We start from the raw sequence: 230,686 nt of genomic DNA, 5'->3' as shown, positions 1-230,686 counted from the left end.
CCGGCCTGAAGGACCTGCTCGGCATGACCGCGGGCAACCTCTCGGTCCACCTCGGCAAGCTGGAGGAGGCCGGTTACGTGGAGATCGTCAAGACGCACCGCGGCCGCACCCCGGCCACCTACGTCGCCCTCACCCGGCGGGGCCGCCTCGCCTTCGAGGAGTACACCGCGGCGATCCGCACCCTGCTGGACACGACCTCGGCGCCGCCCTCCGGCGCCTGACCCCCGTTCGACATTCGAGAAAGGAAGGTCCCGCGATGGCGGAACCTACGACGGCACCGGGCGCAGGACCGGGTGCGGCACCGAGCTCGCCGCCGGATCCCGGCGCGGAGCCGGAGCAGTCCCTGGTGCGCGCCGTGGAGGTCACCCGGCGCTACGGGGACGTGACGGCGCTGGACCGCGTCTCCCTCTGCGTCCGGCCCGGCGAGCTGGTCGGGCTGCTCGGCCCCAACGGGGCGGGCAAGTCCACGCTGATCAACCTGTTCTGCGGGCTGCGCAGGCCCACCTCGGGCCGCATCGAGCTGCTCGGCGGCTCCCCCGCCGATCCGGTACGGCGGCGCGGCATCGGCGTCACGCCGCAGGAGACCGGGCTGCCGGCGACCCTGCGGGTCGGGGAGATCGTGGACTTCGTCGCCGCCCACTACCCGCGGAGCGTCGCCCGGGGGGCGCTGCTGGAGCGGTTCGGCCTGTCCGGGCTGGAGCGGCGCCAGGTCGGCGGGCTCTCGGGCGGGCAGAAGCGGCGGCTCGCGGTGGCGCTGGCGTTCGTCGGCGACCCCCGGCTGGTCTTCCTCGACGAACCGACCACGGGACTGGACGTCGAGGCGCGCCGGGCGTTGTGGGACGCCATCCGGGACTTCCACTCCGGCGGCGGCACCGTGGTGCTCACCAGCCACTACCTGGAGGAGGTCGAGGCGCTGGCCGAGCGGGTCGTGGTCATCGGGCAGGGCCGGGTCCTGGCCGACGGCACCACCGAGCAGGTGCGGGACATCGCCGGTGTCCGCCGCGTCACCCTGACGGCCGGCGATCTGCCCGAACTGCCCGGGGTCCTGCGGACGGAGCGCGAGGGCGACCGCACCCACCTGCTCACCTCCGACGCCGACGCGCTGGTGCGCGAGCTGGTCCGCGCCGACGTGCCCTTCTCCGGCCTGGAGGTCCGGCCCACCTCCCTGGAGGAGGCGTTCCTGACCATCACCGCCGGCTCCGAGGCGGCCTGACCCGGTCCCGCCCCCGGTCTCCGGCCGCACACCGTCCCCGCCCTGCTCGCCCCTGACCGCACCCCGCTTCCGCATCCGCTCCTCCCGGGAGCCTTTCCGGCCGCGCCCGCCCCGACGCGAGCCGCCCTCCGGCCGTCCCCCTTCTCCGAGAGAGGCCCCATGTCGCTCCTTCTCACCCACACCCGGTACCAGTTCATGGAGACCGTACGGGTGCCGATCGCGCTGATCGGCAACGGTTTCTTCCCCGCCGCCTCGATGCTGTTCTTCGTGGTCCCGTTCGCCGGAGACCACCCGGTCGGGGCGACCCTGGCCACCGCCTCGATGATGACCTTCGCGGTGATGTCCAGCGCCCTGTTCACCCACGGCATCGGCGTCGCCGAGGACCGGGTCCAGCCCTGGGACCCCTACACCCGCACCCTGCCCGCCGGTCCGTGGCCGAGGCTCGGGGCCCGCATCCTCAACTCGCTGCTCTTCACGCTCGTCGGGGTGCTGCCGGTCCTCGTCATCTCCGCGCTGTTCACCGAGGCCACCGTGACCCCCGTCCAGCTCGTCCTGGGGGTGGGCGCCCTGCTGCTCGGGTCGGTCCCGTTCCAGCTGCTCGGCCTGTTCATCGGGTACGCACTGCCGTCCAAGGCGGCGATCGCGGTCGTGCAGCTGCTGTTCTTCCCCATGGCGGTGGGCGGCGGCCTGCTGACGAACCCGATGGACGCCCCCGCCTTCATCGACGCGGTCGCACCCTTCCTGCCCAGCCGGGGCGCGGTCGAGCTGGTCTGGGCCGCGGTCGGGTACGGCTCGCCCCGGCCGCTGGCGACGGCCATGTTCGCCGTCTGGGTCGCGGTCGCCGGAGCGCTGGCGGTCTGGGCCTACCGCCGCGACGAGGGCCGCCGCTTCTCCTGAGCCCTCCGCGCCGGGCCTCGGAGAACGAGATCCTGAGCGGCCCGGAGGCCCGGACGCCTCGGACGGCCCCGACGCCTCGGACGGCCCGGGATTCCGAAACGGCCCGTGAGCCCGTCGTCCCGCCGCCCCGCGGCGCGGCGGCGGGCTCAGCCCGTGGTCCGGCCGGACGCGGGCGCGCCCTGCCCGTCCCGGCGGTCCCGTGCCCGGAACGCCGCCGCCTTGGCGCGGTTGCCGCAGCCGCGCATGTCGCACCAGCGGCGGGAACGCCGGTGCGAGGAGTCGACGTAGAGGCGGGTGCAGGGGGACGCCTCGCACTCGCGGATCAGCGCGGCGCGGGGGCCGCCGAGCAGTTCGACGGCGGCCCGCGCCGTGGTGGCCAGCGCGGCTCCCAGATCGCCGGTCCGCTCCAGCCCGCCGTCGTCGCGCAGTCTGACACCGGCCGGCGCCCGGCCCGCGGCGCGGTTGAGCAGTTCGCGGTCGGCCGCCTCGAACGGCGAGCCGGAACGGGCGGCGGACGCCAGCCGGTAGACCGCCTCGCGCAGCGCCGCCGTCCGGGCCAGATCCTCGTCGCTCACGGCGGGCTCGGTGTCGAGGAGCCCCGCGGCGACCGTCCACCGGGCGAGATCCGCCGGCGTCGCCAGCAGGTCGACGCGTCCGGTCCGGCGCCGGCCCACCGTCCCGGCCAGGTCGAGGCCGAGGTTCCCACTCACGAAGGTGAACTCCATCGCCCCATAGTAACCGCATTGACAGGTTATTTCGAAGGCTGCCAGAGTGAGTAACCGTTCTTTACGGTTACTTCATGGAGGGAAGTCCATGGCGCTCCCGGTCCCCACCGGCACGGCGGCCGCATCCGCCCGCGCACCACGGCGGTACGGCCCCCGCCACCGCTGGATCGTCCTCACCGTGGGCGTGGCCGCGCAGGCCAGCTTCTCTGCCATGTTCTCCGGCATCCCGGTCACCGGGATCGCGATGCGCGCCGGCTACGGGCTGTCCACCGGCACGCTCGGCCTGGTCCTGGGCTGCCTCGGGCTGGGCGTGGCGGTGTCCGACATCGTGTGGGGGCTGCTGACCGACCGGTTCGGCGACCGGCGGATCCTGCTCGTCGGACTGGTCTCCACCGGTTCGCTGCTGGCGCTGATGGCCGCCGCCGTCACACCCGGCGACCGGGCCGGAGTGCCGATGCTGGCCGCGTGCATGCTGGCCGCCGGGGCGCTGGGCGGCAGCGTCAACGCCTCCTCCGGCCGAGCGATCATGACCTGGTTCACCGACGGGAACCGCGGCTTCGCCATGAGCATCCGCCAGACCGCGATTCCGGCGGGCGGCGCCGTCGGGGTCGCCCTGCTGCCGTGGCTGGCCTCGGCGTACGGCTTCCGCGCGGCCTACGCGGTTCCGGCCGCGCTCTGCCTGCTGTCCGCCGCGGCGGCCTGGCGCTGGCTGCACGGGCCGGACCAGGAGCCCGCCCCGGCGGCGGAGCGGGCCGGGGCCGGGCGCTCGCCCCTGCTCCGCTGGGACGTCTGGCGGCTGGCCCTGGCCAGCGGCCTGCTCACCGTCCCGCAGTTCGCGGTGCTGTCCTTCACCGCCGTCTTCCTCCACGACGCCAAGGGCGCCGGGGTGGCACTGGCCAGCCTGACCGTCCTGATCGCCCAGCTCGGGGGCGGCGCGGCGCGCATCTGGACCGGCAGGCACAGCGACCGGCACGGTGGCCGCCGCACCCTCATCCGCGGCATCGGGACGCTCACCGCGGTGGCCATGGCCGGCGCGGCCGTCCTGACCCACGCGCCCACCCCGCTGACCGTCGCCGCCCTGGCCCTCGGCGGCCTGCTGGCCAACGCCTGGCACGGTGTCGCCTACACCGAGATCGCCGCCATGGCGGGCGCGGACCGGGCGGGAACGGCCCTCGGGCTGGAGGGCACCACAGTCTTCGCCGCCGCGTTCCTCACCCCGCTCCTCATCCCCGTGGTCCTCGACACCGCCTCCTGGCAGGCGGTGTGGGCGCTCGCCGCCGCGGCCCCGCTGCTCGCCGTCCCCCTCGTCCCCCGCGGCCCGCGACCCCTGCGCCGGTGACCCTCCGGCCGCGGTCCACGGTGCGGAAGCGGGACCGCGGCGCCGTTCGCCCGGCCTCCGGCCGCCCCCGCGGGCGGGGGCCACGGCGCCGTTCCCCCTCGGGGCTGCCGGACCGGACCCGGGCCGTACCGCCAGGTGTGCCGCCGGGGTCGCGGCGGCCCCGGCGGCACACGGTCCGTCAGGTCATTCCCCGGTCTTCTGGACCAGGGTCGCGGTGACGGTCTGGCTCCGGCCGTCGCGGAGATAGACGAGGGTGACCTTGTCTCCCGGCTTGAGCCCGCGCACCACTCCCACCACGGTGTCCCCGTCCTCGACCGCGGTGTCGTTGATCTTCGTGATCACGTCGCCCTGCCGCAGCCCCGCCTGGGCCGCCGGGCTGCCCTCGGTGATCTGGCCGACCAGTGCGCCCGCGGTGTCACCGGTGGCGTCGGCGAGACCGACGCCCAGGAAGGCGTGGACGACCTTGCCGGTCTCGATGAGCTGGTCGGCGACCTGCCGCGCGGTGTTGATCGGGATGGCGAAGCCGACGCCGATGCTGCCGTCGCCGCCGTTGGTGGCGATGGCGGTGTTGATGCCGATCACCCGCCCGGAGGAGTCGACCAGCGCCCCGCCGGAGTTGCCGGGATTGATCGCCGCGTCGGTCTGGATGGCGCCGCCGATGGTGGTGACCTGCGCGGCGCCCTGCTGCCGGCGGTCGCCGCCCCAGCCGGGCGGCAGCTGCTGCTCCCGCTCGCCGCCGACGGTCACCGTCCGGTCGAGCGCGCTGACGATGCCCGCGCTGACCGAACCGGACAGGCCGAGCGGGCTGCCGATGGCCAGGACGGAGTCGCCCACCTTGAGCCGGTCGCTGTCGCCGAGCGAGGCCGCCGTGAGGCCGGAGACGTTCTCAGCCCTGATGACCGCCAGGTCGGTGGCCGGGTCGGTGCCCACGATCCGGGCCGAGACCGTCCTGCCGTCGCTGAACTTGACGGTCACCCGGCCGTCCTGGCCGACGGAGCCCACGACGTGGTTGTTGGTCAGGATCAGTCCGTCGGCGGAGAGCACCACGCCCGAGCCCTCCCCGCCTCCGGCGGCCGTCTTGACCTCGATCGAGACGACCGCGGGCTGGACGGCCGCGGCGACGTCGGCGACCGTGGCCACGTTGCCGGCGGCGCTGACCACCGGAGCCGCCGAGGAGACGAGCGCGGGGCCGTCGTCGAGGGCGGTCGCGGCGAAGGCCCCCGCCACTCCACCGCCCACGGCCATGGCGGCCAGCGCGAGTCCCGCCCCCAGCTTCTGCATCCCGCTCAACCGGCCCCGCTGCGCGGGCACCGTGACGGGCTCTGTGACAGGCGCTGCGGGCGCCGGGGCCCCGGACGGCGTCACCGGCGGCGCGGGCGGTCCGGACGGCGATTCGGCGGGCGTGCCGAGCGGCTGCGCCCCGACGGGCGGTGCGGGCGTCCCGGCCGGAACTCCGGCCGGTGCGCCGAGAGGCAGCGACGGCAGCGGGGCGGTCCGCCCCTGCCCGGCGGCCTCGGCGGCTCCGGCGGCACGGCCGCCCGGGAACCCCCCGGCCCGGGGCGGCTCCGCGCCGAACTGGCTCCAGCCGCCGGAGGCCGCCTCGATCGGGGTGGTGTCCTGCTCGTTCTTCTTGTCGTCCATCTCGTTCATCCCCCAGTCCTGCGTCCCTCCGTGGACACCACGGCGACGACCGGTTCTCTCCGGTGTCCATATCCTGCGCGGAGGGAGGTAAGAGCTGGTTAAGGGCGTGATCGGGATGATCCGCGCCTCCTGACGGCCGCTTTATCAGCCGTGGTCAGAGGCCCGGGCGGAGGCCGTACGAAAGATAAAAAATCATGACTTGGCAGGCCAGTACTCGTCGCGCAGGACCCGCTTGTAGAGCTTGCCCGTGGGGTGGCGGGGAAGCTCCTCGCGGAAGTCGATCGACCTGGGGCACTTGTACGGCGCCAGCCGGTCGCGGCAGTAGGCGATCAACTCGGCCTCCAGCCCCGGCCCGGCCCGGTCCATGGAGGCCGGCTCGACGACGGCCTTGACCTGCTCGCCCATCTCCTCGTCCGGGACGCCGAAGACCGCCACGTCGGCGACTTCGGGATGGACGGCGAGCACGTTCTCCGCCTCCTGCGGGTAGATGTTCACCCCGCCGGAGATGATCATGTAGGAGCGCCGGTCCGTCAGATAGAGGAAGCCCTCCTCGTCCAGGTAGCCGATGTCGCCCAGGGTCGTCCAGCCCCGGCCTTTCGGATCCCTGGACGCCCTCGTCCTCTCCTCGTCACCGTGGTAGACGAACTGCGGCCCCTTGTCGAAGTAGACCGTGCCGTGCTCGCCCGGCGGCAGTTCCTCGCCGTCCTCGTCGCAGACGTGCACCACGCCGAGGAGCGCGCGCCCCACGGTGCCCTTGTGCTTGAGCCAGTCCTCCGGGCCGACGTAGAGGAAGCCGTTGCCCTCGGTCCCCGCGTAGTACTCGTGGACGATCGGCCCCCACCAGTCGATCATCCGCTCCTTGACCGGGACCGGGCAGGGTGCGGCGGCGTGGATCGCGCATGCCAGCGACGACAGGTCGTACGCGGCGCGGATCTCCTCCGGGAGCTTGAGCATCTTGATGAACATGGTCGGCACCCACTGGGAGTGGGTGACGCGGTGCTCCTCGATGAGCGCGAGCGCCCGCTCGGGGTCGAACCGCTCCATCACCACGACGGTCGCGCCCAGACGCTGGAAGCTCATGCAGTAGCGCAGGGGGGCCGCGTGGTAGAGCGGCGCCGGGGAGAGGTAAACGCTCTCCGCCGAGGGCGCGAAGAGGAACCGGATCAGCTGGAGCAGCGGACCGGGCTCGTCGAGGGAGGCGGCGGGCAGGGCCGGCTTGACGCCCTTGGGCCGGCCCGTGGTCCCGGAGGAGTAGAGCATGTCCGCGCCCTGGCACTCGTCCTCGACCGGCGTCGGCGGATGGGCGGCGACCGCCTCCTCGTAGGAGGCGAAGCCGGGGGCGGTGCCGTCCAGCATGAGGCGGATCTCGACCCGGGGGGTGACCTCGGTGATCGAGGTGGCGACGTCGGCGAGGGCCGCGGAGGAGATGAAGACCCTGGCCTCGCAGTTGTCCACGATGTAGGCGAGCTCTCCGGCCGTCAGCCGGGAGCTGATCGCGGTGTAGTAGAGGCCCGACCGGTGCGCCGCCCAGGCCACCGCCAGGAAGAGCGGGTGGTTCTCCAGCATGAAGGCGACGTGGTCGCCCGGGCGCAGGCCCGAGGCGCGGAACAGCTGGGCCAGGCGGTTGGACTCCTCGTCCAGCTCGCGGTAGGTGACGACCCGTCCGGAGCCCGCCATGATCACAGCGGGCTTGTCGGGCGAAACGGCTGCGATGACTCCCGGATGCATGACCGAACGTTACTCGGTTCGATGATCCGCGGGAAGTGCCCGCTTACCCCGGAACGCCGGACGGGGCCGCGGCCTCCTTCAGGAGGTCGCGGCCCCGTGTCATCGGGTGTCGCGGGCTGTCACCGGACGGGTACGGCCGTGCGATCAGGCGTGGCTGTAGACGTTCTCCCAGCCGCTGTAGTAGCCCTTGGGGCCGAAGTGGTTGCCGCGGCTCACCTTGACGGAGATCTCCTGCGCTCCCTCACCGCTGAAGGAGTAGAACTTCGCGGGCTTGCCGCAGTTCTTGAAGCTCTTGAAGGAGGTCGAGCCGTCGAAACCCTCGATCTTGAAGGTCGCCCACGAGCAGCGGTACTTCGGGTTTCCCCACCATTTGTGGTTGGTGAGCTTCCCGTGCACGGTGTAGTCGTACTCGTGGACCCACTTCCAGACCCACTTCTTCTGCCAGGTCTTGATCCAGGCGCACTTCTTGTGGCCGTTCTTCCACCAGCACTTCTTGACGACCTTGGGATACTTCTTCCAGTAGCCCTGCTTCTTCGAGTCCTTGGTGACCTCGACCTTGCCCTGGGCCACGGCCTTGTGGTTGGCGGAGGCGTAGGGGCCCCAGTGGTCGGAGAAGTACGGCGAGGCGGAGACCCCGCCGGGGCCGGTGGCGGCGTTCTCGATGGGGGTGGCGGCGTTGGCCGCGACGGGGGCGCCCACGGCCAGGAGGGTGGCCGCGCCGGCGCCGACGAGGATACGGGTGGCGAATCGCATCTGAGGGAACCTCTCGGGAATGAGGATTTTCTGACGCTCCCGTTGTATGTCCACCCGATTGCCGCCCGCTTACAGGCCGCTTAAACGGCGAGGTCGGACCGGAAATCCGATAAGCGCTTTTTCCCGATCTTGCGTGAAGCGCCGTGAAAGGATCTCCGGTCCGGGGTCCCGCCGGTTCTCAGCCCGCGTTCACCGGAACGACCGAACCGCTGTAGGTCCGCTCGATGAACTGCTTCACCTCGGCGCCCGAGAGCAGCTTGGCGAGCTTGGCCACGCGCGGGTCCTGCTCGTGGCCGGCGGCCACGACCAGGCCGTTGGCGTAGGGGTTGCCCTCCGCCTTCTCCAGCACCAGCGCGTCGGAGGCGGGCTTGAGGTCGGCCTCGAGCGCGTAGTTGCCGTTGATGACGGCGGCGTCCACGTCCTCCAGGGAGCGGGGCAGCTGCGCGGCCTCCAGCGGCTGGAACTTCAGGTTCTTCGGGTTGCCGGTGACGTCGCGCTCGGTGGCGGCGGTGCCGACCCCCTCCTTCAGGGTGACCACGCCGTTGTCGGCCAGCAGCTTCAGGGAGCGGCCCAGGTTGGTGGCGTCGTTGGGCACCGCGACGGTCGCGCCGTCGGCGAGCTCGGTCACGGCCTTGAGCTTCTTGGAGTACAGCCCCAGCGGCTCCAGGTGCACGTCCTGGACGTAGGTCAGCTTGGTGCCCTTGGAGGCGTTGAAGTCGTCGAGGTACGGCCGGTGCTGGAAGAAGTTGGCCCCGAGCTCGCCGTCCTGGAGCTGCACGTTCGGCTGCACGTAGTCGGTGAACTCGACGATCTCCAGGTTCAGGCCCTCCTTGGCGGCCAGCTCGTCCTTGACGAACTTGAGGATCTGGCCGTGCGGGACCGGGCTGACGCCGACCTTGAGCACCTCGCCCGCGGCGGGCACGGAGGCCTTGCCCGCGGTGTCCCCGGCGGTGCCGGAGTCACCGGAACCGCAGGCGCCCAGGGTGAGGACGAGAGCGGTCGCGGCGGACGCGATGGCGAACAATCTGCGCACTGTGCGCTCCTTCGGTGAGTAAAACCCTATTTGTAGATAGGAAAACCCAGGATATCCCTCGTGGCGGACCGCCTGGGGAGCGATGGGGTTCAGCGCCGGGCGAGACGGCGGGCGACGACGTCGCCCAGGGTCTGCACCAGCTGGACGATGACGACCAGCACCACGACCGTGACCACCATGAGCGTGGTCTCGAAGCGCTGGTAACCGTACCGGATGGCCAGGTCGCCGAGGCCGCCGCCGCCGATCGCCCCGGCCATGGCCGAGTAGGAGATCAGCGCCACCACGGTCACGGTCAGCCCCGCCACCAGACCGGGCATCGCCTCGGGGAGCAGGACCTTGCCGATGATGGTCCCGCGCCCGGCGCCCATGGCCTGGGCCGCCTGCACGGTGTCCCGGCCGACCTCGCGCAGCGCGGTCTCCACCAGCCTGGCGAAGAACGGCGCGGCGCCCAGGGTCAGCGGGACGACCGCGGCGAACGTGCCGATGGTGGTGCCCACGATGAGGCGGGTCAGCGGGATCACCGCGATCATCAGGACGATGAAGGGCAGCGACCGGCCGAGGTTGACCACCAGGCCGAGCACCCGGTTCAGCACCGGGGAGGGCAGCAGCCCGCCCCGGTCGGTGACGACCAGCGCGATGCCGAGCGGCAGCCCGAACAGCACGGTGAACAGCGTGGACCAGACGACCATCTGGGCGGTCTGCCCGGTGGCCTCCAGCAGCAGGGGGCTCATCTCGTCCCAGGTCACGGGGTCACCTCCACCAGCAGGCCGCGCTCGGTCAGGTAGTCGAGGGCGGCCTCGCGCTCGCCGCCGGTCAGGCGCACCCGCAGGCGGCCGGCCGAGACGCCCGCCACCTCCTCCAGCGCCCCGCCGAGGATGTTCACGTCGACGTCGAACTTGCGCACGATCTCCGAGACCACCGGCTCGTCGGCCTGCCCGGTGAAGGTGATCGTGACGTTCCCGGCCTCGGGCCGGGGCAGCGGGAACAGCTCCGCGGCGAGGCGGGAACCGGGCCGCGCGATGAGCTCGGGGATGGCCCCGGACTCCTCGACCAGGCCGTCGCGCATGACCGCCACCGAGTCGCAGATGCCCTTGACCACGTGCATCTCGTGGGTGATCAGCAGGATGGTGAGCCCCAGCTCGCGGTTGAGGTTCCGCAGCAGGGACAGGATCGACTGCGTGGTCGCCGGGTCGAGCGCCGAGGTGGCCTCGTCCGAGAGCAGCACCGACGGGTTGCCGGCCAGCGCCCGGGCGATGCCGACGCGCTGCTTCTGCCCGCCGGACAGCTGCGCCGGGTGCGCTCCGGCCTTGTCCGCCAGGCCGACCAGCTCCAGCAGCTCGGCGACCCGCCGGGCCCGCTCGGCCCGCCCGACGCCCATCACCTCGAGGGGGAAGGCCACGTTCCCGGCGACCGTCCGGGAGGACAGCAGCGCGAAGTGCTGGTGGATCATCCCGATCCGCTGGCGGGCCCGGCGCAGCTCGCCCTCCCGCAGCGCGGTCAGCTCCTGGCCCGCCACGGAGACCGTGCCCTCGGTGGGCCGCTCCAGCAGGTTCACGCAGCGCAGCAGGGTGCTCTTGCCGGCGCCGCTCTGCCCGAGCACACCGAAGATCTCACCCTCGCGGACGCGCAGGTCGACCCCTCCCAGGGCGACGACCTCGCGCCCCCTATCTCGATAGACCTTGCGCAGGCCCGACACATCGATCACAGCGGTTCCCCCAACACGGAACGGTTCAGCACGGAGAAAGGACTTCGGCGGGGGTACGGCTAGCGCGTGCCGGGAGGGAAGGGCAGGTGGCTCAGGCGGCGCAGGACGAGGGTGTCCGCGGGGCAGGTCATGTCGGCGGGGCCTTCTCGGCGGGAGGGAACGGGCGGGGCGGGTCTCAGCGCGTGCGGGGTGTCTCCACGGCCCGACAGCACATTCGGCGCATTCGCCCGCCACGACAGGCGGCCCGGCCGACCGGCCGGGCCGCCTCGATGTCGGGCGCCGCGTTCACGTCGGCGTCAACACGCCGTTCCTGTCATTCCATTCCCGACATCTCGTGTGATGCCGCTCACAGCCGGAGCCGGACGGGCATCTCCTTGATGGAGTTGACGAAGTTGGAGCGGAGCCGCCGGGCCGTACCGGCCGGGGCGATGCCGGGGGTGCGCTCGGCGAGCACCTCGAACAGCACCCGCACCTCCATCCGGGCCAGGTGGGCGCCCAGGCAGAAGTGCGGGCCGCCCCCGCCGAAGCCGACGTGCGGGTTGGGGTCGCGGCCGACGTCGAAGACGTCGGCGTCCGGGAAGACGGCGGTGTCGCGGTTTCCCGACGGGTAGTAGAGCACCACCTTCTCCCCCGCCGGGATCGTCCTTCCGCCGAGCTCGGTCTCGGTGAGCGTGGTGCGGCGCATGGTGATCACCGGGGACACCCAGCGGATGACCTCGTCGGGGAGCGTGCGCAGCAGCGACCGGTCCTCCAGCAGCCGCCGCCACTGGTCCGGATGGTCGAAGAAGGCCTGCAGCCCGCCGGAGGCGGCGTTGCGGGTCGTCTCGTTGCCCGCGACGGCCAGCAGCACCACGAACACGCCGAGGGCCAGGTCGTCCATGCTGGAGCCGTCCTCGGCGGGGGCGACGAGCTTGCTGACGATGTCGTCGCGCGGCTCCTCGCGCCGCCGGGCGCCGAGCGCCGAGGCGTAGGCGAGCAGCTCGAAGATCGGCGCGGTGTCCTGGGTGGCGAAGTCGGGATCGTCTGCGCCGATCATCGCGTTCGACCAGGCGAAGATCTTCTCCCGGTCCTCGGCGGGCGCGCCGAGCAGCTCGCAGATCACGTACAGCGGGAGCGGCGCGGCGATGTCGGCGATGAAGTCCACCGAGTCGCGGGCCAGCGCCGCGTCGACCAGCTCGTGGCAGATCTGGCGGATGTGCTCCTCCAGCTTCCCGATCATCCGGGGCGTGAAGCCCCGGTTGACGACGGCGCGGGTGGCGGTGTGCTCCGGCGGGTCCTGGAAGAGCATCATGAGCCGGTTCCGGGAGAGCTGCTCCTCGCTCGCGTCGGGGACCATGACGCCCCCGGCGTGGGAGGAGAAGACCTCGGGATGCCGCGAGACGTGCTGGATGTCGGCGTGGCGCATGACGGCCCAGAAACCGGGGCCGCCGGGCTCGGCGTGCCGGTGGACGGGGTCGTCCGCCCGCAGCCGGGCGTACCGCTCCCAGGGCATGGCGGTCTCGTACAGCGAAGGGTGGTAGATGTCGGTCTCGGTGCTCGTCGAAGGGCTCATGAAAGGCTCTCTGCTCGGTCCACGTCCGCCGGACCGAGATTCTTCCAACTCCCCGGCCCGGACAGGGAGCCATGGGGCAAATCGTGATCTTCCGGATGACCCGTGACCCGCCCGGGCCGCGTTCACCGGCTCGGCCCGCCGGCCGCCTCTCCGGACCCGGACGCGGCGGACGGCCCGCACCCCGGCGCCGGGGTGCGGGCCGTCCGGACCTGACCCGTGACCGGGCGGCCGGGCGTCAGGCCGCCGCGGGCTCGGCGACCTTGGCGGGGGTGAGCGCGATCTCCAGGACCTCCCGCACGTCGCTCACCGCGTGCACGGTCAGCTCGTTGCGGACGGCCTCGGGCACGTCGTCCAGGTCGGGCTCGTTGCGGGCCGGGATCAGCACCGTGGTGATGCCCGCGCGGTGGGCGGCCAGCAGCTTCTGCTTGACCCCGCCGATCGGGAGCACCCGGCCGGTGAGGGAGACCTCGCCGGTCATCGCCACGTCGTTCCTGACCGGTCGGCCGGAGAGCAGCGAGGCCAGGGCCGTGGTCATGGTCACGCCCGCGGAGGGGCCGTCCTTCGGGACGGCTCCGGCCGGGAAGTGGATGTGCACCGAGCGGTCCTTGAGCGAGGAGACGGGCAGCTCCAGCTCCGCCCCGCGCGAACGCAGGTAGGAGAGCGCGATCTGCGCCGACTCCTTCATCACGTCGCCGAGCTGGCCGGTCAGGGTCAGCCCGGTGGCGCCGGTCTCCGGGTCGGCCAGCGACGCCTCCACGTAGAGGACGTCGCCGCCCGCCCCGGTGACCGCCAGCCCGGTGGCCACGCCCGGCACCGCCGTACGCTGGCGGGACTCGGGCAGCGAGGACTCGGGCACGTGGCGCGGGCGGCCGAGGTAGGGGACCAGGTCGTCCACCGTCACCGGCAGCTCGGCCTCGCCCAGCGCCGCCTGCGCGGTGACCTTGCGCAGGATCCGGGCGATCGAGCGCTCCAGGGAGCGGACCCCGGCCTCCCGGGTGTACTCGCTCGCCAGGCGGCGCAGCACGTCCTCTCCGACCGCGACGTCGGCGGCGGACAGGCCGGCCTTCTCCAGCTGCCGCGGGAGCAGGTGGTCGCGGGCGATCGCGACCTTCTCGTCCTCGGTGTAGCCGTCGAGCGTCACGACCTCCATGCGGTCCAGCAGCGGGCCGGGGATCGCCTCCAGCACGTTGGCGGTCGCCAGGAAGAGCACGTCGGACAGGTCGAGCTCGACCTCCAGGTAGTGGTCGCGGAAGGTGTGGTTCTGCGCGGGGTCGAGCACCTCCAGCAGCGCGGCGGTCGGATCTCCCCGATAGTCGGAGCCGACCTTGTCGATCTCGTCGAGGAGCACGACGGGGTTCATCGAGCCGGCCTCGCGGATGGCCCGGACGATCCGGCCGGACTGGGCGCCGACGTAGGTGCGCCGGTGGCCGCGGATCTCGGCCTCGTCCCGGACGCCGCCGAGCGCGACGCGGACGAACTTGCGGCCCATCGCGCGGGCGACGGACTCGCCGAGCGAGGTCTTGCCGACTCCGGGGGGCCCGGCCAGCGCGAGCACCGCGCCGCTGCGGCGGCCGCCGACCACGCCGAGGCCCTGCTGGGCGCGGCGGCCCCGGACCGCGAGGTACTCGATGATGCGGTCCTTGACGTCGTCGAGGCCGGTGTGGTCGGCGTCGAGGACCTCGCGGGCCGCGGCGATGTCGACAGTGCCCTCCGGCGCGCCTTCGGCACGACGCTCCTCCGTGCGCACGTTCCACGGGATGTCCAGGACGGTGTCGAGCCAGGTGCGGATCCAGCCGGTCTCGGGGGACTGGTCGGAGGTCCGCTCCAGCTTGCCGACCTCCTTGAGCGCGGCCTCGCGCACCTTCTCGGGCAGGTCGGCGGCCTCGACCCGGGCGCGGTAGTCCTCTTCCTCGGTCTCCGGGGAGGAGCCGTCGAGCTCGGCGAGCTCCTTGCGGACCGCGGCGAGCTGCTGGCGGAGCAGGAACTCGCGCTGCTGCTTCTCCATGCCCTCCTGGACGTCCTTGCGGATCGTCTCGGCCACGTCGAGCTCGGCCAGGTGCTCGCGGGCCCACTCGACCAGCTTCTCCAGCCGGCCCGCGGGGTCGGCGGTCTCGAGGATCTCGACCTTGCGCGGGGTGGTGAGCCAGGGCGCGTAGCCGGAGTTGTCCGCTAGGACGGACGGGTCGCTCATCGCGTTGACGGCGTCGACGACCTGCCAGGCGCCTCGCTTCTGCAGGATCGTGGTGGCCAGCGCCTTGTACTCCTTGGCGAGCTCCTCTGCGCGCTCGCCCGCCTCGACGGGCTCGACCCGGGTGGTCTGCACCCACAGCGCCGCGCCGGGCCCGGTGGTGCCGGCGCCCACGCGGACCCGGTCCACCCCGCGCACGACGGCGGCGGGCTCGCCGCCGGGCAGCCGGCCGACCTGCTCCACGACGGCCCTGACGCCGACGGCCCCGTAACGCCCGTCGATCCGGGGGACGAGGAGCACCTGCGGCTTCTTCTCACCGAGGGCCTGGGCCGCGTCGATGGCGGCTCTGACCTCGGTGTCGGACAGGTCGAGGGGGACCACCATGCCCGGCAGCACGACCTCGTCGTCGAGGGGAAGGACCGGGAGGTTCAAGCTCTCACTCATCTTGGCTCCATCAGGTTGAGTTATACCGACTCAATTAACAGGAGCCCTGGATTGTTCCCAGGCTTGAGCGTGTTCGCTGTCAGCGATCGTAATCGTGTAATCAATGCCCTTTCATCACTCCTGAGAGTGACCCGGAAGGCCCTCCCCCGGGGTGACGTGCGCGCATGGTCCCTCTCCTAGACTGGCCGGGTGACCCCTCCTCCCGCCTCGCGGGACCGGGCCCGCAATCCCTTGGCCCGGCTGGCTCGCGCACTCACCGGCGCGTTGTGGAGCGGCAGGGCCGGCCCGTCGCATCCCCGCTCCCGGTGGCTCGCCCCCCGCGTGCCGGGCTTCCTGGGCCTGCTGCCGTTCCGCACGATCGACCTGGTCCTGCTGGCCGACCTCGTCCTCGCCTTCGTGCTTTTCAGCGTCGTGCAGTCCATGCTGCAGACGGAGGCGACGAACGTGCCGTTGCCGCTGGACCGGGAGGAGATCCGGTTCGCCGCCGCCTGCTCCGCGCTCCCGCTGGTGCTGCGCGACCGCTGGCCTCTGGCGGCCTGGCGGCTGGCGGCGGTGCTGGTCCCCTGGGGGATCATCACCCGCCTGCAGGCCGTGGAGACGCCCTACTCCGCCGACACCGTGATCATGTATCTGCTGGTGCTCTACGCCGTCGCGGTCCGCTGCGAGCGGCACATCACCATCGGCGCGTGGCTCGTCTCCGTGGCGGGCGTGTGGTGGCTCGAGTCGCAGCTCGACCAGACCGGCGTCATCGCCATCGGCGGAGGCCTGGTGACCGCGGCCGTCCTGCTCGGCTACAACGTCCGGGCCAGGCGTACGGCGGTCAGGCTCCTGGCCGAGGAGGAGCGGCGCAGCGAGCAGGCCCTGGCCGGGCAGGCGGTGCTGGAGGAGCGGGCCAGGATCGCCCGGGAGCTGCACGACATCGTGGCCCACCACATGTCCGTCATCGCCATCCAGGCGGAGGCCGTACCGCTGAAGGCGCGGGGCGAGGCGCGGCTGCTGGAGGAGGGGCTGGCGGAGATCCGCACGCTCTCGCTGACCGCGATGACCGAGATGCGGCGGGTGCTGGGCGTGCTGCGGGACGCCGACGGGGCGCGGGACACCGCGCCGCAGCCCGGCCTCGGCCGCCTGGAGGAACTGGTCGCCACCGCGCGCTCGGCCGGGCTCACCGTGACGCTCAAGCCGGGCGGCGACCTGACCGGGCTGCCCGCGGCGGTGAGCCTGTCGGCCTACCGGATCGTGCAGGAGTCGCTGAGCAACGCCATGCGGCACGCCCCGGGCTCGGCCGTCTCCGTGCGGATCACCCGGACCGCCGACGAGCTCCATCTCCACGTGGCGGACGACGGCGGGCGCCGCTCCCCCGAGGGCCCCGGGCGGGCGGAGGCCCCCCGGCACGCGGGGCACGGCCTGCTCGGGATGCGGGAGCGGGTCTCCATGCTCGGCGGGAAGCTGTGGGCCGGACCGGCCGGCGGCGGCTTCGCGGTCACCGCCGTGCTCCCGCTCCCCGAAGACCTCTGACCCCGGGCCGCCGTGCTCCCGGAGGCGACCCCGTTCCCGGTCTCCGCGGTCGCTGCCATACTCCCGAGCGCGGGCAAATCATGATCATGGAGGACGTATGCCGATCCGGGTGCTCATCGCCGACGACCAGGGCATGGTGCGGACGGGCTTCACCGTCTTCCTGGACTCCCAGCCCGACATGGAGGTCGTCGGGGAGGCCGTGGACGGGCGGGACGCCGTGGTCCGCACGACCGAACTCCGGCCGGACGTCGTGCTGATGGACGTGCGCATGCCCGTCATGGACGGGCTGGCGGCGACGCGGGAGATCCTCTCCTCCGGCGGCCACACGCCGAAGATCCTGATCCTGACCACGTTCGATCTCGACGACTACGTCTACGAGGCGCTGCGGGCCGGGGCCAGCGGGTTCCTGCTCAAGGACGCCTCCGCCCAGCAGTTGGCCGAGGCCGTCCGGGTGGTCGCGGCCGGGGAGGCGCTGCTGGCGCCGTCGGTGACCAGGCGGCTCATCGCGGAGTTCGCCCGCGTCGGGCCGAGCCGCCCGCGCGCCCGTCCGGGTGACATCACCGAGCGGGAGACCGAGGTCCTCGCCCTGATCGCCCGAGGCCTGTCCAACCAGGAGATCGCCGGAGAGCTCGTGCTCTCGGAGCAGACGGTCAAGACGCACGTCGGCCGGATCCTGGCCAAGCTGGGCCTGCGCGACCGGGCCCAGGCGATCGTGTACGCCTACGAGACAGGGGTGGTCCGCCCCGGCGAGTGAGGCGCGCGCCCGGGGCCGCCCCGGCAGGGGAAGCAACGCCCGGACGGACCCCGGCAGGCGGAGTCCGCCGTCCCGGACGTTCCCCGCCGGGTGTCGCGCGGCCCCGTCCCTGCTCTGCCGCGCGCGAGGGGCCCGCCCGTCGTCCCCGTCCCTCCCCAGGATGACGGAGCGGTGGGCTCCGCGGGGTGACGCGGGTTATCGATCATGATTCGTAGCGTCCTGTCGTGTTCCGCGGAACGTCCCCGGAACCCGACAGGAGGCCCGCATGCTCCGCCCCGTGCTCGCCGTGAGCGCGATCACCGCGCTCACCTACGTGATCGTCCCGCAACCGCCGGGCGATCGGATCGTCAAGGTCTACGGCGACCTGCGCACGGCCGAGCACGTGGCCGTCGTCGTCCCCGGCGCCGACACCACCGCCGCCACCTTCGAGGGCGGCCGGGCCAAGGTGCACAGCACGCCGGGGGGCGGTGCCCGGGCGCTGCTGGCGCAGGCGCGGGAACTGGACCCCGGGGCTCGGCTGGCGGTGGTCGCCTGGCTCGGTTACGACAGCCCGGCGACCGTCAGCCTGCACGTCGCCACCGGCGGGGCCGCCGAGCGAGGCGCCCGGGCGCTGCGCCGCTACGTCTCCGACACGCTCCGCGGCAAGCGGGTCACCCTGCTCTGCCACAGCTACGGGTCGGTGGTGTGCGCCGGGGCCGTGCCCGGGACGGGAGTCTCCGACCTGGCGGTGTTCGGCAGCCCCGGCCTGCGGGTGTCGTCCGCCGCCGCGCTGGGCGGGACGCGCCTGTGGGCGGGAAGCGGCGCGCGCGACTGGATGCGCCACGTCCCCAAGGTCCGCTTCGGACCGCTCGGCTTCGGCCCCGATCCGGCGGGACCCGGTTTCGGCTCCCGGATCTTCGCCACGGGCGCCGCCGGGCACAGCGACTACCTCGAGCCGGGCAGCCGGTCGCTGCGCAACCTCGCGTTGATCGCCCTCGGGCGGGCCGCCGAGGTGTCCCGTGGCTGACCTCGAGGCCCTCCGCCCCGCGACCGGCCCCGCGACCGGCCCCGCGACCGGCTGGGCGGACGGCCCCCCGGACGGCCCCGCGACCGGCTGGGCGGCCCGCTGGGCGGACCGGATCGAGGCCTCGACTCCGGCGGGCAGGGACCGCGGGGTGGACGCGCTCCGGGCGCTGGCGATCTGCGGGGTGGTCCTGGGCCACTGGCTGGTCACCGCATGGGCGCCCGCCCCCGGCGGGAAGCTGGTGATCTCCAGCCCGCTGGCCCACCTGCCGGCGTTCACGCCGCTGTCCTGGGTGCTCCAGACCCTGGCGGTGTTCTTCTTCGTCGGCGGCTACGCGGCGGCGCGGAGCCTGCGTTCGACTCCGGGCGTCCGGGCGTGGCTGCGGAGCCGGGCCGCGCGGCTGCTCCGGCCGGTGATGCCGCTCCTGCTGGTCTGGGCGGGGATCGTCGCGGGGCTGACGCTGCACGGCACGCCTTGGACGACGGTCCGGGCCCTGGCGCTGCCGGCGCTCGCGCCGCTCTGGTTCCTCGCGGTCTTCGCCGCGCTGACCGCCGCCACCCCGCTGCTGGCGCGGTTGCGGCCGGGCGTCACGGCCGCCTCGGCGGCCGCGGTGGTGCTCGCCGTGGACGCGGCCAGGTTCTGGCCCGGTGGTCCCGCCTGGCTCGACCGGCTCGGCTGGGTGAACCTCGCGGCCGGGTGGCTGGTGCCGTACGCGCTGGGGATGGGCTGGGCGGGCGGCATGCTCGCCTCGCGGCGGGCGGCGGGCGCGCTGCTGGCCGGAGGCGCGGCCGGGGCGGTGCTCCTGGTGGCCGCGGCCGGGTATCCGGCGAGCATGGTGGGGGTGACCGGGGCGGAGGTGTCCAACCTCAGCCCTCCGACGCTCGCCGCCGTCTGCTTCGGCCTCGCCCAGGTGGGGCTGGCCCTGCTGGTCCGCGGACGGCTGGCCCGGCTGATGCGGCGGCCCCGCCTGTGGACGGTGATCGCACTGGTCAACCTGTCGGCGATGACGGTCTTCCTCTGGCACCAGACGGCCCTGTCCGTGACCGCCGTCGCGGCGCTCCGTTTCGGGGACGTCCCCGGGCTGCTCTCCTCCCCCGCCGACCCCGGCTGGCTCGCGCACCGCCTGGGCTGGCTGGCGGTGGTCACCGCGCTGCTCGCCCTGGCCGGTACGGCCGGCGCCGGACTGCGGGCCGTACGCCGGGGCCGTCCCGGACGGCGGGCCGCACATCGGGACCCCGCCGCGCGCCGGACGCGGACGCCGCATGCGGGGAGGACGGCTCAAGGACCACGGCGTACCGGAGGGACGGCTCAGGAGCCACCGCATGGCGCAGAAGCGGCTCAGGGATCGCCACGTGCCGCAGAAGCGGCTCAGGGGCCACCGCATGGCGCCGGGTCGGCCGGGGACCGCCGCGTCCCCGCTTTCACGACAAGGTGTCATCATCACCTTGACGTGCCCGCCGATTCTTTGTGACACTCTGTCATGAAAGTCCCCTGCGACACGGAGTGATCATGAGCCAGGCGCCGTTCTCCGAAGTACTCAGGACCGCCACCTGGGGCGATCACGCCTCCGCCGAGGACGACGGCTACCTCAAGGCGCTGATGGCCGGGCGGCTCAGCCGCGAGGCCTACGGCGAGCTGGTGGCCCAGCACTACTTCGCCTACGTCGCGCTCGACGGCGCCTCCCGGGAGCTCGCCGGCGACCCGGTCGCCGGGCCGTTCGTCCTGCCCGAGCTCTACCGGGAGGAGGCGCTGGTCCGCGACCTGGAGACGGTCTACGGCGCCCGCTGGGCGGACCGGATCGAGCCCTCCAAGCCGACCCTCACCCTGGTCGCCCGGATCAACCAGGTCGCCGCCTGGCCCGGCGGCTACATCGCCCACCACTACACCCGCTACATGGGCGACCTGTCCGGCGGGCAGTTCATCCGGATGGAGCTGGAGAAGATCTACGGCTTCGGACCCGGCGGCGGGGTCGACTTCTACCGCTTCGACCGGGTCGGCAGCCTGCCCCGGTTCAAGGACGCCTACCGCGCCCGGCTGGACGCCCTGCCGGTGGACGAGCCCGAGAAGCAGCGCATCATCCGCGAGACCAGGCTCGCCTACCAGCTCAACACCGAGGTCCTGGCCGACCTCGGCCGGGTGGCGCGAGCCGAGCCCGCGGCCTGACCGTGACGCTCCGGCCGCCACCGGCCCCGTCATCCGGCCGGTCGGCCGGGCCCGCGCCCGCACGAGCAGCCGGGTCCCCGGCCGAGCGGCCGACCGGGCCGGCGCCCCACGCGACTCCCCGGCCGGCGCGCCGGGCATGTGCGACGATGGGCCCATGCCCCGCATTTCGGCCGCGACGATAGGCGAGCACCGCGCACAGACGCGGGAGCGCATCCTGCAGGCGGTCTCGCGGCTCTCCCGGGGCCAGGGCATCGACGCCATCTCCATGACCGACGTGGCCGGCGAGGCGGGGATCACCCGCACCGTGCTGTACAACTACTTCCCGGACAAGGCCGCGCTGCTGCTGGCCTTCACCGAGCGGGTGACGCACTACTTCATCGAGGCCTACGAGCGCGAGCTCGCCGACGACGCCTCACCCGCCGAGCGGCTGCGGGCGTTCGTCCGGCTCCAGCTGGCCGGGCTCCTCGCCCACCCGCACCCCGGGCCCGCCGACCTGTCGGCCGCCCTGGGGCCCGACGCCTACCAGCGGCTGGCCGAGCACGTCGCGCCGATGCAGCGGATCCTGACCGGCATCATCGAGGGCGGCGTGGCCTCGGGCGACTTCCAGGCCGTCGACGTGCCCGCCACCGCGCGGCTCATCCTCGCCGTCATTGGCGCGGAACGGCTGCCGCTGCTCGACGGCACGGTGACGGTGGAGGACGCCGAGGACATCGTCTCCGGATTCGTGCTCCGCGCGCTGGGAGCCGGTCCGGAAGAAACAAAACAACGGCCGCGATCAGCGAATCAATAAAACCGGCGACGACCTTAAAAGAACCGTCACCAGGCTTTGATCAATCATGGCGTTAATTCGCTGAAACCACGCCGCCGGTACGGGATGCTTATTCGCGGCGACCTGCGGACGGCCGGATGCGGCCCACCGCGGAAGCCGAAAAGTTCCCCGTTCCATTCCCATGGAGGAAAAATCATGATCCGTCGTATTCTCGCCGGTGCGGCCATCGCAGGTCTCGTGGGCGTCGGCGCCCTGGCCGTCGCCGGGACCGCCTCGGCCGGCGACTGGGGTCACGACCGCGGCACCACCTACGTCAACGGTGGCAACCACAACGAGGTCCTGAACGACCTCCTCGACCTCGCGCTCCTCGGCATCATCGAGAACTGATCCTCTCTGCGCGACGGCGCGCCCGGTCCCGAGATCGGACACGCCCGTCCGGAGACGGTCCGCCCCCGGCGTTCCCGCCGAGCGGAAGCATTCACCAGGTGAATGTCCTCCAAAACAGGAAACCGTCTTCCCTGTAAACACCACCCCGATTCCGGGGAAACTTCTGGAGCGTTGATCAGCGCAATCGAGAGCGGCTCCACGGCCAATTCCCGGCCGTGGAGCCGCTTTTCTGTCGTTCTCCTCGGAAAAAGGCGTGCATCGCCGTAGCCAGCCGGAATCGCACCGGTTCCGCCCGCGGTCCCCGTTTCGATCGTGCTCCTTCCGTCCCGGGAGCCCGGCCGGAAGGACGATCGGGGCCAGGCCGGGAGCCGCGCCGGACCGCGGGCCGGGAGCAGGTCCGGGTCCGTCGTCCCGGAACCGCTGGAATGTCGGTGGCGAGGGCTAGCTTGCGATCGACCCCGACCCGAGGAGACCAGCCAGCCATGTACCGCCAGGGTGACATCCTGATCGTGCCCGTCCCCGAGGAGGCCGTGCCCGCGGCCGTCCGCACGGCCCCCTCCGCGCCGCGCGATCCCGGCGGCCGGCTGGTGCTGGCCCTGGGCGAGGCGACCGGCCACGCCCACGCCGTCGTCGGCCCCGGAGCCCTGGTCCGGAGCCCGCATCCGATGGATCCCGACTTCCTCCACCTTCCCTCCGGAGGCCGCGTGGTCCACGAGGAGCACGCCGCGATCCCCCTCCCCAAGGGGTGGTACCGCGTGCAGCGCCAGCGCGAATACGTCCCCGGCGCGTTCCGCGTCGTCGCCGACTGATCCCGGGAGACCGACGAGATGACCGTCACCATCGAACTCGCCGACGCCCTGACCGCCACGGCCCGCGACTGGGAGGAGGTCGCCTTCCGCTCCGGAGCCGCCGACCGCCCCGGAGCCGAGGCCGGGGTGCGGCTGGCCTACCGCACCGCCGGTCTGGCGGAGCCCGAGGAGATCGTCTGGGTCGACTCGCCGCTCGCGGGCGCGCGGGCCGCCACCGCGCCGGGCGCCGGCAGACCGGTCCGCGAGGAGGTCAGGACCCGGCAGTGGGAGCTGGCCAGGGCCGCCGTGCACGCCTCGCTCGGCACCGCCGACTGGTCGCTGGCCTGGTCCCTGACGGGAGGCCGGCTCTGGGGCCCGGTCGGCGACCTGGCCGCGCAGATCCGGCGGGGCGTCGCCGCGGCGGAGGAGACCGAGGAGGCCGGGGCCGCGCTCCGGGGTTCGACGCTGGACGCCGTGCTGGGCCAGCAGGACGCCGCCTGGCTGGCGCTCTTCGACGCGCTGGGCAGGCCGGAGACCGAGGGACTCGCCCGGGTCGCCCGGTCGGCGGGCTGGTGGTGGCCGTTCGAGCGGGTGGCCGTCGTCTGCGAGCGCCCCGCCGAGCTGCACCTCGACGAGTTGCACCGCCTGCACCGCGCCGACGGTCCGGCCCTGCTCTTCCCCGACGGCTTCGCGGTGCACGCCTGGGGCGGCATGCCCGTCCCCGCGGACTTCGCCGCGTCCATGGCGGGGCTGACCCCCGCGCGCATCCGCGCCGAGGAGAACGCCGAGCTGCGCCGGGTGATGCTGGAGCACTTCGGCTACGACCGCTATCTGGCGGAGTCCGGCGCGACCCCGCTGCACCGGGACGAGACCGGCGTCCTCTGGCGGATCGACCTGCCCGACGACGAGCCCGTCGTGATGGTCGAGGTGGTCAACTCCACCGCCGAACCCGACGGCACCTTCCGGAAGTACTGGCTGCGGGTCCCGCCCGCCACCGGCACCGCCCGCGAGGGCGTCGCCTGGACCTTCGGCCTGTCCGAGGCCGACTACCACCCCGAGCGCGAGACCTGATGCCTCCCGGCCGCGCGGATACCTCCCGGCGGCGCGGGCGAAACGGCGGGGGCGGCCAAGAAAGCATCACCCGGCCTTGGCCCGACACTGCAGGAACCCGGCGGAGCGGCGCTCTTTCCGGGAGCGATGCTTGTTCACGACGCCGAGCGGCCGGCCGGACGCGGTCCGCCGCCGGAGTCACCGACAGTGCTCCGTTTCGTTCCCATGGAGGAAAACCCATGATTCGTCGCATTCTCGCCGGGGCGGTCCTCACCGGCGTCGCGGGCCTCGCCAGCCTGGCGGTCGCCGGCCCCGCGTCGGCCGGCGACGGGGACTACGGCCGCGGTTACGACCGGCCCAACTTCACCTACATCGACCGCAGCAACCACAACGAGGTCCTGAACGACCTCATCGACATCGCCATCCTCGGCATCATCGACAACTGATCCTCTTCCTGGACGACTGAGCGCGGCGGCGCACCCGGCTTCATCTCACCGGGCGCCGGCGCCGGAGGAGAGATCCATCCCGGTCGTCTCCGCCGGCCGGAGACGACCGGGCGTGAACCGTCGAAACGGGGGCCGCCCTCCCGTGGAGACACCGCCCCTCCCATGGGGGGACCTTCTGGTGGTCAGTCAGTGAGAGAGCGGTCCCACGGTCGTGGGGCCGCTCTCTTGCCGTTGCCACCGGGAGGTCCGCTGCCACCGGGTGTTCCTCCGGCGCCGCCGGAGGAACACCCCCGCCGGGGAGCCGCCGAAGGCGGGACGCGGCTCGGCGCGTGTCACCAGCCGTGCGGGATGCGCTCCAGGACGCCGCCGGCGAACACGTCGTACAGGCCGGTCGGCTCCAGGTGCACGTAGCCGATGTGGCAGTCGCACAGCGCCGCCGGACACGGCCGGACCCGGCGCCGGAACGTCCCGTCGTACAGGTTGCCCAGCACGGCCGGGACGAAGTGGCAGCGCCGCACGGTGCCGTCGCCGTCCACCGAGACGACGCTGTCACCGGTACGGCAGGCCTGCCCGGCACTGCGGTGCGGGAAGCGGCTGTGCCGGAACAGCGGGTCGATCGCCGTCCAGTCGTCCGCCTCGGCGTCGGTGTAGAGGTGTCCCTCGGCGGCGTTCACCCACAGGTACACCCCCTCCGGCAGGTCGGCCCGGAGCCTGCGGGCCTGCTCCAGGTGCTCGGGCAGGCCGACGACGCCGACGCTGAACCGCACGCCCAGGCCGGCCAGGTCACGGCACCTGCCGAGGAAGCGCCCGTAGTCGACCTGGCCGGGGTGGTAGGTCGCCCAGAGGGCGAGCGTGCCCAGGTCGGCCCCGGCGAGCCAGTCGGTCCGGCTGCTGAGGTTGGTCTGGATGGCGACCCGGCGGACGTGCGGCAGGTGGCTGAGCCCGGTCATCGCCCGGCGGTACCAGGACCGGACGAGCCCTTCGCCCCACGGAGTGAACAGCACGGAGACCGGGTGGTCGCACCCGGCCACCCAGTCGGTGAACCGCTCCAGCGCCGCCCGGTCGGCCCGCAGCCGCTCCGGGCTGTCGCGGCGCTTGGCGAACGGGCAGTAGGGGCAGTCGTAGTCGCAGCTCGCCAGCGGTCCCCGGTAGAGGATCGACAGGTGGTCGCCGTCGCCGGAGCCGCCGGGCGCGCCGACGCCGCTCGGACCGCTCGACGGGGGGCACCGGTGCTCGCCGCCACCGGGACCACCGGCACCGCTCAGAGCGCCGGCCGGCGGGCGCGGGCGGGCGTTCACCGGGCCTCGTACCCGGCCATCAGCGCGCGGACCCGGCCGGAGAAGAGCGCCGGGCCGATCGCGTCGGAGTGCGCGAGCCCCTCGGCGGTCAGCCGGATCCGGGCCGCCCCGTCCTCCGATCGGCCGGCCGGTTCCAGCCAGCCGCGCTCGGCGAGGAGCGCCAGCTCACCGCCGAAGTCTTCGGCCGCCTCGGTGCCGAACCGGTCCCGGTAGGCGGCCGGGTCCACGCCCTCGGCCTGGAGCAGCGACTGGATCAGATGGCGCCTGCGCCGCTCCCCCGGGTCGAGCCGGAAGCCGACGTTGGCGACCGCGAACTCCTCGGGCGCGAGCCGTACGTAGTCATCGATGATCGCGCGCACCTGGCCGGCGGCCACCGCGTACTCGTAGGAGTAGTGGAGACCGGAGGTGTAGGAGCGGGCCCCGCAGCCGAGGCCGACCATGCCGTCGCTCTGGCAGCAGTACTCGGTGGCGCTCCCCGTCCCGGGCAGCCGGAACATCCGCATCGACACCTGCTCGTACCCGGCGGCCAGCAGGTGGTCGCGGCCCTGGCGGTACAGGCCGAGCCGGTGGTCGTCCCAGTCGCGGGCCCGGCGGCCGAGGCCGGTGAGCGGGCGGACGTACAGCGGGTAGAGGTAGATCTCCTCGGGCCGCCACGCCAGCGCCGCGTCCAGGGAGTGCCGCCACGACCGCTCGGTCTGCCCGTCGATGCCGTAGATCAGGTCGAGGTTGAGCGCCTCGAACCCGGCCTCCCGGATCCGGCCGAGCGCCGCCTCGACCTCGGCCCGCCGCTGCGGCCGCACCGCCGCGCGGGCCTCGGCGTCGACGAAGCTCTGCACGCCGATGGAGACGCGCGTCGCGCCCCGCTCGGCCAGCACCGCGAGCCGGTCGGCGGTCGCGGTGGCGGGCGAGGTCTCCACCGACAGGGGGACGGCCCGCAGGTCCACCATGGTCTTCTCGGTGAGGTCGAAGAGCCGGGTGAGCTCGCCCGCGCTCAGGTAGGTCGGCGTGCCGCCGCCGATCGCCGCGGTGACGAACTCCGGCGCGTCCAGGGCGTCCCGTACGGCGTGCGCCTGGCGCTCCAGCGCGTCCAGATAGGCGGCGACGAGCTCCTCGGGTGCGCCGGTCCGGGTGAACAGGTTGCAGAACCCGCAGCGCATCTCGCAGAACGGGATGTGCAGGTAGAGGAAGAGGCTGCCGGTCGGCTCGCCCGCCCACACCTCCCGCAGCGGCGGACGCGGGTCCAGCGGCCGGTAGGCCGTCTTGTGCGGATAGGCGTAGACGTATCCCTGGTAGGGGCCGGTCCCCGCGTCGAGGCCTCCGCCGCCGGTCCCCCCGCCGGGGACCGGGCCGGGATCGGGGAGCGGCACCGGGCCGGGTCCGGGTGCGGGACCGGGCTCCGGCCCGCGGCCGCCTCCGGGGGGAGAGGCCGCCTCCGCCGTCCCCGTCGCCCGTGCGGAAATCGAGGTCAACGCCACTCTCCCTGCCTCAGCTCGAACTCGCCGTAGGGCACCGTCCAGACCACCTCATGACCGATCCGATGCCCGACGTATCCGTCTTCACCGTAGGCGGTGCCGTGATCGGAGCAGACGATCGCGAACCCCGGCCGCTCCCTGCTGACCAGTGCGAAGAGCCTGCCGATGTGCCGGTCGACGTACTCCAGCGCGGCGGCGTGGCTCTCGGCGCCGTCACCGTGCTCGCGGGTCGCGCCGGCCAGGTGGAACCAGTTCGGCTGGTGCAGCGCGGAGACGTTGACGAACAGGAACACCGGCCCGTCCGCCCGCGCGACGGCCCGCTCGGCGCACGCGACCTGCTCCTCGAACGAGGTGGGAGACGTCACCCCGAACCCCGGCTCCCAGTGGCTCTCGGCGAACATGCCCGGCAGCACGGACCCCAGCGGGGTGAGCTTGTTGAAGAACCCCACCCCGCCGACGCAGATCGTGCGGTAGCCCGCCGCCGCCAGCCCCGTGGGCAGGTCCGGCGCGTCGAACACCCAGGTTCCCTGCCCCGTGGTCTCGCTGCCCGGGAAGGTGGCCGCGAACAGCCGGGGGTGCGGCCCCGGCGCGGCCGGGGTCGGCAGGAACCCGGCGAGGATCGCGGCGTGCGCGGCGTAGGTGAAGCTGCCGGGGCTGTGCCGCCGCTCCCACCGCCCGCCGGGCAGCGCCCGCGCCAGGTTGGGCAGCCGCCCGGCCCGCAGCAGCTCGTCGGCCACGTCGTGGCGGAGCGTGTCGAGCGTCACCAGCAGCAGGTCGTGGCTCCCCACGATCCGGTTCATGTCCCGCGTCACACGCCCGCCTCCGCACCCCGGGCGGCCCGTACGGCTCGCCGCGGGCCCGCCTCCGCTTCCCGACCCGCTTCCGTGCCCCGGCCCGCCCGGAGGGCCCGCACCCGCGAACCCGCCACGGGAGCGGGCCCGCGCCATCCGGCGAGGACCGCCCGCACCTGGGCGCCGTAGGCGTCCAGCCCCTCGGCCCCGCTCCCCGACAGGCCGGTCAACCCGGGCAGCAGGTCGCCGAAGGCGTTGACCTCCGCCACCGCCACGCTCCGCCAGTCGGTGCCGACCATCACGTCGACCCCGACGGCAGGGCTGCCGGGGAAGCACGCCGCCGCCCGCGCGCACGCGTCGAGCACCCGCGCCCACCCCGGCGCGCCGAGCCGGTCGCGGACCGCGTCCAGATCGCCGCGCACCCCGCCCAGGTGCAGGTTCGTCATGGGGGCGCGGCCGGCGCGCACGACCGCGTGCGTGGGCACGCCGTCCACGACGACCACCCGCAGGTCGAAGGTGAGCCCGCCCACGCCCGCCTTGGGGAACCAGCGCTCGACGTGGAGCCCGTCCCGCGCCAGCCGGTCGACGATCACCGCCAGCTCGGCCTCCCGGTCGTAGGAGCGCACCCGGAGCGAGTTGTACAGCCCGCCGTCCGACAGCTCCACCGACGTCACCGCCCTGACCCGGCTCCCGGCGGCGTGCAGGGCGATGACCCCGGAGGCCGACGAGCCGTGCGCGGGCTTGACGAACACCCGGCCCCAGCCGGCCTCGTCCAGCCGCCGCCGCAGACAGGCGTAGCCCTCGACCGGCCCGGGCAGCGCGGGCGGCACCGGCACCCCGGCCGCCGCCAGCCGGGCGTGGCAGAGCCGCTTGTCGAACATCACCGCGATCTCATCGGGGTCGGCCAGCAGCACCGCGCCGGGCGTGCGCCGTACGGCCTCGCGGACCCGCGCGGTCCCGGCGGTGAGGGAGGCGTGCCAGCGCGCGCCGCCGCCCACCCGGGACGGCTCGCCGGGCCCGCGCAGCAGCGCGTCGGCCTCGGGATCCTCGCCGGGCGAGTCGATCCGGACGAGCGTCCCGGGCTCCAGCCGGATCTCCTCGCCGCGCAGCACGGAGGTCCACGGGACCACCCCGGGCGGGCGCAGGCCGTACCGGGCGCAGGCGTCGGCGAACATCGTCACCCGCCGGTCGCCGGGCGTGCCGACGACCGCCAGGGCCGGACCGCCGCTCACTCCGACACCGCCACGTAGCGGCCGTCCGGATCGAAGTCGTACGGCTTGCGCGCTTCGCCCAGGAGCACGGCGGTCCTCGGCAGCGCCCCGGCGAGCCGTTCCGCCATGGACGGGCTGACGTAGTGGTGGCGCAGATCGAGCGTGCGCAGGTGCCCCAGCGGCTGGCCGGTCAGCAGCGCCTCGGCCCCGGCGTCCGACAGGGTCCCCATCGACAGCGCCAGCGACTCCAGCCGCGCCACCACCGGCGCCGACGCCACCGCCGCCGCGACCTCGTCCTGGATCCCACTGTCCTGCAGCCCCAGGTGCCGCAGCGCCGGCAGCCGCTCCCCCGACAGGATCTCCGCCAGGTCGGCGACCGTGGCGTCGCCGCCGTAGTCGGAGACGCCGAGCCACAGCTCCAGGTGCTCCAGCGCGGGAAGGTCCGATCCGCCGACGGCGCGGACCACGGCGCCGTCGAGGCCGCCGGACTCCACGCGCAGCGCTCTCAGCGAGTCATGCGCGAGCGGGCGGAGTCCGAGACCCTCGCCTCCCCTGACCTCCAGCACCTCCAACCGTGGGAAGGCCCCCAGCAGCGGCGTCAGGTCCCCCTGGCGGATCCAGGAGATCTCGGCCTCGTCGGAGGGGATGTCGCCCAGCGCGATGAGCCGCAGGTTCGGGAACCGGTCGGCGGCCTGGGTGAGCAGGTCGATCGGTTCCTCCGCCGAGTCCTCCCAGGAGGAGCCCCAGCAGCCGAGGACCAGCTCGCGGACGGCCTCGGTGTCCACGCTCTCGACGAACCCGGCGAAGTAGTCCTCGTAGCTCACGTCCCGGCCGCTGTGCACGTAGTTGTGCCAAAGGCGCCACGCCTCCGCCCGCAGCGGCCCGTCACCGGGACCGTCGGAGTGCGTGAAGGTCGACATGGGGAGGCTCGCGAATCGGCTGAGGCCCTCGTCCGGATTTCTCAGAAGACTCACCGGGTCACTCGCCCACGGCGACGTAGCGCCACTCGTCGTCGGGGTCCTCCCGCTCGGTCAGGTCGATCTCGACCTCCGGCAGCGCCCTGCGGATCCGCTCGGCCATCGCGTCGCTCAGGTAGTGGTGGTGCAGGTCCAGCCGCTTCAGGTGGGTCAGCGGCTGGCCGGTCAGCAGCGCCTCGGCTCCGGCGTCGGTCAGCACGCCCATCGACTGGGCGAGCGACTCCAGCCGCGCCACCACCGGCGCCGACGCCACCGCCGCCGCGACCTCGTCCTGGATCTCACTGTCCTGCAACCCCAGGTGCCGCAGCGCCGGCAGCCGCTCCCCCGACAGGATGCCCTCCAGGTCGGCGACCGTGGCGTCGCCGCCGTAGTCGGAGACGCCGAGCCACAGCTCCAGGTGCTCCAGTGCGGGGAACTCGCAGGCGCCCACCGCGCGCACCACCCCGGCGGGCAGCCCGCCGGTCTCGAACCGGAGGGTCCGCAGGGCCTCATGCCGGACCGGCCGCAGCTCCAGCCCGCTCCCGCCGCGCACCTCCAGGCGCTCCAGCAGCGGGAACGCCTCCAGCAGCGGAGTGACGTCGCTCTGCTGGATCCAGGAGATCTCGCACTCCTCCGACTCCATCGCGCCGAGGAAGAGCGAGCGCAGTGCCGGGAACCGCGCCGCGTCGCCGGTGAGCAGCCGGACGACCGCGGAGCTGTCCTCCTCGTAGGCCTCCGCCCACCCGCCGATGATCAGCGCTTTGACCTGCGTGGTGTCCACCCTCGCCAGGAAGCGGGCGAACCGCTCCTCGAAGGTCTCCTCCGGGTCGTAGGTCTCCACCGCGATCCGCCACGCCGCCCGGTCGGCGGCGGGAAGCTCCTCGCCGTCCTCCTCGGGCGCGTGCGCGATCGGCAGTCCGGCGTAGGCCCCCTCGGAGAGGTTGCCGACGCTGTCGTTGAACTCGCTGTGGTCCATCCGGGGCTCCTGTCAGGCGGAACGCGACGGACCCGTCCTACCAGAGATCGCCGACACTTCCCGCATTCCGGGGTCCCGGCCGCGCGGCGGGGAATCAGGCGGTGCGGCCCGTTGTTCGCACGGTCCTGGAACGCGGCCCGCCGCCCGGCCGGGACCCCGATGGACCGGACGGGCCGCGACGGACACCGAGGACGATGATCGAAATGAACGACGGCCGCATCCGGTTCGCCTCGCCCGCCGGGCGGTGGGTGCTGCTGGCCACCGTGCTCGGCTCGGGCATCGCCCTGCTGGACGGCACGGTCGTCAACGTGGCGCTGCCCGCGCTCGGCGCCGATCTGGACGCTGGCATGGCCGGACTGCAGTGGACGGTCAACGCCTACACGCTCACGCTCGCCGGCCTGATCCTGCTCGGCGGCGCGCTCGGCGACCGGTACGGCAGGCGCCGGGTCTTCCTCATCGGCGTGGTCTGGTTCGCCCTGGCCTCGGCCCTGTGCGGGCTGGCTCCCGACCTGGAGACGCTCGTCGCGGCGCGGGCGCTGCAGGGCGTCGGCGGGGCGCTGCTCACCCCGGGCTCCCTGGCGATCATCCAGGCGTCCTTCGAGCCCGGGGACCGGCCCCGGGCGATCGGCGCCTGGTCCGGGCTGGGCGGGGTGGCCGCGGCGGTCGGGCCGCTGCTCGGCGGGTGGCTGGTGGACGCGGCGGGCTGGCGGTGGGTGTTCCTGATCAACCTTCCGGTGGCCGCGCTCGTGGTGGCGGTCACCGTACGGCACGTGCCGGAGAGCCGGGACGCCTCGGCCGGCGGACGGTTCGACGTGCTCGGGGCGGTGCTGGCCGCCGCGGCGCTGGCCGGGATCACCTACGGCCTCATCGACCTGCTCTCGCTCCCGCTGATCCTCGGCGCCGCGCTGGGCGCGGCGTTCGCCTGGCTGCAGGTCCGGCGCTCACCACAGGCGCTGGTGCCGGTCGGCGTGTTCGCCTCCCGGGTGTTCACCGCCGTCAACGCCGTCACGTTCGTCATGTACGCCGCGATGGGCGTGGTGTTCTTCCTGCTGGTGGTGCAGCTCCAGGTCTCCTCGGGCTTCTCCCCGCTGCTCGCCGGGTCGGCGATGATCCCGGTGACGGTGCTGATGCTGCTGCTGTCGTCTCACGCGGGCGAGCTGGCCAGGAGGATCGGGCCTCGGCTCCCGATGACCGCGGGCATCCTGGTCTGCGCCGCCGCGCTGCTCTGGATGGCCCGGATCGGCGAGGGCTCCGGTTACGCGGTGGACGTGCTGCTCCCGGTGTCCCTGTTCGGCCTGGGCCTGTCGGCGGCGGTCGCGCCGCTCACCGCGACGGTGCTGGCCGCCGCCGAGGAGCGCTACGCCGGGGTGGCCAGCGGCGTCAACAACGCCGTGGCCCGCACCGGGAGCCTGCTCGCGGTGGCCGCGATCCCGCCGCTGGCCGGGCTGACCGGGGACGCCTTCACCTCTCCGGCCGTCTTCACGGCGGGCTTCCGCACGGCGATGCTGATCGGCGCGGCGATGATGGCGGTCTCGGCGCTGGCCGCCTTCGTCACCATCCGGGAGAACGTGCTGACCGCCTCTCCGCCACCCCCGGCTCTCCCCGCCCAGGCCCCACCGCCGACCGCACCTGCCGACGGGGCTCCCGAAACGGAACCGTCCGGCTTCGCACGTTTCCTTCTCTCCGAACCCGCCTGGGACGCCGAGACCGAGTTCCCTCGGAGCCGGGACCTTCCCCGGGACGTGGATTTCGACTGACGGGGCGCCGTGACACGCGGCGGGCTACTCCCGCCGGTAGGGGTCGCGGAGGGGGACCAGCCGGGCGGCGAAGTCGGCCTTGATCACCTCCATCCTCGGGCCGGGGGCGTAGAACCGGCCCTTGGTCTCACCGTACGGCCGCAGCCAGCCCTTGGCCGTCAGCTCGCGCAGGTCCCGGGCGGCCTGGCCCTGGCTGAGCGACTCGTCCGCCTGGTACATGGTGCGGCGCAGCCGCCGGTTGACGAAGACCTCGTACAGCGCCGAGACGCAGCGGGTGTGCAGGCCGTCGGCGTCGACCCCCTCCTCCAGCACGGTCCACACCTCGCCGGCCTCGCGCAGCCGCTGCCGGACCTTCTGCGCCTGCATGTGGTGGCAGCGGAGGTTGAACCTGACCCAGGGGAGCGTGTCGCCGTGCGGGCTCCACCGCTTCCGGCCGACCTCGCCGAGCACCCGGTAGTACTCGTAGGTCGTCTCCCCCTGCCCGAGCCACTCCTCGATCGAGGCGAACTCCGGGGTGAGGATGCGGTCGCGGCCGAGCACCAGGCTCTGCAGCGCCCGGGAGCCCCGGCCGTTGCCGTCCCGCCACGGGTGGATGTTCACCAGGTTGAAATGGGCCATGGCCGCGCGGACGTAGCCGGGGGCGTCCAGGTCGCCCGTGTTGAGCCAGTCGACCAGCTCGTCGAGGAGGCCGGGCACCGTCTCCACGTCCGCGCCCTCGTAGACGACCTCGCCCGTGCGGGAGTTCCGGATGAAGATCGCGCCCGGCCGGACCGTGCCCGGCGTCTTGTCCCGGTGGTGGCCGATCATCATGAAGTTCAGCGCGTGCAGCAGGCCGGCGTCGTAGCGGAAGACCGCGGCCCGGGACAGCAACTGGATGTAGGTCATCGCCTGCTGGTATCCGGCGATCTCCCTGGCCACCGCCGGAGAGGCGTCCAGCGGCTCCTCCCCCGCCATGATCGACCCGATGTCCTCGGCGCTCGCCTGGTAGCCCTCGATCGCGTTCGACCCCTGGATGGCCAGCGCCTGCAGGTGCCTGCGGAGCTGGCCGTCCCAGCGGTGCGTCTCGGCGAGCCGGTGCCGCAGGTCGGTGCGCATGTCCTCGATCTCGGCGAGGACCTTCTCGTCCACCGCGTCCAGCGCGGGCGTGCCGTACAGCATGCCCGTCATGACAACATGAATGAATCATACAGTCAAGCGATTGAATGATTCGTCCACCATTGCACGGTTCGTCGGAAACGGCGCCCTCACCCGTCCGGACAGGCATCGGCGCCGTTCAGAAGGTGAACCGCTGGCTCCGCACGCTGTTGTCGAAGTTGGACAGCAGCAGCTCCGGCTCGCCCACCGACCGCACGTCCGGCAGCCGGGTGAACAACTCGCGGAACATCGTCCGGATCTCCTGGCGGGCGAGGTTGGCCCCCAGGCAGAAGTGCGGGCCCGGGCCGCCGAAGCCCACGTGCCCCTTGGCGTCGCGGGTGATGTCGAACCGGTCCGCGTCGGGGAAGACCGTCTCGTCGCGGTTGGCCGAGCCGTAGAAGAGCACGACCTTGTCGCCCGGCTTCAGGTGCAGGCCGCGCAGGTCGTAATCCTCGGTGACGGTCCGGCGGAACTGCATGATGGGCGAGACGTAGCGGACCATCTCCTCGATCGCGCCGCCGATGCGGCCGTCGAAGTCCTCGCAGAGCAGCCGCCGCTGCTCGGGGTTGTCGGTGAGCAGCTTGATGCCGTGCGCCATGGTGTTGCGCGCCGTCTCGTTCCCGGCGACGAGCAGCAGCGCGAAGAACGAGCCGAGCTCGCGGTCGGTCAGCCGCTCCCCGTCGACGTTGGCGGTGACCAGCGCCGAGACCAGGTCGTCGCGGGGCTCCGCAGCCCGCTCCCGGCCCAGGCCGATCACCATGCGCTGCAGGGCGAGCAGGGCCAGCATGTTGCCCACGGCCATCCGCACGGTCCGGGCGAGGCTGGGCCGCACGCCGGTGTAGGCGGTGGAGACGTCCACGTGCCGGTGGACCTGCTCACGCAGGTCGTCCGGGACGCCCATCATGTCGCAGATGACGTGGATCGGCAGCCGGGCGGCCACCTGCTCGACGAAGTCGCCGCCCGGGCCCGCCGCCACGGCGTCGTCGACGATCCGGGCGCAGGCCTTCTCGATGTCGCCCTGCAGGTTGGCGAGCATCTTCGGGCTGAACGCTCGCGAGACGATCCGGCGCAGCCGGGCGTGGCGGGGGTCGTCCATGTTGACCATCGACTCGCCGAACACGTGCTTGACCCAGCCCGGCGGCTCGGGGCTGCTCGCCGCCGGCTCGCTGGAGAACACCTTGGCGTTGCGGCTGGCCTCCACCACGTCGGCGTGGCGCACCAGCGCGTAGAACCCGCTGCCGGACCGGAGCAGCGGCACCCGCTTCTCGGTGAAGAACACCGGCCGCTCCAGCTCTCTCAGCCTCGCGAACGCCTCGTGCCGCTCCTTCATCGGACGGCGCCAGAACCCCAGATCAGCCAGGTCGATGTCCATCTGCTCATCCTGGCACGCGCTCTACCGAAACCGGCCACATATCGTTCACGTGGCGGAGGGAGGGGAGCCCGAAACGCCGGAGAACATCCCGGTTATGAGAGCAATGCTCCTCGCCTCCGCCGCGCTGGCCACCGCCCTCGCCTTCCCCGCGGCCCCGGCCCTCCCCGCCTTCCCCGCGGCTCCGGCCCTCCCCGTCTCCCCCGTGGCCCCGGGCCCTCCCACCCGGACGGCCTCCGCGCCGGGCCCTCCCGCCTGGCCGTCCTCCGGTCCGGTCCCGGCTCCGGCTCCGGCGGCCTTCCGGGCGTGCTCCGGCGTGCCCTCCGACTTCGACGGAGACGGCCGCGCCGACCTCGCGGTCGCCGCGCCGTACACGGAGGTGGGCGGCCACGCCCGCGCGGGCTCCGTCACGGTCCTGTACGGCATGCGCACCGAGCGGCGGCTCACCCAGGACGACCCCGGGGTGCCGGGAGAGGCCGAGACCGGGGACGCGTTCGGCTCGGCGCTGGCGACCGGCGACTTCGACGGCGACCGCTGCGCGGACCTGGCCGTCGGGGTCTCGGAGGAGGACCGGCCGGGGCCGGGTTCCGACGGCAGGGGCGTGGTCCAGCTCTTCCGCGGCTCGCCCGGCGGACTGCGGCCCGGTGCGGTGCTCGACGCCGGGGATCTGGGACGCGGGCGCGGGCCCGACCGGTTCGGTGCGGCGCTGGCCGCCGGGGACCTGGACGGGGACGGCGACGACGAGCTGGTGATCGGGATCCCGGGGCTGGGCGGGGGCGGCGTCGGGGTGCACGGGACCCGGGGCCGCAGGCCGTACGTCGTCACGCAGCGGACCCGCTGGGTGGGGCAGCGGGAGCGGAAGACCGACCAGTTCGGGTCGGTGCTCGCGACCGGCGACTTCGACGGCGACGGCCGGGCGGAGATCGCGGTGGGCGCGCCCGCCGACAGCCTCCGCAAGAGCGGGGAGGGCTCGGTCACCGTGCTCGACGTGCGGCGGCGCGAGGCCCTGCGTCTCACCCAGGACAGTCCGGGCGTCGCCGGCGCCGCCGAGCCCTGGGACGCCTTCGGCGCCGCGCTGGCGACGGGGGACTTCGACGCCGACGGCCGCGCCGACCTGGCCGTCGGGGTGCCGGGTGAGGGCCTGACCGCGAACCAGCGGGCGATGGACTACGGCGACGGGACCGTGGTGACCGTCCGCGGTTCGGCGCGGGGCCTGCGGACCGCGACCTCCGAGGCCTTCTCCCAGCGGGGGCTCGACGGCGTGCCGCGCTACTTCGACCGGTTCGGCGCGGCGCTGGCGGCCGGGGACCTCAACGGGGACGGCGACGACGAGCTGGCGATCGGGGCACCGGGGGAGAACGCCGTCCAGGTGCTCGCCGGGACCCGGTCCGGCGGCCTGACGAAGCGGAACGACCTGCTGGTCACCGGTCGCGGAGGCGACTTCGGCGCGGCGCTGGCCATCGTGCCCGGGCGGGGCCTGGTCGTGGCCGCGCCGGCCTCGGGCAGGCTCGTCCTGCTGCGCGGAGGCACGCGGGAGAGGGCGCAGACGGGGGTGCGCCCGGCGACGGCGCGGACTCTCGCCACCGGCGCCGGGAGCGCCCTGTTCGGCTACGCGCTCAGAGGATCCGGGTCCCGGTGAGCTTCTTGAAGCGGATCGTGCGGAACAGCCGGCTCCGGTCGGCGTCGCGGTCCGCGGTGTAGGCGACCCCGAACCTCGGGACGTACTTTCCGCGCTTGGCGGGGCGCAGCCAGGCGCGGACCGTCACCGAGGTGGTGTCGCCGTTGTCGAGCGAGGTGATCCAGCAGCTCAGGGTCCGGCCCCTGGTCTTGCAGCTGATGCTGCGCGGCTTGGCGACCACCTTGATCCGCCGGGTCCCGGACGGGAAGCTCCCGCCGAGCAGGGCGTAGGCCTGGCCCCGGTAACCGCCCTTGTTGGTCACCTTGACCCGGTAGGTCACGTAACCGCCCCGGCGGACGTACTTGTCGTAGCGGACCGAGGCGGTGAACCGCGGCTTGGCGGCCGACGAGGCGCCGGAGGTCCCGGCGGCCACGGTGAGCGCCGGGACCGCGGCGGTCGCGGGGCCCGTGCGGGCGGCCGGGACCGCGGCCGCGGCGGGGGTCTGGAGGAGGGCGCCGCCCAGCGCGGCGGCCAGGGCCGCGGCGGTGAGCCTCGTAACGGGGTGACTCATATAGCCCATTTTCCGGTAAATCATGAGAATTTTCTCCCCGACCCGATCGGCCCGGTCGGTCGCACCGCCGGCTCGTCCGCCCGGACCGGATCCCCGCGCGGTCGGCGTCCCGCCCGGACCGGACCCCCGCGCGGCCCGGCCGGCTCAGCGGGGGTCGAGCCCCCGCTCCCCCGCCGGGACGGTGAAGCGGGCGCCCGTCCTGGCGGGGGCCCCGCGGCGGCTGATGTACTCCAGGACGCGGAAGTCCGCCCGGAGCTCCTCCTCGGTCAGCCTGCAGAGGATGTAGCCGCGCCGCTGGTCCAGGTAGGAGATGTGCGGGTTCTCCGCCACGATCTCGGAGACCCGGCTCTCGTCCCGGTAGCCGTCGCCGTCGCTGGAGACCGAGGAGGTGACCAGCTCCACCGCCACCTTCTCCGCGTCCGGATCGTCGAAGTCGAGTGTGAGGTCGGCGGCGTGGTGCATGTGCGCGTCACCGGTCAGCACCACCGGGTTGGCCGCGCCGGAGTCGCGCAGGCCGGTCAGCAGGCGGGTGCGCTCGGCGGCGTAGCCGTCCCAGGAGTCCAGGTTCACCTCGCTGCCGGGACCGGTCCGGTGGTCGCGCTGGGCCATCAGGATCTGCTGGCCGATCAGGTTCCAGCGGGCCCGGGAGGCGGCGAGCCCGTCGAGCAGCCAGTCGCGCTGGTCGGCGCCGAGCAGGGTGCGCTCCGGGGAGAGCCGGTCGTCGCAACCGGCCCGGACGCCGTCCTCGCACGCCTGGTCGTCGCGGAACTGCCGGGTGTCGAGCAGGTGGAAGCGGGCCAGCGGGCCCCAGTCCACCCGCCGGTGCACCCGCATCGACGCACCGCCGGGGACGCTGGAGCGGCGCAGCGGCATGTTCTCGTAGTAGGCCGTGAAGGCGGCGGCGCGGCGCCGTGCGAACGCCGGGGCGCCGGTGCTGGAGACCCCGGCGGCCCAGTTGTTCTCGATCTCGTGGTCGTCGAAGGCGACCAGCCAGGGCGCGGCCGCGTGCGCGGCCTGCAGGTCGCGGTCGCTCTTGTACTGCGCGTGCCGCATCCGGTAATCGGCCAGGGTCTCGCACTTGCCCGGCGTGTGCTCCCGGACGCCGCCGCCCGGCGCGGTGTACCCCTGCGGCCCGTACTCGTACATGTAGTCGCCCAGGTGGACCACGAGCTCGGGCTCGGACTCGGCGAGCCTGCGGTAGGCCGTGTAGTAGCCGTGCTCGTAGTGCGCGCAGGCGGCGACGGCGAAGGTGAGCCCGGTCCCCCGCGCCGCCGACGCCGACGGTGCGGTGCGGGTGCGGCCGACCGGCGACAGGTGGCCGCCGGCGCGGAAGCGGTAGAAGTACTCCCGGCCGGAATCCAGCCCGTCCAGCTCGACGTGGACGCTGTGCGCCCGCCTCCGGCTCGCGGTCTCGGTGCCCGAGCGCACGATCTCGGTGAACCGCTCGTCGGCGGCCACCTGCCACCGCACGTCCACGTCCCGGCCCGGCATCCCCCCGTGACCGTCTCCGCTCAGCGGATCGGTCGCCAGCCGGGTCCACAGCACGAACCCGTCCGGCGACGGGTCCCCGGAGGCGACCCCCAGGGTGAACGGGTCCCGGGCCAGAGCCCCGGACCGCGCCGACCGGACGGTCGCCGAGGCGGGCCCGGCCCCGGCGAGCAACAGGCCGCCGGCACCCGCGGCGGCGGACAGGAACGCTCTGCGTGACGGCTTCTGCTCCACGCCACCAGTGCAGCCGACCCGCCTGACCCCGCTGTGACCCGCACGTCAAGGCAGGGTGAACAGCCGCGGGACGGCCGGGCGCGCCTTCCCCTCCGGGGTGGACGCCGCCGGACCTGCGGGAGGCCCGCCCCCTGCCGGAAGGTGAACACTCCCGCCGGGCGCCGGTCCGCACCGGGACGCGCCCGCGTCCTCGCCGTCAGGACAGGTACGGCCTCAGATGCTCGCCCAGCGCCCCGCAGCCCAGGTACTTCTCCACGGTGTGGAAGTCGAGCCGGTCGAGATCGACCAGGACCTCCCGGTCGACCCCGGTGAAGCACGACCGCAGGGCGGGCGGGATCGCGGCGATGTCGTGCCGGTCGGCGATGTTGACCCACCGCCGCACCTGGCGGGGCCGCTCGCCCCGGCCGTTCACCGGGGCCGGCAGCAGGCGCTCGAAGACCACGTCGCGCATGCCCAGCGGGCTGCCGAGGGTGATCAGCAGCTCGACCTCCAGGTCGGGGTGGGCCCAGAGCGTCTCGTAGGCCACCACGCTGCCGAGGGAGTGTGCGATGACCACCTTCGGGCGGTTGCGCCGGATCACCTCGGCCACCGCCGCCCGCGCGCCGGACCGCGCCTCGCCGCCGGCCGCGAGGTAGGCCGCCACCTCGGGGGCGAAGAGCGCGGCGAACCGCGCCGCCTGGTCCGGCATGCGCTCCAGCACCCAGCCCGCCATCAGGTGCAGCGCGCCGGTCAGCCCCTCGCCGACCGCGTCGAGCTGGCGCGCCCAGGCGACCAGGACCTCCTGCTCCCCCGCCGCCATGCTCCGCACCGCACGGGGGTCGCCGTCCTGCTTGTGCTCACCGAGCAGGTGGGCGTAGTAGGCGATCTCGGTGACGTAGCGCTCCCCCGCGTGCGGCGCCCCGGCGGTGAGCCCCCGGTGCAGGTAGCGGTCCCACTTGGCGCGCATCGCCGCCTCCGCCCCGGCGACCGAGTTCCCCGCCTCGCGGTAGTACCGGTACTTCCCGATCCCGTGCACGCCCACGATCGCACCCACGCGCCCTCGCCCCCCACCTACCGACATGTACGGCTCGCGCCCCGGCCATCACTGTGGCGGAAGGAACCGGGCGCCACAAGACCGGCACGAGCGGTCATCGGCCGATGGAAAGGGGCGAACGGGGCATAAACCGGTTGATCGACGGGTGTGCCCCCTCGCTACGCTGGACACGCACCCCCTGCCCGAAGGAGTCGTCCGCCATGCCCGGCCCGCTTCAGATCAGCGGCTCGGTCTCCGTTCCCGAGTCCGAGCTCCACTGGCGTTTCTCGCGTTCCTCGGGTCCCGGCGGCCAGGGGGTCAACACCACCGACAGCCGGGTCGAGCTCAGCTTCGACCTGGCCGCCACCGAGTCCCTCCCCCCGCTGCTCAAGACCCGCGCGCTGGAGCGCCTCGCCTCCCGCCTGACCGGCGGCGTCGTCACCATCGCCGCCTCGGAGTTCCGCTCCCAGCTGCGCAACCGCGAGGCGGCCGAGATGCGCCTGGCGCAGCTCCTGCGCGAGGCCGTCGCCCCGCCCCCGAAGAAGCGCCGCCCCACCAAGCCGAGCAGGGGCGCCGTCGAGCGCCGCATCGCCGCCAAGAAGCACCGCTCCGACCTCAAACGGCTCCGCCGCGACATCTGAGCCCGGCCGGGGTGCGGCCCGGTCTCGGCCGGCCCCTTGCCTCGGGCTTGACCCGGCGTTCGGCTCCCCGGGGGAGACGGGCGCGGGGGCGGATGCGAGAATCCGGAAGATGCCGCCCGTTCCCAGTGTCCGCGCCGTACTCCTCGACGACGACCGGCTCGTGCTGTTCCGGCGCACCGTGCCCGGCAAGGAGCTGTACTGGTCCGCCCCCGGCGGACACGTCGAGCCCGAGGACGCCTCCCTGGAGCACACCCTCCACCGCGAGCTCCTGGAGGAGCTCGGCGCCACCGTCTCGGCCGTCACCCCGCTGACCACCCTGCGCTGCCCGCGCGAGGAGGGCGTCAAGCTCCAGCACGTGTACGGCTGCCGCCTGGTCTCCATGGACCTCGCCCTGCGCTGCGGCCCGGAGTTCGCCGATCCCGCCCGCGGCGTCTACGAGGTGGTGCGGGTCCCCCTCGACCCCGGCGAGATCGGCGCCCTCAACCTCGTCCCCCCGGAACTGGGCGACTATCTCACCGGCGCCGTCACCCGGCTGCCCGACCTGATCGCCGGCTGATCGGGGCCCGGTCCCCGGCGGCCGGTCCGGAGAGAGGGCCTCACCGCCGGCCGGCCCGGAGACGGAACCGCGCCGCCGGTCGGTCCGGAGACGGAGCCTCGCCGCCGGTCAGTCCGGAGCGGGGTCCGAGGGCGGGACGGGCAGCGTGACGCGCACGGAGGTGCCCTTCCCCGGCTCGCTGTCGATGCGGACGCTGCCCCCGTGCAACTGGATGATCTTGTCGACGAGGGGCAGGCCCATCCCCGTGCCGCCGGTCAGCTCCTCGGCCTGCTGCGTCCGGTAGAAGTCCTCGAAGACCCGCTCCACCTCGCCGGGCGGGATGCCGATCCCGGTGTCGCGGATCCGGATGCGGCGCGCGGGGTCGGCGGTCACGGTGACCTCGATCGTGCCGCCGTCCGGGGTGTACTTGATCGCGTTCTCCAGCAGGTGGTCCAGCGCGTGCTGGAGCCGCCGGGCGTCGGCCCAGGCCGTCATCGAGGGCGGGGCCTCCAGCCGCAGGGTGTGGCCCCGGCTCTCGGCCTCGGCGGCGGCGTCGCCGACCGCGCGGCGGACGACGGCGACCAGGTCGACGCGTTCGGGGGTGAAGACGGCGGTGCGGGCGTTGAGGCTGGACATCAGCAGCAGCTCGTCGATCAGTCCCAGGATGTGCTCGCTGTTGCGCTCGATCACCTGCAGGAAGCGGTGCTCGGTGGCCTCGTCCAGCCCGCCCTCCCGCACCAGCTGCAGGTAGCCGCGGATCGAGGTCAGCGGGGTGCGCAGCTCGTGGTTGACGGTGCGCAGGAACTGGTCCTTGAGGTCCTGCACCTCCTGCAGGCCGTGGATGATCTGGTCGGACTGGCGGGCGTAGCGGTACGTCTTCAGCAGCGAGGTGGCACTGGCCGCCAGGCTGCGCAGGATCCGGTGCCGCTCGTCGGAGAGGCGGCGGGGTCGGCGGTCCATCACGCAGAACACGCCCAGGACGTTCCCCGACCGGCCGATCATCGGCACACCCGCGTAGAAGCGCACCCCCGGCTCCCCGGTCACCGCGGGATCGTCCCGGAAGCGCGGGTCGTCGCGGGCGTCGGGGACCTCCAGCAGCTCGCGGCCCTGGATGGTGCAGGGGAAGAAGGACAGCGCCTGCTCGTTCAGGGCCTCCGCGCCGGCGCCGGTGCGGCCGGTGAGCCGCCGGTCGCCGGCCCCGATCACGCTGACCAGCGCGATCGGGGTCTCGCAGGCCAGGGCGGCCGAGGTGGCGAGGGCGGAGAAGTCCGGCTCCACGAGGACCGGGGGAGGCAGCGGGGGGGCGCCCTCCCGCCGCCCGCCCGGCCCCTGGTCATCCGTGATGCTGCGGGAAGCGCCCAGCCGCTCGCGGTCCGACTCCCGGAGGCGCTCCGCGCCCTCGCCGGGGTCCCGTGCCTCCGTCATCACGGCCCCGCCCCGCCCGCGTCCTCCGGACCGGCCGGGGCCGTGGCCCCGGACCGGTGCCCGGCGCGGACTGCTCCGCCGTACGGGACGGTCATGAGTCGTCACCGGGACCTGGCACCCGCAGGGCGAGCAGGGCGATGTCGTCGACGCCGCCGGGCGGCGCGCCCTCCAGCAGCTCGTCGCAGAAGCCCTCCACCGAGCGGCGGGCCAGCGCCGCGGCGCGGCGGCGCAGCCGGTCCAGGCCGGTGTCCAGGCCGGTCCCCGGCGCGTGGACGAGGCCGTTGGTGTACAGCAGCACGGTGCTGCGCGCCGGCAGCGGCTCGATCGCGTCGTGGCGGTCGCCGACGTCGTGCCACTCGACCCCGACCAGCACGTTCTGCGCCGACTCCAGATAGCGGGCGCGGCCGTCCTCGGTGACCAGCAGGGGCGGCGGGTGGCCGGCGCTGGCCCAGTGCAGCTGCCAGGGGCCTTCCTCCGGGCCTTCGATCCGGGCCAGGACCAGGGTGGCCAGCGCGGGGTCGCCGACGGCGAGCACCGCGTTCTCCAGGCGGTCCACGATGAGGCTGGGAGGCTCCACCCGGTCCCAGGCGATGGACCGCAGCATGTTGCTCAGCTGGGCCATCCGCGCGGCGGCCTGCACGTCGTGGCCGGCCACGTCGCCGACGACCAGCGCGGTCGCGCCGTCGGCCAGCGTCAGCACGTCGTACCAGTCGCCTCCGGCCGCCGAACCCTCCGGCGCCGGCCGGTAGCGGGCCGCCAGGCCCAGCCGGCCCGCTTGCGGCAGCGGGGGCAGCAGCTGGCGCTGCATGGTCTCGGCGACCTCGCGCCGCCGCTCGGACAGGCGGACGCCGTCCACCGCCAGCCCGGCACGCCGGCCGAGGTCCTCGACCAGCGCCAGCTCGGCGGCGTCGAAGGGACGGGCCGGGTCGGTGCGCGCCACGGTCAGCGCGCCCAGGATCCGCCGGGCGGTGCGCAGCGGCGCGATGATCACCGACGTGGCGCCGAAGGCGGAGACCAGCTCGCGGTGGGCGTCCGCCAGCGGCTCGTCGTCGCAGGCGGCGATGTCGTCGGGGCCGAGCAGCAGGGCCTCACCGCCGCGCAGCACGCGGGCCAGCGGCGCGCCGGAGGACTCGGTGACCGGCGGCAGCGGCCCCTCCCAGGCGGGATCTCCGGAGTAGCCCTCGGGCGGGACGACCGCGACCCGGCGGACCTCCTCGGAACCGGTGCGCAGGTCCACCGCCGCCCATTCGGCCAGCCGCGGCACGATCAGCCGGCCCAGCCGGCGCAGCGCCTCGTCCGCCTCCGGCGTCCGGGCCAGCATCGCGCCGGCCTCGGTGGCCGCCGCCAGCCGGTCGGCGAGCCGTTCCAGCGCCGCCAGCTGGTCGGCCCGGCGCCCGGCGGCCTCCAGGTGCTCGGTGGCGTCGGTGAAGAGCACCGCCGCGGCGCGGATCCGGCCGTCCCGCAGGACCGGCGAGACCGACCAGGACACCGGCAGCAGGTGCCCGGTGCCGCACAGGAAGCGGGCGCACCCGCCCCGGACGGCCAGGCCTCGCTCCAGCACCGGCCAGAGGCTGCACGCCGAGCGGGGGATCACCGAGCCGTCGGCGGCCCGGTGCAGCAGATCGTGTGCGTCCGCCCCCAGCATCGTCTCCGCCGGGCGGCCCAGCAGCTCGGCGGCCCGCGGGTTGACCGCGCTGATGCGCCCGTCGCGGTCGGTGAGGTAGAGGCCCTCGCCCAGTCCTGCGAAGACCGCCTGCAGCAGCGCCCCGCCGGGCAGCGCTCCACCGGGCGGTCCGGCGCCGTCCCCGGTCCCGCTCCCCGTCCCGGCCTGCTCGATCGTCACCTCACTGGTCTTCCCCGCCCAGTCGTCCGGAATCCCTGGTCATGCCCGCCCGGAATCCCCGGTCACGCCCGCCCGGCCCGCTCCGCCGGCCCGTGCGGCCCCGGCGCGGCAACCGCCTCCCGCCCGCCCGGCGACCGTCGCGGACGGCGGGAGCTCACTCAATCGCGTCGATGAGGTCGGCGACCGACTCCACCAACTGGGACGGGCGGAACGGGTAGCGGTCGATCTGCTCCCGGGCCATCACCCCGGTGAGCACCAGGATGGTGTGGAGCCCGGCCTCCATGCCGGAGACGATGTCGGTGTCCATCCGGTCGCCGATCATCGCGGTGGTCTCGCTGTGCCCGTCGATGGCCCGCAGCGCGCTCCGCATCATCATCGGGTTCGGCTTGCCCACGAAGTACGGCTCGACGCCGGTCGCCTTGGTGATCATCGCCGCGACCGCGCCGCAGGCGGGCAGGGAGCCCTCGGTGGAGGGGCCGACCGGGTCGGGGTTGGTGGCGATGAAGCGGGCCCCGCCCTCGATCAGCCGGATCGCCCGCGTTATCTGGGTGAAGCTGTAGGTGCGGGTCTCGCCCAGGACCACGTAGTCCGGGTCGAGGTCGGTCAGGACGTAGCCGATCTCGTGCAGGGCGGTGGTGAGCCCCGCCTCGCCGACCACGTAGGCGGAGCCGCCGGGCCGCTGGTCGGCGAGGAACTGGGCGGTGGCCAGCGCCGAGGTCCAGATGGACTCGGCCGGGATCTCCAGGCCCGCCGCGCGCAGCCGTACGGCCAGGTCGCGCGGGGTGTAGATGGAGTTGTTGGTGAGCACCATGAACCGGCGGCCCGTCTCACGCAGGCGGCGGATGAACTCGTCGGCCCCCGGCACCGGGTGACCCTCGTGGACGAGCACCCCGTCCATGTCCGACAGCCAGCACTCGATCGGCTTGCGCACGTCCGCCATGATCGGATATCCCCCGCTTTTCGGTCCTGTATTCGGTCCTGTCTGGAGACAACCAGGATGACAGGTCCACGGTGACCGGCGCACCGCGCCGTCAGGGGGCGAGGGCCTCCAGCGCGGCCTCGGCCCGGCGCATCGACTCCTCCGGGTCGGCGTCCGGCGAGCCGATCTCCGGATCGAAGTTCAGGTCGTGGAAGACGTCGGTGACGCCCCGGGCCGCCAGGTCCGCCACGTCCTTGCGGATCTCCTCGAACGACCCGCTCAGCGGCGCGCGGTCCGCGGCCCCGGCGGGCCGGATCCGGGTGACGCCCCGGGTGACGAAGCGCAGCGCCCCCGGATCGCGTCCGGCGGCGCGGGCCGCCTCCCCGACGACGGCGATCTTCTCGTCGATGCGGGTCAGGTCCTCCCGGCTGGAGCTGATCCAGCCGTCCGCGAGCCGTCCCGCGCGCCGCAGCGCCACCTCCGCGCTCCCGCCGAGCAGGATCGGCGGCGGCGTGCCGGGCCGGGGGTCCTGGTGCACCGGCGGCAGCCGGTAGAACCCGCCGTCGTGCGCCACGGTCTCCTCCGACCAGAGCCTGCGCAGCAGGCCGACGAACTCCTCCCCGCGTGCGCCCCTGCGCTCGAACGGCGTCCCGGACGCGGCGAACTCCTCCGGCAGCCAGCCCAGCCCCAGCCCGGCGTCCAGCCGGCCGCCGGAGACCGCCTGCAGGCTCGCGAGCTGCTTGGCCAGCAGCGCGGGCGAGAAGAACGGCATGTTCAGCACCGCCACGCCCAGCCGGACGCGGCTCGTCGCACCCGCCAGGTAGGCCAGCGTGACCACCGGGTCGTGCACGCTGCGGTAGACCGGGCCCATCGGGTGGCCCTGCGGGTAGAGCAGCCGCTGGAAGGTCCACAGCTCGTGGTAGCCGAGCTCCTCGGCCCGCCGGGCGACGCGGACCATGTTGGCGGGCGTCGCCCACGACCCGGACACCGGCACCGCGAATCCGATCCTCATGCCGAGCACCTTACGCGCCCGCCTGCGGCCCACGCGCCCGGCGCGGCGCTGCGCCGCGCCGCGGGAAGGGGCGGACCTCCCGGGCGAGCGGGACCTCCCGGATGGGCGAGACTTGCGGGGTGGACGAGACTCTGCGGGCGAGCGGCGAACTGATCGACGAGCTGGGCCGGATCGGCCTCCGGTACGGCGACGCGCCCCCCGTGGTGCTGCCCACCCGCCCGGACGTGGTGATCGTGCGGGCCGGGTCCGTGGTGGTCAAGGCGCACGCCCCCGGCGCCGGACGGGAGCCGCTGGCGGCGCGGATGCGGGCCGTCGCCGGTCCCGAGCTGCGCGGGATCCTCCTGGAGCCGGTGACGGGTGAGGTCATGTCCGCCGGGGACCGGCTGGTCACCGTCTGGCCGGCCGGTACGCCGGTGGATCCCGAGGACCCGGACGCGGCTCCCTGGGAGGCGGGGGCGCGGCTGCTGGCCGGGTTGCACGCCGTACCGGCCGGGGCGCTGCCGCCGCTGCCGCCCGCGGGCGGGCCCGCGCGGGTCGGGAGGACCGTCGCCCGTCTGGCCTCCGGTCCCGCCGCCTCCGCGGCCGAGCGCGTCGTGCGCCGCGCCTTCGACTCGCTGCCCGGACTGCCCGCACCGGCCGGGCCGACGGGGCCGACGGGGCCGCAGCCCGGTCCCGTCCTCCCGTACGCCGCCGGGGAGCGCCCGGCCGGGCCGTGCTCGCTGGCGCACGGCGACTGGCACCTGGGGCAGATGGTCCGCGTCCGGGGCGAGTGGATCCTGATCGACGCCGACGACCTGGGGGTCGGCGATCCGGCCTGGGACCTGGCCCGGCCCGCGGCCTGGTTCGCGGCCGGGCTGCTGGAGCCGGAGGTGTGGCACCGCTTCCTGGCGGCCTACCGCGCCGCGGGCGGGTGCGCCGTGGGGGCCGGCGGCGACCCGTGGGAGCGGCTGGACCTCCCGGCCCAGGCGCTGACCGTGCAGCTCGCGGCGGCGGCGGTGGCGGCGGCCGGGCGGGAGGGGCGGGAGTTGGACGAGGTGGAGCAGGTGCTGATCGACTCCTGCCAGAGGATTGTCCGGTTCCGGAGCGCCTGCCATAGTGCTGACACGCAGTAGGTTGTTGTTACGACGACCCGATGCCAAGGCAAGGAGATCGACCACATGCAGTGTCCGAAGTGTCGCGGCAACATGCGCACGTACGAGCGCAATGGTGTCCACATCGACCAGTGCGACGGTTGTCGCGGGATCTTCCTGGACTACGGCGAGCTCGAGACGCTGACCCGCATGGAGAGTCAGTGGTCCCAGCAGCACGCCGCCCCCGCCCCGCCGCCCCCGCCGCCGGCCCACGGCGCCCCGGGCTGGGGAGCCCCGGCCCCGCACTACGGCGGCCACTACGGCCACCACCGCCAGCGCAGCTGGGTGGGCATGCTCTTCTCCACCTGATCGGGTCCCGATCGGCTCAGGGGGGATGACACGAGACCGCGGCCTCGGAGAGGTCGCGGTCTTCGCGTACGGGCGTCCCCGCGTACGGGCGGGTCGCACCGGCGGGGTCGCGCGCCGCTCCGGCCGGGCCCGGCCGGAGCGGTCACCGGAGGCACGGCGGTCAGTTCGGGAACTTGTCCGGGTCCACCGGCTTGGAGCGGACGGTGCCGCCCTTGACGGCGTGCAGGGTGAGCGTCCAGTTGTTCCAGCGGATGTACCCGCCGGAGCGGGTGGTCCGGAACTTCACGCTCTTGCCGAACTCGGTGAACCCGCACGAGCGGGTGAACGCCTTGGCTCCGGAGTCCCAGTCGGTGCCGGTGGTGTAGAAGACGCGGTAGCTGCCGTCGCGCACGCCCGGCACCGTGGCCTTGGCCTTCTTGCGCACGTAGAGGCTGAAGGCCTTCTTCTTGCCGCGCATCACCACGACGACGGCGTCGCGCGACCCGCCGTTGTGCACCTTCATCGAGCCCCGCCCGGTACGGCTCTCGGACTGGATGATCTTTCCGTTGGACAGGCGGCGGGTCTTCTGCCCGGCGGCCTTCACCGAGACGACGTCGGCCGGGTAGCCGGTCAGCGCCGCGGCGGCCTCCTTCATGTCGGCCAGGTCCCCGGCGCGGTCCAGCTTCGTCAGCACCGCGGGGCCGGTGCACGTCTCCTGCGCCAGCACGTCCGGGCGCGCCCCGTCGAGGGCCGCGCCGAACGCGCGCAGCGCGTCGAGGTAGGTGGCGTGCTGGACGGCCAGCTCGGGCGGGGCCGCCAGCGTCTCCAGCCGGGAGGCCGCCTCGCTCACCGCCGTGGCGGCCTGGCCGATCCGCTTGTCGAGGTTCTTCAGCCCGCCGGTGTCGGCCACCTTCCTGAGCGCGTCCCGGACCGGGCCGCGCGCCTGCTGCAGCTCGGCCCGGTAGGCCTCCGCGGTCAGGGCGGACGGGGAGGGCGCGGTGCTCGCGACGGGGCCGCCGGGCGAGGTGCCGCCCGGGGCACCGGGCGACCCGACCACTCCGCTCGCGGTGGCCTGCCCTGCGACGGGCCGGACGCCGGTGGTGGAGGTGCAGGCGGCCAGGGCCAGGGCGGTGACCGCGGTGGCGGCCGCGGTGAGCGCGGCGCGGGAGCGCGTGCGGGGGGCAGCCAGGGGACTCATCTGCCCCACTATCGCCCGGTTGATCAGCCCACGTCAAACCTCCTCACGGGCAGGGGATGCCGGCTGCTCCGACAGCACGCCCGCCCGGTCCAGGACCAGCCGGCGGGTGATCCCGACGGCCTCCAGGAACGCCTGGTCGTGGCTGGCCACGACCAGCGCCCCCCGGTAGGCCCCGAGCGCCTGCGTGAGCTGCCGGACGCTCGCCAGGTCGAGGTTGTTGGTCGGCTCGTCCAGCAGCAGGAGCCGCGGCGGCGGTTCGGCGGAGAGCAGCGCCGCGAGCACGGCGCGGAACCGCTCGCCCCCGGAGAGCGTCGCGGCGGGCCGGTCGGCCCGCTCGCCCCGGAGCAGGAAGCGTGCCAGCCCGGCCCGGACCTCGTTGACCGTGGCCGACGGCGCGAACCGGCGGACGTTGTCCAGCACGCTGAGCCCGTCGTCCAGCAGGTCGAGCCGCTGCGGCAGGTACCGCACGCCGGGCACGCCCACTGCGACGGCTCCCTCCACCGGTTCCAGCTCCCCGGCGATCGTGCGCAGGAGCGTGGTCTTGCCCGACCCGTTGGGGCCGGTCAGCGCGACGCGTTCCGGCCCGCGCACGACGAGCTCGTCCACCGCGGTCCCGCTCGCGGTCCGCAGGCCGGTCACGGTCAGCACGGTCTTGCCCGCGGGCACGGCCGTCTCCGGCAGCCCGATCCGGATCTCGGGGTCGTCGCGGACCGCAGACTCGGCCTCGCCGAGCCGGTCACGGGCCTCGGCGAGCTTGCCGGCGTGCAGGTTGCGGTGCTTGCCCGCCGAGACCTGCGCCTCGCGCTTCCTCGCCTGCATGATGATCTTCGGTTCGCGCTTGCGTTCGTACATCGTGTTGCCGTAGCGCACCCGGCGGGCCAGCTTCACCTGCGCCTCCTCCCACTCGCGCTGCTGCCGCCGCACGTCGGCCCCGGCCGCGCGGACCATCCGCTCGGCGGTCTCCCGCTCGGCGGCGAGCATCTCCTCGTAGGCCGCCAGGTTCCCGCCGTACATCCGGACCGCGCCGCCGGACAGGTCGGCCACGGTGTCCACCAGCTCCAGCAGGGCCCGGTCGTGGCTGACCACCACCAGCACGCCGGTCCACGCCTCCACCGCGGCGTACAGGCGGTGCCGGGCGTCCAGGTCGAGGTTGTTGGTCGGCTCGTCCAGCAGCAGCACCTCGGGACGGCGCAGCAGCAGCGCGGCCAGGCCCGCCATGACGGTCTCGCCGCCGGACAGGGTCGCGACCGTCCGGTCGAGGCCGACGTGGCCGAGGCCGAGCCGGCCGAGTTCGGCGCGGGCGCGCTCCTCGACGTCCCAGTCGTCGCCGATCACCGCGAAGTACTCCGCCAGTTCGTGCTCGGCGACCTCGCCGCGCTCGACGGCCAGCAGCGCGTTCCGCCGGTCCGTGATGCCGAGCAGGTCGGAGACGGTACGGCCGGCCGCCAGGGTGAGGTTCTGCGGCAGGTGGCCGGTCTCCCCGCTGACGGTGACCGATCCGGAGAGCGGGGCGAGCTCACCCGCGACGAGTTTGAGCAGGGTGGACTTGCCCGACCCGTTGACGCCGATCAGGCCGGTACGGCCCGCCGGGAAGGCGGCGTCGAGGCCGTCCAGCACGACGGTGCCGTCCGGCCAGGCGAACGAGAGGCGGTCGCAGACGATGGAGGACGAGATGGAGGATGACATGGGCGGCTCCCGGGGATGTGTCGTGGCTTCGGGGACACGGGAGACACCGCGGGCGCGCACGCCTAGACGGGGAAGAGCCCACAGGAAAACGCCGCCGGAGGCGGGGAGGCTCCACTGAGGTCGGCTGCGCGCCGGGCCGCAGAGCGGCTCTCACAGCGCGGTGTCCGAACCTCAGAACTCCACCGGACTCCCCAGATGACGGCGACAGGACGTCATCGACGCTACGTCGCGGAAATCGGAGGCGTCAACTCTTTTTCCGCCCGGACGGCCGCCCGAGGCCGTACCGGCACCGGGGCCCGAGGCCGCGCGGACGGCGGCCCGAGGCGGTACGGACACCGGTGCGGGGCCGCCCGGGCGGCCCCGCACCGCTCAGCCGAGGGGCCGGAACACCAGGAGCGAGCGGGGTCGCTTGGCGAACTCCACCTCGCCGGAGACGGTGAACACCTCGCCGTCGCACGCGAGCCGTACCTCACCCGAGGGGGAGGACACCCGGAGCGTGTCGGCCTGCCACTGCTGGTAGTGGCGCGACAGCCGGAACCTGCCGGTCAGGACGCTGAGGAAGGCCCGCGCCCGCGGCAGCCGACGGGCCGCGGTCAGGATCCGCACGTCCAGCAGGCCGTCCTCCAGCCGCTCGCGCCGCGTGGGCGCCGCCCCGCGCACCTGGTGGCGGCAGTTGCCCACGAAGACCAGCCAGACCCGGCGCGGCACGCCGTCCACGACGAGGTCGGCGGGGCGCGCGCCACCCGGTCCGAGCACCTCGGCCATCGCCCACAGCAGCGCGGGCCACTTGCCGATCCGGCCCTGCCGCCGCTGCCTGCGGGCCAGCACCTCCGGGTAGATGCCCATGCTCGCCGAGCCGACGAAGGGCCGTCCGGCGGCCTCCCCGACGTCGACGGTCACCAGGTCGCCGGAGCGGTAGGCGTCTACGGCGTCGTCCACGGTCAGCAGCCCGAGCGCGCGGGCGAAGTCACCGGGCGGCCCCGAGGGCACGACCAGCAGCGGGACGGCGGTCCGCAGCGCCTGCCCGGCGACCCGGCTCACCACGCCGTCGCCCCCGGCCACCGCGAGCACCTTGGCGCGGGAGGCGGCCTCGTCCACCACCTGCCCGAGGTCGTCCCCGGGGCCGGGCTCGTAGACCTCGGCGCGCGGGAGCGCGGCGCGCAGCGCGTCCGCCGTCCTCGTCCCGGCCTCCGCCCCGGCGAACGCGGCCTCCCCGCCCTCCTCCCCCGCGCCCCGGCCGGCCCCCTCGTCCACCACGGCGACCAGCCCCTCCCCCTCCGGGTCGAGCCGGACGGGCGGCGCGGTGACGGCGGCGCGGGCCCGTCCCGCCTCGGCCGCCTCCGGCCACAGCCGCAGGGTGAGCACCCCCGCCGCCACCCCGACGGCCGCCCCGGCCAGCACGTCTCCCGGATAGTGCACGCCGGTGTAGACCCGGGAGAAGCAGACCCCGGCGGCCAGCAGCCCCACCGGGACGGCGACGGCCCGGGGCGCCTCCATGGCCACGGCGGCGGCGAACGCGGCGGCCGAGGCCGAGTGGCCGGAGGGGAACGACGCGGACAGCGGCATCCGGACCAGCCGCGAGAGCGGGAGCCCGTCCGGGGACGGCCGGTTCCGGCGGAAGGCCTGCTTGCCCACCAGGTTGACCAGCGGGCTGGCGAGGCTGACCGCGAGCAGGCCCCGGGTCGCCGCCCGGCGCAGCGGCCGCCTGCCGCTGACCGCCAGCGTCCCGGCGATGCCGGCCCAGAGCAGGGAGTTGTCCGCCGCGCGGGACAGGGCCGGAACCACGCGTTCGAGGCCGGGGAGCCGCGCGCCCGCCACGGCGGCGAACAGCCGCCGGTCCATCCTGCCGAGCCGCTCCCGCAACCGCATCGTCCCCACCCTCCCGAATGACGGGCACATGAACAGGCAGCCGATTCCGCCGACCATCCCCATATCCCACGCGCACCTCTTTCATTCGCTCCGGACAATTCCCGCCGAAAACGTCTTTCACGAAATGAGGTGCGGTGAAGCGGTCACCCGGCATCGCCCCGCACCGCCGCTCGCCGCCGCTCGCCGCCGCTCGCCGCCGCGGCCGCGTTTGCTCCGCCGCTGCGGGGATAGGGGCTCTCCTCGTCGGAGAACGCACCTACGGAGGGACGATCATGGGCACCGATGACAAGATCTCCAACAAGGCCGAGGAGCTCAAGGGCCGGGCCAAGGAGAACGTGGGATACGCCACCGGCGACGAGGAACTGCGCGCCGAGGGCCGGGCCGACCAGGCCGAGGGCAACCTCAAGCAGGCGGGCGAGAAGGTGAAGGACGCCGGCAAGAAGATCAAGGACGCTTTCAAGAGCTGACGTGCCGGGAGCGACGCGGCGGAGGACGGGACCGACCGTCCTCCGCCGCTTCCGCTTCTACTCCCACGCAGATGTTCGCTTTCGCGCCTGTTTCCCTGCCCGGCCGTCACCCGGCCGCCCGCACCGCGCTCATCGCCGCCCGGCGGGCCTCCGGGCGGCGCTCCTCCGGCCCGCGCGGCGGCGCGACCACAGCAGGATCCACGCGGCCTCCGCCGCCGCGTCGAGCAGGTAGGTGGCCCGGATGCGCCCCCTGGGCACGTAGACCAGGTCGATCGCCAGGAGGGTCGCCGCCGTGGCGATCCCCACCCGCCGGGCGTGCTCACGGCCCTCCGGGGTGCCCGCGCCCCGCAACTGGGACCAGCCCACCCCGACCAGCAGCCCGGCCACCGTACGGACCAGCCAGTCGTCCTCCTTCGGGCCGAAGACCTTCTCGAAACTCGGCAGGTGGACCAGCGGCCACACCCCCGACGCAACGTTGAACGCCCCGTGGCAGCGCGCCGCCCACGGTGTGCCCGTCCCCTGCGCCCGGTCGCGCCCCGCACCCGCTTCCACGTCTTCTCCCATGCGTGGCCGTTGCCCCGCCCATCGCGGGGCAAACGCCCCCGGGCAGGGGCGCGGCGGCGGCCTGGTTTCGGCCCGCGGACACGGGTAGGCCACCGGTACACGAAGGGAGAACGACATGACAGAGCACCGGACGGTGCCCGAACTGATGGAAGAGAACGACGTCGTCGACCTGCTGATCCGGCAGCACGCGCTGATCAGGGACATGTTCGACGAGGTCGAGAAGGCGTCCGGCGCCGAACGGGGCGAGGCGTTCCAGCGGCTGGTCCGGATGCTGGCCGTGCACGAGACGGCCGAGGAGGAGATCGTGCACCCCTACGCCCGCCGCAAGCTGGAGGGCGGGGACGCGGTGGTGGACGACCGCCTGGCCGAGGAGCACGAGGCCAAGAAGCTCCTGATGGAGATGGACAAGGCGGGCCCCGAGGACTCCCGGTTCATGACGAACCTGGCCGTGCTGCGGGCCTCCGTGCTCGCCCACGCCAGGAGCGAGGAGCGCTACGAGTTCACCCAGCTGCGCGCCCGCACCAGCCCGACCGAGCGCCGGGCGATGGCCGCCGGGCTGAAGGCCGCCGAGGCGATGGCCCCCACCCACCCCCACCCCGGTGTCGAGTCGGCGACCAAGAACCTGCTGATCGGCACCCCGGTGGCGATGATGGACCGGGTCCGCGACGCCATCCGCAACGCGATGGGCAAGGACGGCTGAGCCCGCCCCGCACACCGTACGGCCCGCACCCACTCGGAAGGGGTGCGGGCCGTACGGTGTGCGGGGCGCCGGGCGGGCGCCCGCGACCGGCGCCTACCTGATGCCGCGGAGGCTGGCGACCGGGTGCTCGCCCTCCGTCTGGTGGCGGTACTCCCGGCCGGACTTGGCGCGGTTCTCGTCGATGACGAGCTCGCTCGGCGGCTTCTCCCCGCCGTGGATGGACGCCTGCAGCTTCTCGAACCGCTCGTGCATCTCCTGCACGTAGCCGGTGCCGATCGTGGTGTAGTCGATCTGCGTGGCCAGCAGCTCGCGCACGTACTCCTTGTTCGGCTCGAAGGTCACCGGGGCCGGCAGGTACGGGGCCACGACCGCCTCGGGGTCGCGGCCGTCGTGCCGCTTGAACAGCTCGGCGGCGATGCGCAGGTGCTCCAGCTCCATGTTGAGGTGGAGCTCCCAGACCGCCTTCACCTTCGGGTCGGACTCGGTCTCCATGAACGAGTGGTACAGGTAGCACTCGTTGTACTCGTGGTTGAGCAGCATCTCCCACCACGTCTCCCCCGGGTCCACCAGGGACTCGTAGTGGGTGACGTGCTCCTCCTCGATGAGCCCGATCTCCTGGTAGAGCTGGCGGGCGATCGGCTCCATGTAGGTCGGGCCGACGTTCATGTAGAAGTTCATGGTCTGCTGCTCGGCCGCCATGATCGTCAGGGCGTGCAGCTTCGAGATCGGCTCGGTGACGCTCCTGTCGTACGGCGCGCGCACGTTGTCGATCGGATGGCGGTGGTGCAGGTAGGTCGGGCGGCCGGGCATGACCTCGGTCAGCCCGTCGACGATCTTCTCCGCCCTGCGGTGCTCGATCATCTCGAACAGGTTGGCGTAGCGGTACAGGTGGTCGAAGTCCTCCAGCACACCGAACTGGTAGGCCTGCTTGAGGTAGGGGTCCGGTTCCATCCGCGCGACCCACGCGGTCAGGTCCACCGCGACCTGCTCGTAGGCCAGCGTGGTCTCCAGCACCGAGGCCAGTCCCGGCAGCAGCCAGTTGACGACCTTCTGCTGCTGGGCCTCGATGTAGCGGACCTCGGCCAGCTGCTGCTTGACCAGCGGATCCGGGCAGTGCCTGGCGAACTGGTGGCTGAACATGACCGCCTCGACCTCGATGCCGTTCATCGCGATGATGCGGCACCGGGTGTAGGGATCGGAGTGGTCGGGGTCGATCGGGTCGACGTTCAGCTCACGCCAGTTGCGCAGCTGCCGGTCCAGCGGGATTCCCCGCTCCTGCAACGGATTGAAGGTCATTCGCCTCTCCTCGTTCGGTGGCCGTAGGCGTGGACCGGCTGCCCTACCCGCTCGTTCCGCGAGCAACCCGGCCTCATCCGCCACCTTCCCCGGACTGCCCCTCCCCCCTGGTCGCGGCAGGAAAAATCATCGTCAACCGCGCGTTCCGCCCGGTCAGTCCTGGTCGGTCGAGCCGGGGGCCGGGTCGCTCAGGTCGTAGCCGCGGGCCGACAGCTCGGCCTCGACCGCCGCGCACACCGTCTCCACCACCGTGACCCGGGCCAGGCGCTTGTCGTCACCGGGCACGATGTGCCAGGGGCCGTCCGGGTGGTCGGTGCGCTCCAGCATCTCCTCAACCGCGATCTCGTACTGCGGGCGCTTCTCCCGGTTGCGCCAGTCCTCGGCGGTGAGCTTCCAGGCGCGCAGCGGGTCGTCGGCCCGGTCCTGGAAGCGCCGGAGCTGCTCCTCCTCCGAGACGTGCATCCAGAACTTGACGAGGATCATGCCCTCGGCGGCGAGGGTCCGCTCGAACTCCACGATCTCGCCGTAGGCCCGCCGCCACTGCTCCTCGGTGGCGAAGCCCTCGACCCGCTCCACCAGCACCCGCCCGTACCAGGACCGGTCGAGCACCGCCATGCCGCCCCAGCCCGGCAGGACGGGCCAGAACCGCCACAGGAAGTGGTGGCGCTTCTCGTCGTAGGTCGGGGCGGCGAACTGGGCGACCCGCACGTGCCGCGGGTCGAGCGGGCGGACCAGCCGCTTGATCGCACCGCCCTTGCCGGAGGCGTCCCAGCCCTCGAAGACGACGCAGAGCGGCGGGCCGATGCGCTTGTCGCCGATCTGCCCGCCGAGCATGAGGCGCAGTCTCAGCAGGCGGTGCAGCGCGGCGTCGAGCCGCTCGGACGCCTCCTTCTTGTGCAGTCTCCGGGACAGGTCGATCTCAGCCAGTCGGTTCATGCCTCCCAGACTGGCACGCCTCAGCGCACGGTGATCCGGAAGGTCGCCTCGCCGGAGAGGCGGCGGCTCTGCTCGTCGGCCGGTACCCGGTCCACCGCGCAGCGCCAGCAGTTGGAGAGGGTGACGGCGGTCGTGCCGGGTCGCTTGGCGTTGAAGACGAAGTAGCGGGTGCCGCCCCCGCCGGTGGTGCCGGGCTCGCCCTCGTGCTCGTACTCGTCGCTGATGAACGAGGCCACGGCCACGTCGGGCAGCGCCTCCATCCGCCAGCTGTCCCCGACGGAGGCGTTCTCGTCCACCGCGAGGGAGAAGCGCTGGCCGGGGGCGACCTCGACCTGGACGGTCGTGCCGATCCGCCCCGCGGTCACCTTCCCGTGGTCGCTGACGGCGGAGCCCGCCGCGCAGCCGGCGACCGGCAGCGCGACCAGCGCGATCAGCGTCAGGGCCGTCCCTGTTCGAAACCTCACGCGGGCCAGGGTACCGAGCGGAGGCGCCGGGAGCTGATCCGTCCCCGCCCGGGTGGACGCGTTTCCCTACCGGGTGGTCGCCGGTCCTCCCGGATCCGCAGCCGGGGCACGGCCGAGGCGGACCTTCATCGCATGCTCCACCAGGGTGATCAGGATCTCCTTGCCCGACTGCCGCCTGCGCGCGTCCCCGAGCACGATCGGGACGTCCTCGGGGAGGGTCAGCCCGAGCCGCACCTCGTCCAGGTCGTAGCGGCGGGCGCCGTCGAAGCAGTTCACCGCGACGATGAAGGGCGTGTCCCGCCGCTCGAAGTAGTCCAGCGACGGGAAGCAGTCGGCCAGCCTGCGCGTGTCGGCCAGCACGACCGCGCCCATCGCGCCGAGCGCCAGCTCGTCCCAGAGGAACCAGAACCGCTCCTGCCCGGGGGTGCCGAACAGGTAGAGCCGGTAGGCGTCGCCGATGGTGATGCGGCCGAAGTCCATCGCGACGGTCGTGGTGCCCTTGCCCTCCACGCCGGACAGGTCGTCGATCCCGACCCCGCGGTCGGTCAGCGTCTCCTCGGTGCGCAGCGGCTCGATCTCGGAGACGGCGCCGACCAGGGTGGTCTTGCCCGCGCCGAACCCGCCCGCGACCAGGATCTTGATCGCCCTGGGCAGCACGGCCTGCCCGGCGTCGCGGCTAGAGCGCACGGAGTCCATCCAGCACCGCCTGATACAGGCTCTCGTCGTTCATGTCCGTCTCCGTCTGGGGTTCCTGCAGGGTGATGTAGCCCTGGTCGAGCAGGTCGCTGAGCAGTACGCGGACGGTGCCCGCCGGCAGGTCGACGTGCGCGGCGATCTCCGCCACCGACTGCGGCTGGGCGCAGAGCCGCGCGATGGCCAGGCACTCCGGCCCGAGTTCCGTCTCCCCCGGCGTGACGGGCCGGAGGGTCACCGCCAGCGTGATGAGGTCGAACCGGCCGCGGGCGGGTTCGGTCCGGCCCCGGGTCAGGACGTACGGCCGGACGATCGGGCCCGCCTCGTCGTCGACCCACTGGACGTCGGGGTGCTCGTCGTGGGGACTCATCCGGCGGCGTCGCCCTTGGCCGGGGCGCCCGCAGTCCGGGCGGGAGAGGTGAGGTACTGGCCGACGCGGGTGACGAGCATGGCCATCTCGTAGGCGACCAGGCCGACGTCGGCCTCGTGCGTGCAGAGCACCGCCAGGCAGGCGCCCTGCCCGGCCGCGGAGACGACGAGGTAGGCCGAGCGCATCTCGATGATGGTCTGGCGCACCGCTCCGCCGCCGACCCGGTCGCTGACCCCCCTGCCCAGGCTCTGGATCGCCGATCCCACCGCGGCCAGGTGCTCGGCGTCGGCCGGGCTCAGCCCCGCCGAGGCGGCCATGAGCAGGCCGTCGGTGGAGAAGACGATGCCGTTCTCCGCTTCGGCCACGCGTGTGACCAGGTCGTCCAGCAACCAGGCCAGGTCGGTGACGGATCCTGTTCCCTGCACCACTTGTCGTCCTCTCTTCGCCGTTCGGGCTCCGGCACCCGCGGGCACGCGTGGATCACGGTCGTCGCCGGGTTCACCCGGACGGTCGGTCTCCGTCCGCGGGTCCCCCGTCCCCGGCGAGCAGCTGCGCGGCGTCGGACCGGCCCCGGCGCGTCCCCGCCTGGAAGGAGGAGAAGGCGGCCCGGATCTCCTCGGGGGAACGCTCGCCGTCCTCCGCGGGCCGCTCCGGCTCCGGGAGCGGGTCGTCCTCGCGCAGCGGCACGGCGAGGTGGGTCTGGGGGACCCGGCGCGGCAGGCCGCCCGGGGTGTGGCTGGTGTCGGGCGGCGGCAGGATCGAGGGCGAGGAGGAGCCGGAGACCGCGGCGCCCGCGCCGCCCTTCGTCCGCCCGGAGACCGGCGCGCCCGCTTCGGCCTCCGCCCGCCCGGAGGCCGGCGCCTTCCCCTCGGTCCCCGCCCGTCCGGCTGCGACCGCGTCCGCCCCGGGGTCCTCCCGGGAGGCGCTCGGCTCTCCCCGTGCTCCCGCCGGCCCGGGGGAGGTCGCGCTCTCCGGCGGGCCGGTCTCCCGCACGGGCGCCACGGCGACGGCTGCGCCGGCCGGGCCCGCGGTCCCGGCACGGGGGAAGGCCTCCGCCCGGGTCGCCGGGACGGCCCCGGCACGGGCCGCCGGGACGCTCACGCCGCCGGAGTCCTCGGACCCCGCGCCCTGGACGACGAGTCCCTGCGGGATCAGCACCACGACGGTGGTGCCGCCGTACGGCGAGGCCTTGAACGTCACCCGGACGCCGTGCCGTTCGGCGAGCCTGCTGACGACGTACAGGCCCAGCCGGGCGTTGCCCGCCAGCTTGAGCTCGGGCGGGTTGGCGATCCGCTCGTTGGCGGAGGCGATGTCCTCCTCGCTCATGCCCAGGCCCCGGTCCTCGATCTCGATGGCGTAGCCGTGGGCCACGCTGTGCCCGACTACCTTCACCGTCGTGTAGGGCGGGGAGAAGGAGGCCGCGTTCTCGACCAGCTCGGCCACGAGGTGGATGACGTCGCCGACGGCCCGCCCGTCCAGCGACGCCTCCCCCATGGGGAGCACGTCGACCCGGGTGTAGTCCTCGATCTCCGCCAGCGCTCCGCGCACCACGTCGAGCATGGGCACCGGGTCCCGCCAGGCGCGGCCGGGGGCGGCCCCGGCCAGGACGAGGAGGTTCTCCGCGTAGCGGCGCATGCGGGTCGCCAGGTGGTCCAGCCGGAACAGGTCGCGCAGTTCCTGCGGGTCCTGCTCGCGCCGTTCCATGGTGTCGAGGACGGTCAGCTGGCGGTGCACGAGGCCCTGGGTCCGGCGGGCGAGGTTGCGCAGGATGTCGGCGATGTCGCGGCGGAGCTGGGCCTGCTCGACCGCGACCTTGATCGCGGTCCGCTGGACGGCGTTGAACGCCTGGCCGACCTGCCCGATCTGGTCGTCGCCGAACTGCAGCGGCGGGGCCTCGGCCGCGATGTCCACCTCCTCGCCGTGGCCGATCCGGTCCACCACGCCGGGCAGCCGCTTGTCGGCCAGCTCCCAGGCGGCGACCCGCAGCTTCTCGAGCTGCTGGATCAGGGCGCGGGCCGTGGTGATGGACAGGACCACCGAGGCGATGACGGCGATGAGCCCCAGACCGCCGGCGAGCGCGAGCCGCACGACGACGCCGGCGGCGACCGGGGTGGCGCGCTCGACCAGGCCGTCGCCGGCCTTCACCACGGTCTCCCAGGTCTTCGACCGCACGGTCTGCGCGGCGGCGCTCCACTGCGCGAGGTCGACCTGTCCGCTGCGCTCCGCCTGCCGGCTCCGGGACAGGAGGTCCTCGATCGTGCGCAGCCTGGTGAAGTCGTCCGTCGCGGCCAGTCTGCGGTAGGCCTCGCGGTCGGCCGGGGGCAGTTCCGCCACCGCCTGGGCGGTGAGGAAGCGCTGCGCCCCGACGGTCCGCGCGAACAGCAGCCGCTCCTCCTCGGTGAACCCGCCCGCCACCAGGGCGCCGGAGGCCAGGGCGTCCTCCTGCGAGACCAGCTCCACGGCCCGGCTCAGCCCGATGAGCGTGCGGGTGTCCCGGGCGAGCGCCTCGTCGTCCAGCGTGGCCATCGAGTCGTAGGCGGAGTAGACCGCTTCGACGATCTCACCGAACGCCGCGGCGGCGCGGGTCCGGTCGATCCGGCCTTCGTCGACCGTCTTGCGGAGGACCGCCAGCCCGTCCACCCGGTCGGAGACCACGCCGAGCCTCCGCCACAGCTCCTCGCTCGCCGCCAGCTCCACCCCCGTGGCGGAGGAGAGCTCGCGCAGGGCGGCCGCGGCCGCGTCCGTGCGGCCGCGCTGGATCTTCAGCGCCTCACGCCGCTGGGGGCCGCCGCCCGGGTCTCCCAGCGCGAGCGTCGAGAGCCGGCGCTCGGTCTGCAGCTCGACGACGAGCCGCTCGCTCGGCTCGGCCACGCCGGAGTTCAGCGTCGCCACGCCCAGCATGTTCAGACCGTCACGGACGGTGACCCACGCGGTGAACGCCCAGAGGGCCGCGAGCGACAGCAGCAGTGCCGTGACCTTGGTCCGCAGACGCGCATTGCGCAAGCGCATGACACCACCCTGGGGAAATGAAAAGAAATCGCATTAAATTTCACGGCGATAGACGCGTGAATCCACAGAGGCCGTAAGACCGAAGTGGCGGGGCACAGCCCATCGCACCCGCCGAACCCTAGCAACGTCGGTAATTACACTCAAGGCGGCCTCGGCCACATGTAACCGTCTGTCCCCTTTAGGACCCTAACTGTCGCCAGTAAATATAAACCATAACAGCTGTCATGGCCGTCTTGCAGAGGTTCGCCCCGAAGCCAGGAACCCGTCGGCGAGGTGCAGCGCGCCCAGGACGGCCGCCCGGACGATCGCCGCCGGAAAGTACAGGTCCTTGTCGTGCCAGAGCCGCGGCCCCTCCTCCCCGTCTGCGGCGTCCGACAGGAAGCGGTGGCCGCGCGCCACCGCCTCCGCCGTCTCCGCGGGCGCGTCCCCGCCCTCCGGGAGGGTCAGCAGGAGGGTCTGCAGTGCGTAGGCGGTCTCCTCGGCCGTGCCCTCCCACCGCCCCCAGGACCCGTCCGCGTGCTGGCCGGCCAGCACCCAGCGCACGGCCCGGTCCACCGCCCGCGCCGACTCCGCGCCGCCGAACTCGTGCAACGCGAGCGCGCAGCAGGCCGTGGCGTAGTACGGCGAGGCGTGCCAGCGGTCCAGCCAGCTCCCCTCCTCGCTCTGGCAGCCGCGCAGCCGCGCCGACACCTTCCGCACCGCGGCCGCGTAACGTGCCGCCGGACGGCCCGCCGGAGCCGGGAGCGCCGTCGCGGTGAAAGGGGTCTCAGAGACCTCGGAGACCTCGGAGGACGTGGCGCCTCCGGTGACGGAGGTGCGGGCGGTCGCGCGCAGGTAGGCGCCGAAGGCGTCGAGCACGTGCGCGTTCGTGGTCGGGGAGAAGCCCTCCTCCCCCTGCCAGGTGCAGAAGTGGGTCTCCAGTTCGTACGGCCAGAGCCCGTCCGGCTCGCGCGGCTCGCCGAGCAGGGTCAGCGCGTACAGCGCGACGGAGGTGGTGTCCGCGTCCTGCGGGAGGCCCGGCCCGGCGGCGACGCCCTCCGGGCCCAGTCCCTCCCGCAGGCTCGCCGCCAGCTCCGCCGGGACGTCCACCGGCACGCCGGCCCGGCGCAGCCAGCTCAGCGTCCAGCCCCGCTCGAACACGGTGACGGGGATCGCGCACGGCACCGGCCCGCCGGAGCCGGCCACGACCGCCTCCAGGTAGCGCCGCACCCCGGCCGCGGCGCGGAGCCGTCCCGGGTCGTCAGCGGCCCGCACCGCGCCCAGCCACGCCGCGCCGGCCGCGGGCGAGGCCCCGACGGACGCCACACCCGGACCGACCGGGGTGGGGACGATCTCCGCGGCGGCCGCCGCGGGACCCGCGACCTCCAGCGCGTGGACCAGCTTGCGCGGGACCCGCCCGCCCGCCTCCAGCCAGGCCCGGACCGCGGAGAGCCTGGAGCCGTCCATGCCCGCCGGAAGGCCCGGACCCCCCTCCGTGCCCGCCCGGTCCGGGACCGCGCCCTGCGGATCCACCCCGTCCGGGCGCCCCTGCGCCAGATGGCCGTCGATCAGGGAGACCAGGGAGGGAACGATCAGCTCGATCGCCGGCATGTCGGGCAGCGGGGGTCCGTCCGGGCCCGACCAGCGCCGGGCCGCCTCCAGTCCCCGGCGGACGGCCCCGGCCAGTACGACCGGGTCCGCGCAGGGGGACGGGCGCCGCAGCTCCGCCAGGAGCGCCTCGGTCGCGCTCAGCGTCGGGACGAGCGCGTACCCGCCCTCGGGGCGGCCCCAGCCGCCGTCCGCCCGCTGGGCGGTGACCAGGAAGGCGACCCGCTCGGCGTGGCCGGCCAGCCAGGGGGCGAGGCTCACCACGCGTCCGGTCTCGTAGACCGACGGGGACACCTGCCCCCACGGCCGGGCCAGCAGACCGGCGACCAGCTCGCGCGCCCCGGCGGCCGGATCAGCCGCGCCGCCGGTCGCGCACGTTCCCGGGAGCAGGGCCGTACTCGCGTTCACGTCGACGGTCAAAGGGTCCCCCAGTAGTCGCCCACCCGGTAGAACCCGGCGCAGAAGTCCATCTGCCGCTCCAGGTAGCCCGCCAGTCCCGGCTGGGCCTCCCGCAGCGGCTCGATCAGTTCCCGGCTCCGGGCCGCGAGCTCGGTGATCCGCCGCTCCACCGTGGCGCGGGTGACGTCGAGCAGGAGGGCGTTGAGGTCGCCCCAGGCGACGTCCCGTTCGTAGGTGCCCAGGTCGTTGAGGAGGCGGATGACCCGCTGCACGGCGCGGCCCGCCTCCCGCACCCGGTCGACGTCCGCGACCGCGTCCCGGTCCGAGACGTGGATCCAGTGGGCGGCGAACACGAAGGAGAAGCCGAGGTTGTCGGCGTTGCCGAGGTACTCCTCGAACGTCGGGACCGTCTTGTCCGCCTTCCAGCGCCACTCGGCGAGCATTCCGTCCAGCATCCGCTCCAGCTCGTCCCGCCAGACCGGCCCGAGCTCGGGGAAGGCGGGGGAGGAGGCGAGCTCGTCCCGAATGTCGGCGAGCATGCGGGCCAGGTCGTCGCCGTCGGCCGGGGGGGCCCCGCCGGCCGCCTCCAGGCACCGCCGGGCGATCTCCTCGACCTCCTGCGGCGAGGCGGCGACGTAGTCGACGAGCCAGTCCAGGCCGAACGCCCACAGGGAGGCCTTGTTCGCCATGCGCAGCTGCCCGGCGGTGAGCCACGGCCCGCTGAAGGCCATGGCGAGTGAGAGCGTGCTGTACAGGGCGGCGTCGAACGGCTTGGCGGAGAACAGGCCGGGGTAGGTCTCGGCCCACTGCCGCATCTCGCGCTGCGAGCGCCCGGCCACGGCGGAGGCCGCGCCGCACTCCACGGCGGACGAGCGGGAACGGCCGGCGGGCGCGCTCACCGGGCCCCTCCCCCGGCGAGGTCCCGGGCGAAGCGGATGCCCAGCTCGATCCGCCGGCGGGGGCGCAGCGAGGCGGCCCGGGCGGGGATGAACGGTCCCGGGGTGCGCACGTCCAGCCGGAACCGGCTGAGGACGCCCGCGACGATGAGCGGCGCCTCGACGTGGAACAGGTGCTCGCCCAGGCACTTGTGCGGGCCGCCCCCGAAGGGGAAGTAGGCGTACCGGTGCCGGCGTTCCTGCTTGCCGGGCGCGAACCGCTCGGGGTCGAACTCCAGCGGGTCGTCCCAGAACCCGTCCAGCCGGTGCGAGGCGAAGGGGGTGATCAGCACCGTCGAACCGCGCCTGACCGGCACGCCGCCGATCTCCGCGTCCTCCATGACCATCCGGGGGAAGATCCAGCCCGCCGGGTACAGGCGCAGGGTCTCCTGCAGGACCATGCGGGTGTAGTGCAGCCGGGCGATGTGCCCGGGGCGGGCGGGACCCTCGCCCACCACCTCGTCGATCTCGGCCTGCAGCCGGGCCGCGACCCCGGGGTGGGCGTCCAGCAGCAGCCAGAGCCAGGCGATGACCATCGCGGTGGTCTCCGACGAGGCCGCGTAGACGCTCACCAGGGCGTCGCGGATCTGCCGGTCGGTGAACCTCCCGCCCTTGTCGTCGGTGGACCGGCAGAGCACGGAGATGATGTCGTCGCCCTCCCCGGGATCGGCCATCGACCTGCGGACCACCGGGAAGACCACGTCGTCGATCTGCCGGACGGCCCTGAGGAAGGCCCGGTCGCGGGGCACCCGGACGAAGTACGGCATGAACGGCATGAGCACGCGGTAGCCGATCGAGTGGGCCGCGATGTCGTAGGCGGGGATGAGGCGCTCGCCGTCCGCGCGGCTCAGCTTGTCCCCGAACAGCACCCGGTTGACGATGAAGCTCACGATGCCCGACATCTCCGCCACTGCGTCGACGGTCCGCCCCGTCCGGGCGTGCTCCGCCCACTCCTCGACCCTGTCGGTGACGCGCCGCGCCACCTCGTCGGCGATCGTGGCGACGTACCGGGCGGTGAACAGCGGCTGGAGGGTGGCGCGACTGTTCTGCCAGACCTCGCCCTCGCTCATGATGCCGGTCCCGAAGAGGCGGCGCAGGGGCCGCCAGAACATGCCCTCGCGCTGGTAGTTCTCCCACCGGGTGCGCATCACCTGCTGGACGTGGTCGGGATGGGTGACCAGGTACGGCCGGAACGGCCCCAGCTCCAGCCGGACGACCTCTCCCCCGGCCTCCCGCGCGAACTCGGCGAGAGCGCTCACCGGGTCGTGCACCAGCCTCGGCAGCGCCCGGCGCATCGGAACGGATCTCACCCGCCGGGAAGGCCCGGCGTCCACGTCGATCGGCACTGCCTGTCTCCCACCTGCGCGATGCAGTCCGCGGTGTCCAGCGGTACGGCGACGGCAGATGCGGAGACGGCGGTCGGCGCCCGGCGCTCGCTGCACGGACACGGATCGGACCCGGCCCACGCCCGTCTCGCCGTTCACCTTCTTTCAGACGCTGCACATTCAAAGCGGATCGCATCGCGACATTTGTAATTCTCGGGACGAAGTATCACATGATCGACTACCATCGATCAAGTTCGCCTCCGCCCTGAAATCTCCCCAAACCGACAGAAGCGTGACTTTAACCACGGGTCACCAGAAACGCCTTAATTGACGGTCCGACCTGTCTCCGCACGTCACGCACGGTGAGGGCATCCGCACGGTCAGGGCCGGGGGCCGCCCTCCGCGAAGACGTCCAGGATGCGGTCGGCGGCCAGCGCCGGGGTGAGGGAGCCGTCCAGGACCGCGCGCTCGACCTCTCCCGCGACCGCCGCCACACCCGGGTGGTCGTGCAGCCTCCGCAGGAGGCGGTCGGTCACCAGCGCCCAGGTCCAGCCGACCTGCTGGCGCCGCCGCCGGTCGGCGAGCTCGCCCGACGCCTCCAGGGCGTCCCGGTGGGCGGCCAGCTGCCGCCAGAGCTCCGCCAGGCCGGTTCCGGTGAGCCCGCTGCAGGTCAGCACGGGGACCGTGCGCTCGGTGCGGAGCAGCCGCAGCGCCCCGGCCAGTTCCCTGGCGGCCCTGCGGGCGTCCTGCTCGTGCGGGCCGTCGGCCTTGTTGACCGCGATCACGTCGGCCAGCTCCAGCACGCCCTTCTTGATGCCCTGGAGCTGGTCCCCGGTCCTGGCGAGCGCCAGCAGCAGGAAGGTGTCCACCATGTCGGCGACGGCGGTCTCCGACTGCCCGACGCCCACGGTCTCCACGAGCACGACGTCGTATCCGGCCGCCTCGACGACGACCATGGCCTCACGGGTCGCCTTGGCCACCCCGCCCAGGGTCCCGGAGGTGGGCGAGGGGCGGATGAAGGCGTTCTCGTCGGCGGCCAGCCGGGCCATCCGCGTCTTGTCGCCGAGCACGCTCCCGCCGGTCCGGGTGGACGACGGGTCGACGGCGAGCACCGCCACCCGGTGGCCCAGCCCGGTCAGGTGGGTGCCGAGCGCGTCGATGAAGGTGGACTTGCCCACGCCGGGCACCCCCGAGACGCCGACCCTGCGGGCCTTGCCGGCCAGCGGGGTCAGCTCGACCAGCAGCCGCTGCGCCAGCTCCCGGTGGTCGGCCCGGGTGGACTCCACGAGGGTGACGGCCCGGCCGATCCAGCGGCGCGAACCGGACCGCACCCCGTGGAGGTAGTCGTCAAGACGCATGGCCGAGCCGGGCCGACAGGTCCTCCAGCAGGGTCAACGCGGCGTCGGCGACGACGGTGCCCGGCGGGAAGATCGCCGAGGCGCCGGCGGCCCGCAGCTCGTCGAAGTCGCCGGGCGGGATGACGCCCCCCACGACGATCATGACGTCCTCGGCGTCCAGGCCGGCCAGGGCCGCCCGCAGCGCGGGCACCAGCGTCAGGTGCCCGGCCGCCAGCGAGGAGACGCCGACCACGTGCACGTCGGCCTCGACCGCCTGGCGGGCCACCTCCTCGGGCGTCTGGAACAGCGGGCCGACGTCCACGTCGAAGCCGAGGTCGGCGAAGGCGGTGGCGATCACCTTCTGTCCGCGGTCGTGGCCGTCCTGGCCCATCTTGGCGACCAGGATGCGCGGCCTGCGCCCCTCGGCCTTCTCGAACCGCTCGCACGCGGCGCGCACCGCCTCCACGCCCGAGCCCACCTCCTCGCGGTACACCCCGGAGATCGTGCGGATCTGCCCGGCGTGGCGGCCGAAGACCTTCTCCAGCGCGTCGGAGATCTCCCCGACCGTCGCCTTGGCCCGCGCCGCCGCCACCGCCAGCTCCAGCAGGTTGGCGTCCCCCGCCGCGCCCGCCGTCAGCGCCGCCAGCGCGTCCTCCACCGCCCGCGGGTCGCGCTCGGCGCGCAGCCGCCGGAGCTTGTCCAGCTGGCTGGCCCGCACGGCGGTGTTGTCGACCTTGAGCACCTCGATGGGCTCGTCGGCGTCCGGGCGGTACTTGTTGACGCCGATGACCGGCTGCCGCCCGGAGTCGATGCGCGCCTGGGTGCGGGCCGCGGCCTCCTCGATGCGGAGCTTGGGCAGCCCGGCGTCGATCGCCCTGGCCATGCCCCCGGCCGCCTCGACCTCCTGGATGTGCCCCCACGCCCGCTCGGCCAGCTCCTGGGTGAGCCGCTCGACGTAGTAGGAGCCGCCCCACGGGTCGATCACCCGGCAGGTGCCCGACTCCTGCTGCAGCAGCAGCTGGGTGTTGCGGGCGATCCGCGCGGAGAAGTCGCTCGGCAGGGCCAGCGCCTCGTCCAGCGCGTTGGTGTGCAGCGACTGGGTGTGGCCCTGGGTGGCGGCCATCGCCTCCACGCAGGTGCGCACCACGTTGTTGAACACGTCCTGGGCGGTCAGCGACCAGCCCGAGGTCTGCGAGTGGGTGCGCAGGGACAGCGACTTGGGGTTCTTCGCGCCGAAGCCCGCCACCAGCCGCGCCCAGAGCAGCCGGGCGGCCCGCAGCTTGGCGATCTCCATGAAGAAGTTCATCCCGATGCACCAGAAGAACGACAGCCGCGGCGCGAACCGGTCGACGTCCAGCCCGGCCGCCACCCCGGCGCGCAGGTACTCCACGCCGTCGGCGAGGGTGTAGGCCAGCTCCAGGTCGCAGGTGGCCCCGGCCTCCTGGATGTGGTAGCCGGAGATCGAGATCGAGTTGAACTTCGGCATCCGCTCGCTGGTGTAGGCGAAGATGTCGGAGATGATCCGCATCGACGGCGCCGGCGGGTAGATGTAGGTGTTGCGGACCATGAACTCCTTGAGGATGTCGTTCTGGATGGTCCCGGCCAGCTGCCCGGGCTCCACCCCCTGCTCCTCGGCGGCCACGATGTACAGCGCCAGGATCGGCAGCACCGCGCCGTTCATGGTCATCGACACGCTCATCCGGTCCAGCGGGATCCCGTCGAACAGCTGCCGCATGTCGTAGATCGAGTCGATCGCCACACCCGCCATGCCGACGTCGCCCGCCACCCGCGGGTGGTCGGAGTCGTAACCCCGGTGGGTGGCCAGGTCGAAGGCGACCGACAGGCCCTTCTGCCCGGCGGCCAGGTTGCGCCGGTAGAACGCGTTGGACTCCTCGGCGGTGGAGAACCCGGCGTACTGCCGGACGGTCCACGGCTGGTTGACGTACATCGTCGGGTACGGCCCGCGCAGGTACGGCGCGATCCCCGGATAGGTGTGCGGGAAGTCCAGGCCCGCGGTGTCGGCGGCGGTGTAGAGCGGCTTGACCGCGATGCCCTCCGGGGTCTCCCACACCAGGTCGGCGGGCTCCTGCCCGGTCGCCCGGCGTACGGCCCGCGCCCAGGCGGCCGGGTCCGGCCCGTCCTGCGCCGCGGCCCCGCCCGCCAGGTCGATCTGCGAGAAGTCGGGAATCGTCATCGGGTCTCTCCCCGCTCGTCGGGAGCCGTCACGGGACCGCCGCCGGCGGCCGGGTCCGTCCCCGGGCCGCCGGAGTCCGCCGGGCCGTCCGGAGCGGTCCGGCCCACCCCCAGGTCGCCGAAGGTCTCGCGGAGCACGGCGAGGGCGTCGCACCCGGCGTACAGGTTGCCGTCCACGTTCGGGTGGTCCCCTCTGCCCGCCAGCCAGACCCGCTTCGCCCCGGCCCCGGCCAGCGCGGCGGCGACCGCCTCGGCGTGCTCGCCGTACAGCTTGTCGCCGGAGCACAGGCAGGCGACCCGGGCGCCGCTCGCGGTGAACGCGGCGGCGATCTCGCCCGGGTCGGTCAGCGGGCCGCAGGAGACGGTGGCCAGGCCGCCCGCCTGGAACAGGTTGGCGGCGAACGAGGCGCGCGCGGTGTGCGCGGCGACCGGGCCGATCGTGGCCAGGAAGACGACCGGGCGGGTCTCCTGGGCGTCGGCCAGGTCGCGCAGCGCCTCGAACTCCCGGGCGTGGTGCACGACCGGCAGCCCTCCCGCACCGGCGGGCGCGGCGGGCCGGGGTGTGCGCTCCGGGAGCCGCTCGTCCAGGTTCGGGAACTCGCTGACGCCGGTGATCGGGAACCGGCGGCGGGCGATGTCCGCCGCGCGCCGCTCCCGGGTCGCGGCCAGCCGGTCGGCGACCAGGCCCGACTCCAGCGCCCGGGCCATGCCGCCGGCGCGCTCGATCTCCTGGAACCACGCCCAGGCCCGCTCGGCCAGGTCGGCGGTGAGCCGCTCGGTGTAGAAGGAGCCGCCGGCCGGGTCGGTCACCCGGGCCACGTGCGCCTCCTCGACCAGCAGCGCGTGGGTGTTGCGCGCGATGCGGCGGGAGAAGGCGTCGGGCAGGCCCAGCCGGGCGTCGAACGGCTGCACGGTCACCGCGTCGGCGCCGCCGACCCCGGCGGCGAAGCAGGCCAGGGTGGTGCGGAGCATGTTCACCCACGGATCGCGGGCGGTCATCATCGCCGAGGAGGTGACCGCGTGCTGCAGCTGCGCGGCCAGGGTGCGCCCCGGGTCCGCCGGATCGGGCTCGGGGCCCGCCCCGCACGCCTCGGCCACCCGCGCCCACAGGCGCCGGGCGGCGCGGAGCTTGGCGATCGTGAGGAACTGGTCGGCGGTGGCCGCGTAGCGGAACTCCAGTTGCCCGAACGCCTGCTCCAGGCCCAGCCCGCCGCCGGTCAGCGCCCGCAGGTAGGCCACCCCGGTCGCCAGCGAGCAGCCCAGCTCCTCGGCGTCGCCGCCGCCCGCGTCGTGGTACGGCGTCGCGTCCACCACCAGCGCCCGCAGCCCCGGGAACTCCGCCGCGCACCTGCGGGCCAGCCCGGCGGCCTCCTCCATCGCGGCGTCCGCGCGGACGTCCGCCGCCGTACCCGCCGTACCCGCCGGGTCCGCCGTACCCGCCGTGCCTGAGCGGGCGTCCGCCGCCGCATCCGTCCCCGTGCGCGCCGCGCTCCCGGTACGGGCGCGCAGGCCCAGCGGGTCGGCGCCGAGGTTCCCGGTGAGCCCGGCGGCGGCTCCGGAGTCCGCCGCCCGCCGGGCCGCGATCGCCAGCAGCGCCTCGGCCGCCTCCCCGGTCCGCTCCCCCGCCTCCAGGACGACCGAGATCAGCTCCAGGTGGACCCGTTCCAGCACCCGCGGCAGGTCCTCGGGGGCCAGGGCCAGCCAGAGGGAGGTGACGCCGTTCTCCAGGTCGGCCAGGACCGCCTCGGGATCGGCGGCCTCGTGCCGCTGCCGGACGTCCCAGCCGCCGCGTACCGGGCGGGCGCCCCGCAGGTAGGGGGCGGCTCCCGGCAGGCCGGGGTCGCCGGGCAGGTCGGCGGCGTCGTACAGGGGCGCGACGGTCACGCCGTCGTAGGTCGTCGAGGCCAGCGCCTCCTCCGGGGAGGACGCCTGCACCCCCGACTTGCGCAGGACCCCGAGCGCCAGCTCCCGCCACTCGTCGCGGGTGGGCGGCGGGAGGTCCGCGGCCGGCCGGAGCTCCTCAGGTGGGACGGTCATGCAGGGGATAGTATGCGTTCGCCCGCCCGGGCACCGCCCCTAACCTCGGGCGCTCACGGTGGATCTCGCCGCGCTTGATCATCTATATGAGAAGAGCTCCGGTTGCGTCCACGGCAGTGGTGCAAGGGTTTCCCCAGCTGACAGGCGCGCCGCCGGACGTGGGGACGGCGATCGCCCGCCTGCGGGTCCTGCCTGCGCCGACCCGACCGGCGGAAAACCCGTGCCCGCCACGGGCAGGAAAGACCAACGGGCCGGTGGAACCCCGCCCACCCGGCGCGGCAGCCGGGTGATCGCGTTCGATGTAGGCGCCCTTTCGGTCGTCCCCGGCTCCCTCTTCTGTCCGGACAGGTGGATGACTCATATCAGCACCCTTTGTTAGCATGTTTGTCCGGTCATGGAGAGAGCTCTGAGCGGAAGAGGCGGTATTGAACGAGGTCGGCGGCCCACCCGATCCCGGGCACGCTGCCACTGCCGCCGAGTATGTCGCCGCCTTGGCCCGATTACGCCACTGGAGCGGCCTCACCTACCGTCAGCTGGCCGCAAGGGCGGACGGTTCCCTCCCTGCGAGCACCACGTCGAGCGTTCTCGGTCGCGCCACCCTCCCCCGGGAGAGCTTCGTGACGGCCTTCGCCGCCGCCTGCGGGCTGGACGAGGCAGAGATCGACCGTTGGGTGCGCGTCCGCAGAAGCCTCGCGATGAGCACCGTCGACGAGCCCGTGTCCGTGGCGCAGGAGCCCGAGCCGTGTGCCGGCACCCTGGCCGAAGCCGGTCCCGGGCCCGTGGCGGAGGTCTCCCCACCGGAGACGTCCCGCCGTCCGGCGTGGTCGGCCGTGCGGCGAGGATGGCCGACGCTCGTGACCGCCGCGGGCATGACCGCCGTGCTCCTGGCCGCGCCCACGGTCCTCGCGGACATGAGCGAGACGCTGGAGGGCCGGCCTTCAGCCGATCATCTGTCCTCCCGGGCCCTTCCGCAGGACGGTTGGTACCGTATGCGTCCCTCGTACGCCGTCGACCGTGAGCTGTGCGTAGGAGAGGGCCGCGAACGCTCCAGAAGAACCGACCGTCCGCTCGCAGTCCAGCGCTCGTGCGCCGGTGTGGCGCCCGACACCTACCTCAAAGCCCTCGGCGCAGGCGTCTACGAGATTCAATGGCACCACCCCGAGGAGGGCGTCGGCTGCCTGACCGTGGATCAGGCTCACCTCGGTGAGGAGGCGCTGCTCGCTCCCGCCGACTGCACCGCGGCGGCCCACCAGCGTTTCCTGCTGGAGCCCGAGCGCGCGGGACGCGGTTACGCCCTGCGTCCCGTGCACAGCGGCAAATGCCTCGGGCTGCTGTACGGCGAGGCAGACGTCCACCCGGGAGCCGAACTCGCGCAGCACACGTGCTCGGGAAAGCGCGACCAGATCTTCCGCTTCGAGACGGCGGATCGGCCGGACTGGCTGGAAACGGAGCCCGTCCCGTGAAGCTTCAGCCCAAGAGTCCGCCCTGGTCACCGGCAGGGCAGACATCACGCCATCCGTTCTCCGCGGGTACTCCCTGAGGACACCACCGCCTGCGGCACCCCGCGCGTTACACGCCGCTGACCGCATCGCGCCGGACACGGCGGGCCGAGCCGGCCGGCCATGCAGCCGAGGCCCGCGGACCCGAAGGTGCGGATCACCACCTCCGCAGCACGGGCGGGCGGGCGGGATTCGCGGTTCCCGGCGTCGGCCGCCCCGAGAACCCTGCTGCGGACGGTTCGTGGAGCCTGTCTCATCCTCCTACCGAATGCCTCGAAAACGGCTGACATGGCATGACCGGAGGAGAAGGGCCGGCCCGGAGATCTGTACGGGCAGCCCGTACGGCGTCATAGCGGTGCATCCGCTCCGAGCCGCAGCTTCAAGGCGAGAAAGATCCATCGTGTCCGGCAAGATCAACAGCGTCGTTGGGGACTCTTGCCCTGATCATCTCCGGCCGGGCTCCCCTCTTCCCACGATCCCGGCCGGTTTGTCTCCTCAGCAACAGAGGTACCGGTGGGATTCCCCTCACCGAACCACTCGGCCGCGCCGCCGCCACGGCGCAGGCCGCTCAGACGGACCATGCTCGCAGTGGCGGCCGTCTCCTCTCTGACCGCGTCCTTCTTGACGGCAGGGAGTCCCCCGCCCGATCTGGCCGACCCCGAACCGGCCCCCACTCACACTGCGGTGACGGAGTTTCCGCGACCCGAGGATCCGGACGCACCCCTGCGGGCCGCGATCGAAGAGGCGAGAAAACAGGGCAAGCCGGTGGCGGTCGAGCAGGTCTACACCGAGACCTCACGGACCTGGGCCTACCCCGACGGCCACCTGACGATGGAGTCGTATGCGGGACCGGCCCGGCTGAGGCAGGCCGACGGATCCTGGGCATGGATCGACACGGCCCTCGTCGAGCAGGACGGCGCGCTCCGGCCGAAGGTCGCCAAGGCCGATGTACCGTTCACCTGGGACATCACGGCCATCGCAAATGCATGGGCGACCGGGGCGCCCTCCCACGGGCTGGAGTTGCGCGCGGTCAACGACTCGTCGATGACCTATCCGTACTCCGGATACGTGGAGTTCCATTCCATGGAGCGGGCCGGCGCCGGCGCTCGGCCGCCGAAGCTGACCGTGTCCTACATGCTGCCACCGGAGATCCCCACAGTGACCGCCGAGTCGATCGACTCGATCAGCGGCAACGACGCGATCGCCCGCAGCACCAGCGTGAAGGTCGGTTTCAAGTCCAGTGTGGCCGAGACCGCGAACCTGGACTACACCGTCACGATCAATGACTCCACGATGATTCCTCCGCCGGTCCTGCCGACCGGAGAGCCGGCGCACTGGAAATTCGATGAGGAGGCGGGAGCAACCACGGCGGCCGACGCCACCGGACACGGCCACGCGCTCACTTTGCACAACGGTGCGTTCACCGGTCCGGGGCAGATCGGCCGTGCGCTCCAGCTGAACTCCACCGCCGGTTCCACTCCTCCTCCCACGCCGACTCCGACCTCTACGCCGACTCCGGCCCCTACGCCCACGCCGGCTCCCACGCAGTCCTGCCCCTATCCGGCGTGGTCGGAAGATGCCGACTACGAGCCCGGTGATCGGGTCAGCCACGAGGGACACGCCTGGGAGGCTCGCGACCTCGGCATCCCCTGGCCCGGAGTACCGGGAGACGAGGACTGGCCGGTCTGGCGAGATCTCGGCCCCTGCCCCGGCGGCGCGTTCGCCGCTCCGTCGAAGACCGACACCGCGGCCAGGAGCGTGCAGGCCGCTGTGAGCACGGGCAGCGCCTACGCCGCGACCAACGGCCCTCTGCTGCGCACCGATGCCAGCTTCACCGTCGCCACCTGGGTCCGCCTTCAGGAGGGGGAAGCACGTCAAGGCCTGCCGTACCGGCGTCACCCCGCCCTCGTGCAACGAGAGCCCGGCCTACCGCATCACCTCGGATGCTCCGGTATCGCCGACCGATACGGAAACCGGTATGGCCGACCCGACGCAGCCTGTCCTGTCGGGCATGGCCAGTCGTCCTTCCGGAGGGCCGGTCACCGCCAAGTACCACCTGTACGACAGCGGCGGCGCCCCGGTCGGTTCCAGCCCGCTGGGACAACGCGCCGTCAACGGCGGCGAACGCGCCTCCTTCCGGATCCCCGCCGGCATCGTCCGGCCCGGTCGCGCCTACACCTGGCAGATGCAGACCTGCGTCAGCGGCACGGACGGCTCGGGCGAGATCTGCACCCCCAAGACCGCACCCGTCGGCTTCACCACCCCGGGCACCCCGAACGAGCCTCCGGCCGAAGAGGTCCGGCACCTGACCCTGGGCAAGGACGGCTTCGTCATCAAGACCGCCAAGACCGACCCGACGGCCTGCGGCGGCAACCCGTGCACCGTGACCGACTCCGCCACCATGCAGATCGGCGGCGCCGGAGCGGACAAGACCGTCACCGTCATCGGGCTCAAACTGGACGGGCTCCCCGATGGTACGGGCGTGTCCGAGGCCGTCATGAAACTCGGCACCCCGACCTGTCCGGCCGGGAGCTGCCCCGGCGACACCGTCATCACCGCGGCGCCGCTGAAGAGCGCGGTGACCGGTGAGACCAAGGGGCCGGACCTGGCCGGTGACATCGACGCCACCGGTGCCGCCCACACCTTCCCGATCGCCACGCCGCAGGCGGACATCGCCGGCAGCGAATACCAGTGGCTGATGCTCACCTCCGACAAGGACGAGGTCATCGCCTTCGGGGATGCCGCAGCCGCCGAACAGCCCTCGATCGCGCTGACGTACCTGCCCGCCGGGCCGCCCGGCAAGGTGCTCAACCTGGCTGCCGCACCCGGGGACGGCGGTGCCGTCACCAGCTGGGGCATGCCGGAATCCAACGGCGGCGTCGCTCTGCTGGAGGGCTACGACGTCGAGGTGTCCGATGGCGACGGCGTGGTGAACACGCTGCAGGTCACCGATCCGATGGCGGTGATCTCCGGCCTGACCAACGACACCGCCTACACCGTCAACGTCCGCGCCAAGACCCGCTTCGGCGTCGGCGACTGGGAGTCGACCACGGTCACGCCCAAGGCCGTACCGCCGCCGCCACCGCGTGGTTCCGGAGGCGATGGCCGACGGCACCGTGCGCGTGACCGCGACAGTCGGACGGGCCTGGAAGGAGGCGCCCTCGGCATCGGCAGCGGCACAGACGAACGCCGTGGACGTCAATGCACAGGCCTGCACATATGAATCGGTGAAGGTCGGGGCGGCCCCTGGTCATCGCGCAGGGGCCCCGGCCTTCTCCTCCGTCGCCTGACCGCACCCCGGGTGGAACGATGCCGTTGCTGCGCCCCGGCGGGATTCACTCGGCGGACGCACGGCCGGTGGCCGCCGTTTCCGTCGGACAGCGCCCAGCGGCAGAGTCACAGAACGGTCCTAGACCCCGTTGAACGGCCGGTGCGGCGGCTGGAGCAGCCGCAGATAGCCCCTGGAGAAGGTCACCAGGACGTCGACGGCCTCCTCCAGGTCGGGGTAGCGCCCCTCCAGGTGGCCGAGGGCCATCGCGTTGGTCAGCGCCCCCACCCCGTCGGCGATCATCTCCAGGCGGCGCCGGTCGCCCTCGTCCGCGACCGGGAAGCCCATGGCCGTCAGGTCCGCGACGAAGTGGGCGCGGTAGGCGGCCGCGGTCGCCAGGGCGTACTCCCGCAGCGGGGACGCCGGGTCGTGCCGGGCGCGCAGGCCGATGCGGAACAATTCGGGGTGGCGGCAGATGGCCTCCAGCGGGAGCCGGAAGGCGTCGCGGAGCCGCTCCATGTCGTCGGGGGCCTCCCGCGACCTCATCCGGGCCTCGCGCATCGCCTCCCGGAGCCGCCGGCCCGCCTGCTCGCCGAGCGCCCGCAGCAGGTCCTGCCGGTCCTTGAAGTGCACGTAGAAACTCGACTGGGCGATGCCCGCCGCGTGCGCGACCTTGACGGTGGTCAGCCCCGCCTCCCCCTCGGCGTCGAGGATGGCGAAGCCCGCACGGATCAGGCGGCGCCGGGTGAGGTCCTTGGCCTCACTGCGGCTCAGCGGTGCGTCGGCCACTGCCACCCCATCTCCCGCCCGGCTGTGCCCCCGGCGCCCCCGGCGCCCGGCGACAACCCTACCCGCGGCCCCTCCGGCGCCGGCGGCGCGGACGGCCCCGGCACGGGTCTTGTGCGATTTTTCACCGATAGTACTATCGGTGAAATTGCTCTCGGGGGACTGGCCGGGAGGAGAACGCGTGAAACGTTCGAAGATCGTGGCGGTCTCGCTGGCGTCGCTCGTCCCGCTGGGGCTGGCCGCGTGCAGCGGGGAACGCCCTGCCGAGGGGACGGGGCCGCCCGGATCCCCGGCGGGCGCCGGAGCGTCCCCGGTGGCGGGCGGGCGGCTGGTCTACGCGCTCAGCGCCGACGCGAGCGGGTTCGACCCCGCGGCCGACTCCTTCGCCTCCCAGACCTACAGCATGGCCACGACGATCATCGAACCGCTCGTCGCCATGGACTCCGGCGGCCGGTGGAAGCCCTACCTGGCCGAGTCCGTGACCCCCAACGCGGACGCCGACGAGTGGACCGTCAAGGTGCGCCCGGGGATCGCCTTCTCCAACGGGGAACCGCTCGACGCCGAGGTGGTCAGGGCCAACCTGGAGGCGCAGAAGGCCTCCCGGCTCACCAGCGCGGTCTTCGCCCCGGTGGAGTCCGTCGAGACCGTCGGCCCGATGACGGTGAGGATCAGGCTCCGGGGGCCCTGGGTCGCCTTCCCCAACTACCTCGCCTCGCAGATCGGCATGATGGTCCCCAGGGCGTCGCTCGCCGACCCGGAGGGCGCCTCCAGGAAGCCGGTGGGGACGGGCCCGTTCCTGTTCAAGGAGTACCAGCCGGGCAGCCGCATGGTGGTGACCAGGAACCCTGGCTACTGGCGCAAGGGCCTGCCCTACCTCGACGAGATCGAGTTCCGGATCCTGCCCGACAGCCAGACCCGGGCCCAGACCCTGGAGGCGGGCGGGGTCGACGCCATGGGCACCACCCGTGACGACGACATCACCAGGTTCGGCGCGATGAAGGACGCCTACACGGTCCACCGGGCCGCCGGCATGGCCGTCCCCGAGTACTCCTTCGTGCTGAACACCGCGGTCGCCCCCCTCGACGACCTGCGGGTCCGCCGGGCCCTCGGGCACGCCCTCGACCGCCGGGCCTTCTCCACCACCCTGCGCGCGGGCCTGACCGAGCCGGCCGACGGCCCATGGTCGAAGGAGTCCGAGTGGTACGCCCCCGGCGGCGACTACCCCTCCTACGACCCGGCCAGGGCGGCCGCGCTGATCAAGGAGGTCGAGGCGGAGAAGGGACCCGTCTCCTTCACCCTGCACACCACACCCGACCCCAACAGCCTGCAGGGCGTCGAGCTCGCCCAGGACATGTGGCGCAGGGCCGGCGCGGACGTCTCGATCAAGCAGGCCGACCAGGCCGACATGGTCACCAGCGCCGTCACCGGCGCCTTCAACGCCATGCTCACGGTGGGCTTCAGCGCGCAGGACCCCGACGGGGAGTACATCTACCTGCACCAGAACTACGCCCGCCCGGTCGGTGACATCTCCATCAACGTCTCCCGGATCCAGGACGCCGAGCTCAGCACCGCCTTCGACACCGGCCGGGCCAACCCGCAGCCGGACGTGCGCAGGCGGGCCTACGCCACCGTGCAGAAACGGCTGCGCGAGCTGGTGCCGTACATCTTCGTCGACCACCTCAGCACCGGGGCGGTCATCGCCAGGAGCAGGGTCCGCGGCATCGGCGAGCACACCCTGCCCGACGGCTCGCCCGGACTGCCGCTGACCGGCCAGCCGACGCCCTACCACCCGTTCGGCTCCGTCTGGCTCAGCCGGTCATGACCGCGGTGTTCCGGGCGGCCCGCCTCCTGGCGGTGCTGCTCGTCGTCACCTTCCTGTCGTACGCCCTGCTCAGCCTGCTCCCCGGCGACCCGGTCGGGCAGATCCTGGGCGGGGCGGCGACCCCGGAGGCGCACGAGCGGCTCCGCCGGGAGCTCGGCCTCGACGACCCGCTGCTCGTCCGGTACGGCTCCTGGCTCGGCGGCCTGCTCACCGGCGACTTCGGCACCTCCTACATCACCGGCGTCCCCGTCCTGGAGTCGCTGGCCGACCGGCTCCCGGTCACCCTGGAACTGCTGGCCGCCGCGCAGCTGGTCGCGCTCGGCGTCGCCGTGCCGGCGGCGGTCGCCGCCGCCCGGCGGCCGGGCGGGCCGCTGGACCACGCGCTGACGGCGATCTGCTTCGGGCTGCTCTCCACCCCGGTGTTCGTGCTCGGCGTACTGCTGATCCTCGTGTTCGCGATCAAGCTGAAACTGCTCCCGGCGACCGGCTGGACGCCGATCTCGCTGGACCTCGGCTGGAACCTGACCTCGGTGCTGCTGCCCGCGGTCACCATCGCCCTGCCGGAGACGGCCGTCTACTCCCGGCTGCTGCGCACCGACCTGATCGCCACCCTCCAGGAGGACCACATCACGCTGGCCCGCGCCCGCGGCCTGTCCCCGCGCCGCATCCTGTGGCGGCACGCGCTGCGCCCCTCGGCCGTCTCCCTGGTCACCGCCGTCGGGCTCAACCTGGGCGCGATGATCGGCGGCGCGGTGATCGTCGAGACGCTCTTCGGCCTGCCCGGTGTCGGCCGGTTCGTCGTGGACTCCATCTTCGCCCGTGACTATCTGGCAGTGCAGGGAGGCGTGGTGCTGATCTCGGTCGGCTACGTGCTCGTCAACTTCGCGGTGGACCTCGCCTACGCCGCCGTCGACCCCAGGATCCGGCGTGCCTAGGCCGCCGGGCCGCCGGGACCGTCCGGACCGCCCGGAACACCGCGGCCTCCTGCGGCGCCTGGGCCCGGCCTTCTGGCTCGCGGCGGGCTGGCTCGCGCTGGTCGTCGCCGTCGCGGCGGCGGCGGACCTGCTCCCGCTGCCCGGCTACGACGAGACCCTCGCCGGGCCGCCCCGGTCCGGCCCGAGCGCGGAGCACCCGTTCGGCACCGACGCGCTCGGCCGCGACCTGCTCAGCCGGGTCGCCCACGGCGCCCGCGTCTCCCTCGGCGTGGGCGTCGGCGCGGTCCTGCTCGGTCTGGCGGCCGGCGCTCCCCTCGGCGTCCTGGCCGGGTACCGCAGGCGCAGGACCGACGCCGTCATCATGGGCGCCAACGACGTCGCGCTCGCCTTCCCCGCGATGGTGTTCGCGCTGGCCGTGGTGGCGTTCGCGGGGGCGAGCCTGGTCAACGTGCTCGCCGTGCTGGCCGTGCTGAGCGTCCCCGCCTGGATCCGGCTCGTCCGGGGCACGACCCTGGTCTTCGCCGAGCGGGAGTTCGTCACCGCGGCCCGTGCGCTGGGAGCCCGCGACCGGAGCGTCCTGTGGCGCGAGATCGCGCCCAACGTGGCGCTGCCCGCCGCCTCCTACGCCTTCGTCGGCATGGCCGTCACCATCGTCGCCGAGGGCGGGCTGGCCTTCCTCGGCCTGTCCGTCCAGGCGCCCACCCCCACCTGGGGCGGCCTGATCAACGAGGGCCGCCCCGTCATGGAGACCGCGCCGCACGCGGTGCTCCTCCCCTCGCTCGTCATGTTCCTGACCGTGCTCTCCGCCAACCTGGTCGGCGACCGGCTGCGGGCGCTCACCGACGTCCGGCAGAGCGGCCTGGAGCCCGTACGGCGCCGCCCGGCCGTCCCCCTCCCCGCGCCCGGGCAGGCGCACCGGATCGAGGAGGGCGCGCTCCTCCAGGTCGCCGGCCTGCGCACCCACCTGCCGACCCCGCGCGGCACCGTCCGCGCCGTCGACGGCGTCTCCTTCACCGTGCGGCGCGGCCGGACCCTGGCGATCGTGGGCGAGTCCGGCTCGGGCAAGTCCATGCTCATCCGCTCCGTCCTCGGGCTGGTCCCGGGCCCCGGGGCGCTGCGCGGCGGAAGGGTCTACCTGGACGGGCGGGACCTGACCGGGCTGAGCCCCGAGCAGATGCGCCGCGTCCTGGGGACCCGGTTCGGCGCCGTCTTCCAGGACCCGATGACGGCGCTCAACCCGGTCCGCAGGATCGGCGTGCAGCTCGCCGAGCCGCTCCGGGTGCACCTGGGCCTGGACGCGAAGGCCGCCCGGGCGCGGGGCACGGAACTGCTCGCCTCGGTCGGCGTCCCCGAGCCCGCGCGCGTGATGCGCCGCTACCCGCACCAGCTCTCCGGCGGGATGCGGCAGCGGGTGACGATCGCCATGGCGCTCTCGTGCGGCCCGGACGTGCTCTTCGCCGACGAGCCGACCACCGCGCTCGACGTCACCGTCCAGGACCAGGTGCTCCGGCTGATCCGGCGGCAGCGCGAGGAGCGCCGCATGGCCGTGGTGCTGGTCAGCCACGACCTGTCGGTGGTGGCCGAGTGGGCCGACGAGGTCGTCGTGATGTACGCCGGCAAGGTCGTCGAGCGGGGGCCCACCGCCGCGCTGTTCGAGCGGACCCGCATGCCGTACACCGAGGCGCTGCTGGCGGCGGTGCCGAAGCTGACCGACCCGGCCCACCACCCGCTCCGCCTGATCGCCGGGCGCCCGCCCGACCTGGCCGACCCGCCGGCGGGCTGCTCGTTCCGTCCCCGCTGCCCCTACGCCCGGGAGCGGTGCGCGGCGGAGGAGCCGCCGCTGCTGCCGGCCGAGACGCCCGGCCACCTCTACGCCTGCTGGTACCCCCGGGACACCGGGGTGCGGGCTCCTGCCGACACCGGCAGCGGCACCGGCACCAACAGCGACAGCGACAGCGACAGCGACAGCGACGCCGGCGGCCGCGGTCTCGACGGCCCCTGCGGGCCCGGTCGCCCCGCGGCGGCCGGCCGCCCCGGTGATCTCAGTGGTCCCAATGATCTCAGTGATCTCGATGAAGGAGCCGACAGCCGTGGCAGGTAGCGGAACCGCCCACCTCCGTCCCGCCGGCGAGGTGGTGCTCCGGGTGGAGGACCTGTTCGTGGAGTTCCCCGCCGGGCGCGGGCGGAGCGTGCACGCCGTCTCCGGGGTGAGCTTCGACGTGGCCCGCGGCGAGACCCTCGGCATCGTGGGCGAGTCCGGCTGCGGCAAGTCCACGACCGCGCGGGCGCTCATGCAGCTGCCCCCGCCGCGCCGCGGCTCGGTACGGCTGGACGGGGTGGAGCTCACCGCCCTGCGCGGTGAGGCGCTGCGCGCGACCCGCAGACGACTCCAGATGATCTTCCAGGATCCGGTCTCCTCGCTGAACCCCCGCCGCAGGGTCCGCGACATCGTCGCCGAGGGACCCCGGATCTGGGGCACGGGCGCCGGCCGGGTCGACGAGATGCTCGCGGCGGTCGGGCTCGACCCGGCCATCGCCGCCGCCCGGCGGCCGCACGAGTTCTCCGGCGGGCAGTGCCAGCGCGTCTCCATCGCGCGGGCGCTGGTGCTCGACCCCGAGGTGGTGATCTGCGACGAACCGGTCTCCGCGCTGGACGTCTCGGTGCAGGCGCAGATCCTGACCCTGCTGGAGCGGCTCAAGGAGCGCTACCGGCTGACGCTGGTGTTCATCGCCCACGACCTGGCCGTCGTCAGGAACGTCAGCGACCGCGTCCTGGTGATGTACCTCGGCAAGACCTGCGAGCTGGCCTCCGGCGACGCCCTGGTGCAGCGTCCCGCCCACCCCTACACCCGGGCGCTGCTGGCCTCCGTCCCCCGCGGCGGACTCGGCCTGCCCCCGGCGGACCGGCTGATCAGCGGTGAACCGCCGTCGCCGGTGACGCCGCCCAGCGGGTGCCGCTTCCGCACCCGCTGCCCCGAGGCCGGTCCGGAGTGCGCGGCCGTCGAGCCGGTCATGCGCCGGATCGGCGAGGACCACTGGGTGGCGTGCCACCGCCCGGAGGTCAGGTGATCGGTTCCTGCCAGGTCGCGTTCCAGGTGAGGCGGTCGACCGCGCCGGTCGCGGTCAGGCCCTTCTCCTCCTGGAAGGCCCGGCACACGTCCCGCGACCGCTCGCCGTACAGGCCGTCTACCTCGATGCCCCAGCCGCGCTTGCGCATCTGCTGCTGCCAGGTGCGGACGTCCTCGCCGGCCATGACCGGCGGGTACTTGAGCGTCCGGCCGGGGAACGACGGGTGCGGCTCGGGCGGGTCGGGGGCGCCGCCGGGCCGGGGAGCGCCGCGCCGTACCCAGGTGTAGAGCGGCTCGCCGGGGCAGGAGGTCGCGTATCCGTCGCGGTGGCCCTTGATCTCCCGGCCCGCGCCGCCGCGCTCCCGGAGGTACTCGACGGCGTCGAGGATGCCATGCAGGATGTTGTCGGTGGGCTGGACCAGGCCGGAGGAGCCGACCAGGCCGAGCACGGCGTAGTGGCCGCTGTTGAGCCCGGAGCCGTTCGCCGCGGGCAGGCGCCTGGGCCCCCGCCCTTCGAACACCTTCCGGTGCGGACACACTACTAACGAGTAACCTATGTCCATCCAGCCGTTTCCATCCATATGGCTGTTCTGGATGGATTTCACCAGGGCCACGCACCGGGTGTGGTCGTTGACGATCCCGGGATCGACCCGGCCGCCCGTGTAGTGGACCTTCACGCCCCTGGTGGAGCTGATCTGCGTGTACGAACCGCGCGGCTGGCGAGCACCCCATTCGCGCCGGGTAACAAGGTCGATGGCCACGGAATCTCTCCAGGGGGATTCGGTTGTCGGGGGAATGACCGGAGCGTAACGGGTCGCGCGGTGCGACACGGGGCGGTTCGCCAACCGGCTCCCGATCGGACACCGGTCCGGCCCGCCTCCGGACGGGGAGGCCCCGACTCCCTTTCCGCGAGGAACGGGTCCAAACGTTCCCGTCGGCCGGCCTCACCCGCGGACGGCGAGCGGGAGAATGGGATTCTCGCGCGACAAAGGGCATAAACGCCTTACATCTACCGATTTCTCGCTGACGAGAGATCCACGGGGAGATGGGCACATGACGACGGTAGACCGCGTCCGTGATCCGGAGCGGCTCGAGGCGCTGCGCTCGACCGGCCTGCTGGAGGTCCACCGGGTGCCGCTGCTGGACCAGGTGACCCGGATGGCGGTCCGGCTGCTGCACGTGCAGGCGGCGCTGGTGACGCTGATCGCCGAGGACCGGCAGGTCATCCTCAGCTACACCGGGACCGGAGGGCTCCCGCCCTCCCGGGACGTTCCCCTGTCGCAGTCCATGTGCCGGCACCTGCTCGTCGACGACGCCCCGATGGCGGTGGACGACGCCCGGCGCGACGAGCGGTGGCGCGACATCGGCGCCGTGGCCCGCGGCGAGCTGGCCGCCTACGCCGGCACGCCGCTGCACGCCCCCTGCGGCCAGCCCCTGGGCGCCCTGTGCGTGATCGACGGCCGCCCCCGCGCATGGGACCGGGAGGAACTGGAGACCCTGGGCAGCCTGGCGGTGATGGCCGAGGCGGAGATCTCCTCGCGGTCCGCGGAGCGGGCCCGGCAGGAGCTGCAGGAGGAGCGCACGTTCCTGTCGGCCCTGCTGGACAGCCTCGACGTCCCGGTCTCGGCGTGCGACACCGAAGGCCGGATCATCCGGTTCAACCAGCCGATGCGCGAGGCGCTCCAGGGGCCGGAGACGCCGGTGCACAGCAGTCACTGGGCACGCGCCTACCAGCTGTTCGACGCCGACGGCAAGCACCTGCTGCAGGAGGAGGAGCTGCCCCTGGTCCGGGCCCTGCGGGAGCGGTTCACCGGCCAGGAGGTGGTGGTCCGCCGTCCCGGACGGCCCGCGCGCCGCTACCTGGTCAACGGCCACCCGCTCGACTCCCCCACCGGGCGACGCCTCGGCGCGGTGAACGTCGGCCACGACATCACCGCCCGGCACCGCCTCCAGGTGCTCCGCGACACCCAGCACGCCGTGACCAGGGCACTGGCCGACGCCGGCTCCGTCGAGCAGGCCGCCTGCGGCGTGCTCGGCGCGATCGCCGGCACCCTCGGCTGGGCCTGCGGCGAGTACTGGCAGGTCGATCCCGGCGCGCAGCGCGTCTCCCGCACCGGCTCCTGGACGCGGCCCGGCCGGGACCTGTCGGCCTTCACCGGCCCGGACGCGATGACCGTCCGCTCCGGGCAGGGCCTTCCCGGCCGGGTCGTCGACTCCGGCCGGCCGGTGTGGATCCGCGACCTGAGCACCGAGCCGGACCGGCTCGTCCGCGACGGGGAGGCGATCGAGGCCGGCCTGCGCACCGCCGTGGGGCTGCCGGTGCGCAGCGGCGAGCGGGTGCTGGCCGTGCTGACCTTCTTCACCGACACCGCCGAGGAACGCGACGACGACCTGCTCGACCTGCTCGGCGGCGTCTGCGCGCACATCGGCCGCTTCATGGAGCGCCGCCGCGCCGAGGACCTCGCCCTGGCCCTGACCGCCAGCCGGCGCCGCTTCGACCGGGTCGTCGCCCAGCTCGACGACCTGGTGTGGAGCGCCGAGATCGAGCAGAACGGCGCGGCCCGCTGGATCTACCAGGGCGGAAGCACCACCGGGATCCTCGGCGGCCACGTCCCCCTCGGCGTCGACGCCGCCGCCTTCATCGGCGAGCGGGTCCACCCCGACGACCGGCAGGCCTTCGACGGGTTGCTCGCCGGGGTCCGCGCCGGGCGGCCCGTCCAGGCCGAGTACCGCCTCACCGGCTTGGACGGCGTCACCCGCTGGATCTGGACCCGCGCCGCCCCCCGCCGCGAGGACGGCCGCCTGCTGGCCGACGGCATCTCCACCGACGTCACCGAACGCCACCGGATCGCCGCCGAACGCGAGCGCCTGCTCACCGCCGAACGCGAGCAGGTCCGCCGGCTGCGTGAGCTGGACCGGATGAAGGACGAACTGGTCGCCCTGGTCAGCCACGAGATCCGCGCCCCCGTCGCCGTCATCCGCAGCTACGCCGAGATGCTCGCCGACCTGCCCGAGCTGACCGACGAACCCCGCATGTTCGCCGACGTCATCGACCGCAGGAGCGCCCACCTGCAGCACCTGGTCGACGACCTGCTCGACCTGGCCCGCCTGGACGCCGGCCACACCGCCGTCGACCCCAGGCCCATCTCGCTGACCCGGCTGGTGCGCCAGGCCGTCGACGAGCACCGGGCCGCCGCCGCGGCCAAGCACCTGACCGTCGAGGTGGCGCTGGAGCACCATCTGCCCGTGCGCGCCGACCCGGTACGGCTCCGCCAGGTGCTGGACAACCTGCTGTCCAACGCGGTCAAGTACACCCCCGAGCACGGGACCGTCACCGTCACCGCCGGCTGCGACGCCGCCCCCGCCCCCGACGGCCCCCGCCACGGCGCTCCCGGCCACAACGGCCGCCGAAGCCGGAAGCACGGCGGCGGAGAGGCCTCGCCCCAGGAGGCGGAGACCTGCCGGAGCGGAACGGTCACGGTCACGGTGGCCGACACCGGCATCGGCGTCCCGGCCGAGGAGTACCCCTGCCTGTTCGACCGGTTCTTCCGCGCCTCCACCGCCCGGCGGGCCGGCATCACGGGCACCGGCCTGGGCCTGGCCGTCACCAAGGCCGTCGTCGAGGCGCACGGCGGCACCATCGCCGCCGCCCCCGGCGAGGGCGGCGGCACCGTCTTCACCGTCCGCCTGCCCACCGCAGGACCGGCCTCCCGGGACCGGCTCGGAAGCACGCCGGTCCGGTCCGACCAGGCGTGACGGCTCTGATCCGATCAGGCGTGACGGCTCTGATCCGCACGGCGCCGCAGACGGTCCCCGGGCCGTACGCGGTCGGCGAGTGGCGGACGGCCCGCCGCGGGAGCAGCGGACACGGCGGAGCGGACCGCTGGACACCCCTGCGCGGGCCCGTGCGGTGCCCCTCAGGACAGCGGAAACCGGAAAACCCATCGACCTCCGCGGTCACAGGCGGGATCATTACCGGCATGTCCGTGTTGAAGGAGGTCCGTTTCGCCCCGGAGCAGCAGCAGGCGGAGCTGCCCATGAACATCTGGCTCGACGACGGCGACACCGCGGTGGACGTCATCGACGCGCTCGCGCTCTCTCCGTTCGCCACGGGGACGCAGCCCTGGGCCCGCACCGCGACCCTGGAGCGCGTGCGTTCCGACGCGCCGCTCATGCCCGCCGGAGGGACCCTCGTCCGCGCCGCCGGAGAGGAGGACGGCCGGGACTCGCGGCTGGTGACCGGTGAGGGCTGGACGCTGCGGGTGATCCGCTACAAGAGCCGCTCGGCCACGGTGAGCGTGACCGCGGTCAGCGAGGAGCTCGCCCGCTCGGTGATCGAGGAGGCCGTCAGGGACGCCACCGAGCCCGCCCCCGAGGACGACCACGTCCAGATGGGCTTCTGGTGGCAGAGCGAGCACGGCAGCCGCCGCTCCGGCAAGCCGATCACCACCTCGCCGTGGGCGGAGGTGAGCGGCAACTACGCGCGGTCGCTGCACGAGCCGATCTCCCGGCTGATGTCCCTCACCCCCGGCGAGGTGCACGGCCGTCTCCTCCTGCTGCACGGCCCGCCCGGCACCGGCAAGACCACCCTGCTGCGCACGCTCGCCCACGAGTGGCGGTCGTGGTGCCAGGTGGACTGCGTGCTCGATCCGGAGCGGCTGTTCGGCTCGCCCGGCTATCTGATGGAGGTCGCGGTCGGCTCGGACTCCGCGCAGGACGGCGAGAAGTGGCGCCTCCTGGTCCTGGAGGACTGCGACGAGCTGATCAGGAACGGTGCCAAGGAGGCCACGGGGCAGGGCCTGTCCCGGCTGCTCAACCTCACCGACGGTCTCCTCGGCCAGGGCCGCGACGTGCTGGTGGCCATCACCACCAACGAGGACCTGGCCCGCCTCCATCCGGCCGTGGTCCGTCCGGGCCGCTGCCTGGCCCAGCTGGAGGTGGGCGCGCTGCCGCACGACGAGGCGGCGGCCTGGCTCGGCACCGCCGAGGACGTCTCCCCCGAGGGGGCCACCCTCGCCGAGCTGTTCGCGCTGCGGGACGGCTTCGCACAGCGGACCGCGGCCGCCCCGGCCGTCTCCACCGGCCTCTACCTCTGACCCCGCCGGTCGTCTTCCGGCTCGTCCTGGGCGGATCCCGTCTCGGGCGGCCGGGAGGCCGCCGACCTCCGCCGCCGGCCGTACCCGGGCCGGGGGCCGTCCGGGGGCCGCGCCGTACCGGACCAGGGCCGTCCGGGGGCCCACCGGACCGGGACCCCGGATGGGGTCCCCGCGCCGGGCCGGGACCTTCCAGGACGGCCGGTGCTCACCTGACGCCGGCCAGGCGGGGTCTGGGCAGCTCGGCCGGCTCCAGTTCGAGCTCGAACCAGACCTTGTTCGATCCCGCCCGGCGGACCAGGCCCCACCGGTGGGCCAGCGCCTCCAGCAGCGGGAGGCCCCGGCCCCCGGTCGCCTCGGCCGAGGCGTGGCAGACGCAGGGCGCCGAGGAGGATCCCTCGTCCTGGACGCTCACCCGCACCCCGCGGGCCGAGCAGGAGATCCCGAGGACGAACGCCCCGCCCCTGCCGGATCGGGAGTGGACCACCGCGTTCGTGACGATCTCGCTGGTCAGCAGCACGCAGTCGTCGTGCAGGGGGTGGCCCCTGCCCAGCGTCGCGGAGACCAGGCGGCGGGCCCGCATCACCTGTTCGGGGGAGCCCGCCAGGCGGAGGACCCACTCGCCGCAGATCCCTCCGCCCGGCTCACCGCCGAGCTCTTCGTCGTACTCCGACAGGTCCATACAGCCCTCCCGATGCTGTCCGCGACTCTGGGAAGACGCGGGGCTCGGAAGGTGCGATGTCCCGGAAAAGTAGGAATGGGATGGCTTACCGGACAGTCAGCTCGGACTTGCTCCGCGGGCCTTCTCCTGCGTGCCCGCCTCCGCCGCCACAGGCGCTTCCTCCCGTCACACCCGGTGCCAGCGCGCCTCGAAGAAGCAGTAGACCGCGAACAGGAGCAGCCCGACCGCGACGAGTCCCAGCAGCCACGGGCCCGCCGGGGTCTCGGCCAGCGAGCGGAGCGTCGAGTCGATCCCCTTCGCCTTGTCGGGGTCGTAGGTCACCGCCGCCTGGACGACGAAGACGCCGGCCACCGCGGCGATCACGCCCCGGGCGAGGTAACCGGCCGTGCCGAGCTTCTCGGCCAGGTCCCTGGCCCTGGCCGGCATCTCACCGGTCCGCAGGTCCTGCAGGAACTTCTTCTTCCAGCCCTTGTGGATCCAGTAGGCGCCCAGCGCGATCAGGCCCAGCCCGGCCAGACCGACGAGGAACTGCCCGCCGGGCCACTCCATCACCTGCGCGGTGAGGTCCTTGGAGTGCTCGTCGGTGGAGCCGCCCGAGTCGCCGCGCAGCAGCAGGCTCAGCAGCGTGGCCACGATGAGCGCGTAGACCGCCGTGCGCCCGGCCGACTCGGCCCGGTCCTTGGTCCGCCCCCGGCCGATCACCGCCTCCGAGAGCTGCCAGAGCGTCAGTGCGGCGAAGCCGACCACCATGAGCCAGAGCAGCACGTTCCCGAAGGGCTGCTCCCGGACCATCTCGATCGCCCCGGTCTTGTCGGCCTCCCTGCCACCGCTGCCGCCGCCGAAGGCGATCTGCAGCGCCAGGAACCCGATCAATCCGTAGAGGACGCCGCGACAGGCCATGCCGAGACGGGCCAGCCTGTCCAGCGTCTGACTGTTCGCCGCTCTGCGCGCGGCGCCTTCCACCTGTGCGCTGTTCATAACCATGCGCTCTTACCTCACAAAGAGGACGCAAACCTTCCCGCGACCAGGTGTGGAAGGGCTTCCCCGGGGCAACCGCGCCCGGCGCCGGGGAGGACGGGGAACGGAACCGCGCGGGACGGGCCCCGTGGCGAGGGCGGCTCCGGGCGGGACGATCCCCTGCGGCAGGGCGGTCCGCTGCGGCGGAGCGGTTCCGGCGGCGTCTCAGCCGGGCAGCGCGTCCAGGCGCCGCAGGATGACCCCCTCGCGCAGCGCCCAGGGGCACACCTCCAGCTCCGCCACGCCGAACAGGTCCATCGCGGCGTCCGCGACGATCGCCCCCGCCGGCAGCTGCCGCACCCGCCCGGCCGACACCCCGGGAAGCCCCGTCCGCTCCCGGGCGTCCATCGCGGCGAGTCGGCCGGTCCACCCGGTCAGGTCCGCGTGCCGGAGCGACCTGCGGCCGTTCTCCCCGTCGGCCGAGGGCTCGGCCCCGGCGATGCGCGCCAGCTGCTTGAACGTCTTGGACGTCGCCACGGCGTGGTCGGCCCGGCCGTACCGGGCGACGTCGCCCACCGAACGGGCGATCTCCGCCCGGACGTACCGGCGCAGCGCCCGCACCTCCTCGGCGGGCGGCGGGTCGGCGGTGAACCAGTCGCGGGTCAGCCGGCCCGCGCCCAGCGGCAGCGAGACCGCCACGTCCGGCTGCTCGTCGAGCCCCGAGGCGATCTCCAGCGACCCTCCGCCGATGTCCAGCACCAGCAGCCGTCCCGAGGACCAGCCGAACCACCGCCGCACGGCCAGGAACGTCAGGCGGGCCTCGTCCTGCCCCGAGAGCACCTGGATGTCCACCTGCGTGGCGGCCTTGATCCGCTCCAGCACGTCGTCTCCGTTGACGGCCTCCCTGACCGCCGACGTGGCGAAGGCCATGAGGTCCTCGACGCCCTTGTCCTCGGCGATCCGCAGGGCCTCCTCGACGAACCCGTGCAGCCGCGCCGCGCCGGTCTCGGAGAGCCGGTCGCCTCCCTCGGTGCGCTCGACGTGCTCGGAGAGCCTCAGCTCCACCTTGTGGGAGTAGGCGGGCAACGGACGGGCCCCCCGATGGGCGTCCATCACCAGCAGGTGGACCGTATTGGAACCGACATCGAGAACGCCCAGTCGCATGGGTTGAAATTACTACTATTCCGGACTTGCACCGTCCGGGATCCGGCGGTGCACGCTCACCGCGTAACCCCCGCCGTCGTAGGGGTCGCCGTCCCACGTCGCCATACGCCGCTCCAGGGCCAGCCCCGCCGCCTCACACCAGGCGTCGTACTCCGCCAGCCCCACGGTGGCCGAGGCCAGCGGGAGGTGCGCGGCGTCCAGCCCGAACCCGGCCACCAGCAGGCCGCCCGGCCGCAGCAGGGCGGCGAGCCGCCGTACGGCCCGCGCCTCGGTTCCCGGCGCCAGCAGCGGGATCACGTTCCCGGCGGCGACCACGAGGTCGAAGGGTCTTCCCGGGCCGGCGGCGTCCGGGACACCCACGCCCGGCGCGGACGCGTGCGAACCGGCGGCGTCCCGGCCGGGAGCGTCCGGACCGGGAGCGCACGGACCGGAGACGTCCGGACCGAACGCGTCCGGGTCGAGCGCGCTCAGGTCTCCCCTCACCCAGGTCAGTCCGGGCGCCCGGCTCCGCGCCACCGCGAGCATGGACTCGTCCAGATCGACGCCCGCGCACGCGTAACCCAGCTCCGCGAGCCGGATCGCCACCCGCCCGGTGCCGCACCCGGCGTCCAGCACCCGCGACCCCGGCGGCGCGAGCGCCGCGCACAACCGCGCCTCCCCGTGCACGTCCGCCCCGGAGGCGGCGAGCTCGGCGAACCGCGCCGCGTACCGCTCCCCCGCATCCTCGCCCGCGATCTCCGTCCAGCGGCTTCTCGCTTCTTCCATCCGCTCAGGATCCCACCCGCCCGAGGCCGGTGGGCGGGCTCCGCCGCCCCACCGGTGCCGCGGGACGCCCGCGGGAGTGCCGGGCCGTCACGGTGCGGCCGTGCCCCCGTCCACACCGATCGGCGGAAGCGGCCGCGCCGCCTTGGTCTCCGCCCCCGCGCCGGGCCCGCACGCCGCCTCCAGCAGATGGTCCCCGATCGCGAAGTCGATGGCGTGCGCGACCGGGCTGCCGTTCTCATCGAGCCGCTGGTAGTTCCTCAGGTTGATGCCGAAGGCGAACCGGCGGCCGCCGCCGGCATCGGAGAACGCGAAGGTCTGCATGCCGGGGACGCTCCCGTCGTGCCCCCAGAACCTGCCGCACGGCAGGTCGAGGGGGTAGATCCCGAGACCGTAGTCGATCACGGCGCCCGAGAGCGACCGGATGGGCACCGTCTTCTGCATCTCGGCGAGCAGAGCCGCGTCGAGCAGTTCGCCGCGCAGCAGCAGCCGGAAGAAGCGGTTGAGGTCCTCCATCGTCGAGACGACCGCGGCCGAGGTCCAGCCCCAGGACATGTTGTAGACGCTGTAGTCCCTGGGCGGGTCGAAGAACCCGAAGAACGCCTCGTACGCCTTGGAGCTCGGCCCGGGCAGGTACGGCGTACGCGGGAAGAACGTGTGCCGCAGCCCGGCCCTCCGGAAGACGTGGTCGGTGATGTAACGCTCGGCGCTCATGCCCGTCACCTTCTCCAGCAGCAGGCCGGCGATGACGAAGTTCGTGTTCGAATACGCCCCGGGCGTCGCCCCCGGCTGCCCGGTCGCGGGGGCGCCGAGCCCCGCCCGCGCCAGTTCCTCCGGTGGGAAGGCGCGGAAGCGGTTGGCGTCCAGGCTCTCGACCGTCGGGAAGAGCACCCCGGTGTGGTTGGCGATGTGGCTGGTGTGGTCGAGCAGCATGCGCACGGTGATCCGCTGCCCGCGCTCACCCGGGATCAGATCCGGCAGATAGCGGCCGACGGGGGCATCGAGCTCGATCGTGCCCTTGCCGGCCTGCTGCAACACGGCCACCGCGACGAACGACTTGGTGATGCTCCCGGCCCGGTGCGCCATCCCTGGACGCATCGGGCGGCGGGTCTCGACGTCGGCGACGCCCGCGGCGCCCTTCCAGCTCCGGTGGCCGTCCACGACGCTCGACTGGATGCCGTACATGCCGGCCTCGTGCACGGCGTCCAGCGTCCGGCGCAGCCGCTGCCGGTCGAGGCCGCCGTCCGCCGCGGCGGCCGCGGGGCCCGCCGCGAGCAGCGCGGCGGCCAGGATCGCGGCTCCCGACCGTGAGGCGAACGTACCGAATCGACGAATGGTCATGGCGCCCAGCATGCGTCCTCCGCTTCACGCACCGGCTCGCTCCGCGGTGCGACTGCCGTGGACACGCGGTAAGGCGGACTTACTCGACGGCGGCCCTCGCCCCCTGCTCGCGCGGGCGGGTCAGACCCGGTGGATGTCGTCCAGGTTGCGCTCGACCCAGCCGCGCAGCGCGGCCAGCGGTTCGGCGACGCCGAAGCCCAGGTCGGTCAGTTCGTACTCCACGTGCAGCGGGACGGCCGGGTAGACCGTGCGGTCCACGAACCCGGACTCCTCCAGCCGGCGCAGGGTCTGGGTGAGGACCTTGGGGCTGACGCCCTCCAGCCGTCGCTGCAGCTCGCCGAAGCGCTGCGGCCCCTCCTCCAGCGCGCCGATCACCAGCGCCGTCCACTTGCTCGCCAGCAGATCGAGCACGCCGCGGCAGGGACACTGGGCGGCGTAGACGTCGTGCTTGTCGTGACGGCCCGTGGCGCACGTCATGGACATGGCCGACCCTCCCTCTCGCTGTATGCTTCCCAAAGGGAAGTAGAAGCCCTTGATGGTTACTAGGGTCTTCAGGATAGCGTCGGCGGCGTCGCAATCCCCTTCCGCGAGGAGAAGAACATGGCGCTCATGCGCGCTGTCAGCCAGGACGCCTTCGGTGGTCCCGAGGTCCTGCGCACCGTGGACCTGCCGCGGCCCGAACCGCTGCCCACCGAGGTCCTGGTGCGCGTGGTGTCCGCGGGGCTCAACCCGGTCGACGTCAAGACCCGCGAGGGCGGGGGCATGGCCGGGGTGCTGGGCGAACCCCCCTTCGTCCTCGGCTGGGACGTCTCCGGGGTCGTGGAGGAGGTCGGGTTCGGGGTGCACAACCTGCGGCCGGGGGACGAGGTGTACGGCATGCCGTGGTTCCCCCGCCAGGCCGGCGCCTTCGCCGAGTACGTGACCGCCCCCTCCCGGCAGTTCGCCCGCAAGCCCCGCTCGGTGGGCCACGACGAGGCCGCCGCCGTGCCGCTGGCCGCGCTGACCGCGTGGCAGGCCCTGGTGGACGCCGCCGGGGTCCGGCCGGGCCAGCGCGTGCTCGTGCACGCGGCGGCGGGCGGCGTCGGGCACTTCGCGGTCCAGTTCGCCAAGCACCTCGGCGCGCACGTGATCGGCACCGCCCGCTCCGGCAAGCACGAGTGGCTGCGCGGGCTCGGCGCCGACGAGCTCGTCGACTACACCTCCGCCCGGTTCGAGGAGACCGTCAAGGACGTCGACGTGGTCGTCGACCTGGTCGGTGACGGACACGACGCCACCAGCACGCGTTCCCTGGACGTCCTGGTCCCCGGCGGCCTGCTCCTCGCGGTGCCCTCCGGCGTCTCCCCCGAGCTGGCCCGGCGGGCGGAGGAGCGAGGCCTGCGGGCGAGCGCGTTCCTCGTCGAGCCCGACGGCGCCGCGCTGGCCCGCATCGCGGAGCTGATCGACGACGGCCGGGTCCGGGTCGAGGTGGAGGAGGTCTTCCCGCTGGAGCGAGCGGGCGAGGCGCACAAGCGCCTCGCCGAGGGCCGGACCCGGGGCAAGCTGGTGCTCCGCGTCGGCTGACGGCCACCGCGGAGGAGGGCCGCCCGCTCAGGAGGGGACGCGGGAGGGGGTGCCCGGTCCGCCCGGCCCCCGGGAGGCCGGGCGCCCAGGGATGCCGGGAGGCCGGGCACCCCGGGAGGCCGGGCAGGCCGGGCACCCCGGGAAGTCCGGGTGAGCCTTTCCGCCGCGGGCAACCGTACGACACCTTTTCCGCTCCGCTCCCGCTACGTCGCGCAGGCCCAATGGAGGAAGGCGGCCGGTTCCCGGCCGCGCCGGCCCGGCGGCCGAGCCTCGCAGCCGGGCCCGGACCGTCCCGCCCGCGACGAACGGACTCCCTTCCTCCATGATCTCCCTCGCCCGGTTCACCACCCGTACCCGTGTCGTGGCCGCCGTCCTGGGCACGAGCCTCGCCGGCGGGGTGGCCCTGGCCGCGGGCGCCCTGGCGACCGGCCCGGCCCCCTCCGCCACCGCCGCGAAGGCGCCCGGCGTGACCGCGCAGGACCTGCTGAGGATCGCCGAGGGCCAGATCGGCGTGGAGGAGAACGACCGGGGCGGCGGCACCAAGTTCCACAGGTGGTACATGGAGTCCCAGCGCGCGCGGGAGACCGTCGAGCGCGACGGCGGGAACGTCAGGGCCTACGCCAACGCCCCCTGGTGCGCGATGTTCGTCTCCTGGGTCGGCGAGCAGGCCGGGATCCGGCCCACCGTCGGCTGGGACGCCTACACCGTGACCTACGCCCAGTGGTTCGAGGCCAACGACCGCTGGGGCGGGAAGGCCACCCCGGGCGCGGTCGTCTTCTTCGACTGGAAGCGGGGCGACAGCCTCTACGGCATCGACCACGTCGGCCTGGTCGAGGAGGACAACGGCGACGGCACGATCACCACGATCGAGGGCAACACCGGCAACGGCAAGGTCGAGCGGCGCGTCCGCCCCAAGGCCGAGGTCGTCGGCTACGGCTACCCGCGGTACGCGGCCTGACCCGGCGGAGCGCACCCGGGGATCGCCGTGGTCCCCGGCCCGGCGGACGCCTTCGCGGCGTCCGCCGGGCCGGGCCCGGCCGTCGGGGGCGCGGGAGGGTCAGCCCCGGCCGTCGCCGGAGGCGTCCGGGTCCCCGATCCGGGTGAGGAGCAGCGCGCCGAGGTCGGCGATCGACCGGCGCTGCAGCAGCACCGCGACCGGCAGGCTCACCTCCAGGTCGAGCGCGACGCGGTTGCGCAGCTGGACCGCCATCAGGGAGTCGAAGCCCAGCCGGTGCAGGCGCTGGGCCCCGTCGACCTTCTCCCTGGGGAGCTGGACGACCGCGGCGACCTGCGCGCACAGGTAGTCGACGACGAGCCGGCCGGCCTCCTCCGGCGCGCACCCGGCGAGCGCCTCCCGGGTGAGGGCGGGCGCCGCCGCCCCGTCCACCGGGCCCTCCTGCACGAGCTCCCGCAGCAGGGAGGCCGAGCGCAGGGCCGGGAAGTAGTGCGTCCACCGGGCGGGGTCGAAGGACATGACGCCCGCCTGGACCGGCGGGTCGGCGAGCAGGCGCCCGAGGATCGCCAGCGCGTCCTCGGGGGCGAACCCGTCGAAGCCTCGCTCGGCCAGGCGCAGGTCCTTGTCCGCCTTGGCGACCTGCCCGGTGGCGGCCCACTGGCCCCAGTTGACGCTGAGGGCCGGCAGCCCCCGCGCCCGCCGGTGCTGGGCGAGGCCGTCGAGGTAGGCGTTGGCCGTGGAGTAGTTGCCCTGGCCCGGTGAGCCGATCAGCGAGGCCGCCGAGGAGTAGAGCAGGAAGAAGTCCAGCGGCAGGTCCCGGGTGAGCTCGTGCAGGTACCACGCCCCGGCGACCTTGGGCGGCATCGGCGCGAAGAACCTGGCGCGGTCGAGCTGGGCCAGCGTCCCGTCGTCGAGGACGACCGCGGAGTCGACCACGCCGCGCAGGGGCGGCATGCGCCGGGCGATCCCGTCCAGGAGCCCGGCCAGGTCCTCGCGGCGGGTGATGTCGGCCGCGGCCTCGAACACCTCCACCCCGGCGGCGGTCAGCGCGGCGATCCGGTCCCGCGCCTCGGCGGGGGCGCCGCTCCGGCCCACCAGGACGAGGTGGTGGGCGCCGTGCGCGGCGAGCCACTCGGCGGTGAGCAGCCCCACCCCGCCGAACCCGCCGGCGATCAGGTAGGTCGCGCCGGAGCTCACCGGGACCGGCTGCGCGGCCGGGAGCGGCCGGTGCCGGAGGCGGGCGGCCCGGCGGCTCCCGGTCCGCAGCACGAGCTCGGTCTCCTGCCCGCCGGTCAGGATCTCGTCGCGCAGGGCGCGGAGCACGGCCTCGCCCGGGGCGGCGGGCAGGTCGACCAGGGAGCAGCGCAGCTCCGGGTGCTCGTAGGGGACGACCCGGCCGAGTCCCCAGACGGCCGTCTGGCCGGGGTCGACGTCCTCGGTCCCCTCCGGCGCCTGCGCGGCGGAGGTGACCAGCCAGAGCCGGGGCGCGGGCTGCGCGCCGTCGGCGGCGAGCGTCTTGACCAGGTTCAGCACGCCGAAGCAGCCGTCCACGGCCTCGGCCCCGGCCACCGCGCCGGCCGCCTGGACGGCCGCCGTTCCGGTGGGCCCGGCGGTCCCGGGGGCGGACAGGTGGACGACGGCCCGGGGCGGCCAGGCCCCGGCCTCGGTCTGCTCCTTGACCAGCCTCCTCCAGTCGTCCTCCGAGCCGGGGTCCAGCACCCGGTTTCCGGCGTCGATCCACCGGTAGCCGTCGCCCGGCCGGACCAGCACCGCCCGCCCGCCGTGCTCGGCGAGCAGGGCGCACAGCCGCTCTCCCGCCGGGGAGTCGCCTACGACCAGCCAGTCCCCCGGCCCGCCGCCCGTCTCCGGCGCGGGGGCCGCCGGCGCCTCCAGCTCCTGCCAGTGCGTGCCGTACAGCAGCCTGCGCGCCTTCCGCTCGACGACCTCCGGCAGGTCGGACGCCAGCCTCCTGAGCCGGAACCCGGTCACGGAGACGAGCGGGCGGCCCGCGTCGTCGGTGACCAGGACGTCGCCCTCGACCAGGTCCCGCTCCCCCTCCGGCGAGGTGCGCACCGCGCGGGAGAACAGGCGGCGGCCCGCCTCCGGCCGGGCGTGGAACCGGCACACCCCGGTGCGCACCGGCAGGTAGGTGTCCTGCTCGGCGCCGGCGGTGTCGAGCAGCGTCATCAGCGGCTGGAGCGCCGAGTCCAGCAGCGCCGGGTGGAGCAGGTAGCGCTCCGATCCCGCGGCGACGCCCTCGTGCACGGTCAGCTCCGCGAGCACGGCCCCGTCGCCCCGGTGGAGCGCCGCGACGCCCTGGAAGGCCCCGGACTGCTCGATGCCGCGGCGCCGCGAGGCGGCGTAGTGCCCGGCCACGTCGAGCCGCCCGGGGTAGGCGGACAGGTCGGAGACGTCGATGCCCTCCGGCCCGCCCTCGTCCGCCGCGAGGGGGCGGAGCAGCGCGGTGGCGGCCCGCGCCCATTCGTCCGGCGCTCCGGCGGGGGCCGGCTCGGCGGTGTAGAGCGTCCAGCGGCGGCCCCCGTCCCCGTCCGCCCCGTCCAGGGCGGCCTGGACGCGCTGGGGCGTTCCGGGGGTCAGGAACAGGGCACGCTCCATCGTCAGCTCCTCCACCTGGAAGGGTCCGCCCGCATACGCCTCCAGGCCGCAGGCCAGCGCCAGCTCGTGGTAGGCCGCGCCGGGCAGGACCGGCATCTCGTGCACCCGGTGGTCGAGGAGGTACGGCAGGCGGTCGAGGTCGAGGTCGAAGTCCCACGCGAGCCGGTCGCCGGGGGCCAGGCGCAGCGCCTCACCGGCGACGGGGTGGCCGGTGCCGTACGCGGAGGCCGTCCGGCCCTTCTCCGCCCGGCCCGGCGTCCTCCAGTACCGCTCGTGCTGCCAGGGGTAGGCGGGCAGTTCGACCCGGGCCCGCCCGGCCTGCGCGCCGCGGTGCGAGCCGTACGGCTGCATCCGGCCGAAGTCCACCGCGCGGCCGGCGGCGTACAGCTCCGCCACCGCCTCGCGCACGGCGGCCGGGCCGGGCGTCTCACGGGTCAGGACGGTGACGGCCGTCCCGGCGGCGCCGGTGTGGCGCAGGTTCTGCTGGACCGCGCGGGTCAGCAGGGGGTTGGGGCTGAACTCGACGAAGGTGTCGAACCCGGCCTCGGCCAGGCCCTGCACGGCGTCGGCGAACAGCACGGGCAGGCGCAGGTTGTCGGCCCAGTACTCCGCGCCCATCTCCGCGCCCCGCTGGAAGCGCCCGGTGACCGTGGACCACATCGGCACGGTGCCGTCCTGCGGGCGCAGCGGCGCCAGGAGCTCCAGCAGCGGCCCGCGCAGCGGGTCCATCTGCGGGCTGTGCGAGGCGATGTCCACCTGCACCCGCCGCCCGAAGACGCCCTCGGCCTCCAGGTCGCGCAGGACGGCGTCGATCGCCTCCGGGTCCCCGGCGAGCACGCACGAGGCCGGGGCGTTGTGCACCGCCAGCGCCAACCGGCCGCCGCCGGCCGCCGCCAGTTCCCCGGCGCGTCCGGCCGTCAGCTCGACGGCGGCCATCGCCCCGCGCCCGCTGATCGTGCGGATGATCCGGCTGCGGCCGCAGATGATCCGCGCCGCGTCGTCGAGGCTCAGGATCCCCGCGACGTGCGCCGCGGCGACCTCGCCCATCGAGTGCCCGACCACCGCGTCGGGCTCGAACCCCCAGGAGCGCCAGAGGCGGGCGAGCGCCACCTGGACCGCGAAGATCACCGGCTGGGCGACGTCGATCCGCGCGAGCCGCGACTCCTCCGGGCCCGCGGTGAGCTCACCGGTCAGCGACCAGTCGGTGTAGGGGCGCATGGCCTGCTCGCACTCGGCGACCGCCGCGGCGAAGACCGGTTCGGCGGCGAGCAGGTCGCGGCCCATCCCGGCCCACTGCGCCCCCTGGCCGGGGAAGACCCACGCGGTCCGGTGCCCCCGCTCGGACTCCTCGGCCTCTCCGCTGCAGGTCCCGTCGGGCCGGTCGCCCCGCGCGAAGGCGTCCAGCCGCGCGGCGGCCTCCTCGCGGGTGCCCGCGACCACCGCGAGCCGGAAGTCGTGGTGGCTGCGCCGTACGCCCGCGGCGGCGGCCACCCGGTGCAGCGGCGTCTCCGCCGAGACGAGCAGGTCCCGGTAGCGTCCCGCGAGCTCGGCCAGCGCCTTCGGGGTGCGCGCGGAGACCGGCAGCAGCACCGGCCGGTCGCCGCGGCCGGAGGTCTCTCCAGGCTCCCCGTCCCCGTCCTCCGACCGCGGGGCGGGCGGCTCCTCCACCACGATGTGCACGTTGGTCCCGGTGATGCCGAAGCTGCTCACCCCTGCCCGCCGGGGGCCGTCCTGCTCCGGCCACGCCTGGTCCCGGTCGCAGACCCGCACGGCCGTCCGGTCCCACGGGATCGCGGGGCTGGGGGTGGAGAAGTTGAGGCTCGCGGGCAGCCGGCCGTACTTGACGCAGAGCACGGCCTTGATCAGGCCGGTGACGCCGGCCGCGCCCTCGGTGTGGCCGAGGTTGGTCTTCACCGAGCCCACCAGGAGCGGCCGGTCGGCCGGACGGCCGCGGCCGAGGACCGCGTCCAGCGCGGCGATCTCGACGGGGTCGCCCGCACTGGTCCCGGTCCCGTGGGCCTCCACGTAGGCGACGCTGAGCGGGTCCACCCCGGCGTCGCGGTAGGCCGCCTCCAGCCCCGCCGCCTGGCCGGCGGCCTGCGGCGCCATGAAGCTCTCGCCGTGCCCGTCGTTGCTCGCGGCGCCGCCGCGGATCAGCGCGTGGATGCGGTCGCCGTCGGCCAGCGCCCGGGAGAGGGTCTTCAGCACGACGATGCCCACGCCCTCGCTGCGGACGTAGCCGTCGGCGCGGGCGTCGAAGGTCTTGCACTGCCCGTCGGGGGCCATCATCGACCCCTGGGAGAACCCGATCGCGTGGTCGGGGGTGAGGATGGCGTTCACTCCCCCGGCGAAGGCCAGGTCGCACGAGCCGGCGCGCAGCGACTCCACGGCCAGCTTGACGGCGACCAGGGAGGAGGAGCAGGCCGCGTCGAGCGCCACGCTCATGCCCGTCAGGTTCAGCGCGTAGGAGATGCGGCCGGCGTTGCCGCCGCGGGTGCTGCCCGCGACCGTGTGCACGTCCAGTTCGTCGACGACCCCGGACTGCCGGTCCCAGTAGTCGCTGGTGATCACTCCCATGAACACCGACCCGGTCAGGCCGGGCATCTGCTCCAGGGTCAGACCGGCGTCCTCGAACGCCTCCCAGGCCGTCTCCATCGCCAGGCGGTGCTGCGGGTCCATGGCGGCGGCCTCGCGCGGAGAGATGCCGAAGAACTCCGCGTCGAACTCGTCGATGCCCGTGACGAACCCGCCGTAGCGGGACGACAGCTTGCCGGGCGTTCCGGGCGCGGGGTGGAAGACCTCCTCGACCGGGAAGCGGTCGGCGGGGATCTCGGAGATCGCGTTCTCCCCCCGGCGGAGCAGGTCCCACAGCTCTCGCGGCGAGCGGGCGCCGGGCAGCCGGCAGGCCATGCCGACCACGGCGATCGGCTCGGAGCCGGAGCGGCCGTCATCGAACGAGTTCATCTGATCCCCTTGTGTATCTTTCGTTCCTTCTTGCGTCTTCTGTCACGTTGCCAGCCCGGCATTGCGGGAGACTTGGGGACGATTGCGGACGACTTGGGATCCAGAGGCAGCGGACTTGGAACCGCCGGGTGGGGCCCCGCGCCTCCACCGCCGGCGGGCGCGTCGTCTCCTCCGGGCCCGCCGTCCCGCGGATCCCCGGAAGCACCGTTCCCTCTCCGGTGTTTCCCGTCCCGGGAGTCGCCCGCGCCACGAGGGTTTCCCGGGAAAAGCAGCCGTCGATTCAGCGAGAAGCGGTCGGAACACGGCGGTGGACGCGTCCGAACCCATCCACCGCCATTCAGCGCACCCGACGGCCAAAACGGACTCCGGCACACCCTGGAAAAGTGAATATTTCTCGCATGGCGCCGGAGGAACACCTCACCGGTATCCGCCCGGGTGGCCGTGAATCCCTTCTCCACTCTCCTGATCAGGCACTTCTTCACACAGTGGTGAAACAATCACACAGGGGTGGCGCAATCACACACTGAGCGGTCGCGGTCGGACCATGCGCAAAACCGGCGCCCGCCCCGCGACCGCACATGACGCGCCGCCGTCGGCGCACACGGAATGGCACTCCGAGCAAGAGCGCATACGGCCGGTCGAGACATATGACAAGCGGTGGAGAATCACATGACAGCGTGCTAGCGTTTATCGTCGATTCCATTATCGAGTCGCGTTCGGAATTGACAAGGCCACTGGTCGAATCGGTTCGGGGGCATCCGCTGTCGCGCGTCGCCCCGCGACCGGGGATTCGGCCCCGCCCTCCGGCAGGCCCCGACTCCGGCACGCGCCCTGCCCCCCAGCTCAAGGACTCTCATGATCGAACACGTCGTGGCGGAGGTGCTGCTGAGCGGCGGGCTGGCCGCCGCCTGCGGGGCCCTGGCCGTGCGGACCCGGGGCAGGAACGCCGCCGTCCGGGCACGGCACGCCGCCGAGGACGAGGTGGTCAAGGCCAGGATCGAGGCGGCACGGGACCTGGAGAAGGCGCAGCTGCTCTTCGCTCAGGACACCGAGGAGCTGCGCCGGCAGATCACCGTCAACGCCGAGTGGTACCAGACCGCGCTGGAGGAGACCCGGCACCTGGTGGGTCAGCGGCTCCCGGCGCTGCTGGACGCCGAGACCCGCTCCGGCTCGGACGTGGTCGTTCCCGGCCTCCTGCACCCCCTGCTGAAGGGCACGCCGTTCGAGGAGCTCCACCAGGCGGTCGAGGACCTGGTGCGCGAGGCGCTGCAGAACGCCCGGGCCGGCGTCGGCCGGGCGGCCCGCGCCGGTGTCCGCGGCATGGCCGACGAGGCGCAGGCCTTCCTGACCCGGCTGCAGATCAAGATCGACGAGGAGCTGGACAGGCACCCGGCCGCGAGCGCCTACCACCAGAGCCTCATCGACATCGACCACGTCGCGACCCGGAGCCTGCACACGGTCCAGCGCCTGCGCATCCTGACCGGTTCGTGGCCGGGGACGCAGCGGGCCGACTGCACCTTCCGCGAGATCGTGGAGAGCGCCCGCGGCCGCATCGGCCCCTACGACCGCGTCGACCACACCTACCTGCCGGAGGTCGGCGAGCTGTTCGTCGAGGGCCGGGTGGTCGAGCCGATCGTCGTCGCCCTGACCGAGCTGCTGGCCAACGCGACCGACTACTCCAGCGACCCGGTGAGCGTCTACGTGCAGCGGGTGCAGGCCGGCTACCGCATCGTGGTGGAGGACACCGGCCTGGGCATGAACCACTTCCAGCGGACCGCCGCCGAGCGGCTGCTCTCGCACCGCGCGGTCTTCGACGTCACCACCCTGGAGGACGAGCGCAAGCTCGGGTTCGCCGTCATCGGGCGGCTCACCCACGACTACGGGTTCCGCGTCGACGTGAGCGCCCCCTCGGCCGGCGGCGGCGTCAAGGCCGTGCTCGTGGTGCCCGACGGCCTCATGAGCCGGTCCGCCGCGCAGGCCGGGACCCGTACCGCCTCCCGGGAGGCCCCCGCCGTACCGCCCGCCGGGGGCTCCGACGCTCCCGGCCTGCCCGGCGGCGCGCCCCCGGACCCTCCCGCCGCCGAGGCCTCCTCCGGGCAGGCCGGGCCGGTGGCCGCCGAGCTCACCGAACCCACCGGCCCCGCCGAGGCGGCCGTGCCGCTCACGACCGCGCTGGGGCTGCCCAAGCGACAGCCCAGAGACCCCGGGGCGGCGCCCCGGCCCTCGCTCCCGAGCCAGGAGGCCCTCACCGACAGCGGCGATCCCGCCGCACTGGCCGAGGGCTTCGAGCAGATGCGCCGTGCGCTCAGCGAAGGCTACGGCGACAGCGACACCGACCCTGGAGGACGTTCCCGGACATGAGCGACCAGCACACCGCCGACTCCACCGACATGGCCTGGGTCCTGAACAGGCTGACCGAGGAGCCCGGCGTCGTCAACGCCCTGCTGTTCAGCACCGACGGGCTGGTGCTGGCCGCCTCCGACGGCCTGGCCAGGGACGACGCCGACCGTGCGGCGGCCGCCCTGTGCGGGGTCAAGTCGCTGCAGGGGGACTTCACCGCGTTCTGCGGCCTGCCCGACCGCGGATCCCCGCTGCCCATGCGGCACGTGGTCAGCGACCTGAAGGACTTCACCGTCCTGCTGTTCGCCGCCGGCGAGCGCACCGGTCTCGGCGTGGCGGTACGCGGCGGCTCGATGAGCCAGGAGGTCGCGCTCGCCATCACCGCCACCCTGAAGATGATCGCCGGGCTGCGCCCGGTGCTGGCGGCCCGCGAGCGAAGCGGCGGCGCATGAGCCCGCGCGGGCACCGGAGGAACGGCGTGGTGCGCTCCTACACCGCCACCGGCGGCCGCGCCACCCCGTCACGGACCAGCCTGGACGAGGCCACCCTGCTCATCGCCGACGCCAAGCCGCCGCTGGCGGGCCTGCAGGCGCAGGCCCGCCGGGTGATGGACCTGTGCCTGCCCGGGGTGCTGTCGGTCTCGGAGGTGGCGCACCACCTCCGGCTTCCCGGCGCGGTCACCAAGGTGATCGTCTCCGGTCTGGTGGACAGCGGGCACCTGGTCGCCCGCGCGCCCTTCACCGCCACCGCCGACCAGCACGACGAGGACTTCCTGAGAAGGGTTCTGCATGGACTCCAGCAGCTCTGACCGCCGTTACGTCCCGGACCGGGCCCGTTCGGTGAAGGTGCTCGTCCTCGGCCCGTTCGCGGTCGGCAAGACCACCTTCGTGGGGACCGTCTCGGAGATCCGGCCGATGCGCACCGAGGAGCGGATGACCCGCGCGGGGGAACTCGTCGACGACCTCGGCGGCCTGCGGGGCAAGGTCACCACCACCGTCGCCATGGACTTCGGCCGGGTCACCCTGGCCGACGACATCGTGCTCTACCTCTTCGGGGCCCCCGGCCAGCCGCGCTTCCACCGCATGGTCCACTCGCTGATGGAAGGCGCCCTGGGCGGACTGGTCCTGGTCGACACGCGGCGGATCGACGAGAGTTTCGACTCGATCGACCTGCTGGAGTCCGCCCGCCTGCCGTACACCGTCGCCGTCAACCACTTCGACGGCGCACCCCGCTACGACGACGCCGCCCTGCGCGACGCGCTCACCATGGCCGACGACAGGCCTCTGGTGTGGCTGGACGCCCGCACGCGCGACTCGGCCAAGCAGGGGCTGATCTCCCTCGTCACCGACATCCTCAGCCGTCCCCGCCCGGAGCCCGCCCGATGACCCAGCACCCGGCCCCCATCCCCCAGCTGTTCGGCGAGGACTTCGCCGCCCGGCCGCAGGACGCCTACGCCGCCCTGCGCGCGCACGGCCCCGTAGCGTGGGCCGAGATCGCCCCCGCCGTGTACGCGCTGGTCGTCACCAGCCACCGCGCCGCGGTCACGCTGCTCAACGACACCGCCACCTACAGCAAGGACAGCCGCTCCTGGGCCGCGCTGCACAGCGGGCAGGTCCCCCCCGACAGCCCGGTCCTGGCGATCATGGCCTACCGGCCGAACCTGCTCTACGCCGACGGCCGGGAGCACGAACGGCTCCGGGGAGCGATCGAGGACTGCGCGGCCCGCATCGACCTGCACGAACTCCGGGAGAGCACCCAGCGCCACTCGCTCGGGCTCATCTCCCGCTTCGCCCCGGCCGGCCGGGCCGACCTGATGACCGAGTTCGCCGACACGATACCGCTGCTGGTCTTCACCGACATCCTCGGCTGTCCCGCCCCGATGGTCGGCCGCATGGTCGCCGGCTCCCAGGGCCTGATCAGCGCCGGCCCGGAGGCGATGCAGGCCGCGGCCGATTTCGCCCGGTGCCTGGCCGAGCTCATCGAGATGAAGAAGACCGCGCCGGGGCGGGACTTCACCTCCTGGATGCTCGCCCACCCCGCCGGGCTCGCCTCCGAGGAGATCCTCCAGCAGCTGTTCTGCTTCGTCGGCGCCGGCGTCATCCCCACGGCCGCCTGGATCGCCTCCGGCCTGCGGCTGCTGCTGGAGGACGACGCCTACGCCGGCGACCTGACCGGCGGCGCGGTCACCGTACGCCGCGCCATGGAGCAGGTGCTGTGGACCCGCTCGCCGATGGCCAACTTCGCCGTGCACTTCGCCCGGCGCGCCACGATGCTGCACGGCGTCCCCATCCCGCCCGGCGTGCCCATCCTCATCAGTCACGCCGCCACCGGCACCGACCCGCAGCTGCCGCCGGGCCTCGGCCACGACAACCGCTCCCACCTGGCCTGGTCGGCCGGTCCGCACCGCTGCCCGGCCGACAGCCATGCCGCCGTCATCGCCCAGACCGCCATCGAGACGCTCCTCGACCGGCTCTGGGACCTGGAGCTCACCGACGTCGGCGTCCCCAACCGGCACGGTCCCTTCCACCAGTGCCCCGCCGCCCTGGGCGTTCGTTTCCGTCCGCAACCGGCCGACGCCCTCACCGCCTCACCCCCCGGAGGTTCCACATGACCACCAGCACCGGCACCCCCGCCGGCACCCCGGCCGTGCTCGACACGACCGGCCGGCTCCTGTACGAGCAGGCCGAGCACCTGCGCGCCGGCGGGCCCGCCGTACGCGTCGAGATGCCCGGCGGCCTCGTCGCCTGGTCCGTCAGCAGGGGCGACGTCGCCAAGCGGCTCCTGGTCCACCCGCACGTCTCCAAGGACGCGCGGGCGAGCTGGCCCGGCTACCGGCCCGGGGCCCACCCCTGGCTGACCGCCTGGGTCGACGTGGTCAGCATGTTCACCTCGGACGGCGCCGACCACAAGCGGCTCAAGGACCTGGTCGCCCGGGCGTTCACGGCCCGCCGGATCGACGCCATGCGCCCCGCCGTCGAAACGATCGTCACCGGTCTGCTCGACGCCCTGGAGAAGCTGCGGACCGACGCGCCGGACCGGCCGGTCGACCTGCGCACCGCCTTCTCCTACCCGGTGCCCACCCGGGTGATCTGCGACCTGTTCGGCGTCCCGGACGACCAGCGCCCCGGCATGCTCCGGGTCATCGACGCCATCCTGGACACCAGCGCCTCCCCCGAGCAGGCCGGCCGTACCCGCGACGATCTGTTCGCCGCCATGCACGCCCTCATCACGGCCAAACGCGCCGCTCCCGGCAACGACATGACCAGCCTCCTGCTCGCGGCGCAGCAGGAGGACGGCGACCGGCTCAGCGAGGCCGAACTGATCAGCACCCTGATCCTGATGATCGGAGCGGGGTCGGAGACCGCGGTCGCGCTGATCGACCACGCGGTCGTCGAGCTGCTCTCCCATCCCGGCCAGCTGTCCGTCGCGCTCGGCGACCCGGCCCGCTGGGACGACGTCGTCGAGGAGACGCTCCGCAAGCATCCGCCGATCATGCACCTGCCCCTGAGGTACGCCACCGCCGACATCGATCTCGGCGAGGGCGTCACCCTGCGCGCGGGCGACCTGCTCCTGATCGCGTTCGGCGCGCACGGCCGCGACCCGGAGGCCAACCCCGAACCGGACCGGTTCGACATCGACCGGACCGACCGCCAGCACCTGGCGTTCGGCTACGGCATCCACTACTGCCTGGGCGCTCCGCTGGCCCGGCTGGAAGCCCGCGTCGCCCTGCCCGCCCTGTTCGAGCGCTTCCCCCGCCTGCGCCTGGCGGGTGAGCGCACGTCACTGTCTCCGCAGCCGTCCTTCATCGGCAACGACTACCGGGAGCTCCCCGTCCTGCTGGGACCGGTCGGCTGATCCATCGACTGATCCATCGCGCCGGGCGGGCCCGCCCGGCGCGATGCCGTACGAAGACGACGGGACTCCTGGCGGAACGGCGACCCGACACCACCCGGACCGACAGGGGTTCCCCCGCGCTCGACGAGCATATGACATGCCGGTGGCCGGGCGCAGGCGAACGCCGGACCCGCCGGCGCCGTCGCCGACGGCCCTCCCCGTCCGGGCCGGCTCCCGGAGCCGCCGCCCCGTCGCGCGGCTGGACTCTCCCTCCGTGGGAGGCCTCATGCTGCTCCCAGCGGTCGATCACGCGCCGAGGACGGCGGACCGTTCTCCGCGCAGGCATGAGAGGGACACATGACCATCGTGAAGGGCGTCGAGGCCCGTGGCACGCACCACTGCGAGACGACGGCGCTGGGAGTGCTGCTGCGGCACGAGGGGCTCGACCTGTCCGAGCCCATGCTGTTCGGGCTGGGCTCGGGCCTGTCCTTCGTCTACTGGGACGGCAGGGGCATGGCGTTCCCCTTTCTCGGAGGCCGCGTCAAGCCCTTCGAGCTCACCAGGAACCTGGCCGCCAGGCTGGGGCTGACGCTGACGGTCCGGGAGACCTCCTCGCCGCGCAAGGCGTGGGAGAACGCGGCCGCCCCCGTCGACGCCGGCCGGCCGGTCGGCCTCCAGCTCGACTGCCACCATCTGGACTACTTCCGCTCCAAGGTGCACTTCGGCGGTCACGTCGTCGCCATGTACGGCTACGACGAGCACGACGTCCACCTCGTCGACACCGGCCAGCAGGGCGGAGCGGTGCGCACCAGCCGGGCGAGCCTCGCCGCGGCGCGGGCCGAGCGGGGCCCGATGACCGCCAGGAACCGGTCCTTCACCATCGGCCTGCCGGCTCACCCGCTCTCCTGGCAGGAGCGGATCATCCCCGCCGTCAGAGCCTGCGCCGAGGCCTTCCTCGCCGCTCCCATCGCGAACCTGGGCCACCGCGGCATCGAGAAGGCCGGCAGGCAGGTGCCCGGATGGCTGCTGCGGGCCGGCGACCCGCAGCGGGACCTGCCGCAGGCCGCCCTCCTCATGGAACATGGAGGCACCGGAGGCGCCCTGTTCCGCGTCCTCTACCGCGACTTCCTCGCCGAGTGCACCCGGCTGATCGACGACGACGGCCTCCGCACCGGTCACCGGCTGTACGCCGAGGCCGCCGTCCTGTGGACGGAGGTGTCCGCACTGATCGCGAAGGCCGGGGAGAGCGGCGACGCCGGATGCCTGGAGCAGGCCGGCGTCATCCTGCACGATCTCTCGCGCATCGAGAAGGACGCCATGCAGGTGCTGCGCCGGCTGTGAGCCGGAGAGGCTCGGCATCGAGGTCCGTCGTGCCGTCTGCCGATCTCGCCGGGTGTACGGATGAGGTTCCGGCGCTCGTCGGCCGCAGTGCGACGGCCGGCACGGAGGCGGTCCACCGCAGGCGGATCCGCCCGGTGACGCCCGGTGACGCCCGGTGACGCCGAGGCTGTGGGACCGATCTTCACTTGAACGGAGCGGTGGTCACCGGGACGGTCACCCGGAATGCAGAAAGGGTGTCTCCCTTGCGGGTGACACCCTTGCCGACCAGCCTAAGCGTGGTCGGGACGACAGGATTTGAACCTGCGACCCCTTGACCCCCAGTCAAGTGCGCTACCAAGCTGCGCTACGTCCCGGTTTGTCCGTTCGGCCCTTGCGGGCCGCCCCTCTCGGGCGGACGTCATAACCTTAGCGCAGATCGAGTGGACATGTGCACGCCGAGGCGTTCGCCGGGCGAAGTGATCGACTGAAGGGCGGGGCGTGTGGGGCGCAGGGCGCTGATCGACCACGAGGAGCTGCGGCGGCTGGCTGGGCAGGGGGTGTCGAACGCGGAGCTGGCCGCGCGGTTCGGGGTGAGCGAGTCCGGCATCCTGCAGGCCAAGCGGGCCGCGGGGCTGTCGAAGCCGATGCTCGACCACTCCCGCGCGATCCCGTGGAAGCTGAACCGCGCGCACACCCAGTCCGGCCCGGCGACGAACCTGCGCAACCTGTCGTCGGTCGCCCAGGGCCGCACGATCCCTCCGGAGAAGCTCAACACGGCCCTGCGCTGGGCGGACCGGCTGGTCGCCGCGGGGCTGGACGTCGACTACGACCCGGAGCTCGGTTTCCGGGAGGTCCCGGCCGCCGCCTTCGGGGAGTCGCTCGTCGGGACGGTCCTCGCCGAGGCCCGCGGGGCCCTGCCCGACGGTCGCCCCGGGCCCTGATCCCCCGGTCTCGTCGGCGGTTTCGAGGCGGCCCCTCGGGGCAGCGCACGAAAGCAACCGCTGACACAACCGACCGGAGGCCCACATGTCCGCCGATACCCTCGTCTGGGTGGCCGCCGTCGTGGTCGCGGTGGTGGCGATCGTCGCAGTCGGCTACGCCGTACTGCGGCAACGACGCCGGCACCGGCTCCGCGACCGGTTCGGCCCCGAGTACGACCGGACCGTGCGCGAGCGCGAGAACCGGCGCGAGGCCGAGCAGGAGCTCCTCGCCCGCGAGCAGCGTTTCGACTCCCTGGACATCCGCCCGCTCAGCCCCGAGGCGCGCCAGGCCTACGCCAAGAAGTGGACCGAGGTCCAGGAGCGCTTCGTGGACGCTCCCGGTTTCTCGGTCACCGAGGCCGACCAGTTGGTGACCTCGGTGATGGCCGACCGGGGCTATCCGACCGAGGACTTCGAGCAGCGGATCGCCGACCTGTCGGTGGCCCACGGCCGCACCCTCGACCACTACCGCAAGGCCCACGAGATCAGCGGCCGCGCCGTCCGCCAGGCGGCCTCCACCGAGGAGCTCCGGCAGGCCATGGTGCACTACCGGGCCCTGTTCGAGGAGCTGCTGGAGGCCCCCGGGTCCCGCGGCGCGGACGACGGCTCCCCCCGGAACGCCCCCCGGAGCGGCTCTCCGCGGAACGGCTCCCCGCGGGAAGGCTCCCTCGGGGAGCGCCCCTCCCGCGACCACTCCCCCCGGCACGCGGAGGCGGGCTCCGGGCAGGCCCGCGAGGACACGCGGACCGACTGAGGATCGCAGACCCCCAATCCCCCTGAGGACGGTGAACCGTATGAACGACCGACCCGACCGAGACTCGGACCGCCGCACCTCCGAACGCGTCGCCGACCGTCTGGTGCACCCGCGCGACGACGGCCGCGGAAACCGCCACGACGACGGGCTCAGCGACACGGGCCCCCTGGTGCCTCCCCCGCGCGCCGACGCGGTGCCCTCCGGAACCGGTACGGCCCACGCCTCCGGGGACGGCGCGACCCACGGACCCTCCGGCCACGGCGCGGCCCACGACGACGCGCCCGCCGGCCGGCCCGGTGACCTGCCGGACGCCGAGCCGCCCGCCACCGACGCCGACCGCGTCGTGGCCGCCGGTTCCGCGGCGTCCGGCGGCGCGCACACCGCGAACCCGGATCCGGCCCACAGCGGCGCCGAGTACGCCGCGGTCCCGGACGGCGCGGCCGGAGACCGGACGGCCTCCGACGGCCCGCTCCACGAGAGCACCCCCGTCCCCGGGCCCTCCGCGCCGCGGTCCTCCGCCCGCCTCTCGCTCCTCGACGAGGACCCCGAGGACGTACGGCGGCGCTGGCAGGAGGTCCAGGTGGGCTTCGTGGACGACCCGCGCAGGGCCGTGGAGCGCGCCGACTCGCTCCTGGACGAGGTGACGGCCGCGATCCGCTCCGCGCTGGAGGCCCGGGCCTCCGATCTGCGGAGCCGCTGGAAGAACGCCGAGCAGGCCGACACCGAGCTGCTCCGTACGGCCCTGCGCGACTACCGGTCGGTGCTGGAGCAGTTGCTGGAGCTGTCGGCTCCGTCCACCGCGTCCGGCGGCGCGCCCGCTCCGTCGCCCGCGTCCCCCATGTCGTCCCGGAAGAGGTGACCCATGCTCGCGATCGCCGCCGCCATCGTGTTCGGTCTCGGCCTGCTGCTCGATCTGATCGGCGCCAGGCTCGGGGCCGGCATCACCGGCACGACCTTCATCCTGCTCGGACTCCTGCTGCTCGCCCTGCACCAGGCCGGCGTCGGCACCGCCGGCTGGCGCGGCGGAGGCTGGCGGCGCAGGAGGTGAGGGCGCCCCGGCGGGAGCCGGGACGAGGACAGGCCGGAAGACGGGAACGGGAGGGCGGTGCTCACGGTTCTCACCGGCGCTCGGCCGGGGACGGGGAGCCGGACCGCGCTTCCGGAACCGGGGAGCCGGACCGCTCCTCCGCGGCCCGCGGTCCCGGCCGCCCTTCCTGCGACGGGTGCTCCGCCCGCTCCGGGAAACGGGACTCCGGGCGGGCCGCGAACTCGAACTCCTTGCGGGGATCGGACAGCGCGCCGAGCGAGGTGATCTCCCGGCGGAAGAACAGGGCGAGCGTCCAGTCGATCAGTACCCGCACCTTCCGGTTGAAGGTCGGCACCCGTGACAGGTGGTAGGTCCGGTGCATGAACCAGGCGGGGAAGCCCCGCAGCTTGCGGCCGTAGATCTGGGCCACGCCCCGGTGCAGGCCCAGGCTGGCGACCGATCCCGCGTAGGCGTGCCGGTAGGCCTTCCGGTCCGTGCCGCGCAGAGCGGCCACCACGTTGTCCGCCAGCGTCCGGGCCTGCCGTACGGCGTGCTGGGCGTTGGGCGCGCACGTCTGCCCGGGCTTGGTCAGGTCCGGCACGGCGGCGCAGTCTCCGGCGGTGAAGACGGCGGGATGCCCCTCGACCGTCAGCTCGGCGGTGGCCCTGACCCTGCCCCGGTCGTCCAGGGGGAGGCCGCTGGCCCGCACGAGCGGGTGGGGCTTGACCCCGGCGGTCCACACGAGCGTGGCGGAGTCGAACTCCCCGCCGTCGTCGAGGACGACGCGGCCCCCTTCGGCCGACTCGATGCGGGTGTTCAGCCGGACGTCGATGCCGCGCGCGCGGAGCTGCTCCAGCGTCCACCGGCCCATGTCGGGGCCGACCTCGGGCAGGATGCGGCCGGTGGCCTCGACCAGGATCCAGCGCATGTCGCCGGGGTCGACGGACGGGAAGTAGCGGCAGGCGTCCCGCGCCATGTCCTCCAGCTCGGCCAGCGCTTCGACGCCGGCGTAGCCGCCGCCGACGAACACGAAGGTCAGCGCCCGGGAGCGGATCTCCTCGTCCTCGGTGGAGGCCGCCAGGTCGAGCTGGGCCAGGACGTGGTTGCGCAGGTGGATGGCCTCCTCGACGGTCTTGAAGCCGATGCCGCACTCGGCCACGCCCGGGATGGGCAGCAGGCGCGAGACCGAGCCGGGCGCGAAGACGAGGATGTCGTAGGGGAGGGTGCGCGGCGGCCCCTGGTGCGGGTGGACCTCCAGGGTCCGGGCCTGCAGGTCGACGCCGACCGCCCAGCCGTTGACGATCTCGCATCTGTGCAGGACCCGGCGGAGCGGGACGACGACGTGCCGGGGCTCGATGTTCCCGGCCGCCGCCTCCGGCAGGAAGGGCTGGTAGGTCATGTAGGAGTCGGCGTCGACGACGGTGACGCGGGCCTCGCCGCGGCGGAGCCTGCGCTGCAGGCGCAGGGCGGTGTACATGCCGACGTAACCGCCACCGACGATCAGAATGCGGGGAATGTGACTCATGTCCGGCCCCTACCCGGAAAGGCGGCCTCAGATCGTGAAGGACATCGTGACGGCCGTCCCGTTCGGGCCGGTCCGGAAGTCGATGTCGGAGCTGACCATCCGGGCCACCCACAGCCCCATGCCGCTGGTGGCGAAGGGGCCGGGAGGGGTGGTCCCGGGGGTCGTCTCGGGGACCCACCGGCCCTCGTCGTGGACCTCCACGACGAGGGTCCCGTCCTCGGCCCACATCCGCAGCAGCGCCTTGGCGCTGGCGTGCCCGTGGGTGACGGCGTTGGTGGCGACCTCGTTCACCGCCACCAGGAAGTCGGGCAGGCGTTCCTCCGCCATCCCGCTGCGCAGGGCGTGCACGGTGGCGAACTCGCGCACCTGCGGCAGGTCCGGCAGGCAGAAGGCGAGTTCGGCCCGGGCCATCCGCGCCGGGCCGCCTCCGGCGGGTGGGGACCCGTCCGCGGAAGCCGTCTCACCGAGGGGCGGCGCGCCCTCGAAGGAAGGCCGAAGCCGGTCGTCGGCCGCCTGAAAGCGAGCCGGACGAGCACCGTCCTCGTTCACCCGTGAACCGCCTCCCCCGCCCCGTGGCACCAGCACCGTGAGTGCCCGGGACTCATCGGAACGCACTCTATGCCACCTAGGCTCCCGCCGACTGAGCTGCCCCGCAACCAGGGTCATATTCAGGCTTCGGCGAGAAGTTCGGCGCGCAACTGGTCCAGCACCTTACGCAGAATCCGGGAGACGTGCATCTGGGAGATGCCGAACTCCGCCGCGATCTCGGCCTGGGTGAGGTTCCCGAAGAAGCGCAGGAGCAGGATGTTCTTCTCCCGCGGCGGCAGCTTGTCGATCAGGGGCTTGACCGCCTCCCGGTCCACCAGCACCGACAGCGCGTCGTCCTCGTCGGGGATGACGTCCCCCAGGGCGGCCGTGTCGTCGTCCGCCCCGAGCGGCGCGTCGAGGGAGAGCGCGCTGTAGGCGGCGGAGGCGTCGAGGGTGAGCAGCACGTCCTCTTCGCTGATCTTCATCTTCTCGGCGAGCTCGGCGACGGTCGGGGCGCGGCCGAACTCCTGGCTCAGGTCGGAGACCAGGCGGTTCAGCTCCGCCCGCCGCTCCTGGTAGACGCGGGGCACGCGGATGGCCCAGGTGCGGTCGCGGAAGTGCCGCTTGACCTCGCCGGTCATCGTGACGACGGCGTATCCCCGGAAGGGGTGGCCCAGGGTCGGGTCGAAGCCGTTGATGGCCTTCATCAGGCCGACGTACGCGGCCTGGAGGAGGTCCTCGAGGGGCTCGCCCCGGTAGCGGTAGCGGCGGGCGATCTCCATCGCCAGCGGGCGGTGCATCTCGACGATGCGCTCACGCAGTCGCTCTGCGCGGTATTCAGAGATTTCAGGCGAGACCATCTCCGCCAGAAGGTCCTCGGCGGTCATGTCGTTGAGTTCGAGTGCCTGAACAGACATTGCTGCTCCCTGATATGACTGTCGGGCGGCGCCGAAGCCAGCGGAGCAGTATCCGGGCAGACGGCATCGCCTCGACCACGTTTCGAGGCGAGGCCCTCTGCTGGACCTCGTCTCGAGTATTCCCCAGATTCCGGGAGTATTACTCCCCGCCAGGTAACAGTAAGGTTGCTATGCGAACCGCGAGGAGGGTCTGGGTGACGGTGTCGAACAACGGTGATGGATCAGCCCTGGCCCTGGCGTCGGCGACCGTGAGCGGAGTGAACGTGATCCGGGTGACGGGCCTGCTCGACGCCACGACCAGGGACCAGTTCGCCGACTACCTCGCCGCGGAGGCCGCCGAGCACGGCATCGACATGGTCCTGGACCTCGGCGGCGTCACCTTCATGGACTCGCGCGCCCTGGGCCTCATCGTGCACCAGTGGCAGGTCAGCACCCAGGCCGGCGGACGGTTCGCCCTGATCGGGGTGGAGTACGCCAAGACCAAGGTGATGTGGATCACCGGCCTGGCCCAGCGGCTGCCGCTCTACGACACGCTCGACGACGCGCTGGCGGCGTTCGAGCGGTCCTGACCGCAGGGGCCGCCCGTTCCCTGCCCGTTCCCCGGCCGGCCCCGGCCTCCGGGAGTCCGTCCCCGACCGCGTCCCGGAGCGGAGCGGCCCTCAGAGCACCTGGTCCGGCCGGACCGACCGGCCGCCCCGGCTGCGCTGGTGCTCGTCGACCAGGAGCCTGGCCAGGTCGGCGACCTTCACCTGGTGGTGCTGGGAGACCCGGCGCAGCTCGTCGAAGGCCTCCTCGGCGGAGCAGCCGCTGGACTTCATGATGATGCCCTTGGCCTGGTCGATGACGGCGCGCCCGGCCAGCGCCTCCTGCATCTGCGCCGCGTCGGTCCGGACCTCGTCGTAGTCCCACATGTTGGCCAGGGCCACGGTCACCTGCTCGGCCAGCATCTCGGCCAGCGGGGTCACGTTCCGGGTGGCGAAGACGCCGGGGCGCACGCCGTACAGGCCGAGGACCAGGACCGCGCGCTCGACGGTGATCGGCATCGCCAGGACGGAGCGGACCCCGCAGCGGACCGCCATCGCCGTGTAGTCGGGCCAGCGGGTCTCCCGCAGGACGTCCTGCACGATCACGTGGCGGCCGGTGGAGCGCGCCTCCGCGCAGGGCCCCCGGCCCAGCCCGCTCTCGCTGTCGACGAGCACGACGAGCTCGCTGTGCGAGGCCGAGACCACCAGCCGCTCCTCCCGCCAGAGCTCGGCGGACCCGCCCGCGCAGCCGGGCACGCCGCCCGCGAGGGTGGCGGTCAGCCCGCACAGCACGCTCTCGCTGGAGGTCTCCTCGCTCACCCTGCCGAGGGCGGCGAGATCTCGGGCGAGAACGGGGGTCATCATGTCCATGTGATGAGATCCCTTCCGGAGTTTCGATAACTTAACCACTACCTGACCGTGCACCGATGAGACCCGCGGGGTGGCGTACCGTCTACAGCGGGACACCTCCCACTCCGGCCCTGGACGAGGACGAGCATTGACCGAACCCATTGGCCTTCCCGCCCTGGAGCAGGCGCTCGACGCGCTGACCGCGAGGGTCCTGTCCCTGCGTGAGGCCAGGTCCAGCTACCCCGCCGACCCCCGGTCCACACTCGACGCCGCGCTCGCCGAGCTGGACACCGCCCGCGAGCTGCTGGACGCCGCCCTGCGCGAGCTGCGCAGGACCCCGCGGCGCTCCGGTGAGCGGGAGAACGGCTCGCAGCGGGAGCTCAAGCTGCTGCGCCAGGTGTTCAAGACGTTCCCGGTGCCGGTGGCGGTGCTGGACGGCTCGGGGGTGGTCCGGCGGATCAGCGCGGAGACCTCGCGGATGCTGGGCAGCCCGGCCGGCTACCTGATCGGCCGGTCGTTCCCGCTGTTCGTCGACGTCTCGCGCCGGGCGGCGTTCCGCTCGCACCTGACCGCGGTGCAGCAGAGCGGCCAGACCGCGACGTTCCAGACCCGGCTGGCGCACCAGGGCCGCGCGCACACCGTGCAGCTCGCCCTGGTGCGGCTGACGATGCCGGGTGAGCCGCACGCGATGACCGCGGTGGTGATCCTGCCGCTGGAGACGCAGGTCGCCGAGGCCCCGCCGGGACCGGCCGACCGGTCGGACGCCGCCCTGATCCTGGCCTCCGCGCGCCGCCAGGAGCTGCTGTCCCGGATGACCCGCCTGCTGCTGGACGAGGAGAGCCTGCGCCAGCCGGTGACCGTCACCCGCGCCTCTCGGCTGCTGGCCGCCGAGACCGCCGACTGGGTGATCGCCGACGTGGTCCGCGAGGGCAACCCCCGCCGGGCGTGCGTGTTCGGCCCCTCCGACCGGCCGGTGACCGACCTGGTCCGCCTGGTCGAGGGGCTGAACCCCCTGCGGGCGCCGCTCATCGCCCACGTGCTGACCGGCGGTTCCGGCGTGGTGCACGAGATGGTGGAGGACGAGAACCTGCTGGGGGGCGCCGGCGACGGGCCGCCGCTGCTGCGGGTGATGGGCGGGGCCTCCGTGCTGTGCGTGCCGATCGGCGGCGAGGACGGCCCGGCGGGCTCCCTCACCCTGGTACGGCTGCGCGACCGCGAGCCGTTCTCCCTGGCCGACCTGGGCGTGATGCAGGAGATCGGCGTGCACCTCGGGCTCGCGGTGCGGGCCCGGCGCAGCTTCCAGAACCGGTCGCAGGCCGCCGACGCCCTGCGCACCAGCGTCGTGCCGCGCAGCCTCCCCGACATCCCCGGGTTCGAGGCCGCGGCGATCTACCACGCGGGGTCCAGCCCGGTGGGCGCCGAGTTCTACGACGTCTTCCCCGTCGCGGACGGCTGGGGCTTCGCGCTCGGCGGGGCGGCGGGCAAGGGCGAGGAGGCCGCCTCGGTCAGCGCCATGGTCCGCAACGGGCTGCGCGTGCTCAGCGTCTGGGAGTCCGATCCCGGCCAGGCGCTGCGCAAGCTCAACCAGGCGCTGGCCGTGCAGCACAGCGGCATGTTCGTGATGGCGCTGGCCGGGTTCGTCAAGGGGCGGCGGATCAGGCTGGCCAGCGCGGGGCACCATCCCGCCGCGCTGCTGCGGCCCGACGGCACGGTGCGCTTCACCGCCGGGGGCGGCGTGCCGCTGGGCATCTCCCCCGACGGGGAGACCTTCGACGAGGAGCTCACCCTGACCGCCGGCCAGATGCTGGTCTTCTACTCCGACGGCCTGGTGGCCTCGCGCAACGACGAGGGCGAGGCGTACGGCGAGATGCGGCTGGCCGACGTGCTGGCCCGGTGCGTCTCGCAGTCCCCCGCGACCGTGGTCAAGACCGTCGAGGAGGACCGGCACGCGTTCTCCGGCGGCCGGGTCTGGGACGAGGTCGTGGTCCTCGCGCTGCGTGTGGCGTAGGTCTCCCGCGGGTACGGCGTCGCGGAGGCCGCCTTCCGGCCCGGGGGCGCCGGAGCGGGATGCCGCCGCCGTCCCCGGTGTCCCCGTGGGGCCCCGGCGGTGCCGGGAATACGGAGGTTTGCCATCGACGGCGATCCGGGTATGGTTTCTCGCATACAGATGAGTGCCTAAGACGCAGGCACCCCTGAAGGAATCCTTGGCTTTCCATGCCTGTCTCCTCCCAGAGGTGTGCCGTGAATATTGCATTCGTCTTCTCCGACGCCCTGTCCGCCACCCAGGACTGGTCCGACCTCTCCGCCCAGCGCACCCAGATGCTCGCCATCGCCCGGGAGCTCGGCAAGGAGCACAAGGTCACCGTCTACACCCGCAGGGCCTCCGATTCGGGCAAGGCCCGCGTGCGCGTGGCCCACGGCGTCACCATGGAGCACCTGGCGGTCGGGCCCGCCGAGGACCTGTCCGAGGACGACGTCCTGCGCCACCTGTCCGGCTTCGGCACCGAGCTGACCCGCCGCTGGAGCCAGGACCGCCCGGACGTCGTCCACGCCTGCTCCTGGACCGCCGGGCTGGCCGCCATCGCGGGCGCGGACGGCCTGTCGATCCCGGTCGTCCAGGGTTTCATCTGCGAGAGCGCCGACCCCAGGAAGGCGCGGCTGCAGCGGGCGATCAGCCGGCGCGCCGGCGCGGTGGTCGCCGGCTGCGGGGGCGAGGAGTCGGAGCTGATCCGGATGGGCGTGCCGCGCCGCAACATCGCCGTGGTGCCCTGCGGCATCGACGTCGAGCGGTTCCGCCGGCAGGGGCCGGCCGCGCCGCGCGGCACCCGGTCCCGTCTGCTGCACGTGGGGCCGCTCTCCGAGGGCAAGGGCGTGCTGACCGCGATCCGGGCCCTGGAGGGCGTCCCGGACGCGGAGCTGCTCGTCGCCGGCGGCCCGGCCGCCGCGGACCTGGAGCACGACGCCGACGCGCACCGGGCCATGATGCTGGCCAAGGAGCTCGGCGTGGAGGACCGGGTCACCCTGCTCGGGCAGGTCGCGCACGCCGCCGTGCCCAAGCTGATGCGCAGCGCCGACGTGGTCGTCTCGCTGCCCCGCGAGGCCGCGGCGGGCGTCGTCGCGCTGGAGGCCATGGCCTGCGGCGTGCCGGTCGTCGCCTCCGCGGTGGGCGCGCACACCGACTCCGTGGTGGACGGGGTGACCGGCCTGCTGGTCGCGCCGGACCGTCCCGCGCAGACCGCCCGGCTCGTCCGCGAACTGCTCGCCGACCCGACGCGGCGGACGGCCCTGGGCTTCGCCGGCGCCGACCGCGTCCGCTCCCGCTACTCGTGGGAGCGGATCAGCCAGGAGCTCCTGCGGGTCTACGGGGACGTCGTCCCCGCCGAGGAGCGCACCCTGCAGCCGTCGGCCGCCTGACGGCTCCGCCCGGTCTTCGGCCCGGCCCGGGATGCGGTTCGCTCCCGGACCGGGCTTTTTGATGCATCCGACTGGATAGGTATACGTTTGACCGCATGATGATCCATCCGTGGGACGCCGCCGCTCCCGACGAGGCGCTGGAGTTCGTCCGGTCGAGCGGTTTCGGCCACCTCATCGCCTCCGGCCGGGACCGCGACGTCCCGGTCGTGGTGCCGACCCAGTTCCTGCTCGCCGACGACCGCACGGTCCTGCTCCATCTGGCCCGGCCCAACCCGGTCTGGGCGGCGATCGCGGAGAACCCGGCCGTGCTGCTGTCCGTGGCCGGCGACTGGGCCTACGTGCCCGGCGCGTGGAAGGTCCTGCCCGGCGAGGACGACCCCCGTCTCGGCGTGCCGACCACCTACTACGCCGCCGTCCAGCTCGTCTGCCACGCCGAGGTCGTCACCGACCCCGAGGGCAAGCTCGACATCCTGCGGGCCCAGCTCGCCCGGTTGGAGCCGGAGGGCGCCCTGGCCGACCCGGCCGAGCACGCGCGGCGGCTGCCCGGCATCCTGGGGCTGCGCCTGACGGTGCGGAAGGTCGAGGGCAAGTTCAAGTACGGCGGCAACGCCGACGAGGCGCACCGGCGCCACATCGCCGACCGGCTCGCCGAGCGCGGCGGCCCCGGGGACGCCCCGGCCCGCGCGCACCTGCTGCGCCGCCTCGGCGGCTGACCCCTCCGGCACCGGCGCCCGGACGTCGGCGCCCGGCGTCCGGCGGCGGCCCGCGTGGGCATGCGGCCCGGGCGGGACCGGTGGTCCTCCGCGGACTACAGGAGCCGGGCGGCCTTGAGGGAGAGGTGGACCAGCAGCCGGGCCTCCCCGTCCCCCAGGTCGCGCCCGGTGAGCCGCTCGGCCTTGCCCAGCCGGTAGTAGAGCGTCTGGCGGTGCACGCCGAGGGCGGCGGCGGTCTCCTGGACGTGCCCGGCGCGGTCGAGGTAGCCCTCCACCGTCCTGGCCAGTTCGGGGTCGGCCGCCAGCGCGGCGGTCTCCCCGGCCAGCTCGCGCAGGTCGGCCGGGGCCAGGCGGAGCAGCGCCCGGTAGACCCCCAGGCCGGACCAGTCCGCGACCGGGGCCAGGCCCGGCACCCGGACGGCCGCCCGGAGCGCGCCCACCGCCTCCCGCCAGCTCAGCCAGGCCTCCCCCGGCTCGTCGCGCGCGCCGCCGATCCCGGCGGCGGTGCCGTACATGGCCTGGACCCGCCCGGCCACCTCCCGCGCGTGGGCCGCCGGGGCGAGCAACCCGACCAGGGGCCCGTCCGCGGCCGGGAGACCGGGTTCGGCGAGCACGTCGCGCGGGAGCGTCCAGAGTGCGGCGACCCGGTCGGCCGGGCCGTGCACGGCGATCGCCGCCACCGGGCCGCGCAGGTCCAGCGCGTCCGGCAGCGGCAGGGCCCGCGCGCGCTCCCCGGCGTCGGCCGAGAACAGCTCCCGCAGGTGCGCGCCCAGGTCCCGGCGGCGGCGGGCCTCCTGCGCGAGCGCCGCCGCCGCCCGCCCGACCAGGCCCGCCACCGAGGCCAGCCGCTCGTCGGTTAGCGTGCCGTCGTCCAGCAGCCACAGGTAGCCGTAGGTCACCCCGTCGTGCCGGAGCGGGACGCAGACCCGGGCCAGCACGCCGAGCTCGGCGTCGGCGGGGATGCGGACCCGGCCGGGCGCCGTGGCGATGCCGTACCCCTCGAAGTAGGCCCGGACCTCGTCGGAGGCGCGGCGGCGCAGGATGGACTCCTGGCGCACGGTGTCGATGTCGCCGCTCTGCGCGGCGTAGGCCAGCAGCTTCAGCGAGCGGTCCTCCAGGGTGGCGGCGGCGCCGAGGCGGGCGGCGATCTCGTCGACGGTCTCCTGGAGCATGCCGCCATTGTCGTACATCTGCACAAACCCTGCTCCCGCGATCGTGGCAGATGCACATTCGATAGTTCTGAGCTGGAGTTTTAGGCTGGAGAACATGCTCGGTTCACTGCTCCTCGCCGGGTCACGGGTGCCGCTCGTACGGCGTGCCGTCTCCGGCGTCCCGCTGACACGCAAGGTCGTCGACCGCTTCGTGGCGGGCGAGACCCCCCAGGACGCCGTCGAGGCCGTCCGCCGCCTGACCGGCGCGGGCCTCACCGTCACCATCGACCATCTGGGCGAGGAGACCCGGGACTCCGGGGCCGCCGCGGGTACCGCGCAGGCCTACACCGTCCTGCTCGGCGCGCTGCGCGAACTGGATCTCGGCGACCGCGCCGAGGTGTCGGTGAAGCTCTCCGCGGTCGGCCAGGCGCTCGGCGCCGACGGCGACAAGATCGCCCTGGAGAACGCCCGGCGCATCTGCGAGGCGGCCCACGCCGCGGGGGCGGACGTCACCCTCGACATGGAGGACCACACCACGGTCGACTCCACGCTCGGCGTCCTGCGCGCGCTGCGCGACGACTTCCCCCGCACCGGCGTGGCGCTCCAGGCCTACCTGTTCCGCAGCGAGGCCGACTGCCGCGACCTGTCGCACGAGGGCTCCCGGATCCGCCTGGTCAAGGGCGCCTACGCCGAGCCCGCCTCGGTGGCCCACCGCGACAAGGCCGAGGTCGACAAGGCCTACGTCCGGTGCCTGCGCATCCTCATGGCCGGCGGCGGGTATCCCATGGTGGCCACGCACGACGACCGGCTGATCTCGATCACCGAGCTCCTCGCCGACCGCTTCGGCCGGTCCCGGGGGGACTACGAGTACCAGATGCTCTACGGCATCCGCACCGACAAGCAGCAGGCCCTCGCCGGCGCCGGGCACACCGTCCGCGTCTACATCCCCTACGGCGACGACTGGTACGGCTACTTCATGCGCCGCCTCGCCGAGCGCCCGGCCAACGTCGCCTTCTTTCTCCGCGCCCTGGGAGGCAAGTAGCAATGGACGCCATCTCCAACGTTCCCGTCCCCGCCAACGAGCCGGTGTACGGCTACGCGCCCGGCAGCCCCGAGCGGGAGGCGCTCACCGGCCGCATCAAGGAGCTGGCCGGCTCCCAGCTCGACCTGACCATGACGATCGGCGGCGAGCAGCGGATGGCCGGCGGCGCCCCCGTCGACGTGGTGCAGCCGCACAACCACGCCGCCGTGCTCGGCCGTACCGCCGACGCCACCGCCGGTGACGTGCGGGCCGCGATCGACGCCGCGCTGGCGGCGGCCCCGGCCTGGCGGGCACTGCCCTTCGACGAGCGGGCCGCGATCTTCCTGCGCGCCGCCGAACTGCTCGCGGGCCCGTGGCGGCGGACGCTGAACGGCGCCACGATCCTCGGCCAGTCCAAGTCCGTCCAGCAGGCGGAGATCGACGCGGCCTGCGAGCTGATCGACTTCCTCCGGTTCAACGTGGCCTACGCCCGGCAGCTCCACACCGAGCAGCCGGCCTCCTCGCCGGGCGTGTGGAACCGGATGGAGTACCGCCCGCTGGAGGGCTTCGTCCTGGCGATCACCCCGTTCAACTTCACCGCCATCGCCGGCAACCTGCCCGCCTCGGCCGCCCTGATGGGCAACGTCGTGGTCTGGAAGCCCTCCCCCACCCAGCAGTTCGCCGCGCACTTCACGATGCGGCTGCTGGAGGAGGCCGGCCTGCCGCCGGGCGTGATCAACATGGTGACCGGCCACGGCTCGGCGGTCTCGGAGGCCGCGCTGACCCACCCGGAGCTGGCCGGCATCCACTTCACCGGCTCCACCGCGACCTTCCAGCACCTGTGGTCCACGGTCGGCGCGAACATCGCCTCCTACCGGAGCTACCCGCGCCTGGTCGGCGAGACCGGCGGCAAGGACTTCGTGCTGGCCCACCCCTCGGCCGACCCGGCCGTGCTGACCACCGCGCTGGTCCGCGGCGCCTTCGAGTACCAGGGCCAGAAGTGCTCGGCCGCCTCCCGCGCCTACGTGCCGCGCTCGGTCTGGACCGCGATCCGCGACGAGCTCGTCGCCACGGCCGAGTCGCTGACGGTCGGCGACGTGGCCGCCGACCTGTCGACGTTCATGGGAGCGGTCATCGACTCCCGGGCGTTCGCCAAGCACAAGGCCGCGATCGACCGGGCGCGCTCGCTGGACTCGATCGACGTGCTCACCGGCTCCTACGACGACTCGGTCGGCTACTTCGTCAGGCCGACGATCCTGGTCTCCTCCGACCCGACCGACGAGATCTTCAGCAAGGAGTACTTCGGGCCGATCCTCGGCGTGCACGTCTACGACGACGCCGACTTCGACACGGTGCTGGACCAGATGGAGAGCGCCTCGCCGTACGCGCTGACCGGCTCGGTCATCGCCCGGGACCGCTACGCGATCACCGTCGCCTCGCAGCGGCTGCGCTTCGCGGCGGGCAACTTCTACGTCAACGACAAGCCCACCGGCGCCGTCGTCGGCCAGCAGCCCTTCGGCGGCGCCCGCTCCTCCGGCACCAACGACAAGGCCGGTTCGATCTTCAACCTGATCCGCTGGGTGAACGCCCGGACGATCAAGGAGACCTTCGTCGCCCCGGCCGACCACCGCTACCCGCACATGGGCTGACCGCCGGCGCCCGGTCCGTCGCGGCGCCTCCGGGCCCACGCCGCGCCCGCCGTCTCATCCGGCCCGCCGTGACGGCCGGCCCGCGGCCCGGCGGGCCGGCGCCGCGGGGACGTCGCGCCCGCCGGCGCCGCCCGCGGCCGGGGGGATGTCCTCCCCGGGCAGATAGCCTCTCGCCGCGAGGTTGGCGGCCCGGGCCCGTTCCCGGCTCGCGGTGACGACCTCGCGCTGCCGCGCCGACCGCTCCGCCTGCTCGGGCCGGTCCTCGCCGGACAGGTCGGTGCCCACCCGGTCTCCCGCCTCGAGCCGGTCGAGCCGTACGCCGTCCGCGGCCTCCTCCGCCGCGATCAGCATCCGGGCCCAGGACGCCAGCGCCCGCGCCCAGAGGCTCCGCGCCAGGGCCACCTCCTCGGGAGAGGCCCTGTGGCGGATCCGTTCGTACTGCCCGGAGAGCACCTCGACCTGGCGGCGCGCCGCCTCGAGGGTGGCGGGCGGCGGGAAGCGCCCGGCACCGGCGTCCGGGCGCTCACTCCCGTCGCCGGGACCGCTCCGCACCCCGTCCAGGACCTCCTCCCGGGAGGTCAGCGTGCGCACCCATTCCATCAGGGCCCAGGCCCAGGCCTGCCTCGCCCGGAACAGCTCGCCGATGGACACGCCCCCGGAGTCGATCGCCTGCCGGGCGTCGCCGTACCGGCCCATGGCCCAGCGGAGCTCGCGCCCGGCCTCCCGGAACTCCAGCCGGGCCTGTTCACGCCGGTCGGAGGGATGGCCTGCCCGCGGATCGTCCACGCCGGGAGGGTACGGCAGGCCTTCCGCCCGCGTCCCCCGAACCGGGGAATCCCCGTCCGGTCCCGGTCCCGCGCCGGGGCGGTGCCCGTCTAGCGGGTGGCGGCCGGCGCGGACAGGGCGGACCAGGAGGAGGCCGTGCAGCCGGCCAGCAGCGTCACGCCGGACAGCACCCCGCTGACGAGGGGCACCCACTCCAGGGCCGGGGTGAAGGTCATGGCGATCCCGGCGGCGCCGAGCACGGTGAGGACGAGGCCGGGCAGCATGATGGTGCGGTTCTTCCAGACCGGCCCGAGGGCGACGAAGTGCAGGCCGACGACGAGGGCGATCCAGGCGACGTTGGTCTCCACCGGGCGGTCCAGGGCGCGCAGCACCGCGATGCCGCCGAACAGCATGACGACCTCGGCCACGGCGATGACCGCGAAGCCGAGGCCGAACATCTTCCCGCCGGCCTGTCCTCCGGCGACGACCGGTTCGACGCCGGTCGTCCTGGCCCGTCTCACGGCGGTGAACCACAGGAGGACGACGCCGCCCAGGGCGGCGGAGGCGGCGACCCGGAGGACGAGGGCGATCGTCGGATCGAGGGGCGGGTGCGAGTTCACGAACACGAAGACCGCGCCGAAAACCGCGCCGATCAACAATCCGGTCAGACGTTGCATGACGCGCACCCTACCGAAGATCGATCAAGAATCGATCAAGGAAGGGAGGCGGGCGGGGTCACCCGCCGCCTCCGCCCGGTCCGTTCGCCCCGCCGTTCCCGCCCGGCCCCCGGCCCTGCCCCGGCCCGTGCCCGCGGCCCGGTCCGCGCTCGCCGTTCCCGGGCGGGCCCTCGCCGTTCCCGGGTCCCTCGCCGTTCCCGGGTCCGTCACCGGGTCCGCCGTCACCGGGTCCGCCGTCGCCGGCGTCGGAGACGGGCGGCCGGGGGGCGCAGCCGGCGCCGCAGCCGCCGAAGCGGGCGGAGTCGACCGGGTGGAAGGGGGTGGCCCTGACGCCCTTCAGCGCGGCCATCATGGTGTCCTTCCAGATCGGGCCGGAGATGGAGGCCCCGAAGACCGCGCCGTAGTAGTGTCCGCCGATGGTCACGCCGCGGAGCTTGTGCGCCGTCGAACCCCGGGGGTCCCCGAGGCTCACCGCGCCGGCCAGGTCGGGGGTGAACCCGGCGAACCAGGCGGTGGCGTGGTCGTCGGTGGTGCCGGTCTTGCCCGCGGCGGGCCTGCCGATCCCGCCCACGCTCCGCATCGTGCCCTTGGTGAACACCCCGGACAGGACGTCGGCGGTGGCGTCGGCGATCGCGGGGTCCAGCGCCTGGCGGCACTGGGGCTGGTGGTCGGTCGCCCTGCCGTTCCGGTCGGTGATCCGGGTGATCGCCATCGGCCTGCAGTACCTGCCGCGCGCCGCGATGGCCGCGTACGCGCCGGCGACGGTGACCGGGTCCGTCTCGTTGACGCCCAGGGTGAAGGTCTGCACCTCCTGGAGCGGCCGGCCGTCGGCGCGCTTGATCCCCAGCGACCTGGCCGTCCGCACGGTGTCGCACAGGCCCACGCGCTCCTCCAGCACCAGGAAGAAGGTGTTGACCGAGCTCCAGGTGCCCGTGCGCAGCGTCTTGAAGCCGGGCGACCCCTCGTCGTTGGTGATGGTGTGCGTCGGGTCGCCGACGTTGCCGCCCTTGCAGTCCTTGAAGGTCGAGTAGGCGGGCGCGCGGTAGCCCGCGCCCGCGGTGAGGCCGTCGTCGAGCTTCATGCCCTTCTTCAGCGCCTCGATCAGCGTGAAGGTCTTGAACGTCGAGCCCGGCTGGAAACCGATGCCCCCGCCGTGCGCGGCGTCGGCCACGACGTTGTAGGAGATCTCGTTCCTGCGCCGGGAGGTGCCGTACTCGCGGCTGGCCGCCATCGCCCTGATCATCCCCGTGCCCGGCTGGACCAGGGCCTGGGCGGCGACCGGCTCGTCCGAGGCGTGCACCCGCGCCCTGATCGCCTTCTCCGCCGCGGCCTGCATCCGGGGTTCCAGCGTGGTCCTGATCGTCAGACCGCCGCGGTTGAGGAACCGGGCCCGGGCGCTCTCGGTCTTCCCGAAGCTCGGGTTGCCGAGGATCTCGTGGCGCACGTACATGCAGAAGTAGGGGTACGGGCTGGCCTCGCACCCGCCGGGCAGCGGCGTGCCCCGGTACCCCAGCTTCCCGGCCTTGGCCTTCGCGGCCTCCTGCGGGGTGATCCTGCCGAGCTCCGCCATCCGGTCGAGCACGACGTTGCGCCGGTCCAGCAGCCGCTTGCGGTTCTTCCTGCCCCCTTCGGGGTCGGTGGCGTTGGGCAGCTGAACGGCCGCCGCGAGGGTCGCCGCCTGTGCCAGGTCGAGCTCGGCCGCCGGGATCCCGAAGAACCGCTTGGCCGCCGCCTCGACGCCGTTGGCCCCCGCGCCGAAGTAGGCGATGTTCAGGTACTTCTCCAGGATCTGGTCCTTGGAGTACTTCTGCTCGACGGCCAGCGCGTGGCGCAGCTCGTTGAGCTTGCGCGCGTAGCTGGCCTCCAGCGCCTTGTTCTTCTCCTCGTCGGTGACGGCCGTGTTGAGCAGCACCTGCTTGACGTACTGCTGGGTGATGCTGGAGCCGCCCTGGCTCACTCCGCCGGAGGTGAGGTTCTTCGCCAGGGCCCGGATGGTCCCCTCGATGTCGATCGGGCCGTGCTCGTAGAAGCGGTCGTCCTCGATCGCGATGATCGCCGTCCGCATCACCGGGGCCACCTCGGCGAGCGGGACGACCTCGCGGTACTCCTCGTAGAACTGCGCGATCTGGTTGCCCCTGGCGTCCAGGACGGTCGTCTTCTCCGCCAGCGGCGGCTCGGGCAGGTCCACCGGCCTGAGGTTCAGCTCGTCCGAGGCGGTGACCACCAGCGCCCCGGCGCCGCCCACGGCGGGCAGGGCCAGGGCCGCGGCCAGCACCCCCGCGGCCACCGCCGCCTGGGCCAGGCGCATGACACCGGACCCCGCCCCCGTCCGCGCCGTCGACCGCGCCGTCGTCCGGGCCCCGGGCCGCTCCTCCGGGGGGACCTCCCCCGGCTCTCCGAAGATGTTCATCCGGCGGCACCGGTGCCGGTGCCCCCGCCGGCCGCCCTCCGGGTCCCGGGACGCCGGCGGGCCCCTCCGGACGGCGGCGCGGCCGTGAACCGGCTCGCGACGACCACGTGCATCGTTCCTCCTGCGACTGGGAAGTCATGGGCGGGCCCGTGGGACGGGATTCGCGGTGAGTCCACGCGATGCCCGCCGGCCTGGGGGACGGAGCCGTCCCATGACGTGTGACGGCCCCCGCCCCGGCGGCTCCCGCACCGCCCGCTGATCACACGGGACAGCAGACCAGACCTGGCGGTTCGTGTCCAATACCGGTAAACGCATCCGATGGATACCGGAACGGATATCACCGCAGACGGAGCGGTGTGGAAACGTCGCCGGAGGAGGACGCCCCCTCTTCGCGGGAGGGGGATTCAGTCCCGCTCGGGCACGGCCATCTCGCCGAGGAGGGACCAGTCGTCCTGCGGGATCGTGGTGTTGACGATCCGGGGCGTGGCGGCGAGGTGGGGCGGCAGCGTCCGCTGCGCCTGCCGGAAGTGCTCGGACCCCACGTGCGCCGCCCCGGCCTCGTCGTCGCGGAACGCCTCCACCAGGACGTACTCGGCCGGGTCGTCGACGCTCCGGGACCAGTCGAACCACAGGCAGCCCGGTTCGGCGCGGGTCGCCTCCGTGAACTCCCGGGTGATCTCGGGCCATCGGTCGGCGGACTCGGGCAGCACCCGGAACTTGGCGGTGATGAAGATCATCGGTTCTCCTCTGCTGGTGGACGGCGGGACGCGGTCGCGGAACGACCCGCCGACGATGCTAGTGATCCCGGCGGCCGGCCCCCTCCGGGACACGGGGCGACACGGGGGACACGGGGGACACGGGGAACCGCGCCGGGCTCCCCGGCGGCGCCGCGAACATCCCGGTTCGGAAACTTTCCACTGCGATCCTTCGTCAACGGGTAAAGAGCGGATGAAGAACCACACTTTCCACGGGGGCCTCGCGCACGGGAAGGTAACGGGGACCGTTGACCGGGAGTCCAGGGGCGGCCGGGCCGCCGATGAGCGCCGAAGGCGTCCAGCACGCCCTCCGGGTCCGCCGCGAGGAGCGGGACCGCATCTCCGGCGACGTCCTGGACCTGGACGCGCACACCGTGTTCCGGCTGCTGGGCGGTTCCGCGCTGCACGGGGAGACCGCGCGGCGCTGGGCGGACGCCGAGCGCCGCGCGGCCCTGCTCTGGGCCCTGCTGGACGCCTACCGGGAGGTCCTCGACCGGGCCGAACGGATCGCCGGGAGCCGCCGCAGGCTCGGGGCGTCCGAGCTGGCGGAGCTGACCGGGCTGCTCACCGGACCCGCCGTCCGCCTCGCGCCCGAGGCCCGGCCGGTGGAGCGCCGGTCGCTGCTGGCCTCGCCCGGCGAGCGCCTCACCCTGGACGGGGCGGTGGCCGCGATGGACGCCGCCTTCCGCGACGTCACCGCCCTGGTCGCGGACGTGGACGCGGTCTGGAGCGCGGTGCTCCCCGGGCTCGACGCCGCGACGGCCGCGGCGGCCGCGGCCCGGGGGCTGCTGCGCGGGCTCGGGGACGGCGATCCCGAGCTGGACGCGTGCGAGCGGGAGATCGAACGGCTCCGGGGGGAGCTCCTCGGCGATCCGCTCGGCTCCGGCCGCGGGCAGGCCGGAGCCGTGGAGCGCACCGCCGCCACGGCGGGGCGCCTGCGCGAGCGGGCGGAGCGCGCGACGGCGCTCCGGCGGGGGTACGGCGCGCACCGCGAGGCGCTGGGGTTGCTCGTCGGCCGGGTGGCCGAGGCCGAGGAGGAGGCCCGCCGGACCCGTGACCTCGTGCTGGTGAAGATCGCCTCTCCGGCGCTGCCCGCCCTGCCCCGCCTGGCCCCGTTCCTGCGTGACCGGCTGACCGCGCTGGACCGACCCGGTACGGGACCCCGTACGCGCGGCCCGGACCCCGCCGGCGGCGCGCGCGGCCCGGACGGCGGCCCGGAGGCTTCGGACGGCCGTTCGGAGGACTCGGACCGCCACTCGGAGGACTCGGCCGGCGGCCCGGGAGGCGAGGGCGGCGGCCGGTGGCTGGCGTGGGCCGAGCTCCTGGCCGACCTCGAACGCGACGCCGAGCAGGCCCTGCGGCAGGCGGAACGCGCCACCGCGGAGCTGCGCGAGCTGCTCGCGCGCCGCGACGAGCTCCACGGGCGGCTGGAGGCCTTCCGGGCCAAGGCCGTACGGCTCGGCCGGGCCGAGGACCCCGTGCTGGACCGCCTGCACCGGCAGGCCTACGACCTGCTCCGGACCGCCCCCTGCGACCTGCGGCGGGCGACGGTGGCCGTGACGGGATACCGGCGCGCGATCGAGGGAGGCGCCCCATGACCGGTTGCACCCGGCCGGACTGCTCGGGAACCGTCGAGGACGGCTACTGCGACCTGTGCGGCCACGCCGCACAGCCGCAGCCCCAGTCACAGTCACAGCCGCAGTCCCGGCCCGCACCCGCCCCGCCCCCGCCGCCTCCCGCGGCCCCTCCTCCCCCGGGGCCCGCCGGGTCCACACCCGTCACCATCCCCTCGGCCGGACGCCACGGGACCGGTACCGCCGCGAGCCGCGGGACGCGGGGCACCGGCGGGTCGCGGCCGGGCCTGCTGGGCACCGGGCTGGCCGAGGTCCCCCCGGTGCTCTACCGGGACCCGGCGGCGGTGGTGCTGCACGACCCCCAGGTGCCGGAGGACCGCAGGTTCTGCGGCGCGCCCGGCTGCGGCAGGCCCGTCGGCCGGAGCCGCGACGGCCGGCCGGGCCGTACCGAGGGGTTCTGCCCGCACGACGGCACCCCGTTCTCCTTCACCCCCAAGCTGCGCGAGGGCGACCTGGTCGCCGGGCAGTACGAGGTGAAGGGCTGCCTGGCGCACGGCGGGCTCGGCTGGGTCTACCTGGCCGCCGACCGCAACCTCGACGGCCGGTGGGTGGTCCTCAAGGGCCTGCTGAACACCAACGACGCCGAGGCGCTGGCCGTGGCGGAGGCCGAACGCCGCTTCCTGACCGGGGTGGACCACCCGAACATCGTCAAGATCTTCAATTTCGTCCGGCACCGCGAGCCCGGCACCGGCCCGGCCGCCGGGCGGATGGCCGGATACCTCGTCATGGAGTACATCGGCGGCGAGTCCCTGCACGACCTGCTCCGCCGCCGGCTGCGGGAGACCGGCGCCGCCGAGGCCCTGCCGCTGCGCCAGGCGATCCCGTACGCGCTGGAGATCCTGCGCGCCCTCGGCTACCTGCACGAGCGGGGGATGCTCTACTGCGACCTCAAGCCCGCCAACGTGATCCAGGTCGGCCGCGAACTGAAGATCATCGATCTCGGCGCGGTCCGGATGATCGGCGACTCCGACAGCGCCGTCTACGGCACCGTCGGCTACCAGGCTCCGGAGATCGCCTCCGAGGGCCCTTCGGTCGCCTCCGACCTCTACACCGTGGGCCGGACGCTGGCGGTGCTGTCCATCCCCTTCAGCCCGGTCTCCGGCGGCGCCGAGGCGCCCGTCCCCGCCCTGGAGGACCTCCCGCCGGCCGTCCGGAACGAGTCCTTCCACCGCTTCCTGCTCAGGGCGACCGCGCCCTCCCCCACCGCCCGCTTCGCCGGGGCCGAGGAGATGGCCGACCAGCTGGTGGGGGTCCTGCGGGAGGTGCGCGCCGCCGAGGACGGCGTCCCCTACCCGGCTCCGTCCGTCCTGTTCGGCCCCGAGCGGATCGCGGCCGGGACCGCCCTGGCCGCACCCGGCGGCGGGCGCGCGCTCGTCCCGCTGGAGCGCGCCGCCGCCGCGGCCGCGCTGCCGGTCCCGCTGGCCGACCCCGCCGACCCGGCCACCCCCTTCCTGTCCGGGCTCACCGCCCGCACCCCCGGCGAGCTGACCGCCATGCTCGGCTCCACGCCGCACACCCCCGAGACCCTGCTCGCCCTCGCCCGGATGAGCGCCGAGCACGGCGCCGGGGAGACGGACGCCCTGCTCGTCCGGGCCGCCGCCGAACTGCCGGGCGACTGGCGGGTCCTGTGGTGCCGGGGCGTGCACGAGCTCGTCTCGGGCGACCTCGCCAAGGCCACCGCGATCTTCGACCGGTGCTACGACCTCCTGCCCGGCGAGTGCGCGCCCCGGCTGGCCCTCGCCTTCTGCCTGGAGTGCGCCGGGGATCCCCGGGCGGCGGCGCGCCGCTACGAGACGGTGCAGCGCACCGACCGCTCCTACGTGAGCGCGTCCTTCGGGCTGGCCAGGAACCGGCTGGCGGCGGGCGACCCGGCCGGGGCGATCGCGGTCCTCGACGGGGTGCCGCCGAGCTCCAGCCACTTCGTCGCGGCGCGCCTGGCCTGCGTGGCGGCGGCCGTACGGGAGCGGGACCCCGCCGCGCTGGACGCCGCGGCGCTCGCCGGGATCGGGGCGCGCCTGGACGACCTGGCCGACCTGGACCCGCGCCGCCGGGGGGAACTGGCCGCCGAGGTGCTGGAGAGGGCGCTGGAGTGGCTCGGGTCCGGTCGCGGCCGCGGCTCCGGGACGGTCCTGGGCGTGCCGTTCACCGAACGCGCGCTCCGCCGGGAGCTGGAACGCCTCTACCGCGGGCTCGCCCGGGGCGCGGCCACCACCGCCGAACGGCACGCGCTGATCGACCGCGCCAACGCCACCCGCCCCCGGACGTTGCTGTGACGGGCCCGTCCCCGGACCGGACGGACGAGCCGGACACCGACGGCCCGCGCCACGGCGGGACCCCGGGCGGCGCGGACGACGCCGGCCGTGCCGGAGGGTTCTGCCCGTACTGCGGTGCGGGCGTGCTGCCCGGCGATCTCTTCTGCGAGCAGTGCGGCCGCGAGCTCTCCTCGGCCCGGTGCGCGCGGTGCGGGCCCGCGCCGGTGGACCCGGACGGCTACTGCGAGCGCTGCGGCCTGAAGCAGCCCACCGGGCGCGACCACGCCGAGACGACGGCGGGCGGCGCGGCGGGGGTGAGCGACCGCGGGCTGCGGCATGCCCGCAACGAGGACGCGATGGTGCTGGCCGCGGCCGGACCGGCGGGGGGACCGGCCCGGGGCGGCCTGACGGTCGGCGTCGTCTGCGACGGCGTGTCGTCCTCGCCCCGGGCGGACGAGGCCTCGTCGGCGGCCGCCTCGACCGGCGCCGCCGTACTGCTGGAGGCGCTCGGCGCCGGGACGGGCCCCGAGGCCGCCACCCGGGCGGCCGCGGCGCGTGCCGCGGCGGCGGTGGCGGCGCTGGCCTCCTCCCCGGACGACGCGCCCGCCTGCACCTACGTCTCCGCCGTGGTGGGGCCCGGCGGGGTGACCGTCGGCTGGGTGGGCGACAGCCGGGCGTACTGGCTCCGTTCCGGGCCGCCCGGCCCCGGCTCCCGCGACGTCCCCGGCTCCCCCGACCGGTCCGTGCCCACCCGGCCCGTGCCGCCCGCCGGCGCCGCCGTACCGGAGGACCGCCTGCCGCTCACCGGCTCCGCGCTGCTCACCGAGGACGACACCGCCGCACCCGGCGTGCTGTCGGCGTGGCTGGGGGCGGACGCGGGCGAGGTCGAGGCCCGCGTCCGCACGTTCGCCCCGCGGGACTCCGGCGCGGTCGTGGTGTGCAGCGACGGCCTCTGGGGCTACCTGCGCGAGGCCGCCGCCCTGGCCCCCTTCACCGCCGGGACCGCGCCGCTGGAGGCCGCCCGCGCCCTGGTGCGGCACGCGCTCGCGGCGGGCGGCCGCGACAACGTCACCGTCCTGGTGATCCCGTTCGACCCGCCGCCGGCACCGGCCGGCACGCACCTGCGCAGGAGGAACGATTGAGCGACCGGCCCCTGTTCACGCTGAGCATCGACCAGAACGAGCACCTGCCCGCGGGCGGCCGGGAGGTCCACGCGATCCTCACCGTCGAGGCCTCCGGCCCCGCCCTGCAGCCGGCCGGGGGCGTCGAGGCGGCCGAGGTGATCATCGTCGACGCCTCCGGGTCGATGGGCGGACCCAAGATCGCCGAAGCCCGCCGCGCCGCGCAGGTCGCGGTGGAGACGCTCCGCGACGGCGTGCACTTCGCCGTCGTCGCCGGGACGCACGAGGCGGCCAAGATCTATCCCAGTGGCCGGGCCGGGCTGGCGCGGGCGGACGCCGGGACCAGGGAGCAGGCCGCCCGGGCCCTGCGCGGGCTGAACGCCGGCGGCGGCACCTCGATCGGCGCCTGGCTGCGGCTCGCCGCCGAACTGCTGCAGGACCACCCCGGGGCGGTACGGCACGCCATCCTGCTGACCGACGGCCAGAACAACGAGGACGAACGGGTGTTCGCCGCCGCCCTGGCGCACTGCGCGGGCAGGTTCGTCTGCGACTGCCGGGGCGTCGGCACCGACTGGAAACCGGCGGAGCTGCGCCGGGTCGCCGAGGCCCTGCTGGGCGGCTCCGGCTTCATCCGCGACCCCGGGGACCTGGCCGACGACTTCCGGGCGATGGTCGAGACCACGATGGGCAAGGCCGTGGCCGAGGTCGCACTGCGGATCTGGACCCCGCAGCACGGCCGGGTGAAGTACCTCAAGCAGGTGTCCCCGGCCCTGGCGGACCTGACGGGCCTGCGGGCGGACGTCGACGCGCTCACCGGCGACTACCCGACCGGCGCCTGGGGCGCGGAGACCCGCGAGTACCACCTGTGCGTCGAGATCCCCCCGGGCGCGGTCGGCCAGGAGGTCCGCGGCGCCTGGGTGCGGCTGGTGGTGCCGGACGCCGGGACCGGGGAGCCGGGCGGGACCGGCGACGTCCTGGCCCGCGGCAACGTCCTGGCCCGGTGGACCGACGACCTGGCGCTGTCCACCCGGGTCAGTCCGGGGGTGGCGCACTACACCGGGCAGGCGGAGCTGTTCGACCTCATCCAGGAGGGGCTGGGCGCACGCGCCGCGGGCGATCTGGAGACCGCGACCGCCCGCCTCGGCCGGGCCAGGGAACTCGCCGAGGAGTCCGGCAACACCGACACCGCCAAGCTGCTCGCCAAGGTCGTCGAGGTGGACCCCGGGACCGGCACCGCCCGGCTCCGCCGCACCGTCGACCGGGCGGACGAGATCGCGCTGGACACCGGCTCGGTCCGGACCGCCCGCATCAAGAAGGAGCCCGGCCCCGGCGGCCGGGACGCCGCGAGCTGAGGAGAGGAGCACCATGGCCGACTGCCCCCGGGGGCACGACCCGGGCGAGGCCGGGCTCGCCGACGGATACTGCGGCGTCTGCGGGAGCAGGCTGACCGGTGTCCCCGGCGCGGGCGGCGCCTCCCCGCCGTCCCCGTCCTCCCCGTCCTCCCCGCCCGCTCCGGCCGCCGCCGGGTCGCCCGGCGGGTGCGCCGCCTGCGGGGCGCCGGTCAGCGGGCGGTTCTGCGAGGACTGCGGCCACGACCAGGCCGCGGCGCCGCGGCGCGCGGTCGCGGTCGCGGTGGAGTGGCGGGCGACCGTCGAGGCCGACCGCGCGCACTACGACGAGATGATCGCGCAGGGCGGCCCGGACGCCGCCCGGGTGCTGTTCCCGCCGTACTGCCCCCGGCGGGACGTCCCGCTGACCGGAACCGAGGTCCGCATCGGCAGGCTCAGCCGTTCCCGGGCCCTCGCCCCCGAGATCGACCTGAGCGGCCCGCCGGAGGACCCGGGTGTCTCCCACCTGCACGCGGTCCTGCTCTCCGGGCCCGGAGACACCTGGACCCTCGTCGACCCCGGCTCCGCCAACGGCACCATCGTCAACGGCCGGCCGGTCGAAGCCAACCGGCCCGTGCCCGTGGACGACGGGGCCCGGATCCATCTCGGCGCGTGGACCCTCATCACCCTGCGGCGCGGGAGGAGCGCATGACGTCCGCCCCGCCCCGGCCCGCTCCGCCGGCCCCGGCGGCTCCCCCGCCCCCACCGGTCCCGTCCGGGGCCTCGGGAGGCGGGGTCCCGGCCGTCCCGGGCCGCACAGGCCGCGCCCTCCTGCCGCGCGGCGTCCCCGGCCGGATCCGCCTGATCACGGCCGTCTCCGTGCTGGCCCTCGCCGTACTGTTCGGCACCCTGTTCACCGCCGCCCAGAGCGTCCGGGACGGCCTGGACGTCATCGGCCACGACGCCGGACCGCAGGTCGTGGCCACCGCCGACCTGTACTTCGCGCTCAGCGACATGGACGCCCAGGTCGCCAACGTGCTGCTGATCGGCGGCGAGCACCGGCTGGGCAAGGGGCGCGCCCGCGCTCTGGAGGTCTACGAGCGGCGCAGGAGCGACGCCGGGCGGGCGGTGCTGCAGTCCTCCGCGCTGGCCGGTGACGACCCGGCCGAGCGGCGGACCGTCCAGGCCGTGCTGGACGGTCTTGGACGCTACGAACGGCTGGCCGCGCGGGCACTGCTCCTCGACGAGCAGGCCGGGCACCCGGCGGGCCCGCCGCCCCGGCCCGTCCTGGAGGTCTACCGCGAGGCGACCGACCTGATGCGGCTGGAACTGCTGCCCATGGCCTACAACCTCACCCTGGAGAGCGGGACCGTGGTGCGCCGCGCCCACCAGGAGCGGACCCTGGCCGTGCGGGCGGGGCAGGTGCTGACCGGGGTCGCCGGGGTCGCCGCCCTCTGCTGCCTGGTCTGGCTCCAGGTGTTCCTGGCGCGCCGGTTCCGCCGGGTGTTCAATCCGGCCCTGCTGGTGGCGACGGCGATCGCCGGGATGTACGCGCTGACGGGCGTCACGGTCCTCGGGCAGGAGGCCGACGTCCTGCGGGCCGCCAAGCGCGACGGGTTCGACTCGGTCCTCACCCTGGCCCGGGCCCGGGCCGTCGGCAGCAGCATGCACGGCGACCAGAGCCGCTGGCTGCTCGACCCCGAGCGGGCCGACACCTACGAGCAGACCTACCTCGACAAGTCGCAGTCGGTGCTGTACACCCCGGCCGGTGACCTCGCCGCCTACCAGAGCGCGGTGAAGGCGGCGGTGGACGGGGACCGCGCGGCCTTCCTCGGGCTGGTCGGCCAGGAGGCGGCCCGTACGAACCTGCCCGGCAGCGGGCCCGCGGTCGCCGCCGTGCTGGCGCGCTACCGGGACTTCCAGCAGGCGGACCGCACGATGCGGGAGGCGGGGCCGCGCCGGGCCGTCGAGCAGCGGATGGGACGGCTGGAGACCGCGTTCGGGGAGTACGACGCGGCGCTGCTGAGGCTCGCCGAACTGCACCGCGGCGCGTTCGACCGGCAGATCCGGAACGGCGAGGAGCGGATCGGCGAGCTGTGGTTCCTCCTGCCGGTCGCCATGGCCTCCACGGCCGTGATGATCCTCGCCGGGGTCCGGCCCCGGCTGTCGGAGTACCGATGACGGGAGGGGCACCGATGACGGGAGAGGGACCATGCGACCTGTGACCGCACGCACCGCGGGATCCCTGACCGCGCGCGCCACTGGATCTGTGACCGCACACGCCGCGGCGGCGCTGCTGGTGCTCCTGCCCGCGGCGGCCTGCGGGACCGGCGGCCCCCCGTCGATCCTCGACCGGGAGACCCTGGTGATCGGCGTCAAACCCGACCAGCCGGGCCTGGGCGTGAAGGTCGCCGAAGGCCGGTACGAGGGCTTCGACGTCGACGTCGCCACCGAGGTGGCCCGGCGGATCGGCGTGCCCGACGTCAGGTTCGTCACCGCGCTGTCGTCCACCCGCCAGCGCCTCATCCAGGAGGGGACGGTCGACCTGGTCGTCGCGACCTACTCGATCACCCCGGAGAACCGGAGCAAGGTGACCTTCGCCGGGCCGTACTACGTCGCCCACCAGGACACCCTCGTCCGCGCCGGCGACCGGGCCGTCGGGAACGTGCGCGATCTGAAGGGCCGCCGCCTCTGCAAGGCCGCGGGATCGAACTCCTGGCGCCGGGTCGCCGAGGAGCGGCGGATCCCGGTCGAGCTGGTCCCGGCCTCCTCCTACGGTGACTGCCTGGCCAAACTCCGCTCCGGCGCGGTGGACGCCGTCTCCACCGACGACCTGATCCTGGCCGGTTTCGCCGCGCGCGACGGCTCGGCGCTCAGGATCGTCAACGCCCCGTTCACCGACGAGCGGCTGGGCATCGGGATGCGCAAGGGCGACCTCGACGGCTGCGAGGCCGTCAACCGCGCCATCACCGCCATGTACCAGGACGGCACCGCCGAGAGGCTGCTGCGCAGGTGGTTCGGCGGGTCGGGACTGGCGCTCACCCTCACCGTCCCCCAGTTCGAGGGGTGCGCCTGATCCTCCGTCCGGCCGCCCCCGGGTACGGAGGCGGCCACGCGCGGCCAGGCGTCGGCGCGGCCCTCGACGCGCTCACCGGCGGTCCGCCCCACGGCGAACGGCTGGCGTCAGGAGTACGAGGCGACCATGCCGGCGACCACGCCCGCCGTGCCGAGCGCGGTGACCACGAAACCGACGACCACCGCGGCGCGCCGGCCCCGCCGCACGCCGAGGAAGTACATGATCACGTAAGGCAGGAAGCCGAGCCCGCCGACGCCGAGGAAGGGCATGGTGAGGGCCGCGACGACGCCGGCCGCGCCCGCCTTCACCGCGCGGTCCCCCTCCGGGGTCAGCTGGGCGCGGGTGACGTCCCCGGCCTCGGAGTCCGGGGAGGCGTCCACCGGGACCGGGGCGCCTCCGCCGTCGGGGGTGAAGCTGCCCTTGCAGTCGTAGCGGCCCTGGCCGAGGGCCTCGCACGAGACCACGGTGAGCGTGCCCGGCGTGCCGGTCTTCCCGGCCGCGAGCTCGATCCCGTCCACCGCGAGCAGGATCGGCACCAGGCAGACGAGCAACCAGCACCCGACGAGCAGCACCTGGACCGCGCGCCCCGGCAGGTTTCCGGGGCTCGGCTTCGGTCCGGGCTGGATCGCGCTGATGATGTCGTCGAATGAGTCACTCATGGACATATGGTGCATCACATCACTTGCAACCCGCCTGTTCGCGACTTGCAGGACCCCGGAAGCGTCCGGGACCCCGCCTCGGAGCCTCGGGCCCCGAGGCCCTCCCGCACTCACCCCTTGCGGCGGGCCTCCGCCTCGGCCGCGTCCATCGCCGCCGCCTCCTCCGGGGTCGGCGCGGTGCCGCCCAGGTGGCGGGGCTGCCACCACACGCCCTGCGGGATCTCCGGATAGCTCCGCTGGGACCGGTCCAGCAGCTCCTCCAGCTGCTTGCGCAGGCCGGCGGTGACGGCGTCGTAATCGTCGCCGCGCTTGGGACGCATCGGCTCGCCGACCGTGATGCTGATCGGCACGTGCCGCTGGGTCAGCCTCCTCGGGCGGCCCTTGGTCCACAGCCGCTGGGTCCCCCAGAGCGAGATCGGGATCATCGGCACGTCCGCGGCGACGGCCATCCGGACCGCGCCGTTCTTGATGTCCTTGATGGTGAACGACCGGCTGATCGTCGCCTCCGCGAAGACGCCGACGACCTCCCCCGCCTTCAGCGCCTTCAGCGCCGCACCGAACGCCGAGGCCCCCGCCGCCCGGTCCACCGGGATGTGGTGCATGCCGCGCATCAGCGGACCGGAGATCCGGTGGTCGAAGACCTCCTTCTTGGCCATGAAGCGCACCAGGCGCCCGGCGGGGTTGGCGGCGAGCCCGGCGAAGATGAAGTCGAGATAGCTGATGTGGTTGCTGACCAGCACCGCGCCGCCGCTCCGGGGGATCCGGTCGGCGCCGTCGATGCGGATCTTCATGTCCAGCAGCCGGAACATGGTCTTCGCCGCCGCGATGACCGGGGGATACACGATCTCAGCCATGGCTGAACCGTACCTCAGGCGGTGGGTCTCCCCACTCCTTTACGATGTAGATTCGCTCGTCGCGGCGCGGCGCCGTACCGGGCCCGCACGCAGGGGCGACCACCAGTTCGCCCGCCCCGCCAGGCACATGACGGCAGGCACCAGCAGCGCGCGGATCAGCGTGCAGTCCAGCAGTACGGCCAGCGCCAGCCCCACCCCGACCATCTTGAGCAGGACGAGGCCGGAGGTCGCCAGCGAGGCCATCACCACGGCGAAGATCACGGCGGCGGAGGTGAACAGGCGGCCGGTGTGTTCCATCCCCGCCGCCACCGCCGCACGGGTGTCCCCCGTGCGGCGGTACTCCTCGGTGACCCTGGAGAGCAGGAAGATCTCATAGTCCATGGACAGCCCGAAGGCGATGCAGAACATGAGCGCCGGGACCAGGACGTCGAGCGTGCCCGTCACCGAGAAGCCGCCGACCAGCTCGCGCAGGTGGCCCTCCTGGAAGACGTGGACCAGCACACCGAACGTCGCCCCGAGGCTGAGCGCGTTCATCACCAGGGCCTTGACCGCCAGGACCACGCTGCGGGTCATCGCCGTGATCAGCACGAAGGTCGCCAGCACGACCAGGGCCAGGCCCTGCGGCAGGGAGTCGCCGACGGCCTGGCGGATGTCCGCCAGCTGCGCCCCGGGCCCGCCCACCACGGCCGGGCCGGGAGCCGGCACGGAACGCACCGCACGGGCGAGCTCGCTGTTCTCCACGGAGTAGGGCTCGTGGTCGGTGGCGACCGCCAGCCACGTCCCGGCGGGCGAGGTGAAGCGCTGCGGCGGACCGGGGGGCGGACCGGCGAGCCCGCCGTCGCGGTAGGAGCCGGTGGCGGTGCTCACCCGCGCCACGCCCGCCAGCGCCGACACGCGCCGGGCGTAGGCGTCCAGCCTGGCACGGGCATCCGACCGGACGCGGGCCTCCAGCCGGACGCGGGCCTCGGACCGGGTACGGACGTCCGCCCGGGCACGGACGTCCGGCCGGGCGCGGGCGTCCCGTGGAGGTGTACGGCCGGGCTCCGCCGCACCGCCGCCCACCGCCCTCAGCCCGGGCAGCACCACCGTGGTCGCCGAGATGCCGTCACGGGCGTCGAAATCGCGGCGCAGGTCCTCCGACGCCCGCGCGGCGGGGGCCTCGGGCGGCAGCAGCCGGTCGTCGAAGACGCCGAAACGGGCGCCGAGGAAAGGCGACGCGACGGCGACCAGCAGCACGACGGTGGGCACCGCGACGGCCAGGGGCCGGCGCATCACCGCCTCGGCCAGCCGGAACCATCGCCCCTCCGGCCCGGACCCCGGCGCCGCCCGGCCGCGCGTGGCCCGCCACGGCCCGGGGACGGCCAGGCCGTCGATGCGCCTTCCGAGCACGGCCAGCACCGCCGGCAGCACCACCAGGCTCCCGACGGCGGCCAGCAGCGTCACCGCGATGCCGCCGTAGGCGACCGAGCGGAACATGGTGAACGGGAAGAGCAGCAGCGCGGCCAGGCAGGACGAGACCGTCAACGAGGAGAAGGCCATGGCCCGGCCGGTGGTGCGCAGGGTCACGCGGATCGCGGAGGCCACGTCGCGGCCGCCCGCCAGCTCCTCCCGGAACCGGGTGACGATGAACAGGCTGAAGTCCACCGCCAGCGCGAACCCCAGGGCGCTGGCGATGCTCATCGCGAAGGCGGAGACCTCGGTCACCTCGGTGAGCAGGCGCAGCACCGCCATGGTGCCGGTCACCGAGAACACGCCGACGAGGACCGGCAGCACCGCGGCGGTGAGGCTGCCGAACACGAGCAGGAGGATGACGACGGTCAGCGGGACGGTGATGAGCTCGGCCCTGCGCAGATCGCGTTCGCTGCGGCTCCGGGCCTCGGCCTTGACCTGGGCCTCCCCCGTCACGGAGAGGGTCAGCGGCCCGTGCGCGCCGGTCAGGCCCGGTGCCAGGCGGGCGGCGGTGGCCGCCTGTCGCATGTCGTCGCCGTGCAGACGGGCCACGATGAGCGCGGCCCGCCCGTCACGGCTGCGGAGGCCGGGCGAGCGTGCCTCCCAGTAGGAGGTGACGCGGGCGACACCGGGGTCGCGGGCGAGTCGCGCCGCCACGTCCGACCCCGCCCGCGCCATCCGCGCGTCGTCCACCGGTTGCGCGCCGCGGGCGATCACCACGAGATGCGGGTCGCCTCCGGCGAATCCCCTCTCCAGCAGTTCCGCGGCGCGCGCGGATTCGGCGCCGGGGACCGTGGCTCCGCCGAAGGTCAGCCGGTCGTGCACGCCGTGACCGGCCAGCGCTGCCACGGCGAGGCCGAGGACGGCCAGCCACAGGACCAGGCGGCGGCGCCGGACGAGGAACCCCGGAGGCGGCCCCGCCGGTTCCGCGGGCCGGCCCGCGGGCGGCTCCACCACGGTCTCCAGAGGGTGGTGCAGCACCCCGTCCTCCTTCGCGGCGGAGCGCCCCCGCCCGCATCGTCACCCAAGCCTTGCTGATTACTTTGTGTGACGATAGCGGTGATCGCGTTTACCGTGGGTGAGGTGGAACGGGAACGCCGCCAGGTCGGCGTCGCACGGGGCCGCGCGCCCTGCCGCCCCGCCCCGGCTCGGCGCGGCGGAGCGGCAGGGCAGTGGGACGGCAGGCACGGCAGGACGGCAAAGCGGGAAGGCGGGAAAGCGGGAAAGCGGGAAAGCGGCAGGGACGGCAGGTCTCATGAATACACTTCGACGCCCTCCAGGACCCCGAGGGCGTCGGGCACCAGCACGGCCACCGAGTAGTAGGCGGTCACCAGGTAGGAGATGACCGCGTGCTCGTCGATGCCCATGAACCGCACCGACAGCCCGGGCTCGCGCTCCCCCGCCAGCCCGGTACGGCGCAGCCCCACGACGCCCTGTTTCTCCGCCCCGGTGCGCAGCACCATGATCGAGGTCAGACCGGCGGCACTGATCGGGATCTTGTCGCAGGGCAGGATCGGCACCCCCCTCCAGGCCATGACCCTGGCCCCGTCGACCTCGGCGGTGGCCGGGTACAGGCTCCGCCGGTTGCACTGCCGCCCGAATGCCGCGATGGCCCGGGGATGGGCCAGGAAGCAGTGGGAGCTGCGCCGCCGGCACAGCAGGTCGTCCAGGTCGTCGGGGGTGGGCGGTCCGGAGCGGGGACGGAGGCGCTGCCGCGGATCGGCGTTGTGCAGCAGCCCGAACTCGCGGTTGTTGACCAGCTCGTGCTCCTGCCGCTCCCGCAGCGCCTCGATCGTCAGCCGCAGCTGCTGCTCGGTCTGGTCCATCGGCTCGTTGTACAGGTCGGCCACCCGGGTGTGCACCCGCAGCACCGTCTGCGCCACGCTCAGCTCGTACTCGCGCGGGGCGAGCTCGTAGTCGACGAACGTGCCCGGCAGCACCGGCTCGCCCCGGTGACCCGACGCCAGCGCGATCTCCGCCTCCCCGTAGGCGTTGCGCGGCTTCGCGGACCGGTCGCGGGCGTCCCCGGACCGGCCTCCGTCACCGGGGGCGAGGACGGCCCGCCGGTTCACCCGGTAGACGCCGTCCACCTCCGTCCAGGGCAGCACCCGCAGGAGGTGACGGGGCGTCGACGCCTGCGTCTGCGGCACGGTCTTGGCCGTCGTCGCCAGCCTGCGGGCGGCGGCCGTGCCCAGGCTCAGCCGGGAGGCCTCCGCGGCGGGAGCGGTCCGGGCGATCCCCGCGGTCTCCGTGCTCACCGTGGTCTCTCCGCCCCCCGCGCTCACCGGATGCCCACCGGTCCAGCCGGGACGCGGACCCCCGCGGCCGGTCCCGGCGGGGTGAGCCGGGCCGTGGCGGTGCCGAGGCCGGTGGGGCCCTGGGTCCAGCGGACCGGCGCGGAACGGGCCGGCGCGCAGCCCGGGTAGCGCCGGGTGCGCTGGTGCCAGCGCACGATGGCGGCCATCCAGTCCTGCAGTTCGGTCACGTAGCCGGCGACCGACTCGCGGAGCGCGTCGCCGGCCTCGACCCGCTCCAGCAGGGCGGGCAGATCGACGGCGGTGATGTGCTCGAACTGCTTCATCCGGGAGGTCAGCAGGGCGTCGACGATCGCGACCCCCTGCTGCGGGTCGCAGTCGAAGAAGGTCTGCACGACCAGGACGGCGTTGTGCAGCTCGCCTTCGAACTGGATCTCCTTCTGGTAGGAGAACAGGTCGTTGACCAGGCAGGCGTAGTCCTGGGCGGCGTCGGCCATGCCGAGGAACTCGCGGGTCCGGTACAGCCCGGCGGGGATGTGCCGCCCGGGGGCGAGCCGGGCCAGGCTCATCGTCATGTCGGAGCCGAAGGTCCTGCGGCGCATCTCGAGGTAGTCGATCGGGTCGGGGACGCGGTTCTGGGCGTGGCCCGCCAGCTCCCAGACCCAGCTGTCGAGCATGTCCTCGACCGCGGCGCGGAAGGCGCGGCGCGACTCCTCCGGCATCGGCCCGGCGGTGCGCGGCCACAGGTCGGCCAGGCCGCGCTCGACCGGGTTGGCCGGTGCGGGCGCCGGGGACAGGTCGACCGGCATGAACCGCCGCAGCCGCCGGTTGGCGAGCTTCGCGCCGGCCAGGTCCCGGGCCGCGCCGAAGACCCGGGGGTAGTAGTCGTCGCCGTAGGTGCCCCAGGCCAGCCAGTTGGTCGCCAGGACGAGCCCGTCCGCCGAGGCGTCGGGGTCGATGCCCGAGGCGCACAGGGCGAGGTCGAACCCGACGAGCCCGCTCTCGGTCCACACCGCCGTCTCCGGGATGCCGGGGAGGGCGTCGAAGAACCCCATCTCGGCGCACCAGGCCACGTCGGCGGCCCGGGCCGTCTCCAGGTGCGGGTTGTCCCGCACCTGGAATGGCATGTACGGCTGCGGCAGCCGTACCGAGACCTCGGTGAAGGGGGCGCGGGTGTGGTTGCGCAGCCCGCCGGGGCCGGTCAGGTGGGCGCGCGAGACGTTCATGCCGAGGGGCCCGGCCGGGCGGACGGCCCTGGTGTAGCGGCTGGAGGCGGTGTGCCAGGCGTGTCCGCCGGCCTGCCAGTCCTGCAGTCCTCCGACGTAGCGCAGGACGCGTCCCTGCTCCTCGGATGGGACGCCCTCGTCGGTGAAGAGCTGCGGGAGCTCGGTCAGCGCGGTGTGCTCGAACTGGTGCAGCCGCGAGGTGAGCAGGTCGTTGGTGATCTGCACGGCCTGCCGGGTGTCGCAGCCGAAGAAGCGCTCGCAGACCAGGACGCAGTTGGACAGCTCGCCCTCCTGCCGGACCTCGCGCTCGTAGGAGAACAGGTCGTTGCGCAGGTGCACGGCGTCGGCGAACGACTCGGTCAGCACCCGGACCGGCCTGCTCGCGGCGAGCCGGGCCGGCAGCTCGGCGCCCGCCGCGTGCTCGACGAGGGCGGCCGACCACGGGGCGCCGCCGACCTTGCGGCGCTCCTCGATGTACTCGATCGGGTTGGAGACGGCGTCGCGCTCGATGTGGAACAGCTCCCACATCGACTCCTGGGTCAGGTCGCGGGTGACCCGGACGAACCGCCGCCGCCAGGACGGCGACATGGCGGGCACGGTGCGCGGCCACAGGTCGGCCAGGCCGCGCTCGACCGGGTTGGCCGGTGCGGGCGGATCGTCGGCCATGAAGGCGTCGAGCCGGTCGAGATAGGCCTGCGCGCCCTTGAGGTCCCTGCTCCTCTTGAAGGTCTCCAGGAAGTGGTCGTCGAAGTAGAAGACCCAGACGTACCAGTCGGTGATCAGGTCCAGCTCGGCGGCCGGGCAGTCGGGATGGGTGTAGGCGCACATCAACCCGTAGTCCATGGCCTCCAACCGCGGCGCGTCCCAGATGTCCGGGTCGTCGAGCATGCCCATGTCCGCCGCCCAGGCGCGGGTGTGCGCGCGGGCGGTCTCCAGGTGCGGGTTGAGCCTGGGGGGATGAGGCAGGTAGAAGTCCGGCAGTTCGTAGGAGGGCATCAGGCGACCTCGACGCTCTCCAGGATGCCGAGGGCGTCGGGCACCAGCACGGCCGCCGAGTAGTAGGCGGTCACCAGGTAGGAGATGATCGCGTGCTCGTCGATGCCCATGAACCGCACCGACAGCCCCGGTTCGTACTCGTCCACCAGTCCGGTACGGCGCAGCCCCACGACGCCCTGGTCCTTCTCGCCCAGGCGCATCACCATGATCGAGGTCAGGCCGCCGTCACTGATCGGGATCTTGTTGCAGGGCAGCATCGGCACGCCCCGCCACGCGGGCGCCTTCTGCCCGCCGATGTCCACGCTCTGCGGGTTGATGCCCCGGCTGTTGCACTGGCGGGCGAACGCGGCGATCGCCTTGGGGTGGGCGAACAGGACGGCCGGGTTCTTCCAGACGGTGGCGAGCAGGTCGTCGAGGTCGTCGGGGGTGGGCGGCCCGGAGCGGGTGTGGAGGCGCTGCTTGAGGTCGGCGTTGTGCAGCAGCCCGAACTCGCGGTTGTTGACCAGCTCGTGCTCCTGCCGCTCCCGCAGCGCCTCGATCGTCAGCCGCAGCTGCTGCTCGGTCTGGTTCATCGGCTCGTTGTACAGGTCGGCCACCCGGGTGTGCACCCGCAGCACCGTCTGCGCCACGCTCAGCTCGTACTCGCGCGGGGCGAGCTCGTAGTCGACGAACGTGCCCGGCAGCACCGGCTCGCCCCGGTGACCCGCCGTCAGCGCGATCTCCGCCTCCCCGTAGGCGTTCCGCGGCCGGTCGGGGTCCTCCTGGGAGCGCCGGACGTGCGCGTGCAGGCTCTCCGAGCGCGCGGCGAGCCGTTCGTAGGCCTCCCGGGGCAGGGCGAGCACCGTGCAGGCGGTGGTCGCCCTGACCGTGTGCTCCCAGGTCGCGTCCGCGCTCACCAGCGCCTGCTCCCCGAAGTAGTCGCCGTCGGCGAGCACCCCCAGCAGCGCCTCGCCGCCGTAGGGCCCTTCGCCCAACTTGCCGACCTTGCCGTGGGCCAGCAGGAAGACCTCGTCCACCGGGGTGCCCGCCTCCGCGATCACCTGGCCGGGGTCGTACTCCCGCTGGACGAACAGGTCCGCGAGGCTCGCCAGCACGTCGGCGTCGCCGTACCCGCGCAGTGCGGGGAGCTCGCACAGCTCGGCGGCGATGACCCTGACCTGGGCGCCGGTGGAGACGAAGGTCACCCGGCCGTCGGCGATCTGGTAGGTCAGCCGCCGGTTGACCCGGTAGGCGCCGCCGACGGCCTCCACCCACGGCAGCAGGCGCAGCAGGTGCCGCGAGGTGATCGCCTGCATCTGCGGCGGGGTCTTGGTCGTCGTGGCCAGGTTGCGCGCGGCCCGGGTGCCCAGGCTGAGGCGGTTCTCGTGGGGCTCGCCGGCGTCGCCGCGGGAGTCGGTGGAGATCACAGGTTCGGTCATGGCGCACGTCACCCATCTGTGTTCGGCCGGTGGCCGGTTGCCGGGGGAATCGGTCCCGCTCCGGTGAGCCGGGCTCAGCGGGCGGAGAGGTACGGCGGGCAGGAGATCGGTCAGGAGGGAGGCCGGGCGGATCGGAGGGAGGCCGGATCGGAGGGAAAGCCAGGCGGGAGGGAGCTGGGCGGGCGGATCGGAGGGAAAGACGGGCAGGAGGAAAGCCGGACGGGCGGATCGGAAAGCCGGGCGCGCCGGCGGCAGATCAGGCGCCGGAGCCGGGGGCGCCGCGGCACGGGACGCGGCGTCCCGCGCCGCCCTCTACACGACCCGGTGGGCCAGGCGGTCGACCAGCAGCGCCAGCGCCTCGCAGGTCGGTGCGGGGATCACACCGTCGCGCAGCACACCGAGCGCCTGGTCGGCACGCTGGGCGATCAGTGATTCGACGTGGGCGAGCGCCCCGGTGTCCACGATGATCTCGCGGAGCGCGTCCGCGCTCCGCTCGTCCAGCCCGGGTGCTCCGTACCAGGTGCGGAGCCGGTCGCGCTGCGGACCCCGGGCGCGGGCGAACGCGTGCGCGATCAGCACGGTCCGCTTCCCCTCCCGCAGGTCGTCGATGACCGGCTTACCGGTCACCGCGGTGTCGCCGAAGACCCCCAGGATGTCGTCGCGCAGCTGGAACGCCTCTCCCAGCGGCAGCCCGAACCGGGAGTAGGCCTCCAGCAGGGGAGGGTCGGCTCCGGCGAGCACCCCGCCGATCTGCAGCGGGCGCTCGACGGTGTACTTGGCGGTCTTGTAGTGCACCACCCGCAGGGCCTTCTCGACGTTCGCCTCCTCGCCCATGCCCGCCAGGATGTCGAGGTACTGTCCGGAGATCACTTCCAGGCGCATCCGGCTGAACAGCATCCGGGCCGCGTGCGTGCGGGCCTGGCCCACCTCGACGCCGGTCAGCAGCTCGTCCGCCCAGGCCTGGGCGAGCACGCCCAGCAGGATCGCCGCGGACCCGCCGAACGCCTGCGCGCCGGGCGGCCGGGCGGAGCCGGCGAGGCTGCGGTGCAGCGCCGGGCGGCCCCGGCGCGTGTCGCTGCCGTCCATGACGTCGTCGTGGACGAGCAGGCCGGCGTGGCAGAGCTCGAGCGCCGCACCCGCGTCGATCACGGGCGCGTCCTGGTCCCCGCCTCCGGCCCCGTGCCATCCCCAGTAGCACAGGATCGGCCGGATCCGCTTTCCGCCCGCGACCACGAACTCGCGCAGCTGCCGGTATCCCTCGATCACATCCGGGTCGTCCACCGGGGAGAGATGCGCATCCAGGAACCGGATCAGCCTGGCGTCCACCTTTCGCCGCACCTGATCGATGGCTTTCGAGATCGGCGTCTCCGCGATCTCCGTCGTCATAGATGGCCCTTCGATGACGGACAGGATTACAAAGAGGAAGTTACGCCATGACAACGAGAATGCAAATACCCATTTTAAAAATCGCGGTTTTTACAGAAAGTGCAGATCACCGCGCATATAAAAGCATTCGAGGGCGATATCACCTCCTAGGCGATCCGTCCCGTTAAGGAGCCGGGTCGATGGATCCGGAGTCACCTCCCTTATCACGAAGAACCCCCGAAGGTATACCTGAAAACCTTAATAATTAAAAATAAGTAGAAATGAGAGGAAATGTCCATTCGGTGCGGATCGGAACCCGACATCCGTTCCGGGGACTCAGACCCGGTAGGTCTCCACACCGAGCTTGACCGCGACGACCAGGCCGCAGGCGGCGGCGACGAACCGGAGCGACTGCCCGGGCAGCCGCCGGGCGACCGCCGGGCCGATCCAGCCGCCGGCCAGGAAGCCGGCGGCGAGCGGTACGGCGGCCGCCCACTGGACCGGCCCGAAGAGCGCGAACCCGAGGGCGGCCACCGCGTTGGCGAGTGCGGAGACCACGTTCTTGACGGCGTTGACCTTGACCGCGGACTGGTGGAGCACGGTGCTGAGCACCGCGAACATGAGGATCCCCCCGGCCGCCCCGAAGTAGCCGACGTAGACCGCGACCGCGAACAGCGCCATCCGCGCGGCCCGGCCGTGCTCCGCCACCGCGTCCCCGCCGGGTCCGCCGCCCTCGCCGGATCCCCCGTCCCCGCCGGATCCCCCGTCCCCGCTCCCCGTGCCGCCCCCGCCCGATCCGGCAGGCGTGCCCGGTCCGTCCGATCCGTCCCGCTCACGCGGCCCGCCTGCCCGCGGCGGGCGGAGCAGCAGGAGGGAGGCGCCCGCGATGAGCCAGGGCGCGACCGCCTCGAAGGCCCGGGGCGGGGTCGTCAGCAGCAGCGCGGCGCCCGCCGCCCCGCCCAGCGCGGTGACCCACCCCAGGCGCAGCACCCGTCCGCCCTGGCCCGCGAGCTCGGGCCGCGACCCGGCCGCCGCCCCCAGGCCGGTGAAGACGAGCGCCACGGTGTTGGTGACGTTCGCGCTCAGCGGGGACAGGCCGAACGCCAGCAGCGCCGGATAGGAGATCACGGACGCCAGGCTCACCACCGTGCTGACCACACCGGCCAGCACCCCCACCCCGGCCAGCCCGAGCACCTCCCCGACGATCACATCCGCCACCCAACCACACGGCCGCCACCGGGCCGCCACCGGTACACGGACGACGTCCATGACACGGCGGCGGGGCGGCGGGGCGGCGGGAGCGACCGGCCGATCACGCTTGCCCCCGCCCCGCGGAGGGGAGATGTTCTGAATGTGAAGAAGCTCATCAACGACACCGGGACGGTCGTCCCGGACGCGCTGCGCGGGCTCGCCGCCGCGCATCCGCAACTCCGGGTGGACCTGGAGAACCGGATCGTCCTGCGCGCCTCGGGACCGCGCCCCGGCAAGGTCGGGCTGGTCTCCGGCGGCGGCTCCGGACATGAGCCGCTGCACGGCGGCTTCGTCGGGTACGGCATGCTCGACGCGGCCTGCCCCGGCGAGGTCTTCACCTCCCCGGTCCCCGACCAGGTGGTCCAGGCCAGCACGGCCGCGGACGGCGGCGCCGGGGTGCTGCACGTGGTGAAGAACTACACCGGGGACGTGCTCAACTTCCGGATGGCCGCCGAGCTCTGCGCCGAGGAGGGCGTGGAGGTGGCGAGCGTGCTCGTGGACGACGACGTGGCGGTGCGCGACTCGCTGCACACGGCGGGCCGCCGGGGCACCGGGGCGACGCTCTTCGTGGAGAAGGTCGCCGGGGCGCTGGCCGAGACCGGCGCCCCGCTCGCCGAGGTGACCCGGGTCGCCCGCGAGGTCGTCGGGCGGAGCCGCTCCTTCGGCGTCGCGCTGAGCGCCTGCACCGTACCCGCGGCGGGCGGGCCCTCCTTCGACCTGGGCGAGACCGAGGCCGAGTTCGGCGTCGGCATCCACGGCGAGCCCGGCCGCTCCCGCGAGGCCGTACGCGACGCCCGGGGCCTGGTCTCCGTCGCGCTGGACGCGATCTGCGCGGACATGCCGGTCTCCGGTGACGTCCTCGTCCTGTTGAACGGCATGGGCGCGACCCCGCTGATCGAGCTCCACATCGCCTTCGCCGAGGTCGTGGGCCAGTTGGCGGGCAGAGGCGCGCGGGTCGCCCGCAGCCTCGTCGGGAACTACGTGACCAGCCTGGACATGCAGGGCTTCTCCGTCACGGTCTGCCGGCTCACCGAGGAGCTCACCCGGCTCTGGGACGCCCCGGTCGAGACCCCCGCCCTGCGCTGGGGGCGCTGATGGCCCCGGAACCTCCCGGAACACCGGGGACACCGGAAAGCCCGGGGACGCCGGAGCCGCCGGGGACACCGGGAGGCTCAGCGGCACCGAGGGCGCAGGGGGCGGTGCTCGACGCGGGGTTCTTCGCCGCCTGGGTCGAGGAGGCCGCCCGCTCCGTCCTGGCCGGGAAGGACCGGCTCACCCGGCTCGACACCGCGATCGGCGACGGCGACCACGGGACGAACCTCGACCGGGGCCTCACCGCCGCCGTCCAGGCCCTGGCCGACCACCGGCCCGCGACTCCCGGGGCGCTGCTCGTCCTGGTGGGGGGCACGCTCATCCGCAGGGTCGGCGGAGCCTCCGGCCCGCTGTACGGCACGGCCTTCCGGGAGGCGGGCAGGGCGCTGGGCGAGGAGCCCGGGGTCTCCCCCGGTGCTCTCGCCGGCGCGTTGGAGGCCGCCGTGGACGGGGTGCGGAGGCTGGGGTCGGCGGCGGAGGGGGACAAGACCATGGTCGATGCGCTCGCCCCGGCGGTCAGGGCGCTGGCGCAGGCCGTACGGGAGGGGCGGGACGTCCGGGAGGCGCTGGACACCGCGGCGGCCGCGGCGAGGGGCGGGGCGGAGGCGACCGTCCCGATGCAGGCGCGCAAGGGCCGGGCCAGTTACCTCGGGCCGCGCAGCATCGGCCACGAGGACCCGGGCGCCGCCTCGGCCGCGCTCCTGGTGGAGGCGCTCCGTACGGTGGCCGCACGTTGGTAGGCATCGTGCTGGTCTCCCACAGCGGGCCGCTGGCCGCCGAGGTCGCGGCGCTGGCGGCGGGGATCTGCGGCGCCGGTTCCCCACCGGTGCCGGCCGGGGGCACCGAGGACGGCGGGCTGGGCACCAGCACCGACCTGGTCGCGGCGGCGATCGAGCGGGCCGACGAGGGCGACGGGGTGCTCCTCATCCCCGACCTGGGCGGCTCGGTGCTGACCGCCCGGCTGTTCGAAGGGCCCGGGATCGTGGTCGCCGACGTGCCGTTCGTGGAGGGCGCGATCGCGGCGGCCGTCGCGGCGAGCGCGGGCGGCTCGCTGGAGGCCGTGCTCGCCGCGGCCGAGGAGGCGCGGACCTTCCGCAAGCGCTGAGGTGACGGGCCGCGCGCCGCCTCGCGGACCGTCCCGGGCCCGCCGCTCCCTGCCGGAAGGCGCATGGCGACATCCCGCCCGTGTCCGGCGTCTGCCGTTACCCGCCGGTGGGAATCCACATCCGGTTCGCGGAGCACGCCCGTCTCGGCGGAGACGGTGATCGAGCGTGACGGCAGGAGAGCCGAGCGATGTGGTTGGAACTGACCCGGACAGAGGCGATCACGGTCGTCGTGTCCACCGTCTGCGTCTACGTGGCCTTCCTCGTCCTCGTCAAACTCGTCGGGCAGCGGGCGCTGTCGGCCATGTCGAGCTTCGACTTCGCCGCCCTGATCGCACTCGGCGCGGTCATGGGCCGCACCGCCCTGGGTCCCTCCCCCACCCTGCCCGCCGGTCTGCTCGGCATGGTCACCCTCTTCGCCCTGCAGACGACGTTCGGGCTCATCCGCCGCAACAGGCGGCTGGACCACTCGCTGAACACCCTTCCGCTGCTGCTCATGGTCAACGGCACCGTCCTGCACGACAACCTGCGCAAGGCCCAGATCGTCGAGGACGAGCTGCGGCAGAAGCTGCGGCTCGCGGCCGTCCACCGATACGACGACGTCGCGGTCGTGATCCTCGAACGGACCGGCGCCGTCAGTGTGCTCCGGCGAGGCGAGACCATCGACCCCGAACTCGTCTCCGACGTGCGCGGACGGGAGTTGCTGGCCGCCGAGCACCTGCGGCGCCGCCCCGTGTGAGCACCGGACGCGACGATCGGGCCAGGGCCGGCGGGCCCTCCGGGACCGCTTCCGCCCGGGCGGCTGCGGCTCGCGGCGCGTTCCGGTCGGTGACCGGCACCGGCTGCGAGGTACCGGTCACCGGGGACCCTACTTGTGCCGGAAGTAGACGAACAGGCGGCCGTGGTTCTTGGCGTCCTTGTCGATGCGGTGGTACAGGGCCTTGATCTCCTTCTGGTCCAGGAAGCGCAGGACCTTCTTCTTGAGCTGGCCCGAGCCCTTCCCGGGGATGATCTCGACCTCGGTCGCCCGCTTCCTGATGGCCTCGTCGATGATCCCCCGCAGCGCTTTGTCGATCTCCCCGCCCCTGTTGTAGATGGGGTGCAGATCCAGCTTGAGCTTCAAACGGGCCTCCCGGGCGTCGCGTCCGGCCAGTCTACGCACGGCGGCCTCGTGCATCCATCTCTCAGTTGCAAGTGATTCGCAACAAGGCTACTGTCGGGGCGCTCCACCGACCCCGGGAGGGATACATGAGGCTGGCCCGGCGCCTGGCCGCCCTGTTCGTGACGTCCGGCCTGCTGGCCGGCGCCTGCTCGGCCCCCTCCGCCGGTCCGGCCGCGCCCTCCGACGGCACCTTCGTGATCGGCCTCGGCTCCGAGTTCGACACCCTCAGTCCGGTGATGGGCTACGCCCCCGACGGAGGTTCCCTCATCTACGAGGGGCTGATGAGCCGGGGGACCGACCTGTCGCTCACCCCCGCGGCCGCCGCCGCCCCGCCGACCGTCTCGGCGGACGGCCTGACCGTCTCCTTCACCCTCCGCGACGGACTGAGGTTCCACGACGGCAGGCCCGTGACCGGCGCCGACGTCGAATACACCTACGAGGCCGTGCTGGACGAGGCCAACAGCTCCCCGATCCGGGGCGACTACGCCGCGATCGAGAAGGTGGACGCCCCCGATCCGCGGACCGTCGTGTTCACTCTCGCCCACCCCTACGCCCCGCTGGCCCAGCGCGCCACCCTGGGCATCGTGCCCGCCGGCGATCCGCTGACCGGCGACCGGCCCGTCGGCTCGGGACCTTACCGGTTCGTCTCCCGGACGCCCGGGGACAAGATCGTGCTGGAGGCGAACCGGGACTACCGGACGGGCCCGCCCGCCCTCGCCCGGCTGGTGCTGGCCTTCGCCGAGGACGACAACGTCCGCGCGACGCGGATGTCCGCCGGGGAGTTCGACGCCGCGATCCTGCCGCCCAAGGCCGCCGCCCGGTTCGAGGGGCAGCCGGGCATCACGGTGCACAAGGTGCCCAGTGCCGACTACCGGGGCATCATGTTCCCCCTCGGCCGTCCGGTCACCGGCGACCGGACGGTCCGCCGCGCGCTCGGCCTGGCCGTCGACCGCCAGGCGATGGTGGACGTCGTCCTCGCCGGAGCGGGCGCCCCCGCCTTCGGTCCCGTCTCCCCCGACACCACCTGGCACAACCCGGCGGTGACCGGTGCCCCGGCAGGTGACCCCGAGGCCGCGCGCCGGCTCCTGCAGGAGGACGGCTGGGCCCCCGGCGAGGACGGCGTCCGGGTCAAGGACGGGGTCCGCGCCGCGTTCACGCTGATGTATCCGGCGGGCGACTCCCTGCGCAAGGAGCTGGCGCTGGCGGTGGCCTCCGACGCCAGGGCGATCGGGGTGGACGTCCGGCTCGCAGGGCTCGACTGGGACGCGATCGAGCCGCGCATGTCCACCGACGCCCTGATCATGGGATACGGCAGCCCGTACGATCCCGACTACGTCAACTACGAGCTGTTCCACAGCTCTTATGCGCGCCGGGGCTTCTTCAACCCGGGCGGCTACGACGACCCCGAGGTGGACCGGCTTCTGGAGACCGGGCGGCGGTCCGGGGACCCGGCGGTCCGGCGGCAGGCCTACCTGGACTTCCAGAAGATCGTCCATGACGAGGAGGTCTGGACCTACCTGGTCTTCCTCAAGCACGTCTACGTCGTCCGCGGCTCATACGAGGGCGTACGGCCCGGCGTGGACGCCCACGAGCACGCCACCGGCGGCCTGTTCCGCGACATCCACACCTGGAAGCCGGCCGCATGAGACCCGCACCGGACACCGGCGGCGCGCTCCCCGCCCCGGACCGCGGCCGGCCGGGCCTCGGCCCCGCGACTCCCGGCATGCCCACCGGCCCCGAGACCGGTCCCGAGAGCGGCGGCGTGAAGCGGGCGGCCCCCGGCACGCGCCCGCCCCGCCGCCCGTCCGACGGGCTCGGCCGCGCGATCGCCCGCATGGTGGCCTGGCGGGCGGCGTTCGCCGCACCGCTGCTGCTGGCGGTGACGGCCGGCATGTTCGCCCTGGCCAAGGCCTCCCCCTTCGACCCGGTCCGGCAGTACCTCGGGGACCGGGCGGTGGTCACCGACCCGGCCGTGGCCGAGCGGATCCGGGCGAACTGGGGCCTCGACCGGCCGGTCCTGGAGCAGTACGCCACGTGGCTCGGCAACCTCCTCCGGGGCGACCTGGGCGACTCGCGGTCGCTGCACCTGCCGGTCGGCCAGGTGATCGCCGAGCGGCTGCCGTGGACGCTGCTCGCCACCTCGGCGGCGATCGTGCTGATGCTGGCCGGGAGCCTCGTCGCCGGGACGGTCGCCGCCCGGCGGCGCGGCTCCCTGCTGGACCGGCTCATCACCGGGGGCGCGCTGGCGAACGAGGCGGCCCCGGTGTTCTGGCTCGGCCTCCTGGCGATCTCGGTCTTCTCGGTGCGGCTGGGCTGGCTGCCGGCCGGCGGCCTGACCGACGCCGCCTCCGCCACCGTGGAGTTCGGCGACCTGGCCGCGCACATGGTGCTCCCCGTCACGGTGCTGGCGGTCTCCCAGTCGTCCTGGCTCGTGCTGTACGTCCGCGAGTCGGTCGTCGGCGTCCTGCGGGAGGACTTCGTCACCGGCGCCCGCGCCCGCGGCCTGCGGGAGCGGACGGTGCTCGTCCGGCACGCGCTCCGCTCGGCGCTGCTGCCCTTCCTCACCCTCCTGGGCGCGCGGATCCCGGAGCTGGTCACCGGCGCGATCCTGGTGGAGACCGTCTTCTCCTGGCCGGGCGTCGCCTCGGCCTCGGTGCAGGCGGCCCTCGCCGTGGACTTCCCGCTGCTCGCCGCGCTCACCCTGCTGGGCACCCTGGCCGTGGTGGGCGGCAACCTCCTCGCCGACATCGCCTACACGATCGCCGATCCCCGCGTGCGCACCCTGGGAGTGGGCTGACATGACCACCGCCGTCCCCCCGCCGTCACCGGCCCCTCCGGCGCGGACCCCGGATCCGGCGCCGCCCGAGCCCTCGGCGTCGTCCCCGGCCCGGCCGCGTCGGCGGCGCCGGCCCGGATCCCCGCGTCCCCGGTCCGGATCCCGGTGGCCGGTGCGCGCCGCCGCGGCCGCCCTGGCGGCCCTGGGCCTGGCCGTCCTGCTCGTCCCCCCGCTGGCCCAGCTCGACCAGCAGCTGGTGGACCTGCGCTCGGCGGGGCTGCCGCCCTCCCTCGCGCATCCGCTGGGCACCGACCAGGTCGGCCGGGACGTGCTGCTCCGCTCGGTCTACGGCCTGCGGGTGTCCTTCCTGGTGGGCCTGGTGGCCGCATCGGCGAGCATGGTCGTCGGCGGCCTCGTGGGGCTGGCCGCGGGCAGCCTCGGAGGCATGCCCGACCGCCTGCTGATGCGGCTCGTCGACGGCTTCACCTCGGTGCCGCACCTGCTGCTCGGCATCTTCATCGTGGCCCTGTTCGCCCCGAGCCCGGTCGCGGTGGTCGTCTCGGTGGGCGTCACGCACTGGACGACGGCGGCCCGGATCGTCCGCTCCGAGGTGCTCTCGCTGCGCTCGCGGCCCTTCGTGGAGGCGGCGATCTCCGGCGGCGCGAGCCGGTCCCGGGTGGTCCGCCGCCACCTGCTGCCCCACCTGGCGCCGCATCTGCTGCTGGCCGCGGTGCTGATGGTCCCGCACGCGGTCTGGCACGAGACCGCGCTGAGCTTCCTCGGCCTCGGCCTCCCCCCGCACCTGGCCTCGCTGGGCAACATGATCAACGACGGCCAGCGGTCCCTGCTCGCCGGAGACTGGTGGTCCAGCCTGGTGCCCGGCCTGTTCGTCCTGGTGCCGACGCTGGCGCTGGGCGTGCTCGCCCAGCACTGGCGCGACCGGCTCACCCCCCGGCTGCGATCGGAGCTGTCCCTTTGAGCACGAGCGTCTCCCCCGGCGAGGACCTCCCACCGGGCGGACCCCTGACGGCCTGGAGTCCCGGGGCGGCCGGGCCGTCCCCGGGCGGGGACCCCTCGGCGGACGGACCCGTCCCGGACGGGGACTCTCCGGTGGACGGACCCGCCGCGGCCGGGGGCTCCCCCGCGGGCGGTCCCGCCGCGGCCGGGGGGAACCGGCTCAGGGTGGAGGGGCTGACCGTCTCCTTCCGGCTGCCCGGCGCCACCGTGCGGGCGGTCACCGATGTCTCCTTCGAGGTGCGCCCCGGGCGGTGCCTGGCCCTGGTGGGCGAGTCGGGCTGCGGCAAATCCGTGCTCGCCCACGCGCTGCTCGGGCTGCTGCCCGGCAACGCCGAGGTCGCCGGACGGGCGCGGCTGGAGCACGCGGACGGCCCGCTGGAGCTGCTCGGCGCTCCGGAGGCCGTACTGGCCCGGCGGGTGCGCGGACGGGCGGTCGGGCTGATCCCGCAGAGCCCGGCCACCCACCTGACCCCGGTGCGCACCGCGCGGGCGCAGTTGGAGGAGGCGCTGCGGGAGCTCGGGCACGCACGGTCGCGGGAACGCGCCGACGAGCTCGCGCTGCGGCAGGGCCTGCACCCGGCCGACCTCGACCGCTATCCGCACGAGCTGTCCGGCGGCATGGCGCAGCGGGTGGCCAACGCGATGGCGCTGGCCGGAGACCCGTGGCTGATCCTGGCCGACGAGCCGACCGGCGGGCTGGACCGGCCGCTGGTCGACCGGGCGATGGCGGCGCTGCGGGGGTTGTGCGACGAGGGCCGGGCCGTCCTGCTGATCACCCATGACCTGCGGGCGGCCGAACGGGTCGCCGACGACCTAGCCGTGATGTACGCCGGCCGCCTGGTCGAGACCGGCCCCGCCGGGCGGGTGCTGGACCGGCCCCGCCACCCCTACGCCGCGGGGCTGGTGAACGCCCGGCCCGACCGGGCGTTCGTCCCGATCCCCGGCATGCCGCCCGAGCTGACCCGCCTGCCGGACGGCTGCGCCTTCGCACCCCGCTGCCCGTCGGCGGACGGGGCCTGTACGGCGCCGCCGCCCCTGGCGGACGGCGTCGCCTGCCACCATCCCCTGGAGGACGACCGTGCGTGAGGTGCCGCCCGCCGCGCCCCGGAGGACGACCGTGCCTGAGCTCCGTGCCGCCGCCCGCCGCGCCCCGGAGGACCGCCGTGCTTGAAGCCCGTGACGTCACCGTGCGGTACGGCCGGCAGGTCGTGCTCGACGGTGTCTCGCTCACCGTCGAACCCGGCCGGGTGACCGGCCTGGCCGGTCCCAGCGGCTGCGGCAAGTCGACGCTGGCCCGGGTGCTGGCGCTGATGCTCCGGCCCGCCGCCGGCACGGTGACGGTGGACGGGTCGGCCGTGCGGCGCTGGCGGCAGCGCGCCCCGCGCGGTCTGCGCACCGCGGTCGCCCTGCTCTACCAGCAGCCGCGCCTGGCGGTGGACCCGCGCCTGACCCTGACCGAGATCATCGCCGAACCACTGGCCGCGGCGGGCCGGGCGGACCCCGGCCGGGTGGCCGCGCTGGCCGCCGAGGCGGGTCTCACCGGCGACCTGCTCGGCCGCCGCCCGCACGAGGTGTCCGACGGGCAGCTGCAGCGGGCGTGCGTGGCGCGGGCGCTCTCCCTGGAGCCGCGCTATCTGGTCTGCGACGAGATGACCACCATGCTGGACGCCTCCACCCAGGCGCACCTGGTCGCGGTCGTCGAGGCCTACCGGGAGCGCAGCGGGGCGGGCGTGCTCGCCGTCAGCCACGACGACGCGCTGCTGGCCCGCTGGGCGCACCACCGGGTGCGCCTCGGAGGCTTCGAAGGCCTCGAGAGCTGAACCCCCGGGCCCGCACCCGCGGGCGGGTCCCGGTCCCGCCGCGCCGTACGCCTCCCGAACCGGGCGTCGGGCGCCCTACGACCGGCGGTGCAGGTAGTCGACCAGGGAGGCCTTCTCCGTCTCGAGCTCGTCGATGCTGCTCTTGACCACGTCGCCGATGCTGACCAGCCCCACCATCCGGCCCCCGGAGACCACCGGGATGTGCCGGATGCGGTGGTCGGTCATGGTCCGGCGGAGGTCGTCGGCGTTGTCCTCCGGGGAGCAGGTGCGCACCTCGGTCGTCATGATGGCCGACACGGGCCCGTCGAGCACCTGCGCGCCGCGGTCGTGGAGCCGCCGGACGATGTCGCGCTCGGAGACGATGCCCGCGATCGACGAGCCGTCCGGGGAGACCACCGCGGCGCCGATGTTGTTGTCCGCCAGGACGCCCAGCAGCTGGGTGACGGTCGTGTCCGGATGGACGGTCGCCACGCTGGTTCCCTTGCCCTGGAGTATCCTGCCGATCAGCATTGGCACCACCTCGGTTTCAGCCTCGCTCGGGGGGTATCCCCTTACACTGCCCCGCCTCGCTCACGGCTAAGCGCCCGCGGCGGCAAACCTCAGACGACCGGGAGCAGCCGGACCGCGTCCAGGGCCAGGGCCAGTTCGACGATGTCCAGCGGCCTGGCCAGTGAACGGCCGGTGAGCTGCTCGATCCTGCGGATGCGGTTGAAGACGGTGTTGCGGTGGCAGTAGAGCTGCCCGGCGGCGCGCATCGCCGACCCCTCGCAGCGCAGCCACGCCTCCAGGGTGCCGAGCAGCACCTCGCGGTCGGCCGGGTCCAGGGCCAGGACGGGCCGGAGCACCGCGGCGCTGAGGTGGCCGGCGAGCTCGGGCTGGCTGACCACCAGCGCGGCGGGGAGCCGGTCCTCCAGCCTGGCGATCTCGGGGCCCTCCCCCGTGCAGGTCCGCAGGGCGAGTTCGGCGAGCCTGCGGGCCTGGGCGAGCTCGGCCAGGCCCTCGACCACCGGGCTGATCCCGGCGCAGCCGAGGACGTGCGGGCGCAGGGCCTCGGTCAGCTCCTCCACGCCCTCGTCGTGCAGGAGGGCGACGGCCACCTCGTAGTCGGGACGCATCCGCCACAGCAGCCGGACGCCCCCCAGCCCCGCCGGGCGGGAGCCGTCGTCGGCGTGGCCGCCGCGACCGGGCAGCCGGGTGATGACGACCGCGTAGCGGCCGAGCTCCGGCAGGTCCAGCGCCGCGGCGGCGCTGCGGACCAGCGCGGCGTCGGCCCGGTCCTCCAGGAGGGCGTCGAGCAGTGCCTGGATCCGCTCGGCGGTGCGGCCGAACATCTCGGCCTCCCTCCTGCGGTAGGACTCGGCGGCCGCGACGGCCTGCCGGTCGACGGCGTTCCAGACCTTGGTGGCGCTGCGGATGAGCACCGGGAGGCTGTCGGGCTCCTCCTCGGTGACGACCCCGACCAGGCCGTCCCACATCACCTGCGCGGAGACCCGGTAGCTGCGCAGCAGCGAGTCCATCGGCAGGCCCTGCTCGGCGCGGCGGCGGGCCGTGCGCTCCGCCTGCTGCAGGTCCCGCCGCTCCGGCCGGGGCAGCAGGATCGCGCCGATGCCCGTCTCCATGGCCTCGTACACGCTCTGCCAGTGGTCGTCGGTGGGCACCATCCTGCGATAGGCCTCGTCGGTGTCGCGGGTCCTGGCCACGAGTTCGTCGGTGAGCTCGGGGAGCCGCTCCAGCAGCCGGCTCGCGGCCAGGCGCATGATCCTGCGCACCTCGTCGTCGTCGGCGGACCGGATCCCCATCTGGCCATCGTGTCAGCGCACATGGAGCGGAACAAGATTCTGTTTCGTTTCGTGATCCCGCGTTGTGCTGGAGCACAACCCGCACCGGCCCTCCGTGGGCGGCCGCCCCGACTTCACCCGGCCCTCTGGACGCCGCCGGACGGCGTGGGTTGGGTGCGTTCATCGGTTGTCAGGAGGCATGCATATGAACGTCCACGACCCCCGGCCGCCCGGAGCCTCCGGGCTCTCGGTCAGGGATCTGGCGGTGAACTACGGGCCCGTGACGGCCCTGCGCGGGATCTCCCTGGACGTGCCGCGCGGGGCGGTCGTGACGGTGCTCGGCGGCAACGGCGCGGGCAAGTCCACACTGCTGCGCGCCGTCTCGGGAACGCTCCGCTTCCAGCGCGGCGGGATCACCTCGGGCGAGGTGACCCTTGACGGTGTGAAGCTGTCCGGCGCGGCCACCTCGGCCGTCGTCGCACGCGGTGTCGTGCAGGTCCCCGAGGGCCGCAGGGTCTTCGCACGGATGACCGTGGAGGAGAACCTGCGGGCCGGCGCGCTCGGGGCGCGGGACCGCAGGTCCGCCGCCGAGGCCAGGGAGCGCGTGCTGGAGCTCTTCCCGGTGCTCGCCGAACGGGCCCGCCAGCGCGCCGGCCTGCTGTCCGGCGGCGAGCAGCAGATGCTCGCCATGGGCCGGGCGATGATGGCCTGCCCGGAGGTGCTCCTGCTCGACGAGCCCACGCTCGGCCTGGCGCCGCTGATGGCGGCCCGGATCGCCGAGACCGTGCGGGAGATCAACGCCCAGGGCACGACGGTGCTCCTGGTGGAGCAGAACGCCGCCATGGCCCTGTCCCTGGCCTCCCACGCCTACGTGCTGGAGGTCGGCGAGATCGCCCTGTCCGGCCCGGCCGCCGAACTCGCCGCCAGCGACGAGGTGCGCCGCCGCTACCTGGGCGTCGGCGGGGACGCCGGGGACCCGCCGGTCCGCCCGGACGGCGCGGCCGTCCGGCGTCCGGCGCTGAGCAGGTGGTCGGCATGACCCGGCCCCCCTCCGCGCCTCTCTCAGCGTCCCCCTCCGCGCTTTCCTCCGCGTCCCCCTCCACGGCACCCCCCGGGCGGTCCGCATGAGCGACACATACCAACCGGACGGTATGACCTCCGTCCCCCGGCTGGAGGTCCGCGACGTCACCGTGCGCTTCGCCGGGCTCACCGCGCTCGACGCGGTCGGCTTCAACGTCGAGCCGGGCAGCGTGCACGCGGTCATCGGCCCCAACGGCGCGGGCAAGTCGACCTGCTTCAACGTCCTTTCGGGCGTCTACCGGGCCACCTCCGGCAGCGTGCGCTTCGGCGACGCCGAGCTGACCGCCATGGCCCCCCACCGCATCGCCGGGCTGGGCCTGGCCCGCACCTTCCAGAACATCGCGCTCTCGCCGCACCTGTCGGTGCGCGACAACCTGATGCTCGGGCGCCACCGGCTGACCCGCGCCGGATTCGTCTCGGCCGGGCTGCGCCTGCCGTCCGCCCGCCGGGAGGCCGCCCGGCACAACGCCCGGGTGGAGGAGATCGCCGCGTTCGTGGGCCTCACCGAGCGCCTGGACGTGCCCGTGGGCCTGCTGCCGTACGGCGTGCAGAAGCGCGTCGAGCTGGCCCGGGCGCTGTGCATGGAGCCCAGGCTGCTGATGCTCGACGAGCCGGTGGCCGGCATGAACGGCGGCGAGCGGCGCGACATGGCCGAGCTGATCACGGCCGTCCGCGAGAGTCTCGGGATCTCGATCCTGCTCGTGGAGCACGACATGGGGATGGTGATGCGCCTGGCCGACGCCGTGACGGTCCTGGACTTCGGCAGGCTCATCGCCGACGGCCCCCCGGAGAAGGTCCAGAACGACCCGGAGGTCATCCGGGCGTACCTGGGCGCGACGAGCGAGACCGAGGAGGCCGCTTCGTGAGCACTTTCATCGAACTGCTGGTGGGCGGGATCTCGGTGGGCGCGGTGTACGCGCTGATCGCCCTCGGCTTCGTCGTCATCTTCAAGGCGACCGAGGTGGTGAACTTCGCGCACGCCTCGCTGCTGCTGGTCGGCGGCTTCGTCATAGCCAAGACGCACCCGCTGGTCGGGTTCTGGGCCGCCCTGCTGCTCGGCGTCGCCGGGGCGGCCGCCCTGGGCGCCCTGATCGAGTTCGCGGTCATCCGCCGGGCGAACGTCCTGTCGCACAGCGTGCTGGCGATCGTGACGATCGGCGTCGACCTGATCCTGGTCACCGAGCTGACCCGGCAGATCGGCACCGAGGTGCTCGCGCTCGGCGACCCGTGGGGCAGCGACGTCCTGCAGCTGGGGTCGGTCAACGTCCCGGCCACCCGGATCGCCGCGCTCGTCGCGGCGGCCGTCGTGATCACGGCGTTCCTGCTGGCGTTCAAGTACACCAGCTGGGGGGTGGCGATGCGCGCCACCGCGGAGGACTCCGAGACCGCCGCCCTGATGGGCGTGCGGCGCGGCCGGGTCTCGATGGGGGCCTGGGCGGTCGCCGGGGCGCTCGCCGCCGTCGCCGCACTGTTCATGTGCGTCTTCCCCACGCCCGGCCTGGACCGCAACGTGACCGCCGTGGCGATGAAGGCCTTCCCCGCGGCGATCCTCGGCGGCCTGGACTCCACCGGCGGCGCGCTCGCCGGCGGGTTCATCATCGGCGTCACCGAGTCGCTGGTCGGCGGCTACCAGGAGGAGCTGTCCTTCCTGGGCCGGGGCCTCGGCGACGTCGCCCCCTTCCTGGTGATGGTCATCGTCCTGCTCATCCGCCCCGCGGGGCTGTTCGGGACGAAGGAGCTGGCCCGTGTCTAGGATCGTCACCCCCCTCTGGTGGGTCCTGGTGGCCGCCGGCGTCGTCGTCGCGCCGTTCTACCTGGACGGCATCTGGCTGCAGGACGGCCTCTTCGCGATGGCGGCGGCGATCGGCGCCATCGGCCTCAACCTGCTGACCGGCGCCACCGGCCAGCTCTCCATGGGCCACGCGTTCTTCCTGGCGGTCGGCGCCTTCGGCTACGTCTACTTCGCCTCCGCGCCCTCGGGCGACGGCGAGCTGGACGGGCTGGGCCTGCCCGCCCCCCTGGCGGCGGTGCTCGCGGTGCTGCTGGCGGGCGTCGCGGGCGGCCTGTTCAGCCCCATCGCCGGCCGCCTCAAGGGCGCCTACCTCGGCATCGCCACCCTGGCGCTGATCTTCATCGGCCACTTCGCGATGTCCAACGCCACCCCGGTGACCGGCGGCCACAACGGCCGGCCGGTGCCGCCGATGGAGCTGTTCGGGTTCGCCTTCACCGACACGCCGGAGCCCCTGGTGATCGCCGGGGTGCCGTTCGGCGCGCTGGAGCGGCTCTGGTTCCTCGGCGTCGTCCTGCTGGTCGGCGCGGGGCTGTTCGCCCGCGGCGTGCTGCGGGGCCGCCCGGGGCGGGCCATGAACACCATCCGCGACCACGAGATCGCCGCCGGGGTGATGGGCGTCCCGGTGACCCGCTACCGCGCCGGCGTGTTCGTGCTCTCGTCGATGTACGGCGGGCTCGCCGGCGTGCTGATCGCCCTGGTCTTCCGGCAGACCGTACCGGACTACTTCGGCCTCATCCTGGCCCTGTCCTACCTCGCGATGATCATCATCGGCGGGCTGGGCTCGGTCGCGGGAGCGGTGATCGGCGCGTTCTTCGTGTCCATGCTGCCCTCGCTGTTCACCCGCTACAGCGACGCGCTGCCCCTGGTCGCGCCCACCGGCCAGGAGGGGATCGGGGCCGCGGAGGCCGCCCAGATCCTGTACGGCCTCGCCGTCGTCGTCGTGGTCCTCTTCCTGCCCGGCGGGCTGTTCGGCCTGTTCACCAAGGCCCGCCTCCGCCTCGCCCGGCGCGCGGCGCCCGCCGCGCCCGTCAAGCACGCTCTCACGCCCACCCCCGAGACGAGGAACTGACATGAGAATCCCACGGAGCACCCGAGGACTCGCCGCCGCGGCGGTCCTGGCGCTGGCCGTCACCGCGTGCGCCAGCGAGAAGGCCACCGGCGGAGGCGGGGGCGGCGCCGCCGCCTCCGCCGACGGGGTGAAGACCGGACCGGGCGTGACCGCCGACGCCATCACGATCGGCATGATCACCGACCTGACCGGCCCCTACGCCTCGTTCGGCAAGAGCCTGACCAACGCCCAGCAGCTCTACTTCGAGCAGGTCAACCAGGCCGGCGGCATCTGCGGCCGGAAGCTGGAGTCGATCGTCCGCGACCACGGCTACGACGTGCAGAAGGCCGTGGCCGCCTACACCGAGATCGGCCCGAAGTCGGTCGCGCTCGCCCACGTCGTCGGCTCCCCCATGGTCAACGCGGTCAAGCAGCGCATCGAGACCGACCAGATGCTCACCATCCCGCAGGCGTGGGCCACCCATCTGCTCGGCAGCAAGCCGATCCAGGTCACCGGGACCACCTACGACATCGACATGATCAACGGTGTCGAATACCTGGTGAAGGAGAAGGGCGTCAAGTCCGGCGACTCCATCGGGCACCTGTACTTCGAGGGCGACTACGGCGAGACCGCGCTCAACGGCTCCAAGTTCGCCGCCGACAAGCTCGGCCTGAAGCTCGTGGAGCAGAAGATCAAGGCGACCGACCAGGACATGACCGCCCAGGTCGCGGCGTTCAAGAAGGCCGGGGTCAAGGCGATCCTCGTCTCCGTCGGCCCCCGGCAGACCGCCTCCCTCGTCGGCGTCGCCCTGGCCGGCGGGATGAAGGTGCCGTTCCTCGGCAGCAACTCGGCCTACTCCCCGCAGCTGCTGCCCACCCCGGCGGGCCCGGCGCTGCTGGCCGCCTTCGAGTACGTGACCGCGGGCGCCCCGATGAGCTCGGACCTGCCCGCCATCAAGAAGCTCGGCGAGGACTACAAGGCCAAGTACCCGGGCGACGCCGTCGACAGCGGCGTCTCCGCGGGCTACACCGCCGCGGGCATCGTGGTCGACGCGCTCAAGAAGGCCTGCGAGGGCAAGGACCTGACCCGGGCCGGCGTGGTCGCCGCGCACCGCGGTCAGAACGCCTGGGGCGAGCAGTACGGCGGGGTCATGGACTTCACCGTGTTCGACAAGCCCGCCTCCCTGCGGTCCTACGTGGTCAAGCCGGACAAGGAGGCCCTGGGCGGCGCGGTCGTCGTCAAGGAGCCGTTCACGGCCGACATCGTCAAGGACTACCAGGTCCCCTCCGGCGGCTGACCCGGCCCGGGCGGGTCTCCGCCCCGGCCGCCGTACGGCCCGGCCGGTTTCCGGGACGGCCACCCCCTCCTGGCTCCCGGCCCGGTCACCTGCTCGCGGACCGGCCGCCGTACGGCCCGCGCCGCCCTCCCCGGGGCGGCGCGGGCCGTATCCTTCGGAAATGACCGACAAGTTGAACACCGGCAGCCACGACCTGCCGGTCTCCGACGCCCTGGCGGCCTTCATGGAGACCGGGTGGGCCGACACCCGCCGCGGCGACCTGGCCCCGCTGCCGCTCGCGGCCTACACGGCCAAGCGGCGCGCGGCGCTCGCCGCCCGCTTCCCCGGCGAGCGGCTCGTCATCCCCTCGGGAACCCTGAAGGTCCGCAGCAACGACAGCGACTACCGCTTCCGGTCGCACAGCGCGTTCACCTACCTGACCGGCGACCAGGAACCCGACGACGTCCTGGTCGTCGAGCCGTCCGGGGAGGCGCGGCTCTTCCTGCGCCCGCGCTCGCCGCGCTCGGCGCCGGGGGCGGCCGGGCAGGAGTTCTACCGGGACCGCCGCTACGGCGAGTTCTGGGTGGGCCGCCGCCTCGACCTGGCCGAGGCCGAGGCGCTCTACCAGGTCGGCTGCGCGCCGATCGACCGGCTCGACGAGGCGCTGGGCGGGCCCGCCCGGGTGCTGCGCGGGGTGGACGCCTCCGTCGACGCCCGGGTCGCGCCGCACGACGGCGACGCCGAGCTGGAGGCGTTCCTGTCGGAGATGCGGCTGATCAAGGACGACTGGGAGGTCGCCGAGCTGCAGTTCTCGGTGGACGCCACCGTCCGCGGGTTCGAGGACGTGGTACGGGCGCTGCCCGCCGCCCTGCCCCACCCGCGCGGCGAGCGCTACCTGGAGGGCGTCTTCGGCCTGCGCGCCCGCCTGGAGGGCAACGGAGGCGGCTACGACAGCATCGTGGCCTCCGGCGCCCACGCGTGCGTGCTGCACTGGATCCGCAACGACGGCCGCCTGGACTCCGGCGACCTGCTGCTGCTGGACGCCGGCGTGGAGACCGACAACCTCTACACCGCCGACATCACCCGGACCCTGCCGCTGTCGGGCCGCTTCAGCCCCGTCCAGCGCCAGGTCTACGAGCTGGTCTACGAGGCGCAGAACGCGGCCATCGCCACGCTGCGGCCGGGCGCGCGCTTCCGCGACTTCCACCAGGCCGCCATGCGGGTCATCGCCGAGGGGCTGCACGACTGGGGCGTGCTGAAGATCAGCCCCGACGAGGCGATGGAGCCCGGCAGCGGCCTGTACCGCCGCTACACCCTGTGCAGCAGCGGCCACATGCTCGGCATGGACGTGCACGACTGCGCCCGGGCCCGCGCGGAGGTCTACCTGGACGGCGTGCTGGAGGAGGGCCAGGTGCTCACCGTCGAGCCCGGCCTGTACCTGCAGCCGGACGACCTGACCCTCCCGCCGGAGTTGCGCGGCATCGGCGTGCGCATCGAGGACGACCTCGTCGTCACCGCCGACGGCGCCCGCCTCATGTCGGCCGGGCTGCCGCGCCACCCCGACGAGGTCGAGAGCTGGATGGCCGGCCTGGCGGGCTGACCCGGAGGGACCGCCGGTCCGGCCGGACCGGCGGGAAAGTGTGAGGCCCTGACAAGTCGCGCTCGGGGCCTCATCCCTTTCGCGCAAATTCCCCGGCAGGCATCGACTTACCGGACGGACCGTCATTAGCGTGACTGCTCCAAGGTCGTAGCCGCGGAATCCGAGGTGACCGATGGCGGACGCCATGCCGAGCAGCGCCGGGGACGGCGGGGGCACCGGGACCGTCCGGACCGCCGGAACCCCCGGAGGCGCCGCGGGCGGCCGGACCGCCGGGAGCGCCGGGAGCGCCGGGAGCAGGGTCGCCGGCCTCCTCGTGCGCACCGCCTCCGGCGCGCTCGACCGGGTCGGCGACATGTCGGTGATCGCCCTGGAGGGCTTCCGGCGCAGCTGGGACGTGCGGACCTGGTTCTGGGAGTTCGTCCAGCAGTGCTGGTTCCTGGCCCGCGTCACCAGCCTGCCGGTGCTCCTCGTCTCGCTCCCCCTCGGGGCCACCGTCGCCCTGCAGGTGGGCGACCTGGCCTGGCAGCTGGGCGCCTCCTCCGCCACCGGCGGCGCGGTCGTGGTCGGACTGGTCCGCGAGGTCGCCCCGATGGCCTCGGCGCTGCTCATCGCCGGGGCGGGCGGGTCGGCGATGACCTCCGACATCGGCGCCCGCAACATCCGCGACGAGCTGGCCGCCATGGAGGTCATGGCGGTCAACCCGATCCACCGCCTGGTCACCCCCCGCCTGTGGGCGGCCAGCACCGTGGCGGTGCTGCTGGTCCCGCTGGTCATCGTGGCCGGGGCGGCGGGCGGCTACTTCTTCAACGTCGTCGTGCAGGGCGTCACCTCCGGCGCCTACTTCGACGGCGCGACCTCCCTGCTGGTCACCAGCGACCTGCTGGTCACCCTGCTGAAGGCGTGGATCTTCGGCTTCATCGCGGCCATCATGTCCTGCTACCACGGCATGACCTGCCAGACCAGCCCGGTCGGCGTGGGCCGCGCGGTGAACCGGTCCACGGTCGTGACCTTCATGCTGGTCTTCGCCGTCAACTACGTGATCACGATGATCTACTTCCTCGCCTACCCGCCGAGGACGCCGTGACGGCGGTCCCGGGGGCGCGCACCGCCGGCAGGCGCGCCTACGACGTGCTCCTCGACGGGGCGGAACGGCTGGCCTCGCTCTCCGACTGGCCGGTCTTCCTGGCGAAGGTCGTCTTCTACTCGGTCCGGGACATCGTCCTGCGGGCCAGGTTCGCCAAGGTCGTGCTCCGCCAGATCAGCGACGTCGTGGTGGGCGTGGGTGCGACCGTCATCGGCGGCGGCATGGTCTTCGTGGCCTTCACCATGGCCTTCGCGGTGGGCGCCACCGTCGGGCTCCAGGGCTACCAGGGCCTGCAGGCGATCGGCGCCGAGTCGTTCATCGGCCTGGTGGGCAGCTTCGCCAACGTCCGGGAGATCACGCCGATCATCGCGGCGGTCGCGCTGGCAGCCCAGGTCGGCTCGTCGTTCACCGCGGAGCTCGGCGCGATGCGCATCTCCGAGGAGATCGACGCGCTGGAGGTGATGGGCATCAACGCCTTCACCTACCTGATCTGCACCCGGGTGGTGGCCGCGATGGCCGCGCTGATCCCCGTCTACCTGATCGCGCTGTTCGCCAGCTTCTTCGCCACCCGGCTGATGTGCACGGTCCTGTTCGGCATGGCGCCGGGCGTGTACGACCACTACTTCTACCTCGGCCTGCCGGCGGTCGACATCCTCTACAGCGTGATCAAGGTGCTGGTCTTCGCCTTCGCCGTGATCAGCATCCACTGCCACTACGGGTTCAACGCCACCGGCGGCCCCGTCGGCGTGGGCACCGCGGCCGGGCGGGCGATCCGCCAGTCGATCGTCACGGTCGTCCTGCTCAACCTCCTGCTCTCCTACCTGTTCTGGGGCGGCGGCAGCAGCACGCCGCTGACGGGGTGAGCGGCCGTGGCCCGCGGCGTCCTCCCCCTGCCGGTCCGGCTGGCGATCTCGCTGGTCCTGGTCGCGGCCGTCACCGCGGCCCTGGTGCTCGCCGTACGGGGTGCGGCGAGCGTGAACGGCACGCGCCTGTCGGCGGCCTTCGGCCGGGCCGGGCAGGGGCTCGACCCCAACTCCCCCGTCAAGATCCGGGGGGTCACGGTGGGCGGGGTCAGCGCGGTGACGCTGGACGGCACGGGCCGGGCCGTGGTGTCCATGTACGTCGAACCCGGCGTGAAGGTGCCCGAGACCGTCACCGCCGTGATCGAGCCGAGCTCCATCTTCGGCCCCAAGTTCGTCGACCTGGTCCCCGGCGGCGGGGAGGCGCGCGGCCCCTACCTCGGCGACGGCGCGGTGATCACCAGGACCGAGGACCCGGTGGACCTGTCGGACTCCCTGGCCGACGCCTACGACGGGCTCGGCGCGGTGGACCCGGCCGACGTCACGGCCATCGTGCACACCCTGGGCCGCGGCCTGGACGGCAAGGGCCCGCAGCTGCGCGGGATCGTCGACGGGGCGCGGACGGTCGTCGGCGTCGCGCACCGGCGGCGCGCGGAGTTCACCCGCTTCATCGGCGACGCCGCGGCGCTGAGCGGCGCCCTGGCCGACCGGGGCGACGAGCTGACGGGCATCGCCGCCGACGTCAACGCGCTCGCCCCCGGCCTGGTGGAGCGGGCCAGCAAGGTGCGGGCGCTGCTGCGGGAGTTCGACGAGCTGTCCGCGCTGACCGCCCACGGCCTGCGCGCCCACCGCCGGGACCTCAAGGCGGCGGGGAACGCGGGCGAGCGCGCCGCGGCCCTGCTCGCCGCGCAGCTCGGCGTCGCCGGCGACGGCGTCCGGGGGCTCAACGGCCTGCTCGCCGGGTTGAACGACCTGATCGGCGGCAAGGGGCCGGGCCGCGCGAACCAGTTGAAGATGGCCGCCTACGTGCACACCGACCCCTGCGTGCTCTTCGCCGGCGCCTGCCGCGCCGCGGACGGCAGGTGAGCCGTGGCCCGATCGGGAGACCGCGTCCGGCGGCGCCGCACGCTGGTCAAGTTCGCGCTGTTCCTGCTCGTCACGGTCACGCTGATCGTCGCGATCGGGGCGCAGATCGCCCGGGTGGGGACCGGTGACACCTACCGCCTGACCGGCGTCTTCGACGACGTCTCCGGGCTCCGCACGGGCGACCAGGTGAAGATCGCGGGAGCTCCGGTCGGCCGGGTCGAGTCGATCGAGGTGGTCGGCGGCAGGGCCGAGGTGGTGCTGGGCGTGCGCACCTCGGTGCGGGTGCCCTCCGACAGCTCCGCGGCGGTCCGCTGGCGCGACGCGGTCGGCCAGCGGGTGGTGTACCTGGAGCCGGGGACCGCGAAGGACATGCTGGCCGACGGCGCGCGGGTGGAGCGGACCAGCTCGGTGGTGGACATCGGCGACCTGGTCGCCGACCTCGGCCCGCTCACCCGCAGCCTCGACCCCGAGCAGATCAACCGGCTGCTCACCGCGGCGGGCGAGGCGCTGGACGGCAACCAGGAGGACATCCCGCGCCTGGTGGACGACCTCGGCGAGCTGACCGCCACCGTGGCCGGGCGCAAGGAGGTCGTCAAGGGGCTGCTGGAGGACTACGCCACGGTGACCGAGGTGATCGCCCGCCGGGACGAGCAGATCGCCCGGCTGGTGGACGACCTGGTCGAGCTGACCGGCGCGTTCGCCCGCAACCGCAGGCTGGTCGACGAGGCACTGGTGGAGCTGTCGGCCACCGCCCGGGTCACCGACCGGGTGCTCGGTGACAACGCCCGGGAGTTCGGCCGGGTGGTGGACCGCATGGCCCGCCTCACCGGCGGGGTGCGCCGCAACCTCGACGGCGTGGAGAAGCTGCTGGGCACGCTCACCCCGCCGCTGCAGCGCTCGTTCCAGGTGACCGGCCGGGGCCACTTCGTGACCACGGCGGTGCCCTGCGTCGCGCTCGGCCCGCTGCCCTGCCCCTACCCCATGCGGAACCCGCCGCCGTTGCGCGGCGGCCTCAGGCTCACGTCCACGGGCGATCTGCGGCGCGTCCTGGTGGGGCCGTGATGATGGCGCTCAAGTCCTTCCGCGACCGCGACCGCAGGGTCGTCGGCGCGGTCTCGGCGGCGGCGCTCACCGCCGTGCTGGTCGCGACCTTCCTGGTCGGCAACCTCGGCCTGCTGGAGGGCGGCTACACGATGTCGGCGATCCTGCCGGACGCCGCCGGCCTGCGCGCGGGCAACGACGTGCGGGTGGCGGGCGTGCCCGTCGGCGAGGTCACCGAGGTCCGCGCCGACTACGGCCGGGGCCACGTGGTGGTGACCTGGAAGGTCGACGACGGGGTCAGGCTCGGCCCGCGGACCCGCGCCGAGGTCACCCTCTCCAACCTGCTGGGCGGACGCTACATCAGGCTCACCGGGCCGGTCACCCGGCCCTACATGGACGAGCTGCCCGAGTCGGAGCGGCTCATCCCGATGGAGCGGACCGGCACCCCGACGCTGATCCCCGACGCGCTCAAGGACGCGACCCGGCTGGTGCAGCGGCTCGACACCGACGCGGTCGACAGGCTCCTGCGGGAGCTCTCCGAGCTGGAACCCGCGCCCCGGGGCCGGGTGAGCCGGCTGCTGGACGACATCGGCGAGCTGTCGGAGGTCATCGGTGAGAGCGAGCCCGAACTGCAGCGGCTGCTCGACGCCGGCGACCGGGTCATGAAGCTGCTGGACGCCAAGGACGCCCAGCTCGGCCGCCTCGTCGACTCCGTCGAGGTGATGCTCGACGAGCTGCGCCGCCGCCGGGCCGAGCTGAAGACCCTGCTCGGCGACGGCAGCGACCTGGTGAACGCCATCGGCACCCTGATCGCCGAGCACGAGAGGAACCTGGTCGCGGTGGTGGACGACGCGTCCGCGATCGCGGGCCGCCTCGACTCAGCCCGCGGCCTCGACTCGGTCCTCGCCTGGGCCGGGCCCACCTTCTCCGGGCTGGCCGCCACCGGCGGGCAGGGCCCGTGGATCGACGTCATCGCCACCGGGCTCGGCCCGATCAACCCCGAGGTGCTCGGCGCCATCCGCAAGGACAGGAGGGACAGGTGACCCGCCCCGAACCGATGACGCGCCCCGGCCTCGTGCCCCGCCCCGGCCCTCGGGTGGCGGGCCGCGGGCCGGGTGCCCGGCGGCCGGGCCCGGCCGCGGCGGGCTCCGGAGCCCGCCGGTTGGTCGCGGCACTGCTGGTCCTGGCGCTGGCGGCCTCGGCGGGAGGCTGCTCGCTGCTGCCCGGCGGGGCGGCGCCGTACCGGCTGACCGCCTACTTCGGCGCCGCGCCCTCCCTGTACGAGCAGGCCAAGGTGAAGGTGCTGGGCCTGGACGCGGGCACGGTGGAGAGGCTGACCATCGAGGGCGAGCGGGTCCGCGCCGACCTGCTCGTCGACGGGAACGTGCCGCTCCCGGCCGACGTACGGGCGGTGGTGGCCCCGCAGAACACACTGGGTGAGCGGAGCGTGGTGCTGCACCCGCCCTGGAAGCCGGGCCGGCCGCGGCTCGCCCCGGGGGCGGTGATCCCCCTGGAGCGCACCGACCTGCCCGTGGAGATCGACGACGCGCTGGCGGCGTTCACCAGGCTCACCGACGCCCTCGACACCGATCGGATGGGCGACGTGGCCGGAAACCTGGCCGACACCGTCCGGGGCCGCGGCGAGCAGATCAACCGAGCGCTGGCCGACGCGGCCTCGCTGAGCCGCACCCTCGCCGGGCAGGACGAGAAGCTGATCGAGCTGGCCGACGGCCTGAACCGGCTCGCGGGCAGCCTCAACCGGCGCGAGAAGCAGGTCGAGACCACAATCGACGCCTTCGCCGAGGCCAGTGCCGCGCTGGCCGACGAGCGGCGGCGCACCCGCCGCTTCATCACCGGCCTGGCCGGGCTGGTACGGCGCGGCGACGTGCTGCTGGAGGCCTACCAGGAGCGGCTGCCCCGGGGCGTGGCGAACCTCGCCGAGGTGGTGCTCACCCTGAAGGCGAACAGCGAGTCCGCGGCCCGGGCCATCGCCGGGGCACGCGGCTTCGTCGACGGCGTGGTGATGGCCTGGGACCGCAAGCGCCACGTGCTCACGTTCCGCCTGGTGCTCAACGCGCTGACCCGGGCCTGGCTGGCGCCGCTCTTCGACGCCCTGGAGCTGGGCGAGGTGCCGTGCCTGCCCGGGGAGCTGAGCAACTGCCCGTGGGAGCGGAGGAGGAACCGATGACCCGGTGGAGCCGGACGGCCGCCCGACCGGCCGGGAGAGCCCCGGTCCTCCCTCCGGCCCGCGCCTGCGCCCCGGCCCGCGGCCTGGTCCCCGCACTGACCCTCCTCCGCGCTCCGGCCCGCGCACTGACTCTCCTCCGCGCTCCGGCCCGCGCACTGGCTCTCACCCTGGTCCTCGCCACCAGCGCGGCCTGCTCGCTGCAGACCCTGGGGGCGCCGTCCGGCGAGCTGACCCTCACCGCGGTCTTCGACGACGTGCAGAGCCTGGTGGCCGGGCACAGCGTGCAGATCGCCGACGTGCGGATCGGGAGCGTGACCGGCATCCGGCTGGAGGGCTACCGCGCCAGGGTCACCATGTCCGTCGAGGACGGCCACCGGGTGCCCGAGGGCACCTCCGCGGTCGTCGCCAAGACCTCCATCCTGGGCGAGAACTACGTAGAGCTGAGGCTGCCCGAGGGCGAGGGGGCCGCGGACATGTCCACCGGCCCCTTCCTCGCCGACGGCGCGGAGATCGCCGAGACGTCGGTGGAACCGGACATCGAGCAGGTCACCGAGCGGGCCGGGCCGCTGATCGACGCGCTCGGCGCGCAGGACGTGAACGCGATCCTGGACGCGGCGGCGACCGGGATCGGCGGGAAGGGCCGGGACCTCAACCGCCTGCTGCGGCAGACCGCCGACGTCGCCGCCGCCTACGCCGGGTCCCGCGCGGAACTGGCCCGCACGATCGACGGCCTGGCGGAGCTGGGCGACGACCTGGCCGCGGGCTCCGGCGAGCTGGACCGGCTGCCCGGCAGCCTCCAGGCCGCCGCCGCCCGGCTGAACCACGGCCGCAAGCACGTCAAGAAGACCCTGAAGGAACTGACGGCGCTGGCCCGCGAGGTCAACACCACCGTCTACCCCCGGCACGCGGCCCGGCTGCGCACCCTGCTGCGGCGGCTCGACGCCGTCTCCGCGGCGACCGTGCGCGGCAAGGAGGACCTGAAGCTCCTCCTCGACCGGGTGCAGTACTTCGTCGACCAGCCGCCCATCGTGGTGAACGGCCAGCTGCTGGCCTACGTCTGGATGAAGGGCCTGCTGCTGCCGGAGCCGGGAGACGGCGACCGGCCCCGGCGGCCCGACCCGGCCGGTGACCTCCGGCTGCTGCTGGAGCCGCCGCGATGAGGAACCGCGTCCTGGTCAACCTCGGCTTCTTCGCGGTGCTCGGCGTCGTGATGACCGTCTGGGCGTTCACCAGCGTCATCAGGCTGGACGTCATCGAGCGGCCGTACCGGATCAACGCGGAGTTCGCCTCCTCCCCCGGCCTGGTGCCCGGTTTCGACGTGGCCTACCTCGGCGTGCGGATCGGCCGGATCGACGGCGTGGCGCTCGCCCCCGGCAGGATCACGGTGGCGCTGGACATCGACCGCGGCGTGCGGATCCCCCGCGGGGCCGGAGCCGAGGTGCGCCGCAAGTCCGCGATCGGCGAGCCGTACGTGGAGATCTCCCCACCGGAGGCCGGGGCCCCGGACGGCGTCCTGGCACCCGGCGCCACCATCCCGCTGGCCGCCACGTCGGTCCCGCTGGACTACCGGGAGCTGTTCGACGGGGTCGGCAGGCTGCTGGACGCGGTGCCCCCCGAGGACGCGCGGACCATCGTGGGCGAGCTGGCCGCCGGGCTGGACGGCCGTACCGCGTCGATCCGCGAGCTCGTGGACAACGCGCACGACGTCACCGCCACGCTCGCCGGGAACGCCGAACTGCTGGACGAGCTCTCGGTGAACCTGACCCGGCTGACCGGCACGCTCGCCGGCCGGCGGGAGGAGCTGGCGGAGGGCGTGACCGACCTGGCGGCCGTGACCCGGTCGCTCCGCGAGTCCCGCAAGGAGCTGTACACCGCCCTCGAACACGGCCCCTCCTTCTTCCGGCAGGTCGACCACCTGCTCGGCACCGCCCGTCCCGGCCTGTCCTGCGTGCTGACCGCCGCGGGCCGGAACCCGGGCGTGGTGTTCACCCCGCGGGCGCGGGCGCACGTCACGAACCTGCTGCGGACGGTCCCGACCGCCCAGGTCCTGCTGGCCGACGTGACCGAGAAGCACTCCGGAGGGCTGTACGGCAGGGTCACGTTCGTCTTCAGCGTCCCGGGCGGCCCCGAGGCGGCCGAGGAGTACCGCAGCCCGCTGGCGGGCCCGTCGGTGCCGCAGGCCGGTTCCTGCCCGGAGCGGGCCGTACCCGAGAGCACCGGGCGCAGCGACGACGACCCGGACACCGGTCCCCACCCGGACGGAGCCGCCGGTCCGGCGGACGGGACCGCAGCGAGCACCGGGGCCCCGGACGGCGGGGCGGCGTCCGGGGGCGGCGCTCCCACCGGCCCCGGCGAACCCGGCGGCCCGGCCGGGGCCGGGGAGGCGCGGGACGCCGCCGGTCCCGCGCCGCAGGACCTCACCCCCCTCATCGTCGCGGTCCTCGCCGCCGTCGCCGTCTCCGGCGGCGTGCTCGGCTGGATCGCCGTCGGCCGGGCGGCCCGCCGCCGTGAACAGGAGCACTGATGAGTCCCACCTCCCAGAAGTCAGCGGATCCCGCCGAAGAGGCCCCCGCCATCGACAGCACCGCCGCCGACACCCCCGCCGAAGAGTCCGGAGAGCCCGAGAAGCCCGGAGAGCCCGGAGAGCCCGGGAATTCCGGGACGCCCGCCGCGGCGTGGCGCAGGAGGCTGGTCTGGGCGGTCGCGGGAGCGCTCCTCACGGGGGCGGCGGCCTTCGGCGCGGTGCAGTGGGTCTCCGCCGAGCGACTGGCCGACCGGCTCGCGGCCGAGCGGAGCGAACGGCTCGCGGTCTCCGCCAGGGCCGGGGAGTTCGCCGTGGCACTGCAGACCTACGACCACACCGATCTGCAGGCCTACCGCGACCGGGTCTTCGGCCTGTCGGGCGAGGACTTCGAGAAGACCTACGACGAGGCGTTCAGCCCGCTGGAGAGCGTGATCAGCGCGATGAAGGCGTCCTCCACCGCCTCGGTCCGCGACGTCTACGTCTCCGAGGTCGCCGACGGCAGGGCCAGGGCCATCACGGTCGTGGACTCCCAGGTGAAGAGCACCGCGGGCACCCGGCGCATGCTCGGTGCCCACATGGAGCTGGGCCTGGTCAAGGTCGGCGGCCAGTGGAGGGTGAACGACGCCACCGTGATGGGCGCCGCCGACGAGCTCGTGACCGACCCCGACGGCAAGGCCGTCGAGCCCGGCCCCGCCCCGAGCCCGACCGGGAAGAACGAGTGACTCGGGCGATATAACCCATCATTCCTCCCGAAAGCCCTAATCTGGGCGAATGCGCGATTGTCTGGTGCTGGCCGGCCCCACCGACGAGATCTGCTCCCCGGCCGCGATGGACCTGCTCACCGAGGTGGAACGCGGGCGCGCGGCGGCGTTCGTCCGGGAGTCCGACCGGCGCGACTTCGTCGCGGCCCACGTGCTCGTACGGCGGTGCGCGGCCAAGGTGGCCGGGGTGCCGGAGGACCGGCTGACCCTGCTCCAGGTCTGCGAGCACCACGGGCCGGGGCACGGCAGGCCGTACATCGCGGAGATCCCCCGGCTGGGCGTCAGCCTCAGCCACACCCGCGGGTACGTGTGCGCCGCGGCGGGTCCCGGCCTGGTCGGCGTGGACGCCGAGCAGGTCCCGCCGGGCCCCCTGGACGAGTCCCTGGCCGGGCAGGTGCTCGCCCCCGCGGAGCGGGAACTGGTCCGGGGCAACGAGGAGCTGATCCGGCTCTGGACGCGCAAGGAGGCGCTCGTCAAGCGCGGCGAGCTGACCCTGGACGGCCTGCGCACCGCCGACCTGTCCACCCTCCCCCTGGACCTCCCGCCGGGCGGCCGGCACGCCCTGCGCTGGCAGGGCCGGCACCTGCTCGAGTGGCGGGCCGGCGAGGACGGCCGGGAGATCGCGGTCTGCGTCGTCTCCGACCACCCCGCCACGCTCGGCTGAGCGCCGGGACCCCTGAGCCCCGGCCTCCGCCCCGCGGGACCGTCCGCCTCACCCGTGCCGGGCCTCCCCCGCCGCCTGAGGTAGGTTCTGTTCATGCACCGGGGACGGGACCCGGTAGGACGGGCGTCCCCGGCATGGCGGAGGAGCTGCGGCGAGGAGAGCGGTGCGCGGGCAGAGCGGTGAACGACCGGTGAACGGCGAGGCGCCTCGCTGGCTCACCTCGATCGAGCAGCGGGCCTGGCGCACCCATCTGGCCGCCCACAAGCTCCTGGAGCACCGGCTCGACCGGGAGCTGCAGGCCTTCGGCCTCTCCCTGAACGACTACGAGATCCTGGTCAACCTCTCGGAGAGTCCCGGCCACCGCATGCGTATGAGCGACCTGGCCGACGCCACCATCCAGTCCCGCAGCCGGCTGTCCCACCAGATCTCCCGGATGGAGGCCGCCGACCTGGTCGCCCGGGAGACCTGCCCCGACGACCGGCGCGGCACCTTCGCCGTGCTGACCGGGCACGGCTGGGCCACCATCCAGAAGGTGGCGCCGGAGCACGTGGCAGGCGTGCGGCGGCACTTCATCGACCTGCTCACCGACGACCAGCTCCGCGAGCTGGCCGCCGCCTACGACCCCGTGGTGGACCACCTCAAGAATCTGCGGTGAACCGGCGGCCGTGAAACCCGGGCGGTCCCGCCGGGAGCGCCACGGACGCCTCGGACGCCTCTGACACCACGGACGCCTCTGACACCACGGACGCCTCTGACACCACGGACGCCTCTGACACCACGGACGCCTCTGACACCACGGGCCCGGGCGACATCACGGGCGCCGGTGAAGCGAAACCGATACCGGCCGGGCCCCCACCCGCGACCGGGCGGTCGCTACGATCCGGCCATGTCTGCTCGCCGGATCTTCGTCGCCGCGCTGGCCGCCGCGCTCTCCCTGATCACCGCCTGCACCGGCGGTTCCGACCCCGGGAGCGCCCTGCCCAGCGGCCCCGACCTGGTCAAGCGGTCCGCGGAGGCGATGCGGACCGTCACCTCGGCCTCCTTCACGATGGAGGCCGAGAACACGCCGAGGCTCCAGGTCAAGAAGGCCTCCGGCCGCCTCAGCGCCAACGGGGACGCCGACGGCACGATCCAGCTCGACTTCGCCGGCAGCCTCCAGGAGATCAGCTTCGTGCTGGCCGGGGAGACCGTGCACTTCAAGGGCGTCACCGGCGGCTTCCAGAAGATGTCGCGCAGCGAGCTGGCCGCCGTCTACGACCCGTCCGCCATCCTCGACCCCGAGCGGGGGGTCGTCCGGCTCCTGGGCAACGCGCTGGACCCGAAGACCCAGGCGGAGGAGAAGCTCGACGGCGCCGACGCCTACCGGCTCTCGGCCACGCTCTCCCAGCAGATCCTCGCCGCGCTGGTGCCGGGGATCGCGCAGAGCGTGGAGGGCACCCTCTGGATCGACAAGGCCAGCAGCCGCCTCCTCAAGGCCGACCTGCCGATGGCCGAGGGCAAGGTCACCGTCACCTTCGACGACTACGACGTGCCGGTCCAGGTGACCGCTCCGGCGGGGTGACGGCATGCCCTCCCCGTCCCTCCCCGATCCCGGCCGTGACGCCCCCGGCCGTGACGCCCCCGGCCGTGACGCCCCCGGCAGTGCTCCCGGCGGCGTCCCGGGCAGTGCTTCCGACGGCGCCCCCGGCGGGGGTGTCCCCCGCGGCGGCCGGGCTGCCCGGCGGCGCGTCGCCCTCGGCGTCGGCGGCACCGCGGTGCTGCTCGCCGCCCTGGACGCCTACGTCGTGGTCACCGTCCTCGTCGACATCGCCGAGGACGTCGGCGTCCCCCTCAACCACCTGGAGCGGGCCACCCCGATCGTCACCGGCTTCCTGCTCGGCTACGTCGCGGCCATGCCGCTCCTCGGACAGCTCTCCGACCGGTACGGCAGGCGTCCGCTGATCCAGCTGTGCCTGGCGGGCTTCGCGATCGGCTCGGTCGTCACCGCGCTCGGTGACACCGTGCCCTGGCTGGTCGCCGGGCGTACGCTCCAGGGCGTCGCGGGCGGCGCACTGCTGCCCATCACCATGGCGCTGGTCGGCGACCTGTGGGACGAGCGGGGGCGCCCGCCGGCGCTCGGCGCGGTCGGCGCCGCCCAGGAGCTCGGCAGCGTCCTCGGACCCCTGTACGGCGCGGGCCTGGCCGCCCTGGTACCGGCCTCCCTGCACCTCGGCGCCGTCCCGCTCGGCGGCTGGCGCTCGATCTTCTGGCTGAACCTCCCCCTGGTCGCCGTCGCAGCGGTCGCCGTGCAGCGCTCGGTGCCGCCGCCCCGGCGGGCGGACCCGGCGGAGACCCCGGTCACCGCCTCCGCGCAGCCCCCGGCGGAGAACCGGTCGGAGAACCGGGCGGAGCCGCCGCCGGCACGCGTCGACCTGATCGGCGGCCTGCTGCTCGCCCTCTCCCTCGGCCTGCTCGTCGCCGGGCTCTACAACCCCGACCCGAGCACGTCCGTGCTCCCTCCCTGGGGGCCACCGGCGATCGCCGCCGGGGTCGCGGCGGGCGCCGCGTTCGCGGTGTGGGAGGTGCGCGCCCGCACGCGGGTGATCGACCTGGCCGGGGTGGCGCGCGGCCCGTTCTTCGCCACCCTCGCGGTCAGCTTCCTGGCCGGCGCCGCGCTGCTGGTCACCCTCGTGGACGTGCAGTTGTCGGCGCAGACACTCCTCGGCCTGGGGACCCTGGACGGCGCGCTGGTGCTCTCCCGCTTCCTCGTCGCGCTCTCCGTGGCCGCCCTGCTGGGCGGGGTCATGGCCCGCCGGTACGGCGAGCGCCCGGTCGCGGCGCTCGGGCTGGCGGTCGCCGCGGTCGGCTACGTCCGGATCGGCCAGTGGCCGCTCGACCTGGCCGCCGCCGGGTACCGGATGGACGCCGACCTGGTCACGGCCGGCCTGGGGCTCGGCGTGGTGATCGCCCCGATCTCCTCGGCGGTGCTGCGCGCCGTACCGTCCGACCGGCACGGTGTGGCGTCGGCGGCGGTGGTCGTGGCCCGGATGATGGGCATGCTGCTGGGCGTGGCGGGCCTGTCCGCCTGGGGCTTCCACCGGTTCCAGTCGCTCACCGCCGACCTGGACACGCCGCTCCCCTTCGGGGTGGAGGCCGACGTCTACGCCGAGCGGCTCGCCGCGTACGAGGCGGCGGTGAAGGCCGCCCTGCACACCGAGTACAGCGAGATCTTCCTGCTCACCGCGGCCCTGTGCGCCCTGGGCGTGGTGGCCGCGCTGTTCCTGCCGCGCCGGCCCGCGGCCGCCCCCTGACGGGCGGCCGCCGAGGATGTCCCGTGTGCACGGCCCGCTCACGGCCGCCCTGCGCCCCGGGACGCGGACACGCCCGGAAAAGCCGTACGGCCCGGCGGGAGGCCGGGCCGTACGGTGGCAGGTGTCCCGTGGGACGCCGCTACTTCTTCTTCTGCGCCTGCTTCTTCTCGCGGATCCGCATCGTGACGTCGAGGGGGGAACCGGCGAACCCGAACTCCTCCCGGATCCGGCGCTCGATGAAGCGCCGGTAGGTCTCCTCCAGGAAGCCCGAGGTGAACAGCACGAACTTCGGCGGTTCGGTCGCCGCCTGCGTGGCGAAGAGGATCTTGGGCTGCTTGCCGCCGCGCACCGGCGGCGGGGTGGCCGCCACCAGGTCGGTCAGGAAGGCGTTGAGCCGGGCCGTCGGGACGCGGGTGGACCAGGAGTCCAGCGCCTTCTCGATGGCCGGGACCAGCCGGTCGACGTGCCAGCCGGTCTTGGCGGAGATGTTCACCCGCAGCGCCCACGGCACCCGGACGAGCTGCCGGTCGATCTCCTTCTCCAGGTAGTAGCGGCGGTCCTCGTCGAGCAGGTCCCACTTGTTGAAAGCCACGACCATGGCCCGGCCGGACTCGATCACCAGCGAGATGATCCGCAGGTCCTGCTCGGTCAGCACCTCGCTCGCGTCGATGAGCACGATCGCGATCTCCGAGCGCTCCAGGGCGCTCCTGGTGCGCATGCTGGCGTAGAAGTCGGCGCCCTTGAGCTCGCGGTCGCGGCGGCGGATGCCGGCGGTGTCCACGAAGCGCCAGGTCCTCCCGCCCAGCTGGATCAGCTCGTCGACCGGGTCGCGCGTGGTGCCGGCCATCGGGTCGACGAGCACGCGCTCCTCCCCCGCGAGCTGGTTCAGCAGCGAGGACTTGCCCACGTTGGGCTTGCCCAGCAGCGCGACCCTGCGCGGACCCCGCTCGGCGCCGAAGCGCTGCGGGGGCGTCTCGGGCAGCTTGTCGAGCACCACGTCGAGCAGGTCGCCGCTGGAGCGGCCGTGCAGGGCGGAGACCGGCTGGGGCTCGCCCAGGCCCAGCGACCACAGCGCGGCGGCCTCCAGCTCCATCTGCTGGTTGTCGACCTTGTTCGCGGCCAGGATGACCGGCTTGCCGGAGCCGCGCAGCACGTGGCCGACGATCTCGTCGGAGTCGGTCACCCCCACCGTGGCGTCCACCACGAACAGGATGACGTCGGCCAGCTCGGCCGCGATCTGCGCCTGCTCGGCGATCCGCAGGGCCATGCCGGTCGCGTCCGGGTCCCACCCGCCGGTGTCGACCACCGTGAACCGGCGCCCGCGCCAGGTGGCCTCGTACGTCACCCGGTCGCGGGTCACCCCGGGCACGTCCTCCACGACCGCCTCGCGGCGGCCGATGATCCTGTTGACCAGCGTGGACTTGCCCACGTTGGGGCGGCCCACCACGGCCACCACCGGGAGCGGGCCGGAGTCCGGCGCCTCTTCCCGCGAGCTGTCGTCGGTACCCAGATCGGCGAGCTCGGCGTCGATCCAGCCGCGGTCTTCTTCGTGTTCCGTCACACTTTTTCCTTGATCAAACGCAGTACCTCGGCGATGACCTCTTCGAGGTTCAGCGCCGTGGTGTCGAGTTCGACGGCGTCGGACGCCATCGCCAGCGGGTCGGTCTTCCGCGTCGAGTCCAGGGTGTCGCGCCTGGCCATCGCGGCCTTCTGCGCCTCCACCGTGGTGCCCGCCAGCTCGGCCGTACGGCGGGCCGCCCGGGCGTCCGCGCTCGCGGTCAGGTAGATCTTGACCGGGGCCTCCGGCGCCACCACGGTGCCGATGTCGCGGCCCTCGACCACGATGCCGCCCGCGCCGATGATCTCCCGCTGCTCGGCGACGAGCCTGCGCCGCACCTCGGGCACGGCGCTGACCGCGGAGACGGCGGCGGTGACCTCGGCCGTGCGGATGGGCGCGGCGGCGTCGGCGCCGTCCACGGCCACCGCCGGCGCGTCGGGGTCGGTCCCCATCACCAGGACCGGATCCAGCGCCCTGGCCGCGATCGCCGCCGGGTCGGCCAGGTCGACCTCCTGCCGGAGCATCCACCAGGTGATCGCCCGGTACATCGCCCCGGTGTCGAGATAGCGCAGACCCAGTGCCCGCGCGACCCCGCGCGACGCGCTCGACTTGCCCGATCCCGAAGGCCCGTCCATGGCGACGACCAGCCCGGTCACCGTGTTCATCTGTGGCTCGCTCCGCTCGTGGACGCCCCGCGCGCCCGGCCTTGGCCCCCGGCGCCGACGGGGCGGTTTGCCGCCCGCTTGAGTTGTCCGTACGAGGTTACCGGGAGCGGGGAGGGAACCACGCATCGACGGCGGCGGCCGTACCGGGCGCGGGCGGGCGCCGGACGGATCGGGGCGGGCGCCGGACCGGCACCGGCGGGGCGGATCAGGGCGGGCGCCGGACCGGCACCGGCGGGGCGGGGCGGATCAGGGCGGGCGCCGGCCGCGCCCTACGGGCCCGCCCGGCGGACGGCGGCCCACGAGGTCAGGGCAGCGGCCGCGGGCCCGCAGGGTCAGGGCAGGTGCCAGCCGTGGGCCCGCAGCGCCTCCGAGAGCGCGGCCGCCGCCTCGGGCTGCACGAACAGGTCGGCGGCGCCCAGCGGCAGACCGGGAGCGTGCTCCAGGCGGACGTCCTCGATGTTGACCCCGGACGCCTCCGCCACCTGGAACAGCCGGGCCAGCTCACCCGGGCGGTCGCCGATGATGACCTGGACGGTCGCGTAGGTGCGCGCGGGGCCGCCGTGCTTGCCGGGGATCCGGCCGGTGCCGGCGACGCCGCGGTGGAGCAGGTCGGTGACCGCGCCCATCGCCTCCGCCGCCGCCTCGTCCGCACCCTCCCGCGCGGCGCAGGCCCGCAGGGAGGCGGCCGCGGCGGCCAGGTCGGCCGCCACCGCCTCCAGGACGTCCGCCACCGGGAGCGCGTTGCCCGACAGGATCCCGGTCCACAGGCCCGGATCGCTCGCCGCGATGCGCGTGACGTCCCGGACCCCCTGCCCGGCCAGGCCGAGCGCGGTGGCGGGGGCGTCGGCGAGCCGCGCGGCCACCGCGGCGGAGGCCACGTGCGGCGCGTGCGAGACGAGCGCCACGGCCCTGTCGTGCTGGACGGCGTCCACCTCGACGGCCTCGCCGCCGCAGAGCTTGATCAGCCCGCGCAGCATCTCCAGCGCGTCGGGCGAGGTCTCCTCCACCGGGCACAGCGCCCAGGGGCGGCCGAGGAACAGGTCGGCGCGGGCCGCGGCGGGCCCGGAGCGCTCCCGGCCGGCCAGGGGGTGCCCGGCGGCGTAGGAGGACAGGTCGCAGCCGAGCTCCCGGGCCCCGCGGATCGGCAGGGCCTTGACGCTGGCCACGTCGGTGTAGAACCGCGCGGCCCCGGCCCGCTGGAGCTCCGCCAGCTGCCCGGCGACCAGGTGCGGCGGGACCGCGATGACCGCCAGGTCCACCGGCCGCCCCGGATGCCACTCGACGCCCGGGTCCAGGTCCGCGGGCCGCCCGGGGCTCCACTCGACGCCCGCGCCGAGCTCCCGGGCCAGCCGCAGGGCCGCCGGGTCCCGGTCGGTCAGGTAGACGGTCACGCCGTGCTCCCGCAGGGCCAGGGCGACCGAGGTGCCGACCAGGCCCGTGCCGACGACGAGGACGGACTCCGGACCGCTCATGTTCCCTCCCTGGACGTGGTGCCGCATGAGGGAATCATTGGGCGATGTCCACCCGCAGCGCCACCGCGCCACGCAGGTAGACGTGCTGGATCTCCTGGCGGGGCCTGTCGGTCTCCACGTGCGCCATCAGCCGCACGACGTGCGGCAGCGCCCCCGGGACGTCGATCTCGGAGGCGCAGATGAGCGGCACGTCGTGGAAGCCGAGCTTGCGCGCCGCGAGGGCGGGGAACTCCGCGGTCAGGTCGGGCGTCGCCGTGAAGATCACGCTGATCACGTCGTCGGTGGTGAGCGCGTTGCGCTCCATCACCTCGGTGACCAGCTCGGTGACCCCGGACAGAATGGCGTCCCGGTCGTTGCCCTCGACCTGGATCGCACCGCGGATCGCCCGCACCATCGTCGTTCCTCCGTACTGTTCACGCCGGATCGCCCGTCGCGATCCGGCGTGTCCCGAACGTGCGTATTCAGGAAGGTTACAGTCCGACGGCGGCGTACAGTTCGCCGACCTCCTTGACGGTCAGCGCGCGGACCGTGCCCGGCTTGAGCCGGCCCAGCTTGACCGGGCCGAACTCGATGCGGGCCAGGTCGATGACCGGGTGCCCGACCTCCTCCAGCATGCGCCGGACGATGTGCTTGCGCCCCTCGTGCAGGACGATCTCGACCAGGGCCTGCTGCCCGTGCTCCTGGACCAGGGCGAAGGAGTCGGCCTTGGCGAGGCCGTCCTCCAGTTCGATGCCCTTCTTCAGGCGGCGGGCGAGGTCGGGCCTGATCCGGCCGGGGACCTTCGCCCAGTACTTCTTCTGCACGCCGTAGCTGGGGTGGGTGAGGCGGTTGGCCAGCTCACCGTCGTTGGTGAGGATGATCAGGCCCTCCGTCTCGGTGTCGAGGCGGCCCACGTGGAACAGGCGCTCGGTGCGGTCGGCCACGTAGTCGGCGAGCGACGGCCGCCCCTCGGGGTCCGACATGGTGCTGACGACGCCGATCGGCTTGTTGATCGCGAAGTAGACCAGGTCGGGCATGGTCGGCAGCCGCTTGCCGTCGACGTGGATGACCTGCTTGGCCGGGTCGACGCGGGCGCCGAAGCGGCGGACCACCTGGCCGTCGACCGTCACCCGGCCGTCGCCGATCAGCTCCTCGCAGGCGCGACGGCTGGCCACCCCGGCCTGGGCGAGCACCTTCTGCAGCCGGACGCCGCCCGGGACCTCGGTGGTGTCACGCTCGTCGACGTAGTCGCGGTCGTAGAAGTCCGAGTCCCGCTTGGGCTGGCGGGCGGTCTTGAACCTGTCGTTCTCGATCGTGCCGGGCCTGCGCCCGGCCTTCGGAGCGGAGGCCCGGCCGGGGACGGTGCGACCGCCCTGCGCGGGACGGCCCTGGGAGGGACGGCCCTGGCCGTACCGGTCGGTGCGGGATCCGCCGATCGTCTGCACCTCGTCGCGCCGGCCGGGCCTGCCGGACCCGCCGCGCGAACCGCCCCGGTCGTCCCGGCGCGGGGCCCCGGAACGGGGGCCCTCACGGTCGTCACGGCGTCCGGAGCCGCCCCGGTCGTCACGGAAGCCGCCGCGCTGCTCGCGGAAGCCGCCCCGGTCCGCCCGGAACCCGCCGCGGTCATCCCGCGCGCCGAACCCGCCCCGGTCGTCACGACGCGGAGCCTCACGCTCGTCACGCCGCTCCGGACGGAACCCGCCCCGGTCGTCCCGCCGCGGAGCCTCGGAACGGAACCCACCCCGCTCACCACGGGACTCGAACTCCTGCCGGTCGTCACGACGCGGAGCCTCGGAACGGAAACCGCCCCGCTCACCCTCGGCGGGCCTGCCGTACCGGCTGCGCGAACCGCCCCGGTCGGCGCCGAACCCGCCCCGGTCGTCACGACGCGGAGCCTCACGCTCGTCACGCCGCTCCGGACGGAACCCGCCCCGGTCGTCCCGCCGCGGAGCCTCGGAGCGGAAACCGCCCCGGCCCGCCCGGAACCCGCCGGAGGACGAACCACTCCGGGAACCGCCGCGGGGGTTGCCGCCGCGCGGGGCGCCGCCACGGCTCTGACCGCGTCCCTCACCGGACGGGGTACCACGCCTGTTGTTCACTGCTTCTGCTCCTCTAGGGTTTCCACGTCGTCGGGCAGGAAGGGGGCCAGCTCGGGGAGCTCGTCGAGATCCCGCAGGCCCATCCGCTCGAGAAAATATGAAGTCGTCCGGTAGAGCACGGCCTGGCTCTCCGGTTCGGTGCCGGCCTCCTCGACCAGCCCCCTGGCCACCAGGGTGCGCATGACGCCGTCGCTGCTGACGCCCCGGATCGCCGCCACCCGCGCCCGGCTCACGGGCTGCCGGTAGGCGACCACGGCCAGGGTCTCCAGCGCGGCCTGGGTGAGCCGCGTCTGCTGGCCGTCGCGGACGAACCGCTCCACCACGGAGGCGCACTCGGCCCGCGTGTAGAACCGCCAGCCGCCCGCGACCTCTCTCAGGTCGAAACCCCGGCCCGCCTCCGTGTATTCCGCCGACAGCTCGCGGAGCGCGGCGGAGACCTCGGGGACGGGGCGCTCCAGCACCTGCGCGAGCGTCACCTCGGCCACCGGCTCGTCGACCACGAGCAGGATCGCCTCCAGCGCGGTGCGCAGGCCGGGTCCAGGCGGCGCGTCAGCCATCTGCGGGCTCTTTCCTCGTCCGGTCGTCGTAGTCGTCGGCCACGGCGACGTCCCCCTCGTCGCTGCCCGTCCAGGTCACGTACAGCTCCCCGAGGGGCTCCACCTGCTCGAAGGAGACCGCCGCCTCCCGGAAGAGCTCCAGGACGGCCAGGAACCGTGCGACGACCTCGAAGGTGCCGGCGCAGTCGGAGGTGAGCGCCCGGAAGGTCGCCCGGCGCAGCCGTCGCAACCGCTCGACAAGGATAACCGCCTGTTCCCGGACGTTGGCGAGCGGTTGGTAGATGTGGGCCACCGAGACCGACGGCGGGGTCTTGGGTGCGAAGGCCCGCCGGGCGATCTCGGCGAGGCGGTCGGGGCCGATGCCGAGGACCAGCTCGGGCAGGAGACCCGCGAACCGGGCCTCCATCGGCACGGTCCGAGGGAAGCGCAGGGCCTCCTCCGCCATCCGCCCGGAGAGGACCTTCGCGACCTCCTTGTAGGCGCGGTACTGCAGGAGGCGGGCGAACAGCAGGTCGCGGGCCTCCAGCAGGGCGAGGTCCTCCTCGTCGTCCACCTCCCCGGAGGGCAGCAGCCGGGCGGCCTTGAGGTCGAGCAGCGTCGCGGCGACGAGCAGGAAGTGGCTCGTCTGGTCCAGGTCCCACTCCGGGCCCCTGGCCCGGATGTAGGCGATGAACTCGTCGGTGACCTTGCTGAGCGAGACCTCGGTGATGTCGAGCTTGTGTTTGGAGATCAGGCCGAGCAGCAGGTCGAAGGGACCCTCGAAGACCTCCAGGTGCACCCTGAAGGCGCCGTCGTCCTCGGCGGTCTGCGGCTGCTCGGTCATCCGGCCATTGTCCCGCACCGCCCCGCGTCACCGGTCCGTGCCGCGCACCTCACCGGCCCGGGGCGCCCGCCCCACGCGTCCCCGGCGCCTGTCCCGTGCCGGGACGCGCCTCAGCCCTCCGCCGCGTCCCAGCGGGCGAGGACCTCCCTGGCCAGCTCGCGGTAGGCGCTCGCCCCGAGCGACGAGGAGTCGAAGCTGGTGATGGGCTCGCCGGCCACGGTCGCGTCGGGGAAGCGGACCGTCCGGTTGATCACCGTGTGGTAGACCTTGTCGTCGAACGCCTCGACCACCCGCGCCAGCACCTCGCGACCGTGCAGGGTGCGCGCGTCGTACATCGTGGCGAGCAGGCCCTCGATCACCAGCTCCTCGTTGATGCGCTCCTGGACCTTGGTGATGGTGTCCATCAGCAGCGCGACGCCGCGCAGCGCGAAGAACTCGCACTCCAGCGGCACCATGACGCCGTGCGCGCAGGCCAGCGCGTTGATCGTGAGCAGGCCCAGGGAGGGCTGGCAGTCGATCAGGCACACGTCGTAGTCGGGCAGCAGGGGCTTGATCACCCGGCCGAGCACCTGCTCGCGGGCGACCTCCGTGACGAGCTGGACCTCGGCCGCGGACAGGTCGATGTTGCTGGGCAGCAGGTCCATGCCCTCGACGCCGGTCTCCAGCAGCACGTCCTCGGCGGTGACCTGGCGGTCCATGAGCAGGTTGTAGACCGTCAGGTCCAGCTGGAGGGGGTTGATCCCGAGGCCCACGGAGAGGGCGCCCTGCGGGTCGAAGTCGACCAGCAGCACCTTCAGGCCGGCCTCGGCCAGGGCCGCGCCGAGATTGATGGTGGTGGTGGTCTTGCCGACGCCGCCCTTCTGGTTGACCATGGCGACGACGCGGGCCGGTCCGTGGACCGTCCGCGGGCGTGGGTCGGGGAACACCGGCCGGGGGCGCCCGGTAGGGCCGAGCACTCCCCCCACGCCGGGGGTCCCGGCGGTCTTGGTGTCACCCCAAGGGTTCTCGGGGGTTCCGGGCGTCGCCCGGATGGAACCGTCGGTGGTCGCAGTCACCAGTCGAACCTCCCTGACGGCCTCGGACCGGACCGTCCGGACGGACACTATGGCATGAACCCCCTGGGCTGAAAAGTCCAGGTCTTTCCCGCGTCCGCCTTGACAGGTCACGGCTCGGACCTTGATGATGCCCTGCCCCCACCCGGGATGGGGGAGCCGGTTCCCGCTGAGCGCGCCACCGCGGCCGCGGCGACACTCGAGACAGTATCTCAGGAGGCGCCGCCCGTCGCACTACTACGCGCCTCCCGTCCCGTTACCGGCCGCACCCGCCCGCTCCGTCCCGGCCGCGCCCGCCCGCTCCGTCCCGGTCTCGGCCGCACGCCCGTCCGTTGCCGGCCGCACGGCCGCCCCGTTCCCGGTTTCGCGCCCGCCCCGCCCTCACCTCGCACGCGGGTGCGCGGCGGTGTACACCTCCCGCAGCCGTTCCGCCGCGGCCAGTGCGCGCGTCCGCGCGGCGGCCGGAGCGTGTCCGAGCAGTTCGTGCACCGTCCCGGCGTCCGCGCCCCCGGCCAGCAGGTGGGCGGCGAACGAGTGCCGCAGCACGTGCGGCGAGACCCCGGCCAGCCCGGCCCGCTCGGCGGCGGCCTGGAGGACCTCCCAGGCGCCCTGCCGGGTGAGCCCGCCGCCGCGGGCGTTGAGGAGCAGGCTCCGCCCGTCCCGGCCGTGGGCCGCGATGCCCGGCCGGGCCGCGGTGAGGTAGGCCTCCACAGCGTCCGCGCCGGGGCGGCCGAGCGGCACCGCGCGGGTCCGCCCGTCCTTGCCGCGGAGCCTGACCTGCGAGGCGTCCGGGGCCAGGTCGACGTCGTCCACGGTGAGGCCCACGGCCTCGGAGATCCGCGCGCCGGTGCCGTACAGCAGTTCCAGCAGGGCCCGGTTGCGCAGTGTGAGCGGGGCGCCGGCGGGACCGGAGGCGGCGATCAGCCGCTCCACCTCGCCGACGTCCATCGCCCGGGGCCGGGGCCGCAGCCGGCGCGGCGGCCGGACCCGGTCGGCGGGGTCGTGCCCGGAGACGCCCTCGCGCAGCGCGAAGCGGTGCAGACCCCGCACCGCGGAGACGGCCCGCGCCGCCGAGCCGGCGGCGAGGGCGCGGTGCTCCCCGTCGCCCTCGCTCAGCGCGGTCAGGAAGGCCGTCACGTCGGCCTCGGCGACCTCGCCGAAGGTGACGCGGCCGCGGTCCCTCAGATGACCCACGTAGCGCAGGAGGTCACGGCGGTAGGAGGCCAGGGTGTTGGCGGCCAGTCCCCGCTCCACCGCCAGGTGGACGAGGTAGCTGGAGAGCACGGCCTCCGTCTCGCTCAGGGTGTCCTCCCGTCATGCCTCCGGCGCGTCGGCGGGCCGCAGTGAGGCGAAGCCGTCCGCCGAGGCGGCGTATGCGGCGAGGATACCGGTGACGGCCTGGGAATTGTGGATCATTCCTCCCAGGGCGCGCCGTACGGCTTCGGCCAGCGAGACCCAGACCACCGGCATGTCGGCCTCCTCGTGCCTGCGGACGAAGTCCAGCTCCCCGGCGGGGATCGGACTCACGTCCCGGGCGAGGAAGATCCGGGTCCGTTCGTCCGACATCCCCGGCGAGACGAACGTGTCGACGAGGGTGTGCCAGGTCCCGGCCCGGTGCCCCGTCTCCTCGGCCAGCTCGCGGGCGGCGCCGAGGTGCAGGGGCTCGCCCTCGACGTCCCGCAGACCGGCGGGCAGCTCCCAGAGCAGGCGCCGGGCGGGATGGCGGTACTGGCGCAGCAGCAGCACCCGCTCCTGGTCGTCCAGCGCGACCACGGCCACCGATCCGGGGTGGACGACGTAGTCGCGGTCGACCACCTCCCCGTCGGGCATGACGACGGCGTCCGTCACACCGGTGATGACCCGGGCGCTGAAGTGCCGGACGGTGGAGACGACCTTCCACTCCTCGGGGACGTCCTCGACGTCCCCGAACCCCGGGCCGCTCACTTGCCCCGCCCCGCCCTGGCCACGGTGCCGCGGCCGTCGGCGTAGACGAGGGCCGCGCCGATCAGGCCCTTGAACAGCGGGTGCGCGCGGGTGGGCCGGGAGCGGAACTCCGGGTGGGCCTGGGTGCCGATGAAGAACGGGTGCACGTCGGTCGGGAGCTCGGCGTACTCCACCAGGCGGCCGTCGGGCGAGAGCCCGGAGAAGACCATGCCGACCTTCTCCAGCTGCTCGCGGTAGGTGTTGTTGACCTCGTAGCGGTGCCGGTGGCGCTCGTCCACCTTGGCCTTGCCGTACAGCTGGCGGGCCAGGGAGCCCTCGGCGAGCTTGGCCGGGTAGAGGCCCAGGCGCATGGTGCCGCCCATGTCGCGCTCGCCGGAGACCACGTCCTCCTGGTCGGCCATGGTGGAGATCACCGGGTGGGTGGTCTCGGGGTCGAACTCGGTGCTGCCGGCGTCCTCGATGCCGGCCAGGGTGCGGGCGGCCTCGATGACCATGCACTGCATGCCCAGGCAGAGGCCGAGCAGCGGGACGCGGTTCTCGCGGGCGTGGCGGACCGCGCCGAGCTTGCCCTCGATGCCGCGCACGCCGAAGCCGCCGGGGATGAGCACGCCGTCGACGCCGTCGAGCTCGCGCTCGGCGCCCTCGGGGGTCTCGCAGTCGTCGCTCTTGACCCAGCGGATGTTGACCCGGGCGTCGTTGGCGAAGCCGCCCGCGCGCAGCGCCTCGGTCACCGACAGGTAGGCGTCGGGCAGGTCGATGTACTTGCCGACGAGCGCGATGGTCACCTCCTTGGCCGGGTGGTGCACCCGGCGCAGGAGCTGCTCCCACTCCTTCCACACCACGTCGCGGAAGGGCAGGCCCAGGCGGCGCACGACGTAGGCGTCCAGTCCCTCGGAGTGCAGCACCTTGGGGATGTCGTAGATGCTCGCCGCGTCGACCGCGGAGACGACGGCGTCCTCGTCGACGTCGCACATGAGGCTGATCTTGCGCTTGATCGAGGTGCTGACCGGCCGGTCGGAGCGGAGCACGATCGCGTCGGGCTGGATGCCGATGCTGCGCAGCGCGGCGACCGAGTGCTGCGTCGGCTTGGTCTTCAGCTCACCGCTCGGCCCGATGTACGGCAGCAGCGAGACGTGCAGGAAGAACACGTTGTCGCGGCCGACCTCGTGGCGGACCTGGCGGACGGCCTCCAGGAAGGGCAGCGACTCGATGTCGCCGACGGTGCCGCCGACCTCGGTGATGACCACGTCCACGTCGGGGCCGGCCATGGACCGGATCCGGTCCTTGATCTCGTTGGTGATGTGCGGGATGACCTGGACGGTGTCGCCGAGGTACTCGCCGCGGCGCTCCTTGGCGATCACGTTGGAGTAGACCTGGCCGGTGGTCACGTTCGCCGAGCCGTGCAGCTCGGTGTCGAGGAACCGCTCGTAGTGGCCGACGTCGAGGTCGGTCTCGGCCCCGTCGTCGGTGACGAAGACCTCACCGTGCTGGAACGGGTTCATCGTCCCGGGGTCGACGTTGAGGTAGGGGTCGAGTTTCTGCATGGTGACCCGGAGGCCGCGCAGCTTGAGGAGGCGTCCCAGGCTGGAGGCCGTCAGTCCCTTCCCCAGACTGGAGGCGACACCGCCGGTGACGAACAGATGCTTGGTGTGTGCGGCGCTGCGCAAGGAGTCTCCCGTGGTCGTGACAGATCAGTCGGCACACCCTCTTGGGAGGCCTACAGGTCCACGGGCTCTCAGAATATCAAAGCCCGTTCCCTGGACGCCCGCGCGGCCCCTCTCCGTTCCGCCCGTAAGTGACCAAGCGGTAATTTTGCCTCTTATGTCGCTTCGAGACGTGGTACGGCGTGCCGCCGGGACCCTCATCCACCGTGGCTGGGACGCGATCCGCGCGGCCGGCACGGTCAGCCCGGCCAACCCGGCCGGCTACCGCTTCCGCCGTCTCGGCGAGGGCGTCTGCATCGCGTTCCCGGTCGGGGCGATCTTCGGTGAGGCCTGGATCGAGATCGGCGAGCACACCCTCGTCGGCGAGCGCGTGTCCATCTCGGCGGGCATGGGCCCGGGGGTGGACCTGGGCCCGGACTCGATCGTGCGGATCGGCGGCGGCTGCTCGATCGGCCGGGGCAGCCACATCGTGGGCCACCAGTCGATCGACATCGGCGACCACGTGTTCACCGGCCCGTACGTGTACATCACCGACCAGAACCACGTCTACGACGACCCCGGGACGCCGATCGGCCGCCAGTGGCCGCGCAACAACCCGGTCTCCATCGGTTCGGGCTCCTGGCTGGGCACCGGCGCGATCATCCTGCCGGGCACCCGGATCGGCCGCCAGTGCGTGGTCGCCGGCGGCGCGGTGGTCCGCGGCGCGTTCCCCGACCACAGCGTCATCGCGGGCGTCCCGGCCCGGGTCGTCCGGGAGTACACCCCGGGCGAGGGCTGGCAGCCGCCGCAGATCCGTGCGGTTCTGCGCCTGCCGGGATCCATTCCCGGCCCCGGAGCGTTGGAGGATGCACAGGAGCCATGACGGAGGTGTGATGCTCGCGGCGCTGACCGGTCTGGGTCTTTCCACGGCGGCCGGGCTGAACGCCTACATACCGCTGCTCGTCGTCGGCCTGCTGGCCAACCTCACCGACCACGTGCGGCTGCCCGAGGAGTTCGCCTGGCTGTCGAACGGCTGGGTGCTGGCGATCATCGGCGTGCTGTTCCTGGCCGAGGTCGTGCTCGACAAGGTCCCGGTGGTCGACAGCGTCAACGACATGGTCCAGACGGTGGTCCGGCCGGCCTCCGGCGGGGTGGTGTTCAGCGCCACCGAGGCCGCGGCCCGGCTCGACGGCTCCGACTGGATGGGCGCGAACCCCTGGGCCGGCTGGGTGCTGGGCATCGGGATCGCGCTGGCGGTGCACGTGATGAAGTCGGCCGCCCGGCCCGCGGTCAACGCCTCCACCGCCGGAGTGGGCGCGCCGGTCGTGAGCACGGTGGAGGACGCCGGATCCCTCGGCATCAGCCTGATCGCGGTCTTCCTCCCCGTCCTCGTCCTCGCGGTGGTGGCGGCCCTGGCCCTGCTCGCCTGGCGGGTGGTCCGCGCGGTACGGCGCCGCCGCCGCGCACCCGGCCGCGCGGGCTATCCTCGAGACATCCGAACACTCTCGCAGGGAGGTGACTCCGATCGGTGAGTTTCTCGTCGTCGTCCTGGTGATCCTGCTGTTCCTCCTTGCCCTGGGGGCGGCCGGGATCTACCTGCTGGTCAAGGTCGGCAAGAAGGCAACGAAGAAGGCCCGCAAGGTGACGACCCGGGTCGTCTCCCACGTGGCCGCGATGGATCCCGGCGAGGCCGGTGAGGCCGAGCGGATGCGCCTGGACCTGCGCCGCGAGGTCTCCATCACCCGGCAGGCGGTGGACCACGCGCTGCAGGGCGGCTGGGGCCTGGGCGAGCTTCCCCAGCTGATGGCCGAGATCGGCGCGCACGCCGAGCAGCTCGACGCCCAGCTGGGCATGTACGCCCAGCAGAGCCGCGTCTCCCCCTACGTCGACCACGCCGCGCTGGCCCGCCTGCGCGAGCACCACGCCAAGCTGACCACGGCCTGCGCCCGCATCCGCGCCGACCTGCTCAACGACCAGATGGCGCACTCCGCCGGCGGCATCGAGGAGATCCGGAGCCGCACCGACCTGGAGATCGAGGCCCGCCGCCAGGCCCCCGTCCTCGACCCGCTGGACCAGATCGACGAGCTCTACAACCGCACGATGATCGACCGGGCCCGCCCGGAGGAGCCCCGCTGACAGGTCACCCGCTGTGGCATGACGAACATGTCACGTTACCTTCGAACTGGAACCGGCGGTGAAGGCCTACGTCCCCACCGGGATCCACCGTGGGCGGCTCCGGGCGAACATCGGCTTCGACGTGGACATCGACCTGGATCTGAGCACGTTCATCCGCGACTGAGGCCGGTGCCGCCGCGCGGGTGGGGTCCTCACCCGCGCGGCGGCGTCCCGGTCAGGAGACCCCGGCCTCGCGCATGTCGCGAACCTCGCGCTTGAGCTCCTTGATCTCGTCGCGGAGCCGGGCCGCGACCTCGAACTGGAGGTCGGCGGCGGCCTGGTGCATCTGCTCGGTGAGCGAGGCGACCAGTTCCTCCAGCTGGGCCCGGGGCATCTCCCCCGCGATCGCCTTGGCGTGCTGGCCCGCCGCCTGCCTGCTGCCGAAGCCCGGGACCGGCGCCTTGCCGCGGGACTGCTGACGGCCGCCGCCGCCGAGGAGCTGGGCGGTGTCGGCGTCCTCCCGGTTGAGCGAGTCGAGGATGTCGGCGATCTTCTTGCGGAGCGGCTGCGGGTCGATGCCGTGGGCCTCGTTGTAGGCCATCTGCTTGGCCCGGCGCCGGTTGGTCTCCTCGATCGCCCGCTCCATGGACGGGGTGATCCGGTCGGCGTACATGTGGACCTGGCCGGAGACGTTGCGGGCAGCGCGGCCGATGGTCTGGATGAGCGAGGTCTCCGAGCGCAGGAAGCCCTCCTTGTCGGCGTCGAGGATCGCCACCAGCGACACCTCGGGCAGGTCCAGGCCCTCGCGGAGCAGGTTGATGCCGACCAGCACGTCGAACTCGCCCATCCGCAGCTCGCGCAGGAGCTCGATGCGGCGCAGGGTGTCGACCTCGCTGTGCAGGTAGCGGACACGGATGCCGAGCTCCAGCAGGTAGTCGGTGAGGTCCTCGGACATCTTCTTGGTCAGCGTGGTGACCAGGACCCGCTCGTCCTTCTCGGTGCGGGTGCGGATCTCGTGGACCAGGTCGTCGATCTGCGACTTCGTCGGCTTGACGATCACCTCGGGGTCCACCAGCCCGGTCGGGCGGATGACCTGCTCGACCACCTCGCCCTTCGCCCTGCCCAGTTCGTACGGTCCCGGGGTGGCGGACAGGTAGACGGTCTGGCCGATCCGCTCCAGGAACTCCTCCCACTTCAGCGGGCGGTTGTCCAGCGCCGAGGGCAGCCGGAAGCCGTGGTCGACCAGGGTGCGCTTGCGGGAGGCGTCTCCTTCGTACATCGCGCCGATCTGCGGGACGGTCTGGTGCGACTCGTCCAGGACCAGCAGGAAGTCCTCGGGGAAGTAGTCGAGCAGGGTGTTGGGCGCGCTGCCCGGGGCCCGGCCGTCCATGTGCCGGGAGTAGTTCTCGATGCCGGAGCAGGTGCCGATCTGCTGCATCATCTCCAGGTCGTAGGTGGTGCGCATGCGCAGCCGCTGGGCCTCCAGGAGCTTGCCCTGCCGCTCCAGCGCCTCCAGCCGCTCGGCCAGCTCCGCCTCGATGCCCCGGACCGCGGTGGCCATCCGCTCGGGGCCGGCGACGTAGTGGGAGGCGGGGAAGATGAACAGCTCGTCGTCCTCGGAGATCACCTCGCCGGTCAGCGGGTGCATGGTCGAGAGCTTCTCGATCTCGTCGCCGAACATCTCGATCCGGACGGCGAGCTCCTCGTACTTCGGGATGATCTCGATGGTGTCGCCGCGCACCCGGAACGTGCCCCGGGTGAAGGCGAGGTCGTTGCGGGTGTACTGCATGTCGACCAGGCGGCGCAGCAGCCGGTCGCGCTCGACCTCCATGCCGACCCGGAGCGGGGTCATCCGGTCGACGTACTCCTGGGGGGTGCCCAGGCCGTAGATGCACGAGACCGAGGCGACCACGATCACGTCGCGGCGGGTCAGCAGCGAGTTGGTCGCCGAGTGGCGCAGCCGCTCGACCTCGTCGTTGATCGACGAGTCCTTCTCGATGTAGGTGTCGCTCTGCGGGACGTAGGCCTCGGGCTGGTAGTAGTCGTAGTAGGAGACGAAGTACTCGACCGCGTTGTGCGGCATCATCTCCCGCAGCTCGTTGGCGAACTGCGCGGCTAGCGTCTTGTTGGGCTGCATGACCAGGGTGGGGCGCTGGAGCCGCTCGATCAGCCAGGCGACCGTGGCGGTCTTGCCCGTGCCCGTGGCGCCCAGCAGGACGTTGTCCTTCTCACCCGCCTTCACGCGTCGCTCCAGCTCGGCGATCGCGGCGGGCTGGTCACCCGACGGGATCATGTCCGTGACGACCTTGAAGGGAGCCGCCTTGCGCTGCAAATCTGTTACCGGCCTCACCTGTCCCACTGTAGGCGGCGGCACCGACAATCCTTGTTCAACCGTCCGGCAAGCGGACCGCAAGCCGGGTGCCGTTCACTGTCCTGCGGGCTCACGCCCACAAGGCATGATGTAACCGATATGTCCGGTTTTTAATACGTGATCCCCTCGGAGGTGTGATGTCCCGGCCAAGAGAGGCCGCCAGGCAGGCTGCCATGGCGGCGGCCCAGGCGATCGGGCAGGGAGGCGACCCGCGCCAGGTCGCCGGTCAGGTCGCGGGCCAGTTCGCCGGCCAGTTCGCGGGCAGGGCGGCCGGTCAGGGCCAGGGCGCCGAGCAGGGGTCCGGGGAGCGGGGTTTCTCGCTCAACCCCTCCGACTTCGCGGCGGCCCGCGACCAGGGCACGTCCGTGGGCACCGTCATCGAGGCCCGCGGCTCGTCGCTGAACGAGGCCGGGGAGATCGTCAACCGCAGCTTCAGCGAGCGCGGCCCGAACGGCGAGGCCGTCCACGTCATCTCCCCCGTCGTGATCCCCAAGGGCACCACGGCCCGGGTGGTCCTCCCGCTGGTCCTGCTGGCCGCGCTCGGCCTGGCCGGCCTGGTCGCCACCGGGCTGCCGGACGGCGCCCGGGTGCTGTTCGGCGTGCACTACTGGGCGGTGCTGGCGCTGGCCGCCGCGTTCCTGTGGTGGCGCCGGAGCGTGGTCATGGTCCCCGAGGGCTGCAAGGCGCTGATCACCAAGTTCGGCAAGCTCGTGCAGATCGCCGAGCCCGGCCGGGTGACGCTGCTCAATCCGTGGAAGCGGGTCAGCTACATCGTCAACACCACCCGCGAGTACCCGTTCAACGCGCCCATCCGCGAGGCCCCGACCCAGCAGGGCGTCAAGGCCAGCGTGGACCTGTTCCTGCAGTTCCGGATCGAGGACCCGGCCGAGTTCATCTTCGTGCTCGGCTCGGTCGGCGGCTTCCAGGCCAAGCTGCAGAACGCGATCAGCGAGGTCACCCGCTCCCTCATCTACGCCCAGCGCGCCGAGGACATCTACGACCTGGTGGGCGAGAGCACGCTCGGCATGCTGGAGAGCCTCAACCAGCAGTTCCTGCCCGCCGTGCGGCTGACCGACGTGAACATCACCCACGCCGAGCCGTCCAGCCAGGAGTACCGGATGGACCTGGCCGCCCCGGAGATGATCCGGGTGGCCAAGGAGGCCTACACCTACGAGTACGAACTCCAGCTGCGCAAGGAGCAGAACGAGGGCGACCTGGTGCGGGAGCTCGCCGGGCTGCAGGAGCAGCTCTCGGCCATCCACGCCGAGATCGCCGGCTACCAGGCCCGGATGGACACCGCGCTGGAGCGCGCCACCCACCAGGCCAAGGCCCAGGCCGGTCAGCGGCTGGTCGAGGCGGAGTCCACCGCCAAGGCCAACGCCGCGCTGCTGGAGGCGCAGGCGCTGGACATCCGGGCGCTGAGCGCCGCCGAGGCGCCGGAGATCCTCGACTACCGCTTCCAGCAGGACCTGCTCGACAAGCTGGAGTCGGTCGCCGCCCACCTGCCCCGCGTGGTCCAGGTCGGCGAGCACGTCGACATCGACCTGCTGGCCCTGGCCCAGCAGCTCGTCGGCGGGCGCGAGACGGCGCTGTTCTCCGCCGAGGACATGGCCGCGATCCGCGCCCGCATCACCGAGATCGGCCGCCGCGTCGGCGAGCGGGAGGCGGAGATCTCCGCCCTGCTCAACCCGCCCGCCGATCCCGCCGCCCCCGTCGCCGTCGGGACCGCGGCGCGGAACGGCGCCCCGGACGCCGCCCCGCCGGGCACCGCCCCGAGCACCGCCCCGAACGCCGCGCAGGACGCCGCGCAGGACGCCGCGCCGCGCGTCCAGGAAGAGGCCTGAGCACATGAGCCGAGAATTCTCCAAGATCAAGGAATCCCTGGCGGCCTGGTCGGAGATCCGCCAGCTGCTGCGCGGCGGCGAGTCCGGCCAGCTCGTCCCGGTGGTCATCCCCAAGGACCGCCGGGGCTTCGCCTGGGTGGCGCTGCTGTTCCTGGCCCTCTACCTGGCCGGGACGGCGGTGTTCGCCGGCGGCCCGTTCGGCTTCCTGGCCGCGCTCGGTTCGGTGCTCCTCGTGTTCGTGGCCGCGGTCTGGCTCTGGCGCCGGGCGATCATCGAGATCGAGGAGGGCACCACCGGCGTGCGGAGCCGCTGGGGCGCCATCACCGGCACCCTGCCGCCGGGCCGCCACTACCTCTGGCTGCCCTGGGACCGGGTCGACGCGGTGGTGGACACCTCCACCGAGATCCCGTACTCCGCGCCGATCGTGGCCTGCCCGACGGCCGAGAACGTGCCGCTGAAGTCCATCGAGTTCTTCCTGAAGTTCCGCATCGTCGACCCGGTGGCCTTCGTCCGGACGATCGGGGCGGGCAACTTCGACCTCGTGCTGAGCAGCGCCGTACAGGACGCCATCCGCCAGCGCAGCCGCAGGGTGCACACCGAGCGCGCCTACGACCTGCGCGGCTCCGACGTGGGAGACATGCAGGAGGCCCTCAACCGCCAGCTCGGCCGGTACGGCGTGCGGGTCACCGGCGCCAACATCCCCGACGTGCAGCTCCCCGACGCCTACCAGCAGCACCTGGCCACCCGGGAGAAGGTCGCCAAGGAGATGTCGGCCTTCGAGCGGGAGTGGGAGCTGACCCGCAAGCGGCGGATCGACACGCTGCTCATGGAGATCGAGCGGGCGAAGAAGACGCGGGACGCGCGCATCGTCGAGGTGCGGGCGGCCGCCAACACCGCGCGCAAGGACGTCGCCCGCATGCTGGAGGAGCACGAGACCGAGGCCCAGCGGGTGCGCTGGGAGATCGAGGCGCGGGGCCGGGCCGAGCTCACCTCCGCCGAGAACGAGGCCAAGGCGCTGCGCCGCCTGGCCGAGTCCTACCGCGACAACCGCGCCGTGCTCCACTACGAGCTGGCCCGCCGCCGCCTGGACGTGGGGGCCCGGCTCGCCGAGAGCGCCCCCAGGCCCGTCGTCGTCCGGACCGCGGGCGGGGCCGGGGACTCCTCCGCGCTGTCCACCCTGCTCATGGCGCAGATCCTGCCGCAGCTGGGCACCGGGAACGGCCGGCTCAGGCCGTCCGTTGACCACACTGGCGACGCCGGCGGCCCCGCCGGCACCGCCCACTGAGAAACGTCCGCCCGGCGGACGTCCGCCGGGCGACACTGAGAACACGCACGTCATCTACCCAGGGAGTCTCCTGATGGTGTTCCGCAAGCTGAAGGCCGCGTTCGGTGCAGGTGTCGAGGTCGACACGATCCTGCAGAACTCCAACGTCCGCCCCGGCGAGATCCTGCGCGGGCAGGTCAACTTCCGCAGCAGCAGCAGCGACTACCAGGTCGAGGGCATCTTCATCGACTTCACCGCGGTGGTGGAGGTGGAGAGCGGCGACGAGGAGTACAAGACGACCTACAGCTTCCTGCGCCACCAGGTCTCCGGACCGTTCCACCTGGCGGCGGGCGCGGGCCAGTCGGTCCCCTTCGAGATCCCGGTCCCGTGGGAGACCCCGATCAGCGCCATCGGCGGCCACCCGCTGCACGGCATGAAGCTGGGCGTCTCCACCGAGCTCGCCCTGGCCGGCGCGCTCGACAAGGGCGACCTCGACCCGCTGTTCGTCAACCCGCTGCCCGCCCAGGAGAACGTCCTGGCCGCCCTCGACCGGATGGGCTTCCGCTTCAAGAAGGCCGACCTGGAGCGCGGCACCCTGCACGGCTCGCGCATGCCGTTCTTCCAGGAGATCGAGTACTACGCGGGCCCCGAGTACAGCCGGCACTTCAACGAGCTGGAACTGACCTTCATCTCCGGTCCGAGCGCGATGGACGTCATCCTGGAGGCCGACACCCGCGGCGGCTTCCTGAACTCCAGCCACGACACCTACAACCGCTTCACCGTCCACTACACCGACCACCCCGGTCAGGTGGAGCAGTCCCTGCGCTCCGGGCTGCACGCGATGGCCCAGAAGCGCGGCTGGTTCTGAGCCCCTCCCCGCCTGCGGCCCGCCTCCCGGCACGGCCGCCTCCCGTACGGCCCGCATCCGGAGAGGGTGCGGGCCGTACGGCCGCCGGGCCGCTCTCCGGCCGCCGGTGAACGTTTCACGCCCGCCGCGGCCCTCCCCGCCTCCATGCCAGGTCACGGCGCCCCGCGAAACGGGACGGGCGGCCGGTCTCCCTCCGGGGACGCCGCCGGTGTGATACTTCAGGCCCCGGCCGGCCGGCGTCCGCAGGGCCGCCCGCCGTACGGCGACGTTCTCCGCCCCCCCACAGGAGGATCGATGCGCAGGACAGGGACTCTGCTCGCCTCTGCCGTCCTGGCCACCGGACTGGCGCTGTCCGTCGGAGCGGCGCCCGCGCAGGCGGCCACGCTCCGCAACGTCTACTACTACGACTGGGACTGCCACCGGGTCGGGAACCTCGGCATCCAGGACGGGTGGTGGACGTCGTACACGTGCACCCCCCAGTACGGCTACTGGTTCCTCTACGCGTGACCCGGCCCCGGTGACGGCCCCGGCTTCGGCGTTCCCGGGGCCGTGACCGGGCCCGATGCCGTCGGCGGACCGCCCGGGACGCGGCGGGGAGGTGGACGATGCCGTTGAGCGCGACCGGCTTCTCGGAAACGGGCCCGGCCCGGGTGGGCCGCCCGCTACCGCGCCCGGCTCGCCCGCCGGGCGGACAGCTCCGCCCACACCTCGTCCACCCGGGCGTCCAGCTCCTCCAGTGAGCCCTCGTTGCGGATCACGATGTCCGCGACCGCCAGCCGGTCCTCGCGGGCCGCCTGGGCGGCGATCCGGGCGCGCGCGTCCTGCTCGGACATGCCGCGCGCGCCGGTCAGCCGGTCCAGGCGCACCTCGTCGGCCGCGTCCACGACGATCACCACGTCGTACATCGGGGCGAGGTTGTTCTCCACCAGCAGCGGCACGTCGTACACCACGATCGCGGCCTCGTCGGCCTCGGCCGCCTGGTCCTGCAGCTCGGCGACCCGGGCGCCGACCAGCGGGTGGACGATCCCGTTGAGCGCGGCCAGCTTCTCGGAATCGGAGAAGACGATGGCGCCCAGCCTCTCCCGGTCGAGCGAGCCGTCCGCGCGGAGCACCTCGTCTCCGAAGACCGCGACGACCCGCGCCAGCCCCTCGGTCCCCGGTTCGACCACCTCGCGGGCGATCCTGTCCGCGTCGATGACCACGGCCCCCCGGTCCGAGAGCCGCCGCGACGCCTCGCTCTTACCCGACCCGATCCCGCCGGTGAGTCCGACCTTCAGCATGGTCCGCAGCATACGGGCACGGCTCCCCCGCGGTCTTCCCGGCCCGGCGCGCGGGCCCGGCCTCCCTCGTCCGCTCACCTCCGTGCGCACGGCGGGCGCGGCAGGGCGGCTCAGCTCAGGCGGCGCATGTGCACCAGGGTGAGGTGGTCGCTCATCCGCTCCCGGCGGGTCTCCCGGTAGCCGTGGCGGCGGTAGAGCCGCAGGTTGCCCTCCGACAGGTGCCCGGTGAACAGGTCGAACGCGAGCGCCTCGGCGACCTCCTCGTGCAGGGCCGCCAGCAGCGCCCCGCCGATCCCCCGGCCCTGCACGTCGGGCGCGACCACCAGCCGCCCGACCCGGCAGGTCGTCTCCGAAGTCCGACCGCGGACCGCGCCGACGATCCGCCCGCCGTCCCGGGCGACGAGCACGGTGCCCGACTCGACGGCCCGGCGGACCTGCTCGGCCGACTCGACCAGCGGCGGGATGAACGGGTCCCCGTAGAGCTGGGCCTCGGTCACGTACGCCGCGCGCTGCACGGTGAGGATCTCCCCCGCCTCCGCGGGCTCCGCCCGCTCGATCATCGTCACGGCGTCACCTTAGCGGCGCACTTCCCTCAGGGCCATTCTCCCACCGTCGTCGCCCGGCAGGGCCGCTCCGGGCGTCTGAGGGCCGTCCTGGGGCGTCCGGGACGCTCGCCCCCCCACGCGTTCCGCATGGTCCTCAAGCCGGGACCGCCCCGGGGCGTCCCGGGACGCTCTGGCCTCGGGACGGCCCGAAGCCTCCGGGCGGGCCCGCCCGGGAACGCGGAAGGGCCCCGCCGGAGCGGGGCCCTTCTGCGAACCGTGCTTACTGCTACTGCCTCACCGCGGCCTCAAGGCCTCAGCTCTGGCCGCCCGCGAGCTTCTCGCGCAGAGCCGCGAGAGCCTCGTCGGAGGCGAGGGCGCCGGCCGCCGGAGCGGAGGAGCCGCTGGAGGAGGTCGACGGGGTCTCACCGGAGTAGGACGTGGGGGCCGCCTCGCCCGCCTCGGCCTCGGCCTTGCGGGCCTCCTCGACCTGCTTCTTGTGCGCCTCGAAGCGGGTCTGGGCCTCGGCGTACTGCCGCTCCCACTCCTCGCGCTGCTTGTCGAAGCCCTCGAGCCACTCGCCGGTCTCCGGGTCGAAGCCCTCGGGGTAGATGTAGTTGCCCTGGTCGTCGTAGGTCGCCGCCATGCCGTACAGGGTGGGGTCGAACTCGACGTCGGCGCCCATCGCACCCTCGTTGGCCTGCTTGAGCGAGAGCGAGATCCGGCGGCGGTCGAGGTCGATGTCGATGATCTTCACGAAGATCTCGTCGCCGACCTGGACGACCTGCTCGGGGATCTCGACGTGGCGCTCGGCCAGCTCGGAGATGTGGACCAGGCCCTCGATGCCCTCCTCGACCCGGACGAACGCACCGAACGGCACCAGCTTGGTGACGCGGCCCGGCACGACCTGGCCGATCTGGTGGGTGCGGGCGAACTGCTGCCACGGGTCTTCCTGCGTCGCCTTGAGCGACAGGGAGACGCGCTCGCGCTCCATGTCCACGTCGAGAACCTCGACGGTGACCTCCTGGCCCACCTCGACGACCTCGGAGGGGTGGTCGATGTGCTTCCAGGAGAGCTCGGAGACGTGGACCAGACCGTCGACGCCGCCGAGGTCCACGAAGGCGCCGAAGTTGACGATCGAGGAGACGACGCCCTTGCGGACCTGACCCTTCTGCAGGGTGTTGAGGAACGTCTGGCGGACCTCGGACTGGGTCTGCTCCAGCCAGGCGCGGCGGGAGAGAACCACGTTGTTGCGGTTCTTGTCCAGCTCGATGATCTTCGCCTCGAGCTCGCGGCCGACGTACGGCTGGAGGTCGCGGACCCGGCGCATCTCGACCAGGGAGGCCGGGAGGAAGCCGCGCAGGCCGATGTCGAGGATGAGACCACCCTTGACGACCTCGATGACCGTGCCGGTGACGATGCCGTCCTCGTCCTTGATCTTCTCGATCGTGCCCCAGGCCCGCTCGTACTGAGCGCGCTTCTTGGACAGGATCAGGCGGCCTTCCTTGTCCTCCTTCTGGAGGACCAGGGCCTCGACGTGCTCACCGACCTCGACGACGTCCGCCGGGTCGACATCATGCTTGATCGAGAGCTCACGCGAGGGGATCACACCCTCGGTCTTGTAGCCGATGTCGAGCAAAACTTCATCTCGATCGACCTTGACGACGGTGCCCTCGACGATGTCGCCGTCGTTGAAGTACTTGATGGTCAGGTCGATCGCTGCGAGGAACTCTTCCTCAGAGCCGATGTCGTTGACCGCTACCTGCGGGGTGCTCGAGGTGGCCTCAGTGCTGCTCGTCATGTGTGGAATTGCTCCGAACGCGGACAGATGTCGATGTGGCGAACGCGCGGCAGGCTTCTTATCGTTCAGCCGAGACAGGAGTTCGCATCGACGTGATCGAGCGCGAGCCCACTCCGTCCGAGACACGCGCGAGCCCACAGCGCAGCGATCAGCATATGAGACCAGAGCAGCCTGGTCAATCCGGAAGGACCCCGCACCAGGAGGCACGTAAAGGCCGCAACGGCGACAGGGACGCCTAATAGGCGTTGACCTGCCCCCTCCGCTTGGAGCTGATATTACCCCGAAGTTTCCTCGGGATGGAGATCCGTTCGGGGTCGCCGTCGGCCGTGTAGCGCTCGCCCGGGTGCCTGTCCAGCCACTCCAGCCAGTACTGCGAGCACCACTTGCGGCACTCACCCTTCTTGCCGTTGCTCTGGATCCGCTGGACGGCCCGCCAGTCGTAGTCCTTGGCGAAGGGCGACACCGACGGCTGGGCGCCGGCCAGGAAGACGGCCTTGAAGGCGAACCCCGTCCCGTCCCAGGAGCCCTTCTGCACGGTGGACCGCTTGCGCGGCATCGCCCCGAACGGCAGCGCCAGCGTCTGCGAGGGGCCGGCGCCGAGCGCCTTCAGCATCCGCTCGACCCGGACGAGCTGCTCGGCGATGCCCTTCTTCGCCAGGCCCGGCAGGTACGGGTGGCTCCAGGTGTGGTTGGCCACCTCGAACCCGCGGGAGGACAGCCACCGCACGGCGCGCGCCTGGTCGGCCCGGCTCTGCAGCCCGAACGGCTGCCGGTTGACCCAGAAGGTGGCGACCGGCCGGAAGCCGGGATACTTCTTCGCCACCTGGTAGATGATCCCGACCGCGGTGTCCTTCACGGGCATGCCCGCGTCGTCCAGCGCGAAGTGGCTGGGGTGACCGTCGTCGAAGGTGAGCACCACCGGGTGCCTGCCCGCGGGGATGTCCATCCGCCCGGTGGCGAACTCCTGGGCGGTGACCGGCACGTAGCCGTCCCTGGCCAGCCGTTCCATCTCCCTGCGCACCTGGTCGGGGGTGCGGTCGATGGAGGCCCGCCGCTTCTTCACGATCCGGTGGTACATGATCACGGGGACCATCCCCGCCTCGTTGGCCTTCACCTGCCGGGCGAACTCCGGCGTGGCGGTGATCGGCTGGGGCAGGTCGGCCGGGGGCAGGTCCGGCTCCGGGGTGGGCGCCGGCGTCGGGACGGCGCCCTGCGCCTGCCGCCCCGGCGCGGAGGCCGGGGCGGACGGCCCGGCGGTCCCGGGCGGGTCGGGCAGCAGGAACAGGACCCCGGTGGCGATGACCACGACCACGACGTTGGCCAGCATGATGAACCGCGTGAGAGGGGGGGTTGGACTGCGCACAAGACTCCCGTGCCCGTCGAGGTGTCGGCCTGCCGTCCAACCCTAGAACAGACCGGGACAAGCCCGGACACACCTCACAGCGCCCTCGCAGCGCCCTCGCAGCACCCCCACCACCGGCCCACCGGCCCGGCGGTCAGTGGCCGGCGTCCTGCCACGTGCGCCCGACGCCCACCGACACCTCGAGCGGGACGCGCAGCTCGTAGGCGGTGTTCATCCGGGTCCTGACCAGCTCGCGCAGGGTCTCCAGCTCACCCGGCGCGACCTCGAACACGAGCTCGTCGTGGACCTGGAGCAGCATCCGCGAATCCAGGCCCGCCTCGCGCAGCGCGGCGCCCACCCGCAGCATCGCGATCTTGATGATGTCCGCCGCCGAGCCCTGGATCGGCGCGTTGAGCGCCATCCGCTCGGCCATGTCGCGGCGCTGGCGGTTGTCGCTGTTGAGGTCGGGCAGGTAGCGGCGGCGGCCGAGGATGGTCTCGGTGTAGCCGTCCTGCCGGGCCCGGGCGACGATCGCGTTGAGGAAGTCGCGGATGCCGCCGAACTCCTCGAAGTACTCCTCCTTGAGGCCTCTGGCCTCCGGCACCGGGATGCCGAGCTGCGCGGACAGCCCGAAGTCGGACAGGCCGTAGGCCAGCCCGTAGTTCATCGCCTTGATCTTGGCGCGCATCTCGCCGGTGACCTCCTCCGGCTCGGTGCCGAAGACCCGCGCCGCGGTCGCCTGGTGGAAGTCGTGCCCCGACTCGAACGCGGCGATCAGCGCCTCGTCGCCGGACAGGTGGGCCATGATGCGCAGCTCGATCTGGCTGTAGTCGGCGGTCAGCAGCGTCTCGTAGCCGGAGCCGACCGTGAACCCCTGCCGGATGCGGCGGCCCTCGGCGGTGCGGATCGGGATGTTCTGCAGGTTGGGCTGCTTGGAGCTCAGCCGCCCGGTGGCCGCCACCGTCTGCTCGAACGTCGTGTGGATCCGGCCGTCGTCGGAGATCTCCTTGATCAGCCCCTCGACCGTGACCCGCAGCTTCTCCTGGTCCCGGTGGCGCAGCATGATCGTCGGAAGCTCGTGCTCGGTCTGCGCGGCCAGCCAGGCCAGCTGGTCGGCGTCGGTGCTGTAGCCGGTCTTGATCTTCTTCGTCTTGGGCAGCCCCAGTCTGACGAAGAGGATCTCCTGGAGCTGCTTGGGCGAGCCCAGGTTGAACTGCTCGCCCACCGACGCGTGGGCCTCCTCGACGGCCTGCTTCACCGCGGCCCGGAACTCCTCCTCCAGCCCGCCGAGGTGGTCGCGGTCGGCGGCGATGCCCGTCCGCTCCATCTCGGCCAGGACGGTCACCAGCGGCAGCTCCACGTCCCGCAGCAGGCTGGTGGCCGCCCGCGGCTCCAGGAACGCCTCCAGTGCGCCCGCGAGGTCGCGCACGGCCGAGGCCCTGAGAGCGAGGTCGCGGGCCGCGTCGGCCTCCTGGTCGTCGAACAGGGAGGTCTGCCCGTCCGCCGGGGCCTCGCCCTTCAGCTCGCGGCCGAGGTAGACCCGGACCAGGTCCTCCAGGACGAACGAGCGCTGCCCCGGGGCCGCCAGGTAGGCGGCCAGCGCCGTGTCGCAGGACAGCCCGCGCAGCTCCAGCCCCTGCGCCCAGAGCGCCAGCATGAACCCCTTGGCGTCGTGCACCGCCTTGGGCCTGGCCTCGTCGGCCAGCCAGGCGCGCAGCGCCGCCTCGTCGGCCTCGGTCAGCCCGGACGGGTCGACGAACGCCGCCCGGGAGCCGCCCGCGCCGCCTTCCTGCCCGCCGGCCGGCGCGGCGATCGCCACACCGTCGATCCGGCCGGTGCCCCTGCCGTACGCCCCCGTGAAGGCCAGGCCGGACCGCCCCTCGGGCAGCGCCTCCAGCCACCCGGCCACCTCGCCGGGACCGAGCACGACGACGTCGACCTCGAAGCCGTCCCCGGCGCCGGCCTCGGACCCGGACTCGGCCGAGCCGAGGGTCTTGAAGAGCCGCTCGCGGATCTCGCCCCGGAACTCCAGGGTGTCGAGGATCTTGTCGATCTCGGCGCGGTCCAGCTCGCCGACCTTCAGCCCGGCGACCTCCTGCTCCAGCGGCACGTCGCGCACCAGCTGGGTCAGGCGGCGGTTCATCAGCACCTGGTCGAGGTGCTCGCGGAGCTTGTCGCCGACCTTGCCCTTGACCTCGTCGACCCGGTCGACCAGCTCCTCCAGCGAGCCGAACTCCCTGATCCACTTGGCCGCGGTCTTCTCCCCCACTCCCGGGATGTTCAGCAGGTTGTCGCTGACGTCGCCGCGGATGGCGGCGAAGTCGGGGTATTGGGCCGGAGTGAGGTCGTATTTCTCCAGCACGGCCTCGGGGGTGAACCGGGTCATGTTGCTGATCCCGACCCGGGTCATCAGCACCGTGATCCGCTCGTCGACGAGCTGCAGCGCGTCGCGGTCGCCGGTGACGACCAGCACGTCCATGTCCTGCTCGGCGGCCCGGGTGGCGAGCGTGGCGATCAGGTCGTCGGCCTCGTAGCCGGCCAGCGACAGGTGCGGGACGCGCAGCGCGTCGAGCATCTCGTGGATCAGGCTCATCTGGCTGCGGAAGCTGTCCGGGCTGGCGCTGCGGGTGGCCTTGTAGCCGGCGTACTCCTCGTGCCGGAACGTCGGCTCCGAGCGGTCGAAGCAGACCGCCACGTGGGACGGCCGCTCGTCGCGGAGCACGTTGACCAGCATCGACGTGAACCCGTAGACGGCGTTGGTCTTCTGCCCCGTGGAGGTGGAGAAGTTCTCCTCAGGCAGCGCGTAGAACGCCCGATAGGCCAGAGAATGCCCATCCAGCAGCAGGAGACACGGACGAGTAGGGGTCGCTTCACTCTTCGGCACAGCAGAAGCCTAGTCTCCTGGTGCGACAGAAAACCTGGCCCCGCGTGACAGGAGTCATCCCTTGACCATGACCGATCCCGACGAGACGTCCCCCATCGAGGAACTGCTGGGCGGCGCGCACAGGAACACCCTGGTCGAGCGGATGGGCATCGAGATCCTGGAGGCGAGCGCCGAGCGCGTCGTCGCCACCATGCCCGTCGAGGGCAACACCCAGCCGTACGGCCTGCTGCACGGCGGCGCGTCCTGCGTCCTGGCCGAGACCATCGGCTCCGTCGGCTCGGCCCTGCACGCCGGCCCCGGCCGCATCGCCGTCGGCATCGAGATCAACGCCACCCACCACCGCTCGGCCACCTCCGGCCTGGTCACCGGCGTGGCCACCCGCCTGCACGGCGGCCGGACGGTCGCCACCTACGACATCGAGATCACCGACGAGCAGGGACGGCGCGTGTGCACCTCCCGGCTCACCTGCATGCTCCGCGACGCCCCCTGAGGGCGGCGCCCGAAGAAGTCCGGGCGGGCGGCGCATATCTTTGCGCTCTCGGCTCCGGTGGGGTTACGGTGGGTGACGGCGACGCCCGCGGGGGGCCGAGTAGAAAACGTGCGGAGTCGGGGAAGCTCCACACGGCGCCAAAGGCCTCCCCGCGGGCTCGCGCCCCGCAGGGCACCCGCACCTCTCACTCTGGCGTCCTCGTGCCCCTCCCCCGGCGTTCCCGCGCCCCGCAGGCGCAGGGCACCCGCACCCCTCCCCGGCGTTCTCGCCGCCTTCCCCGGGCGCACCGGTGGCCCGCACCCCCGGGGAAGGGGGACGGGCCACGGCCTGCGGGCCCTCCGGAGGGCTCAGACGTCGGTGTGGGTCGGGTCCAGCACCCGGCGCAGGAAGGACTTGGTGCGCTCGTGCCGCGGCGCGCCGATGACCTGCTCGGCCGGGCCGTCCTCGACGATGACGCCGCCGTCCATGAAGACCACCCGGTCGGCCACGTCGCGGGCGAACGCCATCTCGTGGGTGACCACCAGCATGGTCATGCCCTCCTCGGCCAGCTTGCGCATGACCGTGAGCACGTCGCCGACCAGCTCCGGGTCGAGCGCCGAGGTGGGCTCGTCGAAGAGCATCAGCGCCGGGCTCATCGCCAGCGCCCGGGCGATCGCCACCCGCTGCTGCTGGCCGCCGGAGAGCTGCGCCGGATAGGAGTCGCGTTTGTCGGCGACGCCCACCTTCTCCAGGTTCTCCACGGCGATGCGCTCCGCCTCCGCCCGGCCGCGCTTGAGCACGCGGCGCTGGGCGACCATGACGTTCTCCAGCGCGGTCATGTGCGGGAAGAGGTTGAACTGCTGGAAGACCATGCCGACCCGGCGGCGGGCGGCGTCGATGTCGACGTCGCGGTGGGTCAGCTCGACCCCGTCCACCACCACCTGGCCCGAGGTGGGCTCCTCCAGCAGGTTCACGCAGCGCAGCAGCGTGGACTTGCCGGAACCCGACGGTCCGATGACGCAGACCACCTGGCCGGGGTCGACGGTGAAGTCGATGCCCTTGAGGACCTGCAGCGCACCGAACGACTTGTGCAGGTTCCTGATCTCTACTGCGTGTGCCATGTCCCTCACCGCGCCTTAGCCTGGCGTGCTTCGAGCCGCCGCACCACGATGCTCAGCGGGATCGTGATGAGCAGGTAGGTCGCACCGGCCAGCAGCAGCGGCGTGCTGTCGGCGTACTCGGTGGCGATGTCCTGGCCGAACTTGGTCAGTTCGCTCGTCGCCGAGGTGACACCGATCGCGAACACCAGCGAGGAGTCCTTGAACAGCAGGATCAGCTCGTTGGTGAGCGGAGGGATCACGATGCGCAGCGCCTGCGGGATCACCACCGTGATCATGGCCCTGGAGTACGACATGCCCAGCGAGCGCGCCGCCTCCATCTGGCCCCGCGGCACCGCCTGCAGGCCCGCCCGGATCGTCTCGGCCATGTAGGCCGCCGAGACCAGACCGAGCGCGATCGCGACGACGCCGTACTCGTCGAAGGGGAACCGGATGCCCGGGAACGCGGTCGGAACCGCCAGTCCGAGCAGGATGAAGACGAGCACCGCCGGGAGACCGCGGAAGACCTCGATGTAGACGAGTGCGATCCACCGGTTGGGCGCCGCGGAGGACAGCCGCATGAGCGCGACCACCAGTCCCAGGAAGAAGCCCAGGACGTACCCGGAGACCGTGTAGATCACCGTGTTCTTCAGCGCGATGGTGAAGATCTCCGGGAAGAGGTTCTCCGCCACCTTCATGTCGAGGAAGTGCTCGCGGATCGCCGCCCAATCGGCCCAGCTCACCACCAGGGCGGCGAGGACGACGAAGACGGCGTACTGGACGCCGCGGCTGATGTTCCGCCGCTGACGGGGACTGAGCCCCGCCCCTCCGGAGGACGCTCCGGAGGGGCCGACCGGAGGCCCGGTCATCGTGGACTGTTCTGACATGGAATCAGGCGCCCGGCTTCTTCCCGAACCACTTCTCGTAGATGGTGTCGTAGCTGCCGTCCGCCTTGGCCGCGGAGATGGCGTCGTTCAGGGCCTTCACCAGCTCGGTGCTGCCCTTCTTGGCGGCCACGCCGTACTGGGCGCCGGTCTCGATGACGCCGCCCAGCTCGAACTTCTCGGCGATCTCGGGCTTCTTCAGCCAGTCGTTGATGACCGGCAGGTCCTGCAGGACCACGTCGACCTGACCTGCCTGCAGCGCGGCGATCTGCTTGCCCGCGTCGTCGAACTGCTTGGGGTCGAAGCCCTTGCTCTTGGCGTAGTCGAGGCTCGTGGTCGCCGCCTGCACGCCGAAGCGCAGGTTGCCCGCCTTGACCTCCTCGATCGTGTTGATCTTCTTGCCCTTGGGCGACAGGAAGGCGATCACCTCGTCGAAGTACGGGTCGGAGAAGTCGAGGTTGGCCTTGCGCTCCTCGGTGATGGTCATGCCCGCGGCGGCCACGTCGCACTTGCCGGCGTTGAGCGCCGCACCGCTCTTGATCGAGTCGAACTTGATGTCGACGATCTCCTGCGTCACACCGAGCTTCTTGGCGGCCAGGTCGACGATGTCGACGTCGAAGCCGACGACCTTGTCGCCCTCCTTGTACTGGAAGGGCGGGTACGGCAGGCTCGTGCAGGTGGTCAGCTTGCCGGGGGTGACCAGCTTGGGGCCGTCGGCGGCGGCGGCCGGGGCGCTGGACGAGGCACCCGCGCTGGGGCTGGCGGTGGTGGAGTCGCCACCGCCGCAGGCCGACAGGCTCAGCGCGCCGGCGACGACCACGGCGCCCACCGCGAGCATCCGGCGGGGAATGAAACTCAGGCCCACGACGGCCTCCTTCTCGGTCAATGTCGCTCTTTGCATGGATACCTCAATGGGGGTGATGCTGCCTTACAGCTGCGGCAGGGCAGGTCACCGCTGTGACACGATTCGGACAACAAGTTCAGCCGTGCGTATTACTCCCACGTACCCCGATCTAGCGTGATCTTCATGCCCCGCACCGCCGTGGCCGTCGCGGCCGCCGCACTCCTCCTCCTGCCGGCCGCCGCCTGCTCCGGGCGCCCGGAGCCCCGGACGGACTCCGCCCGCCGGGCCGCCGCGACGCCGACGTACGAGCTCCCGCCCCGTCCCGTCAGGCCCGGCGAGATCCGCGTCACGGCCGCCCCCGTGCAGGACGGCGACACCCGGTTCCAGGTGATCGGCCTGCAGAAGGGGCTCAGCGGCTTCTTCGCCAGCCACGCCGAGTGGCAGGCCAGGGGCCAGTACGTGGTGGTGCGGATCGTCGCCGACAACCCCGGGCGCACCAACTCCCGCTTCGACGCCGGCAGGCAGCGGCTGCTCACCTCCGACGGCGCGGCCCACCCGGTCGACGCGTTCGCCCAGGCGACCAAGCGGCAGCCGGACGTCTTCCTGCTGGGCGCGGGCGTCCGGGTCGAGATGGACCTGTGGTTCGACGTCCCCGAGGAGGCCTCGGTGACCGGGATCCGGCTGTACGGCGACCCGCCGCTGGGCTACACCCGCACGGACGGCGTCACGGTGCCGCTGGGCTGAGCCGCGCGAACGGGCGGACCCGCCGTCGCGGCGGGTCCGCCCGTGATCACACCGTACGGCTCACGCCTCGCCCGCGGGCGGCTCGGCCGCGGCCGGCCCCGGCGCGGGCTCGTCGTGCCCGAGACCGCCGCCGAGGTAGGCGGCCTGCACGTCGGGGTCGTCGAGCAGCTGCGCCGCGGGGGCGCTCTTGACCACCCTGCCGGTCTCCAGCACGTAGGCCCGGTGGGCGAGCTTCAGCGCCTGCTGGGCGTTCTGCTCCACCAGCAGCACCGTGACGCCGCGCCGGTTGATCTCCTCGATGATGTCGAAGATCTGCTGGACCAGCAGCGGGGCCAGGCCCATGGACGGCTCGTCCAGCAGCAGCACCTTCGGCTTGGCCATCAGCGCCCGGCCGATGGCGAGCATCTGCTGCTCGCCGCCGGACATCGTGCCGGCCGCCTGGTTGCGGCGCTCGGCCAGCCGGGGGAACAGCTCGTAGGCCTCGGCGAGCTCGGCGCCGAAGTCACCCGAGCGGGTGTAGGCGCCCATCAGCAGATTGTCGTGGACCGTCATGCCGGGGAAGATGCCGCGGCCCTCGGGGGCCTGCCCCAGACCCGCCATCACGCGCTTGTGGCCGGGCATCTTGCTGATGTCCTGGCCGTCGAAGACGATGCTCCCCGACGTCAGGCCGCGCAGCCCGGAGATCGTCTTCAGGGTGGTCGTCTTGCCCGCCCCGTTCGCTCCGATGAGCGTGACGATCTCGCCCTCGTTCACCTCGACCGAGATGCCCTTGAGCGCCGCGATCTTGCCGTAGTGGACGTGGATGTCCTTGATCTCAAGAAGCATCTGCCGGTGCCCCCAAATACGCCTCGACGACCCGGGGGTCGTTCCGCACCTCGTCGGGCAGACCGTCGGCGATCTTCTGGCCGAAGTCCAGCACCGCGATGCGGTCGCTGATGCCCATGATGAGGCTCATGTCGTGCTCGATGATCAGAATCGTCCGCCCGGCGTCCCGGATGTCGCGGATGAGCTGCTGCAGCGCCACCTTCTCCGCCGGGTTCATGCCCGCGGCGGGCTCGTCCAGCAGCAGCAGCTTCGGGTCGGTCGCCAATGCCCGGGCGATCTCCAGGCGCCGCTGGTCGCCGTAGGGCAGGTTCTTGGCGTGGTCGTGCGCGCGGTGCGGGATGCCGACGAACTCCAGCAGCTCCATCGCCAGTTTGCGGCCGTCCCGCTCCGCCTGGCGGTGCCAGGGCAGGCCGAGCGCCACGCTCACCATGCCGGACCGGTGGTGGGCGTCCGCGCCCACCATGATGTTCTCGACCGCCGTCATGTTGTGGAACAGCCGGATGTTCTGGAACGTCCGGGCCACGCCCTTACGGGTGATCTTGAAACGCTTGGTCCCGCTGATCTTCTCGCCCAGGAAGCGGACCTCGCCCTGGGTCGGTCGGTAGACGCCGGTCACCACGTTGAACACCGTGGTCTTGCCGGCGCCGTTCGGGCCGATGAGCGCGAAGATCTCGCCCTCGTTGACCGTCAGGTTCACGTCGTTCAGCGCCGTGACGCCGCCGAACCGCATGACGAGGTCCTTCAGCTCCAGCATCGCGCGGCCACCGCGCGCCTGGTCCGCAGCACTCGCTTCGGTGCTCACTTGGAGGCCACCTCCTCACCGTGCGACTCCGGCCCGGGCACCTCTGCACCGAGCGTACCCATCCCGCCTGATCCCTCTTTCAGCTCCGCTTTTCGCTGGCGCGACGGGAGCAGGCCCTCCGGACGGAAGATCATCAGCGCGACGAGCACCGCACCGAAGATCAGCATGCGGTACTCCTGCAGGCCGCGGAAGCGCTCGGGCAGCCACGCCACGATGAACGCGCCCAGCATGACGCCCGGCAGGTTGCCCGCGCCGCCCATGACCACCGCGGCCAGGATCGTCGCCGAGAGCAGGAACTGGAAGTCGTTCGGGTTGATCGAGATGGACTTGGCCGCCCACAGCACGCCCATCGCACCGCCGATCGAGGCGCCGATGGCGAAGGCCAGCATCTTGAAGCGGAAGGTCGGCACGCCCATGACCTCGGCCGCGTCCTCGTCCTCCCGGATCGCCGCCCAGGCGCGTCCCACCCGGCTCTTCTCCCAGCGCTTGACCAGGATGATCACCACGACGGCGAGGGCCACCAGCAGGTAGTAGTAGGGCCGCGGGTCGAGCACGCCGTACTTGAAGATCTCGACGTCGCCGATGTAGATGCCCTCGATGCTCGGCGGGTGCGGGATGCCGCGGATGCCGTTCGGGCCGCCGATCTCGTCGGTGTTCCGGGCGGTGATGCGGATGATCTCACCGAAGCCCAGCGTGACGATCGCCAGGTAGTCGCCGCGCAGCCGCAGCGTCGGGGCGCCCAGCGTGATGCCGGACAGCGCGCAGATCAGGATGCCGGCCACCATGATGACCCAGAAGTTCCAGCCCATCCGGGTGCCGAGCAGCGCCATCGCGTAGCCGCCGACGGCGTAGAACGCGACGAAGCCCAGGTCGAGCAGGCCGGCCTGGCCCACCACGACGTTCAGGCCGATGGCCAGCAGCACGTAGGTGCCGATCGGGAAGAACAGGATCGTCGCCCAGTCGGTGTCGGGCGACATGAAGCTGCCGATGGTCTCGGACGGCAGCAGCAGCGCCCCGACGATCAGGAGCAGGTAGACGGCCCAGCGCTGCCAGCCCGGGGCCTGCTGCCAGTAGTCGTGCACCGCGTCGCCGGCATGGCCCAGCCGCCGGCGGAGTCCTGCCACGGAAGTCTGCTTGTCGTTCATGCGCGCGCCTGCTGGAGTGATTCACCGAGGATGCCGGTGGGGCGGAACATCAGGACCAAGACGAGGATGGTGAAGGAGATCACGTGCTTCCAGTCGGAACCGAAGAAGATCGCTCCGTAGTTCTCCACCAGACCGAGCGTGATTCCGCCGACCAGGGCGCCCCGCAGGTTGCCGATGCCGCCCAGGACGGCCGCGGTGAACGCCTTGATGCCGAAGAGGAACCCGATGTAGTAGTTCGTGTTCTCATAGGCGATCAGGTACAGCGCGCCGGCCACGCCGGCCATGCCGCCGCCGATGAGGAACGTCATCCGCACGATGTAGTCGATGTTGACGCCCATCAGGACCGCGGCCTCGGGGTTCTGCGCGGTGGCGCGGATGCCGCGGCCGATCTTCGTGCGGTTCACCAGCCGGTCCAGCACGATCATCATGCCGATCGCCGCCACGATGACCAGCACCTGGTCCACCCGGACCGGATGGCCGGCGATGGAGAACAGCTCGGTCCGCTCCATGATCCGGGGCAGGGCCATCTGGATCCGGCCCTGCTGGGGGCGGTCGAAGACCTCCGGGATCACGATGAGCGCGAACAGCTCCTGGAGGAAGATCGAGGCGCCGATCGCGGAGATGAGGGCCGCCAGGCGCGACGCGCCTCGGCGGCGCAGCGGCCGGTAGGCGATGCGCTCCAGCGCCACCGCCGTGCCCGCGGAGGCGAGCATGCCGGCCAGGATCATCAGGATGATCACGCCGACCAGCGCGAGGCCGGTGAGCGCCGAGTTGATGCCCAGTACGAACGGCACGAACATCGCACCGAAGGTGCCGATCATGAACACTTCGGAGTGCGCGAAGTTGATCAGCCTGAGCACGCCGTACACCATCGTGTAGCCGAGCGCGATCAGGGCGTAGATCGACCCGAAGGCCAGGCCGTCGACCGTCGACGGCCAGAACTGATTGATGAAGTCATTGAACACTGAGGATTACCACTTCTAGCGGGGATCGCCTGCACTGTCCGGTAGCCGCTTCCAGCGGATCTCGTGGACCTCCCGGAAGTGCGCGGAGAGCGGGGACCGCAACCGCGGCCGTCCCGCTCCCCGCGCCGACTACCAACTCTCCTCGGAGCCTGCGGACTCAGCCCAGCTTCGCCTCCGCGGCCTTGCCGAGCAGCGTGATCGCGCCGCCCTTGACCTGGTAGATGTAGATGTCCTTGGCCTCGACCTCACCGTTCGGGGCGAACTTCACCTGCTTGGAGACGCCCGCGAAGTCCACCGTGGAGATGAACTGGTTGATGTCCTCGGGCGTGGTCTTGCCGGCCTTGATCGCCTCGATGAAGACCGTCGCGGCGTCGAAGCCCTCGGAGGCGTAGATCGCCGGGTCGGCGTTGTAGGCGGCCTTGTAGGAGGCGGCGAAGTCCTTCACCTTGGCGTCCGTGACGTCCGGGGTGGCGATGTAGCAGGGGCAGCCGATGAGCGCGCCCTCGGCGTTCTCCGCGCCGGCGCCCTCGATCAGGCCCTTGTCCAGCGAGCCGTCGCCGGAGAGGAACTTGGCGTCCACGTTCTTGTCGCGGAGCTGCTTGAGCAGGTTGCCGCCCGCGGCGTAGTAGCCGCCGAAGAAGATCGCGTCCGGCTTGGCCGCGGCGACCTTGTTCACGACCGAGGAGAAGTCGCTCTCCGCCGGGTCGAGCGAGTCGTCGGTCACCGTGGCGCCCTTGGTCTTCAGCTGGGCGCGGACCGCGTCGGCCAGGGGCTTGCCGTACTCGGACTTGTCGTCGATGACGAAGACGTTCTTGGCCGCGGCGCCGTCCACGATGAAGTCGGCGATGCCGGGACCCTGGACGCCGTCGTTCGGCAGCACGCGGTGCCAGTACTTCCAGCCGTTCTCGGCGAGCTTCACGTTCGTGGCCGAGGCCGAGACGCTCGGGAGCTTCGCCTCCTCCAGGACCGGGCCGACCTGGGCCGACTCGCCGGAGAACGCCGGGCCCACCAGGCCCACGATCTTGTCGGTCTTGATGGCCTGCTGGGCCAGGGCGACGGCCTTGGACGGGTCGGCCTGGCTGTCGTACTCGACCAGCTCGATCTTCACCGCGGGGTTGGTCTTGTTGTACTGGTCGATGGCGAGCTTCGCACCGTTCCGCGGCGGGATGACGATGCCGGCGTTCGCACCGGTCAGGTCACCCATGAAGCCGATCTTGACGGTGCCCGGGGCGGCAGCGTTGGAGCCGCCGTCCGCCGGCGTGGTCTCCGAGCCGCCGTTGCCGCAGGCAGCGAGACCGAGGGCGAGCGCCATGCCGGCGGCAAGCACTCCACCGAGGCGAGCAGTCTTAGGCCGCAAGGTTGCCTTCCTTTCACCCGGCCCTTCGTCGGGACCGAGTTCACAGATGCCCTCCCCTGACGGGGTGGTCAGGAGGTTGTGTCGGTTAGTACAGCCAGCGGATGTCACAGGTCGGTACAGGAACGCCTGCCGTTACCGCTTCGTTATTACACCGATCCTATTCATCTACCAGCGCAAAGGCCGCCGGCACCCCCGACCTGCGATCTTTCCCGTCCCACCTTTCGGACACGCGAGAGCCCGCGCGCCCCTGCTTTCCAGGGGGCGCGCGGGCTCACCGCGAAAGATCGTCCCGCCGCGCGGCGGGACGCCGGGCCGAGCGGCCGCCGTCAGGCTCCCGCGGCCTCACCGCCCCCGCCGTCCGCCCCCGGTGCGGGCGTCCCGCCCACCACGATCTGCGCCACCTCGCGCATGCTCAGCCGCCGGTCCATGGAGGCCTTCTGGATCCACCGGAACGCCTGCGGCTCGCTCCACCCGTGCTCGGCCATGAGCAGCCCCTTGGCCCGCTCCACGAGCTTGCGCGTCTCCAGGCGCTCCGAGAGGGTGCCGACCTCCCGCTCCAGCGCCGCGATCTCCTCGTGCCGGCTCACCGCCATCTCGATCGCCGGCACCAGGTCCGACTTCGTGAACGGCTTCACCAGGTAGGCCATCGCCCCGGCGTCCCTGGCCCGCTCGACCAGGTCCCGCTGCGAGAAGGCGGTCAGGATCAGGCACGGCGCGATCCGCTGCGACACGATCTGCTCGGCGGCCGAGATCCCGTCCAGGACGGGCATCTTCACGTCCAGGATCACCAGATCGGGCCTGAGCTCGGACGCCAGCCTGACCGCGCTCTCCCCGTCCCCGGCCTCGCCGACGACGGCGTATCCGTCCTCTTCCAGCATCTCCTTGAGGTCGAGGCGGATCAACGCCTCGTCTTCCGCGATCACCACTCGCCGCTGCGTACTCACGAGCAAGAGAGTACCGACGTCCGCTAGATTGGAACCACGCCGGTGCCCGTGATCGATCCGCCCCTGGGTTAAGATCACAGCCGGCAGCCGCGGTCCCCACGGACCGGGAACGGGCCCCGATATCCCAACGGCAGAGGAAATGGTCTCAAACACCATCGAGTGTGGGTTCGAATCCCACTCGGGGCACCTCACCAGGAGCCACCCGGCCTAGCGCGGGGTGGCTCCTCCGCTTTCCCGTCCCGGCGCCGCCCTCTGGCCTCCGCCGCCGCACCCTCACCGAACACGTACGGCATGCCGGTTTTGTGGATATAAGTCAGCAGTTGGGGCATTTATCCACGTTGGGAGACCCACCGTCTCGGTGGGTCTGTGCCGTACGTCAACGAGGAGGCCCCCATGGCCGCTCCCATCGATCTCGGCAGGGGCGTGTCCGACGCCTGGGCGTCGGTCGTCGCCTTCGTCCCCCGGTTCGTCGCGTTCCTGGTGATCCTGCTGGTGGGCTGGGTGATCGCCAAACTCCTGTACAAGGCGGTCGACGCCGTCCTGGAGAGGGTCGGGTTCGACCGGTGGGTCGAACGGGGCGGGATCGGCCGCGCGCTGGAGCGCAGCCGCTACGACGCCTCGGATCTGATCGCCAAGCTCATCTACTACGCGGTGCTGCTGATCACCCTGCAGATCGGCTTCTCCGTCTTCGGCCCGAACCCGATCAGCGCCCTGCTCGGCGGCGTGGTGGCCTGGCTGCCGAAGGCCGCCGTGGCGATCGTGATCGTGGTGGTCGCCGCGGCCATCGCCAACGCGGTGAAGGACATCATCTCCGGTGCGCTGGGCGGCCTGTCCTACGGCCGGGTCCTGGCGAACATCGCCGCGGTGTTCATCATCGGCCTCGGCGTGATCGCCGCGCTGAACCAGATAGAGGTGGCCACCACGGTGACCACGCCGGTGCTGGTGGCCTTCCTGGCCACCGTCGCGGGCATCCTCGTCGTCGGCGTCGGCGGCGGCCTGATCCGCCCGATGCAGCGGCGCTGGGAGGGATGGCTGGACCGGGCCGAGAGCGAGACCGACGCCCTGCGCGGCCAGGCGGCCGCCTACGACCGGGGGCGGACGGACGCGAGGTCGTCCGTGGGAGCACCGGGGACCGTGCACCCGCCGGCTTCGGGCGCCACACCGCAGCCCTCCGGCGAGGGCGTGCTGCACTCCGCTCCGGGGCCCCACTCCCGGCCCGGGGAGACGCCGCCGCCGCGGGCGTGAGCCGGAGCCGCCGCCGCGGGCCGTGCACCCGCCTCCGGCCGGGGGCGGGTGCACGGCCCGCCGTACGGGGTCGTCCCGTGCGCGGTGGGGCTCAGGCCGAGGCGGGCGCCGGATCGAGCATCAGGCAGACCGCGCTGAGCCGCAGCGCCGCGAAGTCGAGTGGCTGGTCCGGGCCGGGCGCCCGCCAGCCCATCTCGTGGGCGCCGTCCCAGAAGCCGATGAGGTAGCCGAGCAGCGAGGCCGGCCCGACCTGCTGGCCGAGGGAGACGATGGCCTGCCGCACCTCGGCGGCGTGCTGGTCGAGCGCCGCGCCGACCCCCGGGTGCTGGGCGCGCAGGTCGAGCACCCGCTGGGCGAACTCCGCGCGGAGCCGGGCGGGCCATGATCGTTCGGACACGGTCGTTCCCTGGGTGTGTGCTGCCGGTACGGCAGTCACGATAAGCCGCCGAGGGAAGGAAAACGACCGTTTCGCCCCCTCATTGGGAGTTATGCACCACTACTGCACCCGGCCGGGCTCCCCGCCGGGCACGCGGTCGCGCGTCCGGCGGGGCGCGTCAGACCGCGGCGCCGATGGTGTGGACCCGCAGGGCGTTGGTGGTGCCGGCGTGACCGGGAGGGGAGCCCGCGACGATGACGACCTTGTCGCCCTTCTCCAGCCGGGCCTGGGTGAGCAGGGCGGCCTCGACCTGACGGACCATGTCGTCGGTGTGGTGGACGAAGGGGACCTCGAAGGTCTCCACGCCCCAGACCAGGGCGAGCTGGTTGCGCACGTGCGAGGCGGAGGTGAAGGCCAGCAGCGGGATCGGCGAGCGGTAGCGGGCCAGCCGGCGGGCGGTCTCACCGGACATGGTGAAGGCCACCAGCGCCTTGGCCCCGACGATGGCGCCCACCTCGGCCGCGGCCCTGGCGATGGCCCCGCCGGTGGTCTCCGGGAGGCGGTGCAGGCTGTGGGTGGCCTCCAGCACGGAGCGCTCGGCGGCGCTGGCGATGCGGCTCATCGTCTCGACGGACTCGATCGGGTAGGTCCCGACCGAGGTCTCACCGGAGAGCATGACCGCGTCGGCGCCGTCCATCACGGCGTAGGCGACGTCGGAGGCCTCGGCCCGGGTGGGGCGCGGGGCGCTCATCATCGAGTCCAACATCTGGGTGGCGACGATGACCGGGCGGGCCTTCTCCCGGCAGAGCTCGATCGCGCGCTTCTGCACGATCGGCACGTCCTCCAGGGGGAGCTCCACGCCGAGGTCGCCGCGGGCGACCATGATGCCGTCGAAGGCCTCGACGATCTCGGGCAGGAGGTCGACCGCCTGCGGCTTCTCGATCTTGGCCAGCAGCGGGAGCCGGACCGCCTCCTGCTCCATGATGTTGCGCACGACGTGGGCGTCGGAGGGCCGGCGCACGAAGGAGAGCGCGATCATGTCGAACCCGGTGCGCAGGGCCCACCGGAGGTCGGCCTCGTCCTTGTCGGTGAGGGCGGGGGCGCTGACGTCGACGCCGGGCAGGTTGAGGCCCTTGTTGTCGGAGATCATGCCGCCGATGACGACCCGGGTGGTGACGCGCGGGCCCTCCACCCGGGTGACCTCGAGGTGGACCCGGCCGTCGTCGACCAGGATGCTGTCGCCGGGGCGGACGTCCTTGGGCAGGCCGAGGTAGGTGGTGGAGACCTGCTCCCGATCGCCGGGGACGTCTTCGGTGGTGATGGTGAAGACGTCGCCGAAGCCCAGGCGGACGGGGCCGTCCTCGAACCTGCCGACGCGGATCTTGGGCCCCTGCAGGTCGGCGAGCACGCCCACGCCGCGGCCGAGCTCGGCGGCAGCCTCCCTCACTCTGTCGTAGACCTCTTTGTGCAGCTCGTGGCTGCCGTGGCTGAGGTTGAAGCGGGCCACGTCCATGCCGGCGGCGATGAGCTCGCGCAGGCGTTCGGGAGAGGAGGTGGCGGGGCCGAGAGTGCAGACGATTTTCGCGCGACGAGTCACGGGTCCTAGCCTAATTGGTACAGACCACTCGGATGTGACAGTGGCCATAGCGTCGGAGAAATAATCGGTGACATAACGCTACCCCCGGGCTACGGCAGGTGGTGAACCGGCCCCTCCGTGTCCGGGCCGCCGTGTCCGTGCCGTGTCCGTGCCCTCCGGCGGCGGGCCTGCAGGAGGAAGCCGGTCCAGGAGACGGCGACGAGGACGGCGACGGCGAGACGGGCCAGGTCGGCGTACTCCTCGGGGTAGACCACCCCTTCGATGTAGTGGTCGATGAAGCCTCCCGGCGCGAGCCCCCGCTCCCCCGCGTTGCGCCTGCCCCAGTCCTCGACGACCGTCAGCGGGCACTCGGCCCCGGTGGTGACGGAGAACACCCCCCAGGCGGCGACGGCGAGGTGGGCTCCGATGAGGCGGGGCCGGCGCCAGGCGAGGAACCCGCCGACCGCCATGAAGACGAGGAAGAGGAAGTGCACCACCATCGCGGCTTCCCCGATGAGGAGATACGCCATGGTCCACGATAAGCCGCTCCGCGCACCGGGAGGACCCCGCTTCTCCCCGCGGCGGGCCGGCCCGGGGCGGGTCAGTCGTGGTCGACGGCGGCGGCCCGGGCCGCGCTGACGACGCCGCGGCCGTAGAAACCGTTGCGGGCCTTCCCGCCCTCGCAGGTGTGCCGCTCCTTCGCCTGCTCGTAACGGTAGACGTACGTGCGGGGCGAGGGGCACGCCTTCTTCACCGCGCTGGCGTACAGCAGGCGCTCGACGTCGGCGGGGGGCATGGTGAGCTCGTCCCAGCCCGCTCCCTCGCGGAAGCGGCCGGGCTCGCCGAAGCGGCTCACCAGGATCGCGGCGACGCCGGTGGCGTGCGGGGCGGCCATGGAGGTGCCCGCGAGATACTGGTAGTAGGCGCAGGTCCCGCCCTGGCAGTCGCGCACCACGCTCGTGCTGGTGGGCCTGCCGTCCTTGGCGAGCAGGCCCTGGGCGCGGACGACGTGCTCGGGGACGGCGGCCAGGACCGTCCTGGTGACGTCGAACCCCGTGCCGCCGTCGTACTCGTCGCCGCCGGGCGCCGCCAGGTCGGTCTGCTCGGTGCCGTAGTCGGAGTAGTAGGCCTTGCGCCCGCTCGGGCCGACCGCGGAGACCGAGACGACGCCCCTGGACTCGGCCGGCACGTTGAGGCAGGAGTTGTCGACCTTGCGGACGCGCGCCGCCTCGGCCGGGTAGTCGGGGCTCGTCGTGTCGGTCTTCGGCCGCCCGAGGTCGGTGGAGCCGTTGCCGATGGCGCTGATGAGCGTGACGCCGCGCTTGCGGGCGTAGTCGAGGGCCCGCTGCATGCCGGTGATGACGCCGCGCTGCTCCAGCTGCTCGGCCTTGGAGTCGGCGGGGTTGGCCGCGCAGTTGAACAGCCACGGGTCGACGTAGTAGCTCATGTTGACCACGTCGATGCCGGTGTCGGCGGCGTAGGTGAGCGCGTCGAGGCTGGGCTTGAGGAAGAACAGGCCGGAGTCCTGCCCCGCCCGGAGGTTGACCAGGGTCACGCCGGGGGCGACCCCGGCGATGCCGAGGCCGTTGACCGGGGAGGCGATGGTGCTGGCGACGTGGGTGCCGTGGCCGTCGTCGTCCCAGTCGGCGGGGTCCTTGCAGCCTTTGAACTCGCACGGTCCGTCGAGCTCCGCGCCGGTGGGGTCCTCCGGCAGGTCGGTGACGAAGTTGCGGCTGCGCTCGCGGTCGAAGTTGGGCGCGATGTCGGGGTGCCTGCCGTCGACGCCGGTGTCGATGACGCCCACCAGGACCTTCCGGTCGCCGGGGGCGGTGGCGTGGGAGCCGGCGGCGGTGGCGCCGATCATCCTCATGTCCCACTGGCGTCCGGCGAGCGGCTCGGCGCCGGTCTCGCTCCGGGAGAACGCGCCCGCCTCGGGGAAGGACGCGCCCGCCGCCCGGGTCGCGGGCCCTGCGGGGCGGAGCCTCGTCGCCGTGCCCCGGGCCGGGGCCGGGGGGCGCGCGGTGGCGGTGCCGATCCTGCGGTCGGAGGAGACGCCCGCGACGGCGGGGTCCCCGGCGAGCTCCTCGACGAAGCGCGCGGAGGAGCCCCCGGCGGCCCTGGCGACGACGTAGCCGAGCTTCGGCTCGGTGGACAGGACCTCGCCGCCGGCCGCGGCGACGGCCAGCAGCGCCCGGGCGTGCCCGCCCGGGGTGTAGAAGACCAGGTGGTCACGGGCCTGCCCGGTGGAGGCCGCGGAGGCCGGGGCGGAGGCCGTACCGGCGGCCCCCGCGGCGGGGGCGCCCGCCAGGGTGACGGCCGCGGCCAGCACCGCGGCCGTCAGGAGCCCTCTCCCGTGTTCCATTCACCCTCCATGCCCACAAAGACCTAGAACCAGCATCTTTCAGGCATGTATCCGGTAAAGCAACTCGGCGACCGGCGGGGCCGCGAGGTCCGCACGGTGTGCGGGCCCCGCGGCCCGGGACGTCAGACGAGCGGCCGCGCGGTCGGCGGGATCGCGACCGGCAGAGCCGTCTTCCCGGTGAGGTGGCGGTCGGCCGCCGCGGCGGCCGAGCGGCCCTCGGCGATCGCCCAGACGATCAGCGACTGGCCGCGGCCCATGTCGCCGGCCACGAACACACCCTCGACGGCGGACATGTAGCCCTTGTCGCGGGCGACGTTGCCCCGGGCGTCGTAGAAGCCCTCGCCGCCCTCGGCGGCCAGGTCCGCCAGCAGGGCGTTCTTCTCCGGGCCGGTGAAGCCCATCGCCAGGGTGACCAGCTCCGCCGGGATCTCCCGCTCAGTGCCCGGGATCGGCGCGAAGCCCTTCGCCGGCCCCTCCACCTCGACCAGGCGCAGCGCCCGGACGTTGCCGTCGGCGTCGCCGACGAACTCGGTGGTGGAGACCGCGTAGACCCGCTGCCCGCCGTCGTCGGCCAGCTCCTCGTGGGCGCTCTCCATCTTGAACAGGATGGGGAACGTGGGCCACGGCTGGCTGCCCGGCCGGACGGCCGGCGGCTGCGGCATGATCTCCAGCTGGGTCACCGAGGCGGCGCCCTGCCGGATCGCGGTGCCGATGCAGTCGGCGCCGGTGTCGCCGCCGCCGATCACCACGACGTGCTTGCCCTTCGCCGAGATCGGGGACTCGGGGAAGTCGCCCTCCTGGACCCTGTTGGCCGGCGGGAGGTACTCCATCGCCTGGTGGATGCCGCCCAGGTCGCGCCCGGCGACGGGCAGGTCCCGCCACTGGGTCGCGCCCCCGGCCAGGACCACCGCGTCGAACTCCGCGCGCAGCTGCGCGGCGGTGACGTCCACGCCGACATTCACGCCCGTGCGGAACTCGGTGCCCTCGGCCCGCATCTGCTCGAGCCGCCGGTCGATGTGGCGCTTCTCCATCTTGAACTCGGGGATGCCGTAGCGGAGCAGGCCGCCGATCCGGTCGGCCCGCTCGAAGACCACCACGTCGTGCCCGGCGCGGGTGAGCTGCTGAGCGGCGGCCAGGCCCGCGGGGCCCGAACCGACGACCGCCACCCGCTTGCCCGTCCTGACCGGCGGGACCTGCGGGACGACCCAGCCCTCGTCGAAGGCGCGGTCGATGATCTCGACCTCGACCCGCTTGATCGCGACCGGGTCGGAGTTGATGCCCAGCACGCACGCCGCCTCACACGGAGCCGGGCACAGGCGACCGGTGAACTCCGGGAAGTTGTTGGTGGCGTGCAGCCGCTCGATCGCCTCGCGCCAGTCGTCCCGGTAGACCAGGTCGTTCCACTCGGGGATGAGGTTGCCGAGCGGGCAGCCGTTGTGGCAGAACGGGATGCCGCAGTCCATGCAGCGGGACGCCTGCCTCGTCAGCTTCTCGGCGGGGAAGTCCTGGTAGACCTCCCGCCAGTCGCGGATGCGGACGTCCACCGGGCGGCGCGCCGGCAGCTCGCGCCCGTGGTTCAGGAAACCCTTCGGGTCAGCCATCGGTGTTACCCCCCTTATCCCTGGACCGCGGCCGTCATGACCGCCTCGTCGATGTCCCTGCCCTCGAGCCGTGCGGCCTCGGCGGCGCGCAGGACCCGCTTGTAGTCGGTCGGCATGATCTTGCTGAAGCGCGCCGGGTCCCAGTCGGCCAGCAGCTCCCTGGCGACCGGGGAGCCCGTCTCCGCCAGGTGCGCTTCGACGATCTTCCGCAGCTCCTCGGAGTCGGCCTCGCCGAGAGGTTCGATCTCCACCATCTCGCGGTTGACCCGCGCGGGGTCGAGGTCGAGCAGGTAGGCGATGCCGCCGGACATGCCGGCCGCGAAGTTGCGGCCGGTCGGGCCGAGCACGACGACCCGCCCGCCGGTCATGTACTCGCAGCCGTGGTCGCCGACGCCCTCGACGACCGCGGTGGCGCCGGAGTTGCGGACGCAGAACCGCTCGCCCATGACGCCGCGGACGAACGCCTCACCGGAGGTCGCGCCGTACAGGCCGACGTTGCCGGCGATGATGTGGCCGTCGAGCGGGGCGGCCTCGTGCGGCCGGACGATGATCCGGCCGCCGGACAGGCCCTTGCCGAGGTAGTCGTTGGCGTCGCCGGTCAGGCGCAGCGTGATGCCGCGCGGGACGAAGGCGCCGAAGGAGTTGCCCGCCGAGCCGGTGAACCGGACGTCGATGGTGCCGTCGGGCAGGCCCGCGCCGCCGTACCGCTTGGTCACCTCGTGGCCGAGCATGGTGCCGACCGTGCGGTTGACGTTGCGGATGGGCAGGTCCAGCGTGACCGGGGTGCCGTCCGCCAGGGCGCCCTCGGCCAGCTGGATGAGGGTGTTGTCCAGGGCGGCGTCCAGGCCGTGGTCCTGCTCGCGCACCTTGCGCACCGCGGCGCCCTCGGGCAGTTCCGGCTGGTGCAGGATCGGCCCGAGGTCCAGGCCGGCCGCCTTCCAGTGGTCCTCCGCCGAGGCGGTGTCGAGCAGCTCGGCGTGGCCGATGGCCTCCTCCAGCGAGCGGAAGCCCAGCTGGGCGAGGTACTCGCGGATCTCCTCGGCGATGAACTCGAAGAAGTTGACCACGAACTCGGGCCTGCCGGTGAAGCGCCGGCGCAGCTCGGGGTTCTGGGTGGCGACGCCGACCGGGCAGGTGTCCAGGTGGCAGACGCGCATCATGACGCAGCCGGAGACGACCAGCGGCGCGGTGGCGAAGCCGTACTCCTCGGCGCCGAGCAGCGCGGCGATGACCACGTCTCGGCCGGTCTTGAGCTGGCCGTCGACCTGGACCGTGATCCGGTCGCGCAGTCCGTTGAGCAGCAGCGTCTGCTGGGTCTCGGCCAGGCCCAGCTCCCAGGGGGCGCCGGCGTGCTTGAGCGAGGTCAGCGGGGACGCGCCGGTGCCGCCGTCGTGGCCGGAGATGAGCACGACGTCGGCGTGGGCCTTGCTCACGCCCGCCGCGACCGTGCCGACGCCGACCTCGGCCACGAGCTTGACGTGCACGCGGGCGACCGGGTTGGCGTTCTTCAGGTCGTGGATGAGCTGGGCGAGGTCCTCGATGGAGTAGATGTCGTGGTGCGGCGGCGGCGAGATGAGGCCGACGCCGGGGGTGGAGTGCCGGGTCTTGGCGATCCACGGGTAGACCTTGTGGCCGGGCAGCTGGCCGCCCTCGCCGGGCTTGGCGCCCTGGGCCATCTTGATCTGGATGTCGTCGGCGTTGACGAGGTACTCGCTGGTCACGCCGAAGCGGCCGGAGGCCACCTGCTTGATCGAGGAGCGGCGGGCCGGGTCGTAGAGGCGCTCGGGGTCCTCGCCGCCCTCGCCGGTGTTGGACTTGCCGCCCAGCCGGTTCATCGCGATCGCCAGCGTCTCGTGCGCCTCGGCGGAGATGGAGCCGTACGACATCGCGCCGGTGGAGAACCGCTTGACGATCTCGCTGACCGGCTCGACCTCGTCGATGGGGACCGGCTCGCGTACGCCGTCCCTGAACCGGAACAGCCCGCGCAGCGTCATCAGCCGCTCCGCCTGGGAGTCCACGAGACCCGTGTACTCCTTGAAGATCTCGTAGCGGCGGGTGCGGGTGGCGTGCTGCAGCTTGAAGACGGTCTCGGGGTTGAACAGGTGCGGCTCGCCCTCGCGGCGCCACTGGTACTCGCCGCCGACCTCCAGCCGGCGGTGGGCGTTCTCCACGCGCGGGTAGGCCCGCAGGTGCCGCTCGGCGGTCTCGCGCGCCAGGACGTCGAAGCCGACGCCGCCCAGGCGGGAGGTGGTCCCGGCGAAGCAGGTGTCGACGACCTCCTGGCCGAGCCCGAGCGCCTCGAAGATCTGCGCGCCGGTGTAGGAGGCGACGGTGGACACGCCCATCTTGGACATGACCTTCAGCACGCCCTTGCCGTACGCCTTGATCAGGTTGCGCACGGCCTTGTGCCGGTCGACCTTCAGCACGCCGGTGTCGACCATGTCCTCGACGGTCTCGATGGCGAGGTAGGGGTTGACCGCCCCGGCGCCGTACCCGATCAGCAGCGCCATGTGGTGGCACTCGCGGGCCTCGCCGGTCTCGATGACCAGGCCCACCCGGGTCCGGGTCTTCTCGGCGATCAGGTGGTGGTGGACCGCGCCGGTGAGCATCAGCGACGGGATCGGGGCGAGCTCCGCGGAGGAGCCCCGGTCGGACAGCACGATGATCCGCGCGCCGCCGGCGATGGCCGCGGAGACCTCGGCCCGGATCTCGGTCAGGCGCCGGACCAGCGCCTGGCCGCCGCCCGCGACCTCGTACAGGCCGGAGACGACGTACGGCTGGAAGCCGGGGAGGGCGCCCTCGTCGTTGATGTGGATGATCTTGGCGAGCTCGTCGTTGTCGATCACCGGGTACGGCAGGACCAGCTGGCGGCAGGAGGCCGGGCCCGGGTCGAGCAGGTTGCCCTCGGGACCGATCGTGCTGGCCAGGGAGGTGACGAGCTCCTCGCGGATGGCGTCCAGCGGCGGGTTGGTGACCTGCGCGAACAGCTGGCTGAAGTAGTCGAACAGCAGCCGGGGCTTCTCGCTGAGCACGGCGACGGGGGTGTCGGTGCCCATCGAGCCGATCGGCTCGGCGCCGGTCCTCGCCATCGGCGACAGGATGATCCGCAGCTCCTCCTCGGTGTAGCCGAAGGTCTGCTGCCGCTTGACGAGCGCCTCGTGGGTCGGGATCTCGCGGGAACGGGCGGGCAGCTCCTCGAAGCGGACCAGGCCGGCGTGGAGCCACTCGGCGTAGGGCAGCTCGGCGGCGAGCTCCGCCTTGATCTCATCGTCCTCGATGATCTTGCCGCGAGCGGTGTCGATCAGGAACATCCGGCCCGGCTGCAGGCGGCCCTTGCGGACGACCCGCTCGGGCTCGATGTCGAGCACGCCGGCCTCGGAGGCCAGCACGACGAGGCCGTCGTCGGTGACCCAGAACCGGCCGGGGCGCAGGCCGTTGCGGTCGAGGACCGCGCCGACCAGGGTGCCGTCGGAGAAGGTGATCGAGGCCGGGCCGTCCCAGGCCTCCATCAGCGAGGAGTGGAACTCGTAGAACGCCCGCCGCGCGGGGTCCATCTCGGTGTGGTTCTCCCACGCCTCGGGGATCATCATCAGCACCGCGTGCGGCAGCGTACGGCCCGCGAGGTGGAGCAGCTCCAGCGCCTCGTCGAAGGAGCCGGTGTCGGAGCTGTCGGGGTCGCAGATGGGGAAGAGCCGCGCCAGGTCGCCGGGAAGGTTGGCGGTCTCCAGCATCGCCTCGCGGGCGCGCATCCAGTTGCGGTTGCCCTTGACCGTGTTGATCTCGCCGTTGTGGGCGACGTAGCGGTAGGGGTGCGCCAGCGGCCACGACGGGAACGTGTTGGTGGAGAAGCGCGAGTGGACCAGGGAGATCGCGGTCTCGTAGCGCTCGTCGCTCAGGTCGGGGAAGAACGGCTCGACCTGGCCGGGGGTGAGCATGCCCTTGTAGACGATCGTCCGCGACGACAGCGAGGGGAAGTAGACGTCCGCCTCGTGCTCGGCCCGCTTGCGCAGGCAGAAGGCCAGCCGGTCGAGCTCCAGGCCGGACTCGCCGCCCGGGGAGGAGACGAAGAGCTGGCGGAAGAACGGCATCACCGCCCGGGCGCTGGGGCCCGGGAGGGTCGGGTCGACCGGGACGTCGCGCCAGCCGAGGACGGTCAGGCCCTCCTCCGCGGCGATCTCCTCGATCATCCGCTCGGCGGTCGCGCGCGCCTCGGCGTCGATCGGCAGGAAGGCCGTGCCGGCGGCGTAGGAACCCGCGGGGGGCAGCTCGCGGAGACCGGCTTCGGCGGCCACCGCGCGCAGGAACGTGTCAGGAATCTGCGTCAGGATGCCGGCACCGTCACCGGTGTCCGGTTCGCTACCCTGGGCCCCCCGGTGATCGAGATTGCACAGCGCCGTCAGAGCCTTGGCGACGATGTCGTGGCTGCGCCGTCCGGCGACGTCCGCGACCATGGCGACACCGCAGGCGTCGTGCTCGTGCGCGGGGTCGTAGAGGCCCTGGGGCTCGGGAAAGCCGAGGTGGGCAGCAGGCATTGAATCCCTCCCGTCGTCTTCTTCTGCTTCGTGTGGAAACAAGCAAAGGGACGACGTTGGCCCTGCTGCGTGGTGAGTAGAGGTTACCGTACCCTGTCGGAAACCTGCCTACCCGGTCCCGGTCGCAGCTATTTGCTGCGGATTAATCCTTTTCGCCTAACGAGCAGGTCGGAGCCGGTATTCCTGCCCGCCGGGAGGCAGTGGTCCAGACCTCTCCCGGCCCGGCCCCCTCGTCACCGGCCGCCAGGCGGGCGTTCCTCTAGGGTGGGGGACCATGAACGGGATCGAGGAGCTGCTCCGGCACGCAGGCGTGGACGGCAGGCGGCTGCGGACGGCGCTGGCGCTGCTCGGCGACGGCAGGTGGTGGACGCTGGCCGACCTGGTCCGCGAGACCGCGACGTCCCGGCGGGCGATCGAGGCCCTGCTCCGCGAGACCGAGGCCGAGGCCGGGCTGGAGCGCTCCGGCGACCGGTTCCGGCTCCGCGAGCCGCTCCCCGGCCTGTCCGCCGCCCCGCACGGTCCCGCCGACCCGGTGGCCCACCTGCTCGACGGGCACGCCGACCTCCTGGCCCGGATGGAGGAGCTGGTCGCCGGGGCCCCCCGGGGCCGTCAGGCGCTGGACCACGTGGCCGCGACCGCCGAGACCGTGGTCCGGCGGGCGCTGCTGCTGGACGCCCGGTTCTGGCTGCCCGGGGCGCGGATCCTGTGCGTGGGCGACCACGACCTGACCTCGCTGGCGACCGCACTGCTGCGCCCGGACGCCGAGGTGGCCGTGGTGGACGTCGACGAGCGCATCCTGGCCTACATCGCCGGGCAGGCCGAGCGGCTCGGGGTGCAGGTCCGCACCCGCTGGGCCGACCTGCGCCTGGGACTGCCCGCCTCCGTGCAGGGCTGGGCCGACCTGGCCGTCACCGACCCGCCGTACACGCCGGAGGGCATCGGCCTGTTCGCCGCCCGTGCCGCCGAGGGGATCGCCGACCGGGAGCACGGCCGCATCCTGCTGGCGTACGGCGCCGGCGAGCGCACCCCGGCTCTGGCGCTGAAGGTGCAGCAGGCGCTCTCTGCCCTCAACCTGGTCAGCGAGGCGATCTACCCGGACTTCAACCGCTACCACGGCGCCGAGGCCATCGGCTCCGCCGCCGACCTGTACGTCCTGCGCCCCACGACGAAGACGTGGCCCGCCGTGGCCGCCCGCGTCGACGGGCTCGGCGCGGCCATCTACACCCACGGCCCCCAGTCCGTCGAGTCCCGGCCCGCCGACGTCGCCCCCGACCTGACCGCGGACGGGCCCGCGGGGTTCTCCCCCGCCGTGCTCGTCGGGGAGTGGCCGCGGGACACCCTGCCGCGGATCCCCCGGGCCCGCCTCTCGACCTGGCTCGCCAAGCCGTACGCCGCCGATCCCGCCGAGGTCGCGGTGGCCGTACCGGCCGGGATGGAGTCCGCGCTCCCCCGCCTCCTGCTCGCCACCCGGGCCCGCCGCGTCCGGG

197 protein-coding genes and 2 tRNA genes (2 of these 199 running past the window's edge) are annotated in these 230,686 nt (G+C 73.4%); 96 read left to right on the top strand and 103 right to left on the bottom strand.

Annotated elements, in window-relative coordinates; genetic code table 11:
- From HS048_RS38870 to HS048_RS16345, 3 genes are all read left to right on the top strand, one after another.
- Window positions 1-221, top strand: partial view of a transcriptional regulator gene (locus tag HS048_RS38870; RefSeq protein ID WP_068893957.1) — the 3' portion only. It extends 97 nt beyond the left edge of the window; 221 of the gene's 318 nt are visible here — the last part of the coding sequence; its start codon lies off the left edge, out of view; it ends in the stop codon at window positions 219-221.
- 35 nt (window positions 222-256) lie between these two features.
- Window positions 257-1,213 (top strand): ABC transporter ATP-binding protein, encoded by a 957-nt coding sequence (locus HS048_RS16350; RefSeq protein WP_196467367.1) that lies wholly within the window; start codon window positions 257-259, stop codon window positions 1,211-1,213.
- 159 nt (window positions 1,214-1,372) lie between these two features.
- On the top strand, window positions 1,373-2,110 hold the full coding sequence (locus HS048_RS16345) for an ABC transporter permease (protein WP_068893958.1): 738 nt from the start codon (window positions 1,373-1,375) through the stop codon (window positions 2,108-2,110).
- A gap of 146 nt (window positions 2,111-2,256) precedes the next feature.
- Here the strand turns inward: HS048_RS16345 and HS048_RS16340 are convergent, their stop codons facing one another.
- Entirely contained in the window at window positions 2,257-2,835 is a 579-nt protein-coding gene (locus HS048_RS16340; protein ID WP_196467366.1) for an ABATE domain-containing protein, read from the bottom strand.
- Window positions 2,836-2,923: 88 nt separating this feature from the next.
- Between HS048_RS16340 and HS048_RS16335 the strand changes: the two genes are divergently transcribed.
- Window positions 2,924-4,174 (top strand): MFS transporter, encoded by a 1,251-nt coding sequence (locus tag HS048_RS16335; RefSeq protein ID WP_196467365.1) that lies wholly within the window; start codon window positions 2,924-2,926, stop codon window positions 4,172-4,174.
- A 183-nt stretch (window positions 4,175-4,357) separates the two neighbouring features.
- On the opposite strand, the gene HS048_RS16330 is transcribed toward HS048_RS16335, so the two are convergent.
- The 8 genes from HS048_RS16330 to lon form a co-directional block, all read right to left on the bottom strand.
- On the bottom strand, window positions 4,358-5,824 hold the full coding sequence (locus HS048_RS16330; RefSeq protein WP_230880851.1) for a S1C family serine protease: 1,467 nt from the start codon (window positions 5,822-5,824) through the stop codon (window positions 4,358-4,360).
- Between the two features lie 183 nt (window positions 5,825-6,007).
- Window positions 6,008-7,543 carry an acyl-CoA synthetase gene (locus HS048_RS16325; RefSeq protein WP_196467364.1) on the bottom strand — a complete coding sequence of 512 codons (1,536 nt, stop codon included), beginning with the start codon at window positions 7,541-7,543 and terminating at the stop codon, window positions 6,008-6,010.
- A 144-nt stretch (window positions 7,544-7,687) separates the two neighbouring features.
- Entirely contained in the window at window positions 7,688-8,296 is a 609-nt protein-coding gene (locus tag HS048_RS16320) for a hypothetical protein (RefSeq protein WP_068893961.1), read from the bottom strand.
- A gap of 178 nt (window positions 8,297-8,474) precedes the next feature.
- Window positions 8,475-9,329: a MetQ/NlpA family ABC transporter substrate-binding protein gene (locus HS048_RS16315; protein ID WP_196467363.1), complete on the bottom strand. Its 855-nt coding sequence runs from the start codon at window positions 9,327-9,329 to the stop codon at window positions 8,475-8,477.
- A gap of 89 nt (window positions 9,330-9,418) precedes the next feature.
- The gene (locus HS048_RS16310) at window positions 9,419-10,075 is read right to left on the bottom strand and encodes a methionine ABC transporter permease (RefSeq protein WP_191897294.1); all 657 of its coding nucleotides are present in this window, start codon (window positions 10,073-10,075) and stop codon (window positions 9,419-9,421) included.
- The gene (locus HS048_RS16305; protein ID WP_068893963.1) at window positions 10,072-11,034 is read right to left on the bottom strand and encodes a methionine ABC transporter ATP-binding protein; all 963 of its coding nucleotides are present in this window, start codon (window positions 11,032-11,034) and stop codon (window positions 10,072-10,074) included. Before HS048_RS16305 ends, HS048_RS16310 begins: the two co-directional genes overlap by 4 nt.
- A gap of 346 nt (window positions 11,035-11,380) precedes the next feature.
- A complete protein-coding gene (locus tag HS048_RS16300; protein ID WP_196467362.1) occupies window positions 11,381-12,586 on the bottom strand; it encodes a cytochrome P450 in 1,206 nt (401 codons plus the stop codon).
- Between the two features lie 235 nt (window positions 12,587-12,821).
- Window positions 12,822-15,218 carry an endopeptidase La gene (gene lon / locus HS048_RS16295; protein WP_068893965.1) on the bottom strand — a complete coding sequence of 799 codons (2,397 nt, stop codon included), beginning with the start codon at window positions 15,216-15,218 and terminating at the stop codon, window positions 12,822-12,824.
- Window positions 15,219-15,407: 189 nt separating this feature from the next.
- Between lon and HS048_RS37200 the strand changes: the two genes are divergently transcribed.
- The 10 genes from HS048_RS37200 to HS048_RS16245 all read left to right on the top strand — a co-directional run bounded on the left by HS048_RS37200 (window position 15,408) and on the right by HS048_RS16245 (window position 24,093).
- Window positions 15,408-16,733, top strand: coding sequence for a sensor histidine kinase (locus HS048_RS37200; protein WP_153054034.1), 1,326 nt, complete (start codon window positions 15,408-15,410; stop codon window positions 16,731-16,733).
- A gap of 97 nt (window positions 16,734-16,830) precedes the next feature.
- A complete protein-coding gene (locus tag HS048_RS16285) occupies window positions 16,831-17,487 on the top strand; it encodes a response regulator transcription factor (RefSeq protein WP_196467361.1) in 657 nt (218 codons plus the stop codon).
- Window positions 17,488-17,752: 265 nt separating this feature from the next.
- Complete coding sequence (locus tag HS048_RS16280) at window positions 17,753-18,493, top strand: alpha/beta hydrolase (protein WP_196467360.1); 741 nt, start codon at window positions 17,753-17,755, stop codon at window positions 18,491-18,493.
- Window positions 18,486-19,961, top strand: coding sequence for an acyltransferase (locus HS048_RS16275; RefSeq protein WP_196467359.1), 1,476 nt, complete (start codon window positions 18,486-18,488; stop codon window positions 19,959-19,961). The genes HS048_RS16280 and HS048_RS16275 overlap by 8 nt, the downstream gene beginning before the upstream one ends.
- A 38-nt stretch (window positions 19,962-19,999) precedes the next feature.
- A complete protein-coding gene (locus tag HS048_RS16270) occupies window positions 20,000-20,653 on the top strand; it encodes a heme oxygenase (biliverdin-producing) (protein ID WP_068894400.1) in 654 nt (217 codons plus the stop codon).
- Window positions 20,654-20,807: 154 nt separating this feature from the next.
- Window positions 20,808-21,443, top strand: coding sequence for a TetR/AcrR family transcriptional regulator (locus HS048_RS16265; RefSeq protein WP_191897286.1), 636 nt, complete (start codon window positions 20,808-20,810; stop codon window positions 21,441-21,443).
- Window positions 21,444-21,617: 174 nt separating this feature from the next.
- The gene (locus HS048_RS16260) at window positions 21,618-21,809 is read left to right on the top strand and encodes a hypothetical protein (RefSeq protein ID WP_068893970.1); all 192 of its coding nucleotides are present in this window, start codon (window positions 21,618-21,620) and stop codon (window positions 21,807-21,809) included.
- Window positions 21,810-22,291: 482 nt separating this feature from the next.
- Window positions 22,292-22,618, top strand: coding sequence for a hypothetical protein (locus HS048_RS16255; RefSeq protein WP_068893971.1), 327 nt, complete (start codon window positions 22,292-22,294; stop codon window positions 22,616-22,618).
- Window positions 22,619-22,636: 18 nt separating this feature from the next.
- On the top strand, window positions 22,637-23,668 hold the full coding sequence (locus HS048_RS16250; protein WP_196467358.1) for a DUF6745 domain-containing protein: 1,032 nt from the start codon (window positions 22,637-22,639) through the stop codon (window positions 23,666-23,668).
- Window positions 23,669-23,886: 218 nt separating this feature from the next.
- Window positions 23,887-24,093 carry a hypothetical protein gene (locus tag HS048_RS16245; RefSeq protein ID WP_068893973.1) on the top strand — a complete coding sequence of 69 codons (207 nt, stop codon included), beginning with the start codon at window positions 23,887-23,889 and terminating at the stop codon, window positions 24,091-24,093.
- A 332-nt stretch (window positions 24,094-24,425) separates the two neighbouring features.
- Here the strand turns inward: HS048_RS16245 and HS048_RS16240 are convergent, their stop codons facing one another.
- The 6 genes from HS048_RS16240 to HS048_RS16215 form a co-directional block, all read right to left on the bottom strand.
- Window positions 24,426-25,256 carry an STM4011 family radical SAM protein gene (locus tag HS048_RS16240; RefSeq protein WP_196467957.1) on the bottom strand — a complete coding sequence of 277 codons (831 nt, stop codon included), beginning with the start codon at window positions 25,254-25,256 and terminating at the stop codon, window positions 24,426-24,428.
- A gap of 131 nt (window positions 25,257-25,387) precedes the next feature.
- Window positions 25,388-26,860 (bottom strand): STM4012 family radical SAM protein, encoded by a 1,473-nt coding sequence (locus HS048_RS16235; protein WP_255529578.1) that lies wholly within the window; start codon window positions 26,858-26,860, stop codon window positions 25,388-25,390.
- Window positions 26,857-27,663: an STM4013/SEN3800 family hydrolase gene (locus tag HS048_RS16230; protein WP_068894403.1), complete on the bottom strand. Its 807-nt coding sequence runs from the start codon at window positions 27,661-27,663 to the stop codon at window positions 26,857-26,859. The genes HS048_RS16235 and HS048_RS16230 overlap by 4 nt, the downstream gene beginning before the upstream one ends.
- Window positions 27,664-27,671: 8 nt before the next feature.
- Window positions 27,672-28,886 carry an STM4014 family protein gene (locus tag HS048_RS16225; protein WP_307832503.1) on the bottom strand — a complete coding sequence of 405 codons (1,215 nt, stop codon included), beginning with the start codon at window positions 28,884-28,886 and terminating at the stop codon, window positions 27,672-27,674.
- The gene (locus HS048_RS16220) at window positions 28,883-29,785 is read right to left on the bottom strand and encodes an STM4015 family protein (RefSeq protein ID WP_196467357.1); all 903 of its coding nucleotides are present in this window, start codon (window positions 29,783-29,785) and stop codon (window positions 28,883-28,885) included. Before HS048_RS16220 ends, HS048_RS16225 begins: the two co-directional genes overlap by 4 nt.
- Window positions 29,786-29,843: 58 nt before the next feature.
- Complete coding sequence (locus HS048_RS16215; protein WP_196467356.1) at window positions 29,844-30,797, bottom strand: STM4015 family protein; 954 nt, start codon at window positions 30,795-30,797, stop codon at window positions 29,844-29,846.
- A gap of 203 nt (window positions 30,798-31,000) precedes the next feature.
- Between HS048_RS16215 and HS048_RS16210 the strand changes: the two genes are divergently transcribed.
- Complete coding sequence (locus HS048_RS16210; RefSeq protein WP_230880850.1) at window positions 31,001-32,554, top strand: MFS transporter; 1,554 nt, start codon at window positions 31,001-31,003, stop codon at window positions 32,552-32,554.
- A 24-nt stretch (window positions 32,555-32,578) separates the two neighbouring features.
- Here the strand turns inward: HS048_RS16210 and HS048_RS16205 are convergent, their stop codons facing one another.
- Complete coding sequence (locus HS048_RS16205; protein ID WP_230880849.1) at window positions 32,579-33,721, bottom strand: Fic family protein; 1,143 nt, start codon at window positions 33,719-33,721, stop codon at window positions 32,579-32,581.
- A 106-nt stretch (window positions 33,722-33,827) separates the two neighbouring features.
- Window positions 33,828-35,060 (bottom strand): cytochrome P450, encoded by a 1,233-nt coding sequence (locus HS048_RS16200; RefSeq protein ID WP_196467355.1) that lies wholly within the window; start codon window positions 35,058-35,060, stop codon window positions 33,828-33,830.
- Between the two features lie 94 nt (window positions 35,061-35,154).
- On the opposite strand from HS048_RS16200, the gene HS048_RS16195 reads away from it, so the two are divergent.
- Window positions 35,155-36,696 (top strand): FG-GAP repeat protein, encoded by a 1,542-nt coding sequence (locus HS048_RS16195; RefSeq protein ID WP_230880848.1) that lies wholly within the window; start codon window positions 35,155-35,157, stop codon window positions 36,694-36,696.
- Here HS048_RS16195 and HS048_RS16190 read toward each other — a convergent pair.
- The 3 genes from HS048_RS16190 to HS048_RS16180 form a co-directional block, all read right to left on the bottom strand.
- Window positions 36,674-37,246 (bottom strand): hypothetical protein, encoded by a 573-nt coding sequence (locus tag HS048_RS16190; protein ID WP_068893978.1) that lies wholly within the window; start codon window positions 37,244-37,246, stop codon window positions 36,674-36,676. The genes HS048_RS16195 and HS048_RS16190 overlap by 23 nt on opposite strands.
- Window positions 37,247-37,390: 144 nt before the next feature.
- On the bottom strand, window positions 37,391-38,968 hold the full coding sequence (locus HS048_RS16185; RefSeq protein ID WP_196467354.1) for an alkaline phosphatase: 1,578 nt from the start codon (window positions 38,966-38,968) through the stop codon (window positions 37,391-37,393).
- Window positions 38,969-39,164: 196 nt separating this feature from the next.
- Window positions 39,165-40,001: a hypothetical protein gene (locus HS048_RS16180; protein ID WP_196467353.1), complete on the bottom strand. Its 837-nt coding sequence runs from the start codon at window positions 39,999-40,001 to the stop codon at window positions 39,165-39,167.
- A gap of 200 nt (window positions 40,002-40,201) precedes the next feature.
- On the opposite strand from HS048_RS16180, the gene arfB reads away from it, so the two are divergent.
- Window positions 40,202-40,621, top strand: a complete 420-nt coding sequence (gene arfB / locus HS048_RS16175) for an alternative ribosome rescue aminoacyl-tRNA hydrolase ArfB (protein WP_068893981.1) — start codon at window positions 40,202-40,204, stop codon at window positions 40,619-40,621.
- 109 nt (window positions 40,622-40,730) lie between these two features.
- The gene (locus HS048_RS16170; RefSeq protein ID WP_068893982.1) at window positions 40,731-41,177 is read left to right on the top strand and encodes an NUDIX domain-containing protein; all 447 of its coding nucleotides are present in this window, start codon (window positions 40,731-40,733) and stop codon (window positions 41,175-41,177) included.
- A gap of 108 nt (window positions 41,178-41,285) precedes the next feature.
- On the opposite strand, the gene HS048_RS16165 is transcribed toward HS048_RS16170, so the two are convergent.
- The 4 genes from HS048_RS16165 to HS048_RS16150 form a co-directional block, all read right to left on the bottom strand.
- The gene (locus HS048_RS16165) at window positions 41,286-42,581 is read right to left on the bottom strand and encodes a GAF domain-containing sensor histidine kinase (protein ID WP_196467352.1); all 1,296 of its coding nucleotides are present in this window, start codon (window positions 42,579-42,581) and stop codon (window positions 41,286-41,288) included.
- Window positions 42,582-42,672: 91 nt separating this feature from the next.
- Window positions 42,673-44,424 (bottom strand): SpoIIE family protein phosphatase, encoded by a 1,752-nt coding sequence (locus HS048_RS16160; protein ID WP_307832502.1) that lies wholly within the window; start codon window positions 44,422-44,424, stop codon window positions 42,673-42,675.
- 154 nt (window positions 44,425-44,578) lie between these two features.
- Window positions 44,579-45,322, bottom strand: a complete 744-nt coding sequence (locus HS048_RS16155) for an HAD-IIA family hydrolase (protein WP_230881652.1) — start codon at window positions 45,320-45,322, stop codon at window positions 44,579-44,581.
- Between the two features lie 133 nt (window positions 45,323-45,455).
- Window positions 45,456-46,355, bottom strand: coding sequence for a TIGR03619 family F420-dependent LLM class oxidoreductase (locus HS048_RS16150; protein WP_068893985.1), 900 nt, complete (start codon window positions 46,353-46,355; stop codon window positions 45,456-45,458).
- A 119-nt stretch (window positions 46,356-46,474) separates the two neighbouring features.
- On the opposite strand from HS048_RS16150, the gene HS048_RS16145 reads away from it, so the two are divergent.
- Window positions 46,475-47,467: a phosphotransferase gene (locus HS048_RS16145; protein WP_307832501.1), complete on the top strand. Its 993-nt coding sequence runs from the start codon at window positions 46,475-46,477 to the stop codon at window positions 47,465-47,467.
- Between the two features lie 45 nt (window positions 47,468-47,512).
- Complete coding sequence (locus HS048_RS16140; RefSeq protein WP_068893987.1) at window positions 47,513-47,794, top strand: zf-TFIIB domain-containing protein; 282 nt, start codon at window positions 47,513-47,515, stop codon at window positions 47,792-47,794.
- Window positions 47,795-47,954: 160 nt separating this feature from the next.
- Here HS048_RS16140 and HS048_RS16135 read toward each other — a convergent pair whose 3' ends face one another.
- The 3 genes from HS048_RS16135 to HS048_RS16125 all read right to left on the bottom strand — a co-directional run bounded on the left by HS048_RS16135 (window position 47,955) and on the right by HS048_RS16125 (window position 52,526).
- Window positions 47,955-48,971, bottom strand: a complete 1,017-nt coding sequence (locus HS048_RS16135; RefSeq protein ID WP_196467350.1) for a hypothetical protein — start codon at window positions 48,969-48,971, stop codon at window positions 47,955-47,957.
- Between the two features lie 33 nt (window positions 48,972-49,004).
- The gene (locus HS048_RS16130; RefSeq protein ID WP_196467349.1) at window positions 49,005-50,657 is read right to left on the bottom strand and encodes an ABC-F family ATP-binding cassette domain-containing protein; all 1,653 of its coding nucleotides are present in this window, start codon (window positions 50,655-50,657) and stop codon (window positions 49,005-49,007) included.
- A gap of 369 nt (window positions 50,658-51,026) precedes the next feature.
- Complete coding sequence (locus tag HS048_RS16125) at window positions 51,027-52,526, bottom strand: bifunctional phosphatase PAP2/diacylglycerol kinase family protein (RefSeq protein WP_230880846.1); 1,500 nt, start codon at window positions 52,524-52,526, stop codon at window positions 51,027-51,029.
- A gap of 272 nt (window positions 52,527-52,798) precedes the next feature.
- Between HS048_RS16125 and HS048_RS16120 the strand changes: the two genes are divergently transcribed.
- Complete coding sequence (locus tag HS048_RS16120) at window positions 52,799-52,993, top strand: CsbD family protein (RefSeq protein ID WP_068893990.1); 195 nt, start codon at window positions 52,799-52,801, stop codon at window positions 52,991-52,993.
- Between the two features lie 129 nt (window positions 52,994-53,122).
- Here the strand turns inward: HS048_RS16120 and HS048_RS16115 are convergent, their stop codons facing one another.
- Window positions 53,123-53,557 carry a hypothetical protein gene (locus HS048_RS16115; RefSeq protein WP_068893991.1) on the bottom strand — a complete coding sequence of 145 codons (435 nt, stop codon included), beginning with the start codon at window positions 53,555-53,557 and terminating at the stop codon, window positions 53,123-53,125.
- Window positions 53,558-53,672: 115 nt separating this feature from the next.
- On the opposite strand from HS048_RS16115, the gene HS048_RS16110 reads away from it, so the two are divergent.
- Window positions 53,673-54,257 carry a hemerythrin domain-containing protein gene (locus tag HS048_RS16110; RefSeq protein WP_068893992.1) on the top strand — a complete coding sequence of 195 codons (585 nt, stop codon included), beginning with the start codon at window positions 53,673-53,675 and terminating at the stop codon, window positions 54,255-54,257.
- 93 nt (window positions 54,258-54,350) lie between these two features.
- Here the strand turns inward: HS048_RS16110 and HS048_RS16105 are convergent, their stop codons facing one another.
- From HS048_RS16105 to HS048_RS16045, 13 genes are all read right to left on the bottom strand, one after another.
- The gene (locus HS048_RS16105) at window positions 54,351-55,553 is read right to left on the bottom strand and encodes a hypothetical protein (protein ID WP_196467348.1); all 1,203 of its coding nucleotides are present in this window, start codon (window positions 55,551-55,553) and stop codon (window positions 54,351-54,353) included.
- Window positions 55,554-55,706: 153 nt separating this feature from the next.
- Window positions 55,707-56,489, bottom strand: coding sequence for a polyphosphate kinase 2 family protein (locus tag HS048_RS16100; RefSeq protein WP_068893994.1), 783 nt, complete (start codon window positions 56,487-56,489; stop codon window positions 55,707-55,709).
- Window positions 56,490-56,509: 20 nt separating this feature from the next.
- Window positions 56,510-56,953: a protease inhibitor I42 family protein gene (locus HS048_RS16095; RefSeq protein ID WP_307832500.1), complete on the bottom strand. Its 444-nt coding sequence runs from the start codon at window positions 56,951-56,953 to the stop codon at window positions 56,510-56,512.
- Window positions 56,954-57,019: 66 nt separating this feature from the next.
- Window positions 57,020-57,649: an ATP/GTP-binding protein gene (locus tag HS048_RS16090; RefSeq protein ID WP_196467347.1), complete on the bottom strand. Its 630-nt coding sequence runs from the start codon at window positions 57,647-57,649 to the stop codon at window positions 57,020-57,022.
- Window positions 57,630-58,016, bottom strand: coding sequence for a DUF742 domain-containing protein (locus HS048_RS16085; protein ID WP_068893997.1), 387 nt, complete (start codon window positions 58,014-58,016; stop codon window positions 57,630-57,632). The genes HS048_RS16090 and HS048_RS16085 overlap by 20 nt, the downstream gene beginning before the upstream one ends.
- A complete protein-coding gene (locus HS048_RS16080) occupies window positions 58,013-58,444 on the bottom strand; it encodes a roadblock/LC7 domain-containing protein (protein ID WP_068893998.1) in 432 nt (143 codons plus the stop codon). Before HS048_RS16080 ends, HS048_RS16085 begins: the two co-directional genes overlap by 4 nt.
- A gap of 70 nt (window positions 58,445-58,514) precedes the next feature.
- On the bottom strand, window positions 58,515-61,025 hold the full coding sequence (locus HS048_RS16075; protein ID WP_196467346.1) for a sensor histidine kinase: 2,511 nt from the start codon (window positions 61,023-61,025) through the stop codon (window positions 58,515-58,517).
- Window positions 61,026-61,247: 222 nt separating this feature from the next.
- Window positions 61,248-63,032, bottom strand: a complete 1,785-nt coding sequence (locus HS048_RS16070) for a terpene cyclase/mutase family protein (RefSeq protein ID WP_230880845.1) — start codon at window positions 63,030-63,032, stop codon at window positions 61,248-61,250.
- Window positions 63,029-63,910 carry a terpene synthase family protein gene (locus HS048_RS16065; RefSeq protein WP_307832499.1) on the bottom strand — a complete coding sequence of 294 codons (882 nt, stop codon included), beginning with the start codon at window positions 63,908-63,910 and terminating at the stop codon, window positions 63,029-63,031. The genes HS048_RS16070 and HS048_RS16065 overlap by 4 nt, the downstream gene beginning before the upstream one ends.
- Window positions 63,907-65,292 carry a cytochrome P450 gene (locus HS048_RS16060; protein WP_196467345.1) on the bottom strand — a complete coding sequence of 462 codons (1,386 nt, stop codon included), beginning with the start codon at window positions 65,290-65,292 and terminating at the stop codon, window positions 63,907-63,909. Before HS048_RS16060 ends, HS048_RS16065 begins: the two co-directional genes overlap by 4 nt.
- 359 nt (window positions 65,293-65,651) lie before the next feature.
- The gene (gene meaB / locus HS048_RS16055; RefSeq protein ID WP_068894001.1) at window positions 65,652-66,629 is read right to left on the bottom strand and encodes a methylmalonyl Co-A mutase-associated GTPase MeaB; all 978 of its coding nucleotides are present in this window, start codon (window positions 66,627-66,629) and stop codon (window positions 65,652-65,654) included.
- Window positions 66,619-68,802 (bottom strand): methylmalonyl-CoA mutase, encoded by a 2,184-nt coding sequence (gene scpA / locus HS048_RS16050; RefSeq protein ID WP_196467344.1) that lies wholly within the window; start codon window positions 68,800-68,802, stop codon window positions 66,619-66,621. The genes meaB and scpA overlap by 11 nt, the downstream gene beginning before the upstream one ends.
- Window positions 68,799-70,838, bottom strand: a complete 2,040-nt coding sequence (locus tag HS048_RS16045) for a methylmalonyl-CoA mutase family protein (protein WP_196467343.1) — start codon at window positions 70,836-70,838, stop codon at window positions 68,799-68,801. Before HS048_RS16045 ends, scpA begins: the two co-directional genes overlap by 4 nt.
- Window positions 70,839-71,263: 425 nt before the next feature.
- Here HS048_RS16045 and HS048_RS38175 point away from each other — a divergent pair, with 425 nt between their 5' ends.
- Together HS048_RS38175 and HS048_RS16035 are read left to right on the top strand one after the other, a co-directional pair.
- Window positions 71,264-72,301 carry an XRE family transcriptional regulator gene (locus HS048_RS38175; protein WP_196467342.1) on the top strand — a complete coding sequence of 346 codons (1,038 nt, stop codon included), beginning with the start codon at window positions 71,264-71,266 and terminating at the stop codon, window positions 72,299-72,301.
- A gap of 2,047 nt (window positions 72,302-74,348) precedes the next feature.
- Entirely contained in the window at window positions 74,349-75,560 is a 1,212-nt protein-coding gene (locus tag HS048_RS16035) for a fibronectin type III domain-containing protein (RefSeq protein ID WP_196467341.1), read from the top strand.
- A 186-nt stretch (window positions 75,561-75,746) separates the two neighbouring features.
- Here HS048_RS16035 and HS048_RS16030 read toward each other — a convergent pair whose 3' ends face one another.
- On the bottom strand, window positions 75,747-76,400 hold the full coding sequence (locus HS048_RS16030; protein WP_084007904.1) for a TetR family transcriptional regulator: 654 nt from the start codon (window positions 76,398-76,400) through the stop codon (window positions 75,747-75,749).
- Window positions 76,401-76,572: 172 nt separating this feature from the next.
- On the opposite strand from HS048_RS16030, the gene HS048_RS16025 reads away from it, so the two are divergent.
- From HS048_RS16025 to HS048_RS16010, 4 genes are read left to right on the top strand one after another with little or no spacing between them, the layout of a single operon-like run.
- On the top strand, window positions 76,573-78,213 hold the full coding sequence (locus HS048_RS16025; RefSeq protein ID WP_068894007.1) for an ABC transporter substrate-binding protein: 1,641 nt from the start codon (window positions 76,573-76,575) through the stop codon (window positions 78,211-78,213).
- On the top strand, window positions 78,210-79,148 hold the full coding sequence (locus tag HS048_RS16020) for an ABC transporter permease (protein ID WP_196467340.1): 939 nt from the start codon (window positions 78,210-78,212) through the stop codon (window positions 79,146-79,148). Before HS048_RS16025 ends, HS048_RS16020 begins: the two co-directional genes overlap by 4 nt.
- On the top strand, window positions 79,141-81,249 hold the full coding sequence (locus HS048_RS16015) for a dipeptide/oligopeptide/nickel ABC transporter permease/ATP-binding protein (RefSeq protein ID WP_307832498.1): 2,109 nt from the start codon (window positions 79,141-79,143) through the stop codon (window positions 81,247-81,249). Before HS048_RS16020 ends, HS048_RS16015 begins: the two co-directional genes overlap by 8 nt.
- Entirely contained in the window at window positions 81,239-82,216 is a 978-nt protein-coding gene (locus HS048_RS16010) for an ABC transporter ATP-binding protein (RefSeq protein ID WP_196467339.1), read from the top strand. The genes HS048_RS16015 and HS048_RS16010 overlap by 11 nt, the downstream gene beginning before the upstream one ends.
- On the opposite strand, the gene HS048_RS38865 is transcribed toward HS048_RS16010, so the two are convergent.
- The gene (locus HS048_RS38865) at window positions 82,209-82,976 is read right to left on the bottom strand and encodes an N-acetylmuramoyl-L-alanine amidase (RefSeq protein ID WP_068894011.1); all 768 of its coding nucleotides are present in this window, start codon (window positions 82,974-82,976) and stop codon (window positions 82,209-82,211) included. The two genes, HS048_RS16010 and HS048_RS38865, sit on opposite strands and share 8 nt — an antisense overlap.
- Before the next feature lie 292 nt (window positions 82,977-83,268).
- Between HS048_RS38865 and HS048_RS16000 the strand changes: the two genes are divergently transcribed.
- Window positions 83,269-85,971, top strand: a complete 2,703-nt coding sequence (locus tag HS048_RS16000) for an ATP-binding protein (RefSeq protein ID WP_196467338.1) — start codon at window positions 83,269-83,271, stop codon at window positions 85,969-85,971.
- Window positions 85,972-86,195: 224 nt separating this feature from the next.
- On the top strand, window positions 86,196-87,311 hold the full coding sequence (locus HS048_RS15995) for a DUF5925 domain-containing protein (protein WP_230880844.1): 1,116 nt from the start codon (window positions 86,196-86,198) through the stop codon (window positions 87,309-87,311).
- Between the two features lie 205 nt (window positions 87,312-87,516).
- Here the strand turns inward: HS048_RS15995 and HS048_RS15990 are convergent, their stop codons facing one another.
- The 6 genes from HS048_RS15990 to HS048_RS15965 all read right to left on the bottom strand — a co-directional run bounded on the left by HS048_RS15990 (window position 87,517) and on the right by HS048_RS15965 (window position 92,697).
- The gene (locus tag HS048_RS15990) at window positions 87,517-87,990 is read right to left on the bottom strand and encodes an ATP-binding protein (RefSeq protein WP_068894014.1); all 474 of its coding nucleotides are present in this window, start codon (window positions 87,988-87,990) and stop codon (window positions 87,517-87,519) included.
- Between the two features lie 165 nt (window positions 87,991-88,155).
- A complete protein-coding gene (locus HS048_RS15985) occupies window positions 88,156-88,974 on the bottom strand; it encodes a DUF1206 domain-containing protein (protein ID WP_230880843.1) in 819 nt (272 codons plus the stop codon).
- Window positions 88,975-89,172: 198 nt separating this feature from the next.
- A complete protein-coding gene (locus HS048_RS15980; protein ID WP_084007906.1) occupies window positions 89,173-90,111 on the bottom strand; it encodes a Ppx/GppA phosphatase family protein in 939 nt (312 codons plus the stop codon).
- Between the two features lie 15 nt (window positions 90,112-90,126).
- On the bottom strand, window positions 90,127-90,876 hold the full coding sequence (locus tag HS048_RS15975; RefSeq protein WP_196467337.1) for a bifunctional 2-polyprenyl-6-hydroxyphenol methylase/3-demethylubiquinol 3-O-methyltransferase UbiG: 750 nt from the start codon (window positions 90,874-90,876) through the stop codon (window positions 90,127-90,129).
- Between the two features lie 87 nt (window positions 90,877-90,963).
- The gene (locus HS048_RS15970; RefSeq protein WP_196467336.1) at window positions 90,964-92,214 is read right to left on the bottom strand and encodes a serine hydrolase; all 1,251 of its coding nucleotides are present in this window, start codon (window positions 92,212-92,214) and stop codon (window positions 90,964-90,966) included.
- 120 nt (window positions 92,215-92,334) lie between these two features.
- Window positions 92,335-92,697, bottom strand: a complete 363-nt coding sequence (locus HS048_RS15965; RefSeq protein WP_068894017.1) for a helix-turn-helix domain-containing protein — start codon at window positions 92,695-92,697, stop codon at window positions 92,335-92,337.
- A 117-nt stretch (window positions 92,698-92,814) separates the two neighbouring features.
- On the opposite strand from HS048_RS15965, the gene HS048_RS15960 reads away from it, so the two are divergent.
- Entirely contained in the window at window positions 92,815-93,774 is a 960-nt protein-coding gene (locus tag HS048_RS15960) for an NADP-dependent oxidoreductase (protein WP_307832497.1), read from the top strand.
- Between the two features lie 322 nt (window positions 93,775-94,096).
- Window positions 94,097-94,732, top strand: a complete 636-nt coding sequence (locus HS048_RS15955) for a CHAP domain-containing protein (RefSeq protein WP_196467335.1) — start codon at window positions 94,097-94,099, stop codon at window positions 94,730-94,732.
- Window positions 94,733-94,831: 99 nt separating this feature from the next.
- Here the strand turns inward: HS048_RS15955 and HS048_RS15950 are convergent, their stop codons facing one another.
- Window positions 94,832-100,309, bottom strand: coding sequence for a type I polyketide synthase (locus HS048_RS15950; protein WP_196467334.1), 5,478 nt, complete (start codon window positions 100,307-100,309; stop codon window positions 94,832-94,834).
- 855 nt (window positions 100,310-101,164) lie between these two features.
- On the opposite strand from HS048_RS15950, the gene HS048_RS15945 reads away from it, so the two are divergent.
- From HS048_RS15945 to HS048_RS15915, 7 genes are all read left to right on the top strand, one after another.
- Complete coding sequence (locus tag HS048_RS15945) at window positions 101,165-102,670, top strand: ATP-binding protein (RefSeq protein WP_196467333.1); 1,506 nt, start codon at window positions 101,165-101,167, stop codon at window positions 102,668-102,670.
- Window positions 102,667-103,101, top strand: coding sequence for a roadblock/LC7 domain-containing protein (locus tag HS048_RS15940; protein ID WP_068894021.1), 435 nt, complete (start codon window positions 102,667-102,669; stop codon window positions 103,099-103,101). Before HS048_RS15945 ends, HS048_RS15940 begins: the two co-directional genes overlap by 4 nt.
- Before the next feature lie 29 nt (window positions 103,102-103,130).
- Window positions 103,131-103,457: a DUF742 domain-containing protein gene (locus HS048_RS15935; RefSeq protein WP_196467332.1), complete on the top strand. Its 327-nt coding sequence runs from the start codon at window positions 103,131-103,133 to the stop codon at window positions 103,455-103,457.
- Window positions 103,438-104,034, top strand: coding sequence for an ATP/GTP-binding protein (locus tag HS048_RS15930; protein WP_068894023.1), 597 nt, complete (start codon window positions 103,438-103,440; stop codon window positions 104,032-104,034). The genes HS048_RS15935 and HS048_RS15930 overlap by 20 nt, the downstream gene beginning before the upstream one ends.
- Window positions 104,031-105,260 carry a cytochrome P450 gene (locus HS048_RS15925; protein ID WP_196467331.1) on the top strand — a complete coding sequence of 410 codons (1,230 nt, stop codon included), beginning with the start codon at window positions 104,031-104,033 and terminating at the stop codon, window positions 105,258-105,260. Before HS048_RS15930 ends, HS048_RS15925 begins: the two co-directional genes overlap by 4 nt.
- Complete coding sequence (locus tag HS048_RS15920) at window positions 105,257-106,504, top strand: cytochrome P450 (protein WP_196467330.1); 1,248 nt, start codon at window positions 105,257-105,259, stop codon at window positions 106,502-106,504. The genes HS048_RS15925 and HS048_RS15920 overlap by 4 nt, the downstream gene beginning before the upstream one ends.
- A gap of 336 nt (window positions 106,505-106,840) precedes the next feature.
- Window positions 106,841-107,824, top strand: coding sequence for a BtrH N-terminal domain-containing protein (locus tag HS048_RS15915; protein WP_196467329.1), 984 nt, complete (start codon window positions 106,841-106,843; stop codon window positions 107,822-107,824).
- 276 nt (window positions 107,825-108,100) lie between these two features.
- Here HS048_RS15915 and HS048_RS15910 read toward each other — a convergent pair.
- Window positions 108,101-108,177, bottom strand: a tRNA-Pro gene (locus HS048_RS15910).
- A 126-nt stretch (window positions 108,178-108,303) separates the two neighbouring features.
- On the opposite strand from HS048_RS15910, the gene HS048_RS15905 reads away from it, so the two are divergent.
- The 4 genes from HS048_RS15905 (at window position 108,304) to HS048_RS15890 (ending at window position 110,585) form a co-directional block, all read left to right on the top strand.
- Entirely contained in the window at window positions 108,304-108,744 is a 441-nt protein-coding gene (locus HS048_RS15905; RefSeq protein WP_196467328.1) for a hypothetical protein, read from the top strand.
- Window positions 108,745-108,829: 85 nt separating this feature from the next.
- Window positions 108,830-109,537 (top strand): hypothetical protein, encoded by a 708-nt coding sequence (locus HS048_RS15900; RefSeq protein WP_230880842.1) that lies wholly within the window; start codon window positions 108,830-108,832, stop codon window positions 109,535-109,537.
- Window positions 109,538-109,577: 40 nt separating this feature from the next.
- Window positions 109,578-110,396: a hypothetical protein gene (locus HS048_RS15895; RefSeq protein WP_196467327.1), complete on the top strand. Its 819-nt coding sequence runs from the start codon at window positions 109,578-109,580 to the stop codon at window positions 110,394-110,396.
- A gap of 3 nt (window positions 110,397-110,399) precedes the next feature.
- The gene (locus tag HS048_RS15890) at window positions 110,400-110,585 is read left to right on the top strand and encodes a hypothetical protein (RefSeq protein WP_068894029.1); all 186 of its coding nucleotides are present in this window, start codon (window positions 110,400-110,402) and stop codon (window positions 110,583-110,585) included.
- Between the two features lie 70 nt (window positions 110,586-110,655).
- Here HS048_RS15890 and HS048_RS15885 read toward each other — a convergent pair whose 3' ends face one another.
- From HS048_RS15885 to HS048_RS15875, 3 genes are all read right to left on the bottom strand, one after another.
- Window positions 110,656-112,089, bottom strand: a complete 1,434-nt coding sequence (locus HS048_RS15885) for an NAD(P)/FAD-dependent oxidoreductase (protein ID WP_196467326.1) — start codon at window positions 112,087-112,089, stop codon at window positions 110,656-110,658.
- A 27-nt stretch (window positions 112,090-112,116) separates the two neighbouring features.
- Window positions 112,117-112,500 (bottom strand): ATP-binding protein, encoded by a 384-nt coding sequence (locus HS048_RS15880; protein WP_230880841.1) that lies wholly within the window; start codon window positions 112,498-112,500, stop codon window positions 112,117-112,119.
- Window positions 112,501-112,757: 257 nt separating this feature from the next.
- Window positions 112,758-113,534, bottom strand: a complete 777-nt coding sequence (locus HS048_RS15875; RefSeq protein WP_068894032.1) for a SigB/SigF/SigG family RNA polymerase sigma factor — start codon at window positions 113,532-113,534, stop codon at window positions 112,758-112,760.
- Window positions 113,535-113,728: 194 nt separating this feature from the next.
- Between HS048_RS15875 and HS048_RS15870 the strand changes: the two genes are divergently transcribed.
- Entirely contained in the window at window positions 113,729-114,103 is a 375-nt protein-coding gene (locus HS048_RS15870; RefSeq protein ID WP_084007907.1) for an anti-sigma factor antagonist, read from the top strand.
- Between the two features lie 90 nt (window positions 114,104-114,193).
- Here HS048_RS15870 and HS048_RS15865 read toward each other — a convergent pair whose 3' ends face one another.
- Window positions 114,194-114,928, bottom strand: a complete 735-nt coding sequence (locus tag HS048_RS15865) for a GAF and ANTAR domain-containing protein (protein ID WP_068894034.1) — start codon at window positions 114,926-114,928, stop codon at window positions 114,194-114,196.
- Window positions 114,929-115,055: 127 nt separating this feature from the next.
- On the opposite strand from HS048_RS15865, the gene HS048_RS15860 reads away from it, so the two are divergent.
- The 3 genes from HS048_RS15860 (at window position 115,056) to HS048_RS15850 (ending at window position 119,034) form a co-directional block, all read left to right on the top strand.
- Window positions 115,056-116,915, top strand: coding sequence for a SpoIIE family protein phosphatase (locus HS048_RS15860; protein ID WP_068894035.1), 1,860 nt, complete (start codon window positions 115,056-115,058; stop codon window positions 116,913-116,915).
- A 233-nt stretch (window positions 116,916-117,148) separates the two neighbouring features.
- Entirely contained in the window at window positions 117,149-118,321 is a 1,173-nt protein-coding gene (locus HS048_RS15855) for a glycosyltransferase (protein ID WP_239321024.1), read from the top strand.
- A gap of 95 nt (window positions 118,322-118,416) precedes the next feature.
- Window positions 118,417-119,034, top strand: coding sequence for an FMN-binding negative transcriptional regulator (locus HS048_RS15850; protein WP_068894037.1), 618 nt, complete (start codon window positions 118,417-118,419; stop codon window positions 119,032-119,034).
- A gap of 95 nt (window positions 119,035-119,129) precedes the next feature.
- Here the strand turns inward: HS048_RS15850 and HS048_RS15845 are convergent, their stop codons facing one another.
- Entirely contained in the window at window positions 119,130-120,224 is a 1,095-nt protein-coding gene (locus HS048_RS15845) for a CdaR family transcriptional regulator (protein WP_068894415.1), read from the bottom strand.
- Window positions 120,225-120,300: 76 nt separating this feature from the next.
- Between HS048_RS15845 and HS048_RS15840 the strand changes: the two genes are divergently transcribed.
- Together HS048_RS15840 and pruA are read left to right on the top strand one after the other, a co-directional pair.
- Window positions 120,301-121,227: a proline dehydrogenase family protein gene (locus HS048_RS15840; protein ID WP_068894038.1), complete on the top strand. Its 927-nt coding sequence runs from the start codon at window positions 120,301-120,303 to the stop codon at window positions 121,225-121,227.
- 2 nt (window positions 121,228-121,229) lie between these two features.
- Window positions 121,230-122,855 (top strand): L-glutamate gamma-semialdehyde dehydrogenase, encoded by a 1,626-nt coding sequence (pruA, locus tag HS048_RS15835; protein ID WP_196467324.1) that lies wholly within the window; start codon window positions 121,230-121,232, stop codon window positions 122,853-122,855.
- Between the two features lie 54 nt (window positions 122,856-122,909).
- On the opposite strand, the gene HS048_RS15830 is transcribed toward pruA, so the two are convergent.
- The 4 genes from HS048_RS15830 to HS048_RS15815 form a co-directional block, all read right to left on the bottom strand.
- A complete protein-coding gene (locus HS048_RS15830; RefSeq protein ID WP_196467323.1) occupies window positions 122,910-123,641 on the bottom strand; it encodes a hypothetical protein in 732 nt (243 codons plus the stop codon).
- A gap of 89 nt (window positions 123,642-123,730) precedes the next feature.
- Window positions 123,731-124,297, bottom strand: coding sequence for a hypothetical protein (locus HS048_RS15825; protein WP_196467322.1), 567 nt, complete (start codon window positions 124,295-124,297; stop codon window positions 123,731-123,733).
- A 58-nt stretch (window positions 124,298-124,355) separates the two neighbouring features.
- The gene (locus HS048_RS15820; RefSeq protein ID WP_196467933.1) at window positions 124,356-126,605 is read right to left on the bottom strand and encodes a transglycosylase domain-containing protein; all 2,250 of its coding nucleotides are present in this window, start codon (window positions 126,603-126,605) and stop codon (window positions 124,356-124,358) included.
- Window positions 126,606-127,111: 506 nt separating this feature from the next.
- Window positions 127,112-127,444, bottom strand: coding sequence for a putative quinol monooxygenase (locus HS048_RS15815; RefSeq protein WP_068894043.1), 333 nt, complete (start codon window positions 127,442-127,444; stop codon window positions 127,112-127,114).
- A 299-nt stretch (window positions 127,445-127,743) separates the two neighbouring features.
- On the opposite strand from HS048_RS15815, the gene HS048_RS15810 reads away from it, so the two are divergent.
- The 7 genes from HS048_RS15810 (at window position 127,744) to HS048_RS15780 (ending at window position 136,873) form a co-directional block, all read left to right on the top strand.
- Window positions 127,744-129,060 carry a hypothetical protein gene (locus HS048_RS15810; protein ID WP_196467321.1) on the top strand — a complete coding sequence of 439 codons (1,317 nt, stop codon included), beginning with the start codon at window positions 127,744-127,746 and terminating at the stop codon, window positions 129,058-129,060.
- The gene (locus HS048_RS15805; RefSeq protein ID WP_196467320.1) at window positions 129,057-131,369 is read left to right on the top strand and encodes a serine/threonine-protein kinase; all 2,313 of its coding nucleotides are present in this window, start codon (window positions 129,057-129,059) and stop codon (window positions 131,367-131,369) included. The genes HS048_RS15810 and HS048_RS15805 overlap by 4 nt, the downstream gene beginning before the upstream one ends.
- Window positions 131,366-132,490 (top strand): protein phosphatase 2C domain-containing protein, encoded by a 1,125-nt coding sequence (locus tag HS048_RS15800; protein WP_307832495.1) that lies wholly within the window; start codon window positions 131,366-131,368, stop codon window positions 132,488-132,490. The genes HS048_RS15805 and HS048_RS15800 overlap by 4 nt, the downstream gene beginning before the upstream one ends.
- Window positions 132,487-133,821: a VWA domain-containing protein gene (locus tag HS048_RS15795; RefSeq protein WP_196467319.1), complete on the top strand. Its 1,335-nt coding sequence runs from the start codon at window positions 132,487-132,489 to the stop codon at window positions 133,819-133,821. The genes HS048_RS15800 and HS048_RS15795 overlap by 4 nt, the downstream gene beginning before the upstream one ends.
- A 13-nt stretch (window positions 133,822-133,834) precedes the next feature.
- The gene (locus HS048_RS15790) at window positions 133,835-134,509 is read left to right on the top strand and encodes an FHA domain-containing protein (RefSeq protein WP_196467318.1); all 675 of its coding nucleotides are present in this window, start codon (window positions 133,835-133,837) and stop codon (window positions 134,507-134,509) included.
- Entirely contained in the window at window positions 134,506-135,978 is a 1,473-nt protein-coding gene (locus HS048_RS15785) for a hypothetical protein (RefSeq protein ID WP_230880840.1), read from the top strand. Before HS048_RS15790 ends, HS048_RS15785 begins: the two co-directional genes overlap by 4 nt.
- 88 nt (window positions 135,979-136,066) lie before the next feature.
- A complete protein-coding gene (locus HS048_RS15780) occupies window positions 136,067-136,873 on the top strand; it encodes a glutamate ABC transporter substrate-binding protein (RefSeq protein ID WP_307832494.1) in 807 nt (268 codons plus the stop codon).
- Window positions 136,874-136,980: 107 nt separating this feature from the next.
- On the opposite strand, the gene HS048_RS15775 is transcribed toward HS048_RS15780, so the two are convergent.
- The 8 genes from HS048_RS15775 to HS048_RS15740 form a co-directional block, all read right to left on the bottom strand.
- Window positions 136,981-137,532, bottom strand: a complete 552-nt coding sequence (locus tag HS048_RS15775) for a hypothetical protein (protein WP_068894420.1) — start codon at window positions 137,530-137,532, stop codon at window positions 136,981-136,983.
- 110 nt (window positions 137,533-137,642) lie between these two features.
- Window positions 137,643-138,386: a 1-acyl-sn-glycerol-3-phosphate acyltransferase gene (locus HS048_RS15770; RefSeq protein WP_068894048.1), complete on the bottom strand. Its 744-nt coding sequence runs from the start codon at window positions 138,384-138,386 to the stop codon at window positions 137,643-137,645.
- 39 nt (window positions 138,387-138,425) lie between these two features.
- Window positions 138,426-140,816: an MMPL family transporter gene (locus HS048_RS15765; RefSeq protein ID WP_196467316.1), complete on the bottom strand. Its 2,391-nt coding sequence runs from the start codon at window positions 140,814-140,816 to the stop codon at window positions 138,426-138,428.
- 272 nt (window positions 140,817-141,088) lie between these two features.
- The gene (locus tag HS048_RS15760) at window positions 141,089-142,093 is read right to left on the bottom strand and encodes a family 2B encapsulin nanocompartment shell protein (protein ID WP_307832493.1); all 1,005 of its coding nucleotides are present in this window, start codon (window positions 142,091-142,093) and stop codon (window positions 141,089-141,091) included.
- Between the two features lie 23 nt (window positions 142,094-142,116).
- The gene (locus tag HS048_RS15755; protein ID WP_068894050.1) at window positions 142,117-144,312 is read right to left on the bottom strand and encodes a Geosmin synthase; all 2,196 of its coding nucleotides are present in this window, start codon (window positions 144,310-144,312) and stop codon (window positions 142,117-142,119) included.
- Entirely contained in the window at window positions 144,312-145,730 is a 1,419-nt protein-coding gene (locus HS048_RS15750; RefSeq protein WP_068894051.1) for a family 2B encapsulin nanocompartment shell protein, read from the bottom strand. The genes HS048_RS15755 and HS048_RS15750 overlap by 1 nt, the downstream gene beginning before the upstream one ends.
- Window positions 145,731-146,042: 312 nt before the next feature.
- Window positions 146,043-147,116, bottom strand: coding sequence for a polyprenyl synthetase family protein (locus HS048_RS15745; RefSeq protein WP_068894052.1), 1,074 nt, complete (start codon window positions 147,114-147,116; stop codon window positions 146,043-146,045).
- Between the two features lie 315 nt (window positions 147,117-147,431).
- A complete protein-coding gene (locus HS048_RS15740; RefSeq protein ID WP_307832492.1) occupies window positions 147,432-148,304 on the bottom strand; it encodes a sulfite exporter TauE/SafE family protein in 873 nt (290 codons plus the stop codon).
- Window positions 148,305-148,448: 144 nt separating this feature from the next.
- Between HS048_RS15740 and dhaK the strand changes: the two genes are divergently transcribed.
- The 4 genes from dhaK (at window position 148,449) to HS048_RS15720 (ending at window position 151,280) form a co-directional block, all read left to right on the top strand.
- A complete protein-coding gene (dhaK, locus tag HS048_RS15735) occupies window positions 148,449-149,441 on the top strand; it encodes a dihydroxyacetone kinase subunit DhaK (protein ID WP_196467315.1) in 993 nt (330 codons plus the stop codon).
- A 104-nt stretch (window positions 149,442-149,545) separates the two neighbouring features.
- Entirely contained in the window at window positions 149,546-150,178 is a 633-nt protein-coding gene (gene dhaL, locus HS048_RS15730; RefSeq protein ID WP_307832491.1) for a dihydroxyacetone kinase subunit DhaL, read from the top strand.
- Window positions 150,172-150,543, top strand: a complete 372-nt coding sequence (locus HS048_RS15725; RefSeq protein WP_196467313.1) for a PTS-dependent dihydroxyacetone kinase phosphotransferase subunit DhaM — start codon at window positions 150,172-150,174, stop codon at window positions 150,541-150,543. The genes dhaL and HS048_RS15725 overlap by 7 nt, the downstream gene beginning before the upstream one ends.
- Before the next feature lie 188 nt (window positions 150,544-150,731).
- Window positions 150,732-151,280, top strand: coding sequence for a DUF421 domain-containing protein (locus tag HS048_RS15720; protein WP_068894056.1), 549 nt, complete (start codon window positions 150,732-150,734; stop codon window positions 151,278-151,280).
- A 129-nt stretch (window positions 151,281-151,409) separates the two neighbouring features.
- On the opposite strand, the gene HS048_RS15715 is transcribed toward HS048_RS15720, so the two are convergent.
- Window positions 151,410-151,664, bottom strand: a complete 255-nt coding sequence (locus HS048_RS15715) for a Smr/MutS family protein (RefSeq protein WP_068894057.1) — start codon at window positions 151,662-151,664, stop codon at window positions 151,410-151,412.
- Window positions 151,665-151,789: 125 nt separating this feature from the next.
- Here HS048_RS15715 and HS048_RS15710 point away from each other — a divergent pair, with 125 nt between their 5' ends.
- The 5 genes from HS048_RS15710 (at window position 151,790) to HS048_RS15690 (ending at window position 157,316) form a co-directional block, all read left to right on the top strand.
- A complete protein-coding gene (locus tag HS048_RS15710; RefSeq protein ID WP_196467312.1) occupies window positions 151,790-153,349 on the top strand; it encodes an ABC transporter substrate-binding protein in 1,560 nt (519 codons plus the stop codon).
- Window positions 153,346-154,500 carry an ABC transporter permease gene (locus HS048_RS15705; RefSeq protein WP_230880839.1) on the top strand — a complete coding sequence of 385 codons (1,155 nt, stop codon included), beginning with the start codon at window positions 153,346-153,348 and terminating at the stop codon, window positions 154,498-154,500. The genes HS048_RS15710 and HS048_RS15705 overlap by 4 nt, the downstream gene beginning before the upstream one ends.
- Window positions 154,501-154,651: 151 nt before the next feature.
- Window positions 154,652-155,458 (top strand): ABC transporter permease, encoded by an 807-nt coding sequence (locus tag HS048_RS15700; protein ID WP_068894059.1) that lies wholly within the window; start codon window positions 154,652-154,654, stop codon window positions 155,456-155,458.
- A 131-nt stretch (window positions 155,459-155,589) separates the two neighbouring features.
- Window positions 155,590-156,582: an ABC transporter ATP-binding protein gene (locus HS048_RS15695; RefSeq protein ID WP_084007913.1), complete on the top strand. Its 993-nt coding sequence runs from the start codon at window positions 155,590-155,592 to the stop codon at window positions 156,580-156,582.
- 77 nt (window positions 156,583-156,659) lie between these two features.
- Window positions 156,660-157,316: an ABC transporter ATP-binding protein gene (locus HS048_RS15690; protein ID WP_196467311.1), complete on the top strand. Its 657-nt coding sequence runs from the start codon at window positions 156,660-156,662 to the stop codon at window positions 157,314-157,316.
- Window positions 157,317-157,391: 75 nt separating this feature from the next.
- On the opposite strand, the gene HS048_RS15685 is transcribed toward HS048_RS15690, so the two are convergent.
- Both HS048_RS15685 and HS048_RS15680 read right to left on the bottom strand, forming a co-directional pair.
- Window positions 157,392-157,826 carry a CBS domain-containing protein gene (locus tag HS048_RS15685; RefSeq protein WP_068894061.1) on the bottom strand — a complete coding sequence of 145 codons (435 nt, stop codon included), beginning with the start codon at window positions 157,824-157,826 and terminating at the stop codon, window positions 157,392-157,394.
- Between the two features lie 89 nt (window positions 157,827-157,915).
- Window positions 157,916-159,115 (bottom strand): CdaR family transcriptional regulator, encoded by a 1,200-nt coding sequence (locus HS048_RS15680; protein ID WP_196467310.1) that lies wholly within the window; start codon window positions 159,113-159,115, stop codon window positions 157,916-157,918.
- Between the two features lie 184 nt (window positions 159,116-159,299).
- On the opposite strand from HS048_RS15680, the gene HS048_RS15675 reads away from it, so the two are divergent.
- The 19 genes from HS048_RS15675 to HS048_RS15580 all read left to right on the top strand — a co-directional run bounded on the left by HS048_RS15675 (window position 159,300) and on the right by HS048_RS15580 (window position 179,328).
- Window positions 159,300-160,133 carry an ABC transporter ATP-binding protein gene (locus HS048_RS15675; protein WP_191893290.1) on the top strand — a complete coding sequence of 278 codons (834 nt, stop codon included), beginning with the start codon at window positions 159,300-159,302 and terminating at the stop codon, window positions 160,131-160,133.
- 112 nt (window positions 160,134-160,245) lie between these two features.
- Window positions 160,246-161,040, top strand: coding sequence for an ABC transporter ATP-binding protein (locus HS048_RS15670; protein ID WP_068894064.1), 795 nt, complete (start codon window positions 160,246-160,248; stop codon window positions 161,038-161,040).
- Window positions 161,037-161,927 carry a branched-chain amino acid ABC transporter permease gene (locus HS048_RS15665; RefSeq protein ID WP_196467308.1) on the top strand — a complete coding sequence of 297 codons (891 nt, stop codon included), beginning with the start codon at window positions 161,037-161,039 and terminating at the stop codon, window positions 161,925-161,927. The genes HS048_RS15670 and HS048_RS15665 overlap by 4 nt, the downstream gene beginning before the upstream one ends.
- Window positions 161,920-163,035, top strand: coding sequence for a branched-chain amino acid ABC transporter permease (locus HS048_RS15660; RefSeq protein WP_307832490.1), 1,116 nt, complete (start codon window positions 161,920-161,922; stop codon window positions 163,033-163,035). The genes HS048_RS15665 and HS048_RS15660 overlap by 8 nt, the downstream gene beginning before the upstream one ends.
- A gap of 1 nt (window position 163,036) precedes the next feature.
- Window positions 163,037-164,311, top strand: a complete 1,275-nt coding sequence (locus HS048_RS15655) for an ABC transporter substrate-binding protein (RefSeq protein ID WP_068894067.1) — start codon at window positions 163,037-163,039, stop codon at window positions 164,309-164,311.
- 160 nt (window positions 164,312-164,471) lie between these two features.
- Complete coding sequence (locus HS048_RS15650; protein WP_196467307.1) at window positions 164,472-165,890, top strand: aminopeptidase P family protein; 1,419 nt, start codon at window positions 164,472-164,474, stop codon at window positions 165,888-165,890.
- 352 nt (window positions 165,891-166,242) lie between these two features.
- Window positions 166,243-166,974 (top strand): ABC transporter permease, encoded by a 732-nt coding sequence (locus tag HS048_RS15645; RefSeq protein WP_068894425.1) that lies wholly within the window; start codon window positions 166,243-166,245, stop codon window positions 166,972-166,974.
- The gene (locus HS048_RS15640; RefSeq protein ID WP_084007914.1) at window positions 166,971-167,837 is read left to right on the top strand and encodes an ABC transporter permease; all 867 of its coding nucleotides are present in this window, start codon (window positions 166,971-166,973) and stop codon (window positions 167,835-167,837) included. Before HS048_RS15645 ends, HS048_RS15640 begins: the two co-directional genes overlap by 4 nt.
- Window positions 167,838-167,843: 6 nt before the next feature.
- Complete coding sequence (locus tag HS048_RS15635) at window positions 167,844-168,860, top strand: MCE family protein (protein WP_196467306.1); 1,017 nt, start codon at window positions 167,844-167,846, stop codon at window positions 168,858-168,860.
- Window positions 168,861-168,863: 3 nt separating this feature from the next.
- Window positions 168,864-169,922, top strand: coding sequence for an MCE family protein (locus HS048_RS15630; protein WP_068894070.1), 1,059 nt, complete (start codon window positions 168,864-168,866; stop codon window positions 169,920-169,922).
- Window positions 169,922-170,944 (top strand): MlaD family protein, encoded by a 1,023-nt coding sequence (locus HS048_RS15625; protein ID WP_230881626.1) that lies wholly within the window; start codon window positions 169,922-169,924, stop codon window positions 170,942-170,944. Before HS048_RS15630 ends, HS048_RS15625 begins: the two co-directional genes overlap by 1 nt.
- On the top strand, window positions 170,941-172,089 hold the full coding sequence (locus HS048_RS15620) for an MCE family protein (RefSeq protein WP_307832488.1): 1,149 nt from the start codon (window positions 170,941-170,943) through the stop codon (window positions 172,087-172,089). Before HS048_RS15625 ends, HS048_RS15620 begins: the two co-directional genes overlap by 4 nt.
- Window positions 172,086-173,249: an MlaD family protein gene (locus HS048_RS15615; RefSeq protein ID WP_196467305.1), complete on the top strand. Its 1,164-nt coding sequence runs from the start codon at window positions 172,086-172,088 to the stop codon at window positions 173,247-173,249. The genes HS048_RS15620 and HS048_RS15615 overlap by 4 nt, the downstream gene beginning before the upstream one ends.
- A complete protein-coding gene (locus HS048_RS15610; RefSeq protein WP_196467304.1) occupies window positions 173,246-174,613 on the top strand; it encodes an MCE family protein in 1,368 nt (455 codons plus the stop codon). The genes HS048_RS15615 and HS048_RS15610 overlap by 4 nt, the downstream gene beginning before the upstream one ends.
- Window positions 174,613-175,335: a hypothetical protein gene (locus HS048_RS15605; RefSeq protein WP_196467303.1), complete on the top strand. Its 723-nt coding sequence runs from the start codon at window positions 174,613-174,615 to the stop codon at window positions 175,333-175,335. The genes HS048_RS15610 and HS048_RS15605 overlap by 1 nt, the downstream gene beginning before the upstream one ends.
- Before the next feature lie 49 nt (window positions 175,336-175,384).
- Window positions 175,385-176,038, top strand: a complete 654-nt coding sequence (locus tag HS048_RS15600) for a 4'-phosphopantetheinyl transferase superfamily protein (RefSeq protein WP_196467302.1) — start codon at window positions 175,385-175,387, stop codon at window positions 176,036-176,038.
- A gap of 163 nt (window positions 176,039-176,201) precedes the next feature.
- Window positions 176,202-176,693 carry a MarR family transcriptional regulator gene (locus HS048_RS15595; RefSeq protein WP_307832487.1) on the top strand — a complete coding sequence of 164 codons (492 nt, stop codon included), beginning with the start codon at window positions 176,202-176,204 and terminating at the stop codon, window positions 176,691-176,693.
- Between the two features lie 231 nt (window positions 176,694-176,924).
- The gene (locus HS048_RS15585) at window positions 176,925-177,599 is read left to right on the top strand and encodes an LppX_LprAFG lipoprotein (protein ID WP_068894075.1); all 675 of its coding nucleotides are present in this window, start codon (window positions 176,925-176,927) and stop codon (window positions 177,597-177,599) included.
- 4 nt (window positions 177,600-177,603) lie between these two features.
- Window positions 177,604-179,328 carry an MFS transporter gene (locus tag HS048_RS15580; protein ID WP_196467301.1) on the top strand — a complete coding sequence of 575 codons (1,725 nt, stop codon included), beginning with the start codon at window positions 177,604-177,606 and terminating at the stop codon, window positions 179,326-179,328.
- Between the two features lie 139 nt (window positions 179,329-179,467).
- Here the strand turns inward: HS048_RS15580 and der are convergent, their stop codons facing one another.
- From der to HS048_RS15525, 11 genes are all read right to left on the bottom strand, one after another.
- Window positions 179,468-180,889 carry a ribosome biogenesis GTPase Der gene (der, locus tag HS048_RS15575; RefSeq protein ID WP_196467300.1) on the bottom strand — a complete coding sequence of 474 codons (1,422 nt, stop codon included), beginning with the start codon at window positions 180,887-180,889 and terminating at the stop codon, window positions 179,468-179,470.
- Window positions 180,886-181,551, bottom strand: coding sequence for a (d)CMP kinase (gene cmk / locus HS048_RS15570; RefSeq protein ID WP_068894076.1), 666 nt, complete (start codon window positions 181,549-181,551; stop codon window positions 180,886-180,888). The genes der and cmk overlap by 4 nt, the downstream gene beginning before the upstream one ends.
- A 332-nt stretch (window positions 181,552-181,883) precedes the next feature.
- Window positions 181,884-183,023, bottom strand: a complete 1,140-nt coding sequence (locus tag HS048_RS15565; protein ID WP_196467299.1) for a prephenate dehydrogenase — start codon at window positions 183,021-183,023, stop codon at window positions 181,884-181,886.
- Between the two features lie 34 nt (window positions 183,024-183,057).
- Entirely contained in the window at window positions 183,058-183,417 is a 360-nt protein-coding gene (aroH, locus tag HS048_RS15560) for a chorismate mutase (RefSeq protein ID WP_068894078.1), read from the bottom strand.
- A 76-nt stretch (window positions 183,418-183,493) separates the two neighbouring features.
- Window positions 183,494-185,101: a pseudouridine synthase gene (locus tag HS048_RS38860; RefSeq protein ID WP_196467298.1), complete on the bottom strand. Its 1,608-nt coding sequence runs from the start codon at window positions 185,099-185,101 to the stop codon at window positions 183,494-183,496.
- Window positions 185,098-185,658: an SMC-Scp complex subunit ScpB gene (scpB, locus tag HS048_RS15550; RefSeq protein ID WP_196467297.1), complete on the bottom strand. Its 561-nt coding sequence runs from the start codon at window positions 185,656-185,658 to the stop codon at window positions 185,098-185,100. Before scpB ends, HS048_RS38860 begins: the two co-directional genes overlap by 4 nt.
- Window positions 185,651-186,481, bottom strand: a complete 831-nt coding sequence (locus tag HS048_RS15545; protein ID WP_068894080.1) for a ScpA family protein — start codon at window positions 186,479-186,481, stop codon at window positions 185,651-185,653. The genes scpB and HS048_RS15545 overlap by 8 nt, the downstream gene beginning before the upstream one ends.
- Window positions 186,482-186,591: 110 nt before the next feature.
- Window positions 186,592-187,536 carry a ParA family protein gene (locus HS048_RS15540; protein ID WP_068894433.1) on the bottom strand — a complete coding sequence of 315 codons (945 nt, stop codon included), beginning with the start codon at window positions 187,534-187,536 and terminating at the stop codon, window positions 186,592-186,594.
- Between the two features lie 378 nt (window positions 187,537-187,914).
- The gene (locus HS048_RS15535) at window positions 187,915-188,817 is read right to left on the bottom strand and encodes a tyrosine recombinase (RefSeq protein WP_231647108.1); all 903 of its coding nucleotides are present in this window, start codon (window positions 188,815-188,817) and stop codon (window positions 187,915-187,917) included.
- A 30-nt stretch (window positions 188,818-188,847) separates the two neighbouring features.
- Complete coding sequence (locus tag HS048_RS15530; RefSeq protein WP_196467296.1) at window positions 188,848-189,477, bottom strand: NUDIX hydrolase; 630 nt, start codon at window positions 189,475-189,477, stop codon at window positions 188,848-188,850.
- Entirely contained in the window at window positions 189,474-191,144 is a 1,671-nt protein-coding gene (locus tag HS048_RS15525; RefSeq protein ID WP_068894084.1) for a CTP synthase, read from the bottom strand. Before HS048_RS15525 ends, HS048_RS15530 begins: the two co-directional genes overlap by 4 nt.
- Before the next feature lie 154 nt (window positions 191,145-191,298).
- On the opposite strand from HS048_RS15525, the gene HS048_RS15520 reads away from it, so the two are divergent.
- The 3 genes from HS048_RS15520 to HS048_RS15510 are packed head-to-tail and all read left to right on the top strand — an operon-like array spanning window position 191,299 to window position 193,256.
- Window positions 191,299-192,003, top strand: a complete 705-nt coding sequence (locus tag HS048_RS15520; protein WP_084007919.1) for an acyltransferase — start codon at window positions 191,299-191,301, stop codon at window positions 192,001-192,003.
- 10 nt (window positions 192,004-192,013) lie between these two features.
- The gene (locus HS048_RS15515; RefSeq protein ID WP_068894085.1) at window positions 192,014-192,652 is read left to right on the top strand and encodes a DUF4126 domain-containing protein; all 639 of its coding nucleotides are present in this window, start codon (window positions 192,014-192,016) and stop codon (window positions 192,650-192,652) included.
- Window positions 192,636-193,256: a hypothetical protein gene (locus tag HS048_RS15510; protein WP_191893270.1), complete on the top strand. Its 621-nt coding sequence runs from the start codon at window positions 192,636-192,638 to the stop codon at window positions 193,254-193,256. Before HS048_RS15515 ends, HS048_RS15510 begins: the two co-directional genes overlap by 17 nt.
- A 214-nt stretch (window positions 193,257-193,470) precedes the next feature.
- On the opposite strand, the gene uvrB is transcribed toward HS048_RS15510, so the two are convergent.
- Window positions 193,471-195,585 (bottom strand): excinuclease ABC subunit UvrB, encoded by a 2,115-nt coding sequence (gene uvrB, locus HS048_RS15505; RefSeq protein WP_068894087.1) that lies wholly within the window; start codon window positions 195,583-195,585, stop codon window positions 193,471-193,473.
- Window positions 195,586-195,743: 158 nt separating this feature from the next.
- Between uvrB and HS048_RS15500 the strand changes: the two genes are divergently transcribed.
- The 4 genes from HS048_RS15500 (at window position 195,744) to HS048_RS15485 (ending at window position 200,089) form a co-directional block, all read left to right on the top strand.
- Window positions 195,744-197,450: an SPFH domain-containing protein gene (locus tag HS048_RS15500; RefSeq protein WP_196467295.1), complete on the top strand. Its 1,707-nt coding sequence runs from the start codon at window positions 195,744-195,746 to the stop codon at window positions 197,448-197,450.
- Window positions 197,451-197,454: 4 nt separating this feature from the next.
- Entirely contained in the window at window positions 197,455-198,735 is a 1,281-nt protein-coding gene (locus tag HS048_RS15495; protein WP_068894088.1) for an SPFH domain-containing protein, read from the top strand.
- A gap of 73 nt (window positions 198,736-198,808) precedes the next feature.
- Window positions 198,809-199,582, top strand: coding sequence for a sporulation protein (locus HS048_RS15490; protein WP_196467294.1), 774 nt, complete (start codon window positions 198,809-198,811; stop codon window positions 199,580-199,582).
- Window positions 199,583-199,876: 294 nt separating this feature from the next.
- Window positions 199,877-200,089, top strand: a complete 213-nt coding sequence (locus HS048_RS15485; protein WP_191893264.1) for a hypothetical protein — start codon at window positions 199,877-199,879, stop codon at window positions 200,087-200,089.
- A gap of 155 nt (window positions 200,090-200,244) precedes the next feature.
- On the opposite strand, the gene coaE is transcribed toward HS048_RS15485, so the two are convergent.
- The 5 genes from coaE to polA all read right to left on the bottom strand — a co-directional run bounded on the left by coaE (window position 200,245) and on the right by polA (window position 207,431).
- A complete protein-coding gene (gene coaE / locus HS048_RS15480; RefSeq protein ID WP_068894434.1) occupies window positions 200,245-200,862 on the bottom strand; it encodes a dephospho-CoA kinase in 618 nt (205 codons plus the stop codon).
- A gap of 110 nt (window positions 200,863-200,972) precedes the next feature.
- Window positions 200,973-201,422 (bottom strand): GNAT family N-acetyltransferase, encoded by a 450-nt coding sequence (locus HS048_RS15475; RefSeq protein ID WP_068894435.1) that lies wholly within the window; start codon window positions 201,420-201,422, stop codon window positions 200,973-200,975.
- A gap of 298 nt (window positions 201,423-201,720) precedes the next feature.
- Window positions 201,721-203,205 (bottom strand): 30S ribosomal protein S1, encoded by a 1,485-nt coding sequence (rpsA, locus tag HS048_RS15470; RefSeq protein ID WP_068894090.1) that lies wholly within the window; start codon window positions 203,203-203,205, stop codon window positions 201,721-201,723.
- A 235-nt stretch (window positions 203,206-203,440) separates the two neighbouring features.
- The gene (locus HS048_RS15465; RefSeq protein ID WP_196467293.1) at window positions 203,441-204,532 is read right to left on the bottom strand and encodes a polysaccharide deacetylase family protein; all 1,092 of its coding nucleotides are present in this window, start codon (window positions 204,530-204,532) and stop codon (window positions 203,441-203,443) included.
- Window positions 204,533-204,701: 169 nt separating this feature from the next.
- On the bottom strand, window positions 204,702-207,431 hold the full coding sequence (gene polA, locus HS048_RS15460) for a DNA polymerase I (protein WP_196467292.1): 2,730 nt from the start codon (window positions 207,429-207,431) through the stop codon (window positions 204,702-204,704).
- Window positions 207,432-207,573: 142 nt separating this feature from the next.
- On the opposite strand from polA, the gene HS048_RS15455 reads away from it, so the two are divergent.
- Entirely contained in the window at window positions 207,574-207,921 is a 348-nt protein-coding gene (locus HS048_RS15455) for a PaaI family thioesterase (RefSeq protein WP_230881618.1), read from the top strand.
- 347 nt (window positions 207,922-208,268) lie between these two features.
- Here HS048_RS15455 and HS048_RS15450 read toward each other — a convergent pair whose 3' ends face one another.
- The 3 genes from HS048_RS15450 to HS048_RS15440 are packed head-to-tail and all read right to left on the bottom strand — an operon-like array spanning window position 208,269 to window position 210,746.
- Complete coding sequence (locus tag HS048_RS15450; protein ID WP_196467291.1) at window positions 208,269-209,021, bottom strand: amino acid ABC transporter ATP-binding protein; 753 nt, start codon at window positions 209,019-209,021, stop codon at window positions 208,269-208,271.
- Between the two features lie 5 nt (window positions 209,022-209,026).
- Window positions 209,027-209,884 (bottom strand): amino acid ABC transporter permease, encoded by an 858-nt coding sequence (locus tag HS048_RS15445; RefSeq protein WP_153054044.1) that lies wholly within the window; start codon window positions 209,882-209,884, stop codon window positions 209,027-209,029.
- A 4-nt stretch (window positions 209,885-209,888) separates the two neighbouring features.
- A complete protein-coding gene (locus HS048_RS15440) occupies window positions 209,889-210,746 on the bottom strand; it encodes an ABC transporter substrate-binding protein (RefSeq protein WP_153054045.1) in 858 nt (285 codons plus the stop codon).
- Between the two features lie 162 nt (window positions 210,747-210,908).
- On the opposite strand from HS048_RS15440, the gene HS048_RS15435 reads away from it, so the two are divergent.
- A complete protein-coding gene (locus tag HS048_RS15435) occupies window positions 210,909-211,469 on the top strand; it encodes a hypothetical protein (RefSeq protein ID WP_068894436.1) in 561 nt (186 codons plus the stop codon).
- 60 nt (window positions 211,470-211,529) lie between these two features.
- Here HS048_RS15435 and HS048_RS15430 read toward each other — a convergent pair whose 3' ends face one another.
- The 6 genes from HS048_RS15430 to HS048_RS15405 form a co-directional block, all read right to left on the bottom strand.
- Complete coding sequence (locus tag HS048_RS15430; protein WP_068894097.1) at window positions 211,530-212,294, bottom strand: ABC transporter ATP-binding protein; 765 nt, start codon at window positions 212,292-212,294, stop codon at window positions 211,530-211,532.
- Window positions 212,284-213,048 (bottom strand): ABC transporter ATP-binding protein, encoded by a 765-nt coding sequence (locus HS048_RS15425; RefSeq protein WP_068894437.1) that lies wholly within the window; start codon window positions 213,046-213,048, stop codon window positions 212,284-212,286. The genes HS048_RS15430 and HS048_RS15425 overlap by 11 nt, the downstream gene beginning before the upstream one ends.
- Window positions 213,049-213,092: 44 nt before the next feature.
- Window positions 213,093-214,241 (bottom strand): branched-chain amino acid ABC transporter permease, encoded by a 1,149-nt coding sequence (locus tag HS048_RS15420; RefSeq protein ID WP_068894098.1) that lies wholly within the window; start codon window positions 214,239-214,241, stop codon window positions 213,093-213,095.
- Window positions 214,238-215,206, bottom strand: a complete 969-nt coding sequence (locus HS048_RS15415; RefSeq protein WP_068894099.1) for a branched-chain amino acid ABC transporter permease — start codon at window positions 215,204-215,206, stop codon at window positions 214,238-214,240. The genes HS048_RS15420 and HS048_RS15415 overlap by 4 nt, the downstream gene beginning before the upstream one ends.
- A gap of 157 nt (window positions 215,207-215,363) precedes the next feature.
- Window positions 215,364-216,518, bottom strand: coding sequence for a branched-chain amino acid ABC transporter substrate-binding protein (locus HS048_RS15410; RefSeq protein WP_068894100.1), 1,155 nt, complete (start codon window positions 216,516-216,518; stop codon window positions 215,364-215,366).
- A gap of 371 nt (window positions 216,519-216,889) precedes the next feature.
- Window positions 216,890-217,507 (bottom strand): ANTAR domain-containing response regulator, encoded by a 618-nt coding sequence (locus HS048_RS15405; RefSeq protein WP_269435788.1) that lies wholly within the window; start codon window positions 217,505-217,507, stop codon window positions 216,890-216,892.
- A gap of 113 nt (window positions 217,508-217,620) precedes the next feature.
- Between HS048_RS15405 and HS048_RS15400 the strand changes: the two genes are divergently transcribed.
- Both HS048_RS15400 and HS048_RS15395 read left to right on the top strand, forming a co-directional pair.
- A tRNA-Leu gene (locus tag HS048_RS15400) sits at window positions 217,621-217,693 on the top strand.
- A 219-nt stretch (window positions 217,694-217,912) separates the two neighbouring features.
- The gene (locus HS048_RS15395; protein ID WP_196467922.1) at window positions 217,913-218,752 is read left to right on the top strand and encodes a hypothetical protein; all 840 of its coding nucleotides are present in this window, start codon (window positions 217,913-217,915) and stop codon (window positions 218,750-218,752) included.
- Window positions 218,753-218,843: 91 nt separating this feature from the next.
- Here the strand turns inward: HS048_RS15395 and HS048_RS15390 are convergent, their stop codons facing one another.
- The 6 genes from HS048_RS15390 to gltB all read right to left on the bottom strand — a co-directional run bounded on the left by HS048_RS15390 (window position 218,844) and on the right by gltB (window position 229,199).
- Window positions 218,844-219,149: a DUF6401 family natural product biosynthesis protein gene (locus HS048_RS15390; protein ID WP_196467290.1), complete on the bottom strand. Its 306-nt coding sequence runs from the start codon at window positions 219,147-219,149 to the stop codon at window positions 218,844-218,846.
- A gap of 157 nt (window positions 219,150-219,306) precedes the next feature.
- Window positions 219,307-220,725: a pyruvate kinase gene (gene pyk / locus HS048_RS15385; protein WP_068894103.1), complete on the bottom strand. Its 1,419-nt coding sequence runs from the start codon at window positions 220,723-220,725 to the stop codon at window positions 219,307-219,309.
- Between the two features lie 89 nt (window positions 220,726-220,814).
- Entirely contained in the window at window positions 220,815-221,234 is a 420-nt protein-coding gene (locus HS048_RS15380; protein WP_196467289.1) for a DUF2784 domain-containing protein, read from the bottom strand.
- Window positions 221,235-221,305: 71 nt separating this feature from the next.
- Window positions 221,306-223,066 (bottom strand): S8 family serine peptidase, encoded by a 1,761-nt coding sequence (locus HS048_RS15375; protein ID WP_196467288.1) that lies wholly within the window; start codon window positions 223,064-223,066, stop codon window positions 221,306-221,308.
- A 122-nt stretch (window positions 223,067-223,188) separates the two neighbouring features.
- Window positions 223,189-224,667 (bottom strand): glutamate synthase subunit beta, encoded by a 1,479-nt coding sequence (locus tag HS048_RS15370; RefSeq protein ID WP_068894106.1) that lies wholly within the window; start codon window positions 224,665-224,667, stop codon window positions 223,189-223,191.
- Between the two features lie 14 nt (window positions 224,668-224,681).
- On the bottom strand, window positions 224,682-229,199 hold the full coding sequence (gene gltB, locus HS048_RS15365; RefSeq protein ID WP_084007922.1) for a glutamate synthase large subunit: 4,518 nt from the start codon (window positions 229,197-229,199) through the stop codon (window positions 224,682-224,684).
- Window positions 229,200-229,473: 274 nt separating this feature from the next.
- Between gltB and HS048_RS15360 the strand changes: the two genes are divergently transcribed.
- A protein-coding gene (locus HS048_RS15360; RefSeq protein WP_196467287.1) for a bis-aminopropyl spermidine synthase family protein crosses the window boundary here: on the top strand, window positions 229,474-230,686 show its 5' portion. The gene runs 386 nt beyond the window's last position; 1,213 of the gene's 1,599 nt are visible here — the first part of the coding sequence; it begins with the start codon at window positions 229,474-229,476; its stop codon lies beyond the right edge, outside the window.

It is taken from the genome of Planomonospora sp. ID91781 (assembly GCF_015711595.1).
GTDB classification, from domain to species: Bacteria; Actinomycetota; Actinomycetes; order Streptosporangiales; family Streptosporangiaceae; genus Planomonospora; species Planomonospora parontospora.
This window is presented reverse-complemented; position numbering and strand designations above follow the sequence as displayed.

Coding starts and splice junctions, on each gene's coding strand:
- HS048_RS16090 (WP_196467347.1), bottom strand. CDS start 57,649: ATGGACTCCGTGCGCTCTAGCCGCGACGCCGGGCAGGCCGTGCTGCCC.
- HS048_RS16085 (WP_068893997.1), bottom strand. CDS start 58,016: ATGAGTCCCCACGACGAGCACCCCGACGTCCAGTGGGTCGACGACGAG.
- HS048_RS15545 (WP_068894080.1), bottom strand. CDS start 186,481: ATGACCGAGCAGCCGCAGACCGCCGAGGACGACGGCGCCTTCAGGGTG.
- HS048_RS16335 (WP_196467365.1), top strand. CDS start 2,924: ATGGCGCTCCCGGTCCCCACCGGCACGGCGGCCGCATCCGCCCGCGCA.
- HS048_RS15680 (WP_196467310.1), bottom strand. CDS start 159,115: ATGGGGATCCGGTCCGCCGACGACGACGAGGTGCGCAGGATCATGCGC.
- HS048_RS15455 (WP_230881618.1), top strand. CDS start 207,574: ATGGGCATCGAGATCCTGGAGGCGAGCGCCGAGCGCGTCGTCGCCACC.
- HS048_RS16125 (WP_230880846.1), bottom strand. CDS start 52,526: ATGCGGTTGCGGGAGCGGCTCGGCAGGATGGACCGGCGGCTGTTCGCC.
- HS048_RS16110 (WP_068893992.1), top strand. CDS start 53,673: ATGACAGAGCACCGGACGGTGCCCGAACTGATGGAAGAGAACGACGTC.
- HS048_RS16255 (WP_068893971.1), top strand. CDS start 22,292: ATGTACCGCCAGGGTGACATCCTGATCGTGCCCGTCCCCGAGGAGGCC.
- lon (WP_068893965.1), bottom strand. CDS start 15,218: ATGAGTGAGAGCTTGAACCTCCCGGTCCTTCCCCTCGACGACGAGGTC.
- HS048_RS15810 (WP_196467321.1), top strand. CDS start 127,744: ATGAGCGCCGAAGGCGTCCAGCACGCCCTCCGGGTCCGCCGCGAGGAG.
- HS048_RS16000 (WP_196467338.1), top strand. CDS start 83,269: ATGACGACGGTAGACCGCGTCCGTGATCCGGAGCGGCTCGAGGCGCTG.
- HS048_RS15890 (WP_068894029.1), top strand. CDS start 110,400: ATGCTCGCGATCGCCGCCGCCATCGTGTTCGGTCTCGGCCTGCTGCTC.
- HS048_RS16215 (WP_196467356.1), bottom strand. CDS start 30,797: ATGGACCACAGCGAGTTCAACGACAGCGTCGGCAACCTCTCCGAGGGG.
- HS048_RS15670 (WP_068894064.1), top strand. CDS start 160,246: ATGACCTCCGTCCCCCGGCTGGAGGTCCGCGACGTCACCGTGCGCTTC.
- HS048_RS15610 (WP_196467304.1), top strand. CDS start 173,246: ATGAGGAACCGCGTCCTGGTCAACCTCGGCTTCTTCGCGGTGCTCGGC.
- cmk (WP_068894076.1), bottom strand. CDS start 181,551: ATGAACACGGTGACCGGGCTGGTCGTCGCCATGGACGGGCCTTCGGGA.
- HS048_RS15895 (WP_196467327.1), top strand. CDS start 109,578: ATGAACGACCGACCCGACCGAGACTCGGACCGCCGCACCTCCGAACGC.
- HS048_RS15380 (WP_196467289.1), bottom strand. CDS start 221,234: ATGGCGTATCTCCTCATCGGGGAAGCCGCGATGGTGGTGCACTTCCTC.
- HS048_RS16230 (WP_068894403.1), bottom strand. CDS start 27,663: ATGAACCGGATCGTGGGGAGCCACGACCTGCTGCTGGTGACGCTCGAC.
- HS048_RS15585 (WP_068894075.1), top strand. CDS start 176,925: ATGTCTGCTCGCCGGATCTTCGTCGCCGCGCTGGCCGCCGCGCTCTCC.
- HS048_RS15490 (WP_196467294.1), top strand. CDS start 198,809: ATGGTGTTCCGCAAGCTGAAGGCCGCGTTCGGTGCAGGTGTCGAGGTC.
- HS048_RS15450 (WP_196467291.1), bottom strand. CDS start 209,021: ATGGCACACGCAGTAGAGATCAGGAACCTGCACAAGTCGTTCGGTGCG.
- HS048_RS16280 (WP_196467360.1), top strand. CDS start 17,753: ATGCTCCGCCCCGTGCTCGCCGTGAGCGCGATCACCGCGCTCACCTAC.
- meaB (WP_068894001.1), bottom strand. CDS start 66,629: ATGCGTCTTGACGACTACCTCCACGGGGTGCGGTCCGGTTCGCGCCGC.
- HS048_RS16140 (WP_068893987.1), top strand. CDS start 47,513: ATGCAGTGTCCGAAGTGTCGCGGCAACATGCGCACGTACGAGCGCAAT.
- HS048_RS15425 (WP_068894437.1), bottom strand. CDS start 213,048: ATGCTGGAGCTGAAGGACCTCGTCATGCGGTTCGGCGGCGTCACGGCG.
- HS048_RS15410 (WP_068894100.1), bottom strand. CDS start 216,518: ATGGCGCTCGCCCTCGGTCTCGCTGCCTGCGGCAACGGCGGCTCGGAG.
- HS048_RS16210 (WP_230880850.1), top strand. CDS start 31,001: ATGAACGACGGCCGCATCCGGTTCGCCTCGCCCGCCGGGCGGTGGGTG.
- HS048_RS15940 (WP_068894021.1), top strand. CDS start 102,667: ATGAGCGACCAGCACACCGCCGACTCCACCGACATGGCCTGGGTCCTG.
- HS048_RS16045 (WP_196467343.1), bottom strand. CDS start 70,838: ATGACCGTCCCACCTGAGGAGCTCCGGCCGGCCGCGGACCTCCCGCCG.
- HS048_RS16135 (WP_196467350.1), bottom strand. CDS start 48,971: ATGAGTCCCCTGGCTGCCCCCCGCACGCGCTCCCGCGCCGCGCTCACC.
- HS048_RS15605 (WP_196467303.1), top strand. CDS start 174,613: ATGAGTCCCACCTCCCAGAAGTCAGCGGATCCCGCCGAAGAGGCCCCC.
- HS048_RS15645 (WP_068894425.1), top strand. CDS start 166,243: ATGTCGGTGATCGCCCTGGAGGGCTTCCGGCGCAGCTGGGACGTGCGG.
- HS048_RS16320 (WP_068893961.1), bottom strand. CDS start 8,296: ATGCGATTCGCCACCCGTATCCTCGTCGGCGCCGGCGCGGCCACCCTC.
- HS048_RS16265 (WP_191897286.1), top strand. CDS start 20,808: ATGCCCCGCATTTCGGCCGCGACGATAGGCGAGCACCGCGCACAGACG.
- HS048_RS15375 (WP_196467288.1), bottom strand. CDS start 223,066: ATGGAACACGGGAGAGGGCTCCTGACGGCCGCGGTGCTGGCCGCGGCC.
- pruA (WP_196467324.1), top strand. CDS start 121,230: ATGGACGCCATCTCCAACGTTCCCGTCCCCGCCAACGAGCCGGTGTAC.
- scpB (WP_196467297.1), bottom strand. CDS start 185,658: ATGGCTGACGCGCCGCCTGGACCCGGCCTGCGCACCGCGCTGGAGGCG.
- HS048_RS15955 (WP_196467335.1), top strand. CDS start 94,097: ATGATCTCCCTCGCCCGGTTCACCACCCGTACCCGTGTCGTGGCCGCC.
- HS048_RS16100 (WP_068893994.1), bottom strand. CDS start 56,489: ATGAACCGACTGGCTGAGATCGACCTGTCCCGGAGACTGCACAAGAAG.
- HS048_RS15925 (WP_196467331.1), top strand. CDS start 104,031: ATGACCCAGCACCCGGCCCCCATCCCCCAGCTGTTCGGCGAGGACTTC.
- HS048_RS15960 (WP_307832497.1), top strand. CDS start 92,815: ATGGCGCTCATGCGCGCTGTCAGCCAGGACGCCTTCGGTGGTCCCGAG.
- scpA (WP_196467344.1), bottom strand. CDS start 68,802: ATGACGATTCCCGACTTCTCGCAGATCGACCTGGCGGGCGGGGCCGCG.
- HS048_RS15580 (WP_196467301.1), top strand. CDS start 177,604: ATGCCCTCCCCGTCCCTCCCCGATCCCGGCCGTGACGCCCCCGGCCGT.
- HS048_RS16200 (WP_196467355.1), bottom strand. CDS start 35,060: ATGGACATCGACCTGGCTGATCTGGGGTTCTGGCGCCGTCCGATGAAG.
- HS048_RS15485 (WP_191893264.1), top strand. CDS start 199,877: ATGCGCAGGACAGGGACTCTGCTCGCCTCTGCCGTCCTGGCCACCGGA.
- HS048_RS15625 (WP_230881626.1), top strand. CDS start 169,922: ATGATGGCGCTCAAGTCCTTCCGCGACCGCGACCGCAGGGTCGTCGGC.
- HS048_RS16115 (WP_068893991.1), bottom strand. CDS start 53,557: ATGGGAGAAGACGTGGAAGCGGGTGCGGGGCGCGACCGGGCGCAGGGG.
- HS048_RS16300 (WP_196467362.1), bottom strand. CDS start 12,586: ATGAGCCCTTCGACGAGCACCGAGACCGACATCTACCACCCTTCGCTG.
- HS048_RS16195 (WP_230880848.1), top strand. CDS start 35,155: ATGAGAGCAATGCTCCTCGCCTCCGCCGCGCTGGCCACCGCCCTCGCC.
- HS048_RS15840 (WP_068894038.1), top strand. CDS start 120,301: ATGCTCGGTTCACTGCTCCTCGCCGGGTCACGGGTGCCGCTCGTACGG.
- HS048_RS15845 (WP_068894415.1), bottom strand. CDS start 120,224: ATGTACGACAATGGCGGCATGCTCCAGGAGACCGTCGACGAGATCGCC.
- HS048_RS15995 (WP_230880844.1), top strand. CDS start 86,196: ATGTCCGTGTTGAAGGAGGTCCGTTTCGCCCCGGAGCAGCAGCAGGCG.
- HS048_RS15820 (WP_196467933.1), bottom strand. CDS start 126,605: ATGCGCCTGGCCCAGGCGGCGGTGGCCGCGGGGGTGCTGGCCGCGGCC.
- HS048_RS15755 (WP_068894050.1), bottom strand. CDS start 144,312: ATGCCCTCCTACGAACTGCCGGACTTCTACCTGCCTCATCCCCCCAGG.
- HS048_RS16285 (WP_196467361.1), top strand. CDS start 16,831: ATGCCGATCCGGGTGCTCATCGCCGACGACCAGGGCATGGTGCGGACG.
- HS048_RS16220 (WP_196467357.1), bottom strand. CDS start 29,785: ATGTCGACCTTCACGCACTCCGACGGTCCCGGTGACGGGCCGCTGCGG.
- HS048_RS15850 (WP_068894037.1), top strand. CDS start 118,417: ATGATGATCCATCCGTGGGACGCCGCCGCTCCCGACGAGGCGCTGGAG.
- HS048_RS15965 (WP_068894017.1), bottom strand. CDS start 92,697: ATGTCCATGACGTGCGCCACGGGCCGTCACGACAAGCACGACGTCTAC.
- HS048_RS16270 (WP_068894400.1), top strand. CDS start 20,000: ATGAGCCAGGCGCCGTTCTCCGAAGTACTCAGGACCGCCACCTGGGGC.
- HS048_RS15770 (WP_068894048.1), bottom strand. CDS start 138,386: ATGGCTGAGATCGTGTATCCCCCGGTCATCGCGGCGGCGAAGACCATG.
- HS048_RS16165 (WP_196467352.1), bottom strand. CDS start 42,581: ATGACGGAGGCACGGGACCCCGGCGAGGGCGCGGAGCGCCTCCGGGAG.
- HS048_RS15915 (WP_196467329.1), top strand. CDS start 106,841: ATGACCATCGTGAAGGGCGTCGAGGCCCGTGGCACGCACCACTGCGAG.
- HS048_RS15875 (WP_068894032.1), bottom strand. CDS start 113,534: ATGTCTGTTCAGGCACTCGAACTCAACGACATGACCGCCGAGGACCTT.
- aroH (WP_068894078.1), bottom strand. CDS start 183,417: ATGGTGCGGGCGATCCGCGGTGCGATCCAGGTCGAGGGCAACGACCGG.
- coaE (WP_068894434.1), bottom strand. CDS start 200,862: ATGCTGAAGGTCGGACTCACCGGCGGGATCGGGTCGGGTAAGAGCGAG.
- HS048_RS15775 (WP_068894420.1), bottom strand. CDS start 137,532: ATGAGTGACTCATTCGACGACATCATCAGCGCGATCCAGCCCGGACCG.
- HS048_RS15990 (WP_068894014.1), bottom strand. CDS start 87,990: ATGGACCTGTCGGAGTACGACGAAGAGCTCGGCGGTGAGCCGGGCGGA.
- HS048_RS15600 (WP_196467302.1), top strand. CDS start 175,385: ATGCGCGATTGTCTGGTGCTGGCCGGCCCCACCGACGAGATCTGCTCC.
- HS048_RS16075 (WP_196467346.1), bottom strand. CDS start 61,025: ATGCGCTTGCGCAATGCGCGTCTGCGGACCAAGGTCACGGCACTGCTG.
- HS048_RS16205 (WP_230880849.1), bottom strand. CDS start 33,721: ATGACGGGCATGCTGTACGGCACGCCCGCGCTGGACGCGGTGGACGAG.
- HS048_RS16345 (WP_068893958.1), top strand. CDS start 1,373: ATGTCGCTCCTTCTCACCCACACCCGGTACCAGTTCATGGAGACCGTA.
- HS048_RS15975 (WP_196467337.1), bottom strand. CDS start 90,876: ATGGAAGAAGCGAGAAGCCGCTGGACGGAGATCGCGGGCGAGGATGCG.
- HS048_RS15815 (WP_068894043.1), bottom strand. CDS start 127,444: ATGATCTTCATCACCGCCAAGTTCCGGGTGCTGCCCGAGTCCGCCGAC.
- HS048_RS15445 (WP_153054044.1), bottom strand. CDS start 209,884: ATGTCAGAACAGTCCACGATGACCGGGCCTCCGGTCGGCCCCTCCGGA.
- HS048_RS15420 (WP_068894098.1), bottom strand. CDS start 214,241: ATGAACGACAAGCAGACTTCCGTGGCAGGACTCCGCCGGCGGCTGGGC.
- HS048_RS15435 (WP_068894436.1), top strand. CDS start 210,909: ATGCCCCGCACCGCCGTGGCCGTCGCGGCCGCCGCACTCCTCCTCCTG.
- HS048_RS15685 (WP_068894061.1), bottom strand. CDS start 157,826: ATGCTGATCGGCAGGATACTCCAGGGCAAGGGAACCAGCGTGGCGACC.
- HS048_RS15885 (WP_196467326.1), bottom strand. CDS start 112,089: ATGAGTCACATTCCCCGCATTCTGATCGTCGGTGGCGGTTACGTCGGC.
- HS048_RS15710 (WP_196467312.1), top strand. CDS start 151,790: ATGAGGCTGGCCCGGCGCCTGGCCGCCCTGTTCGTGACGTCCGGCCTG.
- HS048_RS15515 (WP_068894085.1), top strand. CDS start 192,014: ATGCTCGCGGCGCTGACCGGTCTGGGTCTTTCCACGGCGGCCGGGCTG.
- HS048_RS15750 (WP_068894051.1), bottom strand. CDS start 145,730: ATGACCGAACCTGTGATCTCCACCGACTCCCGCGGCGACGCCGGCGAG.
- HS048_RS15985 (WP_230880843.1), bottom strand. CDS start 88,974: ATGGTTATGAACAGCGCACAGGTGGAAGGCGCCGCGCGCAGAGCGGCG.
- HS048_RS15495 (WP_068894088.1), top strand. CDS start 197,455: ATGAGCCGAGAATTCTCCAAGATCAAGGAATCCCTGGCGGCCTGGTCG.
- HS048_RS16250 (WP_196467358.1), top strand. CDS start 22,637: ATGACCGTCACCATCGAACTCGCCGACGCCCTGACCGCCACGGCCCGC.
- HS048_RS16150 (WP_068893985.1), bottom strand. CDS start 46,355: ATGAGGATCGGATTCGCGGTGCCGGTGTCCGGGTCGTGGGCGACGCCC.
- HS048_RS15920 (WP_196467330.1), top strand. CDS start 105,257: ATGACCACCAGCACCGGCACCCCCGCCGGCACCCCGGCCGTGCTCGAC.
- HS048_RS15785 (WP_230880840.1), top strand. CDS start 134,506: ATGACGTCCGCCCCGCCCCGGCCCGCTCCGCCGGCCCCGGCGGCTCCC.
- HS048_RS15520 (WP_084007919.1), top strand. CDS start 191,299: ATGTCGCTTCGAGACGTGGTACGGCGTGCCGCCGGGACCCTCATCCAC.
- HS048_RS15650 (WP_196467307.1), top strand. CDS start 164,472: ATGACCGACAAGTTGAACACCGGCAGCCACGACCTGCCGGTCTCCGAC.
- HS048_RS15945 (WP_196467333.1), top strand. CDS start 101,165: ATGATCGAACACGTCGTGGCGGAGGTGCTGCTGAGCGGCGGGCTGGCC.
- HS048_RS15675 (WP_191893290.1), top strand. CDS start 159,300: ATGAACGTCCACGACCCCCGGCCGCCCGGAGCCTCCGGGCTCTCGGTC.
- HS048_RS15370 (WP_068894106.1), bottom strand. CDS start 224,667: ATGGCTGACCCGAAGGGTTTCCTGAACCACGGGCGCGAGCTGCCGGCG.
- HS048_RS15655 (WP_068894067.1), top strand. CDS start 163,037: ATGAGAATCCCACGGAGCACCCGAGGACTCGCCGCCGCGGCGGTCCTG.
- HS048_RS15615 (WP_196467305.1), top strand. CDS start 172,086: ATGACCCGGTGGAGCCGGACGGCCGCCCGACCGGCCGGGAGAGCCCCG.
- HS048_RS15900 (WP_230880842.1), top strand. CDS start 108,830: ATGTCCGCCGATACCCTCGTCTGGGTGGCCGCCGTCGTGGTCGCGGTG.
- HS048_RS16155 (WP_230881652.1), bottom strand. CDS start 45,322: ATGGACGGGGTGCTCGTCCACGAGGGTCACCCGGTGCCGGGGGCCGAC.
- arfB (WP_068893981.1), top strand. CDS start 40,202: ATGCCCGGCCCGCTTCAGATCAGCGGCTCGGTCTCCGTTCCCGAGTCC.
- rpsA (WP_068894090.1), bottom strand. CDS start 203,205: ATGACGAGCAGCACTGAGGCCACCTCGAGCACCCCGCAGGTAGCGGTC.
- HS048_RS15745 (WP_068894052.1), bottom strand. CDS start 147,116: ATGACGACGGAGATCGCGGAGACGCCGATCTCGAAAGCCATCGATCAG.
- HS048_RS16190 (WP_068893978.1), bottom strand. CDS start 37,246: ATGAGTCACCCCGTTACGAGGCTCACCGCCGCGGCCCTGGCCGCCGCG.
- HS048_RS16340 (WP_196467366.1), bottom strand. CDS start 2,835: ATGGAGTTCACCTTCGTGAGTGGGAACCTCGGCCTCGACCTGGCCGGG.
- HS048_RS15720 (WP_068894056.1), top strand. CDS start 150,732: ATGTGGTTGGAACTGACCCGGACAGAGGCGATCACGGTCGTCGTGTCC.
- HS048_RS16330 (WP_230880851.1), bottom strand. CDS start 5,824: ATGAACGAGATGGACGACAAGAAGAACGAGCAGGACACCACCCCGATC.
- HS048_RS16350 (WP_196467367.1), top strand. CDS start 257: ATGGCGGAACCTACGACGGCACCGGGCGCAGGACCGGGTGCGGCACCG.
- HS048_RS15805 (WP_196467320.1), top strand. CDS start 129,057: ATGACCGGTTGCACCCGGCCGGACTGCTCGGGAACCGTCGAGGACGGC.
- HS048_RS15825 (WP_196467322.1), bottom strand. CDS start 124,297: ATGCAACGTCTGACCGGATTGTTGATCGGCGCGGTTTTCGGCGCGGTC.
- HS048_RS15880 (WP_230880841.1), bottom strand. CDS start 112,500: ATGGCCCGGGCCGAACTCGCCTTCTGCCTGCCGGACCTGCCGCAGGTG.
- HS048_RS15705 (WP_230880839.1), top strand. CDS start 153,346: ATGAGACCCGCACCGGACACCGGCGGCGCGCTCCCCGCCCCGGACCGC.
- HS048_RS15790 (WP_196467318.1), top strand. CDS start 133,835: ATGGCCGACTGCCCCCGGGGGCACGACCCGGGCGAGGCCGGGCTCGCC.
- HS048_RS15980 (WP_084007906.1), bottom strand. CDS start 90,111: ATGCGACTGGGCGTTCTCGATGTCGGTTCCAATACGGTCCACCTGCTG.
- HS048_RS15930 (WP_068894023.1), top strand. CDS start 103,438: ATGGACTCCAGCAGCTCTGACCGCCGTTACGTCCCGGACCGGGCCCGT.
- HS048_RS15970 (WP_196467336.1), bottom strand. CDS start 92,214: ATGACCATTCGTCGATTCGGTACGTTCGCCTCACGGTCGGGAGCCGCG.
- HS048_RS15430 (WP_068894097.1), bottom strand. CDS start 212,294: ATGCTTCTTGAGATCAAGGACATCCACGTCCACTACGGCAAGATCGCG.
- HS048_RS16245 (WP_068893973.1), top strand. CDS start 23,887: ATGATTCGTCGCATTCTCGCCGGGGCGGTCCTCACCGGCGTCGCGGGC.
- HS048_RS15865 (WP_068894034.1), bottom strand. CDS start 114,928: ATGGACATGATGACCCCCGTTCTCGCCCGAGATCTCGCCGCCCTCGGC.
- HS048_RS16170 (WP_068893982.1), top strand. CDS start 40,731: ATGCCGCCCGTTCCCAGTGTCCGCGCCGTACTCCTCGACGACGACCGG.
- HS048_RS15950 (WP_196467334.1), bottom strand. CDS start 100,309: ATGAACTCGTTCGATGACGGCCGCTCCGGCTCCGAGCCGATCGCCGTG.
- HS048_RS16130 (WP_196467349.1), bottom strand. CDS start 50,657: ATGTCATCCTCCATCTCGTCCTCCATCGTCTGCGACCGCCTCTCGTTC.
- HS048_RS15475 (WP_068894435.1), bottom strand. CDS start 201,422: ATGATCGAGCGGGCGGAGCCCGCGGAGGCGGGGGAGATCCTCACCGTG.
- HS048_RS16325 (WP_196467364.1), bottom strand. CDS start 7,543: ATGCATCCGGGAGTCATCGCAGCCGTTTCGCCCGACAAGCCCGCTGTG.
- HS048_RS15565 (WP_196467299.1), bottom strand. CDS start 183,023: ATGAGCGGTCCGGAGTCCGTCCTCGTCGTCGGCACGGGCCTGGTCGGC.
- HS048_RS15500 (WP_196467295.1), top strand. CDS start 195,744: ATGTCCCGGCCAAGAGAGGCCGCCAGGCAGGCTGCCATGGCGGCGGCC.
- HS048_RS15465 (WP_196467293.1), bottom strand. CDS start 204,532: ATGCTGGCCAACGTCGTGGTCGTGGTCATCGCCACCGGGGTCCTGTTC.
- gltB (WP_084007922.1), bottom strand. CDS start 229,199: ATGCCTGCTGCCCACCTCGGCTTTCCCGAGCCCCAGGGCCTCTACGAC.
- HS048_RS16035 (WP_196467341.1), top strand. CDS start 74,349: ATGGCCAGTCGTCCTTCCGGAGGGCCGGTCACCGCCAAGTACCACCTG.
- HS048_RS16120 (WP_068893990.1), top strand. CDS start 52,799: ATGGGCACCGATGACAAGATCTCCAACAAGGCCGAGGAGCTCAAGGGC.
- HS048_RS16260 (WP_068893970.1), top strand. CDS start 21,618: ATGATCCGTCGTATTCTCGCCGGTGCGGCCATCGCAGGTCTCGTGGGC.
- HS048_RS16105 (WP_196467348.1), bottom strand. CDS start 55,553: ATGACCTTCAATCCGTTGCAGGAGCGGGGAATCCCGCTGGACCGGCAG.
- HS048_RS16020 (WP_196467340.1), top strand. CDS start 78,210: ATGACCGCGGTGTTCCGGGCGGCCCGCCTCCTGGCGGTGCTGCTCGTC.